Origin of the sequence: Microbacterium testaceum (assembly GCF_006539145.1) — a bacterium.
In the GTDB taxonomy this organism is placed as follows: domain Bacteria; phylum Actinomycetota; class Actinomycetes; order Actinomycetales; family Microbacteriaceae; genus Microbacterium; species Microbacterium testaceum.
Genome location: NZ_BJML01000004.1, coordinates 1 through 230686 on the forward strand (window position 1 = coordinate 1; position 230686 = coordinate 230686).

Here is a 230686-nt window from a genome sequence, read left to right on the forward strand (position 1 = left end):
GAGCCGATACGTCATGTTCGGCTTCGGCGTCGGCGGGAGCGGCTCGCCGCGCGCGACGGTGCGTTCAGCACCACCTCCGCCGCGAGGACCGACCTGCTGGTACTGACCTGAGCGAGGGGCGCTCTGCCCGGGCCGGAGCCCCTGGTTGTTGGCCTTAGCCATCTTGTGCCTCCAAAAGGCGATTCAGCGACACGCCCCGTAAGGATTTGCTGGGCGCCCACGAGCACGCGTACTTTGGAGTAAGTTTCCGCTTCGCAGTTGAAACTTCCGGCCCTCAGATCAGGTTGCAACTGACCAGGGGGCCTTTTTCCGTGTTCACTTACCGTGGACCTCAATACTACATATGAGGACGGACATTCGAAGGCTCCGCAAAAGGTAGTAGTTACATCGGTGTGATTTTCCAACGTCCCTCCCCATGTACAACACAGAATGTCCACGCTTTTATCCACAGATCCGCGGTTAGCACTCTCTCCACAAGAGCGCTGATTTCCGCGGTTCTCTGGCGCGTACCGCGAAGTTGTCCACAGACGACGAGGTATATATACCCTCCAACATTTGCACAGGAGCATTAACTTCCCCTCGGCGTGTCGCGGCGTGTCACGTGTCCGCGATATGGGCTTTACCGGCCATTTACCCCCCTCCTCAAGGACGCCTTCCTGGACGACAGCATGGTGCAGGCGCTCCATCGCGACCCGGAGAGACCTGGCCCGCCCGAGAAGCTGCCCGCGGAACTCGACCCGGTAGCGGGGGCCGTCCTCCGTGTGTCGGAGTTCGATAGTTCCGACTACTCGGCGCAATGCATCCAGGAACTCCCACCGTGCGGGCTGACGCTCCCGCGCGAGCATGGTCGGGTGCCAGCGGGGGCCAGAGTCGTCCATGCGAACAGTGTCGAACATGCGTTCGAAGAGCGCAAGGCGACCGGGAGACGCGACAATAAACGTGAGAGCCCGGGGGGTTTGCACTCCCCAGTGTTCTCTAGGTGGGCCCTGCCGGGATCGAACCGACGACATCCACGGTGTAAACGTGGCGCTCTACCAGCTGAGCTAAAGGCCCTGGACGCATCGAGTCTAGCGTCCGCCCGGCTCCTGGCCCGCGCCACTGCCGCCACGAGGTCACGTGAACCGGGCGAGGGCACAGGGCATGTCGTGCGTCCTCGCCCAGGTCGCGTGATCTGGCCCTCTCACGGCCGCGGCTCGTCGCCGAGGCCCCGTGATCTGGCCCATCGACAGCTCCGGCCCCCGCGCACCACAGACCCCGCCCGGTCGCGCGGCGATCGCGTACCGCCGATGTCGGAGCCCCGGGGTAGCGTGGAGCCTGTGAATGCCGATCCCGCCGACCAGCGCAAACTGCTCGACCTCGCCGACCTCGACGCCCGTATCCGTCGCGACGAGAAGGTCTCGGCCAACCCGCCGCAGGCCGAGCGCGTGCGCGAGCTCCTCGCGCAGCGGGCAACGCTCACGCAAGAGCTGTCGAGCCGCGCCAACGCGCGCGACGACATCACCGCGGAGCTGAAGCGTCTCGAGTCCGATGTCGCCGTCGTCGACGCCCGTATCGCGCGCGACACCGAACGACTCGCCGCGTCGTCGAACCCCAAGCAGGCACAGGGCTTCGAGAGCGAGCTCGCCTCGCTGACGCGGCGCAAGAGCGACCTCGAAGACATGGAGATCGCGCTCTTGGAGCGCCTCGAGACGGCGGATGCCGCGGTCTCCGAACAAGAGGCTCTGATCGCCGAGACGAACGCCCAGGGCGCACAACTGAGTGCCGACGCGAAGACCACCGTGTCTGACGCGACGACGCGTCTCGAGGGTGCGCGCCGCGATCGCGACGCCGTCGCTGCGTCCGTTCCCACCGACCTGCTCGGCCTGTACGAGCGTCTCGCAGCCCGTGGAAACGGTGCGGGACTCCTCCGCGCCGGCGCGTGCGAGGCGTGCCGTATGGTCCTTCCGCCGAGCGACCTGGCCACGGTACGCCGCGCCCAGACCGACGAGGTCGTGTTCTGCCCCGAGTGCGGCGCCATCCTGGTCCGCACAGAAGAGTCTCGATGACCCGAGACGGCCGTGCCGTCTGACACGGTCGTGGTCGGCAGCGCCCCCTCGGGGCGGGCCTCCCTGATCGAGCTGGATGCCGATGGTGCGCCGTCGCGCACGGTCGAGATCGACGCTGAGGCACTGGCCTCCGCGGTCTCGTTGCGCGAAGCGGGTGGCGATGTCCGCTGGGTGTGGGCAGATTCGACGACGGTGTACTCCCGGCTCCTGACGGCCGGGGTGCGCGTGGCTCGCGCGTGGGACCTGCGTCTCGTCCACGCCATCCTCCGCGACGCTGCCGCCGTCCGCGACGACCACGGTCTGCGCGCCGCCACGGCCTGGGATGCCGCCACCTCGGCCCCCGCGGGCGGTGACACGCTCTTCGAGCTGGGAGAGTCGGCATCCGGGATTCCCGAGAGCGCCGACGCGGCACTCGCCGAGTACCGCCGACAGGTGTCGGCGATCGGATCGTCGACGAATCCGGGGGCGCTGCGGTTGCTCTGCGCGGCGGAATCGGCCGGGGCGCTCATCGCCGAAGAGCTGCACGCCGCCGGCGTCCCCTGGAGCCGCGCCGCGCACGAAGCGTTGCTCGAGGAAGAACTCGGCGCGCGGCGCGGGGGAGGATTGCCCACCCGCATCGAGCAGGCCGCCACCACGGTCCGCGCGGCGCTGGGCGACCCCGCCGCCTCGCTCGACTCGCAGCCGCGGCTGCTGCGCTCGCTGCACCGCGCTGGCCTGCTGGTGCAGTCCACCAGCCGGTGGGAACTGGCCGAGCACGATCACCCGGTGGTGCACCCCCTCATCTCGTACAAGAAGCTCATGCGGCTCTACACCGCGAACGGCTGGGCGTGGCTCGACGAATGGGTACGCGCCGACCGGTTCCGCCCCGTCTATGTCGCCGCAGGCGTCGTCACCGGCCGTTGGGCATCATCCGGCGGGGGAGCGCTGCAAATTCCGCGGGCGCTTCGCACCGCCGTCCGCGCCGACCCGGGGTGGACGCTCGTAACCGCCGACGTCGCCCAGCTCGAGCCCCGGGTCCTCGCGGCAATGGCGCGCGACACGGCGTTGGCCGAAGCGGCGTCCGGTCGCGACCTGTACGCCGGCATCGTCGAGCGCGGCGCCGTCGGCAGCCGCGCCGAGGCGAAGCTCGCAATGCTGGGGGCGATGTACGGCGCCACCACGGGAGAGAGTGGGCGGCTCCTGCCGCGCCTTCGGCGCACCTTCCCGCGCGCGATGCAGCTCGTCGACGACGCCGCGCGCACGGGGGAGGAGGGCGGGGTCGTGCACACCTGGCTCGGCCGCACGTCTCCCACGGCCGGCGACTCGTGGCGCGACCTGCAGTCACGGGCGAGCGACGCCGCGGCATCCGGAATCGACGAGACACGCGCGCGCCGCTCCGCCCGAGACCGGGGCAGGTTCACTCGCAATTATGTTGTGCAGGGCACGGCGGCCGAGTGGGCGCTGGCGTGGCTGGCCGACCTCCGCTCCCGTCTCGCCAGGCTCCCCGAAGTGGATGCCGCCCGCGCTGCGGCCGCATCGGGTCCGGTGTTCGCACGCTCTCCGCACCTGGCGTTCTTCCTCCACGACGAGATCGTGGTGCACACGCCGCTCGAGCACGCCGAAGCCGTCGCGGATGCCGTGCGTGAATCGGCGGCCTCGGCGGGGCGGCTGTTGTTCGGCACCTTCCCCATCGACTTCCCGCTCGATCTGCGGATCGGCGAGACGGCCGAGAAGGGCTGAAAGCGAAAGAGTGCGCCGGTAGACTGGTTGACGCGAATGGGTCGGCTGGACGGTCGCGTCACGGGTTCTCCCGTGCCGAGGAACGTCCGGGCTCCACAGGGCAGGACGGTGGGTAACGCCCACCCGGAGCAATCCGCGAGACAGTGCCACAGAGAGCAGACCGCCTCGACCCCTCGGGGTGCGGGGTAAGGGTGAAAGGGTGGTGTAAGAGACCACCGGGGTCGTGGTGACACGACCCGCGAGGTAAACCTCGTCCGGAGCAAGGCCAGACAGGGGATGACGACGCGGCTCGCCGAGTCCCCGGGTAGGCCGCTGGAGCGGCACGGCAACGTGTCGCCGAGAGAGATGACCGTCCACGGGGTTTCGACCCCCGGACAGAACCCGGCGTACAGGTCGGCCCATTCGCACACCGGGACGATCGGCGGACGATCGCGGCGTCGCCGCAGAGCTGGCCCGGAGAGATGTCGCGCGAGGGGCACGCGCGCCGGAGGGCCGTCGAGGCCGAGTTCGACCGCGAGACCATCGGCTCGTCGAACCGATGTCTGGTGTCGGATGTCTGTTTTACACTCGAGCACGGCCGGGGAAGGGGTCCGGTGCATGGGTACAGGGGTCAGCGACGAGATGGTCGCCCGGGTGCTGGCATCCATCGCCCCCTGCACGCTCCAACCCGAGACGTGGGGGGCGCGAGCGATCGACTGGTATCCGCAGAAGCGCCCGGTGTGGGCATGGGTGACCTGGCCGAACCGCGCCGCGACCCGCGAGCCCGCCTGGGCGACGGGTGGCAACGACCGCGTCGTCATGCTCGAGGTGCCCTGCGCGGGCGGGCACTGGGCGCCCGTCGTGTGGCGCAACGCGGTCAGCGTCCGACGGATCGAGAACGCCGCGTGAGCGCTACTTGACCGCGGGCAGGGCTTCCGGCACCGGGACCGCGAGCGAGGCCGCGCCGATGATGCCGGCGTTGTTGCGGTGCTTCGCCGGAACGATGGGAGCGCGCAGCTTCAGCAGGGGCAAGAAGTTCTCGGAGTGCTTCGACACGCCGCCGCCGACGACGATGAGGTCGGGGCTGAAGAGGAACTCGACGTAGTCGTAGTACCACTGCAGACGCTTCGCCCACTTCTCCCACGACAGCTCTTCGCGCTCCATCGCGGAGTAGGCCGCGAAGTGCTCGGCGTCTTTCTTGTGGCCGGCGCGCTGCAGGTGACCGAGCTCGCTGTTGGGCACCAGCACGCCGTCGTAGATCATGGCCGACCCGATACCGGTGCCGAGCGTGGTGAGGATGACGAGACCGTCGACGCCCTTCGCCGCACCGTAGCGGACCTCGGCGATGCCGGCGACGTCGGCGTCGTTGGCGAAGTGGATGTCGCGCGAGAGCCCGTGCTCGAAGAACTTCTCGGCCTCGAAGCCGATCCACGACTTCGACACGTTCGCGGCCGACAGGGTGCGACCGCCCTTCACGATGGCCGGGAAGGCCACGCCCAGCGGCAGATCCGCGGGGGCCTGGAGGGTCTCGAGCACCTGGTGCACCGCCGCCAGCACGTCGGCCGGCTCCGCACCCGCGGGGGTCGCGACCTTGACACGGTCGCTGACGAGCTCCCCGGCATCCAGATCCACGATTCCCGCTTTGATGCCGGTTCCGCCGATGTCCACTCCGACCGCACGAGACGCATTCGTTGCCATACCCCTCAGCCTATCCAGCCGCACGGTCGGGATCAGTAGGATCGGGGGAGCACCGGCGGTTCGCGCCGAGACGCGAGATCCACGTGAGGAGCGATCGTGAGCGACGAAGACAAGAAGTACTGGTACAACCTCGAGACCGGGAAGGTCGAGCAGGGGTACGAGTCGCCCGCGGTCGATCGCGCCGGTCCCTTCGACACCGCAGAAGAAGCGGCCAACGCGCCGCAGCTCATGAAGGAGCGGTCGAAGCAGTGGGCCGAAGAAGAGGCCCGCGACGACTGGGGCTCCGGCTCCACCCGCTGAACGCCCACCGAAACGAGGGATGACGATGGACAAGCAGCGCGATTTCGTCTTGCGCACGATCGAGGAACGGGGCGTCAAGTTCGTCCGCCTCTGGTTCACCGACGTGGTCGGCACGCTCAAATCGGTGGCGATCGCCCCCGCCGAGGTGGAGGGCGCCTTCGCCGAGGGGCTCGGCTTCGACGGCTCCGCGATCGAGGGTCTCACGCGCTCGTACGAGTCCGACCTGTTGGCGCACCCCGATCCCACGACCTTCCAGATCCTTCCGTGGCGCGGGGAGATCGACCCGACGGCGCGCATGTTCTGCGACATCACGACGCCCGACGGCCAACCCGCCGTCGCCGACCCGCGACACGTTCTCAAGCGCACGCTCGCGAAGGCGGCCGACGCGGGGTTCACGTTCTACACGCACCCCGAGATCGAGTTCTACCTGCTGAAGTCATCGCAGCTCGGCGCGGACGGACGCCCGCAGCCCGTCGACTCGGCCGGATACTTCGACAACGTCCCCGGCGGCACGGCGCACGACTTCCGCCGCCGCTCGGTGCGCATGCTCGAAGACCTCGGCATCTCGGTCGAATTCAGCCACCACGAGGGCGGCCCCGGCCAGAACGAGATCGACCTGCGGTACGCCGACGCCCTCACCACGGCCGACAACATCATGACCTTCCGCACGGTGGTCAAGGAGGTCGCGATCGAGCAGGGCGTGTATGCCACGTTCATGCCGAAACCCATCAGTGGGCAGCCCGGCAGCGGCATGCACACGCACCTCTCGCTCTTCGAGGGCGACATGAATGCCTTCTACGAAGAGGGCGGGCAGTACCAGCTCTCGAAGGTCGGTCGCCACTTCATCGCGGGGCTGCTGCGCCACGCGAACGAGATCTCGGCCGTGACGAACCAGTTCGTCAACTCGTACAAGCGCCTGTGGGGCGGCGACGAGGCACCGAGCTTCATCTGCTGGGGCCACAACAACCGTTCCGCTCTCGTGCGCGTGCCGCTGTACAAGCCCAACAAGGGCCAGTCGACCCGCGTCGAGTACCGCGCCCTCGACTCCGCCGCGAACCCCTACCTGTCGTACGCGCTCATGCTCGCGGCCGGCCTCAAGGGCATCGAGCAGGAGTACGAGCTCCCCGCCGAGGCGGAGGACAACGTGTGGTCGCTCAGCGACACCGAGCGCCGTGCCCTCGGCTACGCGCCGCTTCCCGCGAGCCTCGACCACGCCCTCGAGTACCTCGAGGAGTCGGAGCTCGTCGCCGAGACGCTGGGCGAGACGGTCTTCAAGTACGTGCTGCTCAACAAGCGTCGCGAATGGCAGCAGTACCGCGCCCAGGTGACGCCGTTCGAGCTCGCGAGCAACCTCGAAGCACTCTGACGGTCGTTCCATGACGTCGGGCGATCGCTCCACCGCGCTCACCGCCCTCGCTCGCACCGGCTTCTCGCGGCTCACCGAAGCAGACACCCTGCTCAGTGAGCTCGAGGAGTCGGTGGGAGTCGAGCGGGCGGATGCCATGCAGCTCGCGCAGCGCGTCGCGGATCCCGACCGCGCGCTCCTGTCGATCCTGCAGGTCGCCCGCCGTGATCGCGACGCTGTTCGCGCGACCGCCGCGGACGCGGGCGCGTGGCGTGCCCTCTGGGATCTGGTCGGCGCGTCCGACGGCTTCGCCGAGTTCTATCTGCGTCATCCCGACGAGATCGTTCATCTGTCGGGGGCGGGGCTCACGGTGCCCGATGAGCCCTCCATGCGCGCCGAGCTTCTGGCATCCGTCGGCGATGTCGAGGGCTTCGCCGCGGATTCGTCGGATGCCGCCTGGGTCGCTTTGCGCGTTCGCTACCGCCGTCTGCTGGCCCGGATAGCCGCCTACGACCTCGGCCAAGACGACCCGGCCGGGGCCATCCCCGTCGTGGCCTCCGCGCTGGCGGACCTCGCGGGGGCTGCCCTCGAAGCCTCGCTGAGCGTGGCTCGCGCGCGGGTCTCCTCTCCGGGGCCGGGGTCCTTTCCCCGTGACCAGGTCGAGGCGACCCGGTTCGCGATCATCGCGATGGGCAAGACCGGTGCGCGCGAGCTGAACTACGTCAGCGACGTCGACGTGATCTTCGTCGGCGGTTCCGCCGACGAAGAGGTGGTCTCCGAGGCGAGGGCGATCGACATCGGCACGCGCCTCGCCGTGCAGACGATGCGCGGCATCTCGGGACCCGAGATCGAGCCGCCCCTGTGGGAGGTCGACCCGAACCTGCGCCCCGAGGGCAAGCAGGGCGCCCTGGTGCGCAGCCTCGCCTCCCACGAGCAGTACTACGCCCGGTGGGCCAAGAGCTGGGAGTTCCAGGCGCTGCTGAAGGCCCGCGCCATCGCGGGTGATGCGACGCTCGGCGCCGAGTACGTCGCGGCGGTCCAGCCGCTCGTCTGGCACAGCGCCGCACGTGAGAACTTCGTCGAGGGCGTGCAGCGCATGCGCGAGCGCGTCACCGACCACATCCCCGCCGCCGAGGTCAACCGGCAGCTCAAGCTCGGCCCCGGCGGTATTCGCGATGTCGAGTTCACCGTGCAGCTCCTCCAGCTCGTGCACGGTCTCACCGACGAGCGCATCCGTCAGCGCGGCACGCTCGAGGCGCTCGATGCCCTGGTCGCCGAGGGGTACATCGGTCGGAGCGAGGCCGAGGCCTTCGGTCGCGACTACCGCCTCCTTCGGCTGCTCGAGCACCGCCTTCAGCTCCGCGGACTGCGCAGGACGGCTCTCCTCCCCGAGAAGGACGACGACCTGAGGGTGCTCGCACGGGCGTCCCGGCTCGCGGACTCGGCATCCGGGGTCCAGGCGGTGTGGGAGGGCATCAAGCGCGAGGTGCGCGATATCCACGTGCGCCTGTTCTACCGTCCGCTGCTCTCGGCCGTCGCCGCCCTTCCCGAGGAGGAACGGACGCTCTCGACCGAGCAAGCGCGCGACCGGTTGGCCGCGATCGGCTTCCGCGACCCGGCCGGCGCCCTGCGACACATCGCGGCGCTGACCAGCGGACTGAGTCGCAAGGCCACGATCCAGCGGCATCTCATGCCGATCATGATCCGATGGTTCGCCGATGGCGTCGATCCCGACTACGGACTGCTCGTCTTCCGTCGCATCAGCGAGCGGCTCGGCAACACCCCGTGGTTCCTGCGGATGCTGCGCGACTCAGCGGGTGCCGCCGAGAGCCTCACGCGCGTGCTGTCCGGTTCGCGGTACATCGGCGAGCTCATGGAGTGGATCCCCGAGTCGGTCGCCTGGCTCGACGACGATGCCCTGCTGCGTCCCCGCTCCGGCAAGGCCCTCGAAGAAGAGGCCCGAGCGATTCAGACGCGCTGGCAGAACATCGACGACGCGATGCGCTCGGTGCGTGCCCTGCGTCGCCGCGAGATGCTGCGCGTCGCGATGGCCGCGGTGCTCGGCACGGTGTCTTTGGAGGAGCTCTCCGACGCCCTGACGACCATCACCGAGGTCACGATCCAGGCCACTCTGCGCGCCGTGCGCCGGATCGTCGTACCCCCCGAGGACGACGACCTCGACTTCGCGGTCATCGCGATGGGGCGCTTCGGCGGCCGGGAGCTCGGTTTCGGTTCCGATGCCGATGTCATGTACGTCTACCGCGCCAACGGCATCGACCCGCAGCGGGCGAGTCAACTCGCTCTCAAGCTCGTCGCGGGCCTGCGCGAGCACTCCGAAGACCACCGTCTACCGCTCGACCTCGACGCCGAGCTGCGTCCCGAGGGGCGCAGCGGACCTCTCGCCCGCTCACTCGACGCCTACGCCGAGTACTACCGGCGATGGTCGCTGTCGTGGGAGGCTCAGGCGCTGCTTCGCGCACGCGGCGTGGCCGGCAGCGTCAAACTCATCGGAGCGTTCCTCGAACTGGCCGATGAGGTGCGTTACCCGGTCACGGCCGACCAGAACGGTCTGCGCGAGATCCGCCGCATCAAGGCGCGCGTCGAGAACGAGCGCCTGCCGCAGGGAGCCGACCCTGCGCGACACCTCAAACTCGGCCCGGGGTCGATCAGCGACGTGGAGTGGCTGGTGCAATTGCTGCAGCTGCAGCATGCCCGCGCGACCCCGGCGATGCGCACGACGTCCACCCTCGAAGCGCTCGAGGCCGCCATCGATGCGGGCCACATCGAGGGCGAGGCAGCCGACAAGCTCGCCGCCGCGTGGCACCTGGCGAGCCGCCTGCGGTCCGCGAACACGCTGCTCTCGGGGCAGACGAGTAACGTCCTCCCCGTCGACCGCGCCAAACTCGACGGCATCGGCCGCATCCTGGAGTATGCGCCGCGCTCCGCGACGCAGGTCGAGGAAGACTACTTCGGCGTGACCCGACGCGCCCGCCGCGTCTTCGACAAGCTGTTCTACGGCTGACGGCCGCAAGCGAAGGGATGCCGCGAGACAGCGGCATCCCTTCCTCTCATGTTTTGGACATCAGGCGTTCGCGAACCTCACGGCGCTGCACCTTGCCGATGAGCGAACGGGGGAGATCGTCGACCACCACGACACGGCGCGGAACCTTGTAGGCCGCGAGACGCGTCTTGCAGAAGTCGCGGATGGCGTCGGGCTCGACGTGCACGCCCTCGCGCAGCACGATCGCCGCGGCGACGTCTTCTTGGCCGCTGGACTTCGGAAGAGCGACCACAGCCGCTCCCGCGATGTCGGGGTGCGAGGTGAGCACGTCTTCGACCTCGCTCGGCGAGACGTTGAAGCCGCCGGTGATGATGATCTCTTTCAGTCGGTCGACGATGGTGACGAATCCGTCGGGCGAGACCGTGGCGATGTCGCCCGTCCGCAGCCAGCCGCCGTCGAGCAGCGTCTCCGCCGTGTCGGACGGACGGTTCCAGTAGCCCTGGAAGACCTGCGGACCACGCAGCAACAGCTCGCCGGCCTCGCCCTGGGGCCGGTCGACGGTGGGGTCGTCGGGGTCCACGACGCGGATGTCGGTGCTGGGGAACGGCACGCCCACCGTTCCGGGTCGGCGCGACGGTCCGATCGGATTGCCGAGGGCCACGGGCGAGGACTCCGTCATGCCGTAGCCCTCGACGAGCAATCCGCCGGTGGCGGCCTCCCAGCGATCCACGGTGGCGACAGGCAGACTCATCGCGCCTGAGATCGCGAACCGCACGCTGCTCAGATCGAGGGTGCCGCGCGCTGCCGCGCGCGCGAGCTGATCGTAGATGGGGGGAACCGCCGGAAGGAACGTCGGCGGACTCTTCTTCGCCGCCGCCGACACCAGGTCGAGGTCGTACTTGGGAAACAGCACGAGTTTCGCGCCGATGCTCATCGCGAACGTAAGGCAGAGCGTGAGTCCGTAGGCGTGGAAGAGCGGGAGCACACCGTAGAACGTCTCTTCACCGTCGCGCAGGCCGGGTACCCACGCGCGACCCTGCATCGCGTTCGCGCGGAGGTTGGAGTGCGTGAGGACCGCACCCTTAGGCGTACCTGTGGTGCCGCTGGTGTATTGCAACAGTGCGATGTCGTCGAGAACCGGCCCCGCGTGCTTACGCGAGAGCGTGCCGTGCGTCAGCAGCTTCTCCCACGCGAGCGGCCGCTTCGAGCGCGGGGTGCTCGTGAGCTGCTCACGCGCGGCCTTCGCCTTCGCGATGGGCAGACGCAGCGCCAGGCGCTTGGCGAGCGGGAGCGCGGCCGTGATGTCGACGCTGACGATCTTCTCGAGCGCGAGGTCGGCGGGGAACTCGGCGACGGTGTCGGCCAGCTTGTCCCACACGATCGCGAACCGCGCTCCGTGGTCTTCGAACTGGTGGCGGAGCTCACGCGGGGTGTAGATCGGGTTGTGCTCGATGACGATCGCCCCGAGTCGCAGCGCGGCGTAGAACGCGACCACGTGCTGCGGGGAGTTCGGCAGCACGAGAGCGACGCGGTCACCTGCCCGCACACCGAGGCGCCGTAGTCCCTCGGCGGCTCGGGACACCTGGTCCCCGAGCTCACGGTAGGTGGTGGGCGCCCCGAAGAACTCGAGCGCGGTTTTCTTGCCGAACTGGGCGACCGATGCCGCCAGCATGTCGGGAAGCGTTTGCGAGGGCTCGTCGATGTCGAGGGGCACACCCTCGGCGTAGGAGGACGACCACGGACGAGACGCGTAAGGAGACTCCGGCATAGTCCTATCCTCCCGTGCCCCTCGGGCATCCCGGCGGCGCTTGACCTGGGGGGATGCCGGGAAGCCGACGACCTGATTCGATGGGGGAGTGCACTTCCGACCACTGACCGACGACGACCTCGCGGCCTCGCCGTCATGGTGGGGCGGCCGCTCTCTCGATGGGGACCGCTGGCGAAACGACGAGACGCGCTCTGCTGTGGCTCTCGACGGCGACGTGGTCGTGGCCGCGGGAGCGATCTGGTTGTCACGCGTGCACGAGGACCGTTTCTGGCTCGAGGTCGTCGTGGATCCCGCGAGGCGCCGCAGTGGCATCGGCACCGCCCTGGTGGGGCATCTGTCGACCCTGCGATCACGCGATCTGCCCTTCATGGCCCGTGGGTACGTCGACGACGAAGCCATGCGTTTCGCCGACGCGCTCGGTGCCCGCACGATCCAGATCGTGCCGCCCGCACGTGCGGCCCTCGATCTCCGGAGGGAGCTGCGTCCCCACGCCGACGTGCAACCGCTCGCGGGAGTCGACCGGTCCCACGTCGAGACAGCCTTCGCCGCGATGTACCGCTGGACGCACGAGAACTGGAGCCCGGTACGCGACGGTTTCGAACACGCTCTTGTCGAGGGGCTCTGGGACGACCTCGACGCCGATGCGTCCGCCGTCGCGGTGGACGACTCGGGCGGCATCCTGGCTCTGGCTCTCACTTTCGTCGATACGGACCCGGCGCTCATCGTCGCCGAGACGACGACGCGCGATCAGCCGGGCGGCGAGCACCTCGTCGAGGGATGCATCCGCCGCGCGATGGCGATCCTCGCGCACCGGGGTCTGACCCTCGTCGATTTCGACGGACACGTGAGCGACCCGCACTTCCTCCCCGCGCTGTCCCGCCTCGCCCCGACCGGGCGCTGGTTCCGCCTCGTCGAGATCCCCGCCCCGTGAGCCGGGCCGGAGGGCGCTGGACGCGCGAGCTGGATCGCCAGTTGCGTGCGCGCGGACGCACGCGGGCGCTGCTCCTGGTCATCGGCGCCATCGTGTTCGGAGCGGCGCTCGGCGGGTACGTGCTCTCGATCCTCGCCGAGCTCGGCTCCGGCACCCTCGAATGGGGAGAGGCCCTCGGCTCGGGTCGGCGGCACATCCCGGCCGGGGTCATGGTCTGGATCGGCGGACCGTTCGCCGCTCTCTGCCTCGTCTATGGCGCCGCGCTGGCTGTCCGCCTGGCCCGCACCTGGCACGACGTCCCCCGCGAGGCGAGGCGACGTCCCTCGCGGTGAGCGGTCGATCGGCCTAGCCTGTCGGGCATGTGCCGCAACATCGTTCCCCTGCACAACTTCACGCCCCCGGCGACGGATGCCGAGTGCCACGACGCAGCGCTGCAGTTCGTACGCAAGATCGTGGGGTCGACGTCGCCGTCGCGGGCGAATACGGACGTCTTCGATCGTGCCGTGGCTGAGATCTCGGCATCCGTCCGGCACCTGCTCGATGACCTGGTGACGAATGCCCCGCCGAAGGTGCGCGAGGTCGAGGCGGCGAAGCGTCAGGCCCGCTCCGCCGAACGGTACGAGGCGATTCGCCTGTTCCAGGAGCAGAAGCGCGCGGCGCGCGCAGACTGAGACGGGATGCCGCCACTCCTGGCATATCCCGGCGAACGACGACGCCCGCCCCCGCGAAACGGCGGGAACGGGCGTCGACGTGGATGATCGGGCGATCAGACCCCGAAGTACAGCTCGTACTCGAAGGGGTGCGGGCGCTGGGCGATCGGCTGGATCTCGTTCTCGATCTTGTACTCGATCCAGGTGTCGATCAGCTCCTGCGTGAAGACGCCACCGGCGAGCAGGAACTCGTGGTCGGCGCGCAGAGCCTCGAGCGAGTCGAGCAGCGAGTTCGGAACCTGCGGGATGTTCTTGGCCTCTTCGGCGGGGAGCTCGTAGAGGTCCTTGTCGACGGGCTCGTGCGGCTCGATGCGGTTCTTGATGCCGTCGATACCGGCCATGAGCTGAGCCGCGAACGCGAGGTACGGGTTGCCCGAGGCGTCGGGCGCGCGGAACTCGATGCGCTTGGCCTTGGGGTTGGTGCCCGTGATCGGGATGCGGATGGCAGCGGAGCGGTTACCGGCCGAGTACACCAGGTTGACCGGCGCCTCGAAGCCCTTCACCAAACGGTGGTAGCTGTTGAGGGTCGGGTTGGTGAAGGCGAGGACGGCCGGCGCGTGCGCCAGCAGGCCACCGATGTACCAACGGGCGATGTCGGAGAGCCCGCCGTATCCGGTCTCGTCGTAGAACAGCGGCTTGCCGTCGTTCCACAGCGACTGGTGGGTGTGCATGCCCGAGCCGTTGTCGCCGAAGAGCGGCTTGGGCATGAAGGTCGCGACCTTGCCCCACTGCTCGCAGGTGTTCTTGACGATGTACTTGAACTTCAGGATGTCGTCGGCCGCGTGCAGCATCGTGTCGAAGCGGTAGTTGATCTCCTGCTGACCACCGGTGCCGACCTCGTGGTGCGAGCGCTCGAGAGCGAAGCCCGCCTCGATCAGCTTGAGCGTGATGTCGTCGCGGAGGTCCGCCGTCTTGTCGACGGGGGAGACGGGGAAGTAGCCGCCCTTGTACGGGGTCTTGTTGGCGAGGTTTCCGCCCTCTTCTTCGCGACCGGTGTTCCAGGCGCCTTCCTCGGAGTCGACCGAGTAGAAGCTCGAGTTCTGCTTCACTTCGTAACGCACGTCGTCGAAGATGTAGAACTCGGCCTCGGGGGCGAAGAACGCGGTGTCGGCGATGCCCGTGGAGGCGAGATACTTCTCGGCCTTCTTGGCGACCTGGCGCGGGTCCTTGCCGTAGATCTCACCGTTGCGCGGGTTGTAGATGTCGAAGATCATGACGAGGGTCTTGGCCTCGCGGAACTGGTCGACGTACGCCGTGGTCACGTCGGGGATCAGCTGCATGTCCGACTCGTGGATGTTCGCGAACCCGCGGATCGACGAGCCATCGAACAGCTGTCCGACGGTGAAGAACTCCTCGTCGACGGTCGAGGCGGGGATGTTGAAGTGCTGCTGCACACCAGGAAGATCCGTGAAACGGATGTCGAGGAACTTGACGTCCTCGTCCTGGATGAACTTCAGCACCTCGGACGAATCTTTGAACATGAAGACTCCAGAGGTAGAACATTCGGGATCATGCCGGCCTCGGCCAGCCTCCTCGACCCTACCCAGAACCGGTGTCCCGGTCATATCTCGCATGTTTCGGGGATGTTACGTGGCGCCGATTACGCTGGATGCCGTGAGCCTCCCCGCCGAGAACGAGTATCCGGGCCAGCGGCTCGGCCTTCCCCGCGAGGGTCGCGGCTCCATCGCCCGCCCGGGGCGCCGCATCGCGGCCCTGCTGATCGACGTCGCCAGCGCCGGCCTGATCGGATATGCCTTCTTCTCCGCCCCCGACCCCGTGACGGGCGTCCCGTTCGCGAATCCGATCGCGACGAACCTCATCTTCTTCGCCGTGCAGATCCTCTTCATCCCCCTCCTGGGCGGGAGCCCGGGGCACCGGATCATGGGAATGCGGCTGGAGCTGGCATCCGGAGGCTGGGTGGGCGTCTGGCGCCCGATCGTCCGCACCGTGCTGCTCGCGCTCATCATCCCCGCCGTGGTCTGGGACGCCGACCAGCGGGGTCTGCACGACAAGGTGGTCGGCACGGTTCTCGTCCGCACCTGAACCCGTCGGCACCGATGACAAAGGCCCCCGCCTGAGCGGGGGCCTTTGTCGCGGAGTCAGCGGGGACGCGGGGAGCGCATCTTCGTCGGGTCGACGCCCTTCGGGATCGGCAGCGACGACAGCCCCTGCGACACCGACGACACGCGCTTGATGACGGCGGCCATCGTGGAGCGATCGACCTTCTTGGGCAGCGCCTTGATGGTCGAGGCCAGCTTGGCGATCGGCACCTCGTCGTCGCCATGACCGACGTAGAGCACGGTGACGGGGACGCCGGCCGCGACGCGCGTCACGCGGGAACGCTCCTCGCCGACCAGACGCGTCAGTCGGCTGCGGTTGCCCTCACCGATGAGAACGACACCTCCGCGACCGATCGCGCGGTACACGGCCTCCTGCGTACGGGGGTTGACGCCGATCGGGGCCTCAGAGGCCTGCCAGTTACGGCCGAGCGACGACGACAGCACGTGACCGGTCGCCCCGGGCATACCGTCGATCTTCTTGTACATGGCCGTCGTCGACAGACGGGTCATGGTGATCATCGAGGCCAGGATGCCGGCCAGCAGACCCGTCACGCCCCAGAGGATGACACTCCACGCCGCCAGCGGCGGGATGAGGAAGCCGACGAGCACGCCGAGGGCGATGCCCAGCAGTACGATGCCGGCCAGCAGGAACGGCAGCCACCGGTACTCCTTCTGAGTGAAGGTGTACAGGGTTTTCAGCTGCGAGAAGAAGCCCGGACGCTTCTCGGGCGTGGTGGTGCGAGCGGCCATGAAGATGATTCTATCTTTGCCGCGAGACCTTCCTCCCCAGCGGACTGTTCCGTCGGGTGGTCCCCGCATCCGACTTTTCTCGACACGCGATCGGAGCGGTTCCGCCACCATCGCGGGATGAGCAGCTCAACGGCATCCGTTCTCGCCGAACCGTTCGACGCATACCTGCGGCGCCGCGCGCGCAGCACCGTCCCTCTCACCGCGGGGGAGGCGGTGACCGCGGCCGTCGGCCTCCTTCGCGGATGCCGCGAGGCAGCAGCCGCTCGAGAGGGAACGACCTGGTGGCTGACGGCGACCGGCTGCCCCGTGGCCGTGGACGACCCGGCCGGACCGGACGGCGTCGCCGCGACGGCGGAGAGCCTCGCGCACCTCGCCGAGATCGCCGCAGACCCGCCCACCCGCGACATCCTCGGTCGAGCACGAGAGAGCGTCCTGACCCGCCCTCCCCGGGATTGGGATGCCGTGGAAAGACGCCTCTTCTCGCACGCGGCACCTCTGCCTCTCGTCCTCGGCCCGCTCATCCCGTCCGTCGACGCAGCACCGCCTTCACCCGAGCGCGAGGGTGCGGTGGCGCGTGTGCTCGAGTTGGTCGACGCCGATCTGGCCGAGGCGTCGCGCATCGCTCTCGAGGACATCCGGGAGCGCTGGCGCACGTCCCGGATGCTTCGACTCGCGACCGTCGGAGGGGGCCTCGCAGTGATAGCGGTCATCGGTTTTTCTCTCATTCCGGCCGAGCACAACTCGGAGCCGACCGCATCCGAACAGGTGCTGATGGATCCCGCACCGACCTCCTCCACGCCGTGGCTGTCGGACCCGCCGCCGGTGGACGAAAGACGCCCGCTCTCCGATGACGTCGAAGAGATCGCGCGGAGGCTCTTCACAGACATCGCCGGATGCCGCGACGACGAGGCCTGCGCGTCGTCCTACGAGGAGAATTCGGTGTTCCCGCGGGAGCCTCTCCTCGCGGATGCCGCCGCGGGGGAGATCGAGGTGGTCGACGACTTCGGGGGAGTGACCGTCGTACGCGTCGACGCCGCAGGATCGACGCAGTACGTCACTCTCGTGCGGCAGAACGAGAGATGGCTGGTCCGCGCCGCCAGAACGGTCGCGGACCAGCCATCATGAGCTGGTGCTCGGTGGGATCAGATCCCGAGGTCGCCCTCGAACTGCGCCGCCTCGAGACGGGCCTTGACGGTGCCCAGGAAGCGGGCCGCGTCGGCGCCGTCGATGATGCGGTGGTCGTACGACAGCGCGAGGTACACGTACGAGCGCACCGCGATGGCGTCCTTCCCGTCGACCGACACGATCCCCGGCTTCTTCACCACGGCGCCGAGGCCGAGGATCGCCGACTGGGGCAGGAACACGATGGGCGTGTCGAACAGCGCGCCACGCGAACCGGTGTTGGTCAGCGTGAAGGTGCCACCGGCGAGCTCGTCGGGCTTCAGCTTGTTGTCGCGCGTGCGGGCAGCGAGGTCGGCGATCTCGCGCGCGAGCTGGGCGATGTTCTTGTCGCCGGCGTCCTTGACCACCGGCGTCAGCAGGCCGCGCTCGGTGTCGACCGCGATCGAGACGTTCTCGTGAGCCGGGTACACGATCTCGTCGCCCTCGACCGTGGAGTTGATGATCGGGTACGCCTTGAGGCCCTCGATGGCCGCGATGGCGAAGAACGGCAGGAACGAGAGCTTGTCGCCCGTCTTCTGCTGGAACTCGCCCTTCATGCGATCGCGCAGCGCGGCGAGCTTCGTCACGTCGACCTCGACGACGGTGGTCAGCTGAGCGGTCGCCTGCATCGATGCGACGGCGCGCTCCGCGATGACCTTGCGCAGACGCGACATCTTCTGCGTGGTGCCGCGCAGGGGCGAGACCTCGACGGGGGCGGGGGCAGCCGGAGCTGCGGCGGCGGGAGCCGACGACGCGGCCGGAGCCGCCTTCGCGGCCTCGGCGGCCTTGAGCACATCTTCCTTGCGGATACGTCCGCCGACACCGCTGCCCTTGACCGAGGCCAGATCGACGCCCTGCTGCTGCGCCAGGCGGCGCACGAGCGGCGTCACGTACGTGACGTCGTCGTTCGACGACGCGGCGGGAGCCTGCTCGACGGGCTTCTCGACAGCGGGCGCGGGAGCGGCGGGCTTCTCTTCCGCGGCGGGGGCCGGCTGCTCGGCCGGCTTCTGCTCGGCAGCGGGGGCGGGAGCGGCGGGCTTCTCCTCAGCGGCGGGAGCCGGGGCGGGCTCCGCCGGCTGCGCAGCCGGGGCCGCACCGCTGCCGATGCGCGCGAGGGCGGCACCGACGTTGACCGTCTCGTCCTCCTGCACCAGGATCTCCTGCAGAGTGCCGGCGACCGGCGACGGGATCTCGGTGTCGACCTTGTCGGTCGAGATCTCGAGGAGGGGCTCGTCGACCGCGACGTCGTCGCCCACGGCCTTCAGCCAGCGGGTGACGGTGCCCTCGGTAACGCTCTCACCGAGCTCGGGAAGCTTCACCTCGGTCGAGTCACCACCGGCGGCCGGAGCCGATTGCTCGGCGGGAGCGGCCTGCTCGACCGGAGCGGACTCGGCGGGAGCCGCCTCTTCCGCGGGCGCGGACTCCTGCTCGACCGGGGCGGCCTGGGGGGCGTCGTCGGACGACGCGGCACCCGAGCCGTCACCGATCTTCGCGAGGACCGCGCCGACCTCGACGGTTTCGTCTTCCTGGACCAGGATCTCCTCGATCACGCCCGAGACGGGCGAGGGGATCTCGGTGTCGACCTTGTCGGTCGAGATCTCCAGCAGACCCTCGTCCTCCTGGACGGTGTCACCGACCTGCTTGAGCCAGCGGGTGACCGTTCCCTCGGTGACGCTCTCGCCGAGAGCGGGGAGGACGACGGAAGTGCTCATGGGTATGTCTCCTTCGTACCGGATGCGGTACCTAGCTTAGTGACCGGTTGTGGTCAGAGTGCGTGCAGGGGCTTGCCGGCGAGGGCCAGGAAGGCCTCGCCGAGCGCCTCGCTCTGGGTGGGGTGTGCGTGGACGAACGGCGCGATGTCCTCGGGGTGGGCCTCCCAGCCCACCGCGAGCTGAGCTTCCGAGATCAACTCACCGACGCGATCGCCCACCAGGTGGGCACCGACGACGGGCCCGTCGACGCGCCGGACGATCTTGACGATCCCCGAGGTGCCGATGATCTCGCTGCGGCCGTTCCCGGCCAGGTTGTACTCGTACGCCTTTACGGCATCGGATCCGTAACGATCCGCAGCCTGCGCTTCGGTCAGTCCGACAGACGCGACCTCGGGGTGGGAGTAGGCGACGCGGGGGACGTCGACGTCGGGGACGAGGACGGGGGAGAGCCCCGCGATCTCTTCCGCGACGAAGATGCCCTGCTGGAATCCGCGGTGCGCGAGCTGCAGGCCGGGCACGATGTCGCCGACCGCCCACACGTGGGCGGCCGCGGTGCGCAGGCGCTCGTCGGTCTGGACGAAGCCGCGCTCCAGCACGACACCGGCTTCTTCGTAACCGAGGCCGGCCGTCACGGGACCGCGACCCACGGCGACCAGGACGTAGTCGGCCACGAGTTCGGACCCGTCGTCGAGGGTCACGGTCGCGGAGTCCGCGGTCTGAGTGAGGGAGGCGAAGCGTCGACCCAGCTGGAAGGCGATCCCGCGCTTGCGGAAAGCGCGCTCGAGAGCCTTGCTGGATGCCACGTCCTCCGCCGGCAGCAGATGCGAAAGCGCCTCGACGATCGTGACGTCCACGCCGAATGAACGCCACACGCTCGCGAACTCGACGCCGATGACGCCGCCCCCGAGCACGACCACCCGCTCGGGGATCACATCGAGGTCGAGGGCCTGCTCGCTCGTCAGCACGCGTCCACCGATCTCGAGATCGGGCAGGCTGCGGCTGTACGAACCGGTCGCGAGGATGACATCGGTGCCGCGGTAGACGTCGTCGCCGACCCGTACCGCGGGTCCGGCCTCGAGTGCACCCGCTCCGGCGACCACCCGGATGCCGCGAGCCGAGATCAGACCTTCGAGACCCTTGAACTTCTTCGCGACGATGCCCTCGCGATAGGACCGCACCCGCGCGGGATCGATTCCCGAGAGGGTCACCTGTACCCCGATGTCGGACGCACCGCGAGCGGCGTCGGCCACCTCTCCGGCATGCAACAGCGCTTTGGTGGGGATGCAGCCGCGGTGCAGGCACGTTCCGCCGAGCTTGTCCTTCTCGACGAGCACCACATCCTTGCCCAACTCGGCGAGGCGGAGAGCCGCGGCGTAGCCGCCGCTTCCGCCACCGAGAACGACCACGTCGGCGGTGTACTCGGTCACCGTGCGCCGTCCGTGGCCAGCATCTCGACGAGCGAGCGGACCGTTGCTCCCGTCACGCCCTTGTCGGTGTAGCCGAACGGTGCGGACTTGTTCATGCCCACTCCGGCGATGTCGAGGTGCACCCAGGGGATGCGCGGAGCATCGGCGTCCGCCGAGACACGGCCGACGAAGTGACGCAGGAAGAGCCCGGCGAACAGCGAGCCACCGGCGGGGTCACCGATCTTGGCGTTCTGCAGGTCGGCGATGGGGGAGTCCAGGTCGTCGACCATGTGGTCGGGAAGCGGCAGCTGCCACGCGAGCTCAGCGGTGCGGGCCGAGGCGGCGAGGTAGGTGGCGACGGCGTCGTCGTCGCCCATGACACCCGTGTGACGGTTGCCGAGGGCGACGGTGATCGCTCCGGTCAGGGTCGCGACGTCGACGATGAGGTCGGGGTTCTCGCGGCTCGCTGCAGCGAGACCGTCCGCGAGCACGAGGCGACCCTCGGCGTCGGTGTTCAACACCTCGACCGTGGTGCCGTCGAGAGTGCGCAGCACGTCACCCGGGCGGGTGGCGCGGCCCGACGGCATGTTGTCGGCGATGCAGAGCCACGCGCTGACGTGGACGGGCAGCTGCATCTCGGCAGCGGCCTTCAGAACCGCGAGCACCGTCGCAGCCCCGCACATGTCGTACTTCATCCCGACCATCGATGCCGGCGGCTTCAGGGAGAGCCCGCCGGTGTCGAACGTGATGCCCTTGCCGACCAGAGCGACGTGACGCTCGGCACCAGCGGGAGAGTAGTCGAGACGCACCATACGCGGCGGGCGGTCGGAACCCTGTCCCACGCCGAGGATGCCGCCGTAGCCGCCCTCGCGGAGGGCGTCCTCGTCGAGCACCTCGACCTCGACGGGAAGACCCTCGACGGCCGTGACCGCCGCCTCAGCGAAGTCGGCCGGGCCGAGCCACTCGGCCGGGGTGGTGACCAGGTCTTTCACCAGGGCGACGGCCCCGGCGACGGCGGAAACCGCCGCGGTGTCGGCGTCCGAGGGCGCATCCTCGGCGACGACGGTCACGCGGGTGGCGCGCACCTTCGACGCCTTCTTCTTGTAGTCGGCGAAGCGATAACCGCCCAGGGCAGCGCCCTCGGCGAGCGGCCGCCACGCGGAAGGGGCGAGCGACTGCACCGCGACGTGCTCGAAGCCCGTCAGCTGACGCAGGCCCGCTCCCGCGGCATCCCGCAGCTGGGCCTCGGCGGGGTCGGCGCCCGCACCGACCACGGCGACGGGGGTCGAGACTCCCGGCACGTGGACGCGCTGGAATGATCCGGCGGCACCCGTGAAACCGACCGCAGACAGCGCGGCCGTGAGCCCGTCCCAGCCCGCCGGATCCGGTGCTCCCTCCGAAACGGTAGGGACGATCAGCAGGATCGCATCGGCGTCGGACTCGAGAGCGGGGGCGTGGGTGTACGCCACTGAGGGAAACGGCATGGCATCCATCCTAGGTTCGAGCGTGTTCGCTAGGAGCGGGACGCACCGCCGCCGTCGCATCCGGCACGCTCGTAGAGTGGACGTATGCGTTCCTCTGCCCCGCTGTACGACCGCGCCCCCGCGGCGCCGCCCGTGCCGTCGGGCCTGCCGCTCGTGATCGCCCTCACCGGGTTCACGGATGCCGGTGGCGCGGTGACCCGCCTGGTCGAGTACTTCCGCAACGACGTGCAGCCCAACGCCCTCTTCGTCTTCGACAATGATTCGCTGCTGGATTACCGGGCACGTCGCCCCGCGATCACGTTCGTCGAGGATCACCTCACCGACTTCCGGCCAGCGCGCCTCGAGCTCTCGCTCGCGCACGACTCACTCGGACAACCGTTCCTTCTTCTTGCGGGTTATGAGCCCGACTTCTTGTGGGAGGCCTTCGCCGAGACCGTCCTCGAGCTGTCGGCGGGTCTTCAGGTGTCGTCGGTCACGTGGGTGCACGCGATCCCCATGCCGGTCCCTCACACGCGTCCGATCGGAACGACCGTGAGCGGCACCCGCCCCGACCTGGCCGAAGCGCACTCGGTCTGGCGCCCCCACACGCAGGTTCCCTCCACGGCGGGCCACCTGCTCGAGTACCGTTTCGCGGAAGCCGGAGCCAAGGTCGTCGGCTTCGCCCTCCTCGTTCCGCACTATCTCGGCGATACCGAATATCCCGCGGCGACCCTCGCGGCGCTCGACAGTCTCACGGTTGCCACCGGCCTGGTGTTCGCGGGAGAGGTCCTGCGCGAAGAGAACCGCGAGTTCCTCGGCAAGGTCACCGAGCAGGTCGAGGGCAGTGACGAGTTGACCCGCATGCTTGAGAACCTCGAGGAACGCTACGACGCCTATATGGCCGGCTCGACGCAGGCCACGCCGATCATCCACACGGGTGACCTCCCCAGCGCCGACGAGCTCGCCGCCGAGCTGGAGCGCTTCCTCGCCACCCGCCCCGGCGACGACGACCGCCGCGGCAAGCTCGGCTGACCGCAGCCTCGCCGCCCAGGTCGATGGGATGCCGAAGGCTCGGCATCCGGGAATGCCTCCGCCCTTGCGGACGTTGTCTACACATATAAACCCGGCCCACGTCAAGTCCCGGTCCGGGGATGTGAGATAATGAAGAACCTGACCCGTTGTCAACCGGACCAGGAGCCCCCGCTCCTCGGTTCGGGACTTGACAAGGGTCTTACTAGTGTCCGAGAACGACCGGTGGCCGTGCAGCGTACGTTCCCGGTGAAAGGCGAAACGTGGCAGACACGACAACCAAGACCCGCTCCCGGAGTGCGAAGGACACCGAACTCGAGAACTCCGAGGAGACCGTGACGGCGTCGAAGACGACGGCCGCCAAGAAGGCCCCCGCGAAGAAGGCCCCCGCCAAGGCCAAGGCGGCCCCCGCCAAGGCGAAGACGAAGGCCAAGAAGGACGACGACCTCGAAGAAGACGAGGAAGACGTCGAAGTGGGCGATGTCGAGATCGACGACAGCGACGACTCCGATGACGCGGCCAAGACAGACGCGAAGAAGTCCGACGACGACGACGAGGACGAGACCCCGGCGGCGCCCGCCGAGGCCCTCCCCACCGGCGCGATCGTCATCTCGTCGAGCGACGAGGACGACGTCCCCGTCTACTCCGCCCAGATCACCGGCGCGACCGCCGACCCGGTCAAGGACTACCTGAAGCAGATCGGCAAGGTGCCGCTGTTGAACGCGGCCGAAGAAGTCGAACTCGCCATGCGCATCGAGGCGGGTCTGTTCGCCGAAGAGAAGCTGTCGAACATGACCGCGGCCGAGAAGACGAGCCAACTGGGTCTCGATCTGCAGTGGGTCGCCCGTGACGGTCAGCGCGCCAAGAGCCACCTGCTCGGCGCCAACCTTCGCCTGGTCGTCTCGCTCGCCAAGCGCTACACCGGGCGCGGCATGCAGTTCCTCGACCTCATCCAGGAGGGCAACCTGGGCCTGATCCGTGCGGTCGAGAAGTTCGACTACACCAAGGGCTTCAAGTTCTCGACCTACGCCACCTGGTGGATCCGTCAGGCGATCACGCGCGCCATGGCCGACCAGGCCCGCACCATCCGCATCCCGGTGCACATGGTCGAGGTCATCAACAAGCTCGCCCGCGTCCAGCGCCAGATGCTGCAGGACCTCGGTCGCGAACCCACGCCCGAAGAGCTCAGCCGCGAGCTCGACATGACCCCCGAGAAGGTCATCGAGGTCCAGAAGTACGGCCGCGAGCCCATCTCGCTGCACACGCCCCTGGGTGAAGACGGCGACAGCGAGTTCGGCGACCTCATCGAGGACACCGAGGCCGTCGTCCCGGCCGACGCGGTGGGCTTCACCATGCTGCAGCGCCAGCTCGAGTCGCTCCTCGACTCGCTCAGCGAGCGCGAGGCGGGCGTGATCCGCATGCGCTTCGGCCTCGGCGACGGTCAGCCCAAGACCCTCGACCAGATCGGCGACACCTTCGGCGTGACGCGCGAGCGCATCCGTCAGATCGAGTCCAAGACCATGGCGAAGCTGCGTCACCCGAGCCGTTCGCAGTCGCTTCGGGACTACCTCGAATGAGCGGCGAGGCCAACGCCGGCAAGGCGCTCACCGTCACCGTCGAGGGGACGTCGTACGCCCGCATCCCGATCCGCACGCGGGTCGTCATGCCGGGCGACGACCTCGACGCGTTCATCCTCGAATACGCGAAGGATGCCGTGCAGCCGGGCGACCTGCTGTTCGTCACCGAGAAGATCGTCGCGATCACCCAGGGCCGGTCGTTCAAGCTCGACACGATCGCGCCCCGCAAGCTCGCGCTGTTCCTGTCGAAGTACGTCACGCGCACGCCGTACGGTATCGGCCTCGGCATGCCCGAGACGATGGAGATGGCGCTGCGCGAGTGCGGAACGCCCCGCATCCTGTTCGCCGCGGCCGTCTCGGCCGTGACCAAAGCGTTCGGACGCAAGGGCGATTTCTACCGCATCGCGGGCGACAAGGCACGCGCGATCGACGGCCCCACCAAGGGCACGATCCCGCCGTACAATCAGGCCGTCGTCCTCGGCCCGGAGCGCCCCCGCGAGGTCGCCGCTCGTCTGAAGTCACTGCTCGGCGGCGACCTGCAGGTCGCCGTCGTCGACATCAATGACCTCGGCGGCAACATCCTCGGCTCCACGATGGACAAGGCCGGCGAGAAGCGCCTCGTCGCGATTCTCAAGGACAACCCGCTCGGCCAGGGGCACGAGTCCACGCCGCTGGGCATCGTGCGCCACGGCTGACAGCCGCGTGAAAGGCCCGTCCCGTTCTCGGGGCGGGCCTTTTCGGTATCGGGATGCCGGCTCCCGCCGCCGTGCGATGGCTGAGGCCATCAGTCCCCCCGGCACCCCTGCCACGACCCCGAACTTTCGAGACACTCAGGACCCTCCGCAGGCACGGAGCTGAGTCCGTCGACGCCCCCGGATGCCGAGAGGCCCGCCCCCCCGCGGGGGACGGGCCTCTCGGCATCCGGGATCAGAACCCGATGGCCGCCTGATACCGCGGCTTGTGTCCGGTGCGGATGCCGGTGACGCTCGGTTTGTTCTCGTAGACGCCGGCGCCCCAGTTGCCCTCGACGAGCACAGGGCCCTCGGGGCCCACGACGATGTCCCAGCCCACGTACTGCACCTGCGGTACGACACGAGCGACCTGGTCGACGAACGCCGTGACCTCGTCGATCATCGGCAGCTGGAAGTCGGCGATGCGCACGCCCGAGTCGGGATGCAGCTCGTGCACGTGCCCGTGCGAGTCGTAGCCGGCGCCGAGGGCGTGGCCGTTCTCGTCGAGCATCGTGTAGAAACCGCCGAAGGTCATCTGGTCGCTGACCGCCCCCCGGCCGAACTTCTGGGCCATCGCCAGGATGTGCGTCTTCTCGCCGTCGAAGAACGCCGTGACGCGCGTGGTGTTCACGGTACCCGGGCAGACGGCCGCGAGGTCGTCGTGCTGGCGGATGACCTCTTCGACGAGGATCTCCCCACGCTCAAGCAGTCCGCGGTGGAACGAGCCCCAGTCCTCGACGTCGGCCGCGTGGTAGCGGTGCACGCCCGTTCCGGCCTGGCCGACCGGCTCCTTCGTGACGATGGTGCCGAGGCGTTCGGTGAAGGCGCGCAGGTCGTCGGCGTTGCCGGCATCCACCACCATCCACTCGCGGCGCAGGAACTCGCTGAACGTCCGGTCGAACTCGACCTTGTCCTGGAACAGGCCTCGGTAGTCGGGGTGGTCGTACTTCTGCGAGATCTGGTTCGACACCGGGTGCGTCATGTAGGTGGCGCGCTCGGCGGGGGTGAGGATCGCGAAGTCGTAGTCGATGTAGTCCTGGAAGCCGACGTTCTTCACACCCGCCTGGTACAGCATGTCGGCGACGACGAGCGGCAGGGCCTTGCCGTGCTGGGCGGAGGCCTCTTTGGCTCGTTCGACGACGGATCCGACATCGATGCGGCGGGCGCGGCCGGCGAGGTAGCGGAGGCGCGTGACGGGAGAGAAACCCTGCTGAGGCATGTGGCTCCGGGGTCGGGGAAGGAGGACCCCGTTAGTCTAAAGGGGTGTCCTCCACGCTCTCTGCCCGCTTGCCCGCGGCCGGGGGAGTGTCGCCCGTAGCCCGCATCTCCGAGTCCGCCCTGCTCCGGAACGCCCCTCTCGCCCTCGCGGCCGGTACCGGCTCCGGTGCCGACGACGTCTTCGCCGCCGACGCGTGGGGCCACGGCGCCGAGTGGGTGGCATCCGTGCTCTCGGATCTGGGGATGGATGCCGCACCCCTCGACGCCGCGGTCCTGTTCGGTCTGCCGGGCTCCCACGCACGGCCCGTGATGTCGCTGCACGGTCGGGCCCTCGGCACGAAGCCGCTTCTGCGCGGGGAGGGCGTCTCGTACGGCTACACCCACCGCGCGCCCCGCGACACCACCGTGGCCCTCGTGACGGGCGGCTATGCCCAGGGAGTCGTGCGGTCGCTGGGCAACACGGTGACGGTCTCGATCGGCGGTCGGCGGCATCGCATCGTCGGGCGCGTCGCGATGGACGTCTGCGTCGTCGACGTCGAGGGTCAGACCGTGCCGCGCGGGACCGAGGTCGTCTACTTCGGCGACCCGGCCGATGGCCACCCCTCGGTGGAGGAGTGGGCGGATGCCACAGGCCTCAGCGCCGCAGAAATCGTCGCCGTGGTGGGCGTCCGTGCCGATCGGAGAGTGACCGGATGAGCGCCGTGTACCGCGTCGACCTCGACGCTCTCGCCCGCAACCTCGCCCGCGTGCGCGAAGCGGTCGCCCCCGCCGCCCCCATGCTCGTCGTCAAGGACGACGCCTACGCTCACGGGTTGGAACCGATCGTGAGGCGCGCCGTCGCGGAAGGCGTCCGGTGGATCGGCGCCTTCGACGTGGCCACGGGGGCCGCGGTGCGCCGCATCGCCGGGCCCGACGTGCGCATCTTCGTCTGGCTCATCGGCGGACGCGACGACCTGGCCGCCGGCGTCGCCGTCGATCTCGATCTCGGCATCGGCGACGAAGCGCTGCTCGCCGACCTCGCGGGGCTCCCCGTCGAGCACCCGGCCCGGGTGCACCTCAAGATCGACACCGGCCTGCATCGCAACGGCATCCGCCCCGAGCGGTGGGAGGCCGCCCTGGCGCAGACCTCCGCGCTGGTTGCCGACGGTCACGCCGCCTTCGAGGGGATCTGGTCGCACATCTCGGAGGCCTCGGATGCCGACGACGACGACGCTCGTGCGGTCTTCCTCGCCGCACGAGAGACGGCGCGCGCCGCGGGACTCGACCCGCGCTTCTCGCACCTCGCCGCGAGTGCCGCCGGTTTCGCCCGCGGGGAGTTCCGGGAGGATCTCGTACGCGTGGGGGCGTTCTCGTACGGCATCCGTCCCGCCGGCGGGCCGAGCGAGGGCGAGCTGGGGATCGAACCGATTGGCCAGCTCTCCGCCACCGTGACGGCGGTGGATCTCGCGGGCGTGCACCTCGACATCGGCGCCCTGCACGGGCTGCCGAGCACCCTGGCCGGGCGCTTCGACGTGCTGACGCCCGAGGGGCCGCGGCGCGTGGAGGCCATCGGCCCGACGGACACGGTGCTCGCCCCGTGGGCCGACGCCGCACCCGGCGATGAGATCGCCCTCTTCGGCCCCGGTGCGCTCTTCGGAGTCACCGACCTCGCCGAACTCGTCGACACGATCGGCGAAGAGATCGCCCTGCGTATCTCGCCCACCGTCCCTCGCGTATACGTCAGCGCGCACGCCTGATACGAAGAACGGGCCCCGACGCACGAGGTGCACGGGGCCCGTTCTGACGGAATGGTCTTATTCGGCGGCGCTGAGTCGCGCCGTCTCGTCGTGCCACGAGGTGGCGACGCTACGGAGCTTCTCTTCGTACTTGCGGCCGTGGTGCGCGCAGAACAGCAGCTCGCTGCCGTTGACCGTCGCGGCGATGTACGCCTGTGCGCCGCAGGAGTCGCAGCGATCGGCCGCCGTCAGGCGGTGATCGAGGACGGCTGACGCTTCGGGTGCAGTCGTGGTGGTCATGTCGGGTGCCCTCCTCAGGTGGTCGTGGGCGAGTCTCCATATACAACCACGCGGATGTTTCCCCTATGCCGCGGCTTGATCACATTTCGCTGTGCGCGTACGGTGACCCGACCTCGCTGTGTGTCTGGCAGGCGATGTCGGCGCCTCCGATTACGCTGGGAGATCGTGACCTCCGAGTACTCCGCCCATCACCTGCAGGTCCTCGAGGGCCTCGAAGCCGTGCGCAAGCGCCCGGGCATGTACATCGGGTCCACCGACTCCCGCGGTCTCATGCACTGCCTGTGGGAGATCATCGACAACTCCGTCGACGAGGCCCTCGGCGGTCACGGCTCACGCATCGACATCGTGCTGCACGACGACGGCAGTGTCGAGGTGCGCGACCGTGCTCGCGGCATCCCGGTCGATGTCGAGCCCCGCACCGGACTGACCGGCGTCGAGGTCGTCTTCACCAAGTTGCACGCGGGCGGCAAGTTCGGCGGCGGCTCGTACGCGGCGTCGGGCGGCCTGCACGGCGTCGGCGCCTCGGTGGTCAACGCCCTCTCCGAGCGTCTCGACGTCGAGGTCGACCGCGGCGGCAAGACCTACGCGATGTCCTTCCACCGCGGCGAGCCCGGCATCTTCGCGGGCGACGCCCCCGACTCCACATTCACGCCGTTCGAGCGCAAGAGCGAGCTGCGCGTCGTCGGCAAAGCTCCGCGCGGTGTCACGGGAACGCGCATCCGCTACTGGGCCGACCGCCAGATCTTCACGAAAGACGCCGCTTTCGGCCTCGACGAGCTCGTCCAACGCGTGCGTCAGACCGCGTTCCTCGTCCCCGGTCTCGAGATCGTCGTGCAGGACGAACGGGGCGAGGAGCGCGTCGAGACGAGCTACCGCTTCGACGGCGGCATCTCGGAGTTCGCGGAGTTCCTGGCACCCGACGCCGCGGTCACCGACACCTGGCGTCTCACCGGCACCGGCACCTTCACCGAGACCGTCCCCGTGCTGCAGCCCGGCGGATCCATGATCCCGACCGATGTCGAACGCGCGTGCGAGGTCGACATCGCGGTGCGCTGGGGCACGGGGTACGACACCACGACCCGCTCGTTCGTCAACATCATCGCCACGCCCAAGGGCGGCACGCACCAGCAGGGCTTCGAGCAAGGCCTCATGAAGGTGCTCCGCTCGCAGGTCGAGCAGAACGCCCGCAAACTCAAGGTCGGTAACGACAAGATCGAGAAAGACGACTTGCTCGCCGGTCTCACCGCGGTCATGACCGTGCGCCTGCCCGAGCCGCAGTTCGAGGGCCAGACGAAGGAGATCCTCGGAACTCCCGCGGTGCGGCAGATCGTGGCATCCGTCGTCCAGAAAGAACTCGCGGCCCGCTTCGCCTCTCCCAAGCGCGACGACAAAGCGCAGACCGCGCAATTGCTCGAGAAGATCGTCTCCGAGATGAAGGCGCGCATCTCGGCGCGCACTCACAAAGAGACGCAGCGTCGCAAGAACGCCCTCGAGTCGTCGTCACTGCCCGCGAAGCTCGTCGACTGCCGATCGAACGACGTCAACGACTCCGAACTGTTCATCGTCGAGGGCGACTCCGCTCTCGGCACGGCCAAGCTCGCGCGAAACAGCGAGTTCCAGGCGCTCCTGCCCATCCGCGGCAAGATCCTCAACACGCAGAAGGCCTCGATCAGCGACATGCTGTCGAACGCCGAGTGCGCCTCGATCATCCAGGTCATCGGCGCCGGCTCCGGCCGATCGTTCGATCTCGACGCCGCCCGCTACGGCAAGATCATCCTGATGAGCGACGCCGACGTCGACGGCGCGCACATTCGCACGTTGCTGCTCACGCTGTTCTTCCGGTACATGCGTCCCCTCGTAGAAGAGGGCCGGGTCTTCGCGGCCGTACCGCCGCTGCACCGCGTGATCGTCATGAACCCGGGCACGAAGCCGAACGAGACCATCTACACGTACAGCGAGCAGGAGCTCCACACGCTGCTCACCAAGCTCAAGCGCGGCAACAAGCGCTGGCAGGAACCCGTTCAGCGGTACAAGGGGCTCGGCGAAATGGATGCCGACCAGCTGGCGACCACCACCATGGATCGCGCCGGCCGCATGCTGCGCCGGGTGCGCGTGACGGACATGGAGGCCGCGGCATCCGTCTTCGACCTGCTCATGGGCAGCGACGTCGCCCCGCGCCGTGAGTTCATCATCGACTCGAGCGACCGTCTCGCACGCGAGCGCATCGACGTCTGAGGCCCTCTTCGCCGGCGCCCCGCCCGGGTCCGCCTCGACGCGTACCGCCGTACGGACTCGAGCCCCGGCGGCGTCGCGCGCGAGGCCCCCGGCCCAGCGCGCCGCCGATGGACTCCGCACGACGGCACCCGAGCCGCCCCCGACGGAGCAGCAGGTTCAGCGGACGACGGTGCCGACAGCACCGATGACGGCCTCGAGCGGCTGGCCCGACGCGTCGCGCTTCGCTCCCGACTCAGGCAGCGCCCGCACCGAACCATCGGCGCCGACCGCGCGCGGCTCCGTGCCGACCCAGGCGAGCACGAGCGCGTCTTCGCCGCGCAGCAGACGCTGCGCACGCACACCACCGGTGGCTCGGCCCTTCGCGGGGAACTCGGTGAACGCCGACACCTTCGCGCTGCCCGCGTCCGTGCCCGGGAGTGCATCCGACGAACCCGCGACCGTGACCACGACGGCGTCGAACGCCGAGGCACCGACCACGGCGAACGAGATCACCCGGGCGCCGTCGGAAAGACGGATACCGGCCATACCTCCCGCGGATCGTCCCTGCGGTCGCACGGATGAGGCCTCGAAACGCAGCAGTTGCGCGTCGCTCGCGACGAAGACGAGCTCGGCGTTGTCGCCGGCGGGGGCAGCGCCGACCACACGGTCACCGTCGCGGAGCGAGATGATCTCGATCTCGTCCTTCGTACCCAACTCGGTCGCTGCGACGCGCTTGACGACCCCCTGCTCGGTGCCGAGGGCGATCGTGGGGGAGTCGACCAGCGGCACGAGAGCCACGACCTTCTCGCCCTTCCCGAGAGCGAGGTACTGCTCGACCTTGGTACCGGCAGCGACCTGCACGGAGTTGGCGGGAACCGAGGGCAGGTCGACGGGGGAGAAGCGGACGAGGCGTCCGGCCGACGTGACCGCTGCGATGTCGCCGCGGGTGGTCGTGTCGACGGACGAGCGGATGGCGTCGTGCTTCGACCGACGCGCGGGCGCGACCACGCCACCGGCGGGAGCGTCGGCGACGAGCTCGGCGCGCACCATGCGGCCCGTGGCCGACAGGTACACCCGGCACGGCGCGTCCGCGATCTGCAGGTCCGCCGCGGCCGCGGCCTTCGCCGAGCGCGGCTGGACGGGACCGCCGTTGAGCAGCATGGTGCGCCGCGGCGTGCCGTACGCCTCTGCCGCGGCATCCAGTTCTCTCGCCACCTGCTGGCGCAGCAGCGTCTCGCTGCCGAGGAGTTCGACCAGCTGAGCGATCTCGGCGTTCAACTGGTCGCGCTCTGCCTCGAGCTCGATGCGCGAGAACTTGGTCAAGCGACGCAGGCGAAGTTCGAGGATGTACTCCGCCTGAGGGTGCGAGAGGTCGAAGACCTCCTGGAGCTTCGTGCGCGCCTGCTCCCCGTCGTCGGACGAGCGGATCACCTGGATGACCTCGTCGATGTCGAGGATCGCGATGAGCAGGCCCTCGACCAGGTGCAGACGTTCGCGCTTGCGCGCCAGACGGTACTCGCTGCGTCGCGTGACGACGCGGATGCGGTGATCGATGTAGACGCGCAGCATCTCGCGCAGACCGAGCGTCTGCGGCTGCCCGTCGACCAGGGCGACGTTGTTGATACCGAAGGAGTCTTCGAGCGGGGTCAGTCGGTACAACTGCTCGAGCACGGCCTTGGGATCGAACCCGGTCTTGATACCGATGACCAGGCGCAGACCGTTGTTGCGGTCGGTGAGGTCGGTGACGTCGGCGATGCCGGTGAGCTTCTTCGCCTGCACGGCGTCTTTGATCTTCTCGATCACGCGCTCGGGGCCGACGAGGTAGGGAAGCTCTGTGATCACGATGCCGGTGCGCCGTGGTCCGAGGGACTCGATCGACGCCTTCGCCCGCGTGCGGAACGTGCCGCGACCGTTCGTGTAAGCGTCCTTGATGCCGTCGAGGCCGACGATGATGCCGCCCGAGGGCAGATCGGGACCGGGGACGAACTCCATGAGCTCTTCGACCGTGGCGTCGGGGTGCTGCAGGAGGTGGATGGCGGCCGCGACGACCTCGATGAGGTTATGAGGCGCCATGTTCGTGGCCATACCGACCGCGATGCCCGTCGCCCCGTTGACGAGGAGGTTGGGGAACGCCGCCGGGAGCACCTCGGGCTGCTGGAACTGGCCGTCGTAGTTGGGGATGAAGTCGACGACGTCCTCGTCGAGGTTCTCGGTGAGCGCCAGAGCCGCTGCCGCCAGGCGCGCCTCGGTGTACCGAGGGGCGGCGGGACCGTCGTCGAGCGAACCGAAGTTGCCGTGCCCGTCCACCAGGGGAACGCGCAGCGAGAAGTACTGCGCCAGGCGCACGAGCGCGTCGTAGATCGGGGCGTCGCCGTGAGGGTGGAGCTTTCCCATGACCTCGCCCACGACGCGCGCGCTCTTGACGTGCCCGCGGTCGGGGCGCAGGCCCATCTCGGCCATCTGGTAGAGGATGCGGCGCTGCACGGGCTTGAGCCCGTCTCGGGCGTCGGGAAGGGCACGCGAGTAGATGACCGAGTAGGCGTACTCGAGGAACGACCCCTGCATCTCAGTCGAGACATCGACGTCTTCGATGCGCTCGGTCACGGGCGAGGAGGAACGGGAATCGGGCATGGATACGGCCTCGGGTCGGGCGGGCGTCGCGTCTCGACGGGGATCGGGACTCCTGTGGAAGACTGGGCCCGATGACTTTCAGCCTACCGGCGGACCCGCCGCGCTCTCGGAGCCTCACCGGTGTGGTGACCCAGTCGATCGCCGCGTTGACGGGTGAATCGGAATGGTTCGCTCCGGCCCGCAGCGCGATCGTGCTGCTCGTGGACGGGCTCGGAGCGCACAACCTGGCGTCCCGACGCGGGCACGCGCGGTTCCTCGGCACCGTGGGGGGCCGCAAAGACGTCGCCCGTACCGTCTTCCCCTCGACCACGGCGGCTGCCCTCACGAGTCTCCTGACCGGCGCGGAGCCCGGCAGCCACGGAATCGTGGGCTACCGCACCCGCATCCCGCACACCGACGTGGCATCGAATCAACTGCACGGCTGGGAGACCGACGGCCTCGACCCCCTCACCTGGCAACGACGCACGCCCCACTTCGCCGCGCGCGCCGAGGCCGGGTTGCCCAGCTTCGTCGTCTCGCGCCCGAGCTACACCGGCACCGGCTTCACCGAGGCGACGCTGCGCGGGGCGGAATTCGTCTCGTCCGACGACCTCGACGAGCGCGTGGACCTCGCCGCCGATCTGGCTGCGCGGCATCCGGGATCCCTCACCTATCTCTACGCACCCGAGCTCGACACCGCGGGGCACCGCGACGGGTGGGAGTCCGACCGATGGACCGACGCCCTGGAGCGGGTGGATGCCGCCGCCCGACGCCTCGCCGAGACCATCGACCCGCGCACGGGCATCGTCATCACGGCCGACCATGGAATGGTCGACGTCCCCGCGCACAAGCACGTGCTGCTGCGCGAGGGCGACCCGCTGCTCGACGGTGTCGCCCTCATCGGCGGTGAGCCCCGCATGCTCCACCTCTACACGAACGAGGGGCGAGCGGATGCCGTGGCCGCGCTGTGGCGCGAGACCGAGGCCGCGAGAGCCTGGGTGCTCACGCGCGACGAAGCAATCGCGGCCGGGCTGTTCGGCGCCGTCGACGACGAGGTGCGCCCGCGCATCGGGGACGTGCTCGTTGCCGCACGCGGACGCTTCGCCTACTACGACGACCGCGAGGCCGACAAGCGCCCGCAGCGCATGGTGGGCCAGCACGGCTCACTCACGGACGAGGAGCGCACGGTGCCGCTCCTGCGTCTGGGCGCCTTCGCCTGAGGGGGATTCGATGGCCGGCGCGCCGGCATCCGTCCACCGGGGATGAATGAGGGTGGTCGACCGGTCCCGGTCGACTCCGCGGACCGGACGAGCCGTCGTCAACTCTCGTCGGAGCGGGCGCCGAACACGATCTCGTCCCATGACGGCATCGAGGGACGACCCTTCGTGCGCCGGCCGTTGTCGGCCGGCGGGCGCTCCGACTCGTTCTGCGTCTGGTCGGCCTCGTCGGCGTACCCCGGCTCGACGGCGTCGAACAGGGCGACCGGCGGGCTCGAGGGGCGCGGCTCGGGCTCCACGGTCTCGGACGCGCCGGGCAGCGGCTCGCGTTGGCCACGGCGACGGCGAAGTGCCTCGAGAAGGTCCGCGGTCTCGGCCGACGTCACGGGGGCGTCCGGCGAGCGCTTGATCGCAGCCGTTTGAACGGCGGTGGCGACGGGTCCGGTCGCTTCCACGCCCGGCTCGTCGTCGATGTCGATGCGGCGAGGGCCGAAGGCTCCGCTGTCGAAGCGCGAGTCGTCCTTGGAAACGTTGTCGAGGGCGCGCAGGCGGGGGATCAGCCCCTCGGGCAGCGATCCCTGGCGCGAGAGCTGGATGGCATCGGAGTTCTGCGGCGAGAGGACGCTGCGACGCGGGTCGAAGCTCCAGCGCGCGTCATGGTCGATGCCGTTGGCCGTGAACTCGAGCTTGACGGACCAGCCCGAACTCTCTTTCCAGCTCGTCCAGCGCTCGGCGGAGGCGCCTGCTTCGGTCAGCTTCGCGCGCACGGCCGCACCGAAGGTGATGGGGGAGTCGTGCTCGAGGGTGCCGCCCAGCAGAACCGGCACGGCCAGGGCCTGCGCGACGACGTGTTCGCGCTCGGCGAGGACGGGACCCTCGAAACGCTCGACGTCCTCGACACGGGCGTTCAGAAGCGCCGCCACCTCGCGAGCAGACATGCCTGCGCGGATGTGCGCCTGGATCTCTCGGGGGCTCGGGCGCGGGGCACGGTCGTCGTCCTCGCGGTCCCGACGCGCACGGCGCGCCTCGGCGCGCAGCACCTCATCGAGCGCGAGGGCGAAACGTTCGCCCGCCTGCGTCGCCACGACGAGGACGTCATCTTCGGTTCCGATGACTTTGAGCTGTTCCATACGAAACACCCCTCCGATCTGCGGTCAGCGTTCATGCTGTCACGCGCGTCGCCCGCAGACGGGAATATCGCGGGCGCGCCGCGAGTTTCCCGTCAGGCCTGACACGCTCGCCCCTCCCGGAGCATTTGCTTATCGAGGACGGGTCATGCAAACTATGGCCGCCCGATCGGGCACCCGATGGGGCACAGCACCACGAAATCCGGAAGTAGAGACCTGCACGCATGGCAACCGATTACGACGCACCGCGCAAGACCGAGGACGACAGCGAGTCGATCGAGGCCCTCAAGGAGCGCGTGCCCGACAAGGCGTCGGGGTCGATCGACAACGAGGATGCCGACAACCCCTCGGGCTTCGAACTGCCCGGCGCCGACCTTTCCGACATCGAGCTCGATGTCGTCGTGCTTCCCGCTCAGGAAGACGAGTTCACCTGCATGAACTGCTTCCTCGTGAAGCATCGTTCCCAGATCGCGGAAGAGAGCGGCCCCGGCTTCATCTGCCTGGAGTGCGCAGCCTGACCTGAGCACGCTGGATCGCCGCCACCAGGCGATCCGGCGTGCGGGTGGACACCACCCACGACGGGGTCGGGTCGTCTGGATCGGTCACGGGAACCGTGACCACACCATCGATCCCACCCCGGATCACGTGCCACGCCCGGTGGTCGAGACCACTCCCTCGGGCCGTGCGGGCCTCCTCGGCGACGACGCCGGCAGGAACGCCCAGAAGATCGACCGGGATGTGGGCGCGTCCCGCGCGCAACTCTCCGTCGCGGATCTCGATGACGGGCGCGATCGCCAGCAGACCCGACACGATCCCCACCGACACGAGAAGCCCGATGAACAGGGCCAGAGTCGTGTCCAGCGGCGAGAAGACGACCGCCGCCATGGGACCGCACACGGCTGCGGCGACCAGTGCCCACAGCGACGGGCTCAGACGCTCTCGGTACTCGGCTGCGGTGCGGATGCCGCACCCCCTCTTCTGCATTACCCTCGTGGGGTGACCGAAACGGTGGACGTCCTCATTGTCGCATCCGAGCCTCCGGTCTTCGCCCACCCCGGCGACGCCGGAGCCGACCTGACCGCCGCGGAGGCGCTTCGCCTCGAGCCCGGACGCCGCGCTCTCGTCTCGACGGGGGTACGCATCGCGCTTCCCGAGGGGTACGCCGCATTCGTCGTTCCGCGGAGCGGTCTCGCCGCCAAGCACGGCATCACGATCGTGAACTCGCCCGGGACGATCGACGCCGGCTACCGCGGCGAGATCAAGGTCGCCCTCCTCAACACCGACCTCGACCAGCCCTACGACATCGCGGTCGGAGACCGCATCGCCCAGCTCATCGTGATGCCCGTCCCCGCCGTGCGCTTCGTCCCCGTGGACGAGTTGCCCGACAGCGTGCGCGGTCAAGGCGGCTTCGGATCGAGCGGATACCAGACTCTGCAAGGGAGCACCCGATGACCGACGACGAGTCGCAGACCACGCCCGAGAACACCGATACCGAGGCCGTCGATCCCGGCACCGAAGCCGCGCAGGCGACGAAGAGCGCCCCGGCGGACCGCGAGACCGCGGGACCGTTCGACGAGGCCGAAGCCAACCCCGTCCGCCCCTACATCGACCTGGGCGCGATCAAGATCCTCCCGCGCGAGGGTCTGAACCTCCGCCTCGAGGTCGAAGAGCAGACCAAGCGCATCGTGGCCGTCGGCCTCGACTACGCCGATTCGACTCTGCAGGTGCAGCCGTTCGCCGCTCCGCGTTCGAGCGGTCTGTGGGAAGAGACGCGCGACCAGATCCGCCAGCAGGTCAAGCAGCAGGGCGGCCGTGTCGAGGAGCGCGAGGGACCGCTCGGCCCCGAACTGCTCGCCGAGGTTCCCGTCGCCGGTGCGGACGGTGCGAGCAAACGCCTCGCTCGTTTCGTCGGTGTCGACGGGCCCCGCTGGTTCCTCCGCGGCGTCGTCGGGGGAGCGGCGACGAACGACGTCGAGGCCGCCGCGGCCGTCGAGGATCTTTTCCGCTCGATCGTCGTGGTGCGCGGGTCGTCCCCGATGCCTCCGCGTGATCTCATCCCCCTCCGGATGCCGTCGAGCCCCGGAACGGCATGAGCGACGACCCCACCCGCGCGGCGCGAGAAGACGACCGCGTCCCCCTCGATCCGCCGTCCGCGGCGGAGAGCGTGAGCGCGGCTCTCGGAAACGCCGCACGCCGCGCGGGCCTCGACCCGGCGAAGCACACCTCGACCGGCGCGGCCGTGTGGTCGGCGATGGGCGGGGTGCGCGGCATCCTGGAATCCGTTCTTCCTTCTCTCGCGTTCGTGGTGCTGTTCACGGTCACGATCGACCCCGAGACACGCCAGGGGAACCTGTGGGTGAGTCTCGGCGTCTCGGTCGGGCTCGCTGTCGTCTTCACGCTCGCGCGTCTGATCGCGAAGTCGCCCCCCAGCGCGGCGATCGGCGGACTTCTCGCGACCGCCGGCGCAGCCGTGCTCTCGCTCGTGACGGGACGCGGGCAGGACAACTTCGTGCTCGGGTTCTTCACCAACGGGGCGTACGGAACGGCTTTTCTCGTGTCGGCGCTCATCGGCTGGCCACTGATCGGTCTGGCGGCGGGATATCTGCTGGGCGAGGGCACCCGCTGGCGCGGCGACCGTCGCAAGCGCCGCGCCTACACCTGGCTCTCGATCGCGTGGGCGGCCCTGTTCGCCGCCCGCCTCGCGGTGCAGCTGCCGCTGTACTTCGCGGGAGATGTGACGGCGTTGGGGACGCTCAAGATCGTCATGGGCCTACCGCTGTTCGCCCCGATGCTGGCGGTGACGTGGCTCGTCGTCCGCGCTCTCCACCCTCGTCGCGAGTCCTGATATTATCTTGACATCAAGATAAATCCGTCGCCTCGAGCGGTTAGGTCCACCTTCCTGGAATCGGCCTCTCCCCGCGGGGAAGATGGAGAAATGCGGGCTGACGCCTGCGCATTCGCCGACGAAGGAGACGATCGTGTCCACGGTTGACAGCTTCGGTGCCAAGAGCACCCTGACGGTCGGCAGCACCGACTACGAGATCTTCCGCATCGACACGGTCGCCGGTCACGAGAAGCTCCCGTTCAGCCTCAAGGTGCTGCTCGAGAACCTTCTGCGCACCGAGGACGGCGCCAACGTCACCAAGGAGCAGATCGAGGCGCTCGGCTCGTGGGTCCCCACGGCCGACCCCGACACCGAGATCCAGTTCACTCCGGCCCGCGTGGTCATGCAGGACTTCACCGGTGTGCCGTGCATCGTCGACCTCGCCACCATGCGCGAGGCCGTCACCGCCCTCGGCGGGGACCCCAACAAGATCAACCCGCTCTCGCCCGCCGAGATGGTCATCGACCACTCGGTCATCGCCGACCTGTTCGGCAGCGAGAACGCTCTCGAGCGCAACGTCGAGATCGAGTACGAGCGCAACGGCGAGCGGTACCAGTTCCTCCGCTGGGGCCAGACGGCCTTCGACGATTTCAAGGTCGTCCCCCCGGGAACCGGCATCGTGCACCAGGTCAACATCGAGCACCTGGCGAAGGTCATCTACGACCGCTCGGTCGACGGTGTGCTCCGTGCGTACCCCGACACCTGCGTCGGCACCGACTCGCACACCACGATGGTCAACGGCCTCGGCGTGCTCGGTTGGGGCGTCGGCGGCATCGAGGCCGAGGCGGCCATGCTCGGCCAGCCCGTGTCGATGCTCATCCCGCGCGTCGTCGGCTTCAAGCTCTCGGGCGAGATCCCCGCGGGCGTGACCGCGACCGACGTCGTTCTGACGATCACCGACATGCTGCGCAAGCACGGCGTCGTCGGCAAGTTCGTCGAGTTCTACGGCGAGGGTGTCGCCTCGGTTCCGCTCGCCAACCGCGCCACCATCGGCAACATGAGCCCCGAGTTCGGCTCGACCGCCGCGATGTTCCCCATCGACGACGTCACGCTCGAGTACCTGCGCCTGACCGGTCGCGACGAGCAGACGGTCGCCCTCGTCGAGGCGTACGCCAAGGAGCAGAAGCTCTGGCACGACGCCGACCGTGAGTTGGTCTTCAGCGAGTACATGGAGCTCGACCTCTCGACGGTCGTCCCCTCCATCGCCGGCCCGAAGCGTCCGCAGGACCGCATCCTGCTGTCCGAGGCGAAGTCGCAGTTCGAAAAGGACATCCTCAACTACGCCGGCGGCGCGACCTCGGACTCCGTCGTCGACCTCGAGGTCGACGGCACGTTCCCGGCGTCCGACCCCGGTTCGGTCCCCGGGGAAGAGCACGAGCACGTCACCGAGACCGAGGTGCTCGTCTCGTCGGGCCACCCCGCGAACGCCTCCAACCCGGTGCGCGTCACCACGCCGGAGGGCCAGTCGTACCTGCTCGACAATGGCGCGGTCACTCTGGCAGCCATCACATCGTGCACGAACACCTCGAACCCCTCGGTCATGATCGCGGCCGGCCTTCTCGCCAAGAACGCCGTCGACAAGGGCCTCAAGCGCAAGCCCTGGGTCAAGACCACGCTCGGCCCGGGCTCGAAAGTCGTCACCGACTACTACGAGAAGTCCGGCCTCGACAAGGCGCTCGAGGGTCTCGACTTCTACACGGTCGGCTACGGCTGCACGATCTGCATCGGCAACTCGGGCCCTCTGATCGAAGAGGTCTCCGAGGCGATCAACGAGAACGACCTCGCCGTCACGGCCGTCCTCTCGGGAAACCGCAACTTCGAGGGACGCATCAGCCCCGACGTGAAGATGAACTACCTGGCCTCGCCGCCGCTGGTGGTCGCCTACGCCCTCGCCGGTTCGATGAACTTCGACTTCGAGACCGACGCGCTCGGCAAGGACCAGAACGGCGAAGACGTCTTCCTCAAGGACATCTGGCCCGCCCCCGACCAGGTGCAGACGATCATCGACGCGTCGATCTCGCGCGAGCAGTTCATCCAGCAGTACGCCACCGTGTTCGAGGGCGACGAGCGATGGAAGAACCTCCCCACCCCGACCGGTCCGGTCTTCGAATGGGATGCCGACTCCACCTACGTGCGCAAGGCTCCCTATTTCGACGGCATGACCATGCAGCCCGACGCGGTGCGCGACATCACCGGCGCTCGCGTGATGGCGACGCTCGGCGACTCGGTCACCACCGACCACATCAGCCCGGCCGGCAACATCAAGGCGGGCACCCCTGCCGCGCAGTACCTGATGGAGCACGGAGTCGCCCAGAAGGACTTCAACTCCTACGGATCGCGCCGTGGTAACCACGAAGTCATGATCCGCGGCACCTTCGCCAACATCCGCCTGAAGAACGAACTCACCGCGGCCGTCAACGGCGGCACGGTCGTCGAGGGCGGCTACACGCGTGACTTCACCCAGGAGGGTGGCCCGCAGTCCTACATCTTCGACGCGAGCCAGAACTACCAGGATCAGGGCACCCCGCTGGTGATCTTCGGCGGCAAGGAGTACGGCTCCGGCTCCTCGCGCGACTGGGCGGCCAAGGGCACGAACCTGCTGGGCGTCAAGGCCGTCATCACCGAGAGCTTCGAGCGCATCCACCGTTCGAACCTCATCGGTATGGGCGTCGTTCCGCTGCAGTTCCCGGCCGGCGAGAGCTGGAAGTCGCTGGGCCTCGACGGCACCGAGATCGTCTCGATCGAGGGCCTCGAGCAGCTCAACGAGGGCGTCACGCCCAAGACGGTGAAGGTCACCGCCGAGCCGAGCGAGTTCTCGCCCGAGGGCAAGCAGACCGTGTCGTTCGACGCCGTGGTCCGCATCGACACCCCCGGTGAGGCCGACTACTACCGCAACGGCGGAATCCTGCAGTACGTGCTGCGTTCGCTGGTCTGACCCACGACGGAAGTGCCCCGGAAGCCCCGTGCTTCCGGGGCACTTCGCTTTCGACCTAGACCACGCTGGCGCGATCTGCGCAAGCCGTTGCCGGGCCGGTACACCCTCCGGAGACTAGAATTGACCCGTACGCGCGGACCCCGCGCGCATCGCACGAGAGGAGTCTGATGGCTCTCCTACCCGGCATTCACGGTCCCCGTGACCTCGATGGGCTGACCCCCGACCAACTGCGGCAGCTGGCCGCGGAAGTCCGCTCATTCCTCATCGAGAAGGTCTCCCGCACGGGCGGGCACCTCGGCCCGAACCTCGGCGTCGTCGAGCTGACGATCGCTCTCCACAAGGTCTTCGACTCCCCGTCCGACCCGATCATCTTCGATACCGGACACCAGTCGTACGTGCACAAGATGCTCACCGGCCGTCAGGACTTCACGGCCCTGCGTTCCCGCGGAGGCCTGGCGGGCTACCCGCAGCGTGCCGAGAGCGAGCACGATGTCGTCGAGTCGTCGCACGCCTCGAGCTCCCTCAGCTGGGCCGACGGCGTCTCGCGGGCTTTCAGCCGCACCGGTCGCCGCGACCGCCACGTCATCGCCGTGGTCGGCGACGGCGCACTCACCGGCGGGATGACCTGGGAAGCACTCAACAACATCAGCGACGACAACGAGCGCAATCTCGTCATCGTCGTGAACGACAACGGGCGATCGTATGCGCCGACCATCGGCGGGATGGCGCGTTACCTCAATCGCGTGCGGACCAACGACGCGTACCGCACGCTGCACCGCGGCTCCGACACGCTCTTCCGTCGCCTGGGTCCGGCCGCGCGGGCCGTCTACCGCGGCGTGCGCGGCGGCACCCACGGCTTCCTGTCGCGCTTCACGAACAACGAGGCGCTCTACAGCAACCTCGACATCAAGTACCTGGGTCCCATCGACGGGCATGACTTCGAATCGCTCATCGAGACGCTCGAGCTCGCCAAGTCGTACGGTGCCCCCGTGATCGTGCACGCCATCACCGACAAGGGCAGCGGCTACGCCCCCGCGATGAGCGACGAGGCCGATCAGTTCCACGCCGTGGGCAAGATCGACCCCGTCACGGGCGAGGCCATCGGCGCGGGCGGTGGTCTGCAGTGGACCGACGTCTTCGCCGAGGAGCTGACGAAGGTCGGTGGAGAGCGCGACGACATCATCGCCATGACCGCGGCGATGCTGCGCCCCACCGGTCTCCAGCAGTTCGCCGAGCGCTTCCCCGAGCGCGTGTACGACGTGGGCATCGCCGAGCAGCACGCCGTGGCATCCGCCGCCGGTCTCGCCTTCGGCGGGCTGCATCCTGTCGTCGCGATCTACGCGACGTTCATGAATCGCGCGTTCGACCAGGTCATGATGGACGTCGCCCTGCACAAGGCCGGCGTGACCTTCGTGCTCGACCGCGCCGGAGTCACCGGTCCCGATGGCCCGAGTCATCACGGCATCTGGGATCTGGCGATGCTGCAGCTCGTTCCCGGCATCCGGATCGCCGCTCCGCGCGACGCCGCACGTTTGCGCGAGGAGTTCCGCGAGGCCACGGCCGTCGAGGACGCCCCCACGGTCGTTCGATACCCCAAGGGCAAGGTGAACGCCGACGTCGAGGCCGTCGAGCGCCTGCACGACGGTGTCGACGTCCTGAGCCGCGGAGCGAGCGAGGATGTGCTGCTGGTCGGTATCGGCCCGATGGTGCACCTGGCCCTCGAGGTCGCCGAGCGTCTCGAGGCGCAGGGTATCGGCGCAACGGTGATCGACCCGCGCTGGGCGATCCCCGTGCAGCCGTCGGTGATCGAGCTCGCACGCGAGCACCGCCTGGTGATCACCATCGAAGACGGCATCCGCGTGGGCGGCGTCGGCACGCGCGTGCGTCAGGTGCTGCGCGAGGCCGGAGTCGACACGGCCGTCGATGAGCTCGGCATCCCCGACGAGTTCATCGACCATGCCACCCGTGAGCAGATCCTCGAAGACGCCGGCCTCACCGCGTCGAAGATCGCTCACGACGTCGTTGCGCAGGTGCTCGGGACCCGCGTTCCCATGGCGCGCCAGACTCCGACCGGCTCGATCCCCACGATCGAGGAGTGGGAGAAGTCGCGCCGCTGACGCGGCGGCACGGTCGAGAACGGGGGGGGGATGAGGGGATTCCGGCCCGTTCGTCGTGTGCGCCCCGTCACGAGGACAGGGGATGCCGCAGGAACAGGCTGAACCGGGCGCGAGAAACCTGTTCTCGACGCTTGCCCTGTGTTCCCGTGGCAACCCCGGCCTGCCGCGACGCACCGGTCGTCGCGTCGCCAGAACAGGGGATGGACCCGGAACAGGCCGGAACGAACGACACTCACCTGTTCTCGTCGCCCGTCCTGTTCTCGTGACCCGGTGTCTCCGCCCACGACGGCGGCGCCGCCCCCGAAGGGACGGCGCCGCTGTCGTCACGCGAGGGCTCAGCCTCCGATGCCCCGGATGGGCGGGTGATGGAACGTGTCACCGAACGCCCGCTGGGATGCCCCCTCACGGTCGAGGTAGGGCGAGGCGCCACCGTCGATGAACGGCCACCCGGCGCCGAGGATGAGGCACAGGTCGATGTCCTGCACCTCGGGCACGACGCCCTCGTCGAGCATGATGTGGATCTCCTGCGCGAGACCGTTCTGCACGCGCGCGAGGATCGTCTCGGGCGCCACCGGCGTCTTTCCCGTGACGAGCACCTTCTGAGCCGCCTTGGTCCACCCCGTCACACGACCGCCCTTGTCCTTCTCGACGACCTCGGGGAGGGCGGCGAGCTCGTGGAAGTTCTCCGACGAGAAGAATCGGTCGGGGAAGGCGTGCGCCATCGTGTCTTGCACGTGCGCGGCGACCTTCCATCCCACCAGGTCGATGAGCTGGAACGGTCCCATCGGAAGACCGAGCGGCGCGAACGCCTTCTCCACCACCGCGATCGGTGTCCCCTCGTACACCGCTCGCGCCGCCTCACCCATGACCTTGGCCAGCAGACGGTTCACGACGAACCCGGGGGCGTCGGCGGTGAGCACGGCGTTCTTGCCGAGACCCTTGGCCACCACGAAGGCCGTCGACAGCGCCGCGTCGGAGGTGGCATCCGTCTTCACGACCTCGATGAGCGGCATGACAGCGACGGGGTTGAAGAAGTGGAAGCCCACCAGACGCTCGGGGTTCTGCAGCACCGAACCGATCTCGGCGACCGAGAGCGACGAGGTGTTGGTGGCAAGGATCGCGTCGGCGGCGACGATCTTCTCGATGGCGGAGAAGACCTCTTGCTTGACGCCCACCTCTTCGAACACGGCCTCGATCACGAAGTCGCAGTCCGCGAACTCCGACCGGTCGGTGGTGCCGTGCACGAGGGCGCGCAACTGATTGGCGGTGTCGCCGTCCAGACGACCCTTCGCCTCCAGCTTGCCGATCTCTTCACGAATGGATGCCACGCCCTTGTCGACCCGACCCTGATCGAGGTCGGTGATGATCACGGGCACGCGCAGCTTGCGCACGAACAGCAGCGCGAACTGCGAGGCCATGAGACCGGCACCGATGACGCCGACCTTCGTGACTCTCTTCGCGAGGGCCTTGTCGGGGGCTCCGACCGGACGCTTCGCGCGCTTCTGCACGAGGTCGAAGGCGTACATGGACGCCGCGAACTGGTCGCCGGTGATGAGATCGGCGAGAGCCTCGTCCTCGCGGGCGAACCCCTCGGCCTTCGTGCCGCTCTTCGCCTTGTCGAGCAGGTCGAGAGCGACGTAGGGGGAGCGGGGCACGGTGCCGATCTTCGACTCGAGCATGCCGCGGGCCATCTTGATCGCGATGGGCCACTTGGTCAGACGCTCGAGCTTGCCGGGCTCGTTCTTGCGCTCGACGCGGACCCGACCGGTGAGCACATCGTCCGCCCAGCGGAGCGAGTCCTCAAGGTACGAGGCCGCCGGGAAGATGGCATCCATGATCCCGAGGTCGAAGGCCTGCTTCGGCTTGAGCATGCGGTTCTGTTTGAGGGGGTTCGAGATGACCACCTCAAGCGCGTTCTCGATGCCGATGAGGTTCGGCAGCAGGTAGGCGCCGCCCCAGCCCGGAATGATGCCGAGGAACACCTCGGGGAGCGCCACGGCTGCGGCGGAGGCGTCGACGGTGCGGTAGGTCGAGTTCAGCGCGATCTCGAGACCGCCGCCGAGCGCGAGGCCGTTCACGAACGCGAACGTGGGCACACCCAGGTCGGACAACGAGCCGATCACCTGGTGTCCGCGCTGCGCGATGAGGCGCGCGACCTCTTTCGAGGGGAGCTTCGCCACGTCGGACAGGTCGGCGCCCGCAGCGAGGATGTACTGCTTGCCGGTGATCGCGACGGCGTGGATCTCGCCCTTCGCGGCGCGCTCCTTCAGCGTCGCGAGCGTGCGCCCGAGCTCGGCGAGCGTCGCGGGCCCGAGGGTGTTCGGCCGCGTGTGGTCGCGCCCGTTGTCGAGCGTGATCAGCGCGAGCACGTTGCCCGAGGGCAGGCGCACGTCACGAACGGGGGAGTGGGTCACCACCTCGTCGGCGGTGAGGGCGTCGAGGGGCGTGAAGTCGATCGAGGTGTAATCGGTCACTTGCGCTTCTTCTTTCCGTCGAAGAACGGGTTCTCCCAGATGACCGAGCCACCCTGCCCGAGGCCCACGCACATGGCGGTGAGGCCATAGCGCACGTCGGGACGCTCGGCGAACTGCGCGGCCAGCTGGATCATGAGACGCACTCCGGATGCCGCGAGCGGGTGGCCCAGGGCGATGGCGCCGCCCCACGGGTTCACGCGCGGATCGTCGTCGGCGATGCCGAAGTGGTCGAGGAGCGAGATCACCTGGATGGCGAACGCCTCGTTCAGCTCGAACAGGCCGATGTCGTCGATCGTGAGTCCGGCCTTCTTGAGGGCCTTCTCGGTCGAGGGGATCGGGCCGATGCCCATGATCTCGGGCTCGACGCCGGCAAAGGCGAACGACACCATGCGCATCTTCGGCGCAAGGCCGAACTCCTTCACGGCATCGCTTCCCGCAAGCAGGCTGATCGTTGCACCGTCGGTCAGGGGCGACGACGTGCCGGCGGTGACGCGACCGTGCGGACGGAACGGTGTCTTCAGCGTCGCGAGGCCCTCTAGCGTGGTCTCGGGGCGGCGCCCCTCGTCCTCGGTCGCCAGCCCCCAGGCACCGTCGGCGTCCTTGATCGCGACCGACACGAGGTCGGGCTGGATCTTGCCGGCGTCGTAGGCCGCCTGCACCTTGTGCTGGCTCGCCACGCCGAAGCGGTCGGCCCGTTCCTTCGTGAGGTGCGGGAACCGGTCGTGGATGCGCTCGGCCGTCACGCCCATGTTCAACGCGCCCGGGTCGACGAGCTTCTCGGCGACGAAGCGCGGGTTGGGGTCGACGTTGCCGCCGATGGGGTGACGACCCATGTGCTCGACACCGCCGGCGAGGGCGAGGTCGTACATTCCGACGCCGATCGAGGCGCCCATGGTGGTGACGCTCGTCATGGCGCCCGCGCACATGCGCTCGACCGCGAGGCCGGGCACGGTCATCGGCAGACCCGCAAGGATCGCCGCGGTGCGTCCGAGGGTCAGCCCCTGGTCACCGGTCTGCGAGGTCGCGGCGATCGCCACGTCGTCGATCCGATCCTTCGGCACGTCGCCGTTGCGCTCCATCAACCCGATGATCGCCTTGACCACCAGGTCATCAGCGCGGGTGTTCCAGTACATGCCCTTCTCGCCGGCGCGCCCGAAGGGGGTGCGCATTCCGTCGACGAAGAAGACGTCCGTCATCTCGGCCACTCTGCCTCCAAAGTTTGGGATGACCCCAGCCTAGGAAGACCGATTCGGTGGGAAGAATCGGTTGTCCGAACCTACGAATCCGTGGCAGACACGTCCTCGTCGGCATTGAGGGAAGCTACAAAGCTATCGGCGATCACCTGTGAGGTCTGGTCAATCTGCCACGGCCGCGCTCCGAGCTCGGCGAGAGCCGTCCCGACCGAATCAGCCGTGACCTCGGACGGCGGAGCCCAGGCCAGCCGACGGAGGGTCTCGGGCGTGAGCAGGTTCTCGGTCGGCATCCGCAGCTCTTCCGCTCGCGCCTCGACGGCCGGACGGGCCTTCTTCAGACGACGATCGGCCTCGGGATTGCGGTCCGCCCACGCGCGCGGCGGAGGGAGGGTGTCGCTGGGAACACGGTCGGCGGGCAGGTCCGTCGACTCCCGACCGGCGACGATCGCGTTCCACCAGCGGTCCAGCTGAGTACGGCTGGCGCGACCGTTGAACTCTTTGACGCCCGCGAGCGCCTGCTTGGTCGCCGGATCCGCGATCACGGCCGCGACGAGGGCGCGATCGGGAACGAGTCGACCCGGGGCCACGTCCTGCTCGCGGGCGTAGTCCTCGCGCGCCTGCCACAGCGACCGTGCCACGGCGAGCGACCGGCGGCCGCGCACGCTGTGCAGGCCACTGAGTCGACGCCACGGGTCGTCGCGCGGCGGCTTGGGCTCGCGGTCGAGCACCGCTTGGAACTCCTGACGCGCGATCTCCGTCTTGCCCTGCTCGGCCAGCTCGGCATCGAGCACGTCGCGGACGTCGATGAGGTGTTCGACGTCGAGGGCGGCGTATTCGAGCCAGGATGCCGGCAGCGGGCGCGTCGACCAGTCCGCGGCCGAGTGGGCCTTGGCCAGAGTGATGCCCAGAGTCTGTTCGACGACCGCGCCGAGGCCGACGCGTTCGTGACCCAGCAGACGCGAGCCCAGCTCGGTGTCGAAGATGCGCGGAGGCTCGAGTCCCCGCTCGCGCAGCGACGGAAGGTCCTGGCTGGCAGCGTGGAACACCCACTCGACCTGGCCGATGGCGTTCTGAAGGGGCGAGAAGTCCTCGATCGTCGAAGGATCGAAGAGGAAGACCCCGGCTTCTCGGCGGAAGACCTGGATGAGATAGGCGCGCTGCGAATAGCGGAAGCCCGAAGCGCGCTCGACGTCGACCGCGGCGGGACCGCTCCCCGCGGCCAGGGTCTCGCAGGCGGCGAGGAAGCCTTCGGCGTCCTCGATGACGATGTACTCAACCACGCGTGGGCCTCCGGGCTCCAAGAACAGCGACGCCCTCCGACCCCGGGGGGAGGCCGGCGAGCATGCACACGAGCTCCGCCCACGCCTCGAGGTGCGGGCGGAAGGGACCGCGCGGCGACCACGACGCGCGAAGTTCGATCTGCGACCCCTCGCCCTGTGAGGCCAGCGCCCCGAAGCCGGTCGAGAGGGTCTTGGTGGCGGTGCCCGATTCGGAGTGGCGCTGGGCGCCGCGCGAGTCCAGAGCGTCGATCAGCCACGACCACGCGACTTCGGCCAGCAGCGGGTCGACGCCGATCTCCGGCTCGAGGGGGGCCTGCGCGAAGCAGACGATGCGCCAGGCACCTCCCCAGGGCTCCGGCTCCTCGGGGTCGTGCAGCAGGATGAACCGCCCCGTGCCGAAGGGTGAATCGGTGGCGTGCTCCTCGGGCCGCACGTCTCCCGCCAGCGCCAGGGAAAAGGGGGCCAGGCCGGACGGCGACGGAATCTGACGAACGATCAGGTCGTCGCGGAATGCCGTGTCGCGCAGCTCTTCCACGGCTCGCGCGAAGGGGCTGTCGGCCTCCGCCGGGCGCTGGTCACTCACGGCCACAGACTAGAGTGAGGCCTCGATGAACGCTCCCAGGCGCGCCGCGGATTCTCGCGCATCGCAGCGCACGACCACCGGTTTGCAGGTCACCCTCTCCGCCCTCGGTGTGGCCCTCGCCGCCTCCGCCACGGCCCTGGGAGCCGTCTCGTTCCGCATGGCGCGAACGGTCGTCCGGCCGGCCGGACGCCGCCCCGACACGCGCATCGTCCGTCTCGACGCGGCCGCACAGACCATCTCCCTCGAGCGCACGCCGAACACGACGCTGCCCGGGCGTTACGGCCTTTTCACCGTCGGATCAGTGGAGTATCTGCGACTGGGCTCGATCGTCGGCGAAGACGGGACGACCGTCACCCGCAAGCTCCTCACACATGTTCCCGCTGACGGCGATCTCGCCCCCGAGGCGGCCTTCAGCGGGTGGTACTTCGACAAACCCGACGACCTGTTGCTCCCGTTCCGCTCTCTCGACATCGACACCGGTGTGGGCGCCTGCCCGGCGTGGGAGTTCCCCGCCGAGCGCGACTCCGATGTCTGGGTGGTGCAGGTGCACGGTCGCGGAACGACGAGGTCGGAGACCCTTCGCGCCGTTCCGGTGTTCCACGCGCTCGGCATCTCGAGCCTGGTGGTGTCGTATCGCAACGACGGCGATGCTCCCCGCAGCCCCTCGGGGACGTACGCCCTCGGCGCGACGGAGTGGCGCGACGTCGACGCGGCGATCGGCTACGCCCGCCGACGGGGAGCGCGTCACGTGCTGCTGATGGGCTGGTCGATGGGCGGAGCGCTGTCGCTTCAGGCCGCCCTGGAATCACCCCACACCGACGTCATCGCCGGGCTCGTGCTCGATTCCCCGGTGGCGGACTGGCGCACGGTGCTCACCTTCCAGGGACGGGCCATGCGCCTGCCGCGCCCCGTGATCGCGCTGGCGGAGCGCACGCTCGCCTCCACCTGGGGAGCCACCGCGCTGCGCAGCGGAGAACCCATCCCTCTCGATCGCCTCGACGCCGTGTCACGGGCCGCCGAGCTCCGGCATCCGGTGCTCATCCTGCACAGCGACGACGACGGCTTCGTCCCCTCCGACGCCTCGCACGCGCTCGCGAGAGCGCGTCCCGACCTCGTCACGATGGAGACCTTCACGGTCGCCCGCCACACCAAGCTGTGGAACTACGACGAGATGCGGTGGACCACGGCGATCCGGGACTGGGTGCGCCGACAGGGCCTCTCCCGGGAGTGATTCCGGATGCCGGCATCCCGGCGAGACGGCAGGATCAGGCGTCGCGCTTCGCGCGCACCTGGCGCTTGGCGCGCATGAGCATGCCGGTCATGCCCGCGATGCGCAACGGGCTCACGGCGCGCGTCAGGCCGATGCTCTGCGGGAAGTCGTCGGGTACCGCGAGCACCTCATCGGCGGTGAGACCGGTGAGACCCTGCGACAGAATGCTCGCGAAGCCGCGCGTGGTCGGCGCTTCGGCGGGGGCCGTGGCGTGCATGGCAACCCGGTCGGCCTCGTCGACCGTGACGATGATGTACACCGGCGACTGGCACTCGACGACACGCTCGCGCATCTCGGGGTGATCGGCGTACTGCGTCGGGACCTCGGGCAGCTCCTGCGAGTACTCCAACAGCAGCTGCAGGCGATCGGGCTCGTCGAGCTCGAGGAACTCGTCGCGGATCTCGGCGAGGCGGGCGGGGAGGGCGTTGTCGGACATCACCGTCATCCTCCCACGCTCGCGTCGACCGGGCTCAGTGCGAGGGGACCTCGCCGGGCTCCGAACCCGCGACGATGGGCACGCGCACCGCGCTGCCCCACTCGGTCCACGAGCCGTCGTAGTTGCGCACGTCGTCGAAGCCGAGAAGGTGCTTGAGCACGAACCACGTGTGGCTCGAGCGCTCACCGATACGGCAGTACGCCACGATCTTGTCACCGTCGGCCAGGCCCGCGCCGTCGCGGTAGATCGCGTCGAGCTCCTCCCGCGTCTTGAAACCACCGTCGTCGGCGACGGCCTTGCCCCACGGCACGCTCTGAGCGCTCGGGATGTGACCGGCTCGGAGAGCGCCCTCTTCGGGGTACGCGGGAGCGGTGGTGCGCTCACCCGAGTACTCCTCGGGGGACCGGACGTCGATCAGCGGGTTGCCGAGGTGCGCGAGCACATCGTCTTTGTAGGCGCGAAGCGCGGAATCGTCGCGCTCGACGACGGGATAGTCGGTGGGCTCGACGACCGTCTTATCGGTGGTGATCGGACGCCCCTCGGAGATCCACTTGTCGCGGCCTCCGTCGAGCAGACGTACGTCCTCATGCCCGAACAGCGAGAACACCCACAGGGCGTACGCGGCCCACCAATTGTTCTTATCGCCGTAGATGACCACCGTGTCGTCTCGCGAGATGCCCTTGCGGCTCAGCAGTTCGGCGAAGCCCGCGCCGTCGACGTAGTCGCGCACGACGGGGTCGTTGAGCTCGGTGTGCCAGTCGACCTTCACCGAGCCGGGGATGTGGCCCGTCTCGTAGAGCAAGACGTCTTCGTCGGACTCCACGATCACGAGGCCCTCCCGACCGAGACGCTCTTCCAGCCACTCACCCGTCACGAGCCGGCCGGGCTCGGAGTAGTCGGCGAACTTGGGGGAGGTGGTGTCGAACTCGACGGTCACGGGTACTCCTCGGTCAAGGCGATGGATGGCGCGGCATAGGGTGGACACCGCACCATCGACCCTAGATCCGCGGCATGGAGCACGCACCCTCCCCGTAAGACTTGGACACAGGACGGCCATGACCTCGACCCCCGCCACGACCGGCCTCATCCACCTCACCGAGCGTGAGCCCGCCGTCTCGGGCGCCGACATGGTCAGCGCCCTCGTTCCGCCGCCGCAGTTCGACGGGGCGACCTTCGAGTCGTACCGCGCCGATGCCGCCTACCCCTCGCAGCAGGAAGCAAAAGAGCTGCTCCAGGCCTTCGCCGGCGCGCAGGCGGCTCCGGCCAAGAAGGGCGGCTTCTTCCGCCGTGCCGAGAAGGTGGCACCGGCGAAACCGGGGGTCTACCTCGACGGCGGCTTCGGCGTCGGCAAGACCCACCTGCTGGCCGCGATCTACCACGCCATGCCGGCTCGCCGGAAATACTTCGGCTCGTTCATCGAGTACACCGCGCTGGTCGGTGTGCTCGGCTACGCCAAGGCCGTCGAGTTGTTCCGCGGCTCCGACCTGCTCTGCATCGACGAGTTCGAGCTCGACGACCCGGGCGACACGATGGTCATGACGCGCCTGCTCGGCGAGCTGGTGGCATCCGGAACCCGGCTCGCCGCCACCTCGAACACCCCGCCGAACGCGCTGGGCGAGGGGCGCTTCGCGGCCCAGGACTTCCTGCGCGAGATCCAGTCGATGGCCGACAGTTTCCGCACGATCCGCATCGACGGCACCGATTTCCGTCAGCGCGCGATCGACGGAGAAGCGAAGGTCCTGTCGGACGAGGGGTATCAAGAGGCGATGGATGCCGCGGCCTCCGGGTCGGTGGCGTCCGACGACGCCTTCCTCGACCTCGTCGGCCACCTCGCGCGCGTGCACCCCTCGCGCTTCATCCGCCTCATCGACGGGGTCGACGTGATCGGCCTGCGCGAGGTAGAGGTGCTGCACGACCAGTCGGCGGCTCTGCGCCTGGTTGCTTTCGTCGATCGCGCATACGACGCGCAGATCCCGATCCGCGCCACGGGCGTCCCGCTCAACACCGTGTTCAGCGACGAGATGCTGGGCGGCGGGTACCGCAAGAAATACCTGCGCGCAGTCTCGCGCCTCGTCGCACTCACGCACTCCTGAGGCGAGTTCATCGCCGGTTCGCGGGCGCAGGAAACGCGATGTTTACCGGAGCGGCCCGGCTGTAACATCCACGAAACACGGGGCGAACGGTCGTGGAACCGGGGCTGTGGACACTGAGGGGACCCGACGCTTTACCTGCGTCCCTGCAGAGAGGTTCCCTCCGAGATGGATCAAGGCAACACCGCATTCATCCTGATAGCAGCCGCCCTCGTGCTGCTGATGACGCCAGGACTCGCGTTCTTCTACGGCGGTCTCGTCAAGGCCAAGAGCGTCATCAGCATGATGATGATGAGCTTCGGCGCGATGGGGCTCATGGGCGTCCTGTGGGTGCTCTACGGCTACGCGATCGCGTTCCCCGCGACCGACGCCGGCGTCACCAACGCCCCGTGGCACATCGACGGCGCTGACTTCGGCCTCGCCAACGTGCTCACCACCCCCGAGGGCGCCGCGTACCCGCCGCTCGCCTTCGTCGCCTTCCAGGCCACCTTCGCCATCATCACCGTCGCCCTCGTCTCGGGTGCGATCGCCGACCGCGCCAAGTTCGGCGCGTGGATGATCTTCGCCGGCATCTGGGCCACGGTCGTCTACTTCCCTGTCGCCAGCTGGGTCTTCAACTTCGGCCTGGCCGAAGACGGCTCCTTCAGCTACGGCGGCTGGATCACCCACGGTCTGCAGGACGTCTTCGGCGTCGGCGCGATCGACTTCGCCGGCGGTACCGCCGTGCACATCAACGCCGGTGCCGCAGCCCTCGCGCTGGCTCTGGTCCTCGGTAAGCGCGTCGGCTTCCAGAAGGGCGCCCACGTCCCTCACAACCCGCCGTTCGTCCTCCTCGGTGCGGGCCTGCTGTGGTTCGGCTGGTTCGGCTTCAACGCCGGTTCCGAGCTCGCCGCCGACAACACCGCCGCCCTGGCCTTCGTGAACACGATCGCCGCTCCCGCCGCAGCCCTCCTGTCGTGGCTGATCGTCGAGAAGATCAAGGACGGCAAGCCCACCTCGGTCGGCGCCGCCTCCGGTGCCGTCGCGGGTCTCGTCGCGATCACCCCGGCCTGCGCCGCTCTGACGCCGATCTGGGCCATCGTGCTGGGCCTGCTCGCGGGCGCGGTCTGCGCCCTCGCCATCGAGCTCAAGTTCAAGCTCGGCTTCGACGACTCGCTCGACGTGGTCGGCATCCACCTCGTCGGTGGTCTGCTCGGAACGCTGTACCTGGGCATCTTCGCCAACACGAGCGGCCTCATCTACAGCGGCTCGTTCAACCAGCTGATCGTCCAGGCGATCGCCGCCCTCGCCGTCCTGGTCTACTCCTTCGTGCTCGCCTTCATCATCGGCTTCGCGATCGAGAAGACCATCGGCTTCCGCGTGAAGAACGAAGACGAGATCGCCGGTATCGACACCGTCGTGCACGGCGAAGAGGGCTACGTGCTCTCCGACGTTCGCGGCTGACACCCGCTTCACCCCGAACGGGGCGTCACCGATTCGTCGGTGGCGCCCCGTTCGTCGTGCCTAGGGTGGGGGAATGGGAACCGCCTCTCGTCTGCTTTCCGCCGTACTGGGCATGTTTCGGTCGACGCCGACGGCTCCGCCCGCTCGTCATTCCGCTCCCGCCGCGCCGACCGCGCGTCCGTCCGGTCCTCGCGGGAGCGAGACCGTCGAGATCGATCCGCCGCGGCACCTCACCCTGTCGTACGCGCCGAAACGCGACAACGCCCCCGACGGGGGCGAGATCGTCTGGACGTGGGTTCCGTATGAGGAGCGTGACGGGCGGGGCAAGGACCGGCCGGTCCTCATCCTCGGTCGAGCGGATGCCACCCGCTCCTACGCCGTGAGACTCACCAGTAAGCCGCACGACGGCGACCGCCAGTACGTGTCGCTGGGGACGGGGGAGTGGGACCCTCAGCGTCGGCCCTCGTGGATCGACGTCGAACAGCTCTATCTCGTCCACGACGCGGGGATGCGCCGGGAGGCAGCGGCCTTGGACCGCGCGCGGTTCGACGTGATCGCCGCCGCTCTCGCCGCGCGCTACGGCTGGTCGCGCGGCTGACGCTCTGCGCTCATTGCCGCACCGAACGGGGAACTCTTCGTGAGAGCTACGTGAGATTCCTCTCATCTACCGGGTTTTCTTGCCGGGAACCGTTCGTTCTCGACAACCAGGTCGATAAATTTCTGCCGTGCCGTTGGATCCCGAAGAGTCATTCGCTCAGGTCGAAGCCGACGTTCGTCGTGCCGAGATGCGCGCCGCTCAGATGCCGGTCTTCGAGGCGACGGTCGCTTCCGTGCGCGGCACCGGTCGCTCCCGCGGTCGCGACGTCATCGCCCAGGTGGACTCGGGCGGCCGGGTCGTCGATCTGCGGCTGAGTGAGGCGGCCCTGGCACGCGGCGCCCAGCGACTGTCCGCCGAGATCCTCTCGACCATCCGTCAAGCCGAGGTCGATGCCCGCGAGAGCACGCTCCGCGCGGTGAGCGAGCTCCTCGGCGCCGACGATCCCATCGTCGCGCAACTACGCGACACCGAACCCGCCTCACCCGAGAGGACTCTTCATGGCCGATGACATCGCCGTCGACTTCGATCGACTCCGACAGCACGCCGCATTCGTCGATTCCCTCGTGGGCGACGTCGGATCGGCGCTCTCCGTCCTTCGCGGCGGCAACCTGCTTCCCGAAGCCTTCGGGCTCTTGTGCGCGTTCCTCGTTCCGCCGGGACTCGCGTTGTCGGCAGCCGCCACCGGTCTCCTCGGCGAGGACCAGTCACTGCTCATGCGCACCGCCGGCGAGTTGCGGCAGACCGCCGACCAATGGGAGCAGTTTGAAAGCGACACCATCGCGACCATCCGGTCCCTCGAGTCTGCGATGGGGGTGTGATGAGTACCGTCGTCGCCCCCGGCACCACCTTCTCCGGCAGCCGCGTCATCGAGTCGGGCCGCGCCCTCGCCGAGGCCGTCAAGAGCGGCAACTGGCTCGACGGAGGAATGGCGTTCCTCGACACCCTGGGCGATGCGGCCGCCGCGCTCACCGATCCCATCGGCACATTGACCGCGTGTGGTCTCGGGTGGGTCATGGAGCACCTCAAGCCCCTCAGCACCTGGCTCGATCAGCTCGCCGGCAGCGCCTCCAACGTCGCCTCCGTCGCATCGCAGTGGGTCTCTGCCGGGTCATCGATGCGCCAAGCAGGCGCCGACCTCACCCGCCGCTTGAGCGACCTCGATGGCATGACCGGCGGCAGCATCACCGCGTACATGCGGTTCGCCACGGACGCGGCGAAGCACCTCGGCGCGGCTGGTGAATGGGCCGAGGCCGCGGCGAGCGGACTCACCTCCGCCTCCACCCTGGTGACCAAAATGCAGGGCGTCGTCAAGTCGGCGATCTCCAAGGTTGTCGCCACCGCGATCGAGGCCATGGCAGTCGTCGCCGCCTCGTTCGGTCTCGGCATGGGATACGCCATCGCGCGCGTCGTGATGAAGGTCAACGAGATGGTGAACAAGGTCGTTCGCCCTCTGCGGGCCGTGCTCGGATCGGTCAAGGCCCTCACCGGGCTCGTGCAGCAGCTCCGCGGTGTCTTCGACCGCACGTCGACCACGACCGCGGCAGCCCTGCAGAGCAGCGCCCAGACCATCCGTATCGATTCGGGGGCCGTCGTCGACGCGTCAGATGCCACCCGCTACGGAAACAGCGCCGCCCACGACCTCACCGTCAAGGGTCAGCGTGCCGACGGGGTCGTCTACCGCCCCTTCACCGTCTCGGGCGAGCACGCCTCGGCGGACTTCCACCTCAGCGGCTCCGGGGCGCTCTCCGGGGCCCCCACGCCCGATGGGGCGGTCATCGGCCAGGCCTCCCTCGGCGGGTCCGCCGGCGCGGGCGGCTCGCTCGGTGGGCTGACCGGGCTCGATGCCAAGACCTTCGCCGGTGCGCACGGCGGAAACACTGGCGCGCTCATCGGCGGGACCACCGGGGGAGCGGCCATGGCCGCCACCTCCCTGTCGTCCGCGCAGGGTACCGGGCCCGGCGGTCTGCGCCCTCCGATGGCAGGCGCCGGCACCCAGCACGGAGCAGGGGCGGGAAGCCGACAGAAGCTCGGTCAGCGCCGTCGTGATCTTCGCGTGGTGATCGAAGACGATTGACCCGCGATTCGACGACGCCCCGGCGTCCGGCCTCACGACGGCCGGGTGCCGGGGCGTTACCACGGAGGGCGCCGGTCGGCAGGAACATCGAACAGCCGCTCGGGCCGGCGCGGATCGTCGCGGGGCGAGTCGGCGTGTCGGGTCCGGCGGTTGCGCTGCGGGTGGAGGGGTGGGGAGAAGGCGGGCAACCGCGGCGACGACGTACGCATCGAAGAGCTCAGTCGTGCGGGGTTGGGGTCGAGGGGGTGCCGACCAGCTCTTGTCCGGTCCTGACGCCGGCGACTCACTGCTGAAAGTGGCGCGATAAACGCGACGCCGGAGGCAGACCGGCGAAGAAACAGAAAACCCCCGGCGAACCGGGGGTGAAACTGTGGGCGATGCCGGACTCGAACCGACGACCTCTTCCGTGTGAAGGAAGCGCGCTACCAACTGCGCCAATCGCCCTCATCCCGAACGGGACTCATCGATCGTACCGGATACCGAGAGGTACTTCGAACCAGGGTCGGCAGACACGCGCGGGGCGCGCCTGGTTTTGCGCGCGCGCTCAGATCGGGTAATGTCTTACGAGTGCTCGGGGCAAGCCCCGGGAACGAAATGCGGATGTAGCGCAGTTGGTAGCGCACAACCTTGCCAAGGTTGGGGTCGCGAGTTCGAGTCTCGTCATCCGCTCGAGTGGAGGGATCTCCGTCTGGGAAACCGACGGAGCATCACGACACGTGGGTCGAACCACATCACGGTGGCGTGGCCGAGCGGCTAGGCACCGGCCTGCAAAGCCGTTTACACGGGTTCGAATCCCGTCGCCACCTCGCCTCACAATAGAACAGCCTGTATAGGCGCGATTGGCGCAGCGGTAGCGCGCTTCCCTGACACGGAAGAGGTCACTGGTTCGATCCCAGTATCGCGCACCACCTGAGAAGCCCCCGGTTCGCCGGGGGTTTCGTCGTTTACGGATGCAGCCCACGACCCGGCCGGCGGAATGAATGCCACGTGCCGGGCGGTATGCCGCGGCGACCCTCGTGGCGGAGAACGATCGGACGACTGTCGCGCGACGGCTCACTGACGGACACGTCGGTGTCACGCGCCCGGAGATCAGGCGCTGCGCCGATCGACGCTTTCCCGAGCCGGTCAGGCGGGGAGTCGTCCGGGAGAGTGGTCGCCCCCGCCGCCAGAAAGGGGGGCTGCGGAGTGCCTGGCGGCGGGGACAAGACGACACTACGACGTGTCCACCGTTTGGGGGACACGTCCGATGGATTCTTGCGGTGTCCTTGCGCTGATCTTGCGCTCAGCCTGCGCTTCAGGCGCAGCACGCACAGCGGGCGCATGGCCGACGCTCAGTATCGTGACCACACGCCCCTCGGCCGCCGCCGAAGGAGTTCGCCACCGTCCCCGACGGCGCAGGAAGCGAGGCCTCCGTGACCAGTGAATCCCCCCTCTTCTCCACCCCGTCAGGTCCGATCCGCGGGTGCCGTGATGGCTCGGTGCTGCGGGCGCGCGGCATCCCCTATGCGCGCGCGGAGCGCTTCGGGCGGCCGGAGGCACTCGAGGACAGAGCCGCGAACGACGTTCTCGAGGCGCTCGAGCCCTCGCCGGCGTCGCCCCAAGCCCCGACACCGCTGATCGACGCGCTCGGCGATCAGACGGGTGGACTCCCGCTCCGCGAAGACTGCCAGCACCTTTCCGTCACCGTGCCGGCGGATCGACACGAACGCGACGCCCCGCTCCCCGTCATGGTGTGGATCCACGGGGGCGGGTACACCAGCGGCGCGGGCGACCTCCCGGTGTACGACCCCGCCGTCCTCGCTCACGAACAGCGCGTCATCGTCGTGACGGTCACGTACCGCCTCGGCGTTCTCGGTTATCTCGGCGACGGCGCGGGGCGGCCGGCGAACCTCGGCCTGCTCGATCAGCTCGCTGCCCTCGAATGGGTGCAGCGCAACATCGCCGCCTTCGGCGGAGACCCCGCCCGTGTGACGGCATTCGGGCAGTCCGCCGGAGCGGACGCGATCCTGCACCTCATGGCCATCGATCGGGCCCGCGGTCTGTTCTCGCGCGCCATCGTGCAGAGCGCACCCATGGGCACCATGGGCGGTCGCGCCGCGCTCACGGCGGCGATGAGCGCGGCATCCGCGGGGCTGACGCCGACCACTCCGGTGAGCGAGCTCGCGCGCCTCCAGGGGGACGCGATGCGGGCCTCCCGCGGCTTCGGACGCTTCTCTCTCATGCCGTTCGCGCCGCAGCCGGGTCACGACCCGCTCCCCTCCGAGAGCGAGATCACCGAGCGGTGGCTCGAGCGGGCTGCCGGCATCCCTCTGCTCATCGGCGTGACCGCCGAAGAGACCCGACTCTTCCTGCCCGTCATCTCGGTCCTCGACGGCCTACGCTCCTTCCCGACGTTGTACGCGCTCGTGTCGACCGCCCTCGATACGGCCATGAACGTCATCGTCTACGCTCGCCCGGCCCGCCGCCTCGCCCGCGACTACCGCCGCGCCGGGGGGACGGTGCTGCGGTACGTCTTCCGCTGGCGCGCGAACGACATCTACCGTGCGTCCCACGCGATCGAGGTGCCGTTCGTGTTCGGTACCGAGGCGATAGGCGCACACCTCCCTCCGTACGAGGGAGCACGAGCCGACGAGCTCGCCGCCGTCGGAAGGAGCATCCGCGCCCTCTGGGGCGACTTCGCGCACGGACGCATCGGGAACATGGCATCCGTTCCCGATGTCCTCGACCTGTACGGAGACCGGGGCGGGCCCGATGCGCAACCCACCGCCACGGACACCCCCACGCATTACGGTGACAGCATGACCGTCCCCGACGCCCAATGGCGAGAGATCGCCGCCTCGCCGTTCGTTTCTCTCGGCACGTATCGCCGCAACGGTGCCCTCGTGTCCGTTCCCGTCTGGATCGCGCGCGACGGAGACGAACTGGTCGTCACGAGCGAGCGCTCGACGGGCAAGGTCAAGCGCCTGCGCAACGACTCCCGCGTCACGCTGCAGCCCTGCAGCCGCATGGGCACAGTGGAACCGGATGCCATCCGGGTCGAGGCCGAGGGACGCATCGCCGGACCCGCCTCCGACGACGCCCGCGCAGACGCCGCTCTCAAGCGCAAGTACGGCTTTCAGTACCGCGCGATCCTCGGCGTCGAGGCACTCGTGCGGCGGATTCAGCGCAAGCCCGGTGACCGCGTCATCATCCGCATCGCGCGCAGCGCCTGATCCACGGCATCCGCTCGTCCCCTGTGCGCGCACTGATGTCCCGAAACCGCAGTCCTCGGCGAGGAGGTTTGCGCGCAAGGGGGTTTCACGAGAGCGTGCAGACAGACAGCGGTTGCCGCCCCGGGCCCCGCGTTCCCCTTCTCGCCGAGAGGCGCCGGACCGCAGGCGGCGGTGACGGGAGCGAGATATGGGCAAGTTCATTTACGACGGCAACATCAAGGTCGATTTCGAAGACCGGCTGCTCGCGCATCTGCAGGCCGTCATCATGGCCAAGGTCCGCCGCGGTGAGAGTTTCCCGTTCACGTGGAAAGACGACATCAGCACCGGCGGGGGACGCACGACGGTCTACATCCATCCGCACGTGTCCCTGGTGTTCAAGTTCCACGGCAGCCGAACCCCGCAGCTCAGCACGGCGTGGTTGCACGCGCTGACGCACAACGCCAACTCCGGCCGCGGACTCTACGTCGTGACCGAGCCCGACGAGTTCGTCCGTCGCGAGAGCACCCGAGGCGAAGAGATGATCTTCAGCGAGGTTCCGAACGACCAGGCTCCCCGATCCCCCCGCGACTGAGGAGGGAATGGATGCCGGCACCTCTGCGGTTGCATCGCGTATGAGCGACTGGACCACCACCAAGCCGTACTTCGAGACCGACGCCGTCGCGCACCTCGCGACGCTGATGCGCGACGGGTCTCCGCACTCGATCCCGCTCTGGGTCGGCGTGGACGGCGAACGCCTCATGCTGTTCACCGAGGTCGACACCCTGAAGGACCGGAACCTCCAGCGCGATCCGCGCGTCGCCATCTCGGTCACGGCGACCGACAACAACTACTCGATGGCGTTCGTGCGGGGAGTGGCCGTGGAGCGGATCGACGGCGACGCGGCCCTGCCGTACGTCGACCGGATCTCTCGGCTGTACACCGGCGAAGACTACGGCCTGCGCACGGGACTGGCTGTGTGGTTCATCGAGCCCCACAAGGCCTGGTCGCGAACGTACGACGACTGAAAGCTCACCAGACGAGCGGCAGCACCCCGAGGAACAGGATCAACGGCGCGATCACCGCACCGAGCAGGACGAACCGGCTCCACCGCACCTCGATGCCCGCGGCGACCAGGCGGTCGTGCCACAGCAGGGTCGCCAGCGACGCCCACGGCGTCACGATCGGCCCCGCATTCACTCCGATCAGCAGCGCGGCGAGGCGCGCGGGGGAGCCGGCCGCCGACTCGAGCGCGAGGTAGGCGGGCAGGTTGTTGATGCCGTTCGCCGCGAGGGCGCCGACGCCCGCCAGCTGCCAGAGCGACACCAGGTCGTCACCGGAACCGGCGAGCACCGCGGTGATCCGTCCGATCCCGAGGGCTTCGAGGGCCCCGACGGCCAGGAACAGGCCGCCCGCGAAGACCAGCAACGACCAGGGCACGAGACGGATGCCGAGGGCCCGCGGCGCGCGCCAGGCGAACGCGGCGACGAGGACGACGGCGGCGGCTGTGGCCGGCATCCAGGGTTCGAGTCCGACGACCAGCAGGGGTAGCAGGGCGAAGGTCACGACCGCCGCGACACGCAGCAGGAGGCGGTCCGAGATCTCGGGGGAGGCCGCATTCGGGTACGTCTTGGGCAGGCGCCGCAGGAACACGAGCGTGAGCACGATGACCGACACCGCGATGGCGATGAGCGCCGACGGGCCCAGCAGCGTGAGGAAGGCGACGGGGTCGTGACCGCCCCCGAGCGCCTCGGATGCCAGCAGGTTGGTGAGGTTCGACACCGGAAGCACCAGCGAGGCGGTGTTGGCGAGCACGACGGTGACGAACGCGAACGGGAGCGGATCGAGCCGGCGAGCCACGGCCATCGACACCACCACGGGAGTGAGCAGCACCGCGGTCGTGTCGAGCGAGAGAAACGCCGTCGCCACTGTCGCCAGCGCCACCACGAGCACCCACAGCAACGCGGTTCGCCCACGAGCGAGCGTGGCCAGGCGGGCGGCCACGACGTCGAAGAGCCCCGCTTTGGATGCCAGCTCGGCGACGATCGTCACCGCCACGACGAACAGCAGGATGGGCCAGACGCGGTCGGCGACGGCGAGAGCGGCGTCGGCGGGGAAGACGCCGGTGAGCAGCGCGATGATCCCGAGGACCCAGAGCACGCCGCCGATGATGGCCAAAGTCACCGCTCCACTATGGGGCACGTCGCGTGCGGTCGAGACCACGCCCGCCGGGTAGCCTGGAAACGACCCCTTCAGGAGATGTTCTGTGACTGATTTCCCCGCCGATGGCTTCGCCCTCTTCCCCGACCGTTCGGTCGTCGCTCTGCGCGTCAACGGGGAGCTGAAAGACCTGGCCACGACCGTGACGGCCGACGACCAGGTGGAGCCGGTCACGATCGACAGCGCCGACGGTCTGTCGATCCTGCGCCACTCCACCGCGCACGTGCTCGCCCAGGCCGTGCAGCGTGTCAAGCCCCAGGCCAACCTCGGCATCGGTCCGCCCGTCACCGACGGTTTCTACTACGACTTCCAGGTCGACGAGCCCTTCACCCCCGACGACCTCAAAGTCATCAAGAAAGAGATGGAGCGCATCGTCCGCGAGAACCAGCGGTTCGTGCGTCGCGTCGTCACCGACGACGAGGCCCGCGCCGAGCTGGCCGACGAGCCGTTCAAGCTCGAGCTGATCGGCCTCAAGGGCGGGTCGGCCGAAGCCGCCGAGGGCGCGTCCGTCGAGGTCGGCGCCGGAGAACTGACGATCTACGACAACGTCACGCGAGACGGCGAGACCGCGTGGAAGGACCTCTGCCGCGGACCCCATGTTCCGGGCACCCGGGTGATCGGCAACGGCTGGGACCTCACCCGCATCGCGGGCGCCTACTGGCGCGGTAGCGAGAAGAACCCGCAGCTGCAGCGCATCTACGGCACCGCGTGGCCCACGAAAGACGAGCTGCGCGCCTACCAGCACCGTCTCGAAGAGGCCGCCAAGCGCGACCACCGCAAGCTCGGCAAAGAACTCGACCTGTTCTCGTTCCCCGACGAGATCGGCCCGGGCCTGGCGGTCTTCCACCCCAAGGGCGGAATCATCCGCTACGAGATCGAGCGCTACATGCGTGAGCGCCTGCTCGCCAGCGGCTACGAGGTCGTGAACACCCCTCACATCACCAAGGGCGACCTTTTCATGACGAGCGGTCACCTGCAGTGGTATGCCGACGGCATGTACCCCCCGATGGTGCTCGACGAAGTCGTCGACGCCGACGGGCACGTCTCGCGCGAGGGCCAGGAGTACTACCTGAAGCCCATGAACTGCCCGTTCCACAACCTGATCTTCCGCTCGCGTGGTCGCAGCTATCGCGAACTGCCGCTGCGTCTGAGCGAGTTCGGATCGGTCTACCGCTACGAGAAGAGCGGAACCCTCTCGGGCCTCACGCGCGTGCGCGGTATGACCCAGGACGACACGCACATCTACGTCACGGCCGATCAGGTGAAGGGCGAGCTGACCCACAGCCTCGACTTCGTGCTGCAGACCCTCCGCGACTACGGTCTCAACGACTTCTACCTCGAGCTGTCGACCAAAGAGGACGGCAACCCGAAGTTCATCGGCGACGACACGCTGTGGACCGAAGCCACGGAGACCCTGCGCGAGGTCGCCGAGGCGTCCGGACTCGACCTCGTACCCGACCCGGGCGGGGCCGCGTTCTACGGCCCCAAGATCTCGGTGCAGGCGCGTGACGCGATCGGCCGCACGTGGCAGATGTCGACCATTCAGCTCGACTTCAACCAGCCCGAGCGCTTCGAGCTCGAGTACACCGGCCCCGACGGTGAGAAGCACCGACCCGTCATGATCCACCGCGCTCTCTTCGGCTCCGTCGAGCGCTTCTTCGCGATCCTGCTCGAGCACTACGCCGGAGCCTTCCCGGTGTGGCTCGCGCCCGTGCAGGTCGTGGCCGTGCCGGTCGCGGCGGAGTACGGCGATTACCTTCAGGGCATCGTGACAGATCTCAAGACCCGCGGCGTCCGCGCCGAGGCCGACCACAGCGACGACCGCATGCAGAAGAAGATCCGCACGCACACCACGCAGAAGGTGCCGCTCATGCTGATCGCGGGGGAGCAGGACCGCGCGGGCGGCACGGTCTCGTTCCGCTTCCGCGACGGCACCCAGCTCAACGGCATCCCCGTCGATGAGGCTGTCGCCCGCATCACCGGGGCGATCTCGGCCCGCACGCTCGTCAACACCGCCGAGGACCTCGCGTGACCACCGATCCGGATGCCGCCGCGGCGGGCTCGTCGCCGGTGACCGGCCCGACTCCCACCGCGGACGGGTCCGGATCGGTGACGACCGACGCCGAGCTCGTCGACGCGATGACACTGCCGGGCGTGCCCGATGAGTTCCAGCGCCTGTGGACGCCGCATCGCATGGCGTACATCTCGGCGGGCCGGGAGCCCATGGAGCAGAACTGCCCGTTCTGCGCGGCTCCCGAGAAGTCCGACGAGGACGGGCTGATCGTCGCGCGAGGAAAGACCGCGTACGTGCTGCTGAACCTGTTCCCGTACAACTCCGGGCACCTGCTGGTGTGTCCGTACCGCCACATCGCGACATACGACCAGGCCACCGACGAAGAGGTCGCCGAGATCGGCGCGCTCACACAGCGCGGCATGCGGGTGCTGCGGGCGGTGTCGAACTGCGACGGCTTCAACCTGGGCATGAACCAGGGCGCGATCGCCGGAGCCGGCGTCGACGGCCACCTGCACCAGCACATCGTGCCCCGCTGGGCGTCGGACGCGAACTTCTTCCCGATCATCGCGAAGACGAAGGCGCTGCCGCAGCTGCTCGGTGACGTGCGCCGCGCGGTCGCCGACGCCTGGGATGCGTGAACCGGGTTATCCACAAGCCCCCTCCGCGTGCGCGGCGCCCTCGGTAGCGTGAGCCTATGAACACTCGGACTCGCCCTCTGGTTCTCTCTCTCACTCTCGCCGCCGTCCTCCTGGCCACGACCGCCTGCATCCCGCTGCCGAGCCCGCTCGGGCCCGACGGCGCCGCGGGACTGCCGACCTCGGTCCCCGACGACGCGCAGACTCCGGCGCCCGGGGAATCGACGTCGGTCGCTCCCGACGATGTATCCGACGTCTTCGCAGAACGTGAGGAGTACTTCCGAGAGCAGCAGCTCCCCATGGACGGTTCACCCCTGGTCGCCGTGACCCCGGCTCAGAAGGAGTTCATCGCCGAGCAGCGGGCGTACGTCGAGCAGCAGGGCTCGACGTGGACGTCCACCGACGAGAACCTCGCCCTCGCCCTGGCCGGGGATGCCTGCGAAACGGCTATCCTCAACCGTCATCGGGTCGACGCCACGACTCTGAACACGCACGTCGCGACGTCGCCGCTGTTCGCCCAACTCATCCCGAGCGACCTGCAAGGTGCCGCGCGTACGCAGGCCGAGAAGCCGATTGCGAGCGTCATGGTGTTCGGCGCGACCTTCATGTGCCCTGCCGACGGTGACGCCTGGGTCGCGGCGTACAAAGAGGTGTACGGCGGCTGACCCGTCGCGAACGAGCGAGCCGCGTCAGCGCACCTGGCGCACGGAGAACTGCAGACGAGGGTTCGCGTAGGCCTCCTGGGATTCGACGAGACGCAGTTCGCGCGAGCCCGACTCGAAGGTGTTCGAGAGCAGATCGAAGACGCTGGATGCCGTGCGCGCCAGGGCATCGGCCGCGTCGCCGCTCCGACGGTAGTGGGCGGTGAAGAGTGCCGCCGTCACATCTCCCGAGCCATTGGCCTTCATCGGAATCAGCGGTGTCTGCACGATCCATGCGCCGGCGTCGTCGACGACCATCATCTCGATGGTGTCGGGTTCACGATCGGGGCGTTCGACGCTCGTGACGAGAATCGTCCGCGGGCCGCGCTCACGCACGATGTCGGCCGAGGCGAGGGTCGAGTCGATGGTGTCGGGCTGCGTGCCGGTGAGGAACCCGAGCTCGAACTGGTTGGGCGTGAGGATGTCGGCGACAGGTACGACGCGCTCGCGGAGAAGTTCGGGGATCGCAGGGGCCACGAAACACCCCGACTTCGCGTTGCCCATGACGGGGTCGCAGGCGTAGACGGCATCCGGATTCGCCTTCTTGACGCGCGCGACGGCATCGATGATGACGTCGGCGATCCCCTCACCGCCCTGGTAGCCCGAGAGCACCACGTCGATCTCGGGGAACACGCCACGGTCCTCGATGCCGGCGAGCACGTCGGCGACATCGGCGGGGGAGATGAGAGGTCCGCGCCAGGCGCCGTAACCGGTGTGGTTCGAGAAGTTGACCGTGTAGACGGGGAGAACCTCGACCCCGATGCGCTGGAGGGGGAAGACGGCGGCGGAGTTGCCGACGTGCCCGAACGCCACGGCCGACTGGATCGAGAGAACCTTCATGCCTCGATCCTCCCACCTCGGATGCCGGGACGGAGCGCGCCCGCGGCGGCGGCGAGGTCGTCGGCGAGGGTGGTGGTCGAGGCATCGTCGAGGTCGTGCACCGTCAGGCGCAGGAACGCGCCCGCGTGGTCGGGGGAGAGGAAGAACGGGTCCCCCTCCCTCACCAGCCAGCCCCGGCGCATGAGTTCCTCGCGCGCCGACGCCGCGGGGACCGGGAGCGGCACCCACAGGTTGAGTCCGTCGCCCGGGGAGACGGGGAGTCCGCGTTCGGTGAGTGCCGCGGCGAACGCCGCGTTGCGCCCGGCGTAGTGCTCGGCGGCGGCCTCGATGTCGGCGCGGACGGCGTCGTCGGTGACCAGGGCGAGCGTCATGCGCTGCAGGATGTGGCTCACCCACGTCGTTCCGGGCGTGAGGCGCACGGCGAGCCCATCGGCCGTGTCGGGGTCGGATGCCGTGACGGCGAGGCACGTGTCGGGTCCGAGGAACTTCGACATCGAGCGGATGCGCGCCCACCGACGCTGCGCGGGGCCGATGACCGAGTGCAGGGGCGCACGCGACAACAGCGAGAAGTGGTCGTCCTCGATGACGAGCACGAAGGGATGCTCCGCGAGCACCTCGCGCAGGGCTGCGGCACGCTCGGCGCTGAGGCTCGCCCCCGTGGGGTTGTGCGCGCGGGGCGTGCAGATCACGGCGCGAACGCCGGCCTCCAGGGCGTCGCGCAGTCCGTCGACGGTCATGCCCTCGGCATCCACCGCCACCGGAACGGCGCGATACCCGCCCGTGCGGACCGTGTGCAGAGCCGACAAGAAGCAGGGGTCTTCCAACGCGACGGCGTCGTCACGCTGCAGGGCCTGGGCGAGCAGACGCTCGATCGCGTCGCTCGCGCCGCTCGTGACGGTGATCAGTAGGTCGTCGTGGGGGAGCTGGTCAGCCATCCACCCGCGGGCCCACGCTTCGAGGCCCGGGTCGATGACCGGCTCGCCGTAGAGGACGGGCCGAGTCGAGCGCGCCAGGGCGGCCGTGGGGTCGGGGATGAGCGTCGGGTCGGGGTTGCCGGTGCCCACGTCGCGCAGCACGGTGTCGGGTGCATAGCCCTCCTGTGCGACGGCGGTGCGGTCGGCCACGCGCGTGCCGCTGCGTCCACGGGCTTCGACGAGCCCCGCCTGGGCGAGCTGGCGGTAGGCCGCGACGACCGTGTTGCGGTTGACGCCGAGATCGGCGGCCACAGCCCGGACGGAGGGCAGGAGCGTGCCCGGTGTGAGTTCCCCCCGCTCGATGCGTTCGCGCAGGTCGGCGGCGATACCGGATGCCGATCGGCCGGTCATATCGATGGTCATAGGCCCCCTCGGTCTCGATCAGCCTATGTCCTGAGCCATGCTACGTTTTGGCCTAAGCCAAATGATCGCGCCCCGAAGCGCGGAACTCGCGCCCCCGGGCGCCGAACGGAGTGGACATGACCGACACCGGAACCTCCCGCGTCAAGCGCGGTCTCGCCGAGATGCTCAAGGGCGGCGTGATCATGGACGTCGTCACCGCCGAGCAGGCCCGCATCGCCGAAGACGCCGGCGCCGTCGCCGTCATGGCGCTCGAGCGCGTGCCCGCCGACATCCGCGCCCAGGGCGGAGTCGCCCGCATGAGCGATCCCGACCTGATCGACGACATCATCGCCTCGGTCTCGATCCCCGTCATGGCCAAGGCCCGCATCGGCCACTTCGTCGAAGCGCAGATCCTGCAGGAGCTCGGCGTCGACTACATCGACGAGTCCGAGGTGCTCTCGCCCGCCGACTACGTCAACCACATCGACAAGTGGAACTTCACCGTGCCGTTCGTGTGCGGCGCGACCAACCTCGGTGAGGCGCTGCGCCGCATCACCGAGGGAGCCGCGATGATCCGCTCCAAGGGCGAGGCCGGCACCGGCGATGTGTCCGAGGCCACCAAGCACATCCGCACCATCCGCAGCGAGATCAACGCCCTGCGCGCGAAGACCAAGGACGAGCTCTACGTCGCGGCCAAGGAACTGCAGGCGCCTTACGACCTCGTCGCCGAGATCGCGGAGACCGGCGAGCTCCCCGTCGTGCTGTTCACCGCCGGGGGAGTGGCCACTCCCGCCGACGCCGCGATGATGATGCAGCTCGGCGCCGACGGCGTGTTCGTCGGCTCGGGCATCTTCAAGTCGGGCAACCCCGCCCAGCGCGCCGCCGCGATCGTGAAGGCCACCACCTTCCACGACGACCCCAAGATCGTGGCAGAGGCCTCGCGCGGACTCGGCGAGGCGATGGTCGGCATCAACGTGGCCGACCTCCCCGCGCCGCACCGCCTCGCCGAGCGTGGCTGGTAATCCCCGCGTCGGCGTTCTCGCACTCCAGGGAGACGTGCGGGAGCACCTCGCGGTCCTGACCGCCCTCGGCGCCGACGCCTACCCGGTGCGCCGACCCGAGGAGCTCGCCGCCGTGGAGGGCCTCGTCCTCCCCGGCGGCGAGTCGAGCGTCATCGACAAACTCGCGCGCGCCTTCGATCTCTTCGACCCGATCCGAGAGGCGATCGCCGACGGCATGCCGATGTACGGCACGTGCGCGGGACTCATCCTGCTCGCCGATCGCATCGACGGCGCCATCACCGGCCAGCGGACCTTCGGGGGCATCGACGCGCGCGTCGCCCGCAACGTCTTCGGCAGCCAGACCGCCTCGTTCGAGACCGACCTCGACGTCCCCGCCCTCGGTGATCCGCCGGTACACGCCGTCTTCATCCGTGCGCCCGCGGTCGTCGAGTGGGGACCGGATGCCGAGCCCCTGGCATCCCTTCCCGATGGGCGCGTCGTCGCGATCGAGCAGGGCGCCCTGCTGGGTACCGCGTTCCACCCCGAATCGACGGGGGAGACGCGGTTCCATCGCCGGTTCCTGGACCACGTGTCGAACCGACGCGGGATGCGCGCGCACTGACTCCGCACCCGCGGTGGAGCTGCTCGCGTCCGTCGATCGCGACGCGCGGTCGCGGTGCGCCGGACGGGAGTGTGATCCAGGTGCGCAGCGGGTGAGTTCGTCTCGTTCCTGGACCTGGGCGGGGCCGCAAGAGACCGAGCTCGCCTGCACGCCAACGCCCTCGTGGAAGCCAGGATAAAGTTGCAGCATGTCCGGACACTCCAAATGGGCCACGACCAAGCACAAGAAGGCGGTCATCGACTCCCGTCGCGCCAAGTCGTGGGCCAAGCTCATCAAGAACATCGAGGTCGCGGCGAAGCTCGGTGGAGCCGACCTCCAGGGCAACCCCACCCTCTTCGACGCCGTGCTCAAGGCCAAGAAGACCTCGGTCCCCAAAGACAACATCGACCGCGCCATCAAGCGCGGTGCCGGCATCGGCGGCGAGGCCGTCGAGTACTCCTCGATCATGTACGAGGGCTACGGACCCAACGGTGTGGCCTTCCTTATCGAGTGTCTGACCGACAACAAGAACCGCGCCGCGGCCGAGGTGCGCACCGCCCTCAGCCGTAACGGCGGCACGCTCGCCGACCCGGGCAGCGTCGCCTACAACTTCAGCCGCAAGGGCGTCATCGTGGTCCCCTCCGAGGGCACGACCGAAGACGACGTCATGCTCGCGGTCCTCGAGGCCGGAGCCGAAGAGGTCGAGCCGCACGGCGAAGGCTTCGGTGTCATCACCGAGGCCTCCGACCTCGTGTCGGTGCGCAGCGCGCTGCAGGATGCCGGCATCGAGTACGACTCCGCCGACGTCGAGTTCGTCCCCTCGCTCAAGGTGGAGGTCGACGCCGACACCGCCCGCAAGGTGTTCCGCCTGATCGACGCCCTCGAAGACAGCGACGACGTGCAGAACGTCTACACGAACTTCGACATGAGCGCCGACGTTCAGGCCGAACTCGAGAACGACGAGTAAGGGCGCGCCCTTCGTCTCGACACGGCCTCTGCGCTTAGCGTGGGGGCCGTGTCTCGTTCCCTCCGCGTCCTCGGCATCGACCCCGGCCTGACCCGTTGCGGCCTCGGCGTCGTCGACGTCTCACCGAACCGCACGGCCTCGCTCGTGCACGTGGGCGTCGCCCGCTCCGCGCCGACGGACCCGATCGAGAAGCGTCTCGCGGCGATCGCCGCCGGCATCCGCGAGGTGCTGGTCGCACACCAGCCGGACGTCGTCGCCGTCGAGCGCGTCTTCGCCCAGAACAACCTCCACTCGGTGATGGGCACCGCTCAGGCCAGCGGCATCGCCCTGATGCTGGCAGCCGAGCACGGGCTGACCGCCGCGACCCACACCCCCAGCGAGGTGAAAGCCGCGATCACCGGGTACGGCTCCGCCGACAAACTGCAGGTGCAGACGATGGTCGCCCGGGTCCTGCGGCTTGACACCCTCCCTCAGCCCGCGGATGCCGCCGACGCCCTCGCGATTGCGCTGTGCCACGCCTGGCGCGGGGGAGCGGCCGCCTCCTCGGGAGACGGCGCCCTGACACCCGCCCAGAAGGCCTGGAGGGATGCCGAGAAGAAGCGCACTCCGCCGACGCGTGTCGCTCGAACACATGTACGAACGGGCGCGTAGGCTGTCTGGATGATCTCCTCGCTGCACGGTACGGCGGCTCACGTCGCCGACGACTCGCTGGTCATCGTGGTGGGAGGTGTGGGCTTCTCCGTCGCCGTGACCGCGCAATTCGCGCGGACGGTGCATGTCGGCGACGACGTCCACCTGCACACGAACCTCATCGTGCGCGAGGACGCGTTGTCGCTCTACGGCTTCGAAGCCCGCGAGGAGCTCACCGTGTTCACCCAGCTGATCAGCGTCACCGGCGTCGGCCCGAAGTCCGCCCTCGGCGTCTTGTCGTCGCTCACCGTGCCGCAGATCGCCCAAGCCGTGGCCGACGACGACGACGCCCCGTTCCGCCGCGTCTCGGGCATCGGCCCTAAGACCGCCAAACTCATCGTCGTCCAGCTCGCCGGCAAGCTGCAGGTCGCCCCGGCCGCCGCCCCGGCCGCCGTCTCGCCGCACGGCCAGGTTCCCGTGCAGGTGACGCAGGCACTCGTGGGCCTGGGCTGGACGGAACGGACGGCGGCCGAGGCCGTGGCATCCGTCGCCGAAACCGCCTCCGAGGCCGACCGCGCCTCGGTCCAAGCGCTCCTCCGACTCACGCTCGCCCTGCTGGGCCCCGCCCGCAAGGAGAGCGTGAGTGGCTGACGTCCGAGACGCCGGCACGCCCGACGACGAGGTCGAACTCGCCATCGAGGGCGCCCTGCGGCCCACCTCGCTCGCAGAGTTCGTCGGCCAGCAGAAGGTGCGCGGCCAGCTGCAGCTGCTGCTGGACGCAGCGCGGATCCAGCAGCGTTCCCCCGACCACATCCTGCTCTCGGGTCCTCCGGGGCTCGGCAAGACCACCCTCGCGATGATCGTGGCGCACGAGAGCGGTCGCCCGCTCCGCCTGTCGAGCGGTCCCGCGATCCAGCACGCGGGCGACCTCGCCGCCCTGCTGTCGTCGCTCACGCCGGGGGAGGTGCTCTTCATCGACGAGATCCACCGCATGGCGCGCTCGGCGGAAGAGATGTTGTACCTCGCGATGGAGGACTTCCGCATCGACATCATGGTCGGCAAGGGCGCGGGCGCGACCAGCATCCCCCTCGACCTCGCTCCCTTCACGCTCGTGGGCGCCACGACACGCGCGGGCCTGCTGCCGAACCCGCTGCGCGACCGCTTCGGCTTCACCGCCCACCTCGAGTACTACGAGCCCGAAGAGCTGGAGCGGGTCGTCTCGCGCTCGGCATCCATGCTCGATGTCGGCCTCCCGGGCACCGCGCGCTCCGAGATCGCCCGCCGCTCGCGAGGAACGCCCCGTATCGCCAACCGCCTGCTCCGGCGCGTCCGGGACTATCTCGTGGTGAACGGTCCGTCGACCGGGACCGACGAGGGCCACGCCGACGTGCGGACGGTCGGCGCCGCTCTCGATCTCTACGACGTGGATGCCATCGGCCTCGACCGCCTCGACCGGGCCGTCCTCGACGCCCTCGTGCGCCGCTTCCGTGGGGGACCGGTAGGCCTCAGCACCCTCGCCGTGGCCGTGGGAGAAGAGCCGGAGACCATCGAATCGGTCGTCGAGCCGTACCTCGTGCGCATCGGATTCATGGGACGGACCCCGCGCGGGCGGGTGGCGACTCCCGAGGCGTACGACCACCTCGGAGCGCCCCATCCCGACGGCATGCTCCGGTTCAGCCGGGGCTCATGACCTATACTCGGCGGGGGATTCCCCGACCCCCGCTAGGCAGTGCCGCACGGCGCGCCTGATCTGAAAGGTGCACCGCCTCCATGGACTCCAGTTTCCTCCTGCTCATTCTGTTCGCGGGTCTGCTCGTCTTCATGTTCCTGAGCTCCCGCCGTCGCATGAAGAAGCAGAAGGCCGAGCTCGAGCAGAAGGCCCGCGAGACGGTCCCCGGCGCCGAGGTGCTGCTGCAGGGCGGCCTCTACGGCACCATCGTCGAGTACGACGGCGAAGACCTCGACAAGCCGGCGCACGTCGAGATCGCCCCCGGTGTCGTCATCAAGGTGCACAGCCAGGCCATCCTCCGCATCGTCGACCCCGCCGCGGGCACGGTGACCGAGGACGAGTACATCGAAGCCGAGGAGACCGAGGCCGAGTACGTCGCCGGTGTCGCCGACGGCGACATCACCTCGATCAGCGACGACCAGCGCGCCGCCCGCCAGCACGCCGCCGACGCCGAGCGCGACGACAAGGACCGCCCCGCGGTCTGATCGCCCCCTCCCGCCCTTCCGTTCACCGCCGCACAGAAAGCCGACTCCGTGGCGCCCTCGACTCCCGTCCGTCACGCCTGGCGCGTTTTGACCGGATTGCTCGCCATCACCGGCGTGCTCTTCGGCATCAACGCACTGGGCGTGTACGTGTATAACGACAGTTCCTGGACCCCCGAGCTCGCGCTCGACCTCCAGGGCGGCACGCAGATCATCCTGCAAGCCCAGACCACCGACGGCGCCGCGCCCGACAGCGAACAGCTGGCACAGGCCGTCACGATCATCCGCCAGCGCGTCGATGCCTCGGGCGTGGGCGAAGCCGACGTCGCCACCGAGGGTGGACGCAACATCGTCGTGCAGATCCCCGGACAGGCCGACGAGGCCACGCGACAGCGCATCCAGAGCTCGGCCCAGCTGCAGTTGCGCCCGGTGCTGTTCACCGGTTCGCCGGCGACCTCGTTCGTGGGTCAGGACGGCGTCTCGACGCCCTACCCGACGCCCGACCCGAGCCTGCCGTCGACGCCCACGGCTTCGCCGACCAATGCGAGCGACCCGGCGTACATCACCCCTGCCCTGCAGGCGCAGTTCCTCGCGTACGACTGCGCGAACCCGCCGAGCAACCCCGCCCAGGCGCCCGCGGATCAGCCGATGATCACGTGCGGCACGAACGACGGGCAGAAGTACATCCTCGGCCCCGTCGAGCTCGACGGCACCGACATCTCCAACGCCACCAACGGCCAGGAGCAGAACACCGGCCAGTGGGCCGTGAACCTCGTCTTCAATGACCAGGGCACGCAGAAATTCGCCGAGATCAGCCAGCGTCTCTACGGTGCGCAGCCGCCGCTGAACCAGTTCGCGTTCGTGCTCGACGGCTCCGTGCTGTCGGCACCGTCGATGAACGGCATCATCGTCGACGGCCGCCCCAGCATCACGGGATCGTTCACGCAGGAGTCGTCGAAGGCCCTCGCCGATCAACTGAAGTACGGTGCCCTGCCGCTGAGCTTCCAGGTCGTGAGCTCCGACACCGTGTCGGCGACGCTCGGTTCGCAGCAGTTGCAGGTCGGTTTCATCGCCGGTCTCATCGGCTTGGGTCTCGTCGCGATCTACTCGCTCATCGTCTATCGGGCGCTCGGTACGGTGATCATCGCTTCGCTCGGCGTGATGGCGGTGCTGACCTACCTGGCACTGTGCATCCTCGCGTGGCGAGCGGGCTTCCGCCTCTCGCTCGCGGGTGTGGCCGGCTTGATCGTCACCATCGGCTTCACGGCTGACTCGTTCATCGTCTACTTCGAACGAATACGAGACGAACTGCGCGACGGCAAGTCGATCACCGCAGCGGTCGAGGACGGCTGGTCGCGCGCGAAGCGCACGATCTACATCTCGAAGTCGATCAACATCCTCGCGGCCGTCGTGCTGTACATCCTCGCGGATGCCACGGTGAAGGGCTTCGCGTTCACGCTCGGCCTCACGACCGCGATCGACATCCTGATCTTCATCCTGTTCACGCACCCCGTGATGCAGTTGCTCGCTCGCACCCGGTTCTTCGGCTCGGGTCACCCCCTCTCAGGGATGGACCCCAACGCCCTCGGCGCCGTGTACCGCGGTCGCGCGCAGTTCCGGGCTCCCGTGGTCGACGCCGGTCGGGTGAAGAAGTCCCGCGGCGAGGCGCAGCGTCGGCAGACGATCGCCGAACGCAAGCAGGCCGAACTGGCGGCCGCCAGCCGCGGCGATAGCCGCTCCACGAAGGAGGGAGACGACTGATGCGCTCCATGTCGCAGCTCGGCAACGACCTCTATTCGGGAAAGACATCTTTCCCCTTCGTGCAGCGTCGTCGCCTGTGGTTCATCATCGCCGCGGTCCTGGTGATCGGCGCGGCCCTCGTGCCGCTCTTCCGGCCCGTGCAGTTCTCGATCGAGTTCACCGGTGGCTCGCAGTTCACGGTGTCCAACCCGTCGACGTTCGACCAGGCTCTGGCCACGCAGGCCGTGACCTCGGTCGTCCCGGATGCCACCACCCGCGTCACCACGATCAGTGACCAGTCCGTTCGGGTGCAGACCGACCAGCTGGACAACGATCAGACGCAGGCGGTCTCGTCCGCCCTGGCCACGGCGTACGACGTGCCGGCCTCCGAGATCACGAACTCGTTCATCGGCCCCACCTGGGGTAACGACGTCACTCGTCAGTCGCTGTGGGGACTGTCGATCTTCCTCGCGCTGACGTTCTTGATCCTGGCGCTCTATTTCCGCACCTGGAAGATGTCGGTCGCCGCGATCATCGGCCTCGTCGACGTGCTCGTCATCACCGTCGGTGTCTACGCCGTCTTCGGCTTCGAGATCTCGCCGGCCGCCGTCATCGGCTTCCTGACGATCCTCTCCTACGCCCTGTACGACACCACCGTCGTCTTCGACAAGGTGAGGGAGAACACCAGGGAGGACGGGGAGATCTCCGGTCGCACGTTCTCGGAGTCGGTGAACCTCGCCGCCAATCAGACGCTGATCCGATCCATCAACACGACGGTCGTCGCGATCCTGCCCGTCGGCGCGATCCTCTTCATCGGTGTACCGCTCGGTGCGCGCACGCTCAGCGACATCTCGCTGTCGATCTTCGTCGGCACGATCGTCGCCGCGTACTCGACGCTCTTCGTGGCTGTGCCGATGTACGCCCTGCTGCGCGAGAAGGAGAAGCCGATCGCCCAGCGCGACGCGCGCGTCGTGGCAGCCCGCGAGAAGGCGGGCGTCCCGGCCTGAGGCCGGGGCCCCGCCCCTCGGGTTCCGCCGGCGGACCCCGCCGTGGACCCCTGCCGCGAGGCATAGACTTGATCGACTGGCCGTAAGGAAGGGGTGTGACATGGCAGAGATCACTTCTTCCGCGCCGCCGCCGTCCTCCTTGCGACGTCTCGTTCCGCGTATCTTCTCGCGCGCGGCCCGTCGTGACGACGTCGACAAGCTGCTGCGCACGGTGCGCACGCACCATCCCAAGGGCGACCTCGCGATCATCGAGCGGGCCTACGCCGTCGCAGACAAGGCGCACGACGGGCAGAAGCGTCAGAGCGGCGAGCCCTACATCACGCACCCGCTGGCCGTCGCGCAAATCCTCGCCGAGCTCGGGCTGGGGCCGAAGGCCATCGCGGCGGCCCTGCTGCACGACACCGTCGAAGACACGGGATACCCCCTCGACGAGCTCGCCGCCGACTTCGGCGACGAGGTCGCGATGCTCGTCGACGGCGTGACCAAGCTCGACAAGGTCAAGTACGGCGACAGCGCGCAGGCCGAAACCGTGCGCAAGATGATCGTGGCGATGTCGAAAGACATCCGTGTCCTGCTCATCAAGCTCGCCGACCGCCTGCACAACGCCCGGACCTGGGGTTTCGTGCCCCCGCACAAGGCCGCGAAGAAGGCGACCGAGACGCTCGAGATCTACGCGCCGCTCGCGCACCGCCTCGGCATCCAGGCGATCAAGAGCGAGCTCGAAGACCTCTCCTTCGCGGTGATGCACCCCAAGCTGTACGCCGAGATCGACAGCCTGGTCAAGCAACGTACGCCTCAGCGCGAGCAGTACGTCCAGAACGTCATCGACGCCGTCGACGCCGACCTGCGTGAGCTGCGCGTCCGCGGCCGGGTGATGGGCCGACCCAAGCAGCTGTACTCCGTCTATCAGAAGATGGTCGTGCGGGGTCGCGAGTTCGACGACATCTACGACCTCATCGGCATCCGGATCCTCGTCGGCACCGTGCGCGACTGCTATGCCGTGCTCGGTGCCATACACGCGCGGTGGACGCCGCTGCCGGGGCGATTCAAGGACTACATCGCCACGCCGAAGTTCAACCTTTACCAGTCGCTGCACACCACGGTCATCGGACCGGGCGGTCGCACGGTCGAGATCCAGATCCGCACGCACGAGATGCACCAGCAGGCGGAATTCGGCGTCGCCGCGCACTGGAAGTACAAGGAGCGGATGGCGGGCGGCAAGGCCGACGCCAAGGCCGTCGACGCCGATATGGCGTGGATCGCGCACATCTCGGACTGGCAGGCCGAGACCGCCGACCCGGGGGAGTTCCTCGACTCGCTGCGTTTCGAGATCGGCGCAAAAGAGGTCTACGTCTTCACGCCCAAGGGTCGTGTGGTCGGGCTTCCGACGGGCGCCACCCCGGTCGACTTCGCCTACGCCGTGCACACCGAGATCGGCCACCGCACAATGGGGGCCAAGGTCAACGGTCGCCTGGTGCCGCTCGAGTCGACGCTGCAGAGCGGCGACGTCGTCGAAGTCTTCACCTCCAAGAACCCCGATGCCGGCCCGAGCCAGGACTGGCTCGGCTTCGTCAAGAGCACTCGTGCGCGCAACAAGATCCGCGGGTGGTTCACGAAGGAACGCCGCGAAGAGGCCATCGAACAGGGCAAGGATTCGATCGCCCGCGCTATGCGCCGGCAGAACCTGCCGCTCCAGCGCCTGATGAACCAGGACTCCTTCACCGAGGTCGCCCGGCTCTTCCACTACGAGGACGTCTCCGCCCTCTACGCCGCCGTCGGCGAGGGTCACGTCTCCACCCAATCGGTGATCGAGAAGGTCACCGCGCTCGTCAACGTCGAAGAGACGAACACCGGGCCCATCGACATCCCCGTCGGTCGCAGCCGCGCCCCGCGCGGTGGCGATTCGGGTGTGCTCGTGCGCGGTGCCCCCGACATCCTCGTCAAGCTCGCGAAGTGCTGTACGCCGGTGCCGGGCGACGAGATCGTCGGCTTCGTGACGCGCGGGAGCGGCGTCTCGGTGCACCGAGGCGACTGCACCAACGTGAAGGCGCTGAAAGAAGAACCCGACCGTCTGATCGACGTGGAGTGGGCGCCCACGACCAAGAGCGTCTTCCTCGTGCAGATCCAGGTCGAGGCCCTCGACCGCTCGGGGCTCCTGAGCGATGTGACCCGCGTGCTCAGCGAGCACCACGTCAACATCCTCTCGGCCACCGTGTCGACCACGAACGATCGGCTCGCCCTCAGCAAGTTCGTGTTCGAGATGGGCGACACCGTGCACCTCGACCGCGTACTCAACGCCGTGCGCCGCATCGACGCCGTCTACGACGTCTACCGCGTCACCTCGTCGTAGGCTTCGCGGTCGCCGTCGGCGGTCACGCTCGCGAGGAGCGCGGTCCCACGCCTGCCGTGAGGGAATGTCGGATGCCGATCGAGCCAGGCCTGCGCTTCCCTCCGCGTACGCGGGTCGGACCTCGCCCACGCGAGCGCCACGGCGCGCTGCTGCTCGTCCTGGGAGCGGGCGAGGTCGGCAAGGCTTCGCCCCGGCGTGCTGAAGTGGATGCCGGCGAGCGACACCGTGTCGGCCGGCGGCAGGCGCACGTCGTGGAAGACCGCGCGGGTCACGTGGTGCGCGCGCGTCCGTGTCTTCGCCACCCGCTGAAGGTGGTGCCGCGTCGGCTCGGTCGGCATCCCCCCGTGCACCCATGCCGCGGTGAGCCGTACCCCTGCCCATCGAGCCCCCAGCAGCGGGACGAGGCTTCGGGCGCGCATCCACGCCGTCTCGACCGCGTCGGCGGGCATGAACCCCTCACCGAGCGGCACGAGGAGCCCGTCGAGGCACGCGGCACTGAGCTCGCTCAGAGCGAGACGCTCGCCGGGGAAGAACAGAAAGGGCGACACCATCCCGCCAGTGTGGCGGGGCAGTGTCGCCCGTGACGGCCGAAACCGTCTACCTGTGGAGAACTGATCAGCCGCCAAGGGCGCGCAGCCAGGTGCGGCGCGCTTCGAGGGCCTCCGACGCCTGGGCCGCGGCGCGCTTGTCACCACGCGACTCGGCGTCGGCGAGCTCGGCCTCGAGCTTGTCGATCGCGTCGGTCAGCTGACGCGTCATGTCGTTCGCGCGCGCCTTCTGCTCGGGGTCGTTGCGCTTCCAGTCGGCATCCTCGCGCGTGCGCACGCTCTGCTCGATCTTGCGCAGCTCGTCGTCGAGGACGCGCTCCTTGTCGCGCGGGAAGATGCGGCCGATCTCGTCCCACTCGCGCTGGATCGCGGTCAGCTTCTGGCGGGCGGTCGCGAGGTTCTTCTCGTCGACGATCGGCGCGGCCTTCTCGAGGAGCGCACGCTTCTGCTCGATCTTCTCTTTCGAGGCCTCAGCGTCGGCCGACTCGCGCTCGATACGCGCACCGTAGAGCGCGTCACCGGCGGCCTTGAAGCGTGCCCAGAGTGCGTCGTCGACCTTGCGCCCTGCGCGGCCCGAAGCCTTCCAGGCGTCGAGAAGGTCGCGGTACGCTCCGATGCCGTCTTCGCCACGAGGCGCGAGGGCTTCGGCGCGCTCGACGAGACGCGTCTTCGCCTCACGGGCGGACTTGTGGGTCTCGTCCAGCGAGGAGAAGAATTCGCGGCGGTGACGATCGACCGTGGCGCGGGCGTCGCGGAAACGGCGCCACAGCTGCTGCGCCGTCGACTTCGACAGTCGGGGACCGTTCTGCTGGTGGGCCTGCCACCGCTCGAACAGCGCCGTCATGTCGGCGGTCATCTGCTTCCACTGCACCGTCTGGGGATCACGGGCGGCGAGGGCCTCGGCCTCTTCGACGATCGCCGTGCGTTCGCGCACAGCTTCTTCGGTGGCCTGCTTGGCGGCGACGGCCTCGCTCTCGCTCGCCTCGGCGAGCTCGGAGGTGAGGGCATCCACGCGAGCGATGAGGGCAGCAAGGTCGCCCACCGCGGCGGCGCCGTCGAGCTTGCCGCGGAGCGTCTTCGCCGTCGAGCGGAGGTCGGATGCCGAGGCACCACCGCGACGGTGGCGGGTCTCCAGCAGCGTGACCTCGCTGGCGAGATCCGAGAACTTTCTCTGGTAGTAGGCGAGCGCCTCGGCGGGCGTGCCGTCGGGGTACTGGCCCACGACACGCCAGTCGTCGCCCTCGCGGACCGAGACGGTTCCCTCGTCGTCGACGCGGCCCCACGGCTGAGCGGGCGCGGCGGAAGCGGTCTTGCCCGGAGGCGGGCCGGGAATGCGCGCGCCGGGCCGCGGGAGGACGGGCTGCACGACGGCGGGCTGGGCGCCGGGCGCCTCCGCCTCGTCGGCGGCGGCCTCGACCTCGGCGGCCGCATGGTCTCCCGCGGGCTCAGCGTCCGAAGCCTCGTCGGCGCCGGCCTCGTCGACGGGCGCCGGCTCAGCGGCATCCGCCGACTCGTCTGGACGCGGCGCCTCGTCGGCGAGGGCAGCGGCGGCGGGAGCCTCGTGCTCCTCGGCGGAAGCGGCGGCCTCATCGGGGAACGCGCCCTCGGCTGCGGGAGCGTCGGTCTCCGCCTCGACCGGGGTCGTGGCGGCGGGATCGACCTCGACGGCGCTCGCGTCGTCGTGCGGGTCGGAGGTCTCGGGAGTGGGGACGGAAGTCACGGGTAGCACCTCATCGCGGCAGAACCGCCTGGGGGAGAAGGACTCTCCGAGCCTAGTACGCGCGGCCCCTCCGACACAGGATCGAGGCGCGCGCATCACCGCCCGGCCGCGACGACGGCCCCGTGTGGGCGGTCAGGGAGTGGACGAGGGCGACGGAAGGGGCGCGGGGATCTCCGTGGGGACCGGTGTCGTGGGATTCTCCGTCGGAGAGGGGGCCGGCGTCGGCGCACCGGGGCCCGCGACGAAGTAGGCGGTCTGCGCCCCCACCGCTCCGGCGATCACGAGGAGACCGACGATGACGCCGATCAGATTGTCGCGCGTGCGACGCCGCCCCTGACGGGCGTGGAGCTCGAGCCGTGCCTGATACGCGCGAGCACGCGCGCGCTGCTCCCGCGTCTGCCGGTCTTTCCCGCGCGTCGCCACATCGACCTCCTCCGCCCGTCCGGGCACGTCGATCCTACAAAAGGCCGCCCCCTGCGCTGGTTTCGCTCTCGCGGACGCGGTGTCGGAGGCCGCGGTTAGCCTGGAGGGGTGACCTCTTCCTCCGCCCTCTTCCAGGGCCAGACGCCGCTCGCCGTGCGCATGCGCCCGGTGAGCCTCGACGAGGTCGCCGGTCAAGGGCATCTGCTGCGACCGGGGTCACCACTGGTCACCCTCGCCACCACCGACTCCTCGGCATCCGTCACCGCGGCCTCAGTCATTCTGTGGGGCCCGCCGGGTACCGGGAAGACGACGCTCGCCCAGGCGATCGCGCGGTCGTCGGGGCGCCGTTTCGTCGAGCTATCGGCGATCACCGCGGGCGTGAAAGACGTGCGCGAGGTCATGCAAGAAGCGCTCACCCAGCGCGACCTCTACGGGCAGTCGACCATCCTCTTCCTCGACGAGATCCACCGCTTCACCAAGGCCCAGCAGGACGCCCTGCTGCCGGGCGTCGAGAACGGGTGGGTCGTCCTGATCGCCGCGACCACCGAGAATCCCTCGTTCTCGGTCATCTCGCCGCTGCTGTCGCGCTCGCTCCTGCTCACCCTTCGCCCGCTCGGCGACGACGACCTCGGGGCCCTGGTGGATCGTGCCGTGACCGATCCGCGCGGTCTGGCCGGCCGGGTCGTGCTCGAAGACGAAGCGCGCGCCGCCCTGGTGCGCCTGGCGTCCGGCGACGCCCGTCGAGCTCTGACCGCTCTCGAGGCGGCGGCATCGGTCGCGGGGGACGACGGTGCCACGTCGCCCGACTCGGACGACGACGACGAGCAGGACCCGGGCCCGTTCGCCGGCGACGGGGGAGAGCTCCCCGTGATCACCGCCGACCACATCGCCCAGGCCGTCGATCGTGCGCTGCTGCGCTACGACCGCCAGGGCGACGAGCACTACGACGTGATCAGCGCCTTCATCAAGTCGGTGCGCGGTTCGGATCCGGATGCCGCGATCCACTACCTCGCGCGCATGATCGAGGCGGGGGAGGACCCCCGTTTCATCGCTCGGCGCCTGGTGATCTCCGCCGCCGAGGACATCGGGATGGCCGACCCCCAGGCCCTGCAGATCGCTGTCGCCGCGGCCGACGCCGTCGCGTTCATCGGCATGCCCGAGGGACGCATCCCCCTCGCCGAGGCCACGATCTACCTCGCCACCACCGCCAAGTCGAATGCCGCCTACAACGCCATCAACGCCGCGATCGCCGACGTGCGCGCCGGCGGTTTCGGGCGTGTGCCGATGCACCTCCGCGACGCGCACTACCCGGGCGCCAAGCGGCTGGGGCACGGCAAGGGATACAAGTACGCCCACGACAGCGAGATCGGGATCGTGACGCAGCAGTACCTTCCCGACGAACTCGCGGGCAGACGTTACTACGAGCCCACGAACCACGGCACCGAACGCGACGTCTCCGCGCGCCTGGAGAAAATCCGTCGCATCCTCGACGGGGCGTAGGCGCTCGACGACCGTGCGGGCGGCTCTGATAGCATGAACCGGCTCGAAACAGGGTTTTCGGGCATCCCCTCCTTCCTGTGATCACCTTCCGGTGCGCCCCGGCGTGCGCTCCGGATCGGGCGGAAGGGGGCGATACGCCCGCGAGCCGCGAAAGGCGCGGCCGCGTCATCGGAAGGAGAACTTCGTGACCACGAAGTCTCAGGACCGCCGCAAGGTGCGTCTGTCGCGCGCCCTCGGCGTCGCGCTCACCCCCAAGGCCGCCCGCTACCTCGAGAAGCGTCCCTACGCTCCGGGTGAGCACGGTCGCACCAAGCGCAAGGCCGACAGCGACTACGCCGTTCGCCTCCGCGAGAAGCAGCGTCTGCGCGAGCAGTACGGCATCCGCGAGAAGCAGCTGCGCATCGCGTTCAACGAGGCCCGCCGCACCGACGGCCTGACCGGTGAGAACCTGGTCGAGCTGCTCGAGATGCGTCTGGACGCCCTCGTCGTTCGTTCGGGCTTCGCCCGCACCACCGCGCAGGCTCGCCAGCTCGTCGTGCACCGCCACATCATGGTCGATGGCCAGCTCGTGGACCGCCCGTCGTTCCGCGTGAAGCCGGGTCAGCTGATCCACGTCAAGACCAAGAGCGAGGGTCTCGAGCCCTTCCAGGTCGCCGCCGCCGGTGGGCACGCCGAAGTGCTGCCCCCCGTTCCGGGCTACCTCGAGGTCGACCTCTCGACGCTGCAGGCGAAGCTCGTCCGTCGCCCGAAGCGCGCCGAGGTGCCCGTCACGTGTGACGTGCAGCTCGTCGTCGAGTACTACGCCGCCCGCTGACCTCAGCGAGCACAGAAGGGCGTCGGGTTCTCCCGGCGCCCTTTCTGGTACTCGCGGAGCGCTTCCGCGCGGATGGACTCGGCACGCCCCGCACCGGAAGGGACCGGCCGAGGTGCGGCAGCGATGCGACGTGACCGGGGCGCCACGTCGGCGGACGCGCGCTCCACGGGGCCCCTCGCCTACGATGGGAGAATGCCGCGACCGCGGCGTCGTATCGAGGAAGAAGTGGTGATCGTGAGAAGCCTCGTCTGGTTCGCGTTGGGCATCGTCGGCGGTTTCGTCGCCGCCCACCTCGTCAACAAGGACCCCCGCGGGCAGGAGGTGCTCGCGCAGCTCGACTCCCGCATCGGCGAGTTCACCGACCGCATGAGCGACGCCTACCACGCGCAGGAGACCCGCCTCTCCGAGATCATCGACGACGCGAAGAGCGTCGCGTCCTCGGCGGTCGAGAAGTCCGCCGACGCCGTCGACGACGCCGCCCGCGCCGCCGAGAAGGCCGTTTCCCCCTCCGACTGACCCCCTCCGGCCTCCCGCCCCCACCCGTGGGGCGGATCCGCATGCGTACGGAAAGACCCGCCATGAAAACCGCCGAGATCGCCCAGCGCTTCCTCGACTTCTTCGAGAAGAAGAACCACACGATCGTCCCCTCGGCCTCGCTCGTCACCGACGACCCGGCCCTGCTGTTCACCGTGGCGGGCATGGTGCCCTTCATCCCGTATCTGAGCGGGGTCGTTCCGCCGCCCTATCCGCGCGCTGCCGACGTGCAGAAGTGCATCCGCACCAACGACATCGAAGAAGTCGGCAAGACCCCGCGTCACGGCACCTTCTTCCAGATGCTCGGCAACTGGTCGTTCGGCGACTACTTCAAGGAAGACGCGATCCGCTTCGCCTGGGAGCTGCTGACGGCCCCCGAGTCGGAGGGCGGCCTCGCGTTCGATCCGAAGGACCTCTGGGTCACGGTCTACGAGGAAGACGACGAAGCCCGCGACCTCTGGCTCGAGCTCAGCTCTCTGCCCGACGAGCGCATCCAGCGCCTGGGCAAGGACACGAACTACTGGTCGACCGGTCTGCCCGGCCCCGCCGGTCCCTGCTCGGAAATCTTCTTCGACCGCGGTCCCGAGTACGGCATCGACGGAGGCCCCGCCACCGACGACGACCGCTACGTCGAGATCTGGAACCTCGTGTTCATGCAGTATGAGATCACCAACGTGCGCTCGAAGTACGACTTCGACATCGTCGGGGAGCTGCCCGCGAAGAACATCGACACCGGCATGGGCCTGGAGCGCATCGCGTTCATCAAGCAGGGCGTCGACAACATGTACGAGACCGACCAGGTGCGCCCCGTGCTGGATCTGGCCGCCAAGCTGGCGGGCAAGTCGTACGGCCAGGAGTCGCACGACGACGACGTGCGCCTGCGCATCGTCGCCGACCACGTGCGCTCATCCCTCATGCTGCTCGCCGATGGCGTCACCCCCTCGAACGAGGGCCGCGGCTACATCCTGCGCCGCATCATGCGTCGCGCGATCCGGTCGATGCGCCTGCTCGGCGTCGACGGCCCCACGTTCCCCGAGCTGTTCGCCGCCTCACGCGACGCGATGAAAGAGTCCTACCCCGAGGTCGAGGCCGATTACGCGCGCCTCTCGGCCTACGCGATCGCCGAGGAGCAGACGTTCCTCCGCACGCTCGCGGCGGGATCCGCGATCCTCGACCAGTCGGTCGTCGAGGCCAAGAACGGCGGCGGCACCACGCTGTCGGGCTCCGAGGCGTTCCTGCTGCACGACACCTACGGCTTCCCGATCGACCTCACGCTCGAGATCGCCGAAGAGGCCGGGCTGTCCGTCGACCGCGGCGCCTTCGACCAGCTCATGCTCGAGCAGCGCACACGTGCCAAGGCCGACGCACGCGCCCGCAAGGGCACGATCGCCGACCAGAGCGCCTACCGCGAGTTCCGCGCCCACGGCGAGACCGTCTTCACCGGCTACACCGAGATGCAGACGGAGTCCCGGGTTCTCGGCATCCTGATCCAGGGGGTCGGAATCGACCGCGCGGCCGAGGGCCAGATCGCCGAGGTGATCCTCGCCGAGACCGCCCTGTACGCCGAGTCGGGAGGACAGGTCGCCGACAAGGGCGTCATCGTCGGCCCCGGGTACGAGCTCGAGGTGCTCGACGTGCAGCGCCCGGTCCCGGGACTCGTGAGCCACACCGTCGAAGTGACGACCGGCGAGGTGTCGGTCGGTGCCCCCGCGACCACCGTGGTGGACGCGCTCAACCGCCACGCCGCACAGCAGGCCCACACCGCCACTCACCTCGTTCATGCGGCGATCCGCGACACGCTCGGCAAGACGGCGACGCAGACCGGTTCGCTCAATCGCGCGGGTTACATGCGCTTCGACTTCAGCTGGGGCTCGGCGCTGTCGCCCGAGACCCGCACCGAGATCGAGGACATCGCCAACAACGCGGTGCGCGACAACCTCGAGGTCACCACGCGCGTGATGTCGCTCGACGAGGCGAAAGCCGCGGGCGCCATGGCGCTGTTCGGCGAGAAGTACGGCGACACCGTGCGCATGGTCGACATCGGCGGTCCCTGGTCGCGTGAGCTGTGCGGTGGCACGCACGTGTCTCGCAGCGCCGAGATCGGCCTGGTCAACCTCGTGGGCGAGCAGTCGGTCGGCGCGTCGAACCGCCGCGTGGAAGCCCTCGTGGGCCTCGACGCCTTCCGTGACCTCGCCGCCGAGCGCGCGATCGTCTCTCAGCTCAGCTCGAGCCTGAAGACGCCGCGCGAGCAGCTGCCCACCCGCATCGCCGAGTTGGCCGCGAGCCTCAAGGCCGCCGAGAAGAAGATCGCGGCGTTCGAGGCGCAGGCCCTCACCGGTCGCCTGCCCCAGCTGGTGGAGTCGGCCGTCGCCGTCGGTACCGTGCGGGTGGTCGCACAGAGCCTCGGGGAGGGCGCCTCGGCAGACGACGTGCGCTCGCTCGCGCTGCAGGTGCGCGACCGCCTGGGCAGCGACCCCGCGGTCGTCGCTCTCGCGAGCACCACCGGCGGCCGCGCCACGGTGGTCGTCGTCACCAACGACTCCGCGCGCGAACGGGGGCTCGCCGCGGGCGCCCTCGCCAAGGCGGCGGCCGGTGTGCTCGGCGGCGGTGGCGGAGGTCGTCCCGACGTCGCCCAGGGCGGCGGAACGGATGCCGCGGCCCTGCCGCAGGCGCTCGAGGGAATCGTCTCGGACGTGCGGACGACGATCGCGTGACGTCGTTTCGTCGCGGCATCCGATTCGGGATCGACGTCGGGCGCGCGCGCGTCGGCGTGGCTCGGTCAGACCCGGACGGGGTGCTCGCCGTTCCCGTCGAGACGGTGCCTCGAAAGGGCGAGCCGATTCGTCGCATCGCGGCTCTGGCGGCCGAGTACGAGGCATTCGAGATCGTGGTGGGGCTGCCGCTGAACCTGCGTGGCGAAGACACGCCGTCGACCACCGACGCCCGGGCCTTCGCCGCGGCATTGGCGGCGGCTCTCCCGATGACCGTCCGTCTGGTCGACGAGCGCCTGAGCACCGTCTCGGCGCAGAGTGTTCTGCGCGAAGCAGGACGTTCCCAGCGTGATTCTCGTAGCATTGTGGACCAAGTCGCCGCTGTGGTGCTTCTGCAGCAGGCACTCGACGTGGAGCGACAGTCCGGTGAGCCGGCCGGACCCGCCGTAACACCGGGACAGGAGCCCGCCTGACATGCCCGAGAACCAGCCTCCCGAGAACGATCCGTTCGCGGATCTCTACGGTCGCCTGCCCGACCCGCGCACCGGAGCACGCTCCTCCCGCCGCGCCGCCGCCTCGGGAGAGAACGCCCCGCCGTCGCGCCGCGCGGCTCGTGAAGCCCGGCGAGCGGCGACCGAGGCCACGCCGACGATCTCGCCGGAGCAGGCCGCCGAAGTCGCGCCATCCGTGCCTGCCGAGCGCGGAGCCGAACCCGCGCCGGCACCCCGAGTCGCGGACGCGCAGCCGCCTCTCGACCCGGCCGCTTCCTCCGAGCGGCCGCGAGCCTTCCCCGCCGAGCCGACGGACGCCCCGCGCAGCGGTTCGACGCCCGCCCCTCGTTCCGCAGCCGAGCAGTCGGCAGCTCGAGCGGAAGAGCACGAACCCGCGCGACGCGCCGATCACCCGTCATCGCAGACGACACGCGACACCGCTGCCGCGGGCGGCCGCGACGAGGCGGCGCCGGGGCCGCGCCGCAACGGTGCTTCTGCCGCGGCCTCCACGGCGGCAACGGGGCCGGCAGTCGCGGGCCGTGCCTCGCGCGCTGTGCGAGATCAGGCGCCTCGCACGACATCCGCGCAGAACACGCCCTCCGGCGCCGCCGCGCAGCCCGCCCGCGACACGCAGTCCGCCGCCTGGCAGGCCGCCGCCCGCCGCGCGGACGCTCCCCGCTCCGCCGAGACGCCTCACGCTCCCTCCTCGTCGCGCCGCACCGAGCCGGCTCGCGACCGCGAACCCGCCCTCGTCGGTCCCGGCGCGGCGGCTGCCGCCTCCGCCGCGCCGGGAGCCGCGGCATCCGGATCCCTCGAAGAGCTCTTCACCGGCGAGACCACCACGCAGCAGATCGGCTGGGCACCGCAGAAGCCCCCGAAACGGCGGCGTCATGTCGGTCGTTGGATCGCCCTCGCGATCGTGCTGATCCTCGTCGGCGGTGTCGCCGGCGGCGGGTTCGCCCTGTGGAACACCTACGGCGAACGGATCCAGGCATTCCTCGGCAATGGCGAGTCCCTCGACTACCAGGCCGGCCAGGCGACCGGTGAGGCACGCGTCACGATCGTGTCGGGTGACACGGGCCAGTCCGTCTCGCCGAAGCTCTTCGAGGCGGGCGTCACAAAAGCGTCCAACTCGCTCTACAAGTACATGGTCGACAACGCCGTGGGGTTCACGTTCCAGCCCGGCGTCTACAAGCTCCAGCAGCAGATGACCTCCGAGGCCGTGATCGCCGCGCTCCGGGACCCCGCCAACCGTCTCGACAACTCCGTGCAGCTGCGCGAGGGACTGACCCTGAAGCAGTCGCTCGACATCATCTCGGAGCAGACCGGCATCGCGCGAGCCGACCTCGACGCCGCGGTCGCGACCCCCGCGACCTACGGGGTGTCGGCCCCGACCCTCGAGGGCTGGATCTTCCCCGCGACCTATGACTTCGACGACGGCGTCACCGCCTCGCAGGTGATCGATCGTATGGTCAAGCGCACGATCGAGTCGCTGGACAAAGCCGGCGTCGCCCCGAACGATCGGGAGCGAATCCTCACGATCGCCTCGATCATCGAGCGCGAGGCCCGCAGCAGCGAAGACTTCTACAAGGTCTCGCGTGTCATCGAGAACCGTCTGCAGCCCGACAACACCGAGACGCACGGACTGCTGCAGATGGATTCCACCGCGCAGTACGGAGCGAACGAACTCGATGCTGGAGCCTCGTCGTCGAGCGCGAACGCCTTGAACAGCGACAACCCGTACAACACCTACAAGTATCCGGGACTTCCGGTCGGGCCGATCGCCAACGCCGGAGACCTCGCGATCGACGCCGCGATGCACCCCGTCGACGGCCCCTGGTACTACTTCACGACGGTGAATCTGTCGACCGGCGAAACCGTGTTCTCGACCACCTACGCCGATCAAGAGAAGGCTGTCGCGCAGTTCCAGCAGTGGTGCCGCGAGAATCCGAACGGCGGATGCTGACCGGCCGCCGCCTCGCCGTCTGGGGCGACCCGATCGCGCACTCGCGATCACCCCGACTGCACGCGGCGGCCTACGGCGTGCTCGGCCTCGACTGGGAGTACGGGCGTCGGCAGGTCGACGAGGCGCGCTTCGCCGACGCGGTGGAGGGGCTGGATGCCGACTGGCGCGGTCTCTCGCTCACCATGCCGTTGAAGCATGCCGCCGCCCGCTCCGCCGTCTCGCTCGATGACGATGCGCGCCTCACGGGCGCCGTCAACACCTTCCTGCTGACCGAACGCGGGCCCCGAGGCTTCAACACCGACGTGGGCGGCTTGGCGCGCGCCCTCGACGAGATCGGCGTGCGCGAGCCCGAGGCGGTCCGCGTGCTCGGCGCCGGGGCGACGGCGACCTCCGCGGTGGTCGCCGCCGCCCGTGCGGGAGCCGGGCTCATCGAGGTACGCGCCCGGCGGCCCGAGGCCGCCGCGCCCCTCGTCGCCCTCGCCGATGCTCTGGGAGGCGTCGTTCGCGTCGTCGCCCTCGACGACCCCGAGTTCGCAGCGGTGGACGCCACGATCGCAGCGCTGCCGGGAGGCACCGACCTCGGCCGCGTCGCCGACCAGCTGGCATCCGTCTCCGGCCCGCTCGTCGACGTCGTCTACGGGGGCTGGCCGACCCCGCTCGCTCAGGCCTGGGAACGCGCGGGCGGCGAGGCGCACGACGGTCTCTCGATGCTGCTGCACCAGGCTCTGCTGCAGGTGCGCGTGTTCGTCGGAGGGGACCCCGCGATCGCCCTGGAGCACGAGGCCGAGGTGCTGGCCGCAATGCGCACCGCGCTCATGGGAGACTAGGACCATGCTTCGCGTTCTCACCGCCGGCGAGTCCCACGGCCCCGAGCTGATCGCCCTCATGGAAGGGATGCCGGCCGGTGTCCCCATCTCTTCGGCGCAGATCCGCGCCGAACTGGCGCGCCGTCGCCTGGGATACGGCCGCGGTTCGCGCATGAAGTTCGAAGAGGACGAACTGTCGCTGTCCACGGGCATCGTGCACGGCTTCACGATCGGCAGCCCCATCGCGCTGCGCATCGGCAACACCGAGTGGCCGAAGTGGACCGAGGTCATGAGCCCTGAGCCCGTCGAGCTCTCCGACCGCTCCCGCGGGCGCGGCGCCGCCCTGACCCGGCCGCGCCCCGGTCACGCCGACCTCGTCGGCATGCAGAAGTACGGCTTCGACGAGGCGCGCCCGATCCTCGAGCGCGCATCGGCCCGCGAGACGGCCGCGCGCGTGGCCCTGGGTGCCGTCGCCCGTTCGTTCCTCAACGAGCTCGGCATCCGGCTCGTCAGCCACACCCTCTCGATCGGTCCCGTCCGCGTCCCCGACGACGCGGAATTCCCCACGCCCGACGACGTCGACCGTCTCGACGCCGATCCGCTGCGCTGCTTCCACGCCGAGACGAGCGCCGCCATGGTGGACGAGGTCGACGATGCGAAGAAGTCCGGTGACACCCTCGGCGGCGTCGTCGAGGTCCTCGCCTACGGCCTTCCGCCGGGGCTGGGCTCCCACGTTCAGTGGGATCGTCGCCTGGATGCCAGGCTCGCTCAGGCACTCATGAGCATCCAGGCCATCAAGGGCGTCGAGGTCGGCGACGGCTTCCTCACCACCACCCGCCGTGGATCGCAGGCCCACGACGAGCTGTTCGCCACGGGCGACGGGATCACACGGTCGTCCGACCGGGCGGGCGGCACCGAGGGCGGCATGTCCACGGGGACCGTGCTCCGCGTGCGCGCCGGCATGAAGCCGATCGCGACGATCCCCAAGGCCCTCCGTACGGTCGATGTGGCGACCGGCGACACCGCGGCGGCACACCACCAGCGCTCCGATGTCTGTGCGGTTCCGGCAGCCGGTGTCGTGGCCGAGGCCATGGTCGCGATCACCCTCGCCGACGCCGTGCTCGAGAAGTTCGGCGGCGACAACATCGTCGAGACCCGCCGCAACGTCGAGACCTATCTCGCGAACCTGCCCGAGACGCTGCGCACGACCGACGCGTCCGACGCGGCGCTCCTCGCGCATGACCTCGCCTGAGCAGCCCCCCGCCGGCCCTGCCGTCGTGCTCATCGGTCCGATGGGCGCGGGCAAGACCAGCGTCGGGCGCCGCGTGGCGCGAGCGCTGGGCACGCCCTTCACCGATACCGACAAGCTCGTCGTGCGCGACCACGGCCCGATCCCGGCGCTGTTCGTCGCCCACGGAGAGCCGCACTTCCGCGCCCTCGAGCGCGAGGCGGTCGTCGAGGCCCTGGGTCGCGGCGGCGTGGTCGCGCTCGGCGGGGGAGCGGTCCTCGACCCGCTGACGCGCGAACGTCTGCGCGCGCACCGCGTCGTGCTGCTGACCGTGGCGCCGCACGTCGTGGCATCCCGGATCCACGGCGATGAACGGCCGTTGCTCGGCGGAGAAGACCCCGCCGCACGGTGGCAGCGCATCTTCGAAGAACGGCGGCCCGTCTACGAGCAGACCGCCGACATCGCATTCGACACCTCGTCGGGCCCGCTCGCGCGAGTCGTCGACGACATCGTGGCCTGGGCACGCCGTGTGCCGGCCGGAGAGACGGCATGACCGACACCACCACCATCAGCGTCGCCGGCGAGCCCGGCTACGACATCACGATCGGACGGGGCCTTCTGTCCTCGCTCGGCGAGGCGCTGCCCGCGGGCGCGCAGAAGGTGCTGGTGGTCCACCCGCCGACGCTCGCGAAGCAGGCCGAGGAGCTTCGCGCCCAGCTCATGGGCGATCGTCAGGTGCTGCTGGCCGAGATCCCGGACGCCGAGGCCGGAAAGCGCGTCGAGGTGGCGGCGTTCTGCTGGCAGGTCATGGGCCAGGCGGACTTCACCCGCACCGACGTCGTCGTCGGCTTCGGCGGGGGAGCGGTGACCGATCTGGCCGGTTTCGTCGCCGCGACGTGGCTCCGCGGCGTCGCTCTCGTGCAGGTTCCGACAACCGTGCTGGGAATGGTGGACGCCGCGGTGGGCGGCAAGACCGGCATCAACACCGCCGAGGGCAAGAACCTCGTCGGTGCATTCTGGCCGCCGGTCGCCGTGGTGTGCGATCTCGACCTGCTCGATACGCTGTCGAAGAACGAAGCGACCGCCGGCTTCGCCGAGGTGGTCAAGGCGGGCTTCATCTGGCATCCGGAGATCCTCGATCTGATCGAGGCCGATCCCGAGGGGATCGTGAATCCCCGCGGGGACGGCTTCCGTCGCTGCGTCGAACTCGCGATCGACATGAAGGCGCGCGTGGTCGGCGAAGACCTGCGCGAGGCGGGGTTGAGGGAAGTGCTGAACTACGGGCACACCCTCGGACACGCGATCGAGCACGCCGAGCGGTATCGCTGGCGTCACGGCGCGGCGATCTCGGTCGGCATGGTGTTCGCGGCCGAGCTGTCGCGCCTCGCCGGTCGGCTCTCGGATGACGTCGCTCAGCGCCACCGCACGGTGCTGGAGTCGCTCGGGCTTCCGACGACGTACCGGGCCGGGGCGTTCCAGACCCTCAAGGCGACGATGCAGCGCGACAAGAAGAGCCGCGGCAGCATGCTGCGCTTCATCGTGCTCGACGATCTCGCGCGTCCCACCGTGTTGCAGGCGCCCGATGAATCGCTGCTGTTCGCGGCATACCAGGAGGTCGGTGCGTGAGCATCGCCGTGCGCCGCGTGCGCGCGGATGAGGGCGGCCGCGTGCGCGAACTGCGACTGCGTGCGGTCAGCGACCCGGTGGCATCCATCGCCTTCCTCACTAGCTACGAGGAGGAGCAGGATCGCGATCCGGCCTTCTGGGACGAGCGTGCGGCGGGCGGCGCCACGGGATCGGCCGCGGCGATGTTCGTGGCCGAGGACGGCGACGCGTGGGTCGGATCGGTGACCGTGCTGGTGCGCCGTGTGGGAGATGTCGACCACACGGGGCGGCGGCTGGGTGCGGGGCGCGCCGACGTCGTCGGCGTCTACGTCGCCCCCGAGGCGCGGGGGAGCGGGGCGATCGACGCTCTCCTCGACGCCGCCGCGCACTGGAGCGCCGGCCAGGGCTTCGAGACCCTGTCTCTCGACGTGCACGTCGACAATGCCCGTGCCCAGGCCGTGTACCGGCGCGCGGGCTTCGCTCCGACGGGCGAGACCTTCACCGGTCCCATCGGCGCCGAACTCGCCATGAGTCGGTCGCTTCGCACGCTCTGACGCGCATTCCGCTGCGCGGACGACCGCGCGCACGTCGGATTACCGCCCTGTGATCGGGCCACCCCGCCCCGTCTTCGAACCCCTTGCGAATCTCCGGATCCATGAGGCGCGCGACTGCCGAGGCGGTGGCATCCGGTCCTGATTCCGTCTCGAATCCGACGTCGAGCGCGGCCTTTCGAGATCACACGCGCACGCCCCGCCCTCCGGAGAAGACGGGGCGTGCGCGTGTCGGTCAGACCGTCGAGGCGACGCGGCGCTCAGCGGCGAGCCCGAGCTGATCGGTCGGGACGTCCTTCGTCTCGCGGGCGGTAAGGGCACTCACCGAGGCGATCACGGCGATGACGGCGGTGAAGAGGCTGATGACGACCCAGCCGCCGGCTGATCCGCCGCCGAGGGCGGCGACGATGCTCGGAGCGAAGCCGGCCATGAGGAAGCCGAGCTGGGTGCCGATCGCCATGCCCGAGAAGCGGACCCGGACGCTGAACATCTCGCCGTAGAACGAGGGCCACACGGCGTTGGCCGCGGCGTATCCGCACGAGAACGTGAGGATCGCGAGACCGAAGGTGACCAGGTTGTTCCCGGCGCCCATCGACAGCATGTAGAACGGCATGAAGGCCGCCGACGACAGCGCCCCGTAGATGAAGACGGGCTTGCGGCCGATGCGGTCGGCGAGGGTGCCGAACAGCGGCTGCGTGAACAGTGCGACCACGTTGGCCACGACGACGAGCCACAGCGTGACGCTCGCGTCGAGCCCCTCCTCCTTGCCGTAGGCGATCGCGAGGGTGCCGAAGACGGTCGACACCGCGGCGATGAATGCGCAGCAGATCACTCGCAGCACGTCGCGCCAGTGATTCTTCAGCAGCGGCACCAGCGGCATGCGGGCGATCTGACCGTCGGCCTTGGCCTGCTCGAACTCGGGCGTCTCGTGCAGGCTCCGTCGGATGAAGAACGCCACGATCACGACGACGGCGCTCAGCCAGAACGGCACGCGCCAGCCCCACGAGAACTTGATGTCATCGGGCAGGGCGACCACCGGGATGAAGATCAACGCCGCGAGGATCTGGCCGCCCTGGGTGCCCGTCAGCGTCCACGAGGTGAAGAACGAACGCCGCGAATCCGGAGCGTGCTCGAGGGTGAGAGACGACGCTCCCGCTTGCTCGCCGGCGGCGGAGAGACCCTGGGCGAGACGGCAGAGCACCAGCAGCACGGGGGCGAACCAGCCGATCTGCGCGAACCCGGGGAGACAGCCGATGACGAAGGTCGACAGCCCCATCAGCAGCAGGGTGAACATCAGCACCCTCTGGCGTCCGATGCGGTCGCCGAAGTGGCCGAGGATGATCGCGCCGAACGGGCGGGCGATGTAGGCGAACCCGAAGGTCGCGAACGACATCACCAGCGCCGCCTGGTCGCCCGAGGGGAAGAACACCGTCGGGAAGATGAGGGCGGCGGCGGAGCCGAACAGGAAGAAGTCGTAGTACTCCACGGCGCTTCCCATGAAGCTGGCCGTGGCCGCCCTCACGGGAGTCTTCCGCGTCGTTGCGGTGGTGGTCATGGACGAGTGCTCCTTAGCGGGCGAGGGCCGGATCGACGGGGGAGTCGGCGGCGACGAGGTCGAGGAAGTGAGCGGTCATACGGTCGGGATCGGGTCGCGTCCCGGTGATGAGGGCGAAGGCGGCGACGGCCTGGTGGACCGCCATGCGTCCGCCGCTCAGGGTGCGGCACCCGCGCTCGCGCGCGGTGACGAGAAGTTCGGTGTCGAGCGGGCGGTACACGATGTCGGCGACCCACAGCTCGGGGCGCAACAGGTCGGCGTCGAGGGGGAGGCCCGGGTGTTCGGCCATGCCGACCGGGGTGCAGTGCACGAGCCCGTCCGCGTCGGCGAGCACCGCGGGCAGATCGGCCGCAGAGGCCGTATCGACGGCGGCGAGCGGATGACGCCGGCCCAGGTCGTCCGCGAGAGCCGTCGCGCGAATCGGGTCGAGGTCGACGATGCTCAAGCGCGTGGTTCCGAGACGCAACAGGGCGTCGGCGACTGCCGAGCCAGCCCCTCCGGCGCCGAGCTGGACGACGTGTCGGGTACCGGCACCGGGGAGTCCGTCACCGAAGGCTGCGGCGAAGCCCGTCGTGTCGGTGTTGTAGCCCACACGGCCGGCGGGTGTGAACAAGACCGTGTTGACGGCGCCGAGAGCGGCGGCGACCGGATCGACACGGTCGAGGTGGGCGAGCACGCTCTGCTTACAGGGGTGCGTGACGTTGACGGCGTCGTACCCGAGTCGCTCGGCCCAGGCGAGGAGGTCGCCGATGCGGTCGGGGGCGATCCCCAGGGCGGTGAGGTCGAGAGGGCGATACACGTACGTGATTCCGAGGGCGCGAGCCTCAGCCATGTGCATCGGCGGCGTCAGCGAGGGCAGGACCCCCGTGCCGATGAGGCCGACGAGATACGGGTGCGCGTCGTTCACGGGACTCCTTCGTGTCCGCGAGGCGGTTATGTACTAACCGGTACGTTCAGAGGAAATCATGCCTCGCCGACGGTGTCAACGATCGATTCCGGCGCCGTAGCTGCCGGCCGCGGTCGGCGCCCGGGGCGAGAGACCCGGACCGCCTCAGCGCGACGGCGCCGTCAGCCACCCGACCACGACGTCGCCGATGACCGCGCGCAGGTGCGTCCGCCGGTGGGGCGAGGCGAGGTCGACATCGAAGAGGTGCCCGAAGGTGTACTGATTAGCGACCTGGAACACGCAGTACGAGCTGATGACGAGGTGCACGTCGATCGCGTCGACGTCGGTCCGGAAGATCCCCGCCGCGCGCCCGCGCTCGAGGATGTCGTCGAGCAGCCCCTTCGCGGGCTGCGACAGGGTCCGCAGCCCCTCGATCTGGCGAATGAAGGCCCCGCGGTGGATGTTCTCGATAGCGACGAGGCGGATGAAAGCATCGTGGCCGACGTGGTGGTCGTAGGTGAGCTCGGCGAGGGCGCGGATGGCATCCACCGGGTCGGCGTGATCGACGTCGATCGCGCGCTCAGCCTCGCGGATGCCGCGGTAGGCCTGTTCGAGCACGGCCCGATACAGACCGTCCTTGCTGCCGAAGTAGTAGTAGATCATGCGCTTGGTGGTGCGCGTGCGGGCCGCGATCTCATCGACGCGGGCACCCGAGTAGCCGTCTTCGGCGAACACCTCGGTCGCCACGGCCAGCAGCTCGGAGCGGGTGCGTTCGGCGTCTCGACGTGCCTCGGCCATGACCCCAACCTACTGGAGAGGGGAGTGGACCCCGTTTGTACTAACTGGTACATTCGGCCGCCATGAGGACCTCGATGGCGACCGTCTGCATCAGCGGCACCCTGGCCGACAAGCTCCACGCGTGCGCCGACGCCGGCTTCGACGGCGTCGAGATCTTCGAGCCCGACCTGCTCGCCGCGCCCGAGAGCCCCGAGGAGATCGCCGCCCTCGCCGGCAGGCTGGGGCTCGCTCTCGACCTGTACCAGCCGATGCGCGACGTCGAAGGCGTCGACGAGCCGGCCTTCGCCGCGGTCCTGCGCCGCGCGGAGGCGAAGTTCCGCCTCATGAACCGCCTCGGAATCGACCTCGTGCTGTGCTGCAGCAACGTCGCGACCGCGACGATCGACGACGACGCCGTCTCGGCCGCGCAGTTGCGGCGACTCGGCGATCTCGCCCGGGACTACGGCATCCGGATCGCCTTCGAGGCGTTGGCCTGGGGGCGCTTCGTCGACGACTACCGCCGCGCGTGGCGCATCGTCGAGCTCGCCGACCACCCCGCGGTGGGGGTGTGTCTGGACTCCTTCCACATCCTCTCGCGCGGGCATGACACCTCCGCGATCGCCGACATCCCCTCGGAGAAGATCTTCTTCGTCCAGCTCGCCGATGCCCCGCGGCTCAGCATGGACGTGCTCTCGTGGAGTCGGCACCACCGCCTGTTCCCGGGCGAGGGCGACTTCGACCTCGTCGATTTCACCGCGCGAATCGTCTCGACCGGGTACACCGGTCCGTGGTCGCTCGAGGTGTTCAACGACACGTTCCGACAGACCGACGCGCGCCGGACGGCCCGCCACGCGCGCCGTTCGTTGCGCTGGCTCGAAGACGCCGTCTCGAGAGTACTCCCGGATGCCGTGGGCCGCGACGATCTGGCGATGCTCCCCGATTCGGCGGCCCCTTCGGGAGTCGACTTCGTCGAGATCAAGGCGGAGGACACCTCGGCCGTCGAGGAGCTGCTCGGTCAGCTCGGGTTCACCTCGCGCGGACGCCACCGCACGAAGCCGGTGACGCTGTGGACCGCCGGCAACGCCCGCCTCGTCCTCAACGAGCAGCACGCCCGCGGCTGGGAGCCGCGGCTGGCTGCGGTGGGCCTCGAGGTCGACGACGCCGAGGCCGTGGACCTGCGCATGGACGAGCTGCACGTCCCTCGCGCCTACCGCCGCACCTACGCGAGCGAGGAACGCCTCGACGGCGCCGTCGCCCCGGACGGCACCGAGGTCTACTGGGCGCAGGCCGCCGACGAGGGCGAACCCGCCTGGGTCGCCGAGTTCGAGCATGGCGAGCCCGAGCGCGCCAGTGCCGTGGTGGGCGTCGACCACGTGAGTCTGTCGCAGCCCTGGCAGGCCATCGAGGAAGCAACGCTGTTCTACACCGCCGGCTTCGCCCTGCGGGTGGACAGCAGTACAGAGGTGCCGGGGCCGCAGGGTCTCGTCGCCAGCCGCGTTCTCGGCGCCCCCGGCGGCGGCGTCCGCCTTCCCCTCAACGTCGCCCCTCCGATCCTGGCCGGGGAGCGCGCCGGCGCTGCTCTGCCCCAGCACGTCGCGTTCGCGTGCAGCGATGTACGGGCCCTCGCCCGATCCGCCCGTGAGCGGGGCTTCGTCCCGCTGGCGATGCCCCGTAACTACTACGACGACCTCGCGGCGCGTTTCGAGATGACGGATGCCGCTGTCGACGAGTTACGCGAGCTGCACCTGGGGTACGACCGCGACCACGCGGGGGAGTACCTGCACTTCTACACGCGCACGATCGGCGAGGTCTTCCTCGAGTTCGTCGAGCGCGTGGACGACTACGCGGGCTACGGCGCGGGCACGGCCCCCGTGCGACTCAGCGCCCAGGGGCGGCGCTGATAGCGTGCCTGGCATGACCACCCCCCGCCGACTGCTGCTCGTCAACGGCCCGAACCTCAACCTGCTCGGGACCCGCCAGCCCGAGATCTACGGCCGCGACACCCTCGCCGACGTCGAACGCGTGACGACCGAGGCCGCCGAGAGGCACGGGCACGAGGTTCGCGCGATCCAGAGCAATCACGAGGGCGTGCTGATCGACGCGATCCACGCCGCACGACTCGACTGCGCCGGGATCGTCATCAACGCCGGAGGGCTGACGCACACCTCGGTCGCGCTGCGGGATGCGCTGGCATCCGTCTCCCTCCCCGTCGCCGAGGTGCACATCTCGAACATCACGGAGCGCGAAAGCTTCCGTCACTTCTCCTACATCGAAGACGTCGCCGTCGTGCACGTCATCGGCGAAGGGGTGCCCGGCTACGCGCGCGCCGTCGACCTGCTCATCGACGTGGTCGTGGGTCGGGCCGACGGCTGACGGCAGGGATCACGTAGACTCTGACGTCGGGCTCTCGCCCACTTCGACTCACGAAACGGAATATCGGCACTCATGGCATCCACTGCAGACATCAAGAACGGCGTCGTCCTGAACATCGACGGTCAGCTCTGGAGCGTCGTGGAGTTCCAGCACGTCAAGCCCGGAAAGGGCGGCGCGTTCGTCCGCACGAAGCTGAAGAACGTCATGAGCGGCAAGGTCGTCGACAAGACCTTCAACGCCGGCGCCAAGATCGAGACCGAGAACGTCGACCGCCGCGACTTCACGTACCTGTACAACGACGGCGACGGTTTCGTCTTCATGGACGTCGCCGACTACGACCAGATCACGGTCGGTGCCGCCACCGTCGGCGACGCCGCCAACTTCCTGCTCGAGAACCAGCAGGTGCAGATCGCCCTCAACAACGGCAACCCGCTCTACGTCGAGATGCCGCCGTCCGTCATCCTCGAGGTGACGTACACCGAGCCCGGCCTGCAGGGCGACCGCTCGTCGGCCGGCACCAAGCCCGCCACGGTCGAGACCGGCTACGAGATGCAGGTTCCCCTGTTCCTCGAGACCGGCACCAAGATCAAGGTCGACACTCGCACCGGCGAGTACCTCGGCCGCATCAGCTGACAGTGAGCGCCCGTACGAAAGCGCGCAAGCGCGCCCTCGACATCCTCTTCCAGGCGGACGTCCGCGGCGAAGAGCTGGCGATCATGCTGGCCACCGAAGCCAAGCGCGCGGCGAACGAGCCCGCTCGCGAGGCCTCGTGGCTGTACGCCCGCGACATCGTCGACGGCGTGATCGACAACCGCGACGCGATCGACGAACAGATCACCACGTTCGCGAAGGACTGGTCGCTTCAGCGCATGCCCGTCGTGGACCGCGCGCTGTTGCGCATGGGCACGTGGGAGATCCTCTACAACGACGAGGTGCCCACGGCCGTCGCGATCGATGAGGCCGTGGAGCTCGCCAAGGAGTTCTCGACCGATGACTCGGGATCGTTCGTGCACGGCGTGCTGGCGCGGATCGCGCGTTCGTCCTGACTCCTCGCGACGTGTTCCGACGCGGCCCCGACCTCTCGTCGGCGGTCGCGTCGCGTCGTTTCGCGGATGCCGCGATGTCGGAGCCCCCGGCCAGGATGGTGTCGTGACCTCGTGGCGCGACCTCGCCCCCGCGGGTGAGACGGCCGTGTTCGAGCCCCTCGCCCTCGGCGTCGAGCTGCGCCAGCGCGAGGCGTACGACCCGTCACGGTGGGAGGCGCGCGCGGTGGTGCCGGTCACGGCGCGGTCGCTGGCGAAGCGGCAGGACGACCTGCAACTGGTCGCGCGCCCTCTCGTGCGCGGCGCTCGCGACGCCTGGATCCGCGGAGACGCCTCGTGGGACGCCGTGCGTCGGTCCTCGGGGCGCTTCGACCCCGTGCAGGTCCGGTGGTTCGCCGAGCTCCACGCCCTCGCGCAGGCCCTGCGCACGGTGGGACCTTTCGCACCCTCGGGCGACACCGTCGCGCTCGATGCCGTCGACTCTCCCTTGCTCTGGCCGCACCTCGCGGCGGCCGAGGGACTCGGCATCCCTCTCGTTCCCCTGACCGCGCAGCAGCAGGTGAGCCTCGCGCGCGAGGCGTCGGCGCGGGTCGCCCTCGACGCCGTCGGCGGGGGAGCGCTGCGGGTGTCGGCGGCCCTCGAGATCGACGGACAGGCGAGGGATGCCGCGAACGCCCGCGCCATCGGCGGCTCGGGGCTGTTCGCGTTCGCGATCGACGTCGATCCGGTGCCGATCGTGCTCGCGGCGGTCGACCTGCCCGCTCCGCTGCCCTCGCTCATCGGTGCCCCTCCGGTGGAGGTGCCGTCGGGCGACGCCGCGGAATTCGTCGCCGAGGTGTATCCGCGTCTCGCGCGTCGCGCGCCCCTGTCGGTGGGTGCGGGGGTTCCCGCGCCCCCTCCCGCCCGTCCCACGCTCGAGGTGGGCGTCACCTACGCCGACGACGACGTGGCGTTCCGCCTGGACTGGGTCTACCCGGGCGGCGTCCGGGTCGCCTACGGCTCGGACGACGTCCACGCCGATCGCGACGTGCGCGCCGAGGCGCAGATCGGCGTGCGGTTCGAGACGGCGTGGATGACGGCATCCGATCTGCCGATCGCGGCGAGCGCGACCCTGCGCGACGCCGATGCGGCGGTCTTCGTGTCGCGGGTGCTTCCCGCCGTCGACGTGCTCGACGAGGTGCGGGTGCGCACGACCGGCACCGCACCGCCCTTCCGCGAGCTGCGGGGCGACCCGTCCCTGCGGATCACGGCGGTGGAGTCCCTCGACCGCGATTGGTTCGACCTGGGGATCGTCGTGACCATCGAGGGCCGCATGATCCCGTTCGGGATGCTGTTCTCGGCTCTGTCGCGCGGACGCACACGCGTCAAGCTCTCGGACGGCGCCTGGTTCTCGCTGGCTCACCCGGCGCTGCAGCGTCTGCGCGAGTTGCTGGACGAAGCCGCGACCCTCGACGAGTGGGAGACCGGTCCCCGCCTCCCGCGGACCCATCTCGCGCTGTGGGCGGAGTTCGAGGACCTCGCCGATCAGTCCGAGGCGGCGGTCGAGTGGCGGGGGTTGGCCCGGGCCCTGCTCGATGTCGCGGAGGTGCCCCCGGTGACCCCGCCCGCCGGATTCCTGGCCGACCTTCGCCCGTACCAGCGCGAGGGCCTGTCATGGCTCGCGCTGCTGCACGCGCACCGACTGGGGGGCATCCTGGCCGATGACATGGGGCTGGGAAAGACCCTGCAGTTGCTCGCGCTCATCGCCCACACCCGCGCTCTCGGCGAGACCCGCCCCTGGCTCGTGGTCGCCCCGACATCGGTGCTCCCCACCTGGCGCGACGAGGCCGCGCGCTTCGCCCCCGATCTGCGAGTCGCCGTCGTCGAGTCCACCTCGGTGCGCCGCGCGCATCCGATCGGCAGGATCGCTGCGGGCGTCGACATCGTGGTCGCCCCGTACGGGGTCGTGCGGGCGGATGCCGAGGAGTTCGGCGCTCCGCACTGGGCGGGCGTCGTTCTCGACGAGGCGCAGTTCGTGAAGAACCCCGCGACGCGGATCCATCGCGCGATCGCGGCGCTGACCACCGACGCGGTGTTCGCGGCGACCGGGACGCCGATCGAGAACGGCCTCGACGATCTGTGGGCTCTGCTGGCGCTCACGGCTCCGGGGCTGTTCCCCTCGATCCGGCAGTTCCGCGAGGACTACACGCGCGCAATCGAGCAGCTCCCCTCCGACGCACCGACCGCGCTGTCGGCGGCCGCGGCGAGCGCGCATCGCGAGAAGACCCTGGAACGCCTGCGTCGACGGGTACGACCGTTCCTGCTCCGACGCACGAAAGACATCGTGGCATCCGATCTCCCTCCCAAGCAGGAGCAGGAGATCGCCGTGCCCCTCGGGCCCGCCCACCAGGAGCTCTACGATCGCGTGCTGCAGCGCGAGCGGCAGAAGGTGCTGGGTCTGCTCGACGACCTCGACCGGCAGCGGTTCATCGTGTTCCGCTCGCTGACGCTGCTGCGCATGCTCGCCCTCGCCCCCGGGCTCGTCGACGAGCGCGATGCGCACCTCGGGTCGGCCAAGCTCGATGTGCTGCTCGAGCGTCTGGTCGAGGTGGCGGCCGAGGGGCACCGGGCCCTCGTGTTCAGTCAGTTCACGTCGTTCCTCGATCTCGCCGCCGAGCGGCTCCGCGCGGCCGGGCTCGACTACGCGCACCTCGACGGGTCGACCGCCCGACGGGGCGAGGTCGTCGAGGGATTCCGCGGGGGAGACGCTCCGGTGTTCCTCATCAGCCTCAAGGCCGGCGGTTTCGGTCTGACCCTCACCGAGGCCGAGTACGTGTTCGTCCTCGACCCGTGGTGGAACCCCGCGGCCGAGAATCAGGCGATCGATCGCGCGCACCGTATCGGGCAGACCCAGAGCGTGTTCGTGTACCGCCTCATCGCCGCCGGCACGGTCGAAGAGAAGGTCCGGGCTCTGCAGCACCGGAAGGCGGCGTTGTTCGACGCGGTGATCGACGACGAGGACGCGTTCGCCGCGTCTCTCGACGCGGACGACATCCGGGGGCTGCTCGGGCCGTAGGGGGTGAAGAGGGGTCCGCCCGAGCGACGAGGCCGGCCCGCGGTGTCGTCAGAGTGCTCCCGTGAGGAACTGCGCCTCCCCCTGACCGAAAGACCAGTCGGCGTCGCCGTTCTCGGTGATGCTCACGACGAGGTCGTTCCCCTGGATGCCGAGGCGCTCATGCAACGTGCGCGCGAGTGCGCGGTACAGGGCGACCTTGGCATCCTGCGGGCGCTCCTTCGACGTCACGCGCACGATCACGAGACGGGCGCTGCGCTGGATCCCGAGCCCCGTGTCGAGGGCCACGAGTTCGAACGGCTCGTGCTGGGTGAGGATCTGATACCGGTCGGTGTCGGGAACACCGAACGCGTCGACGACGGCGTCCTGCACGGCATCCATCAGGCGTCGCAGTTCGGTCTCGTCGTACTGGCCACGGATCGTGTCGATCATCAACAGGGGCATGGGGGTCCTTTCGTCGGTCCGGGGGGCACGGTACTCGCGGGCGGTGTGCGCGGGGGCGGCTTGACGGAGCTCTCCCGACACCCCGTGCTCCCCGGGCTCTCGCAGCCGTCCCCGCGTAGACTCGTGAAGTTCCGCCAACGACACAGGAGCGACATGAAGATCACCGGCCTCGGCCACGCGGGAATGTTCATCGAGACGCGGGGCGGCAGCATCATCTGCGATCCTGTCCTCGGTCCGAGCTTCTTCGGCTCGTGGTTCCCGTTCCCCGACAACCGCGCCCTGGACTGGGAGCGTTTCGGCAAAGCGGACTTCCTGTACATCTCGCACCGTCACCGCGATCACTTCGATCCGGCCCTGCTCGAGCGCTACGTGTCGAAAGACATCACGGTTCTGCTCCCCGAGTACCCGACCGATGATCTCGAGCAGGACCTCGTCGCACTCGGCTACACGAACCTCGTGCGCACCGAGGCCGGCGTGCCCCTGCAGTTCGGTGACCTGAGGCTCATGGTCACGCCCCTGCGCGCCCCCTCGGACGGGCCGATCGGCGACTCGTCGTTGTCGCTCGACGACGGAACCGCGTCGGTGCTGAACCAGAACGACTCGCATCCCCTCGATCTCGAGAAGCTGTTCGACTTCGGCAAGCCCGACGCGTACTTCACCCAGGTCTCGGGCGCGATCTGGTGGCCCATGGTCTACGACCTGCCCCAGGACGCGAAGCAGAACTTCGCGCAGCTCAAGCGCGACGCGCAGAACAAGCGCGCGATGTACTACATCGACAAGGTGGACGCCGAGCACGTTTTCCCGATGGCCGGTCCGCCGATGTTCCTGCGCGAAGAGCTGTTCCGCTACAACGGCACGGGCCTCGAGAACGACTCGATCTTCACCGACCAACGGGAGTTCCTCGCGCACATGAAGGAGCAGCGCCCCGACCAGAAGGGCTACCTGTTCCTCCCGGGGACCGAGGTCGAGGTGCAGGGGTCGGACGTCACCGTCACCCAGACGCTGTACACGGATGCCGAGATCGAGCGTGTCTTCGGTGACAAGTGGAACTACCTGGCCGAGCAGCGCGACAGCCGCCAGGCAGAGGTACAGGCCGAAGAGGCCACCCGCGCGGAGGTCCTGCCGCCGGCCGAGATGCTCGCGGCGATCAAGGAGTGGTGGGAGCCGCTGCTGCGCCGCGCGCGCACCATCCGCAACGGTGTCGGCGGCATGGTGCGCTTCCGCATCGGCGAGCTCGACATGGTCGTGGACTTCCCCAAGGCGAAGGTCCGCGAGTACGCGGGCGAGGAGTGCATCTACTGGTACACGATCCCCGCCGACCTCGTGTCGACGAACATCCGCGACCACGAGATCGACTGGTCGAACTCGATCTTCCTGTCGATGCAGTTCGAGGTGGGTCGTTCGGGCAAGTTCAACGAGTTCCTCACGACGTTCCTGAAGTGCCTGTCGCGCGACCGCATCGAGTACGTCGAGAACTGGTACGCCGAACAGTCGGACCAGACCGAGGATGCCGAGATCGACGGCTGGACCGTTCAGCGTCGCTGCCCGCACCTGCGCGCGGACCTCACCAAAACCGGCAAGATCGAGAACGGCGTGCTCACGTGCTCGCTGCACGACTGGAAGTGGGACCTGGCCAGCGGTCGTTGCCTGACCACGACCGGGCACCCGATCCGCTCTACGCCCAGCGGAGAGCGCGCCGCGGCCGAGCGGGCCGCCGCCGAGGTCGCCGCGGGCTGAGGCTGCCGCTCGCGATGTCGCCCGCGGGAGGAGACTCCGGGAGGGGAGGACCGCACACGCGGCATCCGTCCTCTCCCCGCTGAATCTCTTCCCGCCCCGGGCGCTGCCGGGGCCACACGCACCGCACGGCCGTGACCGCCCGCGCCGCTCTCCCGCGGATCCGCCACGCCGATCCGCTCCCCGCCGCCGCCCCGCTCCCCGCGACCGCCGCGCCACCCGCCCGGATCGACTCGACGGTCGTCCCACCCGACCCGCTAGACTCGACGAAGAACCACAGCAACCTTTAACCCCGTCCCGTGAGGCGGAGAAGGGAGCGGCGGATGAATACGCGCACCGTCATGCACGATGCCGATATCGCCCGCGCTTTGACGCGCATATCGCACGAGATCCTGGAGTCCAACAAAGGACCGGAAGGACTCGTCCTCCTCGGGATCCCGACCCGCGGCGTCACCCTCGTGAATCGCATCGGCCCTCTCGTCAGCGAGTTCGGTGGTACTGCCGTCCCCGTCGGCTCTCTCGACGTGACGATGTACCGCGACGATCTGCACCGCAACCCGACGCGTGCTCCGCGCAAGACCGAGATCCCCGCCGGGGGCATCGACGGCAAGACCGTCGTCTTGATCGACGACGTCCTGTTCTCGGGTCGCAGCATCCGCGCCGCCCTCGACGCCCTGCAGGACATCGGCCGCCCGGCCGCCGTGCGCCTGGCGACGCTCATCGACCGCGGTCACCGCGAGCTGCCGATCCGCCCCGACTTCGTCGGGAAGAACCTCCCCAGCGCCCGTGACGAGCGCGTCAACGTGCGTCTCGCCGAGATCGACGGCATCGAGGAGGTGACGATCGAGTCATGAGGCATCTCCTCGACACCCAGCACCTCTCGCGGGCGGACGCCCTCGAGATCCTCGACGTCGCCGAAGACATGGCCGACACGCAGCGCCGCGAGGTCAAGAAGCTCCCGACCCTGCGCGGCAAGACCGTGGTCAACCTCTTCTTCGAGGACTCCACGCGCACACGCATCTCGTTCGAGGCCGCCGCCAAGCGGCTCTCCGCCGACGTGATCAACTTCTCGGCGAAGGGTTCGAGCGTCAGCAAGGGCGAATCGCTCCAAGACACCGCGCAGACCCTCCAGGCGATGGGGGCGGATGCCGTGGTCATCCGGCACGGGGCGTCCGGTGCCCCGCGGACCCTCGCGACCTCCGGCTGGATCAGCGCGGGCGTCGTCAACGCGGGCGACGGAACGCACGAGCACCCGACCCAGGCCCTGCTCGACGCCTTCACGATCCGCAAGCGCCTGTTCGGCGACGACAGCCGCGGCCGCGACCTCAGCGGCATCCGGGTGACGGTCGTCGGCGACGTGCTGCACTCGCGCGTCGCTCGCTCGAACGTCTGGCTGCTGCACACCCTGGGCGCCCACGTCACGCTGGTCGCGCCGCCGACGCTGGTTCCGCAGGACGTCAGCGGGTGGCCCGTCGAGATCGACTACGACCTCGATCACGCGATCGCGGCGGGGCCGGACGCGCTCATGATGCTCCGCATCCAGCTCGAGCGCATGTCTGCTGCGTATTTCCCGACTGAACGGGAGTATTCCCGCCGCTACGGTCTCGACGCCCGGCGCTTGGCGGCTCTGCCGGACGGTAGCATTGTGCTGCATCCCGGTCCCATGAACCGGGGTCTGGAGATCTCCGCCGAAGCCGCCGATTCACCTCGCTCGACGGTGCTCGAGCAGGTCACGAACGGTGTCTCCGTGCGGATGGCCGTTCTGTACCTGCTGCTGGCAGGCGAGCGGCCCCACACCGAGAAAGAGGACCTCCGATGAGCCACGCCACTCCCCAGACGCTTCTGGTGCGCGGCGCGCGCATCGAGGGTCAGGATGCCACCGACCTCCTCGTCCGCGACGGGGTCATCGCCGAGACCGGTTCCGCTCTGTCGCACGCGGGCGCCACGGTCGTCGACGCCGACGGGCTCGTCGCCCTCCCCGGCCTGGTCGACCTGCACGTGCACCTGCGCGAGCCCGGGTACGAGGCATCCGAGACGATCCTCACCGGGTCCCGTGCCGCCGCGGCCGGTGGCTTCACCACCGTCTTCGCCATGCCCAACACGTCGCCCGTCGCCGACACGGCGGGCGTGGTCGAGCAGGAACTCGCCCTCGGCGAGGCCGCCGGCTACGTGCACGTGCAGCCGATCGGCGCCGTGACCGTGGGGCAGAAGGGCGAGCGGCTCGCCGAGCTGGGCGCGATGGCCGACTCGCGCGCCCGCGTCCGCGTCTTCAGCGACGACGGCTTCTGCGTCTTCGACCCGCTGATCATGCGGCGAGCGCTGGAATACGTGAAGGCCTTCGACGGCGTCATCGCGCAGCACGCACAGGATCCGCGTCTGACCGAGGGCGCCCAGATGAACGAGGGTGCCGTCTCGGCCGAGCTCGGTCTCGCCGGCTGGCCCGCCGTCGCCGAGGAATCGATCATCGCTCGCGACGTCCTGCTGGCCGAGCACGTCGGTTCGCGGCTGCACGTCTGCCACCTCAGCACCGCGGGTTCGGTCGACATCATCCGCTGGGCCAAGAAGCGCGGCGTCAACGTGACCGCAGAGGTCACCCCGCACCACCTGCTGCTGACCGACGAGCTCGTGCGCGACTACGACGCCCGTTTCAAGGTCAACCCGCCACTGCGCCGAGAAGAAGACGTCCTCGCCGTGCGCGAGGGCCTGGCCGACGGCACGATCGACATCGTGGCCACCGACCACGCTCCGCACCCCACCGAGGTGAAGGCCTGCGAGTGGGCGGCGGCGGCCAACGGCATGGTCGGCCTCGAGAGCGCTCTGCGGGTCGTCCACCACGCCATGGTCGAGACGGGTCTGATGAGCTGGGCCGACGTGGCCCGCGTGATGTCGGCGACCCCCGCGCGCATCGGTCGCCTCGACGGCCACGGCACCCCGGTGGCCGCGGGACAGCCCGCCACTTTCACACTGTACGACCCGCGGCCCTCCCGCCCCTTCGGTGTCGGCGACCTCGCGGGTCGCAGCACCAACTCGCCCTACCTGGGCCGGGATCTGCCCGGAGACGTGCGCTGGACCGTGCGGGGCGGCATCCCGACCGTCGTCGACGGTGCCGTGCTCGACGCCCCCGGAGCGCTCTCGTGAGCCGTGAGGGCGCCCTCCTCGTCATGATCGGCGTGGCCGTCGTGCTGCTGGCCCTGCTCGCGTGGGCCTGGGTGCGACGAACGCGGCGCGATGCGCGCTACTCCGCCCCGGTGGGGGAGCTGCCCGCCAACGCCGTCGAGACGGCGGTGTTCTCGGGGCTCTACGTCGCCACGACCCGACACGACGAGCCGCTCGAGCGCCTCGCGATCAGGGGCCTCGGCTTCCGCTCCCGCGTCGACGTCACCGTCACGACCGCCGGCGTCGCCCTCGACCTGCAGGGCCAGCCCCGCATCGCGCTCACCCGCGACCGCCTCATCGACGCAGCTCAAGCCACGGTCGCCATCGACCGCGTTGTCGAGCGCGACGGCCTGACGCGCGTCAGCTGGCGCATCGACGACGACACGATCGTCGACACCTACCTCCGACCCCAGGATGCCTCGGCGAAAGCCCTCGCCGACGCCATTCGTCCCCTCATCCCCACGACAGGAAGCGACGCATGACCGCCCTGATCCCTTCCTCGCGCCTCACGCGAGACCCCGCCGTCCTCGTGCTCGAAGACGGCACCCGCTACACCGGCCGTGCCTACGGCGCGCGCGGCGAGACCCTCGGCGAGGTCGTCTTCGCCACCGGCATGACCGGCTACCAGGAGACGATCACCGACCCCTCGTACGCGGGCCAGATCGTGCTGCAGACCGCCCCCCACATCGGCAACACCGGGGTGAACGACGAAGACCCCGAGTCGCGGCGCATCTGGGTCGCCGGCTACGTCGTGCGCGATCCCTCGCGCATGGTGTCGAACTGGCGTGCCGACCGCTCGCTCGACGACGCGCTCGTCGAGGACGGGATCGTCGGCATCTCGGGCATCGACACCCGCGCCGTCACCCGCCGCATCCGCTCCTCGGGCAGCATGCGCGGCGGCGTCTTCTCGGGCGAGGCGGCGAGCCTGGATGCCGAGGAGCAGCTGCGACGTGTGCGCGAGGCCCCGAGCATGGCGGGCCGTAACCTCTCCGCCGAGGTCTCGGTGAGCGAGGTCGAGGTCACCCCGGCCACGGCCGAGCGCCTCGGCAACCTCGCCGTACTCGATCTCGGAGTGAAGCGCTCCACGGTCGTGAACCTGGCCGCCCGCGGGTTCGACGTGCACGTGTTCCCGCAGTCCGCCACGATCGAGCAGATCCGCGCGATCGAGCCGGTCGCGGCGTTCTACTCGAACGGCCCCGGTGACCCCGCGGCATCCGACCGGCACGTCGAGCTGCTGCGCGAGGTGCTGAGCGACGGACTACCGTTCTTCGGCATCTGCTTCGGCAACCAGCTGCTCGGCCGCGCCCTCGGCTTCGGCACCTACAAGCTGCCGTTCGGACACCGCGGCATCAACCAGCCCGTGCTCGACAAGACCACCGGCCGCGTCGAGATCACCTCGCAGAACCACGGCTTCGCCGTCGACGCCCCGCTCGACCAGGTCATCGACAGCCCGAACGGCTTCGGCCGCGTCGAGGTGAGCCACATCGGCCTCAACGACAACGTCGTGGAGGGTCTGCGCGCCCTCGACATCCCCGCGTTCAGCGTCCAGTACCACCCCGAGGCCGCCTCCGGCCCGCACGACGCAAACTACCTGTTCGACCGCTTCCGCGACATGGTGATCGCGAACCAGGAGACCAAGACCAATGCCTAAGCGCGACGACATCAACTCCGTCCTCGTCATCGGCTCCGGCCCGATCGTCATCGGTCAGGCCTGCGAGTTCGACTACTCCGGCACCCAGGCGTGCCGAGTGCTCCGCGAAGAGGGGGTGCGCGTCATCCTCGTCAACTCCAACCCGGCGACGATCATGACCGACCCCGACTTCGCCGACGCGACCTACATCGAGCCGATCACCCCCGAGGTCATCGAATCGATCATCGCCAAAGAGAAGCCGGATGCCGTGCTCCCCACGCTCGGCGGTCAGACCGCGTTGAACGCGGCGATCCAGCTGCACAAGCGCGGCATCCTCGAGAAGTACGACGTCGAGCTCATCGGCGCGGACTTCGACGCGATCAACAGAGGCGAGGACCGCCAGATCTTCAAGGAGCTCGTCATCGAGGCGGGCGCCGATGTCGCGGCATCCGTCATCTGCCATTCCATGGACGAGCTGCTCGCGGGTGCCGAGAAGCTCGGCTACCCCCTGGTGGTGCGTCCCTCCTTCACCATGGGCGGTCTCGGCTCGGGCTTCGCGTACGACGAGGCCGACCTCCGCCGCATCGGCGGCGCGGGCCTGCACGACTCGCCCACGAGCGAGGTGCTGCTCGAGGAGTCGATCCTCGGATGGAAGGAATACGAGCTCGAGCTCATGCGCGACACCGCCGACAACACGGTGGTCGTCTGCTCGATCGAGAACGTCGACCCGGTCGGCGTGCACACCGGCGACTCGATCACCGTGGCTCCCGCCCTCACGCTGACCGATCGCGAGTACCAGCGACTGCGCGACATCGGCATCGACATCATCCGCGCGGTCGGCGTCGACACCGGTGGCTGCAACATCCAGTTCGCGGTCGACCCGGCGAGCGGCCGCATCATCGTCATCGAGATGAACCCGCGCGTGTCGCGCTCGTCGGCGCTGGCATCGAAGGCCACGGGCTTCCCGATCGCCAAGATCGCCGCGAAGCTCGCGATCGGCTACCGCCTCGACGAGATCCCCAACGACATCACCAAGGTGACCCCGGCCAGCTTCGAGCCCACGCTCGACTACGTCGTGGTGAAGGTGCCGCGCTTCAACTTCGAGAAGTTCCCCGCCGCCGACACCACCCTCACCACCACCATGAAGTCGGTGGGCGAGGCCATGGCGATCGGCCGCAACTACACCACCGCCTTGCAGAAAGCCCTCCGTTCGCTCGAGAAGCGCGGCTCGAGCTTCCACTGGGGCGAGGAGTCGCGCTCGGTGGAGCAACTCCTCGAGATCGCGAAGACCCCGACCGACGGGCGCATCGTCGTGCTGCAGCAGGCGCTGCGCAAGGGCGCGACGGCCGAGCAGGCCTTCGACGCCACGGCCATCGACCCGTGGTTCATCGACCAGATGGTGCTCATCAACGAGGTCGCCGCCTTCATCGGCGAGGCTTCGGAACTGGATGCCGACACCCTCCGCGTCGCGAAGGAGCACGGTTTCAGCGACGCCCAGATCGCGCAGATCCGCGGGCTCGACGAAGCCGAGGTGCGCGAGATCCGTTACGCACTCGACGTGCGCCCGGTCTACAAGACCGTCGACACGTGCGCGGGGGAGTTCCCGGCTCTCACGCCGTACCACTACTCCTCGTACGACGCCGAGACCGAGGTCACGCCCTCCGAGCGCACCAAGGTCGTCATCATCGGCTCGGGCCCCAACCGCATCGGTCAGGGCGTCGAGTTCGACTACTCGTGCGTTCACGCCTCGTTCGCGCTGTCGGACGCCGGGTACGAGACGGTCATGGTCAACTGCAACCCCGAGACCGTGTCGACCGACTACGACACCTCCGACCGTCTGTACTTCGAGCCGCTGACGCTCGAGGACGTGCTCGAGGTGCTGCACGCCGAATCGCAGTCGGGGACCATCCTCGGCGTCGTGTGCCAGCTCGGCGGTCAGACGCCGCTGGGCCTGGCCAAGGGCATCGAGGCTGCGGGCTACACCATCCTCGGCACCAGCCCCGAGGCGATCGACCTCGCCGAGGAGCGCGAACTGTTCTCGCGCCTGCTCGACGACGCCGGTCTCGTGGCCCCGCGCAACGGCACCGCGATCGACGTCGAGGGCGCCGTGACCGTGGCCGAGGAGATCGGCTACCCCGTGCTGGTGCGCCCGAGCTTCGTGCTCGGCGGTCGCGGCATGGAGATCGTCTACTCGACGGAGGCCCTGCGCGACTACTTCGTCCGGGTCGCCGATCAGGCGATCATCGGCCCGGGTCTCCCGCTCCTCGTCGACCGCTTCCTCGACGACGCGATCGAGCTCGACGTCGACGCGCTGTTCGACGGCACCGACCTGTATGTCGGCGGTGTCATGGAGCACCTCGAGGAAGCCGGCATCCACTCCGGCGACTCCTCGTGCACGCTGCCGCCGGTCTCGCTCGGTCGCACAGAGGTCGACCGCGTCCGCGAAGCGACCCTCGCGATCGCGAAGGGCGTCGGTGTCCGCGGTCTGCTGAACGTGCAGTTCGCGATCTCGGCGGGGGTCCTCTACGTCATCGAGGCGAACCCGCGCGCGAGTCGCACCGTGCCGTTCGTGTCGAAGGCTCTCGGCATCCCTCTCGCGAAGGCCGCCAGCCGCATCATGGCCGGCAACACCGTCGCCGAGCTCATCGCCGAGGGTCTGCTGCCCGAGCAGGACGGCTCGCGCGTGCCGCTCGACGCTCCCGTCGCGGTCAAAGAGGCCGTGCTGCCGTTCAAGCGGTTCCGCACCGCCGACGGTCACACCGTCGACTCGGTGCTCGGGCCCGAGATGCGCTCGACCGGTGAGGTCATGGGCATCGACCGTGACTTCCCGACGGCGTTCGCGAAGTCGCAGGAAGCCGCCTACGGCGGGATGCCGACCTCCGGCACCGTCTTCATCTCGGTCGCCGACGCCGACAAGCGCGCAGTCATCCTGCCCGCCCACCGGCTGCAGGAGCTCGGCTTCGAGCTCGTCGCGACCGAGGGAACGGCGGAGATCCTGGCCCGCAACGGCATCCGCGTGAAGGTCGTCGAGAAGTACTCCGAAACGCAGGGCTCCGGTCAGCGCAACGTGGTCGACCTGATCAACGCCGGCGAGATCGACATGATCGTCAATACGCCTTCCGGCGGCACCGCCCGAGCCGACGGTTACGAGATCCGCGCGGCCGCCGTGGCGGCCGACAAGGCCCTGTTCACGACGATGGCCGTGCTCGGCGCCGCCGTGAGCGCCCTCGGCGCGATGAAGGACGGCTTCGGAGTGCGCAGCCTCCAGGAGTACGCCGTGGATCGCGCGGGGCGTCTGTGAGCGACACGTTCGGACAGCGCCTCAGCGCCGCCCTCGACCTGCACGGCGCCCTGTGCGTCGGCATCGACCCCCACGCCGCGCTGCTGTCGGCGTGGGGGCTGGATGCCACCGCCGAGGGCGCGCGCGCCTTCGGGCTGCGGGTGGTCGAGGCCGCCCGCGGCCGGGTCGGCGTGGTCAAGCCCCAGGTGGCGTTCTACGAGCGCTACGGTTCGCGCGGTTTCGCCGCGCTGGAGGACGTGATGGCGGCGGCCCGCGACGCGGGACTCCTCGTGATCGCCGACGCGAAGCGGGGTGACATCGGTACGACCATGGAAGGCTATGCCCACGCGTGGCTCGAGCCCGGCGCTCCCCTCGAAGCGGATGCCGTGACCCTGTCGCCCTACATGGGCGCCGACTCGTTGCGCGACACGCTGTCGCTCGCGGTGCACCACGGCAAGGGCGCGTTCGTGCTGACCGCGACGAGCAATCCCGAATCCCGCGCCCTGCAGAGCGCGATCGTCGACGACGCGCAGGCCGTGGGCGACCACGAGCACGTCGCCGCGCGCGTCGCGCACGATGTCAACCAGGCCAACATCGGCGCGCCCGGGGCCCTCGGCCCCGTGGGCGTCGTCGTCGGAGCCACGGTGGATCGTTCCGCCTTCGGTCTCGGAGACGTGGCCCTGGCGGGGATGCCCATCCTCGCCCCCGGTTTCGGGGCGCAGGGAGCGGCCCCGGCCGATCTGCGCCGCCTCTTCGGCTACGTCGCCAAGGCCGTCGTGGCCAACGAGAGCCGGAGCATCCTCGCGGTCGGACCCGACCGTCTCGCCGCCCGCATCGATGAGCGCGCCGCGCTCTACCGGGAGTCCCTGCATGGCTGAAACCCGTCGTCCACCCGAGGTCGATCGCGCCGCCGCCTCGCGCCGCGCGGTCGAGGCCCGTCGCGAGCGCGCCGCGCTCAAGCGCGACGTGTCGACCCGCGTCATCTCGCCGCAGGAGCTGCTGCGCCGGGGGCTCGCCGACCCGCTCTCCGCGGCCGGCGCGATGCGCGTGACCGAGTTCCTGACGGCGATCCCCGCGATCGGCGAGAGCAAACGCGATCGCATCCTCGCGTCGCTCTCGATCTCGCCGGTCAAGCGCCTCGGCGGGCTCGGCACGCGGCAACGGAATGCCCTGCGGGAGTACCTCGACACGCGTTGGCCCGAGCGCGCCCCGCGCGAGGGCCGCAGTCGCCTCGTCGTGCTCGCCGGCCCGACCGCGGTGGGCAAGGGCACGGTCGCTGCGCATGTCAAGGCGAACTACCCCCAGATCCACCTCTCGGTCTCTGCCACCACTCGCGCGCCCCGCCCGGGCGAGGTCGAGGGGGAGCACTACTACTTCGTCGACGACGCCGAGTTCGACCGTCTGATCGCCGAGGGGGAGCTGTTGGAGTGGGCCGTGGTTCACAACAAGAACCGCTACGGCACTCCGCGCGCGCCCATCGAGCGTGTCCTCGCCGAGGGCGGCACGGCGCTTCTCGAGATCGACCTGCAGGGTGCCCGCCAGGTGCGCGCGGCCGATCCTTCGGCGACCCTCGTCTTCCTGCTCCCGCCGAGTTGGGACGAACTCGTCCAGCGTCTCGTCGGGCGCGGGACCGAGGATGCCGAGGAGCGCGCCCGGCGCCTGCGCACAGCCCGTGTGGAACTGGCGGCGCAGAACGAGTTCGACTACCGCGTCGTGAACGAGAACGTCGCCTCGGCCGCCGCCGAGGTCGTCGCTCTCGCCGCGGCGCAGCAGTGAGCTCCGCGTCTCGTCGTCGGGGGCGGGTTCTGGCGCTCGGGGCGTGACACGTACGCCCCGATGCGCCGAATACGCCTCGAACCGAGACGACGAGACCCACCCGACACACCTCGGCACAGGCCGGGCCGGCGTCGGCTAGAATGATCAGATGCTTCGGCGCCCCGAGCGCCGCATCCACCCCATCCCGCCGAACCAGGAGGTTCCCCATGGCCGGACGTGACAAGGGCATCATCGACCCGCCCATCGACGCTCTGCTCGACAAGGTCGACTCGAAGTATCAGCTCGTCATCTACGCGTCCAAGCGCGCGCGTCAGATCAACGACTACTACTCCGACCTGCACGAGGGAAACCTCTTCGACAACGTGGGACCGCTGGTCGACTCCACCGTCGAAGACAAGCCCCTCACGATCGCGCTGCACGAGATCCACGAAGACAAGCTGCGTCTGCGCGCAGCGGAGTAATCCACAGCCTGCACACTCTCGTGATCTGTTCACAGATGTGACGATGCCCCGGGCGGCTCTGCGCCACCCGGGGCATACTTGTGCCCATCCCCGCCCCACACTTCTCCGGAGTCGTTTTGACCGACCTGCGCCTGTTCACGTCCGAGTCCGTCACCGAGGGTCACCCCGACAAGATCTGCGACCAGATCTCCGACAGCATCCTCGACGCCATCCTCACCGAGGACCCCACCGGTCGCGTGGCCGTCGAGACCCTCGTCACCACGGGGCTCGTGCACGTCGCGGGAGAGGTGTCGACCAGCGCCTACGTCGAGATCCCCGCGATCGTGCGCGATGTGGTCAACCGCATCGGGTACACCTCGAGCGACACCGGCTTCGACGGTGAATCGTGCGGCGTCTCGGTGTCGATCGGGGCGCAGTCCTCCGATATCGCCGCGGGCGTCAACAAGGCGTTCGAGCAGCGTGAGCGCGGCTCCGTCGATCCGCGCGACCTCCAGGGGGCCGGCGACCAGGGCATCATGTTCGGGTTCGCCACCAACGAGACGCCCCAGCTCATGCCCATGGCCGCCTGGACCGCCCACCGGATCGCGGAGCGTCTGGCATCCGTGCGCAAAGACGGGTCGCTGCCGTTCCTCCGCCCCGACGGCAAGACGCAGGTGACCCTCGGCTACGACGGCCTCGTGCCGCGCACGGTGGACTCCGTCGTGCTGTCGACGCAGCACCACCCCGACATCTCTCAAGAAGATCTGCGCGCCGAGGTGCAGGCCGCCGTCATCGACCCGGTGCTGGCCGAGACGGGCCTCGAGCTGCCCGACGTGAAGTACTACATCAACCCCGCCGGTCCGTTCGTCATCGGCGGGCCGAAGGGAGACGCGGGTCTCACGGGTCGCAAGATCATCATCGACACCTACGGCGGCGCCTCACGTCACGGCGGCGGCGCCTTCAGCGGCAAGGACCCGTCGAAGGTCGACCGTTCGGCCGCGTACGCCATGCGCTGGGTCGCGAAGAACGCGGTCGCCGCGGGCCTCGCCGACCGTCTCGAGGTGCAGATCGCCTACGCGATCGGCAAGGCCAACCCCGTGGGGCTGTACGTGGAGTCGTTCGGCACCGGTCACGTGGCCGACGAGGCCATCGTGCGCGCGATCCGCGAGGTCTTCGATCTGCGTCCCGCCGCGATCGTCGACCAGCTCGACCTGCTGCGCCCGATCTACGCCCAGACCGCGACGTACGGCCACTTCGGCCGTGAGCTGCCCGACTTCACGTGGGAGCGCACCGACCGCGTCGACGAGCTGCGTACCGCCGCCGGACTCTGAGAGTGCGTGGGGGAGTACGCCCCGGCACCGACGACCGCCGCCGCACCCGGGAAGTGAGCTCATGAGCGAGCGTCGCGTGGCGCGCGTGCAACTCGAATCGCCCGTCCCGCAGCTCGACCGGCTGTTCGACTACGCCGTCCCGCACCCGCTGGTCGCCGATATCGCCCCGGGGGTCCGGGTGAAGGTGCCCCTTCGCTCGGCCGGTCGCATGATGGACGCCTTCGTCATCGAGGTCGTCGCCGACGACGGCTCGGAGCGACCGCTCTCGTCGGTCGAGGCGGTCGTGTCGCCGATGCCCGTCCTGCCCGAGCGCCTGTACACACTGGCGCGGCGTGTAGCCGATCGCGCAGCAGGATCGATCAGCGACATCCTGCGTCTCGCGGTGCCCAAACGCATGGTCCGCGCCGAGAAGGCCTGGGCCGCAGCCCCCGCGCCCACCGCCCCCGAGGTCGTTCCCGCCGCACACGAACGCGCCGTCGCGCTCCTCGCCCCCTACGCGGGGCTCGCCGCCGCCCTCGACGCCGGCGAGAGGATCGCGATCGACGCCCCTCCGCACCCGCACGCGGAGCTGCCGCGCGGGGCGTGGGCGGATCTCCTCGCCGCCGCCGCCGTGCAGACGCTCGCCCGGGGGCGCAGTGCCGTGCTCGTCGTCCCCGACTATCGTGATCAAGCTCAGCTCCTGGCGGCGCTGGGCGAGATCGTGAGTGCGGATGCCATCGTGCGCGACGACTCCGACCAGTCCGGGCCCGCGCGTTACGCGCAGTACCTCCGTACCCTCGCGCCCGTGCCCTGCATCGTCGTCGGCCGTCGCTCAGCGGTCTACGCCCCCGCTCACGACACCGGTCTCGTCGCGGTCTGGGACGACGGGGACACGCTCCTGTCCGAACCCCTCGCCCCCGGAGTGCACGCGCGCGACGCGGCCCTGGTGCGTCAGGAGATCGAGGGTTCGGCGCTGCTCTTTGCCGGCCACACCCGGACCACCGACGTGCAGCGCCTCGTCGAGGTCGGCTACGTCCGGGAGATCCCCCAGACGCGGCGCCCGAGCCCGCGCGTGGTCCTCAGCGCCACGCGCGAAGGCGAGCAGCGGCAGTCGAGGGTGCCGTCGTCGGCATTCGCCGCCGCACGAGAGGCTCTGCAGCACGGTCCGGTGCTCGTGCAGGTCGCCCGTCCCGGCTATGCCCCCTCCCTCGTCTGCGCTGACTGCCGCCGCCCCGCGCGCTGCCCGCACTGCGCCGGCCCCCTGCGCGCGGCTCGTCCCGGAGCGACGCCGGTTTGCGCCTGGTGCGGCCGCAGCGCCCACGCCTGGGCGTGCGGACACTGCGGCTCGACGAAACTGCGCATGGCGTCGTCGGGCAGCGAGCGCACCGCCGACGAGCTCGGCCGCGCCTTCCCGAACACCCGGGTGATCGTCGCCGACGGCGCCCACCCCGTCACCGAGGTCGACGCCGCCCCCGCCCTCGTCATCGCCACGCGCGGCGCCGAACCCCTCGCCCGGGGCGGCTATCGTGCCGTGATCCTGCTCGACGGCGACCGCATGCTGCAGAACGAGGCCCTGCGCATCGGCGAGCACTGCCTCCGGTGGTGGTCGAACGCCGCCGCTCTGGCCGCTCCGGGAGCCCCCGTGCACCTCGTCGGAGTCGCCGGCCCCGTCGCACGAGCCCTCGCCACCTGGACGCAGTCCGCCTATGCTCGCGCCGAACTCATCGATCGCGCGCCGCTGCGCATGCCCCCGGCGGTGCGGGTCGCGAGCGTCGACGGACACGCCCGGAGCGTCGACGTGCTGCTGGAATCCCTGCGGGAGAGCGTCCCCGACCTCGACGCCCTCGCGGTCCTGGGTCCGGTCGACACGTCCACCGACCCCCATTCCTCCTCGTCGCGCGCCCTGGTGCGCTTCGACTACGCACACGGCCGGGCGGTGGCAGAGGCACTGCGGGCAGGTGTCATCACCGATGCCCTGCGCGCTCGTAAGTCGCGCAAAGATCGCGGCCCCCAACCGCGCAGTACGCTCAGAGTCCGCCTCGACATCCCCGAGCCCGACCTCTGAGCGCCGTGCCACCCCGTCCGTCCGCTCCCGAGAGTCTGAGGAGACCCATGCGCCTCGTCTTCGCCGGCACCCCCGCCGTCGCCGTCCCCTCTCTGCGTGCCCTGGCATCCGGCACACACGAGATCGCGGCCGTCGTCACCCGCAGCGACGCTCCGCTCGGACGCAAGCGCGTTCTCACCCCCTCGCCGGTCGCGCGGGCCGCCGAAGAACTCGACATCCCGCTCATCAAGGCCGACCGGCTCGACGCCGAGGTCACCTCCCGGATCGCGGCCCTCGAGCCGGAGCTCGGTGTGATCGTGGCCTACGGCGGTCTCGTCCGTGAGCCGCTGCTCTCGACGCCCGCGCACGGGTGGATCAACCTGCATTTCTCCCTGCTCCCGCGCTGGCGCGGCGCTGCCCCCGTGCAGCGCGCACTCATGGCCGGCGACGCGGTCACGGGAGCGAGCGTCTTTCAGCTGGTCGCCGCGCTCGACGCCGGAGACGTGTTCGCCGAGGAGCGCTACGACATCCCCGCCGGGGCGACCTCGGCCGATCTGCTCGACGCCCTCGCCGAGATCGGCGCTCCGCTTCTCGCGCGCGTCGTCGACGGCATCGCCGACGGCACCGCAGTCGCCGCTCCGCAGCAGGGCGAACCCACCCTCGCCCCCAAGCTCACGCTCGACGACGGCGCCCTCGATCTGACCCGGGATGCCGAGAGCCTCCTGCACCAGATCGCCGGGGTCACCCCCGAGCCCGGCGCGCACACCACGCTCGACGGCGCCCGGTTGAAGGTGCTGCGCGCCGCCCCCGCGGACGCTCCGCCGCTCCCGCCCGGCCGAGTCACGGCGTCCGCAAAAGACGTGCTCGTGGGCACGGGAACCACGCCCCTGCGGCTCGAGACGGTCCAGCCGGCCGGCAAGGGCGCGATGCCGGCCGGCGACTGGTTCCGCGGCCTGCGGTCGAGCGAGCCGGTGCTGGGCGCATGAACGTGCAGGGAGCACGTGCCGTCGCCTTCGACGTGTTGCGGGCGGTGTCGGAGGACGAGGCCTACGCCAATCTCCTCCTGCCGCACGCCATCGCGCGACAGCGGCTGGATGCCAAGGACGCGGGGCTCGCGACCGAGTTGACGTACGGCACTCTTCGTCGCCGCGGCACATACGACGCGATCATCGCGACCGCGGCCGACCGCTCGATCGACCGGATCGATCCCGCCGTGCTCGACGCCGTGCGCCTCGGCGTGCACCAGTTGCTGTCGACCCGCGTGGCGTCCCACGCCGCCGTGAACGAGTCCGTCGAGCTCGCTCGTCGCCACGGCGGCGGGAAGGGTGCTGCGGGCTTCGCGAACGCGGTGCTGCGTCGCGTCTCGCGCGACAACCCCGGCGAGTGGATGCAGCGCATCGCCACCGGCGCCCGCAGCGACGACGAGCGCATCGGGCTGACCACCTCGCACCCCGTGTGGATCGTGCGGGCGCTGCGTCGTGCCCTGACCGCCGAGGGCCGCGCCGACGAACTCGAGGGGCTGCTCGAGGCCGATAACGTCGCCCCGCGCGTCGCGATGATCGCCCTCCCGGGCCTCGCCGAGGTACCCGAAGACGCCACAGCGGCGAGATTCGCTCCGACCGCTTTCACCACGCGCGGGGGAGACCCCGAGGGTCTCATCCGTTCGTCGCAGGGTCGTATCCGTGTGCAGGACGAGGGCTCTCAGCTCGCGGCCCTCGCCCTCAGCCGCGCCCTACCGGTGCGAGAGGACGAGCGCTGGCTCGACCTGTGCGCGGGCCCGGGGGGCAAGACCGCGCTGCTCGCGGCCGAAGCCCTCGCGCACGGCGCACACCTCGACGCCAACGAGATCTCCCCGGCCCGGGCGGGGTTGGTGCGCCAGGCCGTGGCATCCGTTCCCCTCGACGTCGACGTCAGCGAAGAGGACGGGCGCGAGCGCGCGGCCCGAATGCCGGGGAGGTACGACCGCGTCCTCGTCGACGCCCCGTGCACGGGGATCGGCGCGCTGCGTCGCCGCCCCGAGGCCCGGTGGCGGAAGACCCCGGCCGATGTGCCCGACCTCACCGCCCTGCAGCAGGAACTCGTGCTCGCCGCGTTCGAGGCGCTGAAGCCCGGCGGAGTGGTCGCCTACGTCACCTGCTCCCCGCACCTGGCCGAGACGTCGGGCGTTCTGGCCGAAGTCAAGCGTGCGTTGGGCGACGCCGCCGAAGAGCTCGACGCCCGCGCCGTCGTCCGCGAGATCGCGCGCGACGAGATCGATCTGCCCGATCAGGCCGACGGATCGTTGCGTGCGCAGCTGTGGCCCCACCGGCACGGGACCGACGCGATGTCGATCGCTCTGCTCCGCAAGCGCTGAGGCCGAGTCTCCGCCCGCGCGGTCGCCGCGATTCTTCGCGCCACCGCCGGAAGGGGCAGACCTCTCCGACGCGCGACGCGAGGGCGACGACCCGCACGCCCATAATGGTCGGGTGCCTACCGACGCCCCGCGCATCAACCCGAGTATCCTCGCCGCCGACTTCGTGAACATGGAAGCCGAGCTCGCACGCATCGCGGGCGCCGACTTCGTGCACGTCGACGTGATGGACAACCATTTCGTGCCGAATCTGACCTTCGGCCCGCAGATGGTCGGACGCATTCAAGAGACGAGCCCCGTGCCGCTGGATGTGCACCTGATGATCGACGACCCCGACCGCTGGGCTCCGGCGTACGCCGAGCTGGGTGCGGCATCCGTCACCTTCCATCTCGAGGCCGCGGCGTCGCCCGTCGCCCTCGCCCGGCAGCTGCGCTCGATCGGCGCCCGAGCCGGAGTGGCGGTCAAGCCCGGGACGCCCGTCGAGAATCTCTTCGACTCGCTCAACGAGTTCGACCAGATCCTCGTCATGACGGTCGAGCCCGGATTCGGGGGCCAGTCCTTCATGCCCGAGACCATGCCCAAGCTCCGCACGCTCGCCGACGAGGCGAAACGGCGAGGCTCGAGCGTCTGGCTGCAGGTCGACGGCGGTATCGGCGAGTCGACGATCGCGCAGGCCGCCGAAGCCGGGGCGGACACCTTCGTCGCCGGCTCCGCGGTCTTCGGCGCCGACGACCCCGACCGCGCGATCCAGTCCCTGCGCGCCTCGGCCGCCCGCCACCGCCACTGACGGTCGGGGCCGCTCGGTCGCCCCGCCGTCTCCGGCCGCGGCTGCACCCCCCGCATAAACGCGATCCACGCGCATAAACGCGCTCTCCCCGCGTTTACGCGCGCGAATAGCGTTTATGCGTGCCCGAGAACCCGCTCCGGCTACATCCGGCGTCGTGCGTGTCCCTCCGCGCACCAGCCGGCACCCGCACCACCCGCATCCGGCACCCGGCCCCGCGGACCCCGCGCGCGCACCACCCGCACCGCGCACCCGCACCGGACGCACACGCACCCCGAACAACCCGCACGCATAAACGCGATCCACGCGCATAAACGCGCTCTCCCCGTGTTTACGCGCGCGCAGAGCGTTTATGCGCGCGCAGAGCGTTTATGCGTGAGAGCGCCGGATGCCGGGACCCGGGGGCTCCGCGGGCAGCCCCACCCCCGCCGACCCGATACCCTGGACAGGTGAAGACCTTCGACGACCTGTTCGCGGAACTCAGCGCCAAGGCCGTCGAGCGACCCGAGGGATCCGGCACCGTCGCGCAGCTCGACGCCGGCGTGCACGCGATCGGCAAGAAGATCGTCGAAGAGGCAGCCGAAGTGTGGATGGCCGCCGAGTACGAGTCCGACGCCGCCGCGGCCGAAGAGATCTCGCAGCTGCTCTACCACCTGCAGACGCTCATGCTCGCGAAGGGCCTGTCGCTCGAGGACGTCTACCGACATCTCTGAGCCGCGCTCTCGACCCCCAGCTCCCTTCGAAACGAAAGCCCCCGACATGCTGCGCATCGCCGTGCCGAACAAGGGGTCGCTCGCCGAGACCGCCGCCGAGATGCTCTCGGAGGCCGGATACACCGGACGACGCGACTCGAAAGACCTGTACACCGTCGACCCCGTCAACGAGGTCGAGTTCTTCTACCTCCGTCCGCGGGACATCGCGACCTACGTCGGCTCGGGCGCGCTCGATGTCGGCATCACCGGCCGCGACCTGCTGCTCGACGCCCGCATGCCCGGCGCCCGAGAGGTCGAGTCGCTCGGCTTCGCCGGCTCCACGTTCCGCTTCGCCGGCCGCCCCGGCCGCTTCACCGACGTGCAGGACCTCCAGGGCCTGCGCGTAGCGACCGCCTATCCGGGTCTGGTCGATGCGTTCCTCGACGAGCGCGGCATCGCCGTCGACATCGTCCCGCTCGATGGAGCCGTCGAGTCCGCCGTCCAGCTCGGAGTGGCGGATGCCGTGGCCGACGTCGTCTCGACCGGCACGACGCTGCGTCAGGCGGGGCTCGAGATCTTCGGGCCGGTGCTGCTCGAGAGCGACGCCGTCCTGATCTCGGGCCCGAACGAGGTCGAGGGAACCGAGACGCTCCTGCGGCGCCTGCGCGGTGTCCTGGCGGCGCGCAAGTACGTGCTGGTCGACTACGACCTGCCCGCGGACCTCGTCGACCAGGCGATCGCCGTGGCCCCGGGCCTGGAGTCGCCGACGATCTCGCCGCTGCGCGACCCCGAATGGGTCGCCGTGCGCGTCATGAGCCCGCGCCGCGACGTCAACCGCGTCATGGACGAGCTCTACGCGATCGGCGCACGCGCGATCCTCGTCACCGAGATCCTCGCCGCGAGGCTCTGATGACCCTCGCGCGTCGCGTGATCCCGTGCCTCGACGTCGCGGGCGGCCGCGTCGTGAAGGGCGTCAACTTCCTCGACCTTCGCGACATGGGCGACCCGGTCGAGCTCGCGAAGCTCTACTTCGACCAGGGCGCCGACGAGGTCACGTTCCTCGATGTCACCGCCACGGTCGACGAGCGCTCGACGACGTACGACGTCGTCCGCCGCACGGCCGAGCAGGTCTTCATCCCGCTGACGGTCGGCGGGGGAGTGCGCTCCGACGACGATGTCGCCCGCCTGCTCGCGGTCGGCGCCGACAAGATCGGCGTGAACTCGGCCGCGATCGCGCGCCCCGACCTCATCGGCGAGATCGCCGACCGCTTCGGCGCACAGGTCATCGTGCTCTCGCTCGACGTGAAGCGTTCGGCATCCACTCCCTCCGGTTTCGTGGTGACCACCCACGGCGGCCGCACCGAGACGACCCTCGACGCCCTCGAATGGGCGCGCGAGGCCGTCGAGCGCGGAGCGGGGGAACTGCTGGTCAACTCCATCGACGCCGACGGCACGAAGCAGGGCTTCGATCTCGAGCTGGTCCGTCTCATGCGCCAGGTCGCCGCCGTGCCGGTCATCGCCTCGGGGGGTGCGGGCGCGCTCGAGCACTTCGCCCCGGCGATCCAGGCCGGCGCGGACGCCGTGCTGGCGGCATCCGTGTTCCACTCCGGCCAGCTGAGCGTCGGACAGGTGAAGGACGCCATGGCGGCCGAAGGGATCGAGGTGCGCCGATGAGCGTCGACCGCGTGAAGTACGACGCCGACGGCCTTGTGGCCGCGGTGATCCAGCAGTTCGACTCGCGCGAGGTGCTGATGGTCGGGTGGATGGATGCCGAGGCCCTGAACCGCACGCTCACGACCGGCCGTGTGACATTCTGGTCGCGCTCGCGCGGGGAGTACTGGCGCAAGGGCGACACCTCGGGCCACATCCAGCTCGTCAAGGGCGCGCGCCTCGACTGCGACGGCGACACCCTGCTCATCGAGGTCGACCAGATCGGCGCCGCGTGCCACACGGGCGATCACACGTGCTTCGACGCCGACGACCTGCATCCGGTCGTGGGGGAGAGCTGATGCGTCGCGCCCGTTCGACGGCGGTGCTGGCGATGCTGCTGGCCGGAGCGATCGGTGTGATCGCCTCGACGCAGACCTGGATCGACGTCACCCTCGACGACGGCGCCCAGCAGACCCTGGCCGTACCGGGTGCCGAGGCGCTCCCGGTGCTCACCCCGTTGAGTCTGGCCGCGCTCGCTCTCGGCGCCGCCCTCTCGATCGTCGGGCCGGTGCTGCGTCACGTCTTCGGCGCTCTCGGTCTGCTGATCGCCGCCTTCGTCGGTATCGGCACCGCGCAGATCCTCCTCGCGACCCCGGTCTCGGCGACCGCGGCGACCGTCACCGACGCGACGGGCATCTCGGGAACGGATGCCGTGGCCTCCCTCGTGCGCGATCTCGCGCTGACGCCGTGGCCCGCCGTGACGTTGGTCGCTCAGATCGTCCTGCTCTCGGCATCCGTCTTCACCCTCGTCACCGCGCGCCGGTGGGCCTCCGGCGCGAGCCGCAAGTACCGGACCGCGGACGAGACGGGAGGCGACACCGGTCGACCGCACGACGCGATCGACTCCTGGGACGATCTCTCGCGCGGCGACGACCCCACCGCCTGAGCGCGGTGGGCGCATCGCCCGCCCGGCGAAGATCCCCCGATGAACGGGCGCTGCCCCGGTACACGCTCGCCGAGGGCGTTCGCGAGTGCAGCAACCGGTGACCGCAGGTCATCACGGCGGTCGGCACGGCCGACACTCCAGAACTCGCGACATCGAGACGACCGCGCCGGGACCGCACCCTCGCTTCGGTAGACTGATCCGACGCTTTCCCCCGCGCTCGCGCGCGACTGTAAGGAGCCCCATGAGCAACCCCATCGGCGACCCCGGCCACGGACACTCGCCCGCCGCCTGGACGGCCGTGATCATCATGCTCGTCGCGTTCACGCTCGGCACGCTGTTCTTCTGGCTCGACATGCCCGTCCTGGTGTGGGCCTCGGTGGGTCTGCTCCTTGTCGGCGCGATCGTCGGCTGGGCCATGACCAAGGCCGGTTACGGCGCGAACGGCGCGAAGTCCAACCCGAAGGCCCACTGATGGCACTGGCCGATCTCACGGCCGGGGCGGTAGAAGACGCCGAGGAACGTGCTCAGTCGCGGCCCCTCGCCGCGGTGGAGCGCGATGCCCTCGCGCAGACGCCCGCGCGAGACGCCCTGGCGATGCTCGCCCCCGCCGAGCGCGTGAAGATCATCGCGGAGGTCAAGCGCGCGAGCCCGTCTCGCGGCGACCTCGCGGCGATCCCCGACCCCGCACGTCAGGCCCGCCTGTACGAAGAAGGCGGAGCGTCGGCGATCTCGGTGCTCACGGAGCGGCGCAAGTTCAAAGGGAGCCTCGCCGACCTCGAGGCCGTCCGCTCGGCGGTGAGCGTGCCGGTGCTGCGCAAGGACTTCATCGCCACCCCGTACCAGGTGCTCGAAGCCCGCGCCTCCGGTGCCGACCTCGTGCTGCTCATCGTGGCGGCCCTCGATCAGAAGACGCTCACCGAGCTGTACGGTCTCGTCACCGACCTCGGCATGACCGCCCTCGTCGAGACGCACTCGGCGGAAGAACTCGAGCGCGCCTCACAGCTGGGGGCGAAGCTCATCGGTGTCAACGCCCGCAACCTCTCGACCTTCGAGCTCGATCGCGATCTCTTCGGCTCTCTCGCCGAGCGGTTCCCGGCCGATGCGATCAAGATCGCGGAGTCCGCCGTGCTCGCGCCCGCCGACGTCGCGCACTACCGCGCCGCGGGCGCGGACGTGGTCCTCGTGGGCGAAGCCCTCGTGACCGGCGACCCCGTCGCCACGCTCCGTGCGTTCCTCCAGGAGACGACATGACCACCGCTCCCACCCCCGACCTGCGCGACCAGAAGGGGCCGTTCTTCGGCGACTTCGGCGGCCGCTACATGCCCGAGTCGCTGATCGCGGCGATCGACGAGCTCACCGAGGTCTACGAGTCGGCCATGGCCGACCCGGAGTTCCACGCCGAGCTGAGCGCGCTCCTGCACGACTACGCGGGACGACCCTCGGTGCTCACGGAGGTGCCGCGTTTCGCCGAGCACGCCGGGGGAGCGCGCGTCTTCCTCAAGCGCGAAGACCTCAATCACACCGGCTCGCACAAGATCAACAACGTCCTCGGTCAGGCGCTGCTCACCAAGCGCCTCGGCAAGACGCGCGTGATCGCCGAGACCGGCGCGGGCCAGCACGGCGTCGCCACCGCGACCGCCGCGGCCCTGTTCGGCCTCGAGTGCGTCGTCTACATGGGCGAGGTCGACACCGAACGTCAGGCCCTCAACGTCGCGCGCATGCGCCTTCTCGGCGCCGAGGTGATTCCGGTGACCACCGGTTCGCGCACGCTGAAGGACGCGATCAACGAGGCCTATCGCGACTGGGTCGCCTCGGTCGAGACGACCAACTACATCTTCGGCACGGCCGCAGGCCCCCACCCCTTCCCGGCGATGGTCCGCGACTTCCAGAAGATCATCGGCGAAGAGACCCGCGCCGAGTTCCTCCAGCGCCTGGGTCGCCTTCCCGATGCAGTCTTCGCGTGCGTCGGCGGCGGCTCGAACGCGATCGGCATGTTCGAGGCGTTCCTCGACGACGAGGGCGTCGCGCTCTACGGCGTCGAGGCGGCCGGCGACGGCGTCGACACGCCTCAGCACGCCGCGTCGATCGAACGCGGTCGCCCGGGGGTCCTCCACGGCGCCCGCACGTATGTGCTGCAAGACGAAGACGGTCAGACCACGGAGTCGCATTCGATCTCGGCCGGTCTTGACTACCCCGGTGTCGGTCCCGAGCACGCGTGGCTCGCCGACATCGGTCGGGCTCAGTACATCCCCGCCACCGACGACGAGGCGATGCAGGCCCTCCGCCTGCTGTCCCGAACCGAGGGCATCATCCCCGCCATCGAGTCGGCCCACGCCCTCGCCGGAGCCCTGCGCATCGGTCGCGAGCTGGGTCCGGATGCCGTGATCGCCATCAACCTCTCGGGTCGCGGCGACAAGGACATGGACACCGCGGCGCGCTACTTCGACCTGTACGACGCGGAGCACGCGCCCGAAGGCCCCGAGGGCGCCCCGCAGACACGTGCGGCAGCGACCGTGGCATCCGCTCCCGGCTCGCCCGTCGACGTGGCCCCGGCTGCCGACGCCGCCAGCGGCGCAGGAGTCGAGCTGTGACCTCGCGTGTCTCCGCGGCCATCGAGGCCGCCCGGGCGGAGGGACGCGGCGCTTTCGTCGGGTACCTGCCCGCGGGCTTCCCCGACGTCGCCACGAGCATCGAGGCGGCCGTCGCGCTGGCCGAAGCCGGTGCCGACGTCATCGAACTCGGGCCGCCCTACAGCGATCCGGTGATGGACGGTCTGGTCATCCAGGAGGCAACGCAGACCGCGCTGTCCAACGGGTTCCGCATGGCCGATCTGTTCACCATCATCCGCGAGGTCACCGCGCGCACCCACGTGCCGATCCTCGTCATGACGTATTGGAACCTCGTCGAGCAGTACGGCGTCGACCGGTACGCCGACGAGCTCGTGGCGGCCGGGGGAGCGGGACTCATCACGCCCGACATCACTCCCGACGCCGGCGCCGTCTGGATCGCCGCGAGCGAGCGCACGGGCCTCGACCGCGTCTTCCTCGCCGCCCCGACCTCGTCGGACGAGCGACTGCAGATGATCGTCCAGGCGTCCACGGGCTTCGTGTACACGGTGTCGACCATGGGCATCACGGGGGAACGGGCGCAGCTGGATGCCGCGGCTCGGGGTCTCGTGGAGCGCCTGCGGTCGTTCGGGGCCGAGCACGCGTGCGTCGGCATCGGCATCTCGAACGCCGAGCAGGTCGCCGGTGTCGTCGAGTACGCCGACGGGGCGATCGTGGGTACCGCGCTGGTCAAGGCGCTTCGCGACGGCGGCGTCGAGGGCCTCTCGGACCTCGCGCGCGAGCTGTCTGCGGGCACTGCGCAGCGCGCCTAGACTCGATCCCATGACGTTCGCCCTCTCGAGCGCCGCCTCCGGCGTGCTCGCCAGCATCCCGAGCCCGACCATCTCGTACGTCGACCTCGGCCCGCTTCGTATCCACTTCTATGCCCTGTGCATCGTCGCGGGCATCATCGTCGCGATCTTCCTGACGAACGCGCGCCTGACGCGTCGAGGTGCCGAGAAGTGGGTCGTCATCGACATCTGCCTGCTGGCGGTCCCGCTCGCGATCGTCGTGGCGCGCATCTACCACGTGGCCACGCACGCCGGTTTCTACTTCGGGCCGGGCTCGAACCCCTGGAACATCACCCAGCCGGGCTCCGTGTGGGCCATCTGGGAGGGCGGCATCGCCATCTACGGCGCCCTGATCGGTGGCGCGATCGGCGCCATCCTCGGATGCCGTTGGACCGGCATCCGCTTCTGGACCTTCGCCGACGCCCTGGCTCCGGGCCTCATCATCGCCCAGGCGATGGGGCGTTTCGGCAACTGGTTCAACCAGGAGCTCTTCGGTCAGCCCACCGACCTTCCGTGGGGCCTCGAGATCGCCTCGGGAAACCCCGCCATCCCGGTCGGACTGCCATCGGGCACCCTTTTCCAGCCGACTTTCCTCTACGAGGTCATCTGGAACCTGCTCGGCGCCGCGGTGATCCTGTACGTCGGCAAGCGCTTCACGCTGCAGTGGGGGAAGCAGTTCGCGATCTACCTCGTCTGGTACTCCGCGGGCCGCATCGTCTGGGAATCGATCCGCGTCGACCCGAGCGACATCATCCTGGGCCTGCGCACGAACGTGTGGGCTGCCATCTTCGGCGTGATCCTCGGCATCGTCATCTTCGTCGTCCAGTCGCGTCGCCACCACGGCTACGAGCCGTCGCCGTACGCGCCGGGTCGCGAGTCGAAGGCTCCGGGGGCTGTAGACTCAGGCGACCCCTCTGACTTCGTCGACGTGAGCGAGCCGCCCGCGACGAGCGACACCGTCGGCACCAGCGCCACAAGCAGCCCCGCCACGAACTAATTTCCTGGGCCGACGTCGTCCCATTCGAAGCATCAACGTGAGGACGGTTGATATGGCTTCCAGCCTGCGTTCCGACACCGTCGGAGGCGCATTCCCCGCCCGTCAGGGAATGTACGACCCGTCGTTCGAGAAAGACGCCTGTGGCCTCGCCATGGTCGCCACTCTCCGCGGCGAAGCCGGTCACGACATCATCGATCTGGCGCTGACGGCGCTGCGCAACCTCGAGCACCGCGGAGCCATCGGTTCCGACGCGGGCACCGGCGACGGTGCCGGCATCCTGACCCAGATGCCCGACGCGTTCCTGCGCGCGGTGGTCGACTTCGACCTGCCGCCGGTGGGGGAGTACGCGGCCGGCATGGTGTTCCTGCCGCTCGGCCACGACGAGCGGGCCGCGATGAAGGCGGGGATCGAAGAGATCGCACGCCACGAGAACCTCGAGGTGCTCGGCTGGCGCGAGGTGCCGGTCGAGCCCGAGAACCTCGGCAAGCTCGCGTACGAGGCACGGCCCGCCTTCGAGCAATTGTTCGTCTCGCGTCCCGCGACGGGCGATCGACCGGCACTCTCGGGCATCGAGCTCGATCGCCGCGTCTACCGCCTGCGCAAGCGCGCCCGCCACGAGCTCGAGGCGTATTTCGTGTCGCTGTCGAGTCGCACGCTCGGCTACAAGGGCATGGTCACGACACTCCAGCTCGAGCCGTTCTACCCCGACCTGCAGGACGAGCGCTTCGCGTCCGAGCTCGCCGTCGTTCACTCGCGCTACTCGACGAACACGTTCCCGTCGTGGCCGCTCGCGCAGCCGCTGCGAATGCTCGCGCACAACGGCGAGATCAACACCGTCAAGGGCAACCGCAACTGGATGCGCGCGCGCCAGTCGCAGCTCGAATCCGAGCTGATCGGCGACGTCCGTCCGCTGCTGCCCATCTGCACCGAGGGTGCCAGCGACTCGGCGTCCTTCGACGAGGTCCTCGAGCTGCTGACCCTCACCGGCCGCAGCCTGCCCCACGCGATCATGATGATGGTCCCCGAGGCGTACGAGAAGCAGGCGACGATCGACCCCGCGCTGCGCGCCTTCTACGACTTCCACTCCATGCAGATGGAGCCCTGGGACGGACCCGCCGCGCTCATCTTCACCGACGGCACGCTGGTCGGCGCGACCCTCGACCGCAACGGCCTGCGCCCGGGTCGATGGACTGAGACGACCGACGGTCTCGTCGTCATCGGTTCCGAGACCGGCGTGCTCGACTTCGCCCCCGAGCGCATCAAGCGTCGCGGACGCCTGCAGCCCGGTCGTATGTTCCTCGTCGACACGGCCCAGCGGCGCATCGTCGAGGACGAAGAGATCAAGTCCGAACTCGCAGCGCTGCACCCGTGGGGCGAGTGGGTCGACAAGGGCCGGGTCAAGCTCAGCGAGCTGCCCGAGCGCGAGCACATCGTTCACCCCATCGCCTCGATCACGCGTCGTCAGCGCACCTTCGGCTACACCGAAGAAGAGGTGCGAATCCTGCTGACCCCGATGGGTCAGGCCGGTGCCGAGCCCCTCGGCGCGATGGGCAGCGATGCTCCCGTCGCCGTGCTCAGCGATCGGCCACGCCTGCTGTTCGACTACTTCTCGCAGCAGTTCGCGCAGGTCACCAACCCGCCGCTGGACTCGATCCGCGAAGAGGTCGTGACCTCGCTGTCACTGGGTCTCGGTCCCGAGCGCAACCTCCTCGATTGGGGGCCCGAGCACACCCGCACGGTGACGCTCGACTTCCCCGTGATCGACAACGACGAGCTCGCCAAGATCCAGCACATCGACACGGCTCTGCCGGGTCGCTCCTCGGTGACGATCCGCGGTCTCTACCGCGTCGAGGCGGGGCACAAGGGCCTGCAGAAGCGCCTCTCGCAGATGTGCACCGAGGTCGACCAGGCCATCGAGGACGGCGCCGAGTTCATCGTGCTCAGCGACCGCGACTCGAACAAAGACCTGGCGCCGATCCCGTCGCTGCTCATGCTGGCAGCCGTCCACCACCACCTCATCCGCAAAGAGACGCGGATGAAGGTGGGTCTCGTCGTGGAGGCCGGCGACGTGCGCGAGGTGCACCACGTGGCGACCCTCATCGGCTACGGCGCGTCGGCGGTCAACCCGTACCTCGCGATGGAGACCGTCGAGTATCTCGTGCGCGCCGGCTTCATCACGAACGTCACGCCCGAGAAGGCCGTCAAGAACCTGATCTACGCGCTCGGCAAGGGCGTGCTGAAGATCATGTCGAAGATGGGCATCTCGACGGTGTCGTCGTACGCGGGCGCCCAGGTGTTCGAGGCCGTGGGCCTGTCGCGCGACTTCATCGACGCCTACTTCACCGGCACCGAGACCAAGCTCGGCGGGGTGGGCCTCGACGTCATCGCGGCCGAGAACGCCGCGCGCCACGAGTACGCCTACCCGCAGGACGCGGCGGCGCGTGCGCATGAGCGGTTGTGGACCGGTGGCGAGTACCAGTGGCGCCGTGACGGGGCCCCGCACCTGTTCAACCCCGACACGGTCTTCCGCCTGCAGCACGCCACGCGCGAGCGCCGGTACGACATCTTCCGCGAATACACGCAGCTGATCGACGACCAGGCACACGAGCTCAAGACGCTCCGCGGCCTCTTCGGCCTGCGCACCGGCACGCGTCCCGCGGTGCCGATCGACGAGGTCGAGCCCGTCTCGGCGATCGTCAAGCGCTTCTCGACCGGTGCCATGAGCTACGGCTCGATCTCCAAAGAGGCGCACGAGGTGCTCGCCGTCGCGATGAACCGCATCGGCGGCAAGTCGAACACCGGCGAGGGCGGAGAAGACGTCGACCGGCTGCTCGACCCCGAGCGCCGCAGTGCCATCAAGCAGGTGGCATCCGGTCGCTTCGGAGTGACGAGCCTGTACCTCACCAAGGCCGACGACATCCAGATCAAGCTCGCGCAGGGCGCCAAGCCCGGCGAGGGAGGTCAGCTGCCGCCGACCAAGGTGTACCCGTGGGTGGCGCGCACGCGTCACGCGACCGCCGGCGTCGGGCTCATCTCGCCGCCGCCGCACCACGACATCTACTCGATCGAAGACCTCAAGCAGCTTATCTTCGACCTCAAGCGCGCCAACCCCTCGGCTCGCATCCACACGAAGCTCGTCAGCCAGTCGGGTATCGGTGCGGTCGCGGCGGGAGTCGCCAAGGCGCTGAGCGACGTCATCCTGGTCTCGGGCCAGGACGGCGGCACGGGCGCGAGCCCGATGAACTCGCTCAAGCACGCGGGCACCCCGTGGGAGCTGGGCCTGGCCGAGACGCAGCAGACCCTCATGCTCAACGGCATGCGCGACCGCGTTGTCGTGCAGGTCGACGGGCAGATGAAGACCGGGCGCGACGTCATCATCGGCGCGCTGCTCGGCGCCGAGGAGTTCGGCTTCGCCACCGCCCCACTCGTCGTGTCGGGCTGCATCATGATGCGCGTGTGCCACCTCGACACCTGCCCCGTGGGTGTCGCGACGCAGAACCCGGTGCTGCGCGAACGCTTCACCGGCAAAGCGGAGTACATCGTCAACTTCATGGAGTTCATCGCCCAGGAGGTACGCGAGTACCTCGCCGCGATGGGCTACCGCTCGATCGACGAGATCGTGGGTCGTTCGGAGCTGCTGGATGCCAATGAGGCGATCCAGCACTGGAAGGCACGGGGCCTCAACCTCGCGCCGATCCTCGAGGGGCCCCGTTTCGCCGAGGACGAACCGCGCCGCCACGCCCGCAACCAGGACCACGAGCTCGACGACCACTTCGACGTGCAGCTCATCGAGCGCGCGCAGGACGTCATCGCCAGCGGCGGTCAGCTCACGATCGACCTGCCGATCCGCAACACCGCCCGCGCGGTGGGGACCATGCTCGGACACCACGTCACCAAGGCGCGGGGCGAGCACGGTCTGCCGGAGAACTCGATCGACGTGCGCCTGACGGGTTCGGCCGGACAATCGTTCGGCGCGTTCATGCCCGCCGGTATCACGCTGCGGCTCGAGGGCGACTCGAACGACTACGTCGGCAAGGGCCTGTCGGGCGGAACGATCGTCGTCCGCCCGCCGCGCGGCTCGACGTTCGAGGCGTCCCAGAACGTCATCGCCGGGAACGTCATCGGCTACGGCGCCACGCAGGGGCAGATGTTCCTGAACGGTGTGGTGGGGGAGCGCTTCCTCGTGCGCAACTCGGGTGCCACCGCGGTCGTCGAGGGCGTGGGCGACCACGCGCTCGAGTACATGACCGGCGGCCTCGCCGTGATCCTCGGCGCCACCGGTCGTAACCTCGGCGCAGGAATGTCGGGCGGTCAGGCCTACGTCTACAAGCTCGACCGTGACCTGGTGAACCGCGAGGCCATGGCATCCGGTGAGCTCGAACTCGGTTCCCTCGGATCGGGGGATGCCGAGATCCTCCGCGACCTGCTCGAGAAGCACGTCGCAGAGACCGATTCCACGCTGGCCCGACGTCTGCTCGACGACTTCGAGGCCGAGGTGGACAACTTCGTCCGGGTGCTGCCGCGCGACTACGCCGCTGTGCTGCAGACCCGCCAGGAGGCGGTCACCGAGGGGCTCGACCCCGACGGCGACGTCGTCTGGAAGCGCATTCTGGAGGTGACGGGTGGCTGACCCGAAGGGCTTTCTCAAGACGACGGAGCGCGAGCTCCCGCCGCGCCGGCCGGTGCCGGTGCGCATCATGGACTGGAAAGAGGTGTACGAGCCGGGGGATTCGGCCGTCATCAAGCGCCAGGCCGGTCGGTGCATGGACTGCGGCATCCCGTTCTGCCACAAGGGCTGTCCACTCGGGAACCTCATCCCCGAGTGGAACGACCTGACGTGGCGAGGTGAGGGCCGCGCAGCCATCGAGCGCCTCCACGCGACGAACAACTTCCCGGAGTTCACCGGGCGCCTCTGCCCCGCCCCCTGCGAGAGCTCGTGCGTGCTCGGCATCAACCAGCCGGCCGTGACGATCAAGCAGGTCGAGGTCTCGATCATCGACGAGGCGTTCGGCAACGGCTGGGTCGAGCCCGAGCCGCCGGAGCGACTGACCGGCAAGACGGTCGCCGTCGTGGGCTCCGGCCCCGCCGGCCTCGCCGCCGCCCAGCAGCTCACGCGCGCCGGCCACACGGTCGCGGTGTTCGAGCGCGACGACCGCATCGGCGGCCTGCTGCGCTACGGCATCCCCGACTTCAAGATGGAGAAGCGCCACCTCGAGCTGCGCCTTCGCCAGATGCAGGCGGAGGGCACGCGCTTCCGCGCCGGCGTCGAGATCGGCAAGGACGTCTCGTGGAGCGACCTGCGGGCCCGGTACGACGCCGTCGTGGTGGCCACCGGCTCCACCGTTCCGCGCGACCTCGCGATCCCGGGCCGCGACCTCGACGGCGTGCACTACGCCATGGAGTATCTCGTCGAGGGCAACAAGGCCGTCGCGGGCGACCAGGTGCCGCACCAGATCAGCGCCGCGGGCAAGCACGTCGTCGTCATCGGAGGCGGCGACACCGGAGCCGACTGCATCGGCACCGCGCACCGTCAGGGCGCGCTGAGCGTGACCAACCTCGCGATCGGCAAGCAGCCGCCGTCCGAACGACCGGCCGAGCAGCCCTGGCCGATGATGCCGAACCTGTTCGAGATGGCATCCGCTCACGAAGAGGGCGGGGAGCGGACGTTCCTCGCTTCCACCGTGGAGTTCCTCGGCAATGCCGCGGGCGAGGTGCGTGCTCTGCGCGTCGCCGAGACCGAGTACGTCGACGGACGACGCGTCCCCAAGAGCGGCACCGAGCGCGAGATCCCGGCCGACCTGGTGCTCATCGCGATGGGCTTCACCGGCCCGGAGCGCGAGCACCTCGAGAGCCAGCTCGGCACGCAGTTCACGAACCGCGGCAACGTGGAACGTGACGCGACCTACGCCACCACCACCCCGGGCGTGTTCGTCGCCGGAGATGCCGGTCGCGGACAGTCCCTCATCGTGTGGGCCATCGCCGAAGGCCGCGCGGCCGCCGCCGAGGTCGACACGTTCCTCATGGGCGAGACGGTGCTGCCCGCGCCGGTGCGCCCGACCGATGTCGCCATCGGCCTCCTGCCCGCCTAAGCTGGTAAGGGCCGATCGGCCACTTCCCGAAATCCTCACGGAGCTTGAAAACGGATGAGACGCGCCAAGATCGTCGCAACACTCGGGCCCGCCACGTCGTCGTATGAGATGGTTCGCGCCATCATCGACGCCGGGGTGGACGTCGCCCGCCTCAACTTGAGCCACGGAGATTACTCCGTGCATGACGCCAACTTCGCCAACGTGCGCAAGGCGGCAGAGGACGCCGGCCGACCGGTCGCGGCCCTCGTCGACCTGCAGGGCCCGAAGATCCGCCTCGGCAAGTTCGAGAACGGCCCTCACGACCTGCTTCCCGGCGACATCTTCAAGATCACCGTCGAAGACATCCTGGGCACCAAGGAGATCGTCGGCACCACGTTCAAGGGCCTGCCCCAGGACGTCCGCCCCGGCGACTTCCTGCTCATCGACGATGGCAAGGTCCGCGTCGAGGTCGTCGAGACCGACGGCACCGTCGTCACCACCAAGGTCATCGTCGGCGGGCCGGTGTCCAACAATAAGGGCATCAACCTGCCCGGTGTGGCCGTCAACGTCCCCGCGCTCAGCGAGAAGGACGAGGCGGACCTCCGCTGGGGTCTCAACGCCGGCGCCGACCTCATCGCCCTCTCGTTCGTCCGCGATGCCAAAGACATCGAGCGCGTGCACGAGATCATGGCCGAAGAGGGACGCTACGTCCCCGTCATCGCCAAGATCGAAAAGCCGCAGGCGGTCGACAACCTCGAGGAGATCATCGACGCATTCGACGGCATCATGGTCGCCCGTGGCGACCTCGGCGTCGAGCTGCCCCTCGAGGCTGTTCCGATCGTGCAGAAGCGCGCCGTCGAGCTGGCCCGCCGCATGGCGAAGCCGGTCATCGTGGCGACGCAGATGCTCGAGTCGATGATCACCAGCCCGGTGCCCACGCGTGCAGAGACCTCCGACGTCGCCAACGCCGTCCTCGACGGCGCGGACGCGGTCATGCTCTCGGGCGAGACGAGCGTCGGCGACTACCCGGTCGTGGTCGTCGAGACCATGGCCCGGATCGTCGCCTCGACCGAGGAACACGGTCTGGAGCGCATCGCGCCCCTGACCAACAAGCCGCGCACGCAGGGTGGAGCCATCACCCTGGCCGCCGTCGAGGTCGCCGACTTCGTCGAGGCGAAGTTCCTGTGCGTCTTCACCGAGTCGGGCGACTCGGCACGTCGTATGTCGCGCCTGCGCTCGACCATCCCCATGATCGCGTTCACGCCCGAGCCCGGCATCCGCCGCCGCCTGGCACTGACGTGGGGCGTGCGCTCCACCCTCGTGGAGCACGTGTCGCACACCGACAAGATGTTCCTGCAGGTCGACGAGTACCTGCTCTCGAACAAGCTGGCCGAGGTGGGGGACAAGGTCGTCGTGATCTCGGGTTCCCCTCCCGGAATCGCCGGCTCGACGAACGACCTGCGCGTACACCGTGTCGGCGATGCCGTGCACGGTGCGGCCCCGGTGTACAAAGAGGTCTGACCCTCGGTGACGCGCGCCGGGTTCGCCCGGCGCGCGTCTTCACGTTCCCACCCCGGCGTCACCGCCGGTAGGTTGGAAAGCAACACCTGCCGGTGTGGCGGAATGGCAGACGCGGGGCACTCAAAATGCTCTGTCGAAAGACGTGTGGGTTCGAGTCCCACCACCGGTACTCCTGTTTGACCGAGTCTCGTGTCGGCTCCTCGCGCAGTGAAGGAGCCGGTCAGCGAGAGACGAACGATCTGGCGTGAGAAATGCGCCCGAGTAGCCGCTCCGCCAACGCCCTCGCTTCGGCGAGCACAGCAGAGTCCGACAGCCAGAGCCGAATCGCGTGTGAGCGTAGCTCTTCAGCGCTGACGCCATTCAGCGATTCGGCTATCGCGACGAACACTCGCTGGTGCGTGGAGAACCGGACAGCGTCGAGCGCCACGCGCAGATCGACGGGGTCCACGCGGAGAGCGTTCGAGGACTCATCGACGTCGCTCCTCAGCGCGTTCACAAGCATCAACTCAGGTTCTTGAGTGCCGGGCAGGAACGAAACGCCGTCGGCGGCTCCGCACTCTCGTTGATCACCGTCGAGCACAGCCATCGCACTCAACCGTCGCGATCGAGCGACCAACTTGGCGGCGCGGATAGCCTCGTCCTTCCCGGCACTGCCGACGACGTCGAACCTGTCGAGCTCGTCCGCCGCGAAGATGCGAAGGATTTCGTGAAGGATCTGCATTGCCAAGTCGTCCTCCACGAAGAGGAGACATGCAACCGGCCTCGGTGACCGCCCGAGCGAACTGAGGAGTGATGCAGCGTTGGTGATGGGAGTGACGACGCTTCCGTCCTCCGAGGCACCGACATGACGGATCAATGCGGGCGGGACACGTTCCAGCATGGTCTCCGAATGCGTTGCGATCAGAGTTTGGCATCCTGTGGAAAGGGTGAGCCGAGCGATCTCGTCGATGAACGGTCGATGGCCGGGCAGCGCGAGCGACGTCTCAGGCTCGTCGATCAAGACGAGCTCGTTCGCGTCTGCGCCGCGTAGATGCTGGAGAACGAAGTGCACCCAATACTCCGACGCGCTCATCGACCAGGAGTTCACCACTCGTCCGTCACGCATCGCTTCAACGAATGGGAACATGTCACGCCCTTCGCCGAGTACTCCGTATACGACGCGTTCGTAAACGTGCCCCGTGATGAGACCGACGATGTCGATCTCGCTCCGGGTGAGCTCATCCCGCTCGATCATTCTGAAGCGCCGCAAGAAGACGGTTTCCTGAGCGGCCATGGCGCGCTCACTCTCTGCGACGTATGCCGTCAGACGTGTCACGACAAGTGGTTCGTGGCGTTCATCTTCGCTGCGACGCTGCTCCCAGTGGAGCGGGCGCGAGTACGCGATCTCGTGAACTGCGGGATGCTCGAGATGGAGACGATACGAGCCGCTGAGTCGAGCGTCACTGCCGTCGTTCTCTATCGGCAAGCCGAGCGTGGTCTGCCAGCCCGGCAGGCCATCCCCGATTGCCGCAAGGAGATAGCTCTTGCCTGCTCCATGCATTCCCGCGAAGGTGGTGAACCGTCGAAGCTCGATCGACCCGGGGGCCAGCACAGGAGACGACTCGACATCGAACCGCTGGACGAGACCGTCGATCAATTCCAGTCGCTGCCAAACGGCGGAACTTCTGTTCTTCACCACCCGCGACACGAGACCTGCTTCCCCCGGCGCAACGCCACAGAGCACCGGCTGCTGTGTCCAACCCACACTGTCAGAGCCGGAGATCCAGCATGCGGACCGACACAGAACCGTTCCCGGCCTAGGATGGTTCCGTGACTGATCAAGAAGCCGTTCCGGCCAACGCTCCGGCAGCCCCCCGCCGTGTCGTCGTCGCGGAAGACGAGTCGCTCATCCGCCTCGACATCGTCGAGATCCTCCGCGACAACGGTTTCGACGTGGTGGGCGAGGCCGGTGACGGCGAGACTGCCGTTCAGCTCGCCACCGAGCTGCGCCCTGATCTGGTGATCATGGACGTCAAGATGCCGCAGCTCGACGGCATCAGCGCTGCCGAGAAGCTCAGCAAGAACCACATCGCTCCCGTCGTGCTGCTCACCGCGTTCAGCCAGAAAGAGCTCGTCGAGCGCGCCAGCGAAGCCGGCGCCCTGGCGTATGTCGTGAAACCCTTCACCCCGAACGACCTGCTTCCGGCGATCGAGATCGCCCTCGCGCGCTACGAACAGATCATCACGCTCGAGGCCGAGGTCGCCGACATGGTCGAGCGCTTCGAGACCCGCAAGCTCGTCGACCGCGCCAAGGGCCTGCTCAACGAGAAGATGGGCCTGTCCGAGCCCGAGGCCTTCCGCTGGATCCAGAAGGCGTCGATGGATCGCCGCCTCACCATGCAGGACGTCGCGAAGGCGATCATCGAGCAGCTGGCCCCCAAGAAGGGCTGAGCGGGACTTCTCGTGAAATGGATGCCACTGCGGTGGCATCCATTTTTCGTCTCTGTGCACCCGGTTGCGGTGCGATCGGGTGGCGCCGCACCTCGGCGGCCGCGGGCCATCGCGCGGCTCCGCGGGTTTGCCGAAGCCCGGGTCCCTCGGCGTGTCAGGAGCGCGAGGCGTCCTTGATCATGTTGGTGATGCGGATCGTCGAGCAGCGGCGGCCCTGTTCGTCGGACACGACGATCTCATGCACGGTCAGCGAACGGCCGAGGTGGATCGGCGTGCAGACGCCCGTCACGACGCCCGAGGTCGCGGAGCGCGTGTGCGTGGCATTGATGTCGATGCCCACGGCGAGCTTGCCCGACCCGGCGTAGAGGTTGGCCGCCATCGATCCGAGCGACTCGCCCAGGACGACGTAGGCACCGCCGTGCATCAGACCGACAGGCTGCGTGTTGCCCTCTACCGGCATGGTGGCCACGCTGCGCTCGACCGAGAACTCGACCCACTCGATGCCCATCTTCTCGGCCAGGGCGCCCATTCCGCGCTCCTTCGCCCAGTCGAGGCCGGAGGTCGTGTCGGGAGTCGTGGAGGTCATCATCGCCTTCGATCGGGCCGGGGCCGGGGGAGTGTCCGTGGTTCTCGTTACGCTGGAGGGGTGACGGATGCCGAAAAGCCTACTCTCCTCGTCGTCGACGGCCATTCGCTGGCGTACCGGGCGTTCTACGCCCTGCCGGTCGACAACTTCTCGACGAAGGACGGCCAGCACACCAACGGTATCTACGGGTTCCTGTCGATGTTCGTGAACCTCGTGAAGGCCGAGAAGCCGACGCACCTCGCGGTCGCTTTCGACACGTCGCGACAGTCGTTCCGCACGCGCGAGTACGCCGAGTACAAGGCGAACCGCAGCGAGTCGCCGGCCGAGTTCAAGGGCCAGATCCCTCTTCTCCAGGATTGTCTGCGCGCCATGGGCGTGCCGGTGCTCGCGAAAGAGGATTTCGAGGCCGACGACATCCTGGCGACTCTCGCCACGCAGGGCGAGCAGCAGGGCTTCGAGGTGCTGGTGTGCTCGGGCGACCGAGACACGATCCAGCTCGTCACCGACGACGTCACGCTGCTCTACCCGAACGTGCAGGGAGTCTCGCAGCTCAAGCGCTATGACACCGCCGCCGTCATCGAGAAGTACGGCCTTCCGCCCGCCCAGTACCCCGAGATCGCGGCCCTCGTCGGCGAGACCAGCGACAACCTGCCGGGCGTGCCCAAGGTGGGAGAGAAGACCGCCGTCAAATGGCTGACGCAGTGGGGCTCGCTCGACGCCCTTCTCGAGAACGCCGACAAGATCACCGGCGTCGTGGGCGGTAACCTGCGCGAGCACATCGACGGTGTGCGCCGCAACCGCGCGCTCAACCGCTTGCTGCGCGACGTCGAGCTGCCGGTCGGCCCCGGCGACCTCAAGATGCACCCGCTCGATGCACAGGCTGTGCGCGACATCTTCGCGCGTCTCGAGTTCCGCACCCTGCTGCCTCGCGTATTCGACGCTCTCGGCGCAGATGCGGGCATCGTCGAAGAACAGCGCCCCACCGCCACGGCCCCGACACCGTCGCAGCTCGACGCAGCAGCTCTCGCGGCGTGGGCCGCCGATGCGACCGGCGAGATCGGGGTCACCGTCACGCTGGCCGGTGGCGTGCCCACCGCGGTCGGACTCGCCTCGGCCGACGCCGCGGTCGAGGCCGAGTGGACGCCGGCCGTGCACGACGCGCTGGCAGGGTGGCTGGCATCCGACGCCCCCAAGGTCTTCGCCGACGCCAAGCCCCAGATCAAGGCTCTCGCGCGCGAGGGTATAACCGTGGGCGGTGTGGCGTTCGACGTGATCCTCGCCGGGTGGCTCGTGCGCCCGAGCTTCCCCGACAAGACGCTGGGCGACCTCGTCGAGCGCATGCTCGACGAGAAGCTGCCGGTGGCCGACCCGACTCAGTTGGTACCCGAGACCGAGGGCGCGACCCCGAGCCAGCTGTCGTGGTTCACCCGCCGCGTCGCCGAGGCGCAGCGCGCCGACATGCCCGAGACGGTCGCGAGCGTGCTCGACGACATCGAACTGCCCACCCTCACGGCCCTCGCCGACATGGAGCTCGCCGGCGTCGCCGTCTCGCACGAGAAGCTCGCGGGCTTCTCGGCCGAGCTCGGGGCGCGCGCCGACGCGCTCGCACGCGATGCGTACGCCGCCATCGGCCACGAGGTCAACCTGGGCTCGCCCAAGCAGCTGCAAGAGGTGCTGTTCGATGAGCTGCAGCTCCCGAAGACGCGCAAGACCAAGAGCGGGTACACGACGGATGCCGCCGCCCTCGCCGACCTGCAAGAGAGCGCAGCCCACCCCTTCCTCGATCTCCTGCTGCGCCACCGCGAGGCGACGAAGCTGAAGCAGATCATCGACGCCCTCGACACCGCGACGGGCGCCGACGGCCGCATTCACACGACATACGTGCAGACCGGCAGCCAGACCGGGCGCCTCTCCAGTACCGACCCGAACCTGCAGAACATTCCGATCCGCACCGAGGAGAGCCGTCGCATCCGCGCGGCATTCGAGGTCGGCGAGGGCTACGAGACGCTGCTCACCGCCGACTACTCGCAGATCGAGATGCGCATCATGGCGCACCTGTCGGGGGACCCGGGGCTTATCGAGGCCTTCAACTCGGGCGAAGACCTGCACCGCTTCGTGGGGGCGCGTGTCTTCGGCGTCGAGCCGGCCGACGTCACACCGGCCATGCGCACGAAGGTCAAGGCGATGTCCTACGGACTGGTCTACGGTCTGTCGGCGTTCGGCCTCTCGAAGCAGCTGCGCATCGAGCAGTCCGAGGCCAAGAAGCTCATGCTCGAGTACTTCGCCCGGTTCGGCGCCGTGCGCGACTATCTGCGCGGATCGGTCGAGCAGGCTCGTCAAGACGGCTACACCGAGACGATCTTCGGCCGGCGCCGGCCGTTCCCCGACCTCACGAGCATGAACCGCGTGCTGCGCGAGAACGCCGAGCGCGCAGCTCTCAACGCCCCCATCCAGGGCAGCGCCGCCGACATCATGAAGGTCGCGCTTTTCCGCATCCGCAACGAACTCGCGTCCGCGGGCCTGCGTTCGCGCGTGCTGCTGCAGATCCACGACGAACTCGTCGTCGAGGTGGCGGCGGGGGAGTGGGATGCCGTCGAGCAGATCGTGCGCGCGCGCATGGCCGACGCCGCCGACCTGTCGGTTCCGCTCGACGTGCAGATCGGGCGCGGAGGCGACTGGGACGAGGCGGGACACTAAGCGCCGATCCGTTCGCCGCCACGGTCGACGGGGTGTCGCCCGAGGCCGCGAACGTGCCGCGCGCAACGCCCCGGGCCCACGTGCCGAGGGAGGAAAATCCGGAAGGTGAGGACCCGCACGAGCCTCGGGCTCCTCCGCTGCCGAGCTCTCCCCCCGTGAGCCCCCTCTGAACCGCTTCAGGCCAGCGATGCGTGCGCGCGGGTCGCGGCTTCCCTAGGCTCGGAGGATGACTGACGCACAACGCACCCCCACGCCGATCGACACGATCGCGGACGCGTGGGTCGACACCCTGGCCGAGCGAGAGCCGACGCTCGCGACCTACATCGGGCGTTTCGAGCACAACGGACGCTTCGGCGACTACAGCCCCGAGGGTGCCGAGGCCCTCATCGCCGACGCCCGCGCGGCGAGGACGGCTCTCGACGGCGCCGACACGGTCGACGCGATCGACACCGTCACCAAGATGGACCTGGTCCGGGAGCTCGACCTGATGATCGAGCAGCACGAGGCGAAGACGCATCTGCGCGACCTGAACGTCATCGCGTCTCCCGCGCAGGACATCCGCTCGACCTTCGACCTCATGCCGACGGCGACCGCCGACGACTGGTCGACCATCTCGGCGCGACTGAAGGACCTGCCCCGTGCCATCGACGGCTATATCTCGACCCTCCGTCGAGGCATCAGCGAGGGCGTCGTTCCCGCCCGCCGCCAGGTGACGGAGGTCGTCACGCAGATCGCCCGCTACACCTCGGACACGGGGTTCTTCGCCGAGTTCGTGAGCGAGGCTGCTCCCGACGAGGGTCAGCTGCCGGCATCCCTCGCTCGTGACCTCTCCACCAACGCCAACGCCGCGCGGGTCGCGTACGACTCGCTCGCGTCGTTCCTGTCGTCGGAGCTCGCTCCCGCTGCCGGTGAGTCCGACGCGGTCGGCCGCGAGCTGTACGCGTTGCACTCGCGCCATTTCCTCGGTGCCGAGATCGACCTCGACGAGACGTACGAGTGGGGCGTCGAAGAACTCGCGCGCATGGTCGCCGAACAGGAGGCCATCGCGAACGAGATCCTTCCGGGCGCGAGCGTCGAGGAAGCGGTCGCGTTCCTCGAGAAGGACGAGTCGCGCAAGCTCCGCGGGACGAAGGCCCTGCAGGAGTGGATGCAGCGCACGAGCGACAGGGCCGTCGAAGAACTCGGCCGCACGCACTTCGACATCGCCGCCCCCATCCGAAATCTCGAGTGCATGATCGCTCCCACGAACGAGGGCGGTATCTACTACACCGGTCCGACCGACGACTTCTCGCGGCCGGGGCGCATGTGGTGGTCGGTGCCCGAGGGTGTCGACACGTTCGACACCTGGCGTGAACTGACGACGGTGTACCACGAGGGCGTTCCGGGCCACCACCTGCAGATCGCACAGGCCGTGTACAACCGCGCCCAGCTCAACTCGTGGCGGCGTCTGCTCGCGGGCACGAGCGGCCACGCCGAGGGCTGGGCGCTGTACGCCGAGCGCCTCATGGAGCAGCTGGGCTACCTCGACGACCCCGCCGACCGCCTCGGCATGCTCGACGGTCAGCGCATGCGCGCCGCCCGCGTGGTGCTCGATATCGGCGTGCACCTGCAGAAGCCGCGCCTGGACGGCACCGGCGTGTGGGACCACGACTACGCGCTGGCGTTCATGCTGAAGAACGTCAACATGAGCGAGGAGTTCGTGCGCTTCGAGGTGAACCGCTACCTCGGTTGGCCCGGACAGGCGCCGTCGTACAAGGTCGGTCAGCGCATCTGGGAGCAGGTGCGCGACGAAGAGCAGGAGCGCCGCGGTGCCGACTTCTCGATGAAGCAGTTCCACACGCGTGCGCTCGACATCGGCGGCGTGGGTCTCGACACCCTTCGCGCAGCCCTGGCATCCGCCTGATCTCCCCGAGGGGCGTCCGCTGAACGGGCGCCCCTCGACGATGCGGGGAATACTCCGCCGTCGCGTAAAGTTCATTCATCCGAATGCAAGGAGATCCCATGGACGCCCGTCCCCTCGAGCTCGGCCTCGACACCTTCGGAGACATCTCGCGCGCGCCCGACGGGTCGCTGCTGTCCGATGCGCAGACCATCCGCAACGTCGTCGACCAGGCGGTCCTCGCCGACGAAGTCGGCCTGTCGTTCTTCGGGGTGGGCGAGCATCATCGCAAGGACTTCGCGGTCACCAGCCCCGAGATCGTCCTGGCCGCCGCCGCCGCGCGCACGAAAGACATCCACCTCGGAACCGCGGTGACCGTCCTCTCGAGCGACGACCCGGTGCGGGTGTACGAGCGTTTCGCGACGCTGGATGCCATCTCGAACGGACGTGCCGAGGTCATCCTCGGCCGCGGCTCCTTCATCGAGTCGTTTCCCCTCTTCGGCTACGACCTCGCCGACTACGAGCAGCTGTTCGAGGAGAAGCTCGAGCTGTTCTCGCACCTACTGACCGAGAAGCCCGTCACCTGGTCGGGCCGCACGCGCGCCGCGCTGCAGGATGCCGATGTCTACCCGAAGACCGAGAAGGGCCTGACCGCCTGGGTCGGCGTCGGCGGCTCTCCCGAGTCGGTCGTCCGGACGGCTCGCTACGGCTACGGTCTCGTGCTCGCGATCATCGGCGGCTCGGCGGCCCGATTCCGCCCCTACGCCGACCTGTACCGACGTTCGCTGGCCGAGCTCGGCAAGCCGCAGATGCCGATCTCGGTGCACTCTCCCGGCCACGTCGCCGAGACCGACGAGCAGGCGTGGGACGAGGCTTTCGAAGGCGTCGCCGAACTCAACAACACCATCGGCCGCGAGCGGGGCTGGCCCGAGTACAACCGCATGCGCTTCCAGCACGACGTCGGACCCGAGGGGTCGATGTACGTCGGGTCGCCCGAGACCGTCGCTCGCAAGATCGCCGCGACCGTCCGCGCGCTCGGCAACTCCCGCTTCCAGATGAAGATCGCGAGCGGGTCGATCTCGCACGACCGGCTCCTGTCGAGCATCGAGCTGTACGGCACGAAGGTGCGTCCCCTCGTCGAGGAGATGCTCGCCGACACCCCGGCGTCGGTCGACGCTCCCGGCATCCGGTGACCACGACGACCGACACCATCCGGGTGTCCGAACGCCTCGACGCGCTGCCGTTCACCCGTCGTCACGGCCGGATCCTGGGCGGGTCGGGTCTGGGCTGGGCCCTGGATGCCATGGACGTGGGGCTCATCTCGTTCGTCATCGCGGCCCTCAGCGTGCAGTGGCAACTGGCGCCGACGCAGGCGTCGTGGATCGCGTCGGCGGGCTTCGCCGGCATGGCGATCGGGGCGAGCGTCGGCGGACTGTTGGCCGACCGGTTCGGTCGGCGTCACGTCTTCGCCCTGACTCTGCTGGTGTACGGCGTGGCCACCGGGGCGAGTGCGCTGGTGGGCGGTCTGGCCGCGCTGCTCGTGCTCCGCTTCGTGGTCGGTCTCGGCCTCGGGGCCGAACTTCCGGTGGCTTCGACCTACGTCAGCGAGTTCGCACCCGCCCGCATGCGGGGTCGGCTCATCGTCTTCCTCGAGGCGTTCTGGGCCGTCGGGTGGACCGCCGCCGCCCTCATCGGCTATCTCGTCGTGCCGTCGTCCGCCGATGGCTGGCGCTGGGCATTCGCGCTCGGCGCGATCCCCGCGGTGTACGCGCTCATCGTGCGGTGGGGTCTGCCCGAGTCGCCGCGCTGGCTGGCTTCTCGCGGACGCAATTCCGAGGCGATCGTCATCGTGCGGGATCTCGAGGCCGCGGCCGGTCGGATCGCCCTCGAGGCGTCGACCGAGGGAGTCCCGGCATCCGCTCCCGCCCCCCGTCCCCGCGTGAGGGCCCTCTGGTCCCCGGCGCTGCGGGCGCGCACGGCGGCGCTGTGGGTGCTGTGGTTCTGCGTGAACTTCTCGTACTACGGGGCGTTCATCTGGATCCCGACCATCCTCGTCGCCCAGGGGTACGACCTCGTGCGTTCGTTCGGCTTCACCCTCGTCATCACGCTGGCGCAGCTGCCCGGCTATGCCGTCGCCGCCTGGCTCATCGAAGTCTGGGGGCGGCGCGCGACGCTGGCGGCCTTCCTCGCCGGTTCCGCGGTGGCCGCGGTGCTCTTCGGTACGGCAACCGGTGAAGTAGCGGTGATCGCCGCGGGTATGGCGCTGTCGTTCTTCAACCTCGGCGCATGGGGAGCTCTGTACGCCGCGACGCCCGAGACGTACCCGACGCCGCTGCGGGCGACCGGATCCGGCTGGGCCGCGGGCGTCGGACGCATCGCGTCGATCCTCGCCCCTCTCGCCGTGCCGCCTCTGCTCGGCGTCGGGGGAGCGCCGCTGCTGTTCGTCGTGTTCGCCGCGTTCTTCGCCGTGGCCGTGGTCGCGGCGCTGTTCCTGCGGGAGCAGCGCGGGCGGGCACTGGCGTAACGCCTCCCGTGGCGCCTCAGGCGTCTGCGCCGGGATCCGTCGTTCAGGGCGGGAGAGTTTCGCCCCGAACGAGGGAATGCGTCCTGCACCCCGCGATGTCGGTGCCCTCGCACCACCTTTGACAGCAGCGCGCGGGCCGCCCCGCGCCGCGAGCCGAACCCGGGACTCACCGCGACCGGCTCCCACCGCGCTCCGGCGTAGGCTCGAGCCATGGCATCCGTCCGCTACGTCGCGATCGGCGACTCGTTCACCGAAGGCGTCGGCGACGAATTGCCCGACGGAACCGTCCGGGGGTGGGCCGACCTGGCCGCGCAGGGATGGGCGGATGCCGCGGGCGAGCCGATCGAGTACGCGAACCTCGCGATCCGCGGCAGGCTGATCGAGCCGATCGTCGCGCAGCAGCTCGAGCCGGCGCTGGCCTTGAAGCCGACGCACCTGTCGTTCAACGGCGGCGGCAACGACATGCTGCGCCCGCGGACCGGCATCGACCGGATCGTCGACCTCTTCGACCACGTCGTGCGCCGCTGCGATGAAGAGGGCGTGCAGCTCATCGTGCTCTCGGGCGCGAACCCCACGGCGGGACTTCCGCTCGGCAAGGTCATCGAAGCCCGCGGGGATCGCCTCTCGCACGCCGTCGAGAAGCGTCTCGAGGCCCGACCTGACGTGATCACGGCCTACAACTGGTTCGACCGCGACCTGGCCGGCGGCGAGTTCTGGTCGGTCGACCGTCTCCATATGAACGCCCGCGGCCACCACCGGGTCGCGGCCCGCGTGATCGAGTCGGTCGGCCTCACCCCGCCCGCGGAGTGGTGGCACCTGCAAGAGATTCCCGAGACGCAGCGGCTGAAGGGCTCGGCGTACTACCGCGAGCACGTGGCCCCGTGGGTGCGCCGCCGCCTCACCGGCACCTCCTCCGGCGACGGCCGCCAGGCGAAGTTCGGCGGCGGGTGGGTGGAGCTCATGCCGCGCGGCTGAGTCACCTCGTGCCCAGAACGCCGGGTCTTGGCATCCGCTCATTCCCCTCACCTGCCGAGCGGCAACAACCCGTCGATGCTCACCGTGAGGCGCACGACGCCGTTGTCACGACGATCTGAGGCACCCGTCGTTTCGTCACCTCCACGCGATCACCCTGGCATCGTCCTCCGGACAACCCCCGCACACCGCACACATGGGATCCGAGGCGCATGATGAAACCATGACTCTCGCACTCGTCACCGGCACCACCAGCGGCATCGGCCTGCACACCGCCATCCAGCTCGCGCATCAGGGGGTGGCGGTCATCGCCACGGTCCGCGACACCGGGCGTGCCGACGCCCTGCATTCCGCGGCATCCGAGGCGGGCGTCGAACTCGACATCCGGGCGTTGGATGTGACGGATGCCGTGGCCTCACGCGCCCTGATCGATGCCGCCGGACCCGTGGACATCCTCGTGAACAACGCCGGACGCGGCGCCGTCGGCACACTCGAGCAGGTGAGCGACGACCAGCTGCAGGAGCAGCTCGAGACGAATTACCTCTCCGTCGCGCGTCTCACCCGTCTGGTCCTTCCCGGGATGCGCGAGCGGGGGAGCGGCCGCATCGTCACCGTGACGAGCGTCGGGGGAGCGGTCGGACAGCCGTTCTCGGACGCGTACTGCGCTGCGAAGTTCGCCGTCGAGGGGCTCATGCAGTCGCTCGCCCCCGTCGTCGCGCCGTTCGGTGTCGACGTATCGATCGTCGAACCGGCTGCCGTCGCCTCGTCGTTCGTCGACTCGGTGCACCGCGCGGCCCCCGGCCCGTACGCGGAGTTGCAGCAGGCGTACCTCGATCGCGCGGCCACGTCATTCGCGTCGGCGCAGTCGGCGGCAGATGCCGCGAAGACCGTCGTCGAGGCGGCCACCACGTCGGCGCCGCGCTTCCGCTGGCAGACCTCGGACGCTGCGACCCAGTTCGCAGGTCTCTCGCTGGGCGACCTGGACGGTTCGCGCGTGCTGGGCGTGACGGCAGGGTGGGTGCGGAGCGACTGAGCGACACCCGCGCCCTGAGCGTGGACGGTATGACGCGCGTCTGGCTGGATTCGACGGAGTGGGACTGTTGCGGTGACCCGTTCACCCTGAGTGACGAAGTGGACTTCGTGGTTCATAGACGGACGCCTTCCGACGAGTTCGTCCGAGACCTCGGCGCCGAGCTTGCCGCGACGGTCGGCGCCTTCGAGCGGCGGCATCCCCAGGCCACCACGAACGATCGCGTCCAAGGCCGCGTCACGGTCATCCAGATCGTCCTGCAAGACACCGTGACCCGTTCGAGTCCCGTCGTCCCGGGTACGGTGCACCGCGGGATGACGTGAACCCGTGGACGTGGGCCTCCCGCCGTCCTCACTCGGCGACCGCGGAGGCGCGGTCTTCCTCGGGTTGCGCCCATCACGATGGATGCGTGTGTCCAAGCCCGTGCCGCACGCGGTCGAGCTGATTCCCACCGATGCGGTTCCGGGTGAGCGGCACGAGTCGCATGGTCCGGTCTCCGTTGACGGCCCCGACGGGCCCGAGCCCGGTGAACAGCGGGTGCGCGTGCGCAGAGGGTGGCTCGTCGACGTCGACCAGACGAAACGCTAGGACGTCGCGCCAGCGGGTTCCCACCCGCACACGGCATCCGTCAACTCCTCCACCGTCGACCGGCTATCGAGATGGAGCACCGGCTTGCCGATCGCCGCGAGCCACCTGTCGTGCTCGACACGGTTACGGCCGTCGAAGGTGGGGTCGTCGTATCCCTCCGCCCACGTCTTGAAGACGCGCCACGCGTCGTCGTCGTGAGGTCGGCCTGCGCGACGGACGATCTCGCGCTCTTCCAGCCGGCGCAGGCGTTCCGCCGGGTCCAACGTGACGAAGACGATCGCGTCGCACTCGGCGACGACCGACTCACCCCACCCGAGCATCGACCCTGACAACACCCACGCGGGACGGGACACGAACATCTCGCGCATCAACGCCACCCTCTGCGCCTCGTCCCTTTTGCGCAGGAACGGGGGAGTGGTCGGTATCCAGAAGTAGTCGTCCGCGTCGGCATGCGGCACCGCCCATCGTGCGGCCAGCGCGTGACCGAGGGTTGTCGTTCCGCTACCGCTCGCACCCAGGATGTGCACGCGTGAAGGACGCATCTCGTCGATCTCCGTCAGGGCCGGGGGCTGTCGACGTGGCCGCCTTCGGCACGCAAAAGATGGCCGGTATTCGCTGGGACCGGAAGGCTGCGGGGGGCTTTGTGCGGGGCGGCAATCACTCATCGAATTTTAATGAACACGCCGTGCGGATGGCGAAGAGCCTGCCGTAGTGTTATCGACCGATAACACCACTTCCTGCTCTGAGGACTGCGATGACGCTCGACCTGACCCCCTTCCGCCATCACCCGATCGGCCGAGCGACGGCCGGCCTCGTCACCTGTGTGATCGCAACGTCCCTCCTCGCCGGGTGCGCGACCGCCGTGGACGACACGGGGGACAGCCTCGCCCCGGATCACGCCGCGTCGACCGATGACACGGGCACCTCCGACGACGCAGCGACGGACTCAACCAGACCCTTCCCGCACATCACGAGCTGCGAGCAGGTGACCGGCGTGATCCCGTCCTTCGTGAGCGGGATGACGCTCGTCGGCGAAAGCATCGCCGATGATGGAGTCCTCTGCCAGTGGTCGGCACCTGACGACGGACCCTTCGCTAGCGTGACCGTGAGCGCCGCCGACGACATCCCGACCCGCGATGCGCTGGCGATGCAGGGCAAGATGCTCCACCTCACCGCGACCCCCATCGACGACCCCCGCCTCGACGGCGTCGGTGGTCTCGGCATCCGGTGGACCACGGACGGCGCCGCCGACAGCCCGGGATACTCGAACGTGTACGTCCCCGGTGTGTCGATCGAGCTGCACGATGGTCGACACGATGATTCGGGCAGCGAGTCCTACGCGCCGGCCGACGACATCACGGTGACCGTCGCGCTGGCCGTTCTCGGCCTCTGACACCGTTCGCCCACATCCAGCATCGAGCACAGCAACGCCGCAGGGCGTCTCAGCCGGCTTCGCTCACCTGCCGAAGCCCGTGGGCGCTTGCCTCCGGTGCAGCTTGCCCTATAGGACGAGACCGCTGCAGTCAGAACGCCAGGGCCCGTACTGATAATCGACGGAGTAGCTCAGCTGCCCATCCCAGACACAGGAGCCGTCCGAGGCTTTCCGTGTCATGTACGGACAGATCACGGGCGACCAGACGACCCCTGCATCCGACTGCTTGCCCGAACTGGAGATGGTCCAGAAGTTCAGTCCGCTGGTGGATTGATCCGTCGTTCGAGCAACGCGTTCCGCACCACCGACGGAGAGTTCCGTGATGAAATGGCCATCGAGCACCAGGTTGTAGCGGAGTACGCCGTTGTCGTCGTCGATGTCGTACTGGAGCATGGCGCCGTTCGAAAGGCCGATGAGCACGCTCGGAATGAAGTAGGAGGGGTTCGCGGTAGGCATATCGGGGCCCGTAGCCACCTGCGCGGCCTGCACGCCACTCGGAAGGCGAGGCGTAGAAATGGCCGTCGGATCCAACTGTGACGATGCGCCGACCTTTATCGAACCCCACATCCAGATGGCCCCATTCGAATCCAGGACGACGGAGTAGGTGCCGCCGGACGAGACCTGCTCGACGCGGCCCGCGGCCGATGGCATGGCAACTCGGTAGGGCGTAAGACGTTGTTGATACCTGTGGTCGCCCACCTGACCGTCGCTCCCGTCACCCCACGACCACACACTGCCGTCCGTTCCCTCCGCGATGACATGTGCGCCCATCGATGACAGGTAGCGGACGCGGAGGTCCGGGATGACATGCGGCCTCGTTGTGTTGTTGGTACTGCCGTCGCCGAGCTGCCCACGGTCGTTCATACCCCAATCCCAAACCGCACCGTTCTGATCGATGACGAACATCGTCTGGGAGTCGCCCAAGATTTGGCCGAGGGACGTGATCCGGACGCCGTTCGGGAACTCCACGAGCTGGGGGAGCACCTGGTTGTCGGTGTTGCCGATACCGAGATTGCCGACGTTGTATCCCCACGTCCAGACCGTTCCATCGTCCAGCAGGGCAGCGGACCACATGTTGCCGGTTGCTATCTGTATGGCAGTGCGCCCCGTCGGGAGGACCGTCTTCTGGGGGGTGTCGGTCGACGTCGTCGTTCCGTCACCGAAAGCGCCCTTGCCGTTGTATCCCCACGCCCAGATGTACCCGTTCTCATCGATCGCCAGCGTGTGTTTCTGCCCCGCCGAAACTTGCGAATAGCGCAAGTTGCGCCCTCGCGGATTCGGATCGGTGAAAGAGGTGTCAGACCCCGTGTAGAGATCTTTTGCGGGGTAGGAGCCCACATGACGGGTGACGCGGTAGGTGATGCCCGACGTGACGTTGTTCGCCGTCGCCCAGGCTTGCGACGTCGCGCTGTCCCAAGAGAGCGTGTTCCCAGAGGACGAGCTCCAGGTGTTGCGGAAATTCGGGGGCGCGTCGAGCGTTGCCGACGTCAGGGAATTGCCCGGCACCGACTTCGCGTCAGTGAACCAGGCGCCCGTGGCGGAGGTGGGGAAGATGACACCAGCCACGGCCACGACGATCAGCGTCGTCGCGAGAAGCTTCCGGGCCGTGAACAGTCCGAATCGCCGATGGGTGGGCGGTCGCATTTCAACTCCTTCAGTCGTCCGCTGAGCGGTTGCGCAGCTTCGCCGCCGCTGGGCCGTCGCCTCGTCGTGCAGTGGGTCGACACATTCGCGGCCCGCCCTTCCTCACAGATCGGGCCAGAACGGGACCAAATGGACCAAATCGGGAGAAGCGTATCGTTCGCGCCACAGTCCGTCGCAGCGCCTGCAGCTGACCGCGACCCGTGACGCTCATCAAGAACCTCGCGTAGCAACGTGGGACGGGGGTGCGCGTTGATCTGCGGTCTCACAAGCCCCAGCCGATCCTCCGCCCACCAGCCGCCCACTTCGTCCGGGGGCGCTAGCGTCTGAGCGAAAGCTACTTGTCCGCGGTGGCCTCGGCCGCGCCCGACTGCCACCCGGCGTATGTGTAACTCACGGAATATCGCGTTCCGGGTGGTGGGGCACAATATCCGTTCTTGAGCGCCATGCCGGAAGGACAACTGCCGGGGCCACGAACTTGTGACGGAGAGCCAAGAGTGGACCCATCCCCGCTACCGCGGGGGCCGTTTCCCCAGGCCCATATGTTTGTTCCGGAGACCTGGGATGGTTGAACGATGCCCAACGCTTGCGAGTTGGAGATGCTGAGCGACGTGAGACTTTTGGAGGTGGCAGACGTGGCGGTGACCGGTGTAGCGCTCGATGTCGTTGTTCCGTCCATCAATAGTCCCACGTCGTTCGAACCCCAACACAGTACTTGCGAATCGGTCCTTTGTGCGCAGGCGCTATACCCTCCTGCGTCGATGTAATTGAATCCACCGGAAACAATCACTTCCGGAAGAGTTCGAACAGGTGAGACATTATCTTGCATTGACCCCCACGTCCAAACTCGTCCGTCATAATCCTGTGCAATGACGAAATTCACTCCGGACGAGACTTGCTTGAATCCGTTCGCGCCTACTTGGCTTTGGAAAGAAACCGCCGATGGTTTGCTCTTCACCGAAGAGTTCCGACCTAGCTGACGTTTCGAACCATCGCCCCAGGTCAGGATATCTCCTCCGGTGCTCAGCGCCGCGGCATGGTCCCACCCGGCCGATACGGCTTTGACGGTGACATCGGGAACGGCGTTTGGGTAGACCCTGTTGACCGTATCACCGAGGCCCAATTGATACCGACTATTGTTACCCCACGAGTACAAGGTACCAGTCGGGGTGATCGCGTAGCTTGCGTAGAGGGCGTTCGATAGATCCCCAAGCGCGCCAATTGTGACCCCCGCAGGGAAAATCACTTGTACCGGGGAATAGCGTTCTGTCGTCGATCCGTCGCCCAGCTGCCCGAAGGTATTACGCCCCCAAGCCCAAACAGACCCATCCTCGAGGAGTACTAGCGAGGAGCCCCCTGAGGTAGCTTCTACTTGTTTGGCCTTGGCGCTCAGGGGGACGTAGACGGGAAGCGTCGAATCGTAGGTGCCGCCAGTACCGAGCTGTCCATGATCCCCTGTTCCCCAGGCCCACACCGTTCCATCCTGCGCAAGGGCGAGGACGTGATTGTAGCCTGCCGAAACTTGAACGAATTGCGTAGCCGTGGGCGCGGAGGAGGGGTCTGTGTATGACTGACCCGTGCCGGTATACACGGTCGTCGGGGGCTGACTGGGCAGAGTGCGCTGCACGCTGTAAGTGATGCCGTTGGATATGCCGTTTGCCTGGGCCCAGGTCTGCGACGTAGCAGATGACCACGACACGACGTTCCCGCTCGTGCTGTCCGGCGCGATGGCTAGGTTGGTCGGAGCGCCCAGAGTTGCTGAGGCAACCGTGTTCCCGCTGACTTCCTTCGATGCCATGAACCACGCACCCGTGGCGGAAGTTGGGGCCAACAATCCGGTTACGACGACTGATGCCAGAGCGGCCGCCGCAATGCTCGACCGTATACGTGCGCGTCGTCGAGAAGGGATTGGCTTTGACATTGTATTTCCTAAATTCGTTGGTCGCGGAATGGATGCTGAGGGGAGGCTGATAGGGGTTGCGCCTCCCCTCAGCTAGCCGCTGTGCGCGGCGGCGATGGGAGCAGTGGTGGGATTCGTGGGGGAGAAACCCTGCTCCCAGCTTAGGAATGAGATCAATTTCGCGTGTTGCTGGATTGCGAAGAACGTTCAGCCTTAAAGCGTTATTGCGCCGTCGCTTGGGCTGTCGAAGAAACCCACGATCTGAATGCATAGCTAACTGTGTACACGGCAGTTCCCGTAGGTACGCAGTAGTTCTCACTATTAAGCGTTCCTGAACTGCATCCGCCAAGACCGCCCCCCCGCTTGAAGCTCAGCGAATCCTGAAGGCGTTTCGGACTCAAGTAGAATACATTTCCCGTACTATCATTGATGCCGAAGAATGTGTATGTCCTGTCGGACGCAGTGCCCCATCCCCAAAGATTGTCGGACGAATCCACGTAGTAGCTCTGCGCCGTTCCTACGAAGATGTCTCGCGGTGCTGGAGACGAGGAATTGTTCACACGCACGAAGTCTGTCGAAACATTCGGGTTTGTCCCGTTTCCGAGCTTCCCCGACGAACCTTTGCCGACGCTCCACATGCTTTTGTCGTCCGACGATATGATTGTTGTTGTCCCAGATTGTGTTTGCGCATCCGCCCATTGATGGCCTTGAGGAACTCTTACAGTGGTTGGGGTGGTAATTACGCTGCTGCTGCTGCCCGAGGGTGCTAGCTGTCCAGTGGAGTTATCACCCCAGCCGTAGATCAGGCCGTCCTCGCCAATGGCAACCACGGAGTTGGTATCCGCGGAAATCTGGCTGATTTTTACTGGCGTCTGCGCCTGTACAGGAGTAGTGCTGTTCGTCGTCGTCCCGTCGCCGAGCTGACCGGATTTGTTCGTCCCCCATGACCACACTGTTCCATCTGTGGCAAGGACCGTTTCGGCTTTTGTCAACTGTTTAACAGATCTCCCTCCGGGCAGAGTGATCTGCGCAAAGCTGGTGCTGCTCGGCGAAAAGGTTCCACTGTCAGAAGATCCCCCTCGTTGCCAGATTTTTCCGTCCGTGTCTACAGCAATGATGGTGCACGTCCCTGCAGCAATTGCGTCTTTTACGCTCTTGTTCGAGGGCAGGCGGAGCTGTCGGGGGCTGTCCGCGCCGTTCCTGTCACATCCGCCATTAACGTTGAATCCCCATGCGTAGAAGGAACCATCCGTCGCCGTTGCGACCGCCGTGCTGTCATACATGCTGATGGTGGTAATCTGCGGGCTGGTTTGGAACAGAACCTGTTGTGGTGTATTTGCCACTTGATTTCCGTTGCCGACGCCGTACGTGTTGAATCCCCACGTCCACACGCTGCCGTCCGACTTGACGTAGCCAGCCCATTTACTCCCTACATCAAAGTTGCGCGCTTTCCCTGACTGGGCAAGAGGGTAAGCATCGGTGTAAGTCGTGGTAGTGGTGCTTGTTGAGAGTGTGGTGGTTTTCCCATCGACTGTTTTGGTGATGGTGTATGGAGGTTCTGCTGAGACGTTGTTCGACGTGGCCCAAGGCTGTTGGAGTGCGCTCGTCCACGAAACCGTGACCCCGTTGGAGGCGGTCTTGGCTGTCAGTCCGGCGACGGCTTGAAGGCTTGCGGAGCTCATGGAATTACTCACGACTTTGCGACCGTCCGTGAACCACGCCCCTGTCGAGACCGGAGCCGCGAACACCCCCACTGCGAGGGTAATCGCGAGGGTTGTCATTGCGAGGCGACGAGAACGTTGGGGTGTGTACCGGTTACCGCGAATAGCGGTAGCGAGAACGCCGCGTCTGGTCGGCCGCGGCGAGTTGAGACCTCGCTCAGCGCGAACTCTGATCACCTTGTCTCCGTCCGAATTCTTCACCCATCCTCAATTCTGAGGACTGACCGTAGCTGGGCCTGAGAGCCATGATTGGTACTTGTACGAAACGGAATACTCAGGGTTTTGAGTTGGCTCGCAATACCCGTCGCTGTTCACGTTCTCGCCCGATTTGCAAAAGACGCGAGTGTCCGGCGGAGCGCTAATAGCGTTGATTTGAACGCGTTTTGGCGTCTTGTAGTACTGCGTCGAGGAGTCGTTGTTTCCAAAGTACGCCCGGCCTCCCTCGGCGACTAAACCCCACCCGTAAAGATCGCTGGAACTTCTGTCGAAATAGTAGCTCTCAGACTCCCCCATGAAAATTCTCCACGGAGTGACGCCGCTTGGGGTAGGCATCTTTTGGGGTTGGTTCGAGTAGTCGGAGACGTTGTCGTCTGTGCCGAGCCGTTCGTTTCGGTCCGAGCCCATTGCCCAGACCGAGTAGTCATCCGCGCGGAGGGTTGCTACGTAATTCGAGACTTGAACCTCGACCCAATATATTCCCGATTTGGTCACCGCGGCGGGCGTTGTGACATAAAGCCCTTCGTTGCCAAAATTGCTATATCCGTTTCCGACCTGTCCCCATCGGTTATCACCCCATGCATAGTAGGTGGGGGATCTGTCCGCGAGGGCGACGACGTTGCTGGCGTCTGCCGCGAGCCGAGCTATTGGTACGGAGATGTTTTGTGCTTTGACGGGAGTGTCGCTGTCAGTGCGTGTGCCGTTACCGAGGCGGCCGGAGCTGTTGGGGCCCCACCCCCACACGGTTCCGTCTGTAGCCAGGACTGTGCGGGACTTTGTCAGCTGCTTAACTGTGAGACCGCCGGGGAGGGGGATACTGCTAAAACTGGTTTGCCCAGAAGACCCGGATCGGGCCCAGACGGTCCCAGATTTGTCCAGTACGAGGAGGGCGCAGTCACCGGCTAGCGACACGGCGATGGGCGAGACGTCGTTTGGCATCGTCGCCTGCACGGGTGTCCGTGATATTCCGCCGCATCCCAGTGCACCATATCCCCACATCCATACGGAGCCGTTCGAACTCAGGGCAACAGCCGTTGAGGATGCGAACGCGATGCTGATGATGGGGTTATTGTCCGGAATCGAAGCTTTTTGCGGGGTGGGGTTGTAGTTCTGGCCGTTTCCAAGGGCCCCATTCTCGTCATATCCCCAAAGCATGACGGATCCGTCGTTTTTGACGTATCCCGCGAATGTGCTCCCCGCGTCGTACGTGACGGGGGTGATGGAGACGCCTTTGCTGTATGGGTCTGTGATGGACAGGTTCGTTGTGGAACCAAGGGGGCTGGACTGCCCGTTCAGTGTGCGTGTCACTGTGTACGTCGGCTCGACGCCGACAGAGTTACTCGATGCCCAGGGCTGTTGCAGAGCGCTCGTCCATGACAAGTTGACGCCGGCTGAGGTCTTGACCGCGCTAAGGCCGTTGACGGGCTGAAGCTGAGCCGCAGTCAGGGAGTTACTTGGAACGCTCTTAGCTGCGGTGAACCAGGCCCCGGTCGAGGTCGGCGTCGCGACAATTCCTGTAAGGAGAACGCCGACAAGAAGGAGTGCAGAAAGGTGACGTGATTGACCCTGTGATGACCAAACTCGGTTGCTGGTTGAGCGGGTGGGGGGCATATCAGCTCCTGCGGGTCTTGAAAACGTCAAAAGCCAGATGGCGTAGTCCGGGCACGCCGCACGGTGCGGGGTGAGCTCGGCTAGGAGGGTGCGAGGTTTCTATGTGGCGTGGGTGGAGAGCGGGGGCGCCAGCAGACAGCTGGCGCCCCCCGCGGCGGCCGACTTAGGCAGGGAACTGAGCGCCAGCCTGGATTGCGTTCACCGAAAGCGTGAACGTCAGGGTTTTGTTCTGCGCGGAGTTGTCGGTGCTGGCGGGAAGCCATGCGCGGAACTTAATGACCGCGGTTCCGCTGGCAGCGAGCGAAGACGAGCTCGGGATGGAGACGCTTGAGAGGGCGTCGGCGGTTGTCTTGTTGGACCAGGTCGTACCACCGTCGGTGCTGTACTGGACGTTGACCTGCTTTGCGAAGTCGCTCGAGGTCGAGCTGACAGCCGCCTTCCAGTCGATGGCCGCCGTTCCGTTGTTGCGGACGTTGATGTTGAACGTCTTCGCCTTGGCGGCAACGTCCGAGTCCGCGACCGGGAGGACGTTGCTGAAAGTCAGCGGGGCGGTGGAGGATGCGTCGTCGCCGATGTTTCCGATCGCAACGGTGCCGGCGGCGAGGGTGTTGCTGGCGACGGTCTTGTCGGCGGTGAAGTACGCACCGGTGGCGACAGTGCCCCCCAGGCCCATGGTGAGCAGGGCGATGGACGCGACGAGGACCTTCTTCTTAGAGAAGGCGGCTTTTGTTGTGGACATTAGTTCTACTTTCTGGTGCGGTGACTTACCAGGCACCCATGTTGGGCGTCTGAGTGGGTGCAACTGGTCGGATATAGAAGTCAAGAAAACGGTGCGCCTTACGCCGGGGCGAGCACGAAGCGGGGAGCGTATGTGCTGGGCCTGTGGTGGCCAAGGTGTCGGGAGAGGCGGAAACATGACATGAGCGGTTCTTTTTAGAAGCCCTGCTGAACAGCTCGAACAGAGAGGCTGAGCAACACTGTCTGTCCCTGATATTCATTCCCGACTGACGCGGGAAGCGTGAGGGTGAACGTCACTGTCGTGCTCTCCCCCGGCTGAAGGGTGCCCAGCGGATGCGTCTCTGAGTCGCTGAGCGGGGTCTCGACAGAGGTCCCGCTCGAGCTATCCGTCTTCCACAGGATTTGCTGCGTCAAGGCGACTGCTGTGTCGGCTTGCGCGAGCGCGGTGAGTGTAATGGGCACGTTCGTTGCGTTTCCTAGGGACGCACGGATTGTGACCGGGTCAGTACCAGGGAGCAACTGGAGTGCTCCGTCGACGAGCGCGGATGAGTCGATCTGGACGTCAGACACGGTGATGGCGTTGCACTGCTGAGGGGTGTCGGCGTGTGCAGCGGGTGTTGGGATGGCGGCGCCGAGGAGCAGTACCAGGCCGAGCACACTCGACAACGCCACGCCCATTCCTGGGGCGGCTGCTGAGTGAGTCCCCAAAACCTGGCTGCGGCGACGGCGACGGCGGGCGCGGATGAGCATGAGCGCGCCGCAGATGAGGAGAGCGAGAGCGATCACACAGACGACGGTCGTGTCTAAGTGAGATCCAGTCGCGGCAAGTTTTGACCCGCCCGAAGAGGAAATTGCAGGCAGAGCCGGCGAGGGCGTGACCGGTACGAGACAGTCCAATGGGAGTCCTTCGGTTTGCAATGGCCCGAAACGGACCCTTTTGGACGCTAGCTCACCTCGTAGGTCTATAACAAGTTTTTTCTCGTCGAAACTCCAGTTCCGATCCGGGACGTTTGGCGCAAAATCTCGCCGGACCAGGCCGTTTCTTGGTGAACGGCCGTAAGCTGTGACGAGTCCGTTACCCCAGGAGCGCCATGCACAGCCACCTCGAGCACCTCTTCGCTGAATATCCGCCGATCCTGTCTGCGAGGGATCTTGCGGACGTGCTCGGCCTCAACAGCAAGACCGTTTACGAGTACTTGCAGTCCGGGGAGCTGCCGGCTTACCACATCGGGTCAAAATGGGTCATCGTGCGAGATGAAGTGGTGGAGCACATCGCCCGTTCGTCGAACGTCGCCGAGCGGCGCCCCTCGGGGCTCGCCGCAGCAACGAGTTAGGGGCCGATGCACGCTGCGCCTGATCGGAAGATCGCCGAACACGGCTCCGCGCGTTCGAGGCCTTCGGCTGGGCATCGGCTGGTGCATACGCAGGGGTGATTCATACCCGCAGAGGTCGGTAGTCAGCTCGGGTTTAGCTCCGACGCGACCCACAGATTGTGTGTCAGGGTCGAAATGATGCCAACCCGGCGGCTTGTCGGGCGTCTGGTTTCATGCGCTCACATGTGCGCAGGGCCAAGCGGAACCATGTGTATGTGCGTCGCTGACGCCCCTTGTTTGCACCCCGTGCGTTGTTTGCTCAGTATCGGTGAATGACTTCCAGTTCACCGAGAGACCAGGTGGTCGCAAACGTATGGCACGAGTCGATGTGCAGAACCGGCAACTGGTCGAAGGGTGCCATGATGTGCCCATCAAGGGTGAGCGTCGCCGGGACCTTATACGCCTCGCTTACGTCGACATACGCCTCGCTTACGTCGACATACGCCTCGCTTACGTCGACGTTGGAGTTCCGCAGCTTGAACAGCGTCGGTTTCGCTGGTTCTCCTAGCGCGGGCCGCCCGAGCACCTTCAAATAAAACTTGGGCCGCTGTAGGAACTCGACCGCGTCCTGATCGAGCATGGGCTCACTCCGGTATCCAGCGCTTCCTCGAACCACGACGGTTTGGCCGACTGTCAGCGAAAAGTTGGTCGCTCCGTCACGGTGCGTAAGCGATCCGACCCCGTACAGGATGGGCTGTATGTACGCATCGCGGTTATGGATGATCGAGGCCACGTTGTCTGTGTAGACGGACTGAATGTAGTCCCCCACCGAGCCGTCAGGGCTGATGGCTTCGATTGACTGACTGACCTCCAGGAGAGGGATATCGCCATGCGACTGGAAAAACTGGGTGAAAAACACGCTCGCCCGCGGAATCAGAGGGAGTTCTAGCGGCTCTGGTAGAAGCTTGCGCGCTGCGTGCTCGTCCGTCACGTAGTCGACGCGCACGATGCTTCGTTCGATCTGACGCGCCCCCGAGAAGGCAATCACTGGCACATTTGCAGGCGTAGTCAGCGTTTGTCGGACGTCTGATGGCAACACGGGGTGAGCATAGCTCCGCTCGTAGCGCCCCCAAAAGCGCACACGGACCACGGTGCGGGACTCTATTATTCGCGCCGCTGACTCACCGAAAGCTCCTCGCCTGAACCGTCCGGCGCGCCGGTGGCGGTGCGAATCCTTCGGGCCGGACGACTCCGCTATGACTGCTCCGGCTGATGCATACCTCGCCCTGGGGGTCGGACCTGCGGCGTACCGGACCCTCTGGGCCAGCGAGCGAGGCCAACTGAGTACTTGTGGAGGGTTGCGTAAGGCCGCGTAGGTGCTAGGGTGTCTAAAACCCTTTGCGACCCGATTCGGTCCGCTCAAGTTGTTATCAACCCTCTGTGTCGTGTTTGGCCGAGATCCGCGCGTCGGTTCGAGACCCGCACTAAGGCAATGGCCTGCCTGACAGCTGAGGACCGCCAACATCTCAAAATGCCAGAGAAGCTCCGCTACAACACCCGAGCGGTTGCTTGCCTGGCTGAGAAATCTGTTCGATAAGGCGAGCCTGTCGCCTGCAACACACTACGGAGGGGGTATGAGCACTCTTCATCTCACGCCCCCGGAAACGCGCGCATCCATATCGGCTGCGGCGTTTCTGGCCCTAGAGGTCATCGGAACTGCTGCGGCCACCACGGCGCCCACTCTCCCGATCGAGCGACCTTGCGCGCGCAGCCTCATCCTTCTTGGACAGTTGACCAAGAGCCGCTCCTCTGCCTGCGCTACGTCCCCGCTTACCTCGCCGCGATTCGACGACGAGACAGCCGCATACGCATTCGCCATTGAAGTCCACAACGTAGGCGACCAAGTCATCGATTGGACCCTGGGTGTCGAGTTCTCCAGCACCTTGTCAAGAGTCCAGCAGGTAACGCTTGCCGTTAGCACAAACGACGGAGTCGCTTGGTCGTCCCCGATCGATATCGATGCCTCTAGAAACCCTGCGTTTTGCACCGTGTGGCCTCTTATTCCCGCATCAACGCAGACCATGCTCTTCCGAGTGTGGGTCCCTTCCGCGGCGGCGGCGTGTCACCTCACGCTCGAAGCGAACACCATGCAATGGACAGCTTCACTTCCGGTTGCTCGTCGACGGGCCCGTGGCCCGCACGTACTCCGACCAGGTGCACTCCACCGCCAGGCGCATTGCGTCCTCGGGGAAGTAGCCGATGAGCTGACGCCGTGCCGGGTCAGCATCGAACGTCACCGAGCGCAGCAGTCTGCAGCCGTGCACCTCGACGACGCGGACGATCGCGATTCGCTTGCTTTTGTCGAAGATGAACCACACCCCCGGCTCGGGGGTGCGCTGCAGCTGTGACATGGGCGACCACACTTGCACCACGCGCGGCCCCTCACGCCTTGTAGACGGTCACGAACCGTTTATCCTGCCACCGGGCACGCTCGCCGAGATGATGACGCGGTGCAGCCGCTCCGTGGCCGTTTTGAGCGTCGTCGCCCAGCCGAGTACTTCGCCGCCGGCTGCCTCGACCCGGTAGCGCGGCCCGTCATCTGTGCGGCGCAGCTCGATCGTCCCGGCCACCTGATCGCGCGCGTTCAACATCACCCAATGCGCGGGTGAGGTCTCGCGTGCGAGAAGCTGGGGATGCCAGCGAGGACCGTCTTCACGCATGGCGAAAGTATCGAACATGTGTTCTATATGTGCAAGCTAGATGACCCGGGCGGGAGCCCTCTCTGCAACCCGGCGTCGACTTCAACGTTGCCGGGCGATCGCGGGTTGCCCGCACGCTCGGCAACGCCAGAACTCGGATCTCGCCGTGGCCACCGGGTCGCAGGAGCCCAGACAGTTCGGACAGCGAACCCACGCGAAGCTCAGTTCATCCATGACCGTGCAGCGTACGCAACATGAAGCATTGAGGCCGATCGTTATCCACAGCCAGGTCTCGTGATCCGTCAGTAATGCGCGTCAAGATCCGCCCGGTGACGAGTGCTTCCAGACTGCCCAGAGCGAGTTGGGGAACAAGAACGCCCCCGGGGTTTTCCGGGGGCGTTCTTGGTTGCTGTCGTTCAGGGTGTGCGTCGCCTGTCACTCAGAACGAGCTTCGCGAAGCGAAGGCAAATAAGTCCGCTTTTTTCCTTTTGGGCGCGTCAGTGACGCCAAGGAAAATCGCGGAGGCTGCGGATGTCGCTGTGGCCAGACCGAGCGCGACGAACTAGGCGTGCGTCTCCCATGAGCCTGTGGCAACGCCACCAAGGTGTAACACCTGACGGCAGGTGTTACACTTGAGCATGCCGACCAAGAACCCCCGCACCAACATCACGCACACCCCCCAGGTGCAGCACGCGCTTGAAGTCGCTCGCATGCACTGGCCCCGCGAGGACCGTGAGAGCTCCCTGCTCCTGAATCTGTTGGAGCTGGGCGCGAAGACGATCGAGGCCAGCGATGAGTTCGCCGCGGAGCGACGCGTCGCGCGCATCCGGGAGGTCGCGGGCAAGCACGCGGGGCTGTACGAACCGGGCTACCTCGACGAGCTGCGCGAGGGGTGGTCCGAGTGATCGTCCTCGACGCCGGTGTGCTGATCGGCTTCCTCGACAGCGCAGACGCCCACCACGAGGCCGCCGTGGCGATCCTGGAGCAGAACCCCTCCGGTTACCTCGTCCACCCGCTGACCGCCGCTGAGGTGCTGGTGGGGCCGGCGAAGCGCGGCGTGGAGGATCAGGTCTGGCGGGATCTTCGAGGGATCGGCGTCGAGGTTGCGGACCTCGGACACGACGAGCCGCTAGCCCTGGCTCGGCTCCGCGCGCAGTGGGGGTTGAAGATGCCCGATACGTGCGTGCTCGCCACGGCCGAGCAGTTCGATGTGTACCTCGCGACCTTCGACCGTCAGTTGGCCAACGTCGCGACCCGTACCGCCCTTCTCCTTCCCGGCGTGTGAACCGCACCACAAACGAGCGTTTCTGGCTCGCTGCGCAGCAGGCGAAAGTCGAGCCACCAGAAACCGGCCCGTATCGAAACTCAGTTACGGGACGAGTAGTTTCGGGTCGGAGTTTCGGCCCGTCTGCTCGGTGAGTTCAGCGCGGTCGACAATGGGGCGGAGCTGTAGCCAGCCGGAGAGGATCAGCACCAGAGCCGTGCCGGTGAGGATGCCGTCTACTAGACCGGGGGGCAAGAGGAAGATCATCAGCACCAGGGTGACGCCGCAGTTGAAGAGAGAGAGCACCAATCCCCACATGCGGTTTCGGGCCATAGCTATGGCGCCGGTGATGCGAAGCACTCCGAACACGCCGCTCATCGCCATCATCAGGTACAGGTGCTCGTTCAGGTACGGCAGCGCGAAGATGTCGACCCGATCGGTGATCGAGCCCTGAGAGACGCCCAGCGCCAGCAGTGCTACAACGCCGATGGCAACGGATAGCTCCATCAGCGCTCCCTGGGTGATCAGCAAGCCGCTCGCCCATCGAAGTCGGAGGAGACGGGCGCGAGCTGTTGTCACGCTTTCAATCTATCGGTCGAGGTAGGCAACGCACCTGGCCGGGCACGTGGTTCTCTTTGTAGGTTCCCGCAATCGCTCGAAACTGATCGTTCATGATCGGACGGGCCGGCGACGCGACGTTATCGGACTCACACGCCAACGAGTCCGCGCAATCCTGCGCTCGGACCTCGCCCGCGTGTGGCGGGACGAGTGAGTGTCCGGTAGGGGATTCTCCTGCGGACACACACCAGCACGCGCCGCGGTGTCCCGGTAGAACGAGGTAGGAACACCGACTCAGCGAACACGTGGCGCTGACACGCATCCCCCCGAAAGCGAGCGACGAGCTACTGCGCATGTCGTTACGTGGCCACGAGTTTGCGGGAAGGTACTTGATCTACCTCAAATTTTCTTGGCGTCCGTTGCGATAATGATATGAAGTTTCTCTGGACTGGTCTCGTCTGGCTCTGCGACGTTGAGAGCGTGAAGACAAAAAGTGTCGCTATTGCTCTGGCCGTCGGTGCGCTCGTCACACCGCTATCCGCCGCGGCGTTGCCCGCTCAGACCGCTCCCGAGACCGATCTAAAAGATGCCCTCTCCATCACGTCGACGGTTGAGAGCGATGTCATCCAGCCAGTGTTGGAAGACAACGTCGCCCTCAGCTACAAGCCGGACAGCGCGGTCGTTGCTGAGGCGACGATTAACGCTTCGGAGGTGTCCATCCCTCTGAACCCAGCGGACGGCGTCACCTACGGCGACATCACCATCGGTTTGCCTACCTCTTCTGCAGCGGAGGACGCCCAGTCGGTTCAGCCGGGCGTGGTGGGCTATGACGATGAGCAGTTCTCGGTCGCCGTCGCATTGAAGAGCAGCGCGGACCTGCAGTTCTCCACCGTCGTATCGGACGCTTCGGCTCCAACGCGATTCGACTACGAGCTCACCTTGCCGTCTGGCGCAGAACTGAGCCTCGGCGCAAACGGTTCAGCATGGGCAATCGGTGCAGATTCCGAGTTCCTGCTCGGTGTTGAGTCACCCTGGGCTGTCGACGCAAACGGTCAGGAGGTCCCCACCCACTTCGAAGTTCATGGTCATACCCTGACTCAGGTGGTGGATCACTCGTCCGGTAGCTACGCGTACCCGATCGTGGCCGACCCGTATGCCGGGCGGAACATTTTCGATCGAGTCACCACGTACCAACCTCACAAAGACCAGGTAGATCTCGTTCTGTCATCGTGGGGTCGAGCCATCCAGCTCGGACAGATGTCGGGGGACCCCTCTACCGGATGGGCCAAGGGACAGCAGATTCTCCAGAAGAACGGGTGGGATGAGGCTGTGGCCCGTGGAGCCAACGTCCTCAACACCAAGGCAACCTATCGCCATCAGTACGACTGCCACCGGGTCGGCGCGTACACCCCGTACACAGGAGGCACGGCATGGAACCTCGAGGGTTGGCGCGCACCGAAGGCCAACTGGCTCAGCGACAACCCCCAGCGGCACAAGTGCAACTGGTGACGCCACCGCGTCGTCGGACGCGGCTCGTCGTCGCAGCAGTTGCCCTGGCGGCCATTGCGGCGACCGGATGGTTTGGCTACCGGATCGCGCAGGACATTGTGGATCCCAAGCGCAATCTCACCATCAGCTACTTCCAGGAGCTGGGGGCCAGCGGTTCTGCCGCTGGGTACGCATTCGAAGGGTTACGGGATACCACCGAGGCGAGCTGCCCCCAAACGAACGGTTGCGTGGAGGCCGCTCGGAGCGACCGGGCCCAGTTCTATCGATTCGCCGATCGCGACCAGGCCGAAGCATTCGCGGCTTCACTCGAAGACGGGTATGCCTCGGACCGAATAGTCATCGACTTCTCCGGTCACGCCTGGTCCAGTTCCGGGCGGGAACAAGCTCAACGCACCCTTGACCACACCTGGTCATCGGACTGACGCATTCTCCGAAACCTCCTACACAGACGCGCCCCCAGCTAATGCGCTGGGGGCGCGTCTTGTGCCACGTGCAAACCGCCCCCACAGAGACTCGCTTCGGCGGGGGATGTTGGTGGTGGTACTCGCCACCACCCTGAACACCGGGACCAACCGTATGGGTCTCCAATTCATCGCGAAGCCTGTCCGGATGGGGATCGGTTGGTGAGACACCCGGCGCGAACGATCCGGGCCTGTCGTTCCCAATGGCCGACCGTCTCACATAGGGTGTCAGCAAGCAGTCTCATTGAAGGGTGTCTATGCGAACGGCGGTCGTATGAAGGTCGGGTACTCGCGGGTGTCGACGACGGCGCAGGACGTCGAGGCTCAGCATGCGTTTCTGATCGGTGCCGGCGTCGACGCCGAGCGGATCTACACCGACGCCGGCTTCACCGGCAAGAACGCCTCTCGGGCGGGGCTGCGCCAGGCCCTCGCCGCGGTGCGCGAGGGTGACACCCTTGTCGTCCCGAAGATGGATCGTTTCGCCCGCAACCTCGAAGACACGTTGCGCCTGGTGCGCGAACTCACCGACCGCGGGGTCATCTTTCAGATGGGGCACACGGTCTACGACCCGCGCGACCCGTGGTCGAAACTCTTCCTGTCCTTCCTCGCCGCGATCGCGGAGGCCGAGGGTGGGTGGATCAGTCTCCGCACTCAGGAGGCCATGGCGCGGCCGGCGGTGCGGGCAAAGCTCAAAGGCCGTCAACCGTCGATCTCCCCGAAGGCGGATGCGGCGATCGCGCGGATGCTCGACGAGGGCGACGAGTCGCCTTCCGACATCGCCCAGTCGTTCCGGATCTCGCGGGCGAGCGTGTATCGCGCGGCCGAGCGGCACCGGCGCCGGCACCCATCGCCTGACACAGCCGCAGACGGCTAGCCATGACCGATATCCCGGCGACGCCTCGTCGACGTCGAGCCACCACGCGGACCGAGGCGGAGCGGTTCTGGCAGTTCGTGCTCAAAGGGCCGGCGGCGGGGGACTGCTGGCTATGGACGGGCGCGATCGCGGACGACGGCTACGGCCGGTTCTGGACGGCCGGCGTCGACGGGAAACAGAAGATCGTCCGCCCACAGCGGTATGCCTACACGGCCCTCACCGGGCGCGAGCTCACACCGGACGTCCTGATCCTGCACCGGTGTGATGTGCCGCTCTGTGTGCACGCTGACGTCGACCCAGAGGCCTCGCACCTTCGCCCGGGGGATACGTCTGACAACATGCAGGACCGCGCCCGTCGCGGCCGCCAACCCCGCCCGAGCGCCACGCTGCGCTTTCGGGATCTACCTCGAGCGGAGAGGGCCCGCCGCTCCCGCGCACTGCGCACTGCGGTGCTCGAACGCGGGTGGGACGCTGCGGCCATTCACGGGGTGCTCAGCGGTGTCGACCCCGGGCACCCCACTCTGTTCTGAGTCGACATGCGTACGCACGTGCGACGGACACCGGGCCCCGAAAGAGCGGCAGACGGTGACGGTGCGGGTCGCCCGTCGTTGGTCATCGGGGTCGTCTCCTTGGCGGTGGTTCGGTGCTGCGCGACGATAACTACGCTCCGGCGCTGCGTGCCCCGTCTCCGCTCCTTAATGCCCCCTCGTCGCTGCGCTCCTCAGTCCGCTTACCGCTACGACGGGTCACTCCGCTTCGTTCTCGCTGCTTTTGCACCGACCACCACCAAGGAGACTCACACCATGTCCAAGCACTTCGAACTCAGCTGCATCATCGCCGGCACGATCCTTCTCGCGATCACAGCCCTTCTCAGCATCCTGACCTGGAACACCACCACGGTTCTCCTGGTCGCGGCCCTCGGACTCGGCAGCGGGCTGGGATGCCTGATCACGGCGTGGGTGTCTTGGAGCTTCCGACGCTCCAACGCCTAACCGTTAGGGGTCGTCGGGCGGCGACCCCTAACGCCCACGTCTCCTAAGTCGGGAACGGGCTGTGAGGGGGAGGGGCTGTCGGTTCAGCACGCGGACAGTGACGTCGTGTGGGATGCCCAGCGCCGCGCCGCGTTGATACTGCGGGCCGAGGGGTGTCAGTGGCTCTAGCTCGTACAAGTACAGCTGTCCCTTCTTGCTCTTGAGGCTTTGTTGCCCCATGTGTTTCGACGTCGGCCGCTGCGGGAAGAAGAAGACCATCCGCTTGTACTGCCGGCGGAGCTTGCCGTGGTCGACGAAGAACTGTCGGCCGCGACTGCGGGAGGCTTCGAGGGTCACGATGTCTTGCGGCTCCCACTTGATGGGGGAGAGGTGGAAGAGTTGCGGGGGCCCGGGTGTGCCCGGGGTGATGCCCCGGTATGAGTTGACGAACACCGCGACCGGCAAGGCCAAAGCGACAAGTGCAATGCCAACCAGCATGAGCGGAACACCGGCACCCGTTCGCGCCAGGACCATCCCTGTGAGATGCACAGCGATACCCACGATCATGAGCCCGAGTGTGCCCGCCATGACGATTTTGAGTCGTCGGCGCTCGCCTGCAGGCACCCACTCGACCTCGGCCCACAGCGCCCCGGACGCAGGGCTACCGGGAACGTGGTTCGGCTCAGCTGCGCGGCCCACTAGCGCCCTCGCCTCGGGGGAGTCATGCGGCCAGGTCCCAGTCCGTGGAGGTCGTCGACGAGAGCGCGGCCGGCGCGGCCGGCGCTGTGCCGTAGTACTCCCAGTGCCACGCTTCATGCGGTCCGCGCCCTCCCGGCTGCGCCCAGTCGGGATGCGCCCACCCGTAGCGGCCGGCGTTGAGGGTGAGCCAGAGGTACGTGGCGCTGTCGTATCCGATCGCGGCTCCGCTGATGGGTTCGCCAATGTCGATCGCCATGGCCCACCCGTGGTTCGACTGACCGGGCGTCGCGGCGTTGCCGCCGTAGATGCGTTGCGCTTCGACCTGGCCGGCGTAGTCGCGGTACCCGTCGTTGATGAACAGGTCACGCCCGAAGGTCTGCCGGTATGCGCTGTTCATGGCGATGAGCGCGGCCGTCGCGTCGGAGCGGAGCGTGTAGCTCGACGCCCAGGGGATCGGGGTCAGAAGGTTCGTAGGTATGCGACCGTTTTCGAATCCGCCCCAGGGGCCGGGTTCTTGTCCGTTTGCAGGAGGGTATGCGCCGCCCGCGCAAGACGCGGCGGGGGCTCCGGGGTCGCTGCCGGTGAGCGCGGTGATGATTTCTCGAGCGGCGGGTTCGTACTTCGCGTAGTGGTCGGGGTTAGCGTTGCGCTGCACCTTGTGCGCGGCGAGGGTGACGGTCATCGTCTCCCACCCGGGATCGGCGACGAGACGGTCATAGAACAGGCCGGCTGCGGTGGCGGGGTCGAGGCGCTGTTCGCGTGTGCCCCAGGAGTCTTGTTGCTGGAACAGACCAATGGACGTCGTGGGGGAGCCGTCGGGGTTGGTGACCCCGTTCGTCTCCCAATCGCCGTACCCGATGTTGTGCAGCGACGACTCCCCAATGGCCGTCGTCACGGCGACGACCTGAGCTTGCGTGGAGAGCTTGCGCTGTGTCGCGACGTTCATGATCGTCGCTGCGTTTTGCAGCTGGTCACCGCTGTACCCGGCGACACTGCCGGACGTGGCGGAGGCGCTGGCTGCGACGCTGGGACCACACGCGTTCGCACTCATGGTCAACCCGAGCACCAGGCCCACGATCAGGGCGAACACACCGGCGACCGCGCCCCCAGTAACGAGGCCCCCTTTCATCGGGTGCCTTCGGGCGCAGTGAAGCCGGACACCACCCAGACACCCGCGGTGCCGTCGTCCCCGCGCGTGGTCATATCGAGCCGGTACTGACCGGCGTCGGTGGGAATGAGCACGCTCACCGATGACGCCGACGCGGGCGTCGCGATCGCGTCACCGGTGATCCGTGTCGCCGGAATCTGCGCCGGGTCGGTTCCCTCAATAACGAACTTCGCTTCGGGGGAGAGGTAGGGGCTCAGGCCGCTCCACCAGGCGGCCTCGTCATCGTGGTGCTGCACGTAGGCGGTCATCGCTTCGACCGCGGCGACGGCCGCCGCATCCGTACGCGGAGTGCTCGCCGTCGTCGGCGCACTCTGACCGGGCGCAGGCTGCGCGGTGCTCGTCGCCGCGGCGTTGTCCGAGCCGGTCGACTCGCCCCCAAAGAGGGTGCACCCGGCGAGGCTCACCACGAGTCCCGTGCTGAGCGCGAGGACCGCGACGTTACGCGTGATCTTCACCGCGGGATTCCTCGCTCGTCTCTGTGTTCGTGGGTGCGGCGGGCTTCGCCTTACGCCCACGGCTCGGGCGCGTGGCCGAGGCCAGCCCGAGCTTTTTCAGTTCGCGTTCCTCCCACCCGCGGGCGAGAGCGGTGCGACGTGCGGCGGCGACGGCGGCGTGCGCCTCGTCGAGCGCGGCGCGTGCCTCATCCTCGCGCTTGATCGCGGCGGCGAGGCTGCCGCGCGCGCCTACCTCGAATCGGACCATTCGCACGCTGACGAGTACTACCTCGCTGACGCCGGGGCTGTTGCGGCCTGGGCGGCGTGGGACGGGCAGGGCGTGGAGACAGCTACCGCCACGCTTGACGGTCCGACGTATCAAGCGTGGGTCGACTGGAAGGACCCCAAGTCCGGCTTGCTCCGCGGCACACCCCGCGAAGAGACACGCATCAACCGCAGCGGGGAAGTCGTCGTCAACCCGGCTTCGCCGCGGTTCGTGGAGATGACCATCAACTGCGACAAGAGCCTGTCCGTCGCCGCGGCCCTTGACCCTGCCGTTTCCGCGGCGCTGGATGACGCTCAGGCCGCCGCTGGCGAGGCCATGAACCGGTACATGGCACAGAACTCCGTGACCCGTGTCGGGCCGCGCGGAGAGCAGCGCCTGGTGCCGGTGGAGCGCATCGAATCCGTCGCCGTCGTGCACCGGTCTTCCCGCGCAGGCGACCCGCACCGCCACGTGCATATGCAGTGGGGGACGCGCGTGTTCGCGGAGGGCCAATGGCGCGGGCTACACACCGCCGCGACGTTGAAGCAGCAGGGCGCACTGCGCGGCGTCGGAGAGGCCACGATCAACTCCGATGCGCGACTGCACGCAGCGCTTGCGGATGCAGGTTTCACGTTCGACGCGGCCACCGGACGCGTCACCAACCTCGACGAACATGCGCGCGTCATGTCCAAGCGCGCCAACCAGATCGAGGCCAACCGCGCCCGCTTCGAGCGTGAATGGCGCACCGCCCACCCGGGGCAGGAACCCGACGCCACAGCCCTTCGCGAATGGGACCAGAAAGCATGGGCGTTCGAGCGACCGCGTAAGCGTCAGGCGACAGAGAACGCCGAGCAGAAGTGGGTGCGCGAACTGCGCGAGGAAGGCCTACAGGTCGACGCTTTTGCACCTGTCGCGCGCCCCGCAGCGGTCACCCTCGACCAGCTGGACCGCGCCGCGATCGCTGAGCATGTCGTGATGGTCGCGGGCTCGAAATCGTCGGCGTGGTCGGTCGCAGACCTAGAAGGCCACGTCGGCGTTCTCGTCGGGCAAACCTCCGTCCGCGCCACGCCCGAGGAAGTCACCGTGTTCGCCCGCACCGTTGCGGCGCAGGTCGCCGCGAACCTGCCGCAGCTGCACATGGACGTGCCCGGACAAGTGCCCGGGTGGGTGCGCCACTTGACCAGCGAACGTGTGCAGCGCATCGAGGAAGAGTTGCGCGCGAGGCTCACCGATCGGGCCATGGCATCCGGTCTGACCATCGACATCGAGGCGCCGGCTCTGGCGGGGCTGAACGCGGAGCAGTCGACCGCGGCGCGGGCCCTCGCCACTCGGGCACCGCTGATCGTGATCGAGGGTGCCGCCGGTTCCGGCAAGACGACGATGCTCGCCGCGGCGCGCGATCTTGGCCAGGCCGAAGGACTCCGCTTCGTGGTGCTCGCCCCGACCCTCCGAGCAGCGAACGAGGCCGCCTCGTCGATCGGCGCGCAAGCGTCCAGCGTGCACAAGCTCGTGCACGAACACGGCTTCCGGTGGGACGACGACGGCCGCTGGACGCGCCTCGCCGTGGGCGAGGTCGACCCCGCTACAGGCGCGATCTACGACGGGCCCGGCGCGGAGTACCGCGTGGACGCGGATACACGCGTCGTCGTCGACGAGGCCGGCATGATCGATCAGGACTTGGCGCACGCGCTGGTCACTGTCGCGAACGAGAACGCCGCTCCGCTGGCCATGATCGGGGACCGTGCGCAGCTGCCGGCGATCGGGCGCGGGGGAGTGCTCGATATGGCCGTGGCCGCGCACCCGCGTCCCCTCGACCTCACCGAGCTGCACCGGTTCCGGGAAGCCGGCTACGCCGACCTCACGTTGCGGATGCGCGATCGCGTCGAGCCGCGGGCCTTGTTCGATCAGTTGCAGGAGCGCGGCAACCTGGTCGTGCACGAGACGCCCGAGAAGGCGTGGGAGGCGATCATCGCCGACGTGTCACGTCGCGCGGCCGCGGGGGCGTCGGTCGCGGTGGCCGTGGCCACCAACGACCAGGCGGCCGAGTTGAACGCACTCGTCCAGGCCGCGCACGCAGACGCCGGCAGAACCCGCACACCCGGTGTCGAGGTCGCCGGCAGTGACGCTCTCACCCTCCGGGTGGGCGACCGGCTCATGACCCGCCGCAACAGCTCGGAGCTCGGCGTGGCCAACCGCGACACGTGGACCGTCGACCGGGTGCACCGCGACGGTTCCGTGAGCGTCAGCGAAGGGGCCAAACAGGCGCGGTTGCCCCGCGAGTGCGTCGAGCAGAACACACACCTGGCGTACGCGTCGACGGAGTACGGCGTGCAGGGAGCCACGGTCGCCTACGGCCATGGCGTCATCACCGACGCCTCATCGGCCCAGGCCGTCTACGTCGCCGCCACCCGCGGCCGCGAGCACAACGTCCTGCACGTCGTCGCGGAAAGCCACGTCGAAGCCCGCGATGTATTCACCGCGGCAATGGGCCGGGAGGCCGGCGACCGCGGCACCGAAGCTGCCCGCGACGCCGCACAACGCGACGTAGAGGGAATCACCTTGCCCGAACATGACCACGACCCGCAGACGCGTGCCGCTCGAATGGCCGCGGAAGAACGCGTGTACCAATCCGAGATGCGCGCCTGGGAAGCCGCGACAAAACGGTGGCAGGAGCTTTACCCGGACGTGCCGGCGGCGGAGTACCCCGCCGCCCTGGCTGCCGCCGAAAGAGCCGCTACAGACGCCACCACCATTCGGGTAGCACTCGAAGAAGCTACTGCGGGAGAAGCCGTCGCCACAGGCGAGCAGCAATGGGCCAGCGACTACGCCGCCGTGACGCACGCCGAGGCAGCCGCGGAGGCTGCGTCAGTGTTCCGCCGCAACGCCGCCCAACGCGACGCGGAAGTCACCCGCGCGCAGTTTCAGGCCCGGCACCGAGCAGCGCCCGCACCGGCACCCACCGCGGAGCAGAAGGCCGCCTGGGCGCGCGCCGCTACGGCGGCCGGATCTCACGCCGGCCTCGACACCGCGCGCGCCCAAGAGCAAGCCGCCATCGCCCGGCACTCCCGCCTAGCGGCAAGCTCCGCCCCCAGCAGTAAGCCCACCGCCCCGTGCCCCGGAACCGCCGAAGAAGAGGCACGCAAAGACGCCGCATTCACTGCCCGCCGGGGCAGTCGTACGCAGCGGCAGGAAACCGCTGCCGAACGGGCAAAGCAGTCGCAGAACGTGCCTGAGCAATCGCCGCCCCTTGAACGCTAACCTCGTCCCCGTTCTCTCCCCATTCGTCGGCCGCTAGATAAAGGCCGGGGCGTTCCACGCGGGGCGGAGGCCCTTCTTTTAGGAAGTGGCGTCCTTCCAGGCCTCGACGATCGGAGCGGCGACACGGCCACGGTCGCTCACCGTGTGACCGTTCGCTCGAGCCCACTCGCGTACCGCCGACAGATCCACATCGCTCTTCGACGGCGAAGAACGCCGAGCGCGGCCGGTGCCGGCTGAGCGGACGCTCCGTGCGGCGTCAACGTACGGTGCGAAAGCGCTGCGGAACTTTTCCGCATTCGAGGCCGACAAATCAATCTCGTACGTCCGCCCCTCAAGGGAAAAGACAATCCGCGTGCCCTCTCCTTCTTCAAGAACTGAGCCATCGAGGTCGTCGATCGTCTGCTCAATGTGTCTAATCGCCATACGCAAATCCTCCACCCCGCCCGCGCTCCCGGCAAAATCTCAACACCTGGTAAGCGAAACGCCCGCTGCGCCGAGCGCACCGCGGGAGGGGCGCGCTTGCCGTCCACCGCGACGCGAACGTTCGCGCTGAAGGCGGCTCCGCAGCACGAGAACAGGCGGAGGGAAAATCTGGCCGCTAAGCATCGCCCGCCCCTTCCTAGGGGTACAGACCCTCGCGCGGAAGAGGGTGGCTTGAATACGATGACGCTCACTATCCACTTCTCATTGGTTGGGGGAACCATGAATGTCAGGACCAAGCTCGCTGCAGGGCTGCTCACACTGGGCATGATCGGGGGCGGGATGGCTATTGCTCCGGCAGCCTCGGCCGCCACCGAAATGCGAGAGAACTACACGAACTACGCCACCAAGGCACGGTGCGAGTCCGTGAAGAGCTCCACAATGAACCGCCTGCGCTCCACCGGCCGCCAGATCCAAGCGCACACACCCTGCCAATACCAAAGCGGACGGCAGTGGATGTTCCAGGTCTGGTACATCTGACTGCCGCACGGCGAGAACAGGTGCAGTCGCTGTCCCGGTCATGAGGGGTAGGCGTAGTCACCACGCCGTGTGATCGCCGTACACAGAGAGCTCGGCGGCGCCAACGGATACACCGCCACCGGCCTCGCCCTCGTCAGCTGGTCCAACACAGATCCGACCGTCAAAGTCGAACTCGACCGGGTCCCGAAGGACGTACGACCCGAGCAGTTCATGACACGCATGATTGAGCAAGTTCTTGCCGCAACATCTGTGTCTCAACACGTGGACGTCCGAAGTCTCATCGAGCGCCGCGAGCTGGCCGTAACCGAAGAAGATGAGATAGCTGAGCTCACCCAGTAACGTCAAATCTCAGGTCCGCTTGCAGGGGGAGGCCACGTGTCAGAAGAGATACCGGGTGTCGATGTCGACACCGACGATGAGGTCGATGAGTGGTCAGGGTCTGATTTTGACGTTGACGACCGAATGGGGACGTTGGTCCACAAGGTGGTCGGTGACGACGTCATAATGAAGTTTCAGCCGCGTGCGAGCGGTTTGCAGAGCTTTGAGGTACTGCGTTACGAGAAAGCAAACGGACGCCTTAGGTTCCGCCCGCGCGCCCTGAGGTCGGGGAGCTACGAGAAGCAATTTCGCAAAATAACTGAGCTGCAGATTGAGAACCCTAACTGGGACCCGTCCAGTCACTCAGGAGAGCATGGCCAGTTTGGCCTGCTATACGAGACAGGGCTGCCGAAAGGCTTCAGTTCTATCTACGCGTGGGGATTGGGCATCTCGCGGGACTATAGAGGGCTGCTGGACGAGATTGAGGACCGCTCAGGTTGCTCGACTCTGCGTTTTGTGGGCGGCGACGACGAGGGTCTTGATAGTGCCGGGGATGTCTTCCAAGTGGCACTGAGCCGGTTTGAGGAGTACCGTCTCGCGGTCGAACGCAGTCGCGGCCGCGGCCGGACTGCCGTGACTCGTGTGATCCAGACCGATACGCACAACGCCGTGGCCAGCTTGTTCGATCTGAGCCCGATGACGCCGAAGTACACACGTCACCCCATCATCCGTGCGCTAACTGAAGAGGTCCAGACGGGCCATGTTGTGAGCGCCTCGGACCGGGATCTCCTCGCAGACGAGGTAACGTCGGCAGCTCCGACGATCGGCCGTGAATCGCCAGCGCGTTTGGTGCAGCTCCGCGAAGACATTGAGCTGGCGTCGCTAGATACCCTCATCGAACGGTTTGCGGCCGATCTCGACGGTGGTCATAGTCGGGATGAGGGGCACTGGCAGGACTTTTTCAACGTCAACCGCTTTGCCTTGCAGTTGCTCTTTTCAACCCCGATTGTGGTGAAGCTGCAGCATGCGTTCGTTCAGGCGGCTGACATCGAGGGTCGAGGGTCCCGCATCACGGACTTCCTCTGCACGAACACGATTACGGGTACCGCGGTGGTCGTGGAGATCAAGACGCCCGCAGCCGCTTTGATGAGTGCGAATGCTTATCGAGGTGCGGGGACGGGCTCGGCGGTATTTGCGCCACATGCTGAATTCGTCGGGCCGCTGGCGCAGCTTCAATCGCAGTTGGCCTCGGTCCCGCAAAGTCTGGCGTCGCGCCTACGGCCCTCAGAAGGAATCGACCCATGGAACGACATACGCGGCGGCCTGATTACCGGGAGAATATCCACGCTAAACGACGAACAGCGAGAGTCTTTCCTCCGCTATCGCGCTGGTCTCACTAACATAACCGTACTTGGCTACGATGAAGTTCTTGAACGGCTGAGGTCGTTGCGCGACATGCTCAAAGAGCCGCCGGTTGAGGAGGATAACCCAGTTGAGGAGGCGTATCGCGCCTCGTAAACACGGTGCGGTAACAACCCGAACTGACATAATGTGCATTATCGGCGCACACGCATCGCGCCACCGGCCGTCCCGCGACGACGCATAAACGCTCCGAGCGACCAGAAACGCGAGCACAGCGTGTTTTTGGTCGCTGGGAGCGTTTATGCGTCGGGATCAGGGCCCGACGGCGCGGCTCATGCCTCAGCGGAGCCCGCTGATCGACCTCGACCCTGCACCGACCCCATAGCGCGACGACGGCATCCATCAACGCTTCCCGCGCGCACAAACACGAGCACAGCGCGTTCATGTGCGCGGATCGCGTTCATGCGTGCGTCGGCCGGCCCTTCAGCCGAGAACCTCCGCCAGGAACGCCTTCATCGCCGTCCAGCTCCGGCGCTCCGCGACGGCCTGGAACTGCGCTCCGTGCTCGGGGGCGTCGGCATCCGGAAGCGTGAACGCGTGCAGGGCGTTGGCGTACGAGACCACCTGCCAGTCCACCGACGGCGCGGTGCGCAGGTCGTTCTCAAAGGCGAGCAGGGCGTCGTCGGGAACGACGGGGTCGGCGGCACCGTGGAGGACGAGCAGCTTGGCGGTGATTCGTTCCGCCTCGCCCGCCGGTCCGGTCAGCAACCCGCCGTGGAAACTCACCACCGCATCGACCGCGGCGCCCGTGCGCGCGAGCTCCAGCACGGACGAACCGCCGAAGCAGTAGCCGATCGCCGCGGTGCGCTGCGAGTCGACCGACGGCTGCGAAACCAGGTGGTCGAACGCCTCGGTCATGCGCTTCCGCCACAGCGGCCGGTCCTGGTAGAAGCCACCGGCGACGCCCGCGGCCTCTTCCGGCGCGGGCCGCACGTCGGCGCCGTACACGTCCGCGGCGAAGGCCGCGTAGCCGAGCCGGGCGAGCATGTCGCAGCGCATCCGGACGTAGTCGGTCACCCCGAGCCAGTCGTGCACGACGAGGACTCCCGGGAACCGCCCCTCCCCTGCCGGACGAGCGAGGTAACCGCGGTAGTCGACCCCGTCGACGTGGTACTCGACCTCGCCGGAGTCGATCCCGGATGCCGGGAGGGGTTCGCGGTCGAGGATGCCGGCGAGGTCTGCGGAATACGTCGTCATGCGGTGCTCCCGGAGGTGAGGAATCGTGTCGCTGGGGAGACTAGACCCTCGGCTCAGGAGGCAGCCGGGCCTTGCGCCTCAGCGCCGACAGACGAAGAACAGCCGCCGCGCGTCGTCGCCGACCGGCTGATCGCGCCCGCCGCTCACCTCGACTCGCGTGAATCCGGAGTCCTCCAGCATCGCGCCCACCTCGGACAGCGCTATGGCATACTCCGAGATCGTGTCCTCGACGACGGTGCCCGCACGTTCGATCCGCACATGCCAGTCGTAACGATCGTCACCGACATCACGGATCCGCATCGACACCATCGTCCCGTCGGCCTCGGTGGTGTGCTCCTCGCCGGCGTCCCCCCGCAAGCGGCCGAGGGTGTTCATGTCGAACAGGAAGACCCCGCCATCCGCGAGGTGCGCCGCGGCTGTGGCGAAGACCGAGGGCCAATCGCTGCCGGGCAGGTGGTTGATCGTGTCGTAGACGCAGGCGACCACATCGAACGTTCGGCCCAGCGACAGCGAACGGATGTCCGCGGTGAGGAACTCGGCATCCATTCTCTTGATCCGGGCGATCTCGAGCATCTCGGGCGAGACGTCGACGCCGACCTTGGTCCAGTTCGCGGGCAGCCGTTCGAGCACGGCTCCGGTGCCACAGCCAAGCTCGAGCACCGAACGGCGCGAGGGTCCCGACTCCCCCGCATGCCGCTCGATCCATCCGGCGAAGGCCTCGGCCGCGCCCCCTTGGACGACGTCGTAGAAGGGTGCGAAATCCGAGTACATGCACCTCATCCCATCACGCCGTCACGAGCCGGGCCAAGACCCCCGCTACGCTCGAACCGATGACTCCCCTGTGCGCCCTCGATCGGAAGCCCGGCGCATGAGCGGCGTCTTCACCGGGTTCGCCGTCGTCGGTCTCGCCGTCGTCGTGGGCTACATCATCGCCCGCATCGACCTGCTCGGTCCGCACGCACGACACGTTCTCAGCCGCCTGACGTTCTTCGTCCTCTCGCCTTTCCTCCTGTTCACGGTGCTCGCGAAGGCCGACGTCGCAACCCTGTTCTCGGCACTGCTCCCGGTGTCGATGATCACCGCCGCGGTCATCATCGGCGTCTACGCCCTCTTCTCGGCCCTGGTCCTGCGTCGCCGTGTCGGCGAGACGGTGATCGGCGCTCTGTTGGCGGGCCAGGTGAACAGCAACAACATCGGCATCCCGATCTCGCTGTACATGCTCGGGAACGCGGCGTACTCGGCTCCGGTGATCCTGTTCCAGTTGCTGGTGCTCATGCCCATCGCGCTGTCGATCCTGGATGCCGCGACCTCGGGATCCCGCAACATCGGGCGCATCCTCTTGCAGACGGCGAAGAACCCGATGCTCATCGGTTCCGCTCTGGGTGTCCTCGTGGCCCTCCTCGATGTCGACCTGCCGCCCATCGTCTTCGACCCGCTGCACCTCATCGCGGGAGCCTGCGTGCCGGTGCTGCTGATGTCGTACGGCATGTCGTTGTACGGCCAGCGTGTGTTGACCGAGCCGGGACGCCGCGTCGACGTCGTCACCGCCTCGACTCTCAAGCTGGTGGCGATGCCGGCGCTGGCGTGGCTGGTCGCGACGCTCTTCGCCCTGCCCGCCGATCAGGTGTTCATCGTCGTCGTGCTCGCGGCTCTGCCGACGGCCCAGAACGTCTTCAACTTCGCGCAGCGTTACGGCGTCGGCGAGATCCTGTCGCGCGACGTCGTCTTCATCTCGACCCTCGGCTGCCTGCCGGTGCTGTTCACGGTGGCGCTTCTGCTCGAGCACTCCCCCGCGTAGCACACGTCGCGCTCGACAACCCTCGGGTCTAAGGTGAGAGTTGTTCTCAGCTTTTACACAGAAAGGCTCGCCATGTCGCCCTCCACGACCAGTCCCGCCGTCGGGGCCGTGCGCACCGCGCTCGGTGTCAGCGGAGCGCTCTCGCTCGTCATCGGTCTTCTCATCCTCATCTGGCCCGGCCGCACCGCCGAGGTCGCCGTCGGCATCATCTCGGTCTACGTGATCATCGCGGGCCTGGTGAACATCGGCATCGGCCTGTTCTGGCGCTCCGGCTGGGCCCGCATCGGCTACCTCGTCCTCGGCGTGCTCTTCATCGTCGCGGGCATCTTCTCGTTCGCGAACCTCTCGGCCACGACCGCGTGGTTCGGTGTCTTCATCGGCACCCTGGTCGGCATCCTGTGGATCATCGAGGGCGTCGTCTCGCTCACGACCGCCGGTCACGCCTCGAAGGCGCGCGCGTGGACGGTCTTCTTCGCGATCGTCAGCATCGTCGCCGGAATCGTTCTGCTGTTCTCGCCGCTGCTGGGCGCGGTGACGCTGTTCCTGCTGATCGGCATCTCACTGGTCATCCTCGGCGCCTTCCAGATCGTGCGCGCGATCCAGTTCGGCAAGGCCGTCTGACGCCGATAGAAGAAGGGGCCCGGATGCCACGGCATCCGGGCCCCTTCTTCTGTCACCGCACGGGCAGGTACCGGCTCCACCAGTCGAGGACCGCCTCGAAGCGTTGCACGCGGTGCTGCGGGCGGCCGGAACGCGTGAGCTCGTGATCCTCGCCGGGGAAGACGAGCATCTCGGCGTCGACGCCGTTGCGCTTCAGGGCCGCGTAATACCGGGTCGCCTGATCGAGCGGGCAGCGGTAATCGAGCTCGGAGTGCAGCACGAGCGTGGGCGTGGCGACCCGATCGACGACGGCCATGGGGCTCTGGGCGGCCACGAGCGCCGGGTCGGTGCCGACGTACTCGTCGCCGAAGAACGAGCCGATGTCGCTCGATCCCGGGAAGGCGGCGGGATCGAGGAATCCGCGCTCGACGATCGCTCCGGCGAAGCGGTGGTCGTGCGCGATGATCCAGGCGGTCATGTAGCCGCCGTAGGAGCCGCCCATCACGCCGATCCGCTGCGCGTCGAGCCGCGGGTCGGCCCCGACCACGCCGTCGAAGAAGTCCATGACGTCGAAGAAGTCGAGCGTCCCCATGCGGCGACGGATCGACCGCCCGTGCGCACGGCCGTACCCCGCGCTCCCCCGCGGATTGCTGTAGACCACGGCGTAGCCGGCGTCGACGAGGACCTGCGTCTCGTCGAACAGGTGCACGCCGTAGGAGGCGTAAGGCCCGCCGTGGATCTGCAGGATGACCGGGAACGGCCCCTCCCCCTCGGGCACCGCGACCCACCCGTGTACCGGATAGCCGTCACGGCCGGCGATCTCGTGTTCGACCGGCACCGCGATGCCCGTCTCGCGCGCGGCTCCGCCGAACGCGGTGAGCGCCCGCACCTCGGGCCCGTCGATCGTCACGAGCTCGCCGGAAGACTCGGGAGACGCCACGGATGCCACGACCCGCCCCCGCGCGACCGCGTGCCCCGAGACCTCGAGGTCGCCACCCAGCACCTGATCGACCCGCCCGCCGCGCGACACCCGCAGCAGCCTCAGACGCCCGCGGGTGCGGTCCTGCACGAGGACGTCGTCGCCGTCGAACGAGAGGTGGCTGCCAACCTCGCCGAGGTCGATCGACTCGGGATCGGTGAGCAGACGGGGGCCGTCGGCGTCGAGCGCGAAGAGCGCGACGCCGGGAGCGACGAAGTCGGTGCCCTCGTCGCCCACGTCGTTCGCGAGCAGGAAGACGGTGCCGTCGGGGGCGACGTCGACGCTCGCTACGGAGAGGTTCTCTGCGCGGCCCAGGATCTCGCGCTGTTCGCCGCTGTCGACCGCGATCGCGACGATCCGATCGCGCAGGTCGCGGCGCGCCGTCTCGATCACGTCGGGCACGCTGAGCAGTTCGGCGCCGTCGTTCGTCCAGACCACGCCGCTCCAGCTCGTCTCCCCGTGCGTCAGCGCGGTGGACGCAGCGGCGACGACCGTCTTCTCGGGTGCGTCGAGTCCGGGGGCCGGCTCGTAGAACGGTTCCGCATCGGTGGCGGGCGCGTCCACGACGAACACGTGCGCGGGTCGATCGAGATAGCCGAGACCGTTCGCATGCCAGCGGATGCCGGTGATCCGGCGCGGCGGTTCGGCTGCGGCATCCCGGCCCTCCACGGTGCCGTACCGCCCGGGTTCGGGAACGCGCGCGGTGAAGCCGAGGCGCGAGCCGTCAGGCGACCATGCGAGGTCTGTCACTCCCCCGGGCTGGTCGGTGACCTGCACGGGTTCGCCGCCCTGTGCGGCGACGACGAAGATCTGGGCGCGGCCCTTCTCATCGGAACGGAGGAATGCGATGGTGCTGTCGTCGGGCGACAGCCGCGGCGCGCGGTCCGCTACCCCGCGCGTGATGCGGCGCGGGGAGCCGTCGGGCACGTCGACCCGCCACAGCTGACCGACCGGCCGGTCGGCGGCGAGATCGGGGCGCGAGGTCGCGAAGACCGCGAACGCCCCCGTAGCAGCGATCGCGGGCCGACCGACCCCGATCAGTGTCTGGATGTCGGTCGGCCGCATGATCACTCGCCTCCGAACGAACCCGTGTCTCCGACGAGGCGGGTGTTGTCGGCGGGCACCGGGTCGACCGCGGCGCGGGCCACCTCGGCCGCGAACTCCGAGACGTTGTAGAGCTTGCCGGCGTCTTCGCGGCGGGCCGAGATCGCGCCGGGGTTCGCGCGCTCGAGCAGGGTGGCCGTGATGGTGCCCTCGATCATGTCTCCCGAGACGACGGTGAAGCCGATGCCGCGCTCCTCGAGGGCGGGGATCTTCTGGCGCAGAGCGTCTTCGCCGGCGCGCTTGGACAGGGCGACCGGCTCGTACTCGGGCATGGTCGGGGTGGTGCGGATGAAGTGCGCCTGGTGGCTGGTGACGAAGACCACGCGGGCCTCGGCCGTGAGCAGGGGCAGGGCCGTCTCGAGCACGTTGACCTGCGCGTCTCGGTTGAGCAGCAGCGCGTAGTCCTCGGCCATGCCCGACTCCATACCGCCCGAGGCGTTGAGCACGAGGATGTCGAGACCGCCGAAGGTGCGCTCGACCTCGTCGAACATCGCCTTCACCGATTCGGGATCGGTGAGGTCGGCACCGACGACGAGAGCCTCGACGCCGAGCTCGCGCAGCTGCGCGGCAAGCTTCTCGGCGCGCGGCGCCTTGTTGCGGAAGTTGATGACGACGTTCGCGCCGGCCTCGGCGAAGTAGCGGACGGTGTCGGCGCCGATACCGCGCGACGAGCCGGTGACGAGAGCGGTCTTGCCGCTCAGGGAGCCGGACGGAAGGGTCTGGGACACGGAAGTTCTCCTGACGATTCGAAAGATCGACTCCCCAGCCTACCGACCGACCCGGCACCTCCCGGGGGCGGGCAGCCTGTGTGCTGGATGAGAACCGACCCCGGCGGCGCGACCCGGTGCTACGTTCGGGCCAGGAGGCACGAAATGGACGTTCTCTCCACTCCCGACACGTGGGCCTGGATCGGCTGGATCGTGTTGATCCTCGTCTTCGTCGTCATCGAGATGCTGACGGGCGAACTGACCTTCCTCATGCTCTCGGGGGGCAGCGCCGCGGGGCTCCTCTCCGACCTGCTTGGCGCGCCGCTGTGGATGCAGGCGATCGTGGCCGCACTGGCCGCCGTCGCCCTGCTGACCTTCCTGCGGCCTCCGCTGCTCCGGCGTCTGCACCGCGGCGCCGACGAACGCCCGTCCGGTGTCGACGCCCTGCTCGGCCTCCAGGGTCTCGTGCTGTCGCGGGTGTCGCCCTCTGTCCCGGGGCAGGTCAAACTCACCAACGGCGACGTGTGGACCGCGCGCAGCGACACCGGCATCCGACTCGACCCCGCGACGCGCGTCGAGGTCGTCCGCATCGACGGCGCCACCGCCGTCGTCCGCGCCGTCGTTCCGCGCGCGCACGAAAAGGAGGTCGCGACATGAACGCCGACAACATCATCCCCGTCACGATCGGATGGATCCTCGCGGCGGCGGTGGTGGTCTTCGTGGTCGTCGTCCTCTTCCGCGCCGTCCGCATCATCCCGCAAGCGCGGGCGGGCGTGGTCGAGCGCCTCGGGCGGTACCACAAGACCCTCACGCCCGGCCTGAACCTCGTCGTCCCGCTGGTCGACCGGGTGCGTCCGCTCATCGACATGCGCGAGCAGGTGGTCTCGTTCCCTCCGCAGCCGGTCATCACCGAAGACAACCTCGTCGTCTCGATCGACACCGTCGTGTACTTCCAGGTGACCGACGCGCGCGCCGCCACCTACGAGATCGCCAACTACCTCGGAGCGGTCGAACAGTTGACGACGACGACGCTGCGCAACGTGGTCGGCGGGCTGAACCTCGAGCAGGCGTTGACGAGCCGCGACAACATCAACGGCCAGTTGCGCGTCGTCCTCGACGAAGCCACGGGAAAATGGGGCATCCGGGTCGGACGTGTCGAGCTCAAGGCGATCGACCCTCCCCATTCGATCCAGGACTCGATGGAGAAGCAGATGAGAGCCGAACGCGATCGCCGTGCCGCGATCCTGACCGCCGAGGGCTCGAAGCAGTCCCAGATCCTCGAGGCCGAGGGTCGGCGCCAGGCCGCGATCCTCGAGGCCGAGGGAGACAAGCAGGCGGCCGTTCTGCGCGCGCAGGGCGAAGCCGAAGCGATCCACTCGGTGTTCACCGCCATCCACGAGGGGCGCCCCGACGACAAGCTCCTCGCCTACCAGTACCTGCAGACGCTGCCGAAGATCAGCGACAGCTCCTCCAGCAAGCTGTGGATCATCCCGAGCGAGTTCACCGAGGCCCTCAAGGGCATCTCGGGAGCATTCGCCTCGCGGACCGGTGGCGACGACTCCCCCATCGTCGCGCCCGGCTCGAGCGACTCGGCCCCCTGATGACACGGCATCCCTACCTGTCCCGCTCCACCCCGCGCGTGCTCGCCCATCGCGGACTGGTGACCCCGGATGCCGCCACCCAGGGCGTCGTCGAGAACTCGTTCGCCGCGGTCGCCGAGGCCCACGCGGCCGGGGCCGACTACGTCGAATCCGACTGCCACCTCACCGCCGACGGCGAGGTCGTGCTGTTCCATGACGACGACCTGCAGCGGGTGGCCGGCGACCCCCGGGCGATCGCCGACGTGCGCCTGCACGAGATCGAGGAGCTGATGGCCGAGCGCGGGGGTCTCGTCACGCTCGCCCAAGCGCTCGAGGCATTCCCCGAGGTGCGCTTCAACCTCGATGTGAAGGCCGCGGCCGCGGCGGCCGAGGTCGGTCGGCTCGTCGCCCCGCACACCGAGCGCGTTCTCATCACGAGTTTTTCCGACGAGCGACGCCTCGACACTCTGGCCGCGACCCGGGCGGCGGGCGCCACGACGCGACCCGCCACCTCCCCCGGATCCGGGACGATCGCGCGGCTCCTGGCCGCTCGCGCCCTGCGCCGGACAGGGCGTGTCCGCGGCATCCTCGACGACATCGACGCCCTTCAGATCCCCGAGCGCCAGGGACCGATCCGGGTCGTCTCTCGAGGACTGATCCGCGACGCGCACGCGGCCGGTGTCGAAGTACACGTGTGGACGGTGAACGACGAGGACGACATGTCGCGCCTGCTCGACCTCGGTGTCGACGGTCTGGTCACCGACCGCGCGGACGTCGCCCTCGCGCTCGTGAACAGACGGGGAACAGCATCTGTCTGAGCATCCACTGTGAAACTCGTCAGGACGCGCGCAGTTCGAATAAAGCGCACAGGTGCGAACGTTATACATGGGGACCGACGAGAGGACCACAAAATGGCAGACCGCAGTCTCCGCGGCATCCGACTCGGCGCCCAAAGCCTCCAGAGCGAAGACGGCGTCGTGTTCCACGACCGTGCACAACACACCTATTCCTGCAGCACCTGCGGACGCGACACCGTCCTGACCTTCGCTGCCGACGCCGAGGTTCCCGACGCCTGGGAGTGCCGCACCTGCGGCGCCGAGGCCCTTCTTCGCATCGGCGACGGCACGGCGACCGTCGACCACAGCGCCGACAAGGCGGCCCGCACGCACTGGGACATGCTCCTGGAGCGTCGCACCATCCCCGAACTCGAGGAACTCCTCGAAGAGCGCCTCGCCTTCGTCCGTGCTCGTCGCGGCGCGGGGAACGAGAAGCTCAGCGCCTGACGCTGACCCGCTGATTCAGACGCCGGCCCCTTCGGGGGCCGGCGTCTTCTTCGTGCGTCGCGCCCGCACACCGGCGATCAGTCCGGCAGCGAGGAGCGCCGCGAGGCCACCCCACCCGAGCACCATCTTCACGGCCGGTCCGATCACGACCGCGGGGGTGAGCCCGGTACGCAGCGGCACGTCGGTCAGCATGTGACCGGCGGTGTCGGGCGGCAGAGCGTCGAGCGTCGAGCCGTCCGGGGCGATGACCTGACTCGTGCCGACGGTCGACAGGTTGACCACCGCGCGGCCGGTCTCGATCGCGCGCATCTGCGCGAACGCGAGTTGCTGAAGGTTCTCGTCGGTGCCCCGGAAGTCCGCGTTGTTGGTCTGGAACATGTAGACCTCGGCTCCCTCGTCGGCGCCGTCCCACACGACATCGTCGTAGATCACGTCGAAGCAGATCGCGAGGCCCACGCCGACCCCGTTCAGGTCGACCAACGGCGGCGCCGTGCCGGGCGTGTATTCGCGCCCGATGAGCCCGATCAAGTCGGGCGCGAAGGGCTCCCAGAACGAGCGGTCGGGAACGTACTCGCCGAACGGCACGGGGTGCCGCTTGTCGTACGTCGCCCCCTCGTGACCGGAAGCCGTCCACAGAAGGGACGAGTTGAAGAGGTCCGCGCCGCGTTCGGTGACGGCCGAGACGAGCAGGGGCGCGTCCATGCGTCGAGAGAGCTCGGAGAGCGCGGCCGCCGTCGCGGGGTTCGAGGTGGGATCGGAGTCGACGCCCCCCTCGGGCCACAGCAGCACGTCCATCTTCTGACCGAACAGCGGAGCGGATGCCGCGAGCTGCGCGTTCAGCACGGCGTTGCGCGTGCGCTGGTCGAAGTATCCCGCCGGGCCGTTGCCCTGCACCGCCCCCACACGGATCGAGCCCGCATCGGTGGTCGGGAACGCCGGAAGCCCCGCGAGCACCACGAGCACCGCCGCCGCCGGAACAGCGGCGACCGGGCGGCGCAGCCGCCCCGCGCGGACGAACTCGATCACCATCGCGCAGAAGAGCACCACGAGGAAAGACAATCCCGACATGCCGACCCACGACGCGACCTCGGCGAAGGGCCCGTTCACCTGCGAGACGCCGATGCGTCCCCAGGGGAAGCCGCCGTAGGGCCAGGAGCCCACGATCTGTTCCCGGAGGGTCCACAGGGCCGCCACGAGCGCCGGAAGAAGCACGAGGCGCCCCACGCGCCCGGGTGCGACCCGCGGCAGCCAGCGGTACGCCAGCGCGATCGGGACGGCCAGAACGGCCGTCAGCAGCGCCTCGAGCACGAACAACGCCGCCCAGGGCACGGGTCCGAGGTAGCGGGCGGTGAAGAGGAGGTTGACCGAGAAGAACGCCACCCCGAAGAGGAAGCCGATCAGCACGGCCGACCAGAACCGTCGACCGATGAGGGTCACGAGCGCCAGAGCGACGGCGGGGAACGCCATCGGCCACCACGCCAGCGCGGGGAACGCCGTGACGAGCAGCAGTCCCGCCACCACAGCCAGGGGGGCGGCGAACGCCAGACGCAGCAGCGGCGCCGGGGTCGCCGTCGCGTCAGCGGTCGCCGAGAAGCGGCTCATGCCGAGGTATACGCCACGATGCCGCGGCGAACCGCGTCGAGCGCCGTGCGAGCGGTCTTGGCGAGCTTCGGCTCGGCCACGAGCGAGATCTGGTCGAGCAGGTCGATCGTCTGCTTCGCCCAGCGGACGAAGTCGCCCGCCGCCATGTCGGCGAGCGTCAGCACGCTGTCGAGCGGGAGACCCTTCGCCCACGCGTGCATCGCCGGCGCGAGACCCGACGCGGGCGACTCGGAGCCCGGCAGACGGTGGTCGCGTTCGAGGTCGTCGAGCTCTTGCCACAACGTCTGCGTGGCGTCCAAGGCCACCCGGAAGGCACCGCGCGGCAGACCGCGCTCCCCGGGGCCGGCCTCGTCGCGCCGCGGTTCGTACACGAGGCAACACGCGAGGGCCGCGAGCGAGGGGCCGTCCAGCCCCTCCCACAGACCCTGGCGCAGCGACTCCGCCACGAGCAGATCGCGCTCGCCGTAGATGCGGCGCATCGTGCGCCCGGCGGGCGTCAGCACGGTGGCGCCGTCGTCCTCGATCGCCACGTACTCGAGGGTCGCGAGCACCTCGACCACACGGTCGAAGACGCGCGCGACGGTGCCCGTGCGCTGATCGATCTGGTGGCGGGTCTTGTCGGTGGTGCGCTTGAGCTTCCAGTACCGCTCCGCCCAGCGCGCGTGCGACTCGCGATCGGGGCACGAATTGCAGGGATGCCGCTGCATCCGCTTGCGCAGCGACTGGATCTGCTGCTGTCGCTCGTCGCGCAGGCGGCGGGGCGCCGTGGCATCCCGTCGATTGATCTTCTCGAGGTCGCTCAGCTCGCGGCGGATCGTGGAGTACTCGCGGAAGTCGCCGCGGTCGCACGTCATGGCCTTCTCGTAGCCGGCGAGCGATTCCTCGGCCTCTTTCACCTGGCGGGCGAGGCCGACGACCGAACGATCGGCCTGGAACTGCGCGAACGACGACTCGAGGATCTCGCGGGCACGGGCGCGGCCGAACTGATCGATGAGGTTGACGGCCATGTTGTACGTGGGCCGGAAGCTCGAGTTGAGCGGATACGTACGCCGAGATGCGAGGGCGGCGACCGATTGGGGGTCGAGTCCCTCGGTGAACTGCACGACGGCGTGGCCCTCGACGTCGATGCCGCGGCGACCGGCGCGACCCGTGAGCTGCGTGTACTCCCCCGACGTGATCGCGACGCGGGCCTCGCCGTTGAACTTCTCGAGCTTCTCGAGCACGACCGTCCGCGCGGGCATGTTGATGCCGAGGGCGAGGGTCTCGGTCGCGAAAACGACCTTCACGAGCTTGCGGCGGAAGAGTTCCTCGACGACCTCTTTGAATGCCGGGAGCAGTCCCGCATGGTGAGACGCCATGCCGCGCTCGAGGTTGTCGCGCCACTCCCAGAAGTGCAGAACGGCGAGATCTTCGTCTTTGAGCGTGAAGGTCAGCTCGTCGACGATCTGGCGGATCTCGACGCGCTCTTCGGCCGAGGTCAGGCGCACGTTCGCGCGACGCAGCTGCTGCACCGCCGCATCGCATCCGGCACGGCTGAAGATGAAGAAGATCGCGGGGAGCAGGTGGTTGCGCTGCAGCAGCTCGACGACCTCGGGGCGGTCGATGCGCTCGATGCGCGGCCCCTGCTGGGCGCGCAGAGGCTTGTGGCCGCCGCGGCGCTGGTGCGCGTGGCGCGGGCCGCCCGCGTGACGCTGGGAGCGATACTCCTGGGCACGTCGGTTGTTCTCGTACCCGCCGGCGTTGCCTCCGCGGATGCGCAGGAGCTCCTGATTCACCTGGGCCGTGGCGACCCCCGCGCGATCGTCGAACAGGGGCAGCAGATCGCCCCGGACCAGAACGTGCTGCTCGAGCGGCACGGGTCGGGTCTCCGACACGATCACCTCGGTGTCGCCGCGCACGGTGTCGAGCCAATCGCCGAACTCCTCGGCATTCGAGACGGTTGCCGACAGTGACACGAGCTTCACCGACGGCGGGAGGTGGATGATGACTTCCTCCCACACCGCCCCGCGGAAACGGTCGGCCAGGTAGTGCACCTCGTCCATCACGACGAAGCGCAGGCCGCGGAGGGCCGGCGAATCGGCGTAGAGCATGTTGCGCAGCACCTCGGTCGTCATCACGACGATGCGTGCCGAGGCGTTGATGTTCGTGTCTCCGGTCAGCAGGCCCACCTCGTCGTCGCCGTAGACCTCCTGCAGCTCGTGGAACTTCTGGTTGGACAGCGCTTTGATGGGGGTCGTATAGAACGCCTTGTCACCGGGCTCGAGCATCGCGAGATGGATGGCGAACTCGCCGACGATCGTCTTACCGGCCCCGGTGGGGGCGGCCACCAGCACACTTCGGCCGTCCTCGAGGGCGTGGCATCCGGCGATCTGGAAGTCGTCGAGCTCGAAGCGCTGCATCTCGGCGAAGTCCGCCGTGTGCGGGTGCGTGGACCGGGCGGCGGCGCGAGCGAAACGCTCGGCCGGACTGGGGGAACTCACGCGATGGGCCCCGACGGCATCTCGGCCGCGGCGAGGCGGCGGGCCTTGCGCCGGTCGAAGAGCAGCGACACCCCGGCCGCAGCGAAGAACAGGACGGTCAGGATGCCGGCCAGCATCAGCATGCTGATGATGTCGGCCGCGGGGGTAGCCAGCGCCGAGAACAGGGTCGCGATGAGGATGGCGACGCGCCAGCCCTTGAGGATCGCCTTGCCGCTCATGATGCCGGCGACGTTCAGCGCGACCAGGAACACCGGAAGCACGAAGGCGACGCCCACGACGATCATCAGCTTGAAAACGAAGTCGTAGTAGTCGACCGCGTTGTAGAAGTTGACGCCGCCCTCGGGGGTGAAGCCCCACATGAGCTCGATCACGTGCGGGACGATCAGCAGTCCCACCCAGCAGCCCACGAAGAAGAGCGGGACCGCGGATGCCACGAACCCGACCGTGTAACGGATCTCTTTGCGCGTGAGCCCGGGCATGATGAACGCCCAGATCTGCCAGAGCCACACCGGCGCCGACAGGAAGATGCCGATCGAGAACGCGATGCGCATGCGCAGGTCGAACGCCGATGTCACCGAGGTGAAGTTCAGCGCCGAGAAGTCGTCGCCGCGCCGCTCCGCGATCACGCGGATGGGCTCGGTGATGAGGTGGATGATCGGGTCGGTGATGATGAAGGCCACCACCATGCCGACCACGAGCGCGAGCGCCGCGATCATGAGCCGCTTGCGCAGCTCGACCAGGTGCGCGCCGATCGACATGCGCTTGTCGCGCCGCGGCCCTTCGGGCACGTCGATCCGCGGCGGTCCTGCCGTCGCCACGGGTTAGACGGTGGGGTCGGTCGACCTGCGCGGCTCGGGGGCGACGGTCGGCGTCGTGCCGATGTCGGTGGCGCGCGGGGCTTCGGATGCGGCGGCGACCTCGTCGTCGCGCTTCATCTCCTTCATCTCACTCTTGAAGACGCGTGCCGACTGACCCATGCTCTTGGCGAGAGCGGGGAGCTTGGCGGCACCGAACAGAAGAAGGATGACAGCGAGAACGATCAGCAGGTGCCATCCGGTCAAACCCTGGAACATGTCGACTCCTCGTCTCGTTCGGGCGGTTCTTCAGTCTAACCCGGGCGATGGTGCTGTGCTCCGACGCGCGGGAACCCTGCGGGATCGGTCAGGATTCGTGCGCGTACTGCGCGAGCCCCGCGGACGCCCAGGCTGCGGCCGCGCGCCGCGCCCCCGCGGGCTCCAACAGCTCGACCTCTCCCCCGCGACGCGCCGCGAGCCGCTTGAGGCTCTGCTCGTCGGCCAGACGGAGCGAGGCAACGACCCGGCCGCCGTCGGCCTCCTCGACCTCGGCGCGCTCGAGGTAGTCGGACAGCAGGGGCGCCACCTCGCGCGGAAAACGGAAGCGCGCGACGACCTCGTCGTCGGCCGGCGCGAACAGCTCGGGCACCGGGTCGGCGCCGTGTACGGCCGGGATGTCGGTGACACGGGCCTCGCTCACACGGTCGAGGTGGAAAGTACGCACGGCCTGACGAAGATGATCCCAGCCCTGCAGGTACCACTGGCCGTTCGCGATGTGCACCTTGATCGGGTCGACCGTGCGGGTGATGGGCTCGGCGCCGGGGGCGCGATAGGTGAAGGTCACCGCGACGCGGGAGCGAAGAGCCTCGTCGACCACGTCGCGGACGCCGTCGACGGGGCCGGGGGCGACGATGACCGCCGCCGGGGCGGCTGCTGCTCCCCGCGCGAGCTTCGACAGAAGCCCCGTGACGAGTTCGCTGTCGCCGAAGCCCGGCAAGCTTCGTGCCAGCTGGAGTCCGGCCAGCAGAGCGGCCGCCTCGCGGGCGGTCAGGCGCGGGGACCGCTCCAACCCCACGGTGTTCGTGATGGCGATCACGTCGTCGCGATCGAGCAGATCCCAGTCGATGTCGAAGAGGTCGTGCGGAAGCTGCCAGTACCCCCGTTCGCCCGGGAGGCCGATCACCGTCAGACGCTCGACCATCGCGCGCATCTGTTCGGGAGCGACCTCGAACTCGGCGGCGGCCTCGGTCACCGAGACCTCGCCCTTACCCAGCAGGTAGGGCACCAGTTGCAGCAGAAGCGCCGCGCGGTCGAGTGCGGCGACAGGACGATCGTCGCTCACGGAGCACCCCCGTGCAGGGCCACCGTCGCTTCGAGTCGGCGGATCACCTCGGTGCGCAGGTCGGCGGGCTCGACCACGCGCACCTCGGGGCCGTACGAGGCGAGCTCGTCGGCGAAGACGTGGAGATCCACGTAGGGCACGCGGATCCCCTGGGGCGCCTGTTCGGCGCGGCGGTCCAGGCGCAGGGCGGCCTCCGTGCCGGGGTGCACCTCGAGCAGAGCGCGTTGACGGGCGGCGACGGCACGCAGACCGTCGAGCGCTCGTTCGCCCGCGCCCTCGCGTAGCGCGGCGGGGAAGCTCTTGCGCAGGATCGTCACCTCGCCGACGATCCGCGAGAGAAGGAACGTGCGGTCGGCGTCGACATTGAGGTCGTAGCCGTAGACGTGCCACCGCGCCTCGTACTCCACGAGCGCGAGAGGCTGCACGCGTCGCTCCCGCGGGCGCGCCTCACCCGGGCGCAGATAGGTGAAGGTCACGACGCGGCTCTGCTCGATCGCCCGTTGCAGAGCGGCGAACGAAGCGTCGCGCACGCGGATGCGCGGGGAGTACCCGATGATCGGCTCGTCGACGGCGATGCCGAGGGCACGGATCTTGCGCAGACCGCTGCGCGCATCGGCCGAGAGCGACTCGGTCCCCCACACGCCGCCCGCGATGTTCAGCAGCGCGACCTCGGCGGGGCTGAAGGTGATGTCCTCCGGGAGGGCGTACTCGGCGGTCGGCACGCGGTAGCGCGCCTCGCGGAGGTCGTCGGGATCCGCACGATTGCCGATCGTCTCGATCGGAACGCCGAGACCGCGCAGGCTCTCTTTGTCGCGCTCGAACATCTTCTCGAGCGCGTCCTTCGACGCGCCCGCTTCGAGCTGCTCCCGGTAACCGGCCACCGACGACAGGATCGTGTCTTTCGTCAGCCCCTGCTCGGTCGCCATGAGGGCGACGACGAGGTTCACCAGACGCTCCTCGGGAGCGTTGCGGGAGACGGTGGCGGGCACCCGCCCATCCTAGGCGTCGAGCGTCCAGCCGGTGCAGAGCGGTGCGTTCGCCGACCGCGCTGACGCCGATCGGATCAGCGGATGCCGATCAGCTGACCGTCCCGAGGACGTCGACGACGTAGACGAGAGCCGAATTGGCGGGAGCCTTGAGGATCTGCTGGTCCTGGGCGGTCTGGTCGGCGGGCACGACGACAAGCACCTGCGACCCGACGGTCTGCCCCTCGAGCGCCGAGGCGAGGGCCGGCGGGAGCTGGGACACGGTCGCCTGTCCGGGCGCGCCGTTCTTCCACGTCGAGGCGAAGGTGGTGGTCGCGCCCCAGGCGACACCCTGGATGTGGATGACCACCGAGGAGTCGGCGGTCAGCACGTCGCCGTCGCCCTTCTTGATGGTCTGCGACCGCGTCTGCGTCGGTGCGTCGCCGGCGGGGATGACCACGCCGGGCGTGCCGTCGGGGGCGCGGACGACCGAGGGCATGCCCGAGTCGGCGTTGTACTGGTCGGCGCCGTCGGCGGCGGGGAGGAAGACCTTGCGCACGTCGAAGACGAAGACCGCCCCGTCGCCCTCGTTGACGCCGAGGGCCTGCGCACCCTGGGTGCCCAGCTCGGAGCCGGGGATGGCGACCGCGACGCGCGAGCCCTCGGCCACGCAGTGCAGCAGCGGCGCGATCGCGGGGATCGCCTGTGTCAGGCGCGGCAGGGGCGTCGCCGACTTCACGTCGGAAGCGTAGGTCGTCGCGACGAGCTGCGAGCCCGTGGCGGCGTCGAACACCGTCACATCGACCAGTGAGAGCTGGTCGTCGCTCGTGATGCGCTGACCGTCGCCCTCGATGAGCGTCTGCGTCCCGGCCGTTTCGGGAACGAAGGGCGAGCGCACCGACACGGTGGGCGCGGTGCCGAAGTCACCGCTCGCGTCGACCACCGAGGCGATGGCACTGTCGGTGGGCGTCGGGCACGACGAAGCGGCGGATGCCGAGCACCCGACGAGGCCGAATCCGGCCAGGGCGGTCACGGCCACGAGAGCGGGGAGTCTACGCACCGGATCAGTTTAGGCGGTCGAACCGGGGTCCTCCGACGAGGCGCCCGCGACGGACTGCCGAACACCCTCGGCCGACTTCTGCGCCTCGCGCACGCGCTTGCGGAGATTCTTGTCGGTGATCTGACGGTCGCCGACCGCACCGGGCGTCCACAGTTCCACGTCTTCGTCGCCGTAGCTCGACTTCGACGCGCGACGCTTCACCTCGGGAGGAATGGCACCGGGCGCCAGGCGGCGGGCGGTGATGAGGAAGCCCGTGTGCGCCACCATGCGGTGGTCGGGGCGCACCGCGAGGCCCTCGACGTGCCACCCGCGGACCATGGTCTCACTGGCATCCGGCTCGGTGAACAGTCCCGTCGCGCGGATGTACTCGGCCACACGGCTGAGCTGTGTGGCGGTGGCGATGTAGCAGAGCACCACGCCGCCCGGGGTCAGGGCGTCGGCCGCGGCGTCGATGCACTCCCACGGCGCGAGCATGTCGAGCACGATGCGGTCGACCGAGGCGGGGGCCACGGCATCGGGGAGACTCTCGACGAGATCGCCGACGACGACCTCCCAGGTCGCGGGCAGCTCGCCGTGGAACGTCTCGACGTTGGCGCGGGCGACCTCGGCGAACTCTTCGCGGCGCTCGAACGAGAGCAGCCGCCCCGCCGGGCCGATCGCACGCAGGAGCCACAGCGACAGCGCGCCCGAACCGACGCCGGCTTCGACGACGGTGGCGCCGGGGAAGATATCGGCCTGCGCGAGGATCTGCGCGGCATCCTTCGGGTAGACGATCGCCGCACCGCGCGGCATCGACATGACGAAGTCGCGCAGCAGGGGGCGGACGGCAAGGTAGTCGTGGCCGGAGCTGTTGGTCACCACGCTGCCGTCGGGCTCGCCGACGAGGAGCGAGTGCTTCAGCACGCCGTTGTGGGTGTGCAGCTCGCCTTCTTCGCGCAGGGTGATCGTGTGCATGCGCCCCTTGGGGCCGGTCAGCTGCACCCGATCGCCGACCCGGAAGGGGCCGCTCAGGTGGGGGGTCTCGCTCATCGGGTGACTCGTGTCTCTTCGGGGTGTGTCGGGGCGTGCGCGGTGTGGAGCGCCCGCAGGTCGGAGGTCGCGCGACCCTCGAGGCTCGGCCAGAGCTCGTGCGCGCCGACCCCCTCGAGCGGCACCATGAGGGGCACTCCCAGCGCGACGGCGCCGCTGGCGATCGCCGAGCGCAGTCCGTTCGGGGAGTCCTCGATCGCCACGGTGTCGCGGATGTCGACGCCGAGTGCGGCGGCGGCCTGCAGGTAGGGATCGGGGTAAGGCTTCGGGCGCTCGACGTCGTCGCCGGCGACCACGAGGTCGAAGGCCGGGAAGTCGATGAGCTCGACCACCGACAGCGCCATGCGGCGCATCGACATCGTCACGAGGGCGGTCTTGACCCCGTGGGCGCGGAGGTCGGCGAGCAGCTCACGGGCACCCGGGCGGAACGGCACGCCCGTGACGGCGAGCTGACGCTGCACCTCGTCGGTGAGGTAGGAGATGATCTCGTCGACGCCCCAGGGCACTCCCGCGTTCTGCAACAAGCGCGCGGAATCCTCCAGGGCGAGCCCGACCATGCCGAGCGCCTGCTCGTGCGACCACGAGCCGCCGAAGCGCTCTACGAGCGGGGTCTCCGCGGCCATCCAGTACGGCTCGGTGTCGACCAGCGTGCCGTCCATGTCCCAGAGGACGGCGGCGGGAGCGGGGGAAGTCATCGCTCCATCCTATTGAGGGCGCCGCTTTCGCCCCGTTCGACGCGAGGCCCGCGCGGGCCGGGACCGGCTCGGTGCGCGCGGGTGCGCCTATTCTGGAAGCCAGCCCCGACGGGGCAGAGGAGGTTGCGTGGACGCACTGGGTCGCCGGATCATCGTCGCCGCGTTCGACGGATGGAACGATGCCGGAGAAGCCGCGTCGGCGGCCGCAGCGATGCTGCGGGCCGACGTGGAGTACGAGGTCGTCCACACGGTCGACCCCGAACTGTACTTCGACTACCAGTACACGCGCCCCCAGGTCGGACTGGATGCCGAGGGGCGCCGCACCCTCAGCTGGCCCGAAGCCACGCTGCTGCGTCCCGTCGAGCGATCCGACGAGGCCGAGATCTGGCTGCTCGTGGGGGTCGAGCCCGCGCGCGCCTGGCAGGCGTTCGCGGCCGAGTTCATCGACGTCGCCCTGCGCGAGGACGTCTCGGGCTTCGTGGCGCTGGGCTCGATGATGTCCGACGTGCCGCATACGCGGCCCATCTCGGTGTTCGCCGGCAGCGATAACGAGGCCGTACGCCAGTCGCTGGGGCTCGAGCGGAGCCTGTACGAGGGGCCGGTCGGCATCCTGAGCGCCATCGGCCATGTGTCGGAGACGGTGGGGATCCCGACCGCGAGCCTGTGGGCGAGCGTGCCGCACTACGTCGCCGGGCACACGCCCTCCCCCAAGGCCACCCTCGCCCTGCTCGAGAAACTCGAGTCCGTCACGGGGATCGCCGTGCCGCGCGGAGACCTCGAGAACGAGTCGCGCCTGTGGGAGGCCTCGATCGATGCGGCCGCGGCCGACGACGACGAGATGAGCGAGTACATCCGCCAGCTCGAGCAGACCCGCGACACGTGGGACTCTCCCGAAGCCTCGGGAGACGCGATCGCCCAGGAGTTCGAGCGCTATCTCCGCCGTGGCGGCGACGGCCCCACCAAGCCCGGTCGCGACGACCCGCCCCGGCGCTGACGAGGACTCGCCGACGCCTCCCCCGGTCCCTTCGACGGGCTCGCGTACCTCTCTCTGCCTGAGCGCCACCACCCCGGGTCGGGGCGGAGTCTGGCCGCACCGCCGGGACCCTCGTCTGCACGACGAAGGCGCCGCCCCGAACGGGACGACGCCTTCGCGGCATCCGGGATCAACCGGTGATGGCGGAGTACGCCGGCAGCACGCCGAACGTGAGCAGCACCATGATCAGCACCCCCAGGGCCACGCGGTAGATCACGAACGGCAGGAAGCTGCCGCGCTTGAGGTACTGCATGAGGAAGGCGATCACGACGTAGCCGACGACGAACGCGATGAGGGTCGCCAGCGCCGTCTCACCGAGGTTGTACGGGCCGGTGCCCTCGTCGAAGCTCTTGTACAGCTCGAAGAACCCGCTCGCGAAGACCGCGGGGACGGCGAGGAGGAACGAGTATTCCGCGGCCGCCGTGCGCGTGTACCCGAGGGCTCGGCCGAGGGTCGTGGTCGCCCCCGAGCGAGAGACGCCGGGGACGAGAGCGAGGGCCTGCGCGACACCGAACGCGATACCGTGCGGGTAGGTCAGGTCGTCGAGCTCGCGACGACGCTTTCCGTAGTGGTCGGCGAGACCGAGCAGGATGCCGAAGACGATGAGCACCACCGCGGTGATCCACAGGCTCCGGAAGTTGTCGCGGATGAGACTCTGCAACAGCACGCCGAGCAGCGCGATCGGCAGCGTGCCGATGATGACCAACCAGCCCATGCGGGCGTCGGGGTCGGTGCGGGGCACCTTGCCGGTGAGCGAGCCGAACCATCGTGAGATGACCCGGACGATCTTCTTGCGGAAGTAGATGAGCACCGCGAGCTCGGTGCCGATCTGGGTGATGGCGGTGAACGTCGCGCCGGGGTCGGTCTTCGACGGGAGGAACTCCCCCACGATGCGCAGGTGGGCACTCGAGGAGATGGGGAGGAACTCGGTGAGGCCCTGGACGAGCCCGAGGACGATGACCTCGAAGATATGCATGCGGTCCTTCAGTACGTGCGGATGAGGTCGGCGAGGACTCGCTGACCGAACTGGAGCGCGTCGACGGGGACGCGCTCGTCGACCCCGTGGAACATCCCGGTGAAGTCGAGATCGGCGGGAAGGCGCAGCGGTGCGAATCCGTAACCGGCGATGCCGAGGCCGGCGAGGGCCTTGTTGTCGGTGCCGCCGCCCATGAGATACGGCACGACCGGCACGCCGGGATCGTGCCGACCGAGCTGTGCGATCATCGCGTCGACGAGGTCTCCCGAGAAGGGCACCTCGAGGCCGATGTCCTGGTGGACGATCTCGATCTCGACGTCGGGTCCGACGATCCGGCGGATGTCGGCGAGAGCCGCGTCTTCGGTGCCGGGGAGCACGCGCACGTCGATGAGCGCTTCGGCGCGGTCGGGAATGACGTTGTGCTTGTAGCCGGCGGTGAGGCCGGTCGGATTCGTCGTCGTGCGCAGGGTGGAACGGATGAAGCTGGATGCCGCGCCGGTGCGCAGGGCGAGAGCGTCGGGGTCGCCCGCGTCGTCGCCGGTGATCTCGGCCAGGCCCTCGAGCAACTGCCTGGTGGTGTCGGTGAGGCGGATCGGCCACTCGGTGCGGCCGAGGGCCGCGACGGCCTCGGCGAGCCTCGTCACGGCGTTGTCGGGGTGCAGGCCGCTGCCGTGGCCCGCGCGACCGCGCGCGACGAGCTTGATCCAGACGAGGGCCTTCTCGCCCACCTGCAGCAGGTACGCGCGGCGGTCGCCCACGGAAATGGAGTACCCGCCGACCTCGCTGATGGCCTCGGTGGCGCCGGCGAACCACTCGGGGCGGTTCTCGACCACGAGCGCCGAGCCCTCCACTCCGCCGTTCTCCTCGTCGGCGAAGAACGTCACGATGATGTCGCGCTCGGGCTGCTCCCCCGCGCGCAGCACGTCGGCGACGGCGGTGAGGATCATGGCATCCATGTCCTTCATGTCGACGGCCCCGCGACCCCAGAGCACGCCGTCGCGGATCTCGCCCGCGAAGGGGTCGACGCTCCAGTCGGCGGCGACGGCCGGCACCACGTCGAGGTGGCCGTGCAGGATCAGGGCGGGCTTGTCGGGGTTGCGTCCGGGGATGCGGGCGCAGACGTTCGTGCGACGCTCGATGGGCTCGTAGTACTCGACTTCGAGGCCGAGGGCTTCGAGGTATGCACCGACGTACTCGGCCGCTTCGCGCTCGCCCTCGGCTCGCCCCCCGCCGTAGTTCGAGGTGTCGAACCGGATGAGGTCGCGGGCGACGCGGGCGACCTCGGGGATATCGGTGTCGAGCTCGGGCATGCGCTCTACGGTACCGGGGGCGAGTGCGTTCCCCCGCCTCGTGTCGCCCCGGGACGCGCCCGGGCGGCGACGACGATTCGAGGCGGCCTCTGGAGCGTGGTAATGTCGTTCTTCGTTGCGAAAGCAGCAAAACACCCAGATGCGCGGGTGGCGGAATAGGTAGACGCGCTAGCTTGAGGTGCTAGTGCCCTTTAACGGGCGTGGGGGTTCAAGTCCCCCCTCGCGCACAGAATGAAGAAGGCCCCGGATTCGTCCGGGGCCTTCTTCGTTGTCTGCGTCGGCAGCCGTACAGCCAACCGATAGCCCCCACTGTCTGCCGACATAGGCCGCGTCCCTATCTTCCTTGCCGATAACGGTTCTCATTCGCAGAGAGCCGATCGCCGAAGGGATACCGACCTCCATGAAGACTGCGCGCACCGTCGTCGCCGCCACCGCCTGCGTTTCTCTCCTCACCCTCATCCTCGCCGGATGCTCGACCGGGGCGTCGTCCGCCGCTCCCGCCGCGGCCACCGACTCCAGCCCGAAGATCACCGTCGTCGCCGGAGAGAACGAGTACGCCGACGTCGTGCAGCAGATCGGCGGCGACCGTGTCGATGTCTCGGCGATCATGAGCGATCCCAACACCGACCCCCACACCTTCGAGGCGAGTGCGAGCGTGGCGAAGGAGATCGCCGGCGCCCAGCTCGTGGTGCAGAACGGTCTCGGATACGACGACTTCATGACCGATCTCGAGAAGGCCTCCCCCGACGCGAACCGCTCGGTCATCGTCGCCCAGGACGTCTTGGGCCTTCCCGACAGCACCGACAACCCGCACCTCTGGTACGACCCGAAGACGATGCCCGCCGTCGCGAGCGCCGTCGCCGACAAGCTCAGCGAACTCGACCCGGCGAGCGCCGACGCGTTCCGCACGAACCTGGCGACCTTCACGGCCTCTCTGAGCGACTGGACCGACGCTCTCTCGTCCTTCGCGAAAGACCACCCGAAGACACCGGTGGCCGTGACCGAGCCCGTCGCGGACTTCATGCTGCAGGCGGCGGATGCCGACGTCAAGACGCCGTGGAACCTGCAGGCGGCCATCATGAACGACACAGACCCCTCGGCCCAGGACACCGCGACGCAGGACGCCCTGTTCACCGGCAAGCAGGTGAAGGTGTTCCTGTACAACCAGCAGGTCACCGACGACACGACCGACAAGTACCTGCAGCTGGCGAAGGACAACGGCATCCCGGTGGTCGGCGTGTACGAGACGATGCCGGCGAACTACCACTACCAGGACTGGATGCTGGCCGAGGTGAAGGCGCTCGAGACGGCTGTCACCCAGGGCACCTCGACCGAGCACCTGTGAGCGAGGATTTTCCGCACCGCGATCCCGACGTCGTCCTCCGGGCACGCGGGATCGCGGTGCGTCTCGGCGGTGCTCCCGTGCTCGAAGATGTCGATCTCGACGTTCCGCCGGGTGCGATCGTCGGGTTGATCGGGGCGAACGGCGCGGGCAAGACCACGCTGCTGCGGGTGCTGCTCGGCATCCTGCGTCCGCACTCCGGTCGGGTACACCGCCCGGACCGGCGCGCGGGCATCGGATACGTACCGCAGAAGATCAGCCTCGACCCGCACGCGCCGCTGCGCGCCCGAGATGTCGTGATGCTCGGTCTCGACGGAGCGCGGCTCGGGATTCCGCTCGGGCGGGGGCGGCTGCGCGGCGTCGTCGACGAGGCTCTCGCCCGCGTGGGGGCGACGGGGTTCGCCGATGCGCGCGTGGGCGAGCTCTCGGGCGGGCAGCAGCAGCGCGTGCTGTTGGCACACGCGATCGTGAGCCGCCCCGCCCTGCTGCTGCTGGACGAGCCGCTCGCGAGTCTCGACCCGGTGAGCGCGCGCGACGTCGTCGTGCTGCTCGACGAGCTGCGCCGGCAGAGCGGCGTGGCGATCGTGGTCACCGCACACGATCTCACCCTGCTGCTGCCCGTGCTCGACCGTGTCGCGTACCTCGCGGGCGGTCGAGCGGCGGTGGGAACGCCGGCGGAGGTGGTGCGAGACGACGTGCTGAGTGAGCTGTACCGCCGTCCGATGCGGGTGATCGAGGCGGCGGGACGCACCTTCGTCGTCGCCGACGAGGGGGTGACGAACGCGTGAGCGCCGTGCTCTCGGCGTTCTTCGTCAGCCCGACGGTGCAGACGGCCCTCGTGGTGGGCACGGTGGTCGCGGTGGTGTCGGGCATCGTCGGGGTGTTCACCATCACGCGCGGACAGTCGTTCGCGGGGCACGCGCTCGCCGACCTCGGGGCGGTCGGGGGCTCGGGCGCGTTCCTTCTCGGGGTCAGCCAGCTGTGGGGGTTCGTTCTGGCGGGGGTGGTGTCCGCCGTGGCCATGGAGGCGATCGGGACACGTCGCCTCGAGGGACGCGATGTCGCCACGGGGGTCGTCTTCGGCGCGGGGATGGGGCTGACCGCTCTGTTCCTGACGCTCGACACCCTGATCGGCGGTTCGAGCAACGCGGCGATCTCGGTGCTGTTCGGCTCACTGTTCTCGGTCGACTCACGGCTCGTGCCGGTCATCGTCGCCCTGGGGGCCGCCACCCTCGCGATCGTCGCCGCGGTCTGGCGGTGGGTGAGTCTCGAGACGCTCGATCGCGATCTCGCCGCCGCGCGCGGGGTGCCGACGCGTGGGGCGAGCACGCTGTTCCTGATCGCGCTCGCTCTGTCCGTGCAACTGTCGTCGCTGTCGATCGGAGCGATCCTCTCGACGGCGCTGCTCATCGGACCGGCGGCGACCGCCCTGCTGTTCACACGGCGACTGGGGACCGCTGCCGCGCTGGCCGCGGTCATCGCTGTGGGTCAGGTCGGGGTCGGCTGCCTGGTGTCGTTCGCGAGCTACGACTGGTTCGGCGGCAACAGCTGGCCCGTGAGCTTCACGATCGTCGCGGCGGTGTTCCTCACCTACATGGGCGCGCGCGCCGTCGACGCCCTCCGTCCCCTCGTCCACCGAACGGCCGTGGCGTGATGTTCGCTGCATACTTGATGACCGCATGGGCGGGAGGGACCATCGTGGCGGTGGTCGCGGGCGTCGTCGGCTTCTTCGTCGTGCTGCGCGGCAACGCCTTCTTCGCCCACGCCGTGCCGCACGGCGCGTTCGCCGGGGCGGCCGGGGCGGTGCTGATCGGGGCGAACCCGCTCGTGGGCCTCGGGGTCTTCGCCGCGGGCGGGGCGGTGGGCATCGTGTTGCTGGGACGCCGGGCTCGACACGACGTCGTCACGGCCCTGACCCTCGTGACCATGCTCGCCCTCGGCGCGCTGTTCCTCAGCCGCTCGCGCGAGTACTCGGCGCAGGTGTTCGCCCTGCTGTTCGGTCAGATCCTCGGTGTCTCGCCCGGTCAGCTCGTCACGATGAGCCTGCTCGGGCTCGGGTGCCTCGGGCTGGTCGCGCTCATCGCGAGGCCTCTCCTTCTGGCATCCGTCTCCCCCGCCCTCGCCGCCGCGCGTGGAGTACCGATCACGGGGGTGGACCTGGTGTTCGCGCTCGTGATCGCCGCCGCGACGACGGTGAGCGTTCCGATGGTGGGGGCGCTGCTGATGTTCGCGCTGCTCATCGGCCCCCCGGCCGCCGCGCAGGTGCTCGCGCGGACGCCCGGTCGGGGCCTGTCGCTGTCGATCGTCCTCACGCTCGTCACCGTGTGGGCATCGATCGCGCTCGCCGTGACCACCGACCTGCCGATCGGGTTCTTCGCCACGGCGATCGGTGCACTGCTGTACGCGGGCGCTCGCGGCGCGGCGCGGTCACGTCACCGCCGGCTGAGATGATCCGGATATGCGAACCCGGCACCGAGGCGGCGACCCTGACATCGCCAGCGCGCGGTGCACCGGTGCGCGCGCCCCGCGCCTGCCGTGACTCCGCAGAAACACCCGTGTGACATCCGCCGCTTAGCGTCGGGGCATGCCCGCTTTCGCTGTTCCGACGATCGACATCTCCGCCTGGGTCGGCCCCGGGTCCTCCGACGCGCGTGCAGCGGTGGTCGCCGCGGTCGACCACGCGTGCCGCACGGTGGGCTTCATGCAGGTGGTGGGTCACGGCATCCCCGATGCCGTGATCGCGGAGCTGACCGAGGGGCTCGACGAGTTCTTCGCCCTGCCGCTGGAGGTGAAGAAGGCGTACGTGCGGCCCGCGGCGGAGAACCGCGGGTACAGCCCGCCGAAGAGCGAATCGCTCAGCTACAGCCTCGGCGTCGACCCGGTGACGCGCATGAACGACTTCTTCGAGGCGTTCAACGTGGGCACCTCCGCCGCCGAGTACCCCGGCAGCACCGCGACAGAAGCGGACTACGCCGAGAACACCTGGCCCCTCGAAACCCGGACCTTCGAGCCGGCGGTACGCGAGTACTACGACGAAGCGCGCCGGGTCGCGCATACCCTGACCCGGATCTTCGCGTCGGCCCTTCGCGTGCCCGACGACTTCTTCGACGGCGTCACCGGCCACTCGATCGACGTGCTGCGCATGAACAACTACGCCCTGCCGCCCGGCGAGATCGAGCTCGGCGCCGAGCTCACCGGCATGGGCGAGCACACCGATTTCGGTCTCGTGACGGTGCTGTGGGCGGATCAGGTCGCGGGCCTGCAGGTCTTGGCACAGGACGGCTCGTGGAACGACGTCTCCCCCGCTCGCGGAGCGCTGCTCGTCAATCTCGGCGACGTCGCCGCCCGCCTGACCAACGACCGCTGGATGTCGACGCTGCACCGGGTGAAGCCACCCGTCGTCGACGGGACGATCGAGCGGCGCCGATCCGCCGCCTTCTTCCACGACGGCAACGCCGACGCGGTCATCGCCCCGCTGCCCCACTTCGTCTCGGACGAGGCTCCGGCCCTGTACGACCCGGTGACGGTGCGCGAGCACATCACGGCGAAGCTCGCGGGGTCGCGCGCGGGCCGCAAGAACACGGGTGCACGCCGCGAGGCGGCGCGGGTCACGGCTGCCGGACGGGGCTGAGCCGGGTCGGCGCGCGGCGACGGGCGGGGCTCGCGCCCGCACGCATAAACGCGATCCGCGACCATGAACGCTCTCTCCCCGCGTTTCTGCGCGTCGATCGCGTTTCTGCGCGCCGCGGACGCGAGCGCCGCGGGGCCCGATCAGGCCGCCGACACCCCGAACAGCAGACCCAGCACATAGGTGACCGCGGCGGCGCCGAAGCCGATCGCGAGCTGACGCAGACCGCGCTTGAGGGGTGAAGCGCCCGAGAGCAGACCGACCATCGCCCCGGTGCCGATCAAGGCGATGCCGACCAGGCCGAGGGCCAGGGCGACGGCCGCGAAGCCCGACATCCCGAAGATCCACGGCAGGACCGGGATGATCGCGCCCGAGGCGAAGAATAGGAAACTCGACAGGGCCGCCCCCCACGCGCTGCCGACGACGTCGTGAGACGACTCGCCCGGGGCTGCTGCTGCCGGTGCGGTGCCGGCCCGAGCCGCGGTGACGACCTCGCGGGCCCGTTCGAGGGCGGCATCGGCATCCATCCCGCGCGTGCGGTAGACGAGCGCGAGCTCGTTGGCATCCAGGTCGAGATGGGGAAGGGCCGAGTCGGCGAAGTCGCTCTCTTCGGTGGCTTCGAGCAGCTCGCGCTGCGAACGCACCGAGACGAACTCGCCGGCGCCCATCGAGAGGGCTCCCGCGAGCAGGCCTGCGATACCGCTGAACAGCACGAAGCTCGGGGCGACGCCGGTGGCGCCGACTCCCATGACGAGGGCGAGGTTCGACACGAGGCCGTCGTTCGCGCCGAACACGGCCGCGCGGAAAGTCCCCGAGAGGCGACGGCGCCCGCGGGCGGCGAGGCCGCGCACGACCTCGTGGTGCACACGCTCGTCGGCCGCCATCGCGGGGGTGGCATAGGGTTCGTCGGCGTAGGGCGAGCGGGCCTCGGCGTTCTGGGCCAGGGCCAGCACGAAGATCGATCCGAACCGGCGGGCCATCCACGCCAGCAGACGTGTCCCGATGCCGGGCTGCGGCAGTCGCGGCGGCTGCTCGCCGAGCAGGTCGATCCAGTGCTGCTCGTGGCGCCCCTCGGCCTCGGCGAGAGCGAGGAGGATCTCTCGCTCTTCGCCGGTGCGACGCGACGCGAGCTCGCGGTACACGCGCGCCTCCGCGCGTTCGTCGACGAGATAGCGCGCCCAGCGGTGGCGATCGCGGGCGGTGGGTGTGGCGGGGGTCACGGGGGCTCCTTCGGGTCGCCCCCAACGGTAGTGAGGCGGGTTCGCCCTCTCGGGCGCGTCGGCCCACACTGACAGCATTTCGGGCCTCCGAAGAGCGTGATCCCGCGGATGCCGAGGCTTCGGTGCCAGCATTTCGGCACCGCGAAAGCGGGTCGTGGGAGCGCGTCGGCGCATCGCTCCCGCACACCGGTCGGGCCTTCTCGTCGGGCTTCGCGCAGCACATCGCTGACGACGCTGTCGCAGCGTGTCACCGGGATGTCAGCGAGATGCCCTCTCGCGAGGGCGGCAGCCTCGAGCGGCTGCGAGCGGGCCGGCCGGCGCGGGGCCGGGCGCAGGCCCCGAGGCGGGGCCGGGCGACGCGGGGCCGGGGCTTGCGCGCCTCAGGAATGCACGCGCTTGCGCAGCACGTCGATGCGCGCCTGCAGCTGCGCGACGGTCGCGTGCGACACCGCCGGGCCGCCGCAGATCCGCCGGAGCTCGGCGTGCACGAGGCCGTGCGGCTCGCCGCTCTGGCGCGCGTACAGGCCGACCATGGTGTTGAGCAGCTGGCGCTGCTCCTTCAGGGTGCGGTGGAGCGGAGCCGGAAGCCCTCCGTCGTCGACGGACGGCGACTCGACGCCGCTCTCCTTCTCGGTCGCTTCACGGGTGGAGCGGTGACGCGATTGCCGCGTGGCGCGCGACATGAGCACCTCGTGCACCTGCTCGGGTTCGAGGAGGCCCGGGATGCCGAGGAACTCCTCCTCCTCGATGGTTCCCGGAACCGCGAGCTGACCGAACTCCTGCCCGTCGAACATGACGCGGTCGAAATGCGCGAGCGAACCGAGGGCCTGGTACTCGAACTCCTGCTCGAGCGCGTCGGACGCCTTGTCCTCGCGCTCGGCGGCATCCATCATGTCTTCTTCGGCGTTCCACTGGTCTTCCGCGTCGCTGTCGCGGTCGAGGGCGTGCTCGCGTTGCGCCTCCATCTCGCCCGCGAGGGCGAGCAGCTGCGGAACGTTGGGGAGGAACACGCTCGCGGTCTCACCGCGACGGCGCGCGCGGACGAAACGGCCGATGGCCTGGGCGAAGAACAGCGGAGTGGAGGCGCTCGTGGCGTAGACGCCGACGGCGAGGCGCGGAACATCCACCCCCTCGGACACCATGCGCACCGCGACCATCCAGCGGCTCGTGCCCTTCGAGAAGGTCTCGATGCGCCCCGACGCCTCCGCCTCGTCGGAGAGGACGACGGTGACCTTCTCGCCGCTGATGTCTTCGAGGATGGCCGCGTACGCGCGCGCCGCGGTCTGATCGGTCGCGATGACCAGGCCCCCGGCATCCGGGACCGTCTCGCGCACCTCGGTCAGGCGCCGGTCGGCGGAGCGGAGGACCGCGGGGATCCAGTCGCCGTTCGGGTCGAGCGCGGTGCGCCAGGCCTGCGAGGTGATGTCCTTGGTGTTGTCCTGCCCGAGCTGGGCTTCCATCTCTTCGCCGGCTTTGGTGCGCCAGCGCATCTGTCCGGCGTAGACGAGGAAGAAGACGGGACGCACGACGCCGTCCTCGAGGGCGCGTTTGTAGCCGTAGGCGTAGTCGGTGCGCGAGAGGCGGATGCCCTTCGCATTCGGGTGGTACTCCACGAACGGAATGGGCGCGGTGTCGCTGCGGAACGGCGTCCCCGACAGAAGCAGGCGCCGGGTCGCGCGGTTATAGGCCTCGCGCAGGGCGTCGCCCCAGCTGAGCGCGTCTCCACCGTGATGCACTTCGTCGAGGATGACGAGTGTTCTGGCATCCATCGTCAGACGCTGGTGCACCTCGGCCTTGACCGCAACCTGGGCGTAGGTGACCGCGACGCCGTGATACTGCCGCGAGGGCGTCGCATGCCGGTTGGAGAAGAACGGATCGAGACGGATGCCGACGCGCGCGGCCGCCTCGGCCCACTGGGTCTTGAGGTGCTCGGTGGGGGCCACGACGACGATGCGGTCGACGACGCGGCGACGCATGAGCTCGGACGCGAGGCGGAGGGCAAAGGTGGTCTTACCGGCGCCAGGGGTGGCCGCGGCGAGGAAGTCGCGCGGTCCCTTTCCCTCGCCGTCGGGTCCGTCGAGACCGAAGTAGAGGTCGAGCGCCTCGGCCTGCCAGGCGCGCAAGCGCTGGGCCGTTCCCCACGGCGCGCGCTGCGGGAACGACGGCGAGAGGTGCTCGGCGGCGAAGGAGCCGAAGTGCGGCTCGACCCCGTCGAGGGCCGGGTCGGGAATCGCCCCGGGCGCGGGCTCGTCGGCGACGGGCGCGGTGGCGTGGGACGGCTCGGCGACGGGTTCCGCGCCGCCTTCCGAGGCGGTTTCGGGGGCCGCGGGGGTGGATGCCGGGACCGGCAGGGCCGTGCGGGCGGCGGGCCCAGGGCTCGCAATCGGGCCGGGGCTCGCGACCGGACCGGGGGACGCGACCGGACCGGGGCTCGCGACCGGGCCGGGGCTCGCGACCGGGCCGGGAGAGGCGATGCGCGGAGTCGCCGCTTCGGCGGCCGGGCTCGTGTGCGGGAGGGCCGAGGGGCGGGCTTCTTCTTCCAGCATCGAACCTCCATCCTTCGCGAGCGCGAACATCCACGATAGGCGACCTCGGAGGCCGCCACGCCCGGGCAGAAGGCCGATACGGCGCGCCACCGGCCATAAACGCGATCCGCGCCGAGCAACGCGGGCAGAGCGTGTTTCTGCGTGCGGATCGCGGTGTTGTGTGAGCTTCACGCGTGATTCGCGGCGACAGAAGACCGGTCGTCCACGCTCCTCGGTGTCGTCCGCGCACCTGTTGTCGTGGTCGGCCACGCGCAGCCGTCCGAGACGAGCGTCTACCGACGAGCCGCGGCGCGGTGTCGATGCACGCGCTCTCGCGTGGCGCACCGGGGACTGCAGAACTCCCGGTGTCCTCGCGGAGAGGTATCTACGAACGGAACGATGCACGTCGACGAGCGGCACACTCGGAGTTTGTCGAGGTCTCCGGCGGACCACAGCTCGATAGCTGCGGCGACGACCGGTTCGAGCAACGGAGCAGACGATCCGGCCTCGATCAATCTCAGGCTCACTCCACCGTTGGCACCGAATGCGAGCGTCAGCCCCAGCCTGCGGCCAAGGTCACTCAGGGCCTCGGATGCACCCTCTCGTGGACCAAGCAAGATGCGCACGAGGTCGTCACGAACGGCGATGACAGTCGTCAGGTCGGCGGACCAGCCGTTCGGAGACAGAGCGTGCAATTGCCCGACGGTCGTCAGTTCGTCGGAGAAACCCGGCTCCGGCCGGGTGTCGAGCAGTGCGAGCAACAGAGTGCGATCGGAGCCCTGCAGGGTGACGTCATCCACCTCAACAATGTAACGCATTGATTCGATCGCATGCGTTACGTTAACGCGATGCGCAATCATCCCGGCAATATGGGTCGTTCCTTCTGGGGGTGGCTCGGGGTTGCCTCGCTCGTGAGGTCTCCCGTTCTCATGTCTGCTGTCGCATTCAGTGCCATTGCGGCTCTCGTGCTCCAGAACCCGGACCGGGGCGGACTCCTCGCGGCGGCGAGTGTCGTCGGGATGCTGGCCGGCACGCCCGTGAGCATCGTCGCTCAACGCCTCCTCTCGACGCGGAGGCTGCTGACCATCCAGCTCCTTCTGTGCTCTGCGAGTTGGTTGGCACTGGCGTTCAGCCTGGACCGTCCCTTCGGCGTCTGGATGGCGATCTCGGCTGTCGCCGGCGTGAGCATGGCTGGATCAGCGGGGCTCATCCGCTCCACCCTGTCCGCGGCCGTGCCAGCGCGGGAACAGGCTCGAGCATCGACACTCGACGCTCTGGCCCAGGACGTGCTCGTCTTCCTCGCGCCGGTATTCGTCGCCGTCGCCCTCGGCGCGGGAGCTGTCGGCGCGCCAGTGGCTGTCTCGGCACTCGCGCTCGCGGCAGTCATCGGTGTGCAGTTTCAGACGATGGACTCAGCGTCGACGCCGTCCGACGCGCATGCTCCCGAGGACGCGGTGTGCGCGACACCGCGACCGTCGTTCCGATGGTTCACCTGGACCGTCTTCAGCGTGGGAGTCGGCATGCTGCTCGGCGCCGTCGAGGCGGGAGCGGTGGGCCTTTCGCTCCAACTGGACCTCGAGGTGCAGGACGCGTGGCTCGCATTCCTGGTTCTGGGCGCATCGAGCGCCGTCGGAGCGTGGCTGGACATCGTCTGGCTCCAGCGCTGGCATCCGGCACGACGACTCCCCCTGCTCGTCGCCCTCTTCCTCGCCGGCGCCGTCCTGCTCACGTGGGAACCGCAGTGGCTGACGGCCCTCGCGGGGTTGCTGCTCGTGGGGCTCCCTACGGCCGCTCTTCTGGGACTGCGATCGCACGTGTTCGACTCCGGCGCCGCCGCCCACCGGAAGACGGGCCTCACCCTGGCCTTCGCCGGTCAGAGCATCGGATTCGCTGCCGGTGCAGCTGGCTTGGCGCTTTCCGGTCAATCCGGAGCGCTCGTCGCCGCCGGGAGCGTCGTGGCAGTGGGAGGAGTGCTGGGAACCATTGAGCTCAGACGCCAACCCGGTGATCGTTGAGCAGGCCGTTCGCCCCGCGGCTCGACGTCGTGAAGCGTCGAAGCCAACACGTCTCAGGGTGCGGCGGTGACGGCGTGGTGCGAGCGGGTGCGGCATTCGCCGCGGCGCTTCGGAGCTTCGCAGACGACGGTGTACCCGAAACCGGGATCCGCGTCCAGAAACCCGAGCAGCAGGCGTTTCTGCGCGCGGATCGCGTTTACGCCGCCCCCAATACGGATGCCGCGGCCGCTCGCACCCAGCTCACTCGCCGTGTCGGTGGCCGGGGGTACCGTGGAAGCCGGAGGTTTCGATGACACTCGATCCGCACTCGCCCCGCACCTCGCCCACGCCCGACAACCCCGGTCCGCACCCGTGGCGCCGCTACGTCGCCCTCGGCGACTCGTTCACCGAGGGGATCGGCGACCCGCTGCCCGACGGCGGTCATCGCGGGTGGGCCGACCGGGTCGCCGAGGTCCTCGGCGCGCAGGTCGACGATTTCGCCTACGCCAACCTCGCGGTGCGCGGAAAGCTCATCGCGCAGATCGTCGCCGATCAGATCGAGCCGGCGCTCGCGCTCAAACCCGACCTCATCACCATCTCTGCGGGCGGAAACGACGTCATCCGCCCGGGCAGCGATCCCGATGCCGTGTCGCGGCAGTTCGAGAACGCCGTCGCACGTCTGCGCGCGAGCGGGGCCACCATCGTCGTCTTCACGGCGATCGACACCGAGTTCACGCCGGTGTTCCGCGGCATCCGTGGAAAGGTCGCGATCTATAACGAGAACATCCGCTCGATCGCCGATCGCTACGACTGCGTCGTCGCCGACCAATGGGGCCTGAAAGAGGTGCAGGACATGCGCTTCTTCGACGACGACCGGCTGCACTACAACTCCCTCGGCCACCACGAGGTCGCCCGTATGGTGCTGCGCGCGCTCAACGTGCCGAACGACCTCGAGCCGATGAAGGCCGAAACCCAGGCGATCACGACCTGGCGCGCCGCGCGCGAGAAAGACTTCGTGTGGGCGCGCGAGTACCTCGTGCCCTGGGTGCTGCGGCGCCTGCGGCACCAGTCGTCGGGCGATCACATCCAGGCGAAGCGGCCCGAGCCGCTGCCCGTCGTCACCCTCGCCCCGGGGCCGGATGCCGCTGCCTCCCGCGACACTCAGGTCTGACGGGCGTGACTCCGCTGCCCGACCCAGTGACCGCGCTGTTGAGCGCCACCGATGCCGTCACACTGCTGCGCGACGCCGAACACCTCGCCGCGGGACTCAGCGAGGCGGGGTGGACCCCCGAGGTCGAGAGCGGGCGCTTCGGCGCCGACGGGTGGGATGTGCTGTCGTCCGCATGGGCGCCGAGCGTCTCGGTATTCCTCGACGGGTCGGAACGGTCGGTGCGCGAGGCCGCCCTGGCCGTCGCCGCGGCGATGAAGGCCGAGCCGCACCGGTGGACCTTCGACTCCGAAGGGCCTGACTGGTCCACCTGGTCCGTCGACGACGAACGCTGGGGCTCGGACGACATCGACTGGCTCGTGTGGGAAGGAACGGATGTCTCCGTGACCCTGTTCACCGCCGGCGAGACCCCCGCGGGCCCCGGAACACTCCCGGCGCACCTGCAGCTCTCGATCGGTCGCGTCGATACCCCGTCCGAGGGCCTCCCCCGCGACGACGACCGCGCACGGCGCGTGCTGCGCGAAGGATCCGTGGTCGACAGGTGGTATCTCGCCGGCGAGCGCGACCTCCCCGCCGACGTGGTCGAAGCGCTCGAGAATGATCCGGACCCGCGCGTGCGTGCGGCGGCAGAGTCGGAACGCTGGATTCGCGAGCAGGCGTTCGGCGGACCTCAGCCGGCGGAGTGACGTCGGAGCGCCCGAGCACCTCCCTCCCCCAAAGAGCTCAAGGAGAACCCCATGCACGTCGTTATCGTCGGGGCCGGCATCGTCGGCGTCTCGGTCGCGTGCGCTCTCGCCGGGCGCGGTGTCGCGGTCACGGTGCTGGACCGTGATGGCGGAAAGCAACGCGGGTCGACGGCCTTCGCCCCCGGTTTTGTCGGGGTCTACAACGATGCGCCCGTGCTCACGGAACTCGCGCGCGCGTCGGTCGACGTCTACCGGGAGCTGCCCGCGTTCGCCCCCAGCGGCGGCCTCGAGCTGGCGACGAGCAGCGCAGGTGCTGAGACTCTCGCCGAACGTGTCCGCTCCGCCCAGCGCGCGGGACTCCGCGCGACTCTCGACGCGCCGCGAGGTCTCCCCTCGTTCGTCGACGACCGGCAGGTCGTGGCGGTCGCGCGGTACGACGACGACGGAGTCGCGACGCCTCATCTGCTGAGAGCCCAGCTGCGAGCTGTCGCCGAGAGCTCGGGCGCGCAGTTCGTCGCTCCCGCCGAGGTGGTCGATATGCGACCGCGCGGCGGCGGATGGACGGTGCGCACCGCCGACGGACGAACCCTCACCGCCGATCAGGTCGTTCTCGCGGCGGGAATCTGGGGCCCCGGTCTCGCGGGCATGCTCGGACGACGTCTGCCTCTCTTCCCCGTCGCGCATCCGTACGTGTACGCACGACCGAGAGCACCCCGCGTGGACCCGGGTCCCTTCGTGAGGTGGCCCGAGCACCACGTCTACGCGCGAGCGCACGGCGACACCCTCGGTATCGGCAGCTACGACCACCGCCCCGCGCCCGTGGCCCCCGCGGCTCTCGACGGCGGCGCCGGCCTGGCCTGGGACCCCGCGTTCGATGCTCCGATCGCGTCGGCGCAGAGCCGCCTCCATCCCGACGCCCGATTCACCCCGGCGGCACGGGTGAACGGGGTGTTCGCCATGACGCCCGACAACCTCCCCTTCCTCGGCCCGGTGCCCGGCGCGGAGGGAGCCTGGATCGCGCAGGCGATCTGGGTCACGCATGCGGGCGGAGCCGCTCTCGCGCTCTCTCGCGCTCTGTGCGGAGAGCTCGCCCTTCCCGAAGAGCTCGCCTGCGACCGGTTCGAGGACGCCCCGGCGCACGACCTCGAGACGTCGGCTCTGCGGCTGTACCGCGACATCTACGCGCACGACTCCGTGTGAGTCTGTGCGCCGGGCGTCAGCCCCGGCGACCTCGCGCCAGTTCCCACAGCGCCACCGCGCTCGCGGCGGCGACGTTGAGCGAGTCCACTCCCCCGGCCATCGGGATCGTCACGACCGTGTCGGCGGCGGCCAGCGCGCCGCGGCTCAGGCCGTCGCCCTCGGCCCCGAGCAGCAGGGCGACGCGCTCGTGCCCTGCAGCAGAGAAGGCATCGAGTGTCACCGCGTCGTCCGAAAGGGCCAGCGCGGCGAGGTGGAATCCGGCCTCGTGCAAGAGCGGCGCGGCCTCCGACCACTCGGGCAGCCGCGTCCACGGCACCTGGAACACCGTTCCCATGCTCACGCGAACGCTGCGGCGATAGAGCGGGTCGGCGCACCGGGGCGTGACGAGCACGGCATCCGCTCCGAGAGCCGCCGCCGAACGGAACGCCGCACCGATGTTGGTGTGGTCGACGATGTCTTCGAGCACGACGACGAGCCGCGCGTCGCGGACGACCTCCTCGACGGATGCCAGGGCCGGACGATGCATCGACGCCAACAGGCCCCGGTGCACGGTGTATCCCGTGACCCGCTCGGCGATCTCGGCCGGGACGACGTAGACGTCTGCGTCGTCCCCGACCAGTGCGAGGGCATCGGCGAGGAACTTCTCCTGCACGAGGACCGAGCGGGGTCGGTGCCCCGCGCGGAGTGCGCGGTCGAGCACCTTCGACGACTCGGCGATGTACAGCCCGCCCGCGGGCTCCGACACCCGCCGCAGCGACACGTCGGTGAGGTCGCGATAGTCGGCGAGACGAGGGTCGTCGGCGGTTTCGAGGGGAATGACGGGCATCGTCCCATCGTGCCAGCACACTCCGGCCCGGTGCGGCCCGGTCCCCCGGTCGAGTGTCCGAGCACACCGCTCCTCCGTCCTCCCGCGCGGAGTGTCGTGACCACGCGGCCGGCGCGGCGGCGCCCCGAGCGTTGAGTGTCCAGAACACCCGGACGTTTCAAAAAAGCGTCCGGGTTTCTTGGACACTCAACGAGAGCACGGAGCGGTGGCGGGCCGCGGGAGCGGTGGCGGGCGCGTGAGCGTGGGAACGCAGGGGCGCGACGGGATGCCGGACCCCGGCCCTCACGCCACGTGCAGCGCGCGCCCTCCGGCGATCACCAGGGACCGCTCGGGCTGGCGGACGAGCGCGTCCAGGGGGTTCTCGGCATCCACCAGGACGATGTCGGCGCGCGCCCCCTCGACGAGGTCGTGCACCTCTCGGCCCACGGCCCACGCGCCCGCGCTGGTCGCGAGCCGCACGACGCGGAGCAGGTCATGGTCGTGCACCAGGCCGCCGGCGCGGGCGTACTGCCAGGCGATACCGAGCGTGTCGCCGGTTCCGAACGGACTCCACAGATCCCGGATGCCGTCGGTGCCGAGACCCAACCGGACGCCGGCCGCGTCGAGTTCGGCGAGGGGCAGCTGAGCGAGGCGCAGAGGCGCGACGGTGGTCATCGAGACCCCGGCCTCGCCCATCGCCGCGAGCAGGTCGCGGCGGCGAGCAGGTTCGAGCTGGGCGACGGCGAACCCGTGGGCGATGTTCACCCGGCCGCCCAGGCCGAGGCGCTGTGTGCGCTCCACGAGCAGCTCGATCTGGAACGCGCCGAGCTCGGCCGCGTCGTGCAGGTGGATGTCGAGGCCGACGCCGGTGTCGGCGGCGAGCGCGGTGAGGGCGTCGATCTGGCCGACGGGGTCGCGGTCGATCGAGGCGGGGTCGAGACCGCCGATCGCGGTGACGCTCTCACGGCCCGCGGCCTCGCGCAGCAGCTCGAGCACGCCGGGGCGACGCAGCACCCCGTCCTGCGGGAACGCGACGATCTGCACGTCGAGAGCGCCCCCGTAGGCCGCCGCAGCTTCTTCGACCGCCTCGATCCCGCGCAGCCCCACGCCGTCATCGACGTCGACGTGCGTGCGGATCGCCGTGGTGCCGTGGCGCACGAGCTCGCGCAGCACGAACGCGGACCGCTCGAGGGAGGGGATGCCGAGCGCGTCGCGCTGTTCCCGCTCGTGGCGGATGCGCCCCTCGGTCGATCCCTCGCCGCCGTACGGCTGCCAGGGCAGTCCCCACCAGGATTTGTCGACGTGCGCGTGGGCGTTCACGATGCCCGGGAGGGCGAGCAGACCGCGCCCGTCGAACTCGCGGATGCCGATCGGCTCGGTGGCGGCGGGAGTGATCGCGGTGATGCGTCCCTCGTCGATGGCGATGTCCACGAGGTCGCCGCCCCACGGCCGCACGCGGCGGAGAGAGGTGACGTCGAGCATGGCGGGCCGGGGGAAGGAGCTCATCCCCCCAGTATCGGCGCCGTGGCTCTCCGTACGACGGGGGTGTGCGACGCCGGGCGCGTCGGGTACGCGGTTGCTGGCGTAGCGAGGATCCGCGCCGGGTGCGCGACGTCGTTCGCGGGTGATGACGGGAGCGGCCCGTCTCGGCGCCGCGGTCGCGGGGGCTCGCGGCGCGAGCCGGTGTCGGCGCCCCGCCATAGACTCGAACGGACGGAGGTGCGCATGATCGACACGACGGAGGAGGCCGGGTTCTCGGCATCCATCGATCGCGCCGTCGACGTCCTCGCGGGTCGCAAGATCGCCGTGCTGACGGGGGCGGGCGTGTCGACCGACTCGGGTATCCCCGACTACCGCGGCAAGGGGGCACCCACACGCACGCCGATGACGGCGCAGCAGTTCCTCTCGAGCGCCGACGCCCGTCGCCGCTACTGGGTGGGCAGTCACCTGGGCTGGAAGGTGTTCGCGGCCGCGCAGCCGAACGACGGCCACCGTGCCCTCGCCGACCTCGAGTCCGCGGGAGTCGCGAACGGCGTCATCACGCAGAACGTCGACGGTCTGCACGTGCGGGCGGGCAGCGGCCGGGTGGTCGAGCTGCACGGCACCATGCGCCGGGTCGGCTGCCTGCAGTGCGGGCAGGTGTTCGACCGCCGCGATCTGGCGGAGCGCGTCGAAGCCGATAACCCGTGGATCTCGCTGCCCGAGAACGTCGAGCTGGGCCCCGACGGTGACGTGACCCCGGCGTCGGCCGACGGGTTCGTCGTCCCGGTGTGCTCGGTGTGCGGGGGCACGCTCAAGCCCGACGTCGTGTTCTTCGGCGAGTACATCCCGGTCGAGAAGTTCCGCGAGGCCGAGCAGCTGGTCCATGCGAGCGAGGCTCTGGTCATCGCCGGTTCGTCGCTCGTGGTCAACTCCGGCATCCGACTGGTCGAGCGGGCGCGGCGCAGGCGCCTCCCGGTGGTCATCGTCAACCGCGGAGAGACCCGCGCCGACCAGCGAGCGGCGGTCAAGATCGACGGCGGCACGACGCACGTGCTGCGCGCCCTCGCCGACCGGCTGCCGGCTCTGCTCTGAGGCTCGGCTCCTCTCGCGCAGCGACCTCCCGGCGAACGGCGACGCTGTGATCGCGCGACGACACCGCAGCCGCACGCGCCCGCCGGGAGAGGCGGCCCGCGCCATCCGGTGCCGCGCCCACCGCCGTCACCGCTCCCGCGTGAAGCCCACTGCTCCGCCGTCGAGGAACGCCCGGTGCGCCCCGCGCACGGTCATGCCGGTGAGACGCTCGATCGCGGAGGTCGCCCCGGGGCGCAGCTCGTCGTGGCGGCGCACGAAGACCTCGTGGGCGCGGGGGGCGTTCCACCCCGCGGGCAGCAGGTCGGCCGGCAGGTCGGGATCGGTGAAGGGGAAGCGGCGGTAGTCGTCGGTGAGGCGCACGCGAGCCACCAGGGCATCGTCGTGGGTCCCGCCGTCGACCGGGCTGTCGTGCTGCGCCACGAACCTGCCGTACAGCGCGTCCAGCGCGTCGAGGTCCCACCCGCGTGCGGCGATCGATCGGTCGTGGTCGAGGTCGCCGCTGCGGCTGAGGAACACGTCGGAGCTCACGCCGTTTGTCTCCATCAGATCGCGCGCCGCGGCCATGCGGTCGCCGGGTGCGACCCAGATCGCGGGCTGCAGCTGCCCGAAGCCCAGCCAGGTGAGCTGTTTGCGCACCTCGTCGCGGGCCGAGCGGTCGCTCGCGCGCGTCGCGATGAGCGTCCATTGGCCGTCCCACTCGCCGGATACGTGCCGGAAGATGCGTTCGCGTCCCTCGTCGAGCAGCTGCCAGGCCTTGGGCGAGAGCACGTAGGTGGTCAGGCGACCGTCACGGCGGGTCTCGAACCACCCCTCGGCCCGCAGGCGCGACATCACCACGCGGGTGGTGGCCGGTTCGACCTCGAAGAGCTGGAGTACGTCGCTGAGTCCGCGCAGCGGAGCCTCGCCGTCGCCGCAGTAACGGAAGTAGTCCCCGAAGAGCGTGAAGACGAGAGAACGGGGGCGCATGCGAGAACGTTACCCGACCATTATGTAACGAAGTGCTGGCGTCGAACGTTTTTATGTTGCATACTCGTTGCGTCGTGACGGTTCGACATTCTCAGCGAGGAGGCTGACATGCGTATCGCAATCATCGGAGGCGGCCCGGGCGGGCTGCTCTTCGCCGCCCTGGCCGCGCGGAACATCCCCGGGGCTCACGTCGACCTGTTCGAGCGCAATCGCGCCGACGAGGCCTTCGGCTTCGGCGTCGTCTTCTCGAACGCGACGCAGAGCGGAGTGGATGCCGCCGACTCGGCGCTGCGCGAGACCCTCGACGCGTCGGGGGTGCGGTGGGACGCCATCCGCGTCACCGCGAAGGGCGAGACCATGACCTTCGCCGGCAACGGCATGGGCGCCGTGCTGCGCAAAGATCTGCTCGCCGCCCTCCAGCAGCGGGCCGTCGCCGCCGGGGCGCATCTGCACTTCTCCGCCCCGCGATGCATCGACGAACTCGGCGACTACGACGTGATCGTGGCCGCCGACGGAGCGAACTCGCAGACGCGCGCCGCGATCGGCGACGACACCCTGGGGGTGACGTACGAGACGGCCGCGGCGAAGTTCATCTGGTTCGCCACCGATGCCCCCTTCGAGGGCCTGACGTTCCTGCACACCCACGCCGAGGGTCTTCCCGACGACGTCGCCGGCGTTTTCGCGGCGCACGCCTATCCGATCGGCGGCGGCCTGTCGACCTTCATCGTCGAGACCGACGAAGACACCTGGCGCGCCGCCGGTCTCGACGCCTTCGCCCCCGCCACTCCCCCGGGCCCGAGCGACGAGCACAGCCAGCACCGGCTCGAGCAGATCTTCGCCCCCCTCATCGGCGGCGCACACCTCATCGGCAACAACTCCCGGTGGGGCAACTTCCGCACCATCCGCGCGCGCAGCTGGCACCGCGGCAACGTCGCTCTGCTCGGTGACGCCGTGCACACCGCGCACTTCTCGGTCGGCAGCGGCACGAAGATGTCGCTCGAAGACGCCATCGCCCTCGCCGACGCTCTCGCGGCGCACCCCGACGACGTCGAGGCCGCGTTCCTCGCGTACGAGGGCGTGCGGCAGCCGCAGGTCGCCCGCATTCAGGGCGCGGCGCGGCCGAGCCTGTCCTGGTGGGAGAACTTCGGGACGTACTTCCACGCGTTCGAGCCCTGGCAGTTCGGTTTCCACTTCTTCTCGCGCGCCCTCCCCGCGGCCAAGATCGCGCGCCGCGACCCGGATGCCGTGGACCGTGCCCTGCGACAGTGGCAGAACAGGCACGGCGCCCCGCCCCTCGAGTCGGCGGTGACGGGGCTCCTCGACAGACGTGTACTCGACCGCGACCAGCTGCCCCCGGTCGTGACGGTCGCGGCGGGCGACGGCATCCGTCCCGACGACGCCGTGCGCGAGGCCCTCGCCGGTCACGCCGACGCCTCGGCCGTGCTCGTCACGGGCGGCAGCGCGCTCGATCGCCAGCTCACCGCCGAGGCCGCTCGCCTGCGACACGGCGTGGCGGCGATCATCGACGAGCCCGAATGCGACGAGGATCGCGCCATGACCCTGGTGCTCTCGGGCCGCGCGGATGCGGTGCTGCGATGAAGACGCGCGAGGGGACGACGCCCTGGCCCGCCGACGTCGCCGCGCGGTACCGCGCCGAGGGGCTGTGGCAGGGCCGCACGCTCGGTGACGCGTTCGCCGAAGCCGCACACGTGCACGCCGACCGGGTCGCTCTCGTCGACGACGAGGTCTCCCTGACCTACACCGAGCTGCACGACCGGGTCGAGGCGTGCGCGGCGCGCCTGATCGATCTGGGCCTCGTCCCCGACGATCGCGTCGTCGTGCAGCTGCCGAACCACTGGACGTTCGTCGTTCTGACGGTCGCGTGCCTGCGGGCCGGGATCGTGCCGGTCATGGCACTGCCCGCCCACCGCGAGCACGAGTTGCGACACCTGGTCTCGGCATCCGAGGCCGTCGCGCTCGTCACTCCCGACATCCTGCGCGACTTCGATCACTTGGCGCTCGGCCGCGCTCTGCGGGCGTCGAGCCCGACCGTGCGGCACCTGATCGTGCTGAGCGACGATGACGACGCTCCCGACGCCGTCAGCCTCAGGGCCCTGTGCGCACCGTCCGACGACTCGATCCGCGGTCGGGCGCTGCCGAGGCCGGATGCCACCGACGTCGCCGTGTTCCTGCTCTCGGGCGGCACGACGGGCCTTCCCAAGCTCATCGCCCGCACGCACGACGACTACCTCTGCAACATCGTCCTGACCTCGCCGCCCTCGGCGGTCGATCGCGACACGGTATACCTCGCGACGCTGCCCATGGGACACAACTTCCCGCTCGCGTGCCCCGGCATCCTGGGCACCCTGCTCGCCGGCGGCACTGTCGTGCCGTTGGGTTCTCCGCGGCCCGAGCGCGCATTCGCGGCCATCGAGCGGCACGGGGTCACCCACACCGCCGCGGTGCCCGCGGTGGTCGCCTCGTGGCTCGATCACGCCGGCGCCGTGGGGTTCGACGCACTCGGGAGCCTGCGCGTGCTGCAGGTGGGCGGAGCGCGCCTCGCCGACGAACTGGCCGAGCGCGTCGTGCGGGGGCTGCCGGGCACGCTGCAGCAGGTGTTCGGCATGGCCGAGGGGCTCATCAACGTCACGCGGCTCGACGATCCGGTCGAGGTCGTCGTCGGTACGCAGGGGCGTCCCGTGTCGCCCCTCGACGAGCTCCGCGTGGTCGACGAGACGAGCGGGCTCGACGTCGCCCCGGGCGCACCCGGCGTGCTGCTCACCCGAGGCCCCTACACGCCGCGCGGGTACTTCGACGCTCCGGAGACGAACGCGCGCTCCTTCACCCCCGACGGCTACTACATCACCGGCGACATCGTGCGCCGGCGTCCCGACGGGAACCTCGTCGTCGAGGGACGCAGTAAAGACATGATCAACCGCGGCGGCGAGAACATCTCGGCCGAAGAGGTCGAGAACCTCGCTTACGCCCTGGCGGGGGTGCGCCTCGCCGCGGCGGTGGCCATGCCGCACGACACCCTGGGTGAGACGGTGTGCCTGTTCGCCGTGCTGTCCGACGGGCACGACCTCGATCTCGGCGCGGTGAGGGCGCACTTCGACGCCTGTGGCGTCGCGGCGTTCAAACGCCCCGACCACCTCGTGACGGTGACCGAGCTGCCCTTGACGAAGGTCGGCAAGATCGACAAAAAGGCCCTGCGCGAACGTCTCGTCGCCGAGCGGTCCGCCGAGCTCACCGCATCCTGATCCGGAAGGAGCGTTCGATGTTCATCGACGCCGCGGGGCTCTCCCCCGCCGACACGTACCGCCTGCTGGTCGGATCGGTCGTGCCGCGCCCGATCGCGTGGGTGACGAGCGGGCGGGAGCCCGTGAACCTCGCCCCGTTCAGTTCGTTCACCTGGGTGAGCCAGCATCCCGCGATGCTGGGCTTCACTGTCAACAAGCGCGCGAACGGCCGCAAGGACACCGTGCGCAACATCGAGGATCAGGGCGAGTTCGTGGTGAACATCGCCGACGAGGCGATGCTCGAAGCGCTGCACGCGAGTTCGGAATGGATGCCGCCGGAGGTCGGCGAGGCCGACCGCCTGGGTCTCGCACTCGCGGAGTCGCGCATCATCGGCATCCCGGGCCTGGCCGACGCCCCCGTGCGCATGGAGTGCCGTTACCACTCCACGACCGCATTCAGCCCGACGGGCGGCGAGTTCGTCGTCGGCACGGTGGTCGCCTGGTCGATCCGCGACGACGTCGTGCGGCTCGGCTCGACCGGTGCGGCCAGCATCGACACCGAGCTGCTGCGGCCGATCGGCCGTCTCGCCGGCCCGCGGTACACCCCGCTCGGCGAGGTGGTCGAGCTGCCGCCGGTTCCAGGCGGGTGAAATTCTCCACGCGTGAGACCCCGTGGGGTCTGCACGGGGCCCCGTGAGACGTCGACTCACCCCGGCTCGGTAGCGGAGCGCATCAGCGTCGGACGACCTCAGGTGTCCGAGATCGAGCACGGCGATCTCGAGAACACGAAGGTCCGCACGATCCGGGGACACCCGGGGCCAACGGCGGCAGCTTCGTCATCGAGGACGTCACGGGCGACGCCCGGGCGCAGGTCACAGAGTTCGGCGTGGGCCCCGCGCGCGCCGTGGGCCCCGCGCGCGCCGTCCCGCAGTTCCGCTCGGGTGACATCCGCCTGCGAGTCGCGTCGCCCGACACGGAGCACGTCCGCGAGCGGTCGCGACGGCGCGCCCTCAGAACCAGCGCGCGATCGCCGGCAGCTTTCCACCGCCCACGACCCGCAGTCGCCGCGCACCGCGGCCGGCGAGCCAACGCGCGAGATCGGCCGCGGCGCCCTCGACCACGGGGCCGCCCTCGCCGTACTCCCCCGGTGCGGCGTCTCGGTCGGTGGCCCGCAGCACCACCGCGCCGGGCTCGCTGCGGCGCGTCCAGGCGCGCAGCACGTCGGCGATGATGCCGTCGACCATCTCGGGCGGGAAGTCGAGGAACGAGCCGCCATTGTCGAGGTCGACCGTGTGCACCCACACTTCCTTGGCGCGCATCCACGCCGTCTCGCGCGCGGGCACCGTGCGTCCCTGCGCGGTGACGACCTCGGCATCCCACTGCGCGTCGGTGAGATCACGCCACTCGACGTCGAGGTGCACGGCGGCGTGGTCGACGAGGTGGCGCAGCGCGCGGGTCGGCAGGGTCGCGCCGAGCACGATCTCGTCCCACCGCTGCGTGTCGAAGGCGTACATGCGGTTCTCCACGCCCGTCCGCGCCCATTCGACGAGTCGGGCGACGGCACGGGCGTTGTAGCCGACATGCGCCACGAGGTGACGACGCGTCCATCCGGGCAGCAGGCTCGGCGCGTCGAGGTCGGCGTCGTCGAGCTGCATGAGCCGCCGGGCGAAGTACGCGGTGCCCCGGCGCGCGAGATCGAGGTGCGCGTGCGGGGCGGCGTCGGCGTCGTAGCGCGCGCCCGCCCCCTGCCGCTCGCGCAGGGCGAGCTGCTCGGGGCTCAGCGGGGCGCCGCTCACGGCTCTTCCGGGACGAATCGGTTGGTCAACGTCCCGATCCCGTCGATCGCGACCTCGACCACGCTTCCGGATGCCAGATACTCGCGGGGTTCGCGGGCGTGCCCGACGCCGCCGGGGGTTCCGGTGAGGATGACGTCACCGGGGCGCAGGGTCGTGATGGTCGAGACGTACCGCACGAGGTCGACGGGGCCGTGGACCAGGTCGTGGATGTCGCCGACCTGCTTCCGCACGCCGTCGACGGTCGTGGTCATCCGGGCGTCGGAGGGAATCTCCTCGGGGGTGGCGAGCACCGGCCCGAGCGGCGTCGAGCGCTCCCATGTCTTGCCCTGCAGCCATTCGCGGGTGCGGAATTGCCAATCGCGCATCGAGACGTCGTTCGCGATGGTGTAGCCGGCGATCGCGTCTTCGGCCTCCTCGTCCGACGCACGGCGCACGGTGGCGCCGATGACGACCGCGAGCTCGCCCTCCCAGTCGATCTCGGGGCTCTCCGGCGGCAGGGCGATCTCTTCACCGGCCGCGGCGAGGGTGTCGGCGAACTTCGCGAACAGCACCGGATACTCGGGCAGCTCGCGCTTCATCTCCAGGATGTGGGCGCGGTAGTTCAGACCGACGCACACGATCTTGCTCGGTGCCACGATCACGGGCGCGTAGCGCACGGCATCCAGCGCGATGACCGCCCCCTCCAGCGACGCCACCGCCGATGGAGCCCCGGCGCGCAGCACGGCGCCGACGTCGGCGAACCCCTCCAGCACGACAGCGCGATCGCCCTCGACACGGGCGGCGGCGGTGTCACCGTTCCACAGGATGGTGCAGAGCTTCATGGACGATTCCCCTCGACGACTCCGGTATACGGAGCGATCGCACCGACGGCCGGGAGAGTTGTGCGGAGCGTCATCGCCGCCTCCCCCCGTCGCGGGCCGTTCGCCCGGTGTGAATCGGAAAGGTTTCTGCGCGGGGTCATCGGTCGGTCTCCTCTTCGAATTCGCGGTACAGTCCCAGCCCCTCGAAGATCGGGGTGTCGCTGAAGTGGAACAGGTCGAGGCGCGTTTCGGCCTGAAGGCGGAAGCGGCACCAGCTGGGCACGACGAAGATGTCGCCGTGCTCGACGGTGTGCTCGGTGTCGCCCAGCAGGACCCGTCCGGTGCCGTCGAACACCTGGTAGACGTTGGAGCCGACCTCCTGTCGCACCGGCGTCGAAGCCCCCTCGCGCAGGCGGTGAAACTGCGCGCGGATGGTGGGCATGACGTCTCCCCCGGTGGTGGGGTTCGCGAAGCGCACGGCGGCGTGACCGGGGCCGACGGTGGCCGGCATCCCCTCGTTCTCGAGCAACAGCTGGTCGGTCAGGGCGGCGTCGGTGTGCTCCCAGCGGTAAGCGCCGATCGGGCTCGACACGGTACGACGCAGGCCGGCCAGCGGCAAGAGGCCCGGATGCGCCCACAGGCGTTCCGAGCGGGAGTAGTTGGGGGTCGCCTCGTCGGTGACCCTCTCGGAACCGAACTCGAAGAACCCCGAGTCCATCTGGTACGCGAAGGGGATGTCGAGGCCGTCGATCCACGTCATCGACTCGTCGGTCTCGTTGTGGTGCCCGTGGAAGTGCCAGCCCGGGGTGAGCAGGAAGTCGCCGCGGCTCATCCGCACCGGATCGCCGTTGACGACGGTCCAGACGCCCTCGCCGGAGGTCACGAAGCGGAAGGCGTTCTGCGAGTGCCGGTGCTCGGGTGCCGTTTCGCGGGGGCCGAGTTGCTGGATCGCCGCCCACAGCGTCGGCGAGATGTAGGCGCGTCCGCCCATTCCGGGGTTGGCCAGACCGATCGCACGGCGCTCTCCGCCGCGCCCGACGGGCACGAGATCGCCGGCGCGCTCGGCCAGGGGCTGCAGGGCGCTCCACCGCCAGACCCACGGCAGGGCCTTGGGCTGCGGGGTCTGCGGCATGAGGTCGTCGAGCTGCGTCCACAGGGGAATGAGGTGTTGCTCGTCGAATCCTCGGTACAGGGCGCGCAGTTCGGGGGTGTCCTCGGGCTGCATCGCGTTCTCGACCGGGGTGATGGTCTCGCTCATCGGTCCTCCTCGACGTCGGCGTGGTTCCAGGTTGCATTACTTTGCGTCGTTGCGCAACGCACTTTTGTCACACGTTTCGACGAGGCGAGACATTTCCCTTGCGCAAGACGCGAATCTGTTACACCATGTCGCCACGGGATGCCGCGGCACGGCGCCACGGCCCCGGTGAGAGCATCGACGCCGATCTGCAAGGAGGCAGAGCATGTCCGAACTCGAGCACCACGCGACCACTTCGTCCGATGGCACTCCCATCTCGTACTTCCGCCGCGGCCGGGGGCCCGCGCTCGTGGTGACGCACGGGAGCATCGCGACGAAGGAGCAGTGGATCCCCGTCAGCGAAGCGCTCGCCGAGCACGTCACGCTCTACGTGTACGACCGACGCGGCCGCGGCGGCACCGGGGATGCCGGTGACTACTCCCTCGCCCACGAGGTCGCCGACATCGCCGCGATGAGGGAGGTCGCCGGCCCCGGAGCACACCTCCTGGGCCACTCGTTCGGCGCCCTCGCCACCCTCGCCTACGCGCGCGAGCACGGCCTCGGCGGCGGCACTCTCCTCGCCTACGAGCCTCCGCTCGCCGTGCAGGGCCCCGTCGCGGGCGACCGACTCGCCGGTTACCGAGAACTCGTGGATGCCGGTGACCTCGACGCCGCCCTCGAGTACGCGCTCGTGAACTTCGTGCGCGTGCCCGCCGAGGCGATCCCGTTCGTCCGCGAGACACCGCTGTGGGGCGCCAGCGTGCCCCTGACCCCCACGTGGGTGCGCGAGCTCGCCGAGATCGACGCCCTCGGCAGCGACCTCGCGCCCTACGCCGAGATCGACGACCCGACCCACCTCATCGCGGGCACGGCGACCACGTCGTTCCTGTACCAGTCCGCTCACGATCTGGCGAACATCATCCCCGGCGCGGGCATCACCGACATCGAGGGCGCCGATCACTTCGCGCACCTCGCCGATCCGCGGGGCTTCACCCGCGTCGTGGTCGACGCGCTCGATACCGCCGCGGTCGTTCGGTAGCCCCCGCCCCCGGACCGGCCCCCGGCGCGCGCCCCGACCGCGCCGGGGGCCCCGCGAGTCGGGGCGGTTCCGCCGTCCATCGGACCGCTCGGACGCCCGGAGCCTGCGCGCGCGGCACGAGGGGCGGGCGGTGGGTACAGGCGGCGGGGTGCGCACCCCACCCCCGGGTTAGGCTCGAACGGTGACGATCCTGACTCTGGTGCGACATGGCGAGACCGCGTGGAACTACGAGGGGCGGATCCAGGGCTCCACCGACATCCCCCTGAACGACACCGGTCGTGTGCAGGCGCGCGGTATCGCCGAGACCCTCGCGGCTGAGTACGCGGGGCGCGACGTCATCGTCGTGTCGAGCGATCTCGGTCGCGCTGCCGAGACCGCCGACATCATCGCGGCGGCCCTCGGCACCACCGTGTCGCGCCGCTTGCCCGGATTGCAGGAGCGCTCGTACGGCGACGCCGAGGGGATGGACGCGCCGACCTTCTACGAGACCTACGGCCCGTGGCACGCGGCCGACGTCCCCGGCGCGGAGACCTGGCCGGTGGTGCGCGAGCGCGCTCTCGCCGCGATCGCCGAGGCCGTGGCATCCGCTCCCGTGGGCGTCGACGTGATCGCCGTCGCCCACGGCGCACTCATCCGCGAGGTCATCATGTTCGCCACCGACGGGGAGTTCCCGCGCGAGGGCGAGCGCCTGCCGAACTGCTCGGCGACGACGTTCCGCCTCGAAGGCGACCGCTGGGAGATGCTGGCCTACGCCGGCGTCGCGAGCTGAGATCCCCGTCTCCGCACACACCGGGCGTCGCGCGAGAACCTGAGGGGTCTCCTCACGACGTCGCGCGTGCCACCACCGACCGTGCGTGCCGCAGGATCGGCTCGTCGATCATGCGTCCCTCGTAACGGAACACGCCCCGCTCCCCCTCCGCCGCGTCGAGCACTCCCCGCGCCCAGGCGACGAGGTGCGCGCTCGGGGCGTACGCCTCGCGGATCGTCGCGACCTGCCCCGGGTGGATGCACGCCGTGGCGGCGAAACCGGATGCCGCGGCATCCCGAGCCTCCGCGGAGAGCCCCTCCAGGTCGGCGATGTCGACGTGCACGGCGTCGATGGCCCGCTTGCCGAAAGCCCCCGCCGCCAGCAGCACGCGCGCCCGCGCCAGGCGCGCGACGTCGCGGTAGCCCCCGTCGTCGCGGCGGCTCGAGGTGCCGCCCAGGCTTGCGACCAGATCCTCCGCGCCCCACATGAGAGCCACGACCTGCGGGAGCGCCGCGAGCTGCTCGGCGTGGACGATCCCCCGTGCCGTCTCGCACAGGGCGATCACCTCGAACCGCTCGAGCAGACCGAGGGATGCCGGGTCCTCGGCCTTGGCGACCATCACGCGTCGCACCCGGGTGTGCGCGAGGGCGGCCAGGTCGTGCGCGAAGTCCGGCGTCCGCGGCCCGTTCACCCGCACGATCACGCGCTCGGGGTCGGGGTCGGCGGCGATCATCGCGTCGCGGGCCGAGGACTTGGCGTCCGCGGACACGGCGTCTTCGAGGTCGAGGATCGCGGCATCCGCCCGCTCGAGGGCTTTCGACAGCCGTTCGGGCCGGTCGGCGGGGACGAACAACAACGCGGGGCCGAGGGTGAACGCGCGGGTCACCTCGCTCACGCCCGCCCCTCCAGCGCCCACACCAGCACCGTCCGCGTGGCGGTCGCCACGACCTCGCCGTTCTGCGAGCACCCGGTATGAGCCATGACCACGACGCCTTGACCCGGACGGGATGCCGAAGAACGCACCGACACGATCTCGGTCTCGGCGGTGAGGGTGTCACCGACGAACAGCGGCGCGGGGAAGCTCACGTCGGTGAGCCCCAGTTGCGCGACGAGCGTGCCCTGCGTCAGCTGCGCGACGGAGAGGCCGACGAGGGTCGACAGCGTCCACATCGAGTTGACGAGGGGCCGACCGAAGGGCTGGGTCGCGGCGTACGCGGCATCCAGGTGCAGTGCCTGTGCGTTCATCGTGAGGGTCGTGAACACGACGTTGTCGGCATCCGTCACGGTGCGGCCGGGGCGATGCGCGTACCTCTCACCGACGACGAACTCCTCCAGGTACAGGCCGCGCTGCTCGATCATGCGGCAACGGTACCCGTGAGCCCCAGCGCGCGCGAGATCACCATGAGCTGCACCTCGGTGGTGCCCTCGCCGATCTCGAGGATCTTCGAGTCGCGGTAGTGACGGGCCACGGGGTACTCGTTGATGAAGCCGTTGCCGCCGAACACCTGTGTCGCGTCGCGCGCGTTGGCCATGGCGGCATCGCTCGCCGTCATCTTGGCGACGGCGGCGTCGACCGTGAAGGGCTTGCCGGCGTCGCACAGGCGCGCGGCGTGCACCCACGCCAGGCGGGCGGTGTGCACGCGGGCGTGCATGCGGGCGAGCAGGAACTGCATGTTCTGCCGGGTGGACAGGCGTTCCCCGAACACCGTGCGACTGCGGGCGTAGTCGACGGCCGCTTCGAGGCATCCCTCTGCGGCTCCCGTGGCGAGGGCGGCGATCGCGACGCGGCCCTCGTCGAGCGTGCGGAGGAAGTTCTTGAACCCGTGCCCGCGCTGACCGAGCAGGTTCGCCTCGGGCACCCGCACGCCGTCGAACGTGAGGGGGTGCGTGTCGGAGGCGTTCCAGCCGACCTTGTCGTAGGCGGGGCCGACGGTGAAGCCGGGTGTGCCGTTGGGCACGATGATCGTCGAGATCTCGGGGCGCTCGTTCGTGCGGCCGGTCACGGCGGTGACGGTGACGAACCGGGTGATGTCGGTGCCGGAGTTGGTGATGAACTGCTTCGACCCGTCGATCACCCACTCGCCCCCCTCGAGTCGCGCGGTGGTGCGGGTGGCGCCCGCATCGCTGCCCGCCTCGGCCTCGGTGAGTCCGAATCCGGCGAGAGCGCGACCCGCCACGAGGTCGGGCAGGTACTCGGCCTTCTGCGCATCGGTGCCGTAGCGGTAGATGGGCATGGCGCCCAGGCCCACCCCCGCCTCGAGGGTGATCGCCATCGACTGGTCGACGCGCGCGACGCCCTCGATCGCGACGCACAGACTCGCGTAATCGCCGCCCTGCCCGCCGACCTCCTCGGGGAACGGCAGGCCGAAGAGCCCGAGCTCCCCCATCTGCTCGACGAGATCGAGGGGCAGCTCGTGCGCGCGGTCGGCTTCGTACGAGCGCGGCGCGATGACCTCGTCGGCGAACTCGCGCACCATCGCGCTCAGTTCGCGTTCGTCGTCGGTGAAGGCCTGCTGACTGTCGATGCTCACGGGAGGGTCTCCTTGTGGGAAGGGATGGGGTCGGATGCCGGGATCCCGGCGAGATCGTGCGGCTCGGAGGGCGCGGGGGTCACCGAGGCGACCACCGCATCGCGGGCGACCTGCGCTCCCGCCGCGGTGCGGAGTCGAACGACGCCGGCGTGGGGCGCGGTGACGGTGTGCTCCATCTTCATCGCCTCGATCGTGACGAGCCGGGCCCCCGTCTCGACCGTGTCTCCGTCCGCGACGTGCACCGCCACGACCGTGCCCGGCAGCGGAGCGACCAGATCGGGATCGAGGGTTCCCGGCGCGCGGCCGACCGCGGCCCGGCGACGCTCGGCGGCCGCTCGACGCGAGACCGGACGCAGGCGATGCGCTCCGCCGTCGGCATGCACCCAGAACTCCCCCGGGCCACCGGTCACGAGGGCCTCGACCTCGGCCGGCCCGACCGCGCGCACGACTCCGGCGTCGTCTTCGAGGAACACGCTCCGACCGGGCGCCGCTGCCCCGGCACGCCACGCGCCGACGCGGCCCCAGACGGAGCCGTCGGCCGGGGAGCCGGCATCCACGACTCTCTTCGCCACGGCAGCGAGCGCATCCGGCGTCGGCTTGACGGCGTGGGGCGTGCCCCTGCGGTCCAGCAACCCCGTATCCAGATCCCCCGCGCGCACGGCCGGGTCGGCCAGCAACGCCCGGAGGTCGGCGATGTTCGTGTCGACGCCGAGCACGACGGTCTCGGCGAGAGCGGAGTCGAGGCGGGCGATCGCCGTCTCGCGGTCGGGGCCGTGCGCGATCACCTTGGCGATCATCGGGTCGTACAGAGAGCCGATGACGCTGCCGGTCTCGACGGCACTGTCGACGCGGGCGGATCCCGGATGCCAGAGGCTCACGGTCCCCGTCGCGGGGAGGTAGCCGCGCGAGGGCGTCTCGGCGTACACGCGCGCTTCGATCGCGTGCCCGTCGAGACGAACCTCGGGCAGGTCGAGCGCGAAGCCCGCGGCCACCCGCAGCTGCTGCTCGACGAGGTCGATACCGGTGACCATCTCGGTCACGGGATGCTCGACCTGCAGGCGCGTGTTCATCTCGATGAAGAAGGGTTCGTCGAGGCGGTCGCCCGCGACGAGGAATTCGACGGTGCCCGCGCC

General features: G+C 68.9%; 206 protein-coding genes, 7 tRNA genes and 1 other RNA gene (1 of these 214 cut by a window edge). 140 read left to right on the forward strand and 74 right to left on the reverse strand.

The features are described 5' to 3' along the window. Positions 1–980: 980 nt before the first annotated feature. A tRNA-Val gene (locus MTE01_RS07500) sits at positions 981–1053 on the reverse strand. Positions 1054–1316: 263 nt separating this feature from the next. Here MTE01_RS07500 and MTE01_RS07505 point away from each other — a divergent pair. From MTE01_RS07505 to MTE01_RS07520, 4 genes are all read left to right on the forward strand, one after another. Beyond that, positions 1317–2045 (forward strand): zinc ribbon domain-containing protein, encoded by a 729-nt coding sequence (locus MTE01_RS07505; RefSeq protein WP_141376643.1) that lies wholly within the window; start codon positions 1317–1319, stop codon positions 2043–2045. 12 nt (positions 2046–2057) lie between these two features. Beyond that, positions 2058–3764, forward strand: a complete 1707-nt coding sequence (locus MTE01_RS07510) for a bifunctional 3'-5' exonuclease/DNA polymerase (RefSeq protein ID WP_141376645.1) — start codon at positions 2058–2060, stop codon at positions 3762–3764. Positions 3765–3801: 37 nt separating this feature from the next. Continuing rightward, positions 3802–4169, forward strand: an RNA gene (gene rnpB / locus MTE01_RS07515) — RNase P RNA component class A. A gap of 192 nt (positions 4170–4361) precedes the next feature. After that, complete coding sequence (locus tag MTE01_RS07520) at positions 4362–4652, forward strand: hypothetical protein (RefSeq protein ID WP_116239797.1); 291 nt, start codon at positions 4362–4364, stop codon at positions 4650–4652. A 3-nt stretch (positions 4653–4655) separates the two neighbouring features. Here MTE01_RS07520 and ppgK read toward each other — a convergent pair whose 3' ends face one another. Beyond that, on the reverse strand, positions 4656–5441 hold the full coding sequence (ppgK, locus tag MTE01_RS07525; protein ID WP_103209358.1) for a polyphosphate--glucose phosphotransferase: 786 nt from the start codon (positions 5439–5441) through the stop codon (positions 4656–4658). Positions 5442–5537: 96 nt separating this feature from the next. Between ppgK and MTE01_RS07530 the strand changes: the two genes are divergently transcribed. The 3 genes from MTE01_RS07530 to MTE01_RS07540 are packed head-to-tail and all read left to right on the forward strand — an operon-like array spanning position 5538 to position 10108. Beyond that, entirely contained in the window at positions 5538–5741 is a 204-nt protein-coding gene (locus MTE01_RS07530) for an SPOR domain-containing protein (RefSeq protein WP_174799662.1), read from the forward strand. A gap of 25 nt (positions 5742–5766) precedes the next feature. Beyond that, positions 5767–7107, forward strand: a complete 1341-nt coding sequence (gene glnA, locus MTE01_RS07535; protein WP_103209965.1) for a type I glutamate--ammonia ligase — start codon at positions 5767–5769, stop codon at positions 7105–7107. A gap of 10 nt (positions 7108–7117) precedes the next feature. Next, positions 7118–10108 (forward strand): bifunctional [glutamine synthetase] adenylyltransferase/[glutamine synthetase]-adenylyl-L-tyrosine phosphorylase, encoded by a 2991-nt coding sequence (locus tag MTE01_RS07540; RefSeq protein ID WP_141376647.1) that lies wholly within the window; start codon positions 7118–7120, stop codon positions 10106–10108. A gap of 46 nt (positions 10109–10154) precedes the next feature. On the opposite strand, the gene MTE01_RS07545 is transcribed toward MTE01_RS07540, so the two are convergent. Next, positions 10155–11855, reverse strand: a complete 1701-nt coding sequence (locus MTE01_RS07545; RefSeq protein ID WP_141376649.1) for a long-chain-fatty-acid--CoA ligase — start codon at positions 11853–11855, stop codon at positions 10155–10157. A gap of 88 nt (positions 11856–11943) precedes the next feature. On the opposite strand from MTE01_RS07545, the gene MTE01_RS07550 reads away from it, so the two are divergent. Genes MTE01_RS07550 through MTE01_RS07560 form a run of 3 tightly spaced genes read left to right on the forward strand, consistent with a single transcriptional unit; the run spans position 11944 to position 13457 of the window. Then, positions 11944–12786 (forward strand): GNAT family N-acetyltransferase, encoded by an 843-nt coding sequence (locus tag MTE01_RS07550; RefSeq protein ID WP_141376651.1) that lies wholly within the window; start codon positions 11944–11946, stop codon positions 12784–12786. Continuing rightward, a complete protein-coding gene (locus MTE01_RS07555) occupies positions 12783–13118 on the forward strand; it encodes a hypothetical protein (protein WP_103209370.1) in 336 nt (111 codons plus the stop codon). The genes MTE01_RS07550 and MTE01_RS07555 overlap by 4 nt, the downstream gene beginning before the upstream one ends. A 27-nt stretch (positions 13119–13145) precedes the next feature. Beyond that, positions 13146–13457 (forward strand): DUF2277 domain-containing protein, encoded by a 312-nt coding sequence (locus MTE01_RS07560; RefSeq protein WP_141376653.1) that lies wholly within the window; start codon positions 13146–13148, stop codon positions 13455–13457. Between the two features lie 95 nt (positions 13458–13552). On the opposite strand, the gene glnA (MTE01_RS07565) is transcribed toward MTE01_RS07560, so the two are convergent. Beyond that, positions 13553–14977 carry a type I glutamate--ammonia ligase gene (gene glnA, locus MTE01_RS07565; protein ID WP_103209374.1) on the reverse strand — a complete coding sequence of 475 codons (1425 nt, stop codon included), beginning with the start codon at positions 14975–14977 and terminating at the stop codon, positions 13553–13555. A 133-nt stretch (positions 14978–15110) separates the two neighbouring features. Here glnA (MTE01_RS07565) and MTE01_RS07570 point away from each other — a divergent pair, with 133 nt between their 5' ends. Then, a complete protein-coding gene (locus MTE01_RS07570; protein ID WP_258873562.1) occupies positions 15111–15539 on the forward strand; it encodes an RDD family protein in 429 nt (142 codons plus the stop codon). A 56-nt stretch (positions 15540–15595) separates the two neighbouring features. On the opposite strand, the gene MTE01_RS07575 is transcribed toward MTE01_RS07570, so the two are convergent. After that, positions 15596–16306 (reverse strand): DUF4191 domain-containing protein, encoded by a 711-nt coding sequence (locus MTE01_RS07575; RefSeq protein WP_103209378.1) that lies wholly within the window; start codon positions 16304–16306, stop codon positions 15596–15598. A 117-nt stretch (positions 16307–16423) separates the two neighbouring features. On the opposite strand from MTE01_RS07575, the gene MTE01_RS07580 reads away from it, so the two are divergent. Further along, positions 16424–17431, forward strand: a complete 1008-nt coding sequence (locus MTE01_RS07580) for a hypothetical protein (protein ID WP_103209380.1) — start codon at positions 16424–16426, stop codon at positions 17429–17431. Positions 17432–17448: 17 nt separating this feature from the next. On the opposite strand, the gene sucB is transcribed toward MTE01_RS07580, so the two are convergent. From sucB to MTE01_RS07595, 3 genes are read right to left on the reverse strand one after another with little or no spacing between them, the layout of a single operon-like run. Continuing rightward, positions 17449–19179 carry a 2-oxoglutarate dehydrogenase, E2 component, dihydrolipoamide succinyltransferase gene (sucB, locus tag MTE01_RS07585; protein WP_141376657.1) on the reverse strand — a complete coding sequence of 577 codons (1731 nt, stop codon included), beginning with the start codon at positions 19177–19179 and terminating at the stop codon, positions 17449–17451. A 53-nt stretch (positions 19180–19232) separates the two neighbouring features. Continuing rightward, entirely contained in the window at positions 19233–20606 is a 1374-nt protein-coding gene (gene lpdA, locus MTE01_RS07590; protein WP_141376659.1) for a dihydrolipoyl dehydrogenase, read from the reverse strand. After that, positions 20603–22069: a leucyl aminopeptidase gene (locus MTE01_RS07595; protein ID WP_141376661.1), complete on the reverse strand. Its 1467-nt coding sequence runs from the start codon at positions 22067–22069 to the stop codon at positions 20603–20605. Before MTE01_RS07595 ends, lpdA begins: the two co-directional genes overlap by 4 nt. An 84-nt stretch (positions 22070–22153) precedes the next feature. Between MTE01_RS07595 and MTE01_RS07600 the strand changes: the two genes are divergently transcribed. The 3 genes from MTE01_RS07600 (at position 22154) to MTE01_RS07610 (ending at position 25349) form a co-directional block, all read left to right on the forward strand. Beyond that, the gene (locus MTE01_RS07600; RefSeq protein ID WP_103209388.1) at positions 22154–23080 is read left to right on the forward strand and encodes a proteasome assembly chaperone family protein; all 927 of its coding nucleotides are present in this window, start codon (positions 22154–22156) and stop codon (positions 23078–23080) included. 260 nt (positions 23081–23340) lie between these two features. Continuing rightward, positions 23341–24654, forward strand: coding sequence for an RNA polymerase sigma factor (locus MTE01_RS07605; RefSeq protein ID WP_141376663.1), 1314 nt, complete (start codon positions 23341–23343; stop codon positions 24652–24654). Then, a complete protein-coding gene (locus MTE01_RS07610; protein ID WP_103209393.1) occupies positions 24651–25349 on the forward strand; it encodes a coenzyme F420-0:L-glutamate ligase in 699 nt (232 codons plus the stop codon). The genes MTE01_RS07605 and MTE01_RS07610 overlap by 4 nt, the downstream gene beginning before the upstream one ends. 232 nt (positions 25350–25581) lie before the next feature. Here MTE01_RS07610 and MTE01_RS07615 read toward each other — a convergent pair whose 3' ends face one another. Next, complete coding sequence (locus MTE01_RS07615; protein ID WP_103209395.1) at positions 25582–26604, reverse strand: sugar-transfer associated ATP-grasp domain-containing protein; 1023 nt, start codon at positions 26602–26604, stop codon at positions 25582–25584. Positions 26605–26648: 44 nt separating this feature from the next. Here MTE01_RS07615 and MTE01_RS07620 point away from each other — a divergent pair, with 44 nt between their 5' ends. Beyond that, a complete protein-coding gene (locus MTE01_RS07620; protein WP_141376665.1) occupies positions 26649–27299 on the forward strand; it encodes an alanine racemase C-terminal domain-containing protein in 651 nt (216 codons plus the stop codon). Beyond that, positions 27296–28339, forward strand: coding sequence for an alanine racemase (locus MTE01_RS07625; protein ID WP_141376666.1), 1044 nt, complete (start codon positions 27296–27298; stop codon positions 28337–28339). Before MTE01_RS07620 ends, MTE01_RS07625 begins: the two co-directional genes overlap by 4 nt. A gap of 57 nt (positions 28340–28396) precedes the next feature. Here the strand turns inward: MTE01_RS07625 and MTE01_RS07630 are convergent, their stop codons facing one another. Beyond that, a complete protein-coding gene (locus MTE01_RS07630) occupies positions 28397–28618 on the reverse strand; it encodes a DUF7455 domain-containing protein (RefSeq protein WP_103209401.1) in 222 nt (73 codons plus the stop codon). A 162-nt stretch (positions 28619–28780) separates the two neighbouring features. On the opposite strand from MTE01_RS07630, the gene MTE01_RS07635 reads away from it, so the two are divergent. Then, complete coding sequence (locus MTE01_RS07635; protein WP_103209970.1) at positions 28781–30853, forward strand: DNA gyrase/topoisomerase IV subunit B; 2073 nt, start codon at positions 28781–28783, stop codon at positions 30851–30853. A gap of 156 nt (positions 30854–31009) precedes the next feature. Here MTE01_RS07635 and MTE01_RS07640 read toward each other — a convergent pair whose 3' ends face one another. After that, positions 31010–33463 (reverse strand): DNA gyrase/topoisomerase IV subunit A, encoded by a 2454-nt coding sequence (locus MTE01_RS07640; protein ID WP_103209403.1) that lies wholly within the window; start codon positions 33461–33463, stop codon positions 31010–31012. Positions 33464–33534: 71 nt separating this feature from the next. On the opposite strand from MTE01_RS07640, the gene MTE01_RS07645 reads away from it, so the two are divergent. Then, positions 33535–34662: an alkaline phosphatase family protein gene (locus MTE01_RS07645; RefSeq protein WP_116239784.1), complete on the forward strand. Its 1128-nt coding sequence runs from the start codon at positions 33535–33537 to the stop codon at positions 34660–34662. A 98-nt stretch (positions 34663–34760) separates the two neighbouring features. Here MTE01_RS07645 and sepH read toward each other — a convergent pair whose 3' ends face one another. Then, a complete protein-coding gene (sepH, locus tag MTE01_RS07650; RefSeq protein WP_103209408.1) occupies positions 34761–35789 on the reverse strand; it encodes a septation protein SepH in 1029 nt (342 codons plus the stop codon). A gap of 221 nt (positions 35790–36010) precedes the next feature. Here sepH and MTE01_RS07655 point away from each other — a divergent pair, with 221 nt between their 5' ends. Next, the gene (locus MTE01_RS07655) at positions 36011–36304 is read left to right on the forward strand and encodes a DUF4193 domain-containing protein (RefSeq protein ID WP_055837222.1); all 294 of its coding nucleotides are present in this window, start codon (positions 36011–36013) and stop codon (positions 36302–36304) included. On the opposite strand, the gene MTE01_RS07660 is transcribed toward MTE01_RS07655, so the two are convergent. After that, a complete protein-coding gene (locus MTE01_RS07660; protein WP_103209410.1) occupies positions 36279–36770 on the reverse strand; it encodes a DUF3093 domain-containing protein in 492 nt (163 codons plus the stop codon). The genes MTE01_RS07655 and MTE01_RS07660 overlap by 26 nt on opposite strands. Before the next feature lie 12 nt (positions 36771–36782). On the opposite strand from MTE01_RS07660, the gene dut reads away from it, so the two are divergent. The 5 genes from dut (at position 36783) to dxs (ending at position 43722) form a co-directional block, all read left to right on the forward strand. Beyond that, positions 36783–37238, forward strand: coding sequence for a dUTP diphosphatase (gene dut, locus MTE01_RS07665; RefSeq protein ID WP_174799663.1), 456 nt, complete (start codon positions 36783–36785; stop codon positions 37236–37238). Continuing rightward, a complete protein-coding gene (locus tag MTE01_RS07670) occupies positions 37235–37879 on the forward strand; it encodes a DUF3710 domain-containing protein (RefSeq protein ID WP_103209413.1) in 645 nt (214 codons plus the stop codon). The genes dut and MTE01_RS07670 overlap by 4 nt, the downstream gene beginning before the upstream one ends. Beyond that, on the forward strand, positions 37876–38631 hold the full coding sequence (locus MTE01_RS07675; RefSeq protein WP_103209416.1) for a DUF3159 domain-containing protein: 756 nt from the start codon (positions 37876–37878) through the stop codon (positions 38629–38631). The genes MTE01_RS07670 and MTE01_RS07675 overlap by 4 nt, the downstream gene beginning before the upstream one ends. A gap of 133 nt (positions 38632–38764) precedes the next feature. After that, positions 38765–41605, forward strand: a complete 2841-nt coding sequence (gene acnA / locus MTE01_RS07680; protein ID WP_103209975.1) for an aconitate hydratase AcnA — start codon at positions 38765–38767, stop codon at positions 41603–41605. Positions 41606–41772: 167 nt separating this feature from the next. Continuing rightward, positions 41773–43722 carry a 1-deoxy-D-xylulose-5-phosphate synthase gene (gene dxs / locus MTE01_RS07685; protein ID WP_141376668.1) on the forward strand — a complete coding sequence of 650 codons (1950 nt, stop codon included), beginning with the start codon at positions 41773–41775 and terminating at the stop codon, positions 43720–43722. 335 nt (positions 43723–44057) lie between these two features. Here the strand turns inward: dxs and MTE01_RS07690 are convergent, their stop codons facing one another. The 4 genes from MTE01_RS07690 to MTE01_RS07705 form a co-directional block, all read right to left on the reverse strand. Further along, on the reverse strand, positions 44058–46196 hold the full coding sequence (locus MTE01_RS07690) for a 3-hydroxyacyl-CoA dehydrogenase NAD-binding domain-containing protein (protein WP_103209422.1): 2139 nt from the start codon (positions 46194–46196) through the stop codon (positions 44058–44060). Continuing rightward, the gene (locus MTE01_RS07695) at positions 46193–47401 is read right to left on the reverse strand and encodes a thiolase family protein (RefSeq protein ID WP_103209424.1); all 1209 of its coding nucleotides are present in this window, start codon (positions 47399–47401) and stop codon (positions 46193–46195) included. Before MTE01_RS07695 ends, MTE01_RS07690 begins: the two co-directional genes overlap by 4 nt. 71 nt (positions 47402–47472) lie before the next feature. Continuing rightward, on the reverse strand, positions 47473–48669 hold the full coding sequence (locus MTE01_RS07700) for a ribonuclease D (RefSeq protein ID WP_116239780.1): 1197 nt from the start codon (positions 48667–48669) through the stop codon (positions 47473–47475). After that, positions 48662–49252: a DUF3000 domain-containing protein gene (locus tag MTE01_RS07705; RefSeq protein ID WP_170210645.1), complete on the reverse strand. Its 591-nt coding sequence runs from the start codon at positions 49250–49252 to the stop codon at positions 48662–48664. The genes MTE01_RS07700 and MTE01_RS07705 overlap by 8 nt, the downstream gene beginning before the upstream one ends. A gap of 25 nt (positions 49253–49277) precedes the next feature. Between MTE01_RS07705 and MTE01_RS07710 the strand changes: the two genes are divergently transcribed. Then, entirely contained in the window at positions 49278–50483 is a 1206-nt protein-coding gene (locus MTE01_RS07710; protein WP_103209432.1) for an alpha/beta hydrolase family protein, read from the forward strand. A 34-nt stretch (positions 50484–50517) separates the two neighbouring features. Here MTE01_RS07710 and MTE01_RS07715 read toward each other — a convergent pair whose 3' ends face one another. Continuing rightward, positions 50518–50958: a SufE family protein gene (locus tag MTE01_RS07715; protein WP_103209434.1), complete on the reverse strand. Its 441-nt coding sequence runs from the start codon at positions 50956–50958 to the stop codon at positions 50518–50520. Between the two features lie 34 nt (positions 50959–50992). Beyond that, positions 50993–51895 (reverse strand): sulfurtransferase, encoded by a 903-nt coding sequence (locus MTE01_RS07720; protein ID WP_103209437.1) that lies wholly within the window; start codon positions 51893–51895, stop codon positions 50993–50995. A gap of 118 nt (positions 51896–52013) precedes the next feature. Here MTE01_RS07720 and zapE point away from each other — a divergent pair, with 118 nt between their 5' ends. The 6 genes from zapE to MTE01_RS07750 all read left to right on the forward strand — a co-directional run bounded on the left by zapE (position 52014) and on the right by MTE01_RS07750 (position 57163). After that, positions 52014–53051 carry a cell division protein ZapE gene (gene zapE / locus MTE01_RS07725; protein WP_103209440.1) on the forward strand — a complete coding sequence of 346 codons (1038 nt, stop codon included), beginning with the start codon at positions 52014–52016 and terminating at the stop codon, positions 53049–53051. 165 nt (positions 53052–53216) lie between these two features. Further along, positions 53217–54491, forward strand: a complete 1275-nt coding sequence (locus tag MTE01_RS07730) for an ammonium transporter (RefSeq protein ID WP_094734472.1) — start codon at positions 53217–53219, stop codon at positions 54489–54491. Positions 54492–54564: 73 nt separating this feature from the next. Continuing rightward, complete coding sequence (locus MTE01_RS07735; protein ID WP_103209442.1) at positions 54565–55089, forward strand: type II toxin-antitoxin system PemK/MazF family toxin; 525 nt, start codon at positions 54565–54567, stop codon at positions 55087–55089. 127 nt (positions 55090–55216) lie between these two features. Continuing rightward, positions 55217–55597: a YbaB/EbfC family nucleoid-associated protein gene (locus MTE01_RS07740; RefSeq protein WP_103209445.1), complete on the forward strand. Its 381-nt coding sequence runs from the start codon at positions 55217–55219 to the stop codon at positions 55595–55597. Further along, positions 55587–55907 carry a type VII secretion target gene (locus MTE01_RS07745; RefSeq protein ID WP_103209447.1) on the forward strand — a complete coding sequence of 107 codons (321 nt, stop codon included), beginning with the start codon at positions 55587–55589 and terminating at the stop codon, positions 55905–55907. The genes MTE01_RS07740 and MTE01_RS07745 overlap by 11 nt, the downstream gene beginning before the upstream one ends. Next, a complete protein-coding gene (locus MTE01_RS07750) occupies positions 55907–57163 on the forward strand; it encodes a hypothetical protein (protein ID WP_141376671.1) in 1257 nt (418 codons plus the stop codon). The genes MTE01_RS07745 and MTE01_RS07750 overlap by 1 nt, the downstream gene beginning before the upstream one ends. Before the next feature lie 371 nt (positions 57164–57534). Here MTE01_RS07750 and MTE01_RS07755 read toward each other — a convergent pair. Continuing rightward, positions 57535–57607, reverse strand: a tRNA-Val gene (locus MTE01_RS07755). A 152-nt stretch (positions 57608–57759) separates the two neighbouring features. On the opposite strand from MTE01_RS07755, the gene MTE01_RS07760 reads away from it, so the two are divergent. The 6 genes from MTE01_RS07760 to MTE01_RS07785 all read left to right on the forward strand — a co-directional run bounded on the left by MTE01_RS07760 (position 57760) and on the right by MTE01_RS07785 (position 61379). Next, a tRNA-Gly gene (locus MTE01_RS07760) sits at positions 57760–57832 on the forward strand. 66 nt (positions 57833–57898) lie between these two features. Then, a tRNA-Cys gene (locus tag MTE01_RS07765) sits at positions 57899–57969 on the forward strand. Between the two features lie 27 nt (positions 57970–57996). Beyond that, positions 57997–58071 (forward strand) — tRNA-Val (locus MTE01_RS07770). A 504-nt stretch (positions 58072–58575) separates the two neighbouring features. Further along, complete coding sequence (locus MTE01_RS07775; protein ID WP_218026339.1) at positions 58576–60375, forward strand: PPOX class F420-dependent oxidoreductase; 1800 nt, start codon at positions 58576–58578, stop codon at positions 60373–60375. 187 nt (positions 60376–60562) lie between these two features. After that, the gene (locus tag MTE01_RS07780; protein WP_141376673.1) at positions 60563–60946 is read left to right on the forward strand and encodes a DUF7882 family protein; all 384 of its coding nucleotides are present in this window, start codon (positions 60563–60565) and stop codon (positions 60944–60946) included. Between the two features lie 40 nt (positions 60947–60986). Beyond that, a complete protein-coding gene (locus MTE01_RS07785) occupies positions 60987–61379 on the forward strand; it encodes a TIGR03618 family F420-dependent PPOX class oxidoreductase (protein WP_141376675.1) in 393 nt (130 codons plus the stop codon). Positions 61380–61383: 4 nt separating this feature from the next. Here MTE01_RS07785 and MTE01_RS07790 read toward each other — a convergent pair whose 3' ends face one another. Next, the gene (locus tag MTE01_RS07790) at positions 61384–62535 is read right to left on the reverse strand and encodes an SLC13 family permease (protein ID WP_103209462.1); all 1152 of its coding nucleotides are present in this window, start codon (positions 62533–62535) and stop codon (positions 61384–61386) included. An 82-nt stretch (positions 62536–62617) separates the two neighbouring features. On the opposite strand from MTE01_RS07790, the gene thrS reads away from it, so the two are divergent. The 3 genes from thrS to MTE01_RS07805 all read left to right on the forward strand — a co-directional run bounded on the left by thrS (position 62618) and on the right by MTE01_RS07805 (position 65885). After that, positions 62618–64603 (forward strand): threonine--tRNA ligase, encoded by a 1986-nt coding sequence (gene thrS, locus MTE01_RS07795; protein WP_103209465.1) that lies wholly within the window; start codon positions 62618–62620, stop codon positions 64601–64603. 107 nt (positions 64604–64710) lie between these two features. Further along, positions 64711–65223, forward strand: coding sequence for an HIT family protein (locus MTE01_RS07800; RefSeq protein ID WP_103209978.1), 513 nt, complete (start codon positions 64711–64713; stop codon positions 65221–65223). Between the two features lie 56 nt (positions 65224–65279). After that, positions 65280–65885 carry a hypothetical protein gene (locus MTE01_RS07805; protein ID WP_116239774.1) on the forward strand — a complete coding sequence of 202 codons (606 nt, stop codon included), beginning with the start codon at positions 65280–65282 and terminating at the stop codon, positions 65883–65885. A gap of 24 nt (positions 65886–65909) precedes the next feature. On the opposite strand, the gene pdxY is transcribed toward MTE01_RS07805, so the two are convergent. Further along, positions 65910–66761, reverse strand: a complete 852-nt coding sequence (gene pdxY / locus MTE01_RS07810; RefSeq protein WP_103209469.1) for a pyridoxal kinase PdxY — start codon at positions 66759–66761, stop codon at positions 65910–65912. Next, positions 66758–68098 (reverse strand): aminotransferase class I/II-fold pyridoxal phosphate-dependent enzyme, encoded by a 1341-nt coding sequence (locus tag MTE01_RS07815; protein WP_141376676.1) that lies wholly within the window; start codon positions 68096–68098, stop codon positions 66758–66760. The genes pdxY and MTE01_RS07815 overlap by 4 nt, the downstream gene beginning before the upstream one ends. A 116-nt stretch (positions 68099–68214) precedes the next feature. On the opposite strand from MTE01_RS07815, the gene pdxS reads away from it, so the two are divergent. From pdxS to MTE01_RS07865, 10 genes are all read left to right on the forward strand, one after another. After that, on the forward strand, positions 68215–69099 hold the full coding sequence (gene pdxS, locus MTE01_RS07820; protein ID WP_174799665.1) for a pyridoxal 5'-phosphate synthase lyase subunit PdxS: 885 nt from the start codon (positions 68215–68217) through the stop codon (positions 69097–69099). After that, positions 69089–69700 (forward strand): pyridoxal 5'-phosphate synthase glutaminase subunit PdxT, encoded by a 612-nt coding sequence (gene pdxT / locus MTE01_RS07825; RefSeq protein WP_141376680.1) that lies wholly within the window; start codon positions 69089–69091, stop codon positions 69698–69700. The genes pdxS and pdxT overlap by 11 nt, the downstream gene beginning before the upstream one ends. A gap of 187 nt (positions 69701–69887) precedes the next feature. After that, positions 69888–70646 (forward strand): YebC/PmpR family DNA-binding transcriptional regulator, encoded by a 759-nt coding sequence (locus MTE01_RS07830; RefSeq protein WP_103209481.1) that lies wholly within the window; start codon positions 69888–69890, stop codon positions 70644–70646. A 48-nt stretch (positions 70647–70694) separates the two neighbouring features. Beyond that, complete coding sequence (gene ruvC, locus MTE01_RS07835; RefSeq protein ID WP_103209483.1) at positions 70695–71297, forward strand: crossover junction endodeoxyribonuclease RuvC; 603 nt, start codon at positions 70695–70697, stop codon at positions 71295–71297. A 9-nt stretch (positions 71298–71306) separates the two neighbouring features. Further along, positions 71307–71927, forward strand: a complete 621-nt coding sequence (gene ruvA, locus MTE01_RS07840; protein WP_141376682.1) for a Holliday junction branch migration protein RuvA — start codon at positions 71307–71309, stop codon at positions 71925–71927. Further along, complete coding sequence (gene ruvB / locus MTE01_RS07845) at positions 71920–72966, forward strand: Holliday junction branch migration DNA helicase RuvB (protein WP_103209489.1); 1047 nt, start codon at positions 71920–71922, stop codon at positions 72964–72966. Before ruvA ends, ruvB begins: the two co-directional genes overlap by 8 nt. A gap of 80 nt (positions 72967–73046) precedes the next feature. After that, positions 73047–73490: a preprotein translocase subunit YajC gene (locus MTE01_RS07850; RefSeq protein WP_103209492.1), complete on the forward strand. Its 444-nt coding sequence runs from the start codon at positions 73047–73049 to the stop codon at positions 73488–73490. A 48-nt stretch (positions 73491–73538) separates the two neighbouring features. Continuing rightward, entirely contained in the window at positions 73539–75248 is a 1710-nt protein-coding gene (gene secD, locus MTE01_RS07855; protein ID WP_141376684.1) for a protein translocase subunit SecD, read from the forward strand. Further along, on the forward strand, positions 75248–76234 hold the full coding sequence (secF, locus tag MTE01_RS07860) for a protein translocase subunit SecF (protein ID WP_116239771.1): 987 nt from the start codon (positions 75248–75250) through the stop codon (positions 76232–76234). Before secD ends, secF begins: the two co-directional genes overlap by 1 nt. A gap of 100 nt (positions 76235–76334) precedes the next feature. Further along, positions 76335–78584, forward strand: a complete 2250-nt coding sequence (locus MTE01_RS07865) for a RelA/SpoT family protein (RefSeq protein ID WP_103209499.1) — start codon at positions 76335–76337, stop codon at positions 78582–78584. Here the strand turns inward: MTE01_RS07865 and MTE01_RS07870 are convergent. The 3 genes from MTE01_RS07870 to MTE01_RS07880 all read right to left on the reverse strand — a co-directional run bounded on the left by MTE01_RS07870 (position 78563) and on the right by MTE01_RS07880 (position 81302). Beyond that, complete coding sequence (locus tag MTE01_RS07870) at positions 78563–79135, reverse strand: hypothetical protein (protein ID WP_141376686.1); 573 nt, start codon at positions 79133–79135, stop codon at positions 78563–78565. The genes MTE01_RS07865 and MTE01_RS07870 overlap by 22 nt on opposite strands. 64 nt (positions 79136–79199) lie before the next feature. Further along, entirely contained in the window at positions 79200–80852 is a 1653-nt protein-coding gene (locus MTE01_RS07875) for a DUF349 domain-containing protein (protein WP_307723125.1), read from the reverse strand. Between the two features lie 132 nt (positions 80853–80984). After that, complete coding sequence (locus tag MTE01_RS07880; RefSeq protein ID WP_246078124.1) at positions 80985–81302, reverse strand: dioxygenase; 318 nt, start codon at positions 81300–81302, stop codon at positions 80985–80987. Between the two features lie 81 nt (positions 81303–81383). Between MTE01_RS07880 and MTE01_RS07885 the strand changes: the two genes are divergently transcribed. The 11 genes from MTE01_RS07885 (at position 81384) to MTE01_RS07935 (ending at position 93484) form a co-directional block, all read left to right on the forward strand. After that, positions 81384–82775, forward strand: a complete 1392-nt coding sequence (locus MTE01_RS07885; protein WP_116239769.1) for a replication-associated recombination protein A — start codon at positions 81384–81386, stop codon at positions 82773–82775. Between the two features lie 184 nt (positions 82776–82959). Next, positions 82960–83589, forward strand: a complete 630-nt coding sequence (gene rpsD, locus MTE01_RS07890; protein WP_056231683.1) for a 30S ribosomal protein S4 — start codon at positions 82960–82962, stop codon at positions 83587–83589. A gap of 192 nt (positions 83590–83781) precedes the next feature. Beyond that, on the forward strand, positions 83782–84105 hold the full coding sequence (locus MTE01_RS07895) for an ATPase (RefSeq protein ID WP_141376691.1): 324 nt from the start codon (positions 83782–83784) through the stop codon (positions 84103–84105). A 62-nt stretch (positions 84106–84167) separates the two neighbouring features. After that, positions 84168–86837, forward strand: a complete 2670-nt coding sequence (alaS, locus tag MTE01_RS07900) for an alanine--tRNA ligase (protein WP_141376692.1) — start codon at positions 84168–84170, stop codon at positions 86835–86837. Continuing rightward, positions 86834–87307: a Holliday junction resolvase RuvX gene (gene ruvX / locus MTE01_RS07905; protein WP_141376694.1), complete on the forward strand. Its 474-nt coding sequence runs from the start codon at positions 86834–86836 to the stop codon at positions 87305–87307. Before alaS ends, ruvX begins: the two co-directional genes overlap by 4 nt. Position 87308: 1 nt before the next feature. After that, entirely contained in the window at positions 87309–89291 is a 1983-nt protein-coding gene (mltG, locus tag MTE01_RS07910; protein WP_141376696.1) for an endolytic transglycosylase MltG, read from the forward strand. Then, positions 89285–90118, forward strand: coding sequence for a shikimate dehydrogenase (locus tag MTE01_RS07915; RefSeq protein WP_141376698.1), 834 nt, complete (start codon positions 89285–89287; stop codon positions 90116–90118). Before mltG ends, MTE01_RS07915 begins: the two co-directional genes overlap by 7 nt. Before the next feature lie 4 nt (positions 90119–90122). Further along, positions 90123–91349, forward strand: coding sequence for a chorismate synthase (gene aroC, locus MTE01_RS07920; protein WP_116239765.1), 1227 nt, complete (start codon positions 90123–90125; stop codon positions 91347–91349). After that, positions 91336–91878 (forward strand): shikimate kinase, encoded by a 543-nt coding sequence (locus tag MTE01_RS07925; protein ID WP_103209522.1) that lies wholly within the window; start codon positions 91336–91338, stop codon positions 91876–91878. Before aroC ends, MTE01_RS07925 begins: the two co-directional genes overlap by 14 nt. After that, entirely contained in the window at positions 91875–92951 is a 1077-nt protein-coding gene (gene aroB, locus MTE01_RS07930) for a 3-dehydroquinate synthase (protein WP_141376700.1), read from the forward strand. Before MTE01_RS07925 ends, aroB begins: the two co-directional genes overlap by 4 nt. Then, positions 92948–93484 carry a GNAT family N-acetyltransferase gene (locus tag MTE01_RS07935; protein ID WP_103209528.1) on the forward strand — a complete coding sequence of 179 codons (537 nt, stop codon included), beginning with the start codon at positions 92948–92950 and terminating at the stop codon, positions 93482–93484. Before aroB ends, MTE01_RS07935 begins: the two co-directional genes overlap by 4 nt. A 232-nt stretch (positions 93485–93716) precedes the next feature. Here the strand turns inward: MTE01_RS07935 and MTE01_RS07940 are convergent, their stop codons facing one another. From MTE01_RS07940 to MTE01_RS07950, 3 genes are all read right to left on the reverse strand, one after another. Continuing rightward, the gene (locus MTE01_RS07940; protein WP_141376702.1) at positions 93717–95036 is read right to left on the reverse strand and encodes an MFS transporter; all 1320 of its coding nucleotides are present in this window, start codon (positions 95034–95036) and stop codon (positions 93717–93719) included. A gap of 13 nt (positions 95037–95049) precedes the next feature. Next, positions 95050–95943, reverse strand: a complete 894-nt coding sequence (locus MTE01_RS07945; RefSeq protein ID WP_141376704.1) for a shikimate dehydrogenase — start codon at positions 95941–95943, stop codon at positions 95050–95052. A 144-nt stretch (positions 95944–96087) separates the two neighbouring features. Further along, positions 96088–96720, reverse strand: a complete 633-nt coding sequence (locus MTE01_RS07950; protein ID WP_141376706.1) for a TetR/AcrR family transcriptional regulator — start codon at positions 96718–96720, stop codon at positions 96088–96090. Between the two features lie 62 nt (positions 96721–96782). Between MTE01_RS07950 and MTE01_RS07955 the strand changes: the two genes are divergently transcribed. From MTE01_RS07955 to MTE01_RS07975, 5 genes are all read left to right on the forward strand, one after another. Continuing rightward, positions 96783–98600: a sugar phosphate isomerase/epimerase and 4-hydroxyphenylpyruvate domain-containing protein gene (locus MTE01_RS07955; protein WP_141376708.1), complete on the forward strand. Its 1818-nt coding sequence runs from the start codon at positions 96783–96785 to the stop codon at positions 98598–98600. A gap of 13 nt (positions 98601–98613) precedes the next feature. Continuing rightward, a complete protein-coding gene (locus MTE01_RS07960; RefSeq protein WP_103209540.1) occupies positions 98614–99072 on the forward strand; it encodes a type II 3-dehydroquinate dehydratase in 459 nt (152 codons plus the stop codon). Positions 99073–99144: 72 nt separating this feature from the next. Beyond that, positions 99145–99705, forward strand: coding sequence for an elongation factor P (gene efp, locus MTE01_RS07965; protein ID WP_056231743.1), 561 nt, complete (start codon positions 99145–99147; stop codon positions 99703–99705). A 2-nt stretch (positions 99706–99707) separates the two neighbouring features. Next, the gene (nusB, locus tag MTE01_RS07970; RefSeq protein WP_141376710.1) at positions 99708–100118 is read left to right on the forward strand and encodes a transcription antitermination factor NusB; all 411 of its coding nucleotides are present in this window, start codon (positions 99708–99710) and stop codon (positions 100116–100118) included. 103 nt (positions 100119–100221) lie between these two features. Next, positions 100222–103170 carry a DEAD/DEAH box helicase gene (locus MTE01_RS07975; RefSeq protein ID WP_141376712.1) on the forward strand — a complete coding sequence of 983 codons (2949 nt, stop codon included), beginning with the start codon at positions 100222–100224 and terminating at the stop codon, positions 103168–103170. Between the two features lie 48 nt (positions 103171–103218). On the opposite strand, the gene MTE01_RS07980 is transcribed toward MTE01_RS07975, so the two are convergent. Beyond that, on the reverse strand, positions 103219–103611 hold the full coding sequence (locus MTE01_RS07980) for a tautomerase family protein (protein WP_141376714.1): 393 nt from the start codon (positions 103609–103611) through the stop codon (positions 103219–103221). A 153-nt stretch (positions 103612–103764) separates the two neighbouring features. Here MTE01_RS07980 and MTE01_RS07985 point away from each other — a divergent pair, with 153 nt between their 5' ends. The 29 genes from MTE01_RS07985 to MTE01_RS08125 all read left to right on the forward strand — a co-directional run bounded on the left by MTE01_RS07985 (position 103765) and on the right by MTE01_RS08125 (position 137555). Beyond that, entirely contained in the window at positions 103765–105348 is a 1584-nt protein-coding gene (locus MTE01_RS07985) for a Rieske 2Fe-2S domain-containing protein (RefSeq protein WP_141376716.1), read from the forward strand. A 320-nt stretch (positions 105349–105668) separates the two neighbouring features. Beyond that, positions 105669–106199 (forward strand): bifunctional pyr operon transcriptional regulator/uracil phosphoribosyltransferase PyrR, encoded by a 531-nt coding sequence (gene pyrR, locus MTE01_RS07990; RefSeq protein WP_141376718.1) that lies wholly within the window; start codon positions 105669–105671, stop codon positions 106197–106199. After that, positions 106196–107164 carry an aspartate carbamoyltransferase catalytic subunit gene (locus tag MTE01_RS07995; protein WP_141376720.1) on the forward strand — a complete coding sequence of 323 codons (969 nt, stop codon included), beginning with the start codon at positions 106196–106198 and terminating at the stop codon, positions 107162–107164. The genes pyrR and MTE01_RS07995 overlap by 4 nt, the downstream gene beginning before the upstream one ends. Continuing rightward, entirely contained in the window at positions 107161–108483 is a 1323-nt protein-coding gene (locus tag MTE01_RS08000; RefSeq protein WP_141376722.1) for a dihydroorotase, read from the forward strand. The genes MTE01_RS07995 and MTE01_RS08000 overlap by 4 nt, the downstream gene beginning before the upstream one ends. Beyond that, positions 108480–108983: a PH-like domain-containing protein gene (locus MTE01_RS08005; RefSeq protein WP_103209557.1), complete on the forward strand. Its 504-nt coding sequence runs from the start codon at positions 108480–108482 to the stop codon at positions 108981–108983. Before MTE01_RS08000 ends, MTE01_RS08005 begins: the two co-directional genes overlap by 4 nt. Further along, positions 108980–110152: a glutamine-hydrolyzing carbamoyl-phosphate synthase small subunit gene (gene carA, locus MTE01_RS08010; protein WP_103209559.1), complete on the forward strand. Its 1173-nt coding sequence runs from the start codon at positions 108980–108982 to the stop codon at positions 110150–110152. The genes MTE01_RS08005 and carA overlap by 4 nt, the downstream gene beginning before the upstream one ends. After that, the gene (gene carB / locus MTE01_RS08015; protein WP_141376724.1) at positions 110145–113432 is read left to right on the forward strand and encodes a carbamoyl-phosphate synthase large subunit; all 3288 of its coding nucleotides are present in this window, start codon (positions 110145–110147) and stop codon (positions 113430–113432) included. Before carA ends, carB begins: the two co-directional genes overlap by 8 nt. Next, positions 113429–114289 (forward strand): orotidine-5'-phosphate decarboxylase, encoded by an 861-nt coding sequence (gene pyrF, locus MTE01_RS08020; protein ID WP_141376726.1) that lies wholly within the window; start codon positions 113429–113431, stop codon positions 114287–114289. Before carB ends, pyrF begins: the two co-directional genes overlap by 4 nt. Further along, a complete protein-coding gene (gmk, locus tag MTE01_RS08025) occupies positions 114282–115187 on the forward strand; it encodes a guanylate kinase (RefSeq protein ID WP_141376728.1) in 906 nt (301 codons plus the stop codon). The genes pyrF and gmk overlap by 8 nt, the downstream gene beginning before the upstream one ends. Positions 115188–115393: 206 nt before the next feature. Beyond that, entirely contained in the window at positions 115394–115648 is a 255-nt protein-coding gene (gene rpoZ, locus MTE01_RS08030) for a DNA-directed RNA polymerase subunit omega (RefSeq protein WP_055837405.1), read from the forward strand. Between the two features lie 116 nt (positions 115649–115764). Further along, a complete protein-coding gene (gene metK / locus MTE01_RS08035; protein WP_141376731.1) occupies positions 115765–116958 on the forward strand; it encodes a methionine adenosyltransferase in 1194 nt (397 codons plus the stop codon). 61 nt (positions 116959–117019) lie between these two features. Then, positions 117020–119002, forward strand: coding sequence for a primosomal protein N' family DNA-binding protein (locus tag MTE01_RS08040; protein WP_103209573.1), 1983 nt, complete (start codon positions 117020–117022; stop codon positions 119000–119002). A 47-nt stretch (positions 119003–119049) separates the two neighbouring features. Continuing rightward, positions 119050–119967 (forward strand): methionyl-tRNA formyltransferase, encoded by a 918-nt coding sequence (fmt, locus tag MTE01_RS08045; RefSeq protein WP_141376733.1) that lies wholly within the window; start codon positions 119050–119052, stop codon positions 119965–119967. Then, positions 119964–121334: an RsmB/NOP family class I SAM-dependent RNA methyltransferase gene (locus MTE01_RS08050; protein ID WP_174799666.1), complete on the forward strand. Its 1371-nt coding sequence runs from the start codon at positions 119964–119966 to the stop codon at positions 121332–121334. The genes fmt and MTE01_RS08050 overlap by 4 nt, the downstream gene beginning before the upstream one ends. Positions 121335–121446: 112 nt before the next feature. Next, complete coding sequence (gene rpe / locus MTE01_RS08055; protein ID WP_141376735.1) at positions 121447–122118, forward strand: ribulose-phosphate 3-epimerase; 672 nt, start codon at positions 121447–121449, stop codon at positions 122116–122118. A 446-nt stretch (positions 122119–122564) separates the two neighbouring features. Further along, positions 122565–122828: a phosphoribosyl-ATP diphosphatase gene (locus tag MTE01_RS08060; protein ID WP_055837422.1), complete on the forward strand. Its 264-nt coding sequence runs from the start codon at positions 122565–122567 to the stop codon at positions 122826–122828. Positions 122829–122874: 46 nt separating this feature from the next. After that, entirely contained in the window at positions 122875–123717 is an 843-nt protein-coding gene (gene hisG, locus MTE01_RS08065) for an ATP phosphoribosyltransferase (protein ID WP_103209578.1), read from the forward strand. Further along, positions 123717–124481, forward strand: a complete 765-nt coding sequence (gene hisF / locus MTE01_RS08070) for an imidazole glycerol phosphate synthase subunit HisF (RefSeq protein ID WP_103209580.1) — start codon at positions 123717–123719, stop codon at positions 124479–124481. The genes hisG and hisF overlap by 1 nt, the downstream gene beginning before the upstream one ends. Continuing rightward, positions 124478–124816, forward strand: coding sequence for a phosphoribosyl-AMP cyclohydrolase (gene hisI / locus MTE01_RS08075; protein WP_103209583.1), 339 nt, complete (start codon positions 124478–124480; stop codon positions 124814–124816). Before hisF ends, hisI begins: the two co-directional genes overlap by 4 nt. Then, positions 124816–125403 carry a Trp biosynthesis-associated membrane protein gene (locus MTE01_RS08080; RefSeq protein WP_141376737.1) on the forward strand — a complete coding sequence of 196 codons (588 nt, stop codon included), beginning with the start codon at positions 124816–124818 and terminating at the stop codon, positions 125401–125403. Before hisI ends, MTE01_RS08080 begins: the two co-directional genes overlap by 1 nt. 241 nt (positions 125404–125644) lie before the next feature. Continuing rightward, complete coding sequence (locus MTE01_RS08085; protein ID WP_103209588.1) at positions 125645–125875, forward strand: DUF6704 family protein; 231 nt, start codon at positions 125645–125647, stop codon at positions 125873–125875. Then, positions 125875–126654 (forward strand): indole-3-glycerol phosphate synthase TrpC, encoded by a 780-nt coding sequence (trpC, locus tag MTE01_RS08090; protein WP_141376739.1) that lies wholly within the window; start codon positions 125875–125877, stop codon positions 126652–126654. Before MTE01_RS08085 ends, trpC begins: the two co-directional genes overlap by 1 nt. After that, positions 126651–127994 carry a tryptophan synthase subunit beta gene (trpB, locus tag MTE01_RS08095; protein ID WP_141376740.1) on the forward strand — a complete coding sequence of 448 codons (1344 nt, stop codon included), beginning with the start codon at positions 126651–126653 and terminating at the stop codon, positions 127992–127994. The genes trpC and trpB overlap by 4 nt, the downstream gene beginning before the upstream one ends. Then, entirely contained in the window at positions 127991–128782 is a 792-nt protein-coding gene (gene trpA, locus MTE01_RS08100) for a tryptophan synthase subunit alpha (protein WP_141376742.1), read from the forward strand. Before trpB ends, trpA begins: the two co-directional genes overlap by 4 nt. A 10-nt stretch (positions 128783–128792) precedes the next feature. Further along, entirely contained in the window at positions 128793–129797 is a 1005-nt protein-coding gene (gene lgt, locus MTE01_RS08105; protein WP_103209599.1) for a prolipoprotein diacylglyceryl transferase, read from the forward strand. Between the two features lie 52 nt (positions 129798–129849). Beyond that, positions 129850–134427 (forward strand): glutamate synthase large subunit, encoded by a 4578-nt coding sequence (gene gltB / locus MTE01_RS08110; RefSeq protein ID WP_141376744.1) that lies wholly within the window; start codon positions 129850–129852, stop codon positions 134425–134427. Continuing rightward, positions 134420–135886 carry a glutamate synthase subunit beta gene (locus MTE01_RS08115; RefSeq protein WP_116239747.1) on the forward strand — a complete coding sequence of 489 codons (1467 nt, stop codon included), beginning with the start codon at positions 134420–134422 and terminating at the stop codon, positions 135884–135886. Before gltB ends, MTE01_RS08115 begins: the two co-directional genes overlap by 8 nt. A gap of 54 nt (positions 135887–135940) precedes the next feature. Next, complete coding sequence (pyk, locus tag MTE01_RS08120; protein WP_116239746.1) at positions 135941–137386, forward strand: pyruvate kinase; 1446 nt, start codon at positions 135941–135943, stop codon at positions 137384–137386. An 88-nt stretch (positions 137387–137474) separates the two neighbouring features. Then, a tRNA-Leu gene (locus MTE01_RS08125) sits at positions 137475–137555 on the forward strand. Between the two features lie 51 nt (positions 137556–137606). On the opposite strand, the gene MTE01_RS08130 is transcribed toward MTE01_RS08125, so the two are convergent. Continuing rightward, complete coding sequence (locus tag MTE01_RS08130; RefSeq protein ID WP_141376746.1) at positions 137607–139073, reverse strand: AAA family ATPase; 1467 nt, start codon at positions 139071–139073, stop codon at positions 137607–137609. A gap of 122 nt (positions 139074–139195) precedes the next feature. Here MTE01_RS08130 and MTE01_RS08135 point away from each other — a divergent pair, with 122 nt between their 5' ends. After that, a complete protein-coding gene (locus MTE01_RS08135; protein ID WP_103209612.1) occupies positions 139196–139816 on the forward strand; it encodes an ANTAR domain-containing response regulator in 621 nt (206 codons plus the stop codon). A 154-nt stretch (positions 139817–139970) separates the two neighbouring features. Here the strand turns inward: MTE01_RS08135 and MTE01_RS08140 are convergent, their stop codons facing one another. Beyond that, positions 139971–140402 (reverse strand): hotdog fold thioesterase, encoded by a 432-nt coding sequence (locus MTE01_RS08140; RefSeq protein WP_103209985.1) that lies wholly within the window; start codon positions 140400–140402, stop codon positions 139971–139973. Positions 140403–140462: 60 nt separating this feature from the next. Here MTE01_RS08140 and polA point away from each other — a divergent pair, with 60 nt between their 5' ends. The 7 genes from polA to MTE01_RS08175 all read left to right on the forward strand — a co-directional run bounded on the left by polA (position 140463) and on the right by MTE01_RS08175 (position 149827). Next, the gene (gene polA / locus MTE01_RS08145) at positions 140463–143099 is read left to right on the forward strand and encodes a DNA polymerase I (RefSeq protein ID WP_141376748.1); all 2637 of its coding nucleotides are present in this window, start codon (positions 140463–140465) and stop codon (positions 143097–143099) included. 226 nt (positions 143100–143325) lie between these two features. Continuing rightward, on the forward strand, positions 143326–145002 hold the full coding sequence (locus MTE01_RS08150) for a DUF885 domain-containing protein (RefSeq protein WP_103209616.1): 1677 nt from the start codon (positions 143326–143328) through the stop codon (positions 145000–145002). A 98-nt stretch (positions 145003–145100) separates the two neighbouring features. Beyond that, a complete protein-coding gene (locus tag MTE01_RS08155; RefSeq protein WP_103209618.1) occupies positions 145101–146171 on the forward strand; it encodes an LLM class flavin-dependent oxidoreductase in 1071 nt (356 codons plus the stop codon). Next, entirely contained in the window at positions 146168–147502 is a 1335-nt protein-coding gene (locus MTE01_RS08160; protein ID WP_141376750.1) for an MFS transporter, read from the forward strand. Before MTE01_RS08155 ends, MTE01_RS08160 begins: the two co-directional genes overlap by 4 nt. Before the next feature lie 210 nt (positions 147503–147712). Next, entirely contained in the window at positions 147713–148477 is a 765-nt protein-coding gene (locus MTE01_RS08165) for an SGNH/GDSL hydrolase family protein (protein ID WP_141376752.1), read from the forward strand. Between the two features lie 220 nt (positions 148478–148697). After that, positions 148698–149507 carry an SDR family NAD(P)-dependent oxidoreductase gene (locus tag MTE01_RS08170; RefSeq protein WP_141376754.1) on the forward strand — a complete coding sequence of 270 codons (810 nt, stop codon included), beginning with the start codon at positions 148698–148700 and terminating at the stop codon, positions 149505–149507. Between the two features lie 29 nt (positions 149508–149536). After that, entirely contained in the window at positions 149537–149827 is a 291-nt protein-coding gene (locus MTE01_RS08175; protein WP_141376756.1) for a DUF6578 domain-containing protein, read from the forward strand. Positions 149828–150088: 261 nt separating this feature from the next. Here MTE01_RS08175 and MTE01_RS08180 read toward each other — a convergent pair whose 3' ends face one another. Then, positions 150089–150634, reverse strand: a complete 546-nt coding sequence (locus tag MTE01_RS08180) for a P-loop NTPase family protein (protein ID WP_141376758.1) — start codon at positions 150632–150634, stop codon at positions 150089–150091. 212 nt (positions 150635–150846) lie between these two features. On the opposite strand from MTE01_RS08180, the gene MTE01_RS08185 reads away from it, so the two are divergent. Beyond that, the gene (locus MTE01_RS08185) at positions 150847–151485 is read left to right on the forward strand and encodes a hypothetical protein (RefSeq protein ID WP_103209633.1); all 639 of its coding nucleotides are present in this window, start codon (positions 150847–150849) and stop codon (positions 151483–151485) included. Between the two features lie 108 nt (positions 151486–151593). Here the strand turns inward: MTE01_RS08185 and MTE01_RS08190 are convergent, their stop codons facing one another. The 5 genes from MTE01_RS08190 to MTE01_RS08210 form a co-directional block, all read right to left on the reverse strand. Continuing rightward, a complete protein-coding gene (locus tag MTE01_RS08190) occupies positions 151594–153168 on the reverse strand; it encodes an RCC1 domain-containing protein (RefSeq protein WP_141376760.1) in 1575 nt (524 codons plus the stop codon). A 334-nt stretch (positions 153169–153502) separates the two neighbouring features. Next, positions 153503–155086: an RCC1 domain-containing protein gene (locus tag MTE01_RS17495; RefSeq protein ID WP_141376762.1), complete on the reverse strand. Its 1584-nt coding sequence runs from the start codon at positions 155084–155086 to the stop codon at positions 153503–153505. Positions 155087–155286: 200 nt separating this feature from the next. Continuing rightward, positions 155287–156747, reverse strand: coding sequence for an RCC1 domain-containing protein (locus MTE01_RS08200; protein ID WP_170210648.1), 1461 nt, complete (start codon positions 156745–156747; stop codon positions 155287–155289). A 246-nt stretch (positions 156748–156993) separates the two neighbouring features. Next, positions 156994–158310 (reverse strand): RCC1 domain-containing protein, encoded by a 1317-nt coding sequence (locus MTE01_RS08205; protein WP_170210649.1) that lies wholly within the window; start codon positions 158308–158310, stop codon positions 156994–156996. Between the two features lie 466 nt (positions 158311–158776). After that, on the reverse strand, positions 158777–159352 hold the full coding sequence (locus tag MTE01_RS08210; protein ID WP_141376768.1) for a hypothetical protein: 576 nt from the start codon (positions 159350–159352) through the stop codon (positions 158777–158779). Positions 159353–160442: 1090 nt separating this feature from the next. On the opposite strand from MTE01_RS08210, the gene MTE01_RS08220 reads away from it, so the two are divergent. Beyond that, positions 160443–160685 carry a helix-turn-helix domain-containing protein gene (locus MTE01_RS08220; RefSeq protein WP_141376772.1) on the forward strand — a complete coding sequence of 81 codons (243 nt, stop codon included), beginning with the start codon at positions 160443–160445 and terminating at the stop codon, positions 160683–160685. A 298-nt stretch (positions 160686–160983) separates the two neighbouring features. On the opposite strand, the gene MTE01_RS17010 is transcribed toward MTE01_RS08220, so the two are convergent. The 3 genes from MTE01_RS17010 to MTE01_RS08235 form a co-directional block, all read right to left on the reverse strand. Further along, on the reverse strand, positions 160984–161712 hold the full coding sequence (locus MTE01_RS17010; protein ID WP_170210650.1) for an acetoacetate decarboxylase family protein: 729 nt from the start codon (positions 161710–161712) through the stop codon (positions 160984–160986). 1114 nt (positions 161713–162826) lie between these two features. Then, positions 162827–163075, reverse strand: coding sequence for a hypothetical protein (locus tag MTE01_RS08230; protein WP_170210651.1), 249 nt, complete (start codon positions 163073–163075; stop codon positions 162827–162829). Positions 163076–163123: 48 nt separating this feature from the next. Next, positions 163124–163402 (reverse strand): hypothetical protein, encoded by a 279-nt coding sequence (locus MTE01_RS08235; protein WP_141376778.1) that lies wholly within the window; start codon positions 163400–163402, stop codon positions 163124–163126. A gap of 599 nt (positions 163403–164001) precedes the next feature. On the opposite strand from MTE01_RS08235, the gene MTE01_RS08240 reads away from it, so the two are divergent. Together MTE01_RS08240 and MTE01_RS08245 are read left to right on the forward strand one after the other, a co-directional pair. Then, complete coding sequence (locus tag MTE01_RS08240) at positions 164002–164268, forward strand: hypothetical protein (protein ID WP_141376780.1); 267 nt, start codon at positions 164002–164004, stop codon at positions 164266–164268. Next, positions 164265–164648 carry a type II toxin-antitoxin system VapC family toxin gene (locus tag MTE01_RS08245; protein WP_170210652.1) on the forward strand — a complete coding sequence of 128 codons (384 nt, stop codon included), beginning with the start codon at positions 164265–164267 and terminating at the stop codon, positions 164646–164648. Before MTE01_RS08240 ends, MTE01_RS08245 begins: the two co-directional genes overlap by 4 nt. 84 nt (positions 164649–164732) lie before the next feature. Here MTE01_RS08245 and MTE01_RS08250 read toward each other — a convergent pair whose 3' ends face one another. Further along, positions 164733–165158: a hypothetical protein gene (locus tag MTE01_RS08250; RefSeq protein WP_141376784.1), complete on the reverse strand. Its 426-nt coding sequence runs from the start codon at positions 165156–165158 to the stop codon at positions 164733–164735. Positions 165159–165617: 459 nt separating this feature from the next. On the opposite strand from MTE01_RS08250, the gene MTE01_RS08255 reads away from it, so the two are divergent. The 5 genes from MTE01_RS08255 (at position 165618) to MTE01_RS08275 (ending at position 169021) form a co-directional block, all read left to right on the forward strand. Continuing rightward, a complete protein-coding gene (locus tag MTE01_RS08255; RefSeq protein WP_141376786.1) occupies positions 165618–166694 on the forward strand; it encodes a hypothetical protein in 1077 nt (358 codons plus the stop codon). Next, complete coding sequence (locus MTE01_RS08260) at positions 166682–167116, forward strand: hypothetical protein (protein ID WP_141376788.1); 435 nt, start codon at positions 166682–166684, stop codon at positions 167114–167116. The genes MTE01_RS08255 and MTE01_RS08260 overlap by 13 nt, the downstream gene beginning before the upstream one ends. Positions 167117–167429: 313 nt before the next feature. Then, positions 167430–168029, forward strand: coding sequence for a recombinase family protein (locus tag MTE01_RS08265; protein WP_141376880.1), 600 nt, complete (start codon positions 167430–167432; stop codon positions 168027–168029). A 2-nt stretch (positions 168030–168031) separates the two neighbouring features. Next, positions 168032–168559, forward strand: a complete 528-nt coding sequence (locus MTE01_RS08270) for a hypothetical protein (RefSeq protein ID WP_141376790.1) — start codon at positions 168032–168034, stop codon at positions 168557–168559. A gap of 273 nt (positions 168560–168832) precedes the next feature. Continuing rightward, on the forward strand, positions 168833–169021 hold the full coding sequence (locus tag MTE01_RS08275; RefSeq protein ID WP_141376792.1) for a hypothetical protein: 189 nt from the start codon (positions 168833–168835) through the stop codon (positions 169019–169021). Between the two features lie 27 nt (positions 169022–169048). Here MTE01_RS08275 and MTE01_RS08280 read toward each other — a convergent pair whose 3' ends face one another. The 3 genes from MTE01_RS08280 to MTE01_RS17015 form a co-directional block, all read right to left on the reverse strand. Next, positions 169049–169588: a hypothetical protein gene (locus tag MTE01_RS08280; protein WP_170210653.1), complete on the reverse strand. Its 540-nt coding sequence runs from the start codon at positions 169586–169588 to the stop codon at positions 169049–169051. A gap of 133 nt (positions 169589–169721) precedes the next feature. Next, a complete protein-coding gene (locus MTE01_RS08285; RefSeq protein ID WP_141376796.1) occupies positions 169722–170828 on the reverse strand; it encodes a M15 family metallopeptidase in 1107 nt (368 codons plus the stop codon). Next, positions 170825–171322 (reverse strand): hypothetical protein, encoded by a 498-nt coding sequence (locus MTE01_RS17015; protein ID WP_170210654.1) that lies wholly within the window; start codon positions 171320–171322, stop codon positions 170825–170827. Before MTE01_RS17015 ends, MTE01_RS08285 begins: the two co-directional genes overlap by 4 nt. Before the next feature lie 157 nt (positions 171323–171479). Between MTE01_RS17015 and mobF the strand changes: the two genes are divergently transcribed. Continuing rightward, positions 171480–174824, forward strand: coding sequence for a MobF family relaxase (gene mobF / locus MTE01_RS08295; RefSeq protein WP_170210655.1), 3345 nt, complete (start codon positions 171480–171482; stop codon positions 174822–174824). A gap of 78 nt (positions 174825–174902) precedes the next feature. On the opposite strand, the gene MTE01_RS08300 is transcribed toward mobF, so the two are convergent. After that, positions 174903–175247 (reverse strand): histone-like nucleoid-structuring protein Lsr2, encoded by a 345-nt coding sequence (locus MTE01_RS08300; protein ID WP_141376802.1) that lies wholly within the window; start codon positions 175245–175247, stop codon positions 174903–174905. A 240-nt stretch (positions 175248–175487) separates the two neighbouring features. Here MTE01_RS08300 and MTE01_RS08305 point away from each other — a divergent pair, with 240 nt between their 5' ends. From MTE01_RS08305 to MTE01_RS08315, 3 genes are all read left to right on the forward strand, one after another. Beyond that, positions 175488–175784: a hypothetical protein gene (locus tag MTE01_RS08305; RefSeq protein ID WP_141376804.1), complete on the forward strand. Its 297-nt coding sequence runs from the start codon at positions 175488–175490 to the stop codon at positions 175782–175784. A 69-nt stretch (positions 175785–175853) separates the two neighbouring features. Beyond that, a complete protein-coding gene (locus MTE01_RS08310; protein WP_141376806.1) occupies positions 175854–176123 on the forward strand; it encodes a hypothetical protein in 270 nt (89 codons plus the stop codon). 36 nt (positions 176124–176159) lie between these two features. Then, a complete protein-coding gene (locus MTE01_RS08315; protein ID WP_141376808.1) occupies positions 176160–177620 on the forward strand; it encodes a Shedu anti-phage system protein SduA domain-containing protein in 1461 nt (486 codons plus the stop codon). A 327-nt stretch (positions 177621–177947) separates the two neighbouring features. Here the strand turns inward: MTE01_RS08315 and MTE01_RS08320 are convergent, their stop codons facing one another. After that, a complete protein-coding gene (locus tag MTE01_RS08320; RefSeq protein WP_141376810.1) occupies positions 177948–178721 on the reverse strand; it encodes a dienelactone hydrolase family protein in 774 nt (257 codons plus the stop codon). A 78-nt stretch (positions 178722–178799) separates the two neighbouring features. Next, positions 178800–179492 (reverse strand): class I SAM-dependent DNA methyltransferase, encoded by a 693-nt coding sequence (locus tag MTE01_RS08325; RefSeq protein WP_170210656.1) that lies wholly within the window; start codon positions 179490–179492, stop codon positions 178800–178802. Positions 179493–179589: 97 nt separating this feature from the next. On the opposite strand from MTE01_RS08325, the gene MTE01_RS08330 reads away from it, so the two are divergent. Both MTE01_RS08330 and MTE01_RS08335 read left to right on the forward strand, forming a co-directional pair. Continuing rightward, the gene (locus MTE01_RS08330; RefSeq protein WP_141376814.1) at positions 179590–180519 is read left to right on the forward strand and encodes an AEC family transporter; all 930 of its coding nucleotides are present in this window, start codon (positions 179590–179592) and stop codon (positions 180517–180519) included. Positions 180520–180591: 72 nt separating this feature from the next. Then, entirely contained in the window at positions 180592–181140 is a 549-nt protein-coding gene (locus MTE01_RS08335) for an HdeD family acid-resistance protein (protein ID WP_103209648.1), read from the forward strand. Between the two features lie 52 nt (positions 181141–181192). On the opposite strand, the gene MTE01_RS08340 is transcribed toward MTE01_RS08335, so the two are convergent. Both MTE01_RS08340 and MTE01_RS08345 read right to left on the reverse strand, forming a co-directional pair. Next, entirely contained in the window at positions 181193–183163 is a 1971-nt protein-coding gene (locus MTE01_RS08340; RefSeq protein WP_141376816.1) for a S9 family peptidase, read from the reverse strand. A gap of 2 nt (positions 183164–183165) precedes the next feature. Beyond that, positions 183166–183930, reverse strand: coding sequence for an SDR family oxidoreductase (locus tag MTE01_RS08345; protein WP_103209650.1), 765 nt, complete (start codon positions 183928–183930; stop codon positions 183166–183168). Positions 183931–184074: 144 nt separating this feature from the next. Here MTE01_RS08345 and MTE01_RS08350 point away from each other — a divergent pair, with 144 nt between their 5' ends. From MTE01_RS08350 to MTE01_RS08365, 4 genes are all read left to right on the forward strand, one after another. Then, positions 184075–184566, forward strand: coding sequence for an NfeD family protein (locus tag MTE01_RS08350; protein WP_141376818.1), 492 nt, complete (start codon positions 184075–184077; stop codon positions 184564–184566). Further along, positions 184563–185510: an SPFH domain-containing protein gene (locus tag MTE01_RS08355; protein WP_103209654.1), complete on the forward strand. Its 948-nt coding sequence runs from the start codon at positions 184563–184565 to the stop codon at positions 185508–185510. Before MTE01_RS08350 ends, MTE01_RS08355 begins: the two co-directional genes overlap by 4 nt. Beyond that, positions 185510–186307 carry a glycerophosphodiester phosphodiesterase family protein gene (locus MTE01_RS08360; protein WP_103209656.1) on the forward strand — a complete coding sequence of 266 codons (798 nt, stop codon included), beginning with the start codon at positions 185510–185512 and terminating at the stop codon, positions 186305–186307. The genes MTE01_RS08355 and MTE01_RS08360 overlap by 1 nt, the downstream gene beginning before the upstream one ends. Before the next feature lie 93 nt (positions 186308–186400). Then, positions 186401–186772 carry an RNA polymerase-binding protein RbpA gene (locus tag MTE01_RS08365; protein WP_056231926.1) on the forward strand — a complete coding sequence of 124 codons (372 nt, stop codon included), beginning with the start codon at positions 186401–186403 and terminating at the stop codon, positions 186770–186772. Between the two features lie 15 nt (positions 186773–186787). On the opposite strand, the gene lnt is transcribed toward MTE01_RS08365, so the two are convergent. The 9 genes from lnt to MTE01_RS08410 all read right to left on the reverse strand — a co-directional run bounded on the left by lnt (position 186788) and on the right by MTE01_RS08410 (position 196739). Next, positions 186788–188374, reverse strand: a complete 1587-nt coding sequence (gene lnt, locus MTE01_RS08370; RefSeq protein WP_141376820.1) for an apolipoprotein N-acyltransferase — start codon at positions 188372–188374, stop codon at positions 186788–186790. Then, entirely contained in the window at positions 188371–190854 is a 2484-nt protein-coding gene (locus MTE01_RS08375) for a DEAD/DEAH box helicase (RefSeq protein WP_141376822.1), read from the reverse strand. The genes lnt and MTE01_RS08375 overlap by 4 nt, the downstream gene beginning before the upstream one ends. Further along, positions 190851–191612, reverse strand: coding sequence for a twin-arginine translocase subunit TatC (gene tatC / locus MTE01_RS08380; RefSeq protein ID WP_141376881.1), 762 nt, complete (start codon positions 191610–191612; stop codon positions 190851–190853). Before tatC ends, MTE01_RS08375 begins: the two co-directional genes overlap by 4 nt. Before the next feature lie 63 nt (positions 191613–191675). After that, positions 191676–191927 carry a Sec-independent protein translocase subunit TatA gene (gene tatA, locus MTE01_RS08385; RefSeq protein ID WP_056231943.1) on the reverse strand — a complete coding sequence of 84 codons (252 nt, stop codon included), beginning with the start codon at positions 191925–191927 and terminating at the stop codon, positions 191676–191678. Between the two features lie 88 nt (positions 191928–192015). Further along, on the reverse strand, positions 192016–192990 hold the full coding sequence (locus MTE01_RS08390) for a helix-turn-helix transcriptional regulator (RefSeq protein ID WP_103209663.1): 975 nt from the start codon (positions 192988–192990) through the stop codon (positions 192016–192018). Beyond that, positions 192987–193979 carry a helix-turn-helix transcriptional regulator gene (locus tag MTE01_RS08395; RefSeq protein ID WP_103209665.1) on the reverse strand — a complete coding sequence of 331 codons (993 nt, stop codon included), beginning with the start codon at positions 193977–193979 and terminating at the stop codon, positions 192987–192989. Before MTE01_RS08395 ends, MTE01_RS08390 begins: the two co-directional genes overlap by 4 nt. 88 nt (positions 193980–194067) lie before the next feature. Then, positions 194068–195015, reverse strand: coding sequence for an FKBP-type peptidyl-prolyl cis-trans isomerase (locus tag MTE01_RS08400; RefSeq protein WP_141376824.1), 948 nt, complete (start codon positions 195013–195015; stop codon positions 194068–194070). Between the two features lie 9 nt (positions 195016–195024). Continuing rightward, positions 195025–196044: a tRNA (adenine-N1)-methyltransferase gene (locus MTE01_RS08405; RefSeq protein WP_103209670.1), complete on the reverse strand. Its 1020-nt coding sequence runs from the start codon at positions 196042–196044 to the stop codon at positions 195025–195027. Then, positions 196041–196739 (reverse strand): HAD family hydrolase, encoded by a 699-nt coding sequence (locus MTE01_RS08410; protein ID WP_103209672.1) that lies wholly within the window; start codon positions 196737–196739, stop codon positions 196041–196043. Before MTE01_RS08410 ends, MTE01_RS08405 begins: the two co-directional genes overlap by 4 nt. Positions 196740–196866: 127 nt before the next feature. Between MTE01_RS08410 and MTE01_RS08415 the strand changes: the two genes are divergently transcribed. Continuing rightward, complete coding sequence (locus MTE01_RS08415; RefSeq protein ID WP_103209675.1) at positions 196867–197733, forward strand: PAC2 family protein; 867 nt, start codon at positions 196867–196869, stop codon at positions 197731–197733. Positions 197734–197902: 169 nt separating this feature from the next. Here the strand turns inward: MTE01_RS08415 and MTE01_RS08420 are convergent, their stop codons facing one another. Together MTE01_RS08420 and MTE01_RS08425 are read right to left on the reverse strand one after the other, a co-directional pair. Beyond that, a complete protein-coding gene (locus MTE01_RS08420) occupies positions 197903–198748 on the reverse strand; it encodes an undecaprenyl-diphosphate phosphatase (protein ID WP_103209677.1) in 846 nt (281 codons plus the stop codon). A gap of 8 nt (positions 198749–198756) precedes the next feature. Continuing rightward, positions 198757–200058 carry a M20/M25/M40 family metallo-hydrolase gene (locus MTE01_RS08425; protein WP_116240155.1) on the reverse strand — a complete coding sequence of 434 codons (1302 nt, stop codon included), beginning with the start codon at positions 200056–200058 and terminating at the stop codon, positions 198757–198759. A gap of 141 nt (positions 200059–200199) precedes the next feature. Between MTE01_RS08425 and MTE01_RS08430 the strand changes: the two genes are divergently transcribed. The 6 genes from MTE01_RS08430 (at position 200200) to MTE01_RS08455 (ending at position 205031) form a co-directional block, all read left to right on the forward strand. Continuing rightward, positions 200200–200285 (forward strand) — tRNA-Leu (locus tag MTE01_RS08430). A 173-nt stretch (positions 200286–200458) separates the two neighbouring features. Then, entirely contained in the window at positions 200459–201403 is a 945-nt protein-coding gene (locus MTE01_RS08435; protein ID WP_103209682.1) for a metal ABC transporter solute-binding protein, Zn/Mn family, read from the forward strand. Then, a complete protein-coding gene (locus tag MTE01_RS08440) occupies positions 201400–202188 on the forward strand; it encodes a metal ABC transporter ATP-binding protein (RefSeq protein WP_116240154.1) in 789 nt (262 codons plus the stop codon). Before MTE01_RS08435 ends, MTE01_RS08440 begins: the two co-directional genes overlap by 4 nt. Continuing rightward, the gene (locus MTE01_RS08445) at positions 202185–203054 is read left to right on the forward strand and encodes a metal ABC transporter permease (RefSeq protein ID WP_103209687.1); all 870 of its coding nucleotides are present in this window, start codon (positions 202185–202187) and stop codon (positions 203052–203054) included. The genes MTE01_RS08440 and MTE01_RS08445 overlap by 4 nt, the downstream gene beginning before the upstream one ends. Then, positions 203054–203851: a metal ABC transporter permease gene (locus MTE01_RS08450; RefSeq protein ID WP_141376826.1), complete on the forward strand. Its 798-nt coding sequence runs from the start codon at positions 203054–203056 to the stop codon at positions 203849–203851. Before MTE01_RS08445 ends, MTE01_RS08450 begins: the two co-directional genes overlap by 1 nt. Before the next feature lie 133 nt (positions 203852–203984). Further along, a complete protein-coding gene (locus tag MTE01_RS08455) occupies positions 203985–205031 on the forward strand; it encodes an isopenicillin N synthase family dioxygenase (RefSeq protein ID WP_141376828.1) in 1047 nt (348 codons plus the stop codon). A gap of 140 nt (positions 205032–205171) precedes the next feature. Here the strand turns inward: MTE01_RS08455 and MTE01_RS08460 are convergent, their stop codons facing one another. The 3 genes from MTE01_RS08460 to MTE01_RS08470 all read right to left on the reverse strand — a co-directional run bounded on the left by MTE01_RS08460 (position 205172) and on the right by MTE01_RS08470 (position 209633). After that, complete coding sequence (locus MTE01_RS08460) at positions 205172–206248, reverse strand: VIT1/CCC1 transporter family protein (protein ID WP_103209695.1); 1077 nt, start codon at positions 206246–206248, stop codon at positions 205172–205174. Between the two features lie 380 nt (positions 206249–206628). Then, complete coding sequence (locus MTE01_RS08465) at positions 206629–208794, reverse strand: DEAD/DEAH box helicase family protein (RefSeq protein ID WP_246078128.1); 2166 nt, start codon at positions 208792–208794, stop codon at positions 206629–206631. Positions 208795–209066: 272 nt separating this feature from the next. Beyond that, positions 209067–209633 carry a CGNR zinc finger domain-containing protein gene (locus MTE01_RS08470; RefSeq protein ID WP_141376830.1) on the reverse strand — a complete coding sequence of 189 codons (567 nt, stop codon included), beginning with the start codon at positions 209631–209633 and terminating at the stop codon, positions 209067–209069. Positions 209634–209702: 69 nt separating this feature from the next. On the opposite strand from MTE01_RS08470, the gene MTE01_RS08475 reads away from it, so the two are divergent. The 4 genes from MTE01_RS08475 to MTE01_RS08490 all read left to right on the forward strand — a co-directional run bounded on the left by MTE01_RS08475 (position 209703) and on the right by MTE01_RS08490 (position 213821). Then, complete coding sequence (locus MTE01_RS08475; protein WP_141376832.1) at positions 209703–210788, forward strand: MFS transporter; 1086 nt, start codon at positions 209703–209705, stop codon at positions 210786–210788. A 289-nt stretch (positions 210789–211077) separates the two neighbouring features. Continuing rightward, positions 211078–211938: an SGNH/GDSL hydrolase family protein gene (locus MTE01_RS08480; protein ID WP_103209707.1), complete on the forward strand. Its 861-nt coding sequence runs from the start codon at positions 211078–211080 to the stop codon at positions 211936–211938. 5 nt (positions 211939–211943) lie between these two features. Beyond that, a complete protein-coding gene (locus MTE01_RS08485; protein WP_141376834.1) occupies positions 211944–212621 on the forward strand; it encodes a hypothetical protein in 678 nt (225 codons plus the stop codon). A 51-nt stretch (positions 212622–212672) separates the two neighbouring features. Continuing rightward, the gene (locus tag MTE01_RS08490; protein WP_141376836.1) at positions 212673–213821 is read left to right on the forward strand and encodes an NAD(P)/FAD-dependent oxidoreductase; all 1149 of its coding nucleotides are present in this window, start codon (positions 212673–212675) and stop codon (positions 213819–213821) included. Between the two features lie 16 nt (positions 213822–213837). Here MTE01_RS08490 and MTE01_RS08495 read toward each other — a convergent pair whose 3' ends face one another. Together MTE01_RS08495 and MTE01_RS08500 are read right to left on the reverse strand one after the other, a co-directional pair. Continuing rightward, positions 213838–214647: a TrmH family RNA methyltransferase gene (locus tag MTE01_RS08495; RefSeq protein WP_103209715.1), complete on the reverse strand. Its 810-nt coding sequence runs from the start codon at positions 214645–214647 to the stop codon at positions 213838–213840. 282 nt (positions 214648–214929) lie between these two features. Then, entirely contained in the window at positions 214930–216132 is a 1203-nt protein-coding gene (locus tag MTE01_RS08500) for an amidohydrolase family protein (protein WP_141376838.1), read from the reverse strand. Positions 216133–216351: 219 nt separating this feature from the next. Here MTE01_RS08500 and MTE01_RS08505 point away from each other — a divergent pair, with 219 nt between their 5' ends. After that, positions 216352–217200 (forward strand): Sir2 family NAD-dependent protein deacetylase, encoded by an 849-nt coding sequence (locus MTE01_RS08505; protein WP_141376840.1) that lies wholly within the window; start codon positions 216352–216354, stop codon positions 217198–217200. A gap of 126 nt (positions 217201–217326) precedes the next feature. Here the strand turns inward: MTE01_RS08505 and MTE01_RS08510 are convergent, their stop codons facing one another. Further along, complete coding sequence (locus tag MTE01_RS08510; RefSeq protein WP_141376842.1) at positions 217327–218166, reverse strand: PaaX family transcriptional regulator; 840 nt, start codon at positions 218164–218166, stop codon at positions 217327–217329. Between the two features lie 108 nt (positions 218167–218274). On the opposite strand from MTE01_RS08510, the gene MTE01_RS08515 reads away from it, so the two are divergent. From MTE01_RS08515 to MTE01_RS08525, 3 genes are read left to right on the forward strand one after another with little or no spacing between them, the layout of a single operon-like run. Further along, a complete protein-coding gene (locus MTE01_RS08515; RefSeq protein ID WP_141376844.1) occupies positions 218275–219765 on the forward strand; it encodes an FAD-dependent monooxygenase in 1491 nt (496 codons plus the stop codon). Then, entirely contained in the window at positions 219762–221426 is a 1665-nt protein-coding gene (locus tag MTE01_RS08520) for a (2,3-dihydroxybenzoyl)adenylate synthase (RefSeq protein WP_141376846.1), read from the forward strand. The genes MTE01_RS08515 and MTE01_RS08520 overlap by 4 nt, the downstream gene beginning before the upstream one ends. Positions 221427–221443: 17 nt before the next feature. Then, on the forward strand, positions 221444–222055 hold the full coding sequence (locus MTE01_RS08525; protein ID WP_141376848.1) for a flavin reductase family protein: 612 nt from the start codon (positions 221444–221446) through the stop codon (positions 222053–222055). Positions 222056–222415: 360 nt separating this feature from the next. Here the strand turns inward: MTE01_RS08525 and MTE01_RS08530 are convergent, their stop codons facing one another. The 3 genes from MTE01_RS08530 to MTE01_RS08540 form a co-directional block, all read right to left on the reverse strand. After that, positions 222416–223201 (reverse strand): maleylpyruvate isomerase family mycothiol-dependent enzyme, encoded by a 786-nt coding sequence (locus MTE01_RS08530; protein ID WP_174799667.1) that lies wholly within the window; start codon positions 223199–223201, stop codon positions 222416–222418. Continuing rightward, entirely contained in the window at positions 223198–224022 is an 825-nt protein-coding gene (locus MTE01_RS08535) for a fumarylacetoacetate hydrolase family protein (protein ID WP_141376850.1), read from the reverse strand. Before MTE01_RS08535 ends, MTE01_RS08530 begins: the two co-directional genes overlap by 4 nt. Before the next feature lie 136 nt (positions 224023–224158). After that, the gene (locus MTE01_RS08540) at positions 224159–225259 is read right to left on the reverse strand and encodes a cupin domain-containing protein (protein WP_141376852.1); all 1101 of its coding nucleotides are present in this window, start codon (positions 225257–225259) and stop codon (positions 224159–224161) included. Positions 225260–225461: 202 nt separating this feature from the next. Here MTE01_RS08540 and MTE01_RS08545 point away from each other — a divergent pair, with 202 nt between their 5' ends. Both MTE01_RS08545 and MTE01_RS08550 read left to right on the forward strand, forming a co-directional pair. Then, positions 225462–226274 carry an alpha/beta fold hydrolase gene (locus MTE01_RS08545; protein WP_103209735.1) on the forward strand — a complete coding sequence of 271 codons (813 nt, stop codon included), beginning with the start codon at positions 225462–225464 and terminating at the stop codon, positions 226272–226274. Positions 226275–226455: 181 nt separating this feature from the next. Beyond that, positions 226456–227043, forward strand: a complete 588-nt coding sequence (locus tag MTE01_RS08550; protein ID WP_103209738.1) for a histidine phosphatase family protein — start codon at positions 226456–226458, stop codon at positions 227041–227043. Between the two features lie 52 nt (positions 227044–227095). Here MTE01_RS08550 and MTE01_RS08555 read toward each other — a convergent pair whose 3' ends face one another. The 4 genes in view from MTE01_RS08555 to MTE01_RS08570 are tightly spaced (at most 5 nt apart) and all read right to left on the reverse strand, a layout consistent with a single transcriptional unit that may run on beyond the window. Next, entirely contained in the window at positions 227096–227908 is an 813-nt protein-coding gene (locus MTE01_RS08555; protein WP_116240140.1) for an HpcH/HpaI aldolase/citrate lyase family protein, read from the reverse strand. A gap of 5 nt (positions 227909–227913) precedes the next feature. Next, the gene (locus tag MTE01_RS08560) at positions 227914–228381 is read right to left on the reverse strand and encodes a MaoC family dehydratase (RefSeq protein ID WP_103209740.1); all 468 of its coding nucleotides are present in this window, start codon (positions 228379–228381) and stop codon (positions 227914–227916) included. After that, positions 228378–229553, reverse strand: coding sequence for an acyl-CoA dehydrogenase family protein (locus MTE01_RS08565; protein ID WP_116240093.1), 1176 nt, complete (start codon positions 229551–229553; stop codon positions 228378–228380). The genes MTE01_RS08560 and MTE01_RS08565 overlap by 4 nt, the downstream gene beginning before the upstream one ends. Further along, a protein-coding gene (locus tag MTE01_RS08570; protein WP_246078130.1) for an acetyl/propionyl/methylcrotonyl-CoA carboxylase subunit alpha crosses the window boundary here: on the reverse strand, positions 229550–230686 show its 3' portion. Its footprint extends 843 nt past the window's final position; only the last 1137 of its 1980 coding nucleotides appear in the window; its start codon lies beyond the right edge, outside the window — the gene reads right to left on this strand; it ends in the stop codon at positions 229550–229552. The genes MTE01_RS08565 and MTE01_RS08570 overlap by 4 nt, the downstream gene beginning before the upstream one ends.

Coding starts and splice junctions, on each gene's coding strand:
- MTE01_RS08080 (WP_141376737.1), top strand. CDS start 124,816: ATGCGTCGCGCCCGTTCGACGGCGGTGCTGGCGATGCTGCTGGCCGGA.
- MTE01_RS08150 (WP_103209616.1), top strand. CDS start 143,326: ATGACTGACGCACAACGCACCCCCACGCCGATCGACACGATCGCGGAC.
- MTE01_RS08270 (WP_141376790.1), top strand. CDS start 168,032: ATGACCGATATCCCGGCGACGCCTCGTCGACGTCGAGCCACCACGCGG.
- MTE01_RS08425 (WP_116240155.1), bottom strand. CDS start 200,058: ATGCCCGAGCTCGACACCGATATCCCCGAGGTCGCCCGCGTCGCCCGC.
- MTE01_RS07980 (WP_141376714.1), bottom strand. CDS start 103,611: ATGCCCCTGTTGATGATCGACACGATCCGTGGCCAGTACGACGAGACC.
- hisF (WP_103209580.1), top strand. CDS start 123,717: ATGACCCTCGCGCGTCGCGTGATCCCGTGCCTCGACGTCGCGGGCGGC.
- MTE01_RS07545 (WP_141376649.1), bottom strand. CDS start 11,855: ATGCCGGAGTCTCCTTACGCGTCTCGTCCGTGGTCGTCCTCCTACGCC.
- MTE01_RS08455 (WP_141376828.1), top strand. CDS start 203,985: ATGCCCGCTTTCGCTGTTCCGACGATCGACATCTCCGCCTGGGTCGGC.
- MTE01_RS07645 (WP_116239784.1), top strand. CDS start 33,535: ATGACTTTCAGCCTACCGGCGGACCCGCCGCGCTCTCGGAGCCTCACC.
- MTE01_RS08040 (WP_103209573.1), top strand. CDS start 117,020: ATGAGCGAGCGTCGCGTGGCGCGCGTGCAACTCGAATCGCCCGTCCCG.
- MTE01_RS08560 (WP_103209740.1), bottom strand. CDS start 228,381: ATGATCGAGCAGCGCGGCCTGTACCTGGAGGAGTTCGTCGTCGGTGAG.
- aroC (WP_116239765.1), top strand. CDS start 90,123: ATGCTTCGCGTTCTCACCGCCGGCGAGTCCCACGGCCCCGAGCTGATC.
- MTE01_RS07785 (WP_141376675.1), top strand. CDS start 60,987: ATGAGCGACTGGACCACCACCAAGCCGTACTTCGAGACCGACGCCGTC.
- MTE01_RS08325 (WP_170210656.1), bottom strand. CDS start 179,492: ATGTACTCGGATTTCGCACCCTTCTACGACGTCGTCCAAGGGGGCGCG.
- efp (WP_056231743.1), top strand. CDS start 99,145: ATGGCATCCACTGCAGACATCAAGAACGGCGTCGTCCTGAACATCGAC.
- MTE01_RS07800 (WP_103209978.1), top strand. CDS start 64,711: ATGACACTGCCGGGCGTGCCCGATGAGTTCCAGCGCCTGTGGACGCCG.
- MTE01_RS07560 (WP_141376653.1), top strand. CDS start 13,146: ATGTGCCGCAACATCGTTCCCCTGCACAACTTCACGCCCCCGGCGACG.
- MTE01_RS08435 (WP_103209682.1), top strand. CDS start 200,459: ATGAAGACTGCGCGCACCGTCGTCGCCGCCACCGCCTGCGTTTCTCTC.
- MTE01_RS07830 (WP_103209481.1), top strand. CDS start 69,888: ATGTCCGGACACTCCAAATGGGCCACGACCAAGCACAAGAAGGCGGTC.
- MTE01_RS08190 (WP_141376760.1), bottom strand. CDS start 153,168: ATGCGACCGCCCACCCATCGGCGATTCGGACTGTTCACGGCCCGGAAG.
- MTE01_RS08545 (WP_103209735.1), top strand. CDS start 225,462: ATGTCCGAACTCGAGCACCACGCGACCACTTCGTCCGATGGCACTCCC.
- MTE01_RS07985 (WP_141376716.1), top strand. CDS start 103,765: ATGAAGATCACCGGCCTCGGCCACGCGGGAATGTTCATCGAGACGCGG.
- MTE01_RS07575 (WP_103209378.1), bottom strand. CDS start 16,306: ATGGCCGCTCGCACCACCACGCCCGAGAAGCGTCCGGGCTTCTTCTCG.
- mltG (WP_141376696.1), top strand. CDS start 87,309: ATGCCCGAGAACCAGCCTCCCGAGAACGATCCGTTCGCGGATCTCTAC.
- MTE01_RS08410 (WP_103209672.1), bottom strand. CDS start 196,739: ATGACTTCCCCCGCTCCCGCCGCCGTCCTCTGGGACATGGACGGCACG.
- MTE01_RS07670 (WP_103209413.1), top strand. CDS start 37,235: ATGACCGACGACGAGTCGCAGACCACGCCCGAGAACACCGATACCGAG.
- MTE01_RS08180 (WP_141376758.1), bottom strand. CDS start 150,634: ATGCGTCCTTCACGCGTGCACATCCTGGGTGCGAGCGGTAGCGGAACG.
- MTE01_RS08185 (WP_103209633.1), top strand. CDS start 150,847: ATGACGCTCGACCTGACCCCCTTCCGCCATCACCCGATCGGCCGAGCG.
- MTE01_RS08155 (WP_103209618.1), top strand. CDS start 145,101: ATGGACGCCCGTCCCCTCGAGCTCGGCCTCGACACCTTCGGAGACATC.
- MTE01_RS07610 (WP_103209393.1), top strand. CDS start 24,651: ATGAGCGGCGAGGCCAACGCCGGCAAGGCGCTCACCGTCACCGTCGAG.
- MTE01_RS08500 (WP_141376838.1), bottom strand. CDS start 216,132: ATGAGCTCCTTCCCCCGGCCCGCCATGCTCGACGTCACCTCTCTCCGC.
- MTE01_RS08510 (WP_141376842.1), bottom strand. CDS start 218,166: ATGCGCCCCCGTTCTCTCGTCTTCACGCTCTTCGGGGACTACTTCCGT.
- MTE01_RS07995 (WP_141376720.1), top strand. CDS start 106,196: ATGAGGCATCTCCTCGACACCCAGCACCTCTCGCGGGCGGACGCCCTC.
- MTE01_RS17495 (WP_141376762.1), bottom strand. CDS start 155,086: ATGTCAAAGCCAATCCCTTCTCGACGACGCGCACGTATACGGTCGAGC.
- MTE01_RS08240 (WP_141376780.1), top strand. CDS start 164,002: ATGCCGACCAAGAACCCCCGCACCAACATCACGCACACCCCCCAGGTG.
- zapE (WP_103209440.1), top strand. CDS start 52,014: ATGACCTCGACCCCCGCCACGACCGGCCTCATCCACCTCACCGAGCGT.
- MTE01_RS07580 (WP_103209380.1), top strand. CDS start 16,424: ATGAGCAGCTCAACGGCATCCGTTCTCGCCGAACCGTTCGACGCATAC.
- MTE01_RS08490 (WP_141376836.1), top strand. CDS start 212,673: ATGCACGTCGTTATCGTCGGGGCCGGCATCGTCGGCGTCTCGGTCGCG.
- dxs (WP_141376668.1), top strand. CDS start 41,773: ATGGCTCTCCTACCCGGCATTCACGGTCCCCGTGACCTCGATGGGCTG.
- MTE01_RS07915 (WP_141376698.1), top strand. CDS start 89,285: ATGCTGACCGGCCGCCGCCTCGCCGTCTGGGGCGACCCGATCGCGCAC.
- MTE01_RS07865 (WP_103209499.1), top strand. CDS start 76,335: ATGGCAGAGATCACTTCTTCCGCGCCGCCGCCGTCCTCCTTGCGACGT.
- MTE01_RS07745 (WP_103209447.1), top strand. CDS start 55,587: ATGGCCGATGACATCGCCGTCGACTTCGATCGACTCCGACAGCACGCC.
- MTE01_RS08515 (WP_141376844.1), top strand. CDS start 218,275: ATGCGTATCGCAATCATCGGAGGCGGCCCGGGCGGGCTGCTCTTCGCC.
- MTE01_RS08210 (WP_141376768.1), bottom strand. CDS start 159,352: ATGTCCACAACAAAAGCCGCCTTCTCTAAGAAGAAGGTCCTCGTCGCG.
- pyrR (WP_141376718.1), top strand. CDS start 105,669: ATGAATACGCGCACCGTCATGCACGATGCCGATATCGCCCGCGCTTTG.
- MTE01_RS08085 (WP_103209588.1), top strand. CDS start 125,645: ATGAGCAACCCCATCGGCGACCCCGGCCACGGACACTCGCCCGCCGCC.
- MTE01_RS07625 (WP_141376666.1), top strand. CDS start 27,296: ATGAGCGCCGTGTACCGCGTCGACCTCGACGCTCTCGCCCGCAACCTC.
- MTE01_RS08525 (WP_141376848.1), top strand. CDS start 221,444: ATGTTCATCGACGCCGCGGGGCTCTCCCCCGCCGACACGTACCGCCTG.
- lgt (WP_103209599.1), top strand. CDS start 128,793: ATGACGTTCGCCCTCTCGAGCGCCGCCTCCGGCGTGCTCGCCAGCATC.
- ruvA (WP_141376682.1), top strand. CDS start 71,307: ATGATCTCCTCGCTGCACGGTACGGCGGCTCACGTCGCCGACGACTCG.
- MTE01_RS07895 (WP_141376691.1), top strand. CDS start 83,782: ATGCCGCGACCGCGGCGTCGTATCGAGGAAGAAGTGGTGATCGTGAGA.
- MTE01_RS08540 (WP_141376852.1), bottom strand. CDS start 225,259: ATGAGCGAGACCATCACCCCGGTCGAGAACGCGATGCAGCCCGAGGAC.
- MTE01_RS08235 (WP_141376778.1), bottom strand. CDS start 163,402: ATGTTCGATACTTTCGCCATGCGTGAAGACGGTCCTCGCTGGCATCCC.
- carA (WP_103209559.1), top strand. CDS start 108,980: ATGACCGCCCTGATCCCTTCCTCGCGCCTCACGCGAGACCCCGCCGTC.
- MTE01_RS07655 (WP_055837222.1), top strand. CDS start 36,011: ATGGCAACCGATTACGACGCACCGCGCAAGACCGAGGACGACAGCGAG.
- MTE01_RS07600 (WP_103209388.1), top strand. CDS start 22,154: ATGCGTTCCTCTGCCCCGCTGTACGACCGCGCCCCCGCGGCGCCGCCC.
- MTE01_RS07660 (WP_103209410.1), bottom strand. CDS start 36,770: ATGCAGAAGAGGGGGTGCGGCATCCGCACCGCAGCCGAGTACCGAGAG.
- MTE01_RS07520 (WP_116239797.1), top strand. CDS start 4,362: ATGGGTACAGGGGTCAGCGACGAGATGGTCGCCCGGGTGCTGGCATCC.
- MTE01_RS08300 (WP_141376802.1), bottom strand. CDS start 175,247: ATGGCGATTAGACACATTGAGCAGACGATCGACGACCTCGATGGCTCA.
- MTE01_RS08450 (WP_141376826.1), top strand. CDS start 203,054: ATGTTCGCTGCATACTTGATGACCGCATGGGCGGGAGGGACCATCGTG.
- sucB (WP_141376657.1), bottom strand. CDS start 19,179: ATGAGCACTTCCGTCGTCCTCCCCGCTCTCGGCGAGAGCGTCACCGAG.
- MTE01_RS07955 (WP_141376708.1), top strand. CDS start 96,783: ATGAGGACCTCGATGGCGACCGTCTGCATCAGCGGCACCCTGGCCGAC.
- MTE01_RS07870 (WP_141376686.1), bottom strand. CDS start 79,135: ATGGTGTCGCCCTTTCTGTTCTTCCCCGGCGAGCGTCTCGCTCTGAGC.
- hisI (WP_103209583.1), top strand. CDS start 124,478: ATGAGCGTCGACCGCGTGAAGTACGACGCCGACGGCCTTGTGGCCGCG.
- MTE01_RS07805 (WP_116239774.1), top strand. CDS start 65,280: ATGAACACTCGGACTCGCCCTCTGGTTCTCTCTCTCACTCTCGCCGCC.
- MTE01_RS08265 (WP_141376880.1), top strand. CDS start 167,430: ATGAAGGTCGGGTACTCGCGGGTGTCGACGACGGCGCAGGACGTCGAG.
- glnA (WP_103209965.1), top strand. CDS start 5,767: ATGGACAAGCAGCGCGATTTCGTCTTGCGCACGATCGAGGAACGGGGC.
- tatA (WP_056231943.1), bottom strand. CDS start 191,927: ATGTTCCAGGGTTTGACCGGATGGCACCTGCTGATCGTTCTCGCTGTC.
- tatC (WP_141376881.1), bottom strand. CDS start 191,612: ATGTCGATCGGCGCGCACCTGGTCGAGCTGCGCAAGCGGCTCATGATC.
- MTE01_RS08360 (WP_103209656.1), top strand. CDS start 185,510: ATGACACGGCATCCCTACCTGTCCCGCTCCACCCCGCGCGTGCTCGCC.
- alaS (WP_141376692.1), top strand. CDS start 84,168: ATGAAAACCGCCGAGATCGCCCAGCGCTTCCTCGACTTCTTCGAGAAG.
- MTE01_RS08170 (WP_141376754.1), top strand. CDS start 148,698: ATGACTCTCGCACTCGTCACCGGCACCACCAGCGGCATCGGCCTGCAC.
- MTE01_RS08350 (WP_141376818.1), top strand. CDS start 184,075: ATGGACGTTCTCTCCACTCCCGACACGTGGGCCTGGATCGGCTGGATC.
- MTE01_RS08285 (WP_141376796.1), bottom strand. CDS start 170,828: ATGAAAGGGGGCCTCGTTACTGGGGGCGCGGTCGCCGGTGTGTTCGCC.
- MTE01_RS07715 (WP_103209434.1), bottom strand. CDS start 50,958: ATGTCCGACAACGCCCTCCCCGCCCGCCTCGCCGAGATCCGCGACGAG.
- MTE01_RS08175 (WP_141376756.1), top strand. CDS start 149,537: ATGACGCGCGTCTGGCTGGATTCGACGGAGTGGGACTGTTGCGGTGAC.
- MTE01_RS08305 (WP_141376804.1), top strand. CDS start 175,488: ATGACGCTCACTATCCACTTCTCATTGGTTGGGGGAACCATGAATGTC.
- MTE01_RS08335 (WP_103209648.1), top strand. CDS start 180,592: ATGTCGCCCTCCACGACCAGTCCCGCCGTCGGGGCCGTGCGCACCGCG.
- MTE01_RS07730 (WP_094734472.1), top strand. CDS start 53,217: ATGGATCAAGGCAACACCGCATTCATCCTGATAGCAGCCGCCCTCGTG.
- MTE01_RS07710 (WP_103209432.1), top strand. CDS start 49,278: ATGAACGCTCCCAGGCGCGCCGCGGATTCTCGCGCATCGCAGCGCACG.
- MTE01_RS08475 (WP_141376832.1), top strand. CDS start 209,703: ATGTCTGCTGTCGCATTCAGTGCCATTGCGGCTCTCGTGCTCCAGAAC.
- MTE01_RS08480 (WP_103209707.1), top strand. CDS start 211,078: ATGACACTCGATCCGCACTCGCCCCGCACCTCGCCCACGCCCGACAAC.
- MTE01_RS07950 (WP_141376706.1), bottom strand. CDS start 96,720: ATGGCCGAGGCACGTCGAGACGCCGAACGCACCCGCTCCGAGCTGCTG.
- MTE01_RS08405 (WP_103209670.1), bottom strand. CDS start 196,044: ATGAGCGAGACCCCCCACCTGAGCGGCCCCTTCCGGGTCGGCGATCGG.
- carB (WP_141376724.1), top strand. CDS start 110,145: ATGCCTAAGCGCGACGACATCAACTCCGTCCTCGTCATCGGCTCCGGC.
- rpoZ (WP_055837405.1), top strand. CDS start 115,394: ATGGCCGGACGTGACAAGGGCATCATCGACCCGCCCATCGACGCTCTG.
- MTE01_RS08465 (WP_246078128.1), bottom strand. CDS start 208,794: ATGCTGGAAGAAGAAGCCCGCCCCTCGGCCCTCCCGCACACGAGCCCG.
- MTE01_RS08320 (WP_141376810.1), bottom strand. CDS start 178,721: ATGACGACGTATTCCGCAGACCTCGCCGGCATCCTCGACCGCGAACCC.
- MTE01_RS08355 (WP_103209654.1), top strand. CDS start 184,563: ATGAACGCCGACAACATCATCCCCGTCACGATCGGATGGATCCTCGCG.
- MTE01_RS07640 (WP_103209403.1), bottom strand. CDS start 33,463: ATGCCCGATTCCCGTTCCTCCTCGCCCGTGACCGAGCGCATCGAAGAC.
- MTE01_RS07675 (WP_103209416.1), top strand. CDS start 37,876: ATGAGCGACGACCCCACCCGCGCGGCGCGAGAAGACGACCGCGTCCCC.
- trpB (WP_141376740.1), top strand. CDS start 126,651: ATGACCACCGCTCCCACCCCCGACCTGCGCGACCAGAAGGGGCCGTTC.
- MTE01_RS07815 (WP_141376676.1), bottom strand. CDS start 68,098: ATGACCATCGATATGACCGGCCGATCGGCATCCGGTATCGCCGCCGAC.
- MTE01_RS07735 (WP_103209442.1), top strand. CDS start 54,565: ATGGGAACCGCCTCTCGTCTGCTTTCCGCCGTACTGGGCATGTTTCGG.
- sepH (WP_103209408.1), bottom strand. CDS start 35,789: ATGGAACAGCTCAAAGTCATCGGAACCGAAGATGACGTCCTCGTCGTG.
- hisG (WP_103209578.1), top strand. CDS start 122,875: ATGCTGCGCATCGCCGTGCCGAACAAGGGGTCGCTCGCCGAGACCGCC.
- MTE01_RS07850 (WP_103209492.1), top strand. CDS start 73,047: ATGGACTCCAGTTTCCTCCTGCTCATTCTGTTCGCGGGTCTGCTCGTC.
- trpC (WP_141376739.1), top strand. CDS start 125,875: ATGGCACTGGCCGATCTCACGGCCGGGGCGGTAGAAGACGCCGAGGAA.
- MTE01_RS08000 (WP_141376722.1), top strand. CDS start 107,161: ATGAGCCACGCCACTCCCCAGACGCTTCTGGTGCGCGGCGCGCGCATC.
- MTE01_RS08200 (WP_170210648.1), bottom strand. CDS start 156,747: ATGAGCTCCGCAAGCCTTCAAGCCGTCGCCGGACTGACAGCCAAGACC.
- secF (WP_116239771.1), top strand. CDS start 75,248: ATGCGCTCCATGTCGCAGCTCGGCAACGACCTCTATTCGGGAAAGACA.
- MTE01_RS07925 (WP_103209522.1), top strand. CDS start 91,336: ATGACCTCGCCTGAGCAGCCCCCCGCCGGCCCTGCCGTCGTGCTCATC.
- MTE01_RS08165 (WP_141376752.1), top strand. CDS start 147,713: ATGGCATCCGTCCGCTACGTCGCGATCGGCGACTCGTTCACCGAAGGC.
- MTE01_RS07750 (WP_141376671.1), top strand. CDS start 55,907: ATGAGTACCGTCGTCGCCCCCGGCACCACCTTCTCCGGCAGCCGCGTC.
- MTE01_RS07615 (WP_103209395.1), bottom strand. CDS start 26,604: ATGCCTCAGCAGGGTTTCTCTCCCGTCACGCGCCTCCGCTACCTCGCC.
- MTE01_RS08330 (WP_141376814.1), top strand. CDS start 179,590: ATGAGCGGCGTCTTCACCGGGTTCGCCGTCGTCGGTCTCGCCGTCGTC.
- pdxY (WP_103209469.1), bottom strand. CDS start 66,761: ATGAAGGTTCTCTCGATCCAGTCGGCCGTGGCGTTCGGGCACGTCGGC.
- MTE01_RS08140 (WP_103209985.1), bottom strand. CDS start 140,402: ATGACCTCCACGACTCCCGACACGACCTCCGGCCTCGACTGGGCGAAG.
- pdxS (WP_174799665.1), top strand. CDS start 68,215: ATGACCGACACCGGAACCTCCCGCGTCAAGCGCGGTCTCGCCGAGATG.
- pyk (WP_116239746.1), top strand. CDS start 135,941: ATGAGACGCGCCAAGATCGTCGCAACACTCGGGCCCGCCACGTCGTCG.
- MTE01_RS08340 (WP_141376816.1), bottom strand. CDS start 183,163: ATGCGGCCGACCGACATCCAGACACTGATCGGGGTCGGTCGGCCCGCG.
- MTE01_RS08505 (WP_141376840.1), top strand. CDS start 216,352: ATGATCGACACGACGGAGGAGGCCGGGTTCTCGGCATCCATCGATCGC.
- aroB (WP_141376700.1), top strand. CDS start 91,875: ATGACCGACACCACCACCATCAGCGTCGCCGGCGAGCCCGGCTACGAC.
- fmt (WP_141376733.1), top strand. CDS start 119,050: ATGCGCCTCGTCTTCGCCGGCACCCCCGCCGTCGCCGTCCCCTCTCTG.
- MTE01_RS08520 (WP_141376846.1), top strand. CDS start 219,762: ATGAAGACGCGCGAGGGGACGACGCCCTGGCCCGCCGACGTCGCCGCG.
- MTE01_RS08495 (WP_103209715.1), bottom strand. CDS start 214,647: ATGCCCGTCATTCCCCTCGAAACCGCCGACGACCCTCGTCTCGCCGAC.
- MTE01_RS07960 (WP_103209540.1), top strand. CDS start 98,614: ATGACCACCCCCCGCCGACTGCTGCTCGTCAACGGCCCGAACCTCAAC.
- gltB (WP_141376744.1), top strand. CDS start 129,850: ATGGCTTCCAGCCTGCGTTCCGACACCGTCGGAGGCGCATTCCCCGCC.
- MTE01_RS07540 (WP_141376647.1), top strand. CDS start 7,118: ATGACGTCGGGCGATCGCTCCACCGCGCTCACCGCCCTCGCTCGCACC.
- MTE01_RS08535 (WP_141376850.1), bottom strand. CDS start 224,022: ATGAAGCTCTGCACCATCCTGTGGAACGGTGACACCGCCGCCGCCCGT.
- MTE01_RS08220 (WP_141376772.1), top strand. CDS start 160,443: ATGCACAGCCACCTCGAGCACCTCTTCGCTGAATATCCGCCGATCCTG.
- lnt (WP_141376820.1), bottom strand. CDS start 188,374: ATGAGCCGCTTCTCGGCGACCGCTGACGCGACGGCGACCCCGGCGCCG.
- MTE01_RS08050 (WP_174799666.1), top strand. CDS start 119,964: ATGAACGTGCAGGGAGCACGTGCCGTCGCCTTCGACGTGTTGCGGGCG.
- MTE01_RS08470 (WP_141376830.1), bottom strand. CDS start 209,633: ATGATTGCGCATCGCGTTAACGTAACGCATGCGATCGAATCAATGCGT.
- MTE01_RS07630 (WP_103209401.1), bottom strand. CDS start 28,618: ATGACCACCACGACTGCACCCGAAGCGTCAGCCGTCCTCGATCACCGC.
- MTE01_RS07595 (WP_141376661.1), bottom strand. CDS start 22,069: ATGCCGTTTCCCTCAGTGGCGTACACCCACGCCCCCGCTCTCGAGTCC.
- MTE01_RS07780 (WP_141376673.1), top strand. CDS start 60,563: ATGGGCAAGTTCATTTACGACGGCAACATCAAGGTCGATTTCGAAGAC.
- MTE01_RS08365 (WP_056231926.1), top strand. CDS start 186,401: ATGGCAGACCGCAGTCTCCGCGGCATCCGACTCGGCGCCCAAAGCCTC.
- MTE01_RS08420 (WP_103209677.1), bottom strand. CDS start 198,748: ATGCATATCTTCGAGGTCATCGTCCTCGGGCTCGTCCAGGGCCTCACC.
- MTE01_RS08230 (WP_170210651.1), bottom strand. CDS start 163,075: ATGTCACAGCTGCAGCGCACCCCCGAGCCGGGGGTGTGGTTCATCTTC.
- MTE01_RS08255 (WP_141376786.1), top strand. CDS start 165,618: ATGAAGTTTCTCTGGACTGGTCTCGTCTGGCTCTGCGACGTTGAGAGC.
- glnA (WP_103209374.1), bottom strand. CDS start 14,977: ATGTTCAAAGATTCGTCCGAGGTGCTGAAGTTCATCCAGGACGAGGAC.
- gmk (WP_141376728.1), top strand. CDS start 114,282: ATGGCTGAAACCCGTCGTCCACCCGAGGTCGATCGCGCCGCCGCCTCG.
- ppgK (WP_103209358.1), bottom strand. CDS start 5,441: ATGGCAACGAATGCGTCTCGTGCGGTCGGAGTGGACATCGGCGGAACC.
- MTE01_RS07940 (WP_141376702.1), bottom strand. CDS start 95,036: ATGACCACCACCGCAACGACGCGGAAGACTCCCGTGAGGGCGGCCACG.
- MTE01_RS08275 (WP_141376792.1), top strand. CDS start 168,833: ATGTCCAAGCACTTCGAACTCAGCTGCATCATCGCCGGCACGATCCTT.
- MTE01_RS08280 (WP_170210653.1), bottom strand. CDS start 169,588: ATGGCGGGCACACTCGGGCTCATGATCGTGGGTATCGCTGTGCATCTC.